This window comes from Haloferax sp. Atlit-6N, from assembly GCF_003383195.1.
Classification (GTDB): domain Archaea; phylum Halobacteriota; class Halobacteria; order Halobacteriales; family Haloferacaceae; genus Haloferax; species Haloferax gibbonsii.
In genome coordinates this window covers 112,970-335,226 of the sequence record NZ_QEQJ01000001.1, presented here as the reverse complement: position 1 = coordinate 335,226, position 222,257 = coordinate 112,970, and the positions used below count along the sequence as shown (strand labels likewise).

Genomic DNA, 222,257 nt, shown 5'->3' with positions numbered 1-222,257 from the left:
CCGACGATGACGGCGAGCGGAATTAAAATGAGGCCGCCGACGAGACCCGACGGGAGCAGCGGCGCGACGAAGAAGGAAAACAGCGCCGTCGCGAGGCCGCCGAGGACGAGTTGTCCCTGCGTCCCGATGTTGAACAGGCCCGCGCGGAAGGAGACGGCGACCGAGAGGCCGGTGAAGATGAGGAGCGTCGTCTCCTTGAGCGTGAGCGCCAGTCCGAAGCTCAGCGGGTTCCAGTCGGGGTTGAGCGGTTTGAGAATCCCCGGTCTGTTCACGAGGAACGGCTCGCCGAGCGCCCCGTTGAACAACACGAGGTACACCTCGACGGGGTCGTAACAGAAGCCGGTCCCGAACAGCGTCGTCGCCGCGGTCTGGCACGTCGTGATGCGGCCCGAGACGAGGATGATGACCGCGCCGACGAGCACGGCCATGACGAGCGCGGCGAAGCTGATGAGGATGCGCTCGGTCGCGGAGGCGGCCGTCAGCCGTCGGAGGACGGCCTTCGCGTTCTCGGTCGCGCTCATTTGGCGTCACCCACCGGCGGTTCCGCGTCGGTCGCGTCGGCGTCGGGGCGTTCGCCGGCCATGAGCAGGCCGATCTCTTCTTCGGTGGTGTTGCGTGGGTCTACGATGTCCATGAGTTCGCCGTCGTGCATGACGCCGAGGCGGTCCGAGAGGCCCTGTACCTCGTCGAGCTTCGAGGAGACGAGGAGCACCGCTTTGCCCTCGGCTCGGAGGTCCAAGAGCCGCTCGTGGATGAACTCCATCGCGCCGATGTCCACGCCGCGGGTCGGGTGGGTGGCGACGACGAGGTCCGGTTCGCGTTCGAACTCGCGGCCGACGATGAACTTCTGTTGGTTGCCGCCGGAGAAGGACTCGGCGTCGGCGTCGGCGTGGGGCGGTCGAACGTCGTATTCGTCGATGATTCGCTCGGCGTGGTCGCGCGCGTCGGACCAGTTTATCCGGCCGTCGGCGGCGAACGTCGGGCTGTGCTGGCTGCCGAGGATGCCGTTTTGGACGAGGTCGAAGTCCATCACGAGCCCGCGCTCGTGGCGGTCCTCGGGGATGTACGCCATCCCGTCGGCGATGCGGGAGCGGCGAGAGGCGCCGGTGATGTCCCGGCCCTTGTAGGAAATCGCCCCCCCGGTCGGCGTCCGCAGGCCGGTGATGGCCTCGACCAACTGCGACTGGCCGTTGCCGTCGACGCCGGCGATGCCGAACACCTCGCCCTCGCGGATGTCGAACGACACGTCGGAGACGGCGGGGATACCGCGGTTGTCCTCGGCCGAGAGGTGCTGCACCGCGAGCACCTCGTCGCCCGGTTCCTGCGGTTCGGCCTTCGGTTCGAGGAGAACTTCGCGGCCGACCATCAGCTCGGCGAGCTCCTCGTTGGAGGTCTCGTCAGCCTTGACGGTGCCGACGTTCTTCCCGTCTCGGAGGACGGTGATGTCGTCGGCGGCGTGCATCGCCTCCCCGAGCTTGTGGCTGATGAAGATAATCGTCTTGCCTTGGGCGGTCAGCTCCTCGAAGACGCGGAACAGCTCTTCGACCTCCTGCGGGGTGAGGACCGCGGTGGGCTCGTCCAGAATGAGGATGTCGGCCCCGCGGTAGAGTGCTTTCAGAATCTCGACGCGCTGTTGAACGCCGACGCTCACGTCTTCGATGGCGTCGTCGGGGTTCACGTCGAATCCGTATCGGTTCGAGAGGTCGATGACCTCCTGGCGCGCACGCTCCCGGTCGACGGTCGTGCCGAACCACTTGCGCGGTTCGTTGCCGAGGACGATGTTCTCGGCGACCGTCATGGGGTCGACCAGCATGAAGTGCTGGTGAATCATGCCGATTCCGGCGTCGATGGCGTCCGCGGGCGAATCGAAGTCCCGCGGTTCCCCGTCCACGTGGACGGTCCCCTCAGTGGGTTCGTAGAGCCCGTAGAGGATGTTCATCAACGTCGTCTTGCCGGCCCCGTTTTCTCCCAGAAGTGCGTGCACCGTGCCGCGCTCGACGGTCAGGTCCACGTCGTCGTTCGCCACGACGCCGGGGAACCGTTTTGTGATTTCGTCGAGATGAACAGCGGTGCTCATCTTGACCCTTTTTTCGGGGGGGTTCGCTTAAACTCGTGGGATTCGAGTCGGCGCGGGAGTGGTCCACACGGAGCGTCGCGGCGGTTCTCGGGGAGTTCGAACCGTTCAACCCGCGAGCATGTTCGGCCGACCGCGGTGTGAAAGCGGCAACATTGACCCCAAGATTCGGGAATGCCGTCGCTCGGCGGGCGGCGTCGAAAGAAATGTGAGTGTCGAGTGCGGCGTTACTCGGTCGTCGTCGGAATCTCGATGTCGCCGGCGATGATAGCCTCGCGGGACTCCGAGAGCGAATCCTTCACGTCCTGCGGGATTTCGGAACCGAGTTCCGCGCCGTAGACGGCGGCGACGCCGTCCTCTTCGAGGCCGAGCGTCGTGGTGGAACCGCCGTTGAACTCGTCGTTGACGACGTTTTCGACGGAGGTGTACACCGCCGACTCGACGCGCTTGACCATCGAGGCGAGAATGACGTCGGCGTAGTTCGGTTCGGTCTGCGACTGGTCGGAGTCGACGCCGATGGCGAACTTGCCCTGTTCTTTGGCCGCCTGGAAGACGCCGAGGCCGCTGCCGCCGGCCGCGTGGTAGACGACGTCAGCGCCGTTGTCGTACATCGAGGTGGCAATCTCCTTGCCCTTCGCGGAGTCGGAGAACGACCCGACGTAGGCCACGTCGACGGAAATTTCCTCGTCCGCGTGCGCCACGCCGGCCTCGTAGCCGGCCTGGAACTTGCGGATGAGCTCGGTCTCGGTGCCGCCGACGAAGCCGACGCTCTTCGAGTCGGCCGTCGTCGAGCCGGAGCCGGCCGAGAACTCCTGGGTCGTGATGAGGCCGGCGAGGTAGCCGACCTGGAACGAGCCCTGCTCCTCGCGGAACAGGTAGCTCGCCACGTTGTCCTCGTCGACCACGTCGTCGACGATCATGAACTTCTGGTCCGAGAAACTCGGCGCGGTTTCGGAGAGCGCGGACTTCTGCGCGTAGCCGATACACGACACGAGGTCGTAGTCCGGGTTCGACGACTGCGCGAACCGGCGCTGGAACTGCGGGAACTCCTCCGCCGCCGAGGGCTGGGCCTCGTCGTAGGCGATGCCGAGTTCCGATTCCGCCTGTTCGATGCCGCGCTTCGCGGCGTCGTTGAACGACTTGTCACCGAGACCGCCGAGCGCGTAGACCATGCCGACGTTGGCCGCCGGACCGGACTCCTCGGTCGTCTGCTCGGCCGTGGTGGTCTCCTCGCCGCCGGACGACTCGGTCGTCGTCGCCGTCGTGTCGTCGCTCCCCTCGGACGGTCCGCCCGTACAACCTGCGAGGCCAGCGATACCCGCGACCCCTGCCGCTTTGACAAAAGAACGTCTGTCCATATGTATGAACTCCTATTGAGACAGGGGCCGCGAAAATTGCATAAAGGTGTCGTTTCGCGGTTTCATCGGCGTCACATCACCACGTTTGCAAATCGTAGAGAACGGGAGCGAGGTTCACGTCCGCCGGCGTCGAGTTCGCACCTGGCCGGCCGCTTGCGCCGGCGAAAAACCTCTTCGAAGCCCGTTCAGGCGTCCTCGATTTCGGCCTCGACGACGGCCGTCACCTCGTCGACGAGGTGGTCCACGTCGTCGGCCTCAGCGTACACGCGGATGTAGGGTTCCGTGCCGGACGGGCGGACCAGCGTCCACGACGCGTCGGCGAACTCCAGTCGGACGCCGTACTCGGTGTCGACCGACTCGGGGGCCATCGCGTCGGGAAGCGAGGTTTCGAGCGCCGCCATCGCCGCCCGCTTCTTCTCGTCGGGACACGGGACGCTCACCTTGCGGTACGGGCGCTCCGTGACCGGTTCGCGCAGGCCGGCCATGCCGGATTCGGCGGCGAGGCGGGCGACGAGCGCCGCCGACGCGACGCCGTCTATCCAGCCGCCGAGCGACGGGTGGATGTGCTTCCACGGCTCGGCCGCGAACACCACGTCACCGCCGCCGGCGCGGGCGCTGGCGATGCCCTCGTGGAGCGCGCCGAGGCGGACGCGTTCGACGCGACCCCCGGCCTCGCGGACCCGCTCGTCGATGCGGCCCGAGGCGTTGGGCGTCGTGACGACGACGGGGTCGTCGGCGTCGGAGACGCGGACGTAGTGCTCGGCGACGATGGCGATGACGGTGTCCTCGTGGACGACCTCGCCGTCCCCGTCGATGATGACGATGCGGTCGGCGTCGCCGTCGTGGCCGATGCCGAAGTCGAAGTCGCCGTCGGCGACGAACGCGATGAGGTCCGCGAGCGTCTCGGGCGTCGGCTTCGACTCGCGCCCGGGGAAGTGGCCGTCTATCTGCCCGTTGAGCGTGACGACGCGCGCGCCGAGGTCGCGGAGGACCTGCGGCGTGCCGAGCGCGGACATCCCGTTGCCGCAGTCGACGGCGACGTTGAGACCGTCGAGGGCCGCCCCGTGCCGGCCGGCGAACTCGACGATAGCGCTTCGGTAGGCGTCGAGGACGCCGCTCGTCCCCGTCGCGCCCCAGTCGTCCCAGTCGGCCGGGGACGTGCCCGCCTCGACCCGCGTCTCGATGTCGCGTTCGAGGTCGCGGTCGTACTCCTGCCCGTCGACGAACATCTTGATGCCGTTGTCCGTCGGGGGGTTGTGCGAGGCGGTGAGCATGACGCCGCGTCGACCCCGCGAGGCGAACGCGAGCGCCGGCGTCGGGACGACGCCCACGCGGGTCACGTCCGCGCCGGCGGAGAGCAGACCGGCCTCGACGGCGGCGGCGAGGCCCTGCCCGGTCGTCCGTCCGTCGCGGCCGACGACGAACTCGGCGGGCGCGTCCGATTCGAGCGCGGCGAGGCCGGCGGCGCGGCCGACGCTGAGGGCGAGTTCCGGCGTGACTCGCTCCGTCGCGCTCCCGCGGATACCGGCGGTGCCGAAGAGTTCCATAGTCCAGCGTTGGGTGGGTCGTACTTAGATGCTGACGGTTCGCCGGATGCGTGCGGGTCGGGGGCACGGGGCGGCCGGCGCGGTCGCGGCGACGGGTGGGGAGACGGCGACGCCGGCGTCGGACGGACCGCCGAACCGACCGCCCGAGGCAGCACGCCTTTGACGACGGATGACGAATCGGGAGCCATGAGCGAACACGGTCGAACCCGCGCGCACGTCTACGTCTCGGGACACGTACAGGGCGTCTACTACCGGGCGACGACCCGCGACACCGCCCGCGACCGCGGCGTCGACGGCTGGGTGAAGAACCTCTCGGACGGCCGCGTCGAGGCCGTCTTCGAGGGGCCCCGCGACGACGTGGAGGCGATGGTCGAGTGGTGCCACGAGGGGAGTCCGATGGCGTCCGTCGAGGACGTGGACGTCACCTACGAGGAGCCGGACGGCGAGACCGGCTTCCGCGTCGAGCGCTGACGAGAACCCGACAACCGCCCGATAACATCAACGAGACGGCCAAATCGTTCAAGCGGGGTTCGGGGGACCTGTCTCCATGCGCTTCCGGAACGACACGCGGGGCATCGGCGTCGCAAAACTGTTTTTCACGCTCGTCACGAGCGTCGGACTCGGCCTCTCGATGGGCACCTCGTTTCTCATCGTCCGCGGGCCGTTCCTCGGCGGGCCGTCGCTCGACCCGTTTCCGATGATGGCCGCGCTCGCGGTGTTCATCGTCGGCATCGTCGTCCTCTCGTGGGGGTCGACGCGGCTGTTCGGCGTCGGAACCGGCGCGTGAGTGGGTCGAATACCAGCCGGCGCGTAAGCGGGAGCGCGAATACGAGCGGGGCGTGAGCGGGGACGCGGGTCTCAGTCGGCGGTCGCCGCCGCGCCGGACTCGCGCTCGACGCCGCCCAGGGGAACGAGCGGGTCGTTGCCGCTGAACCGGTCCCAGAGGACCAGCGCCGAGGGTAACACGAGCATCGACGCGAGGAACGAGTAGACGATGCTCGCGGCGGTGAGCAGGCCGAACTGGCCGAGGACCGAGAGCACCGCGAGGACGAGCACGCCGAGGCCGAAGACGGTCGTGAGCATGCTGCCCGCGAGCGCGCCGCCGGTGCCGCGGACCGTCCGGTCGAGCGCGGTTTCGAGGTCGTGGTCGGCGCGCTCGTCGACGAAGCGGTGGACGACGTGGACCGAGTAGTCCACGCCGAGGCCGATGGTCAGCGCGAGCACCGTCGCGGTGAAGGCGTTGAAGGAGATGCCGGCGAGTCGCATCGTCCCGGCGACGAACGTGACCGCGACGAGGATGGGCACGAGGTTGGCGAGCGCGAGCGACGGGCGGCGTTCGAGCCACCAGTAGACGAACACGAGGAACGCGCCGGTCCCGGCCATCGAGATGGCGAGGCTCTGCACCGCGGAGTCGAGGATGAGGTCCGAGATGGCCGAGAAGACGACGACCGCGCCGGTGGCGGTGCTCGGACCGCGGAAGCGCGCGGCGACCTCGCGGGCGTCGGCGACGACCGCGTCGTCGTCCGCGTCGGCCCGGACGCGGTAGTCGACCCGCGAACTCCGGTAGTCGTCGGCGAGGTACTCGCCGGCGCGGGCGGCCGAGTCGGTGGCGAACAGCGCGTCGTACACCTCGGCGAGGTTCCGGTCGGGGACGCCGTCGCCGTCGCGGTCGTGTCGCGCGACGACCGCGGCGAACTCGGGGTTCTCCCGGGCCTCGGCTTCGATGACGGTGAGGACGCTCGTCGAGTCGGCGCGGCGGTCCTCGACGATGAAGGTGTCCGGCGGGTCCTGTGCGACCCGGTCGAGCGTTTCGAGGTAGGCGTCGTCCGTGGGCCGACCTTCCAGATACACCGTCACGACCCCGCTCTGGGAGGACGAAAAGCGCTCTTCGAGGAACTCGATGTCGGCGACGACGCTGTAGTCGCCCGGCGCGAAGGGCTCTGGGAGGGATTTCAGGTACGCCGGGGCCTCCGCGGGCGGCAGGAAGTCCTCCTGTCCGAACTCGGTGTCGACGCCCGTGGCGTACCACATCGCCGACCCCGAGAGGACGAGCGCGACGACGAGCACGACGGCGGGGGCGCGGAGGGCGGGCGCGACGCCGACCCGGAGAACCGTCCCGAGGGAACTCCCCTCGCGGCCGAGCGGCGACTGGCTGAACGTCGGAATCGGGTAGCGCTCCCGGAGCCTGTCGACCTCGACTTTCGTCGCCGGGAGGAACACGCCGAACACGAGGAAGGTGAAGACGATGCCGATGGCCGCGACGACGCCGAAGTCCCGAATCGGCGTGAGGTTGCTCACGAGGTTCGACAGGAAGCCGATGACGGTGGTCGCGGTGACGATGAAGAACGCCACGAGGAGCTGGTCCGTCGCCTTTCGCATCGCATCGCCGACGGGAAGCCCCTCGGCGCGGTCCTCGCGGTAGCGGTTGACCGCGTGGATGCCGAAGTCGATGCCGACCGCGAGGAGCAGCGGCGGCACGGCGATCATAATCTGGTTGAACGGGATGCCCGCGAGTCCGAGGAAGCCGAACGTCCAGACGATGGCCATCCCGAGCGCGGCGGTCCCCAACAGCAGGTCCACGAGGTCGCGGTAGGCGACGACGAGAAAGAGGAGGATGAAGACGACGGCCGCGGGCACGACGAGGACGAGCGAGTCGGCGATGACGGTCCCGAACTCGTCGGCGATGACGCCCGAGCCGAAGACGGAGATGTCGCCGCCGACGGTGGCGACGACGCGCCCGGCGGTCCGCTGAATCGGGGTGAGCGGGCTGTCGCCGCCCTGTCCCGCGCCGGCCTCGTCGGCCAGCGGAATCGAGTGGGTGACGACCGCAATCGTCGCCGAGGCGCTCGCCGCGGTCGGGTTGAAGTCGTCGGCGAGGAGACCGGTGAAGCGCTCGTTGTCGGCGTTCTCGCGGACCGCGGCGGCGACCTCGCTGTCGGTCGCGCGTTCGAGCGCCGCAATCTGCTCGTCGAGGCCGTCGGCGTCGGCGTCGAGCGTCTCCGCGACGACCGAGGCGGCGCTGGCGGTACCGACGACGCGGAGGTCGTCGCGGTCCGAGAGGCGCTTTTGCGCTTCGAGCATCCGCAGGAGTTCGCGCCTCGTCAGGACGTTCGGCGCGCGCTGGATGAGCTGCGTGCTACCGGTCCCCGCCTCGAAGCGCGGCGAGAACTCCTCGGTGACGCGCGAAAACGCCTCTTCTTCCGGCACCTCCTCGGCGAACTGCTCGGTCCCCGCCTCGGTCGAGACGGCGCTCAGTCCCGCCCCGAACACCAGCGTGAGGACGAGGAAGACGAGGATGACGCGCCGCGAGCGGTTGACGATGCGGTGGTCGACCCAGTCGACGAACCGCTGGAACTCCAGTCGGGCCACGGCTCAGCGCCGCCCCCGCCGGCGGACGACGAGGACGCCCGCGCCGCCGACCGCCGCGAGGAGGACGACCGCGCCGACGAGCGGGGCCGAGAGGCCGAACGGGAGACCGCCACTGTCTTCGGGTGCCTCGACGCGGACGGGCACGCGGTAGGCGTCCGAGATGGTCGTCTCGCCCGCGCCGTCGTCGTAGCGGAAGTCGAGTTCGGCCGGGTAGTCCTTCTCCAGCGCGCCGCGGGCGGCCGACACGTCGAACACGAGCGTCGCCGACTCGCCGGGGGCGAGTTCGTCCACGAACGCCTCGGAGTCGGCAGACGACAGGGGGTCTTCGAGGTATATCTTCGCGGAGATATCGGTGAGCGTCTCGTCGCGGTCGTTGACGACCGTCACGCGGAGTTGTCCGTTCCGGCCCGGCGCGACGGTGCCCTCGTCGACGGTCACGCCGAACTCGGGGGTCGCGGCCGCGACGGCGACCCGGAGGTCGATGTCGTCGCCGGTGCGCCGGTCACCCCCGGCGTCGCGGTAGGCGACCGTCGCGGTGAACTGCCGGGGGCCGGCGTCCGCGTCGTCCGAGATTCCCACGTCGAACGAGAACGGGACGCGCTCGCCGGGTTCGAGGTCGCCGAGGGCGAACTCGGTCTCGGTCGCCGTCGCGCTCCCCTCGGGGAGGGAAAGCGTCACGACCGCGTTGCGCGCGAGGGTCGTCCCGTCGTTGACGACGACGCCCTCGATTCGACCCTCGTCGCCGACGCGGAGCGTGCTCGTCACGTCCGCGACGGAGAACGACTGCTTGGGCGAGGGGACGAACCCGGCGGCGAGGTCGGGGTACTGTCGGCGCGCGCCGTCGGGGTCCTCGTAGGCGACGGCGACGCCGAGGACGTAGCCGCGGACGGACGCCTCGGAATCGAGCGCGGTGTCGTAGACGAAGGTCCGATTCTCGCCGGCGGGCCAGTCGGCGGCGAAACTGCTCGCGGTCTGCGCGCCGTCGAAGCTCACGTCGGCAGACTGGGCGGTCACCGCGACGACGGCGTTCCGCGCGTCGAGTTCGCCCGTGTTCTGCAGGGTCAACGCGACCGCGCCGCTCCCGCCGACGGGGACCGACGAGTCCGCACCGACGACGGCGAACCGCACGCGCTCTTCGATTCTGACGGGCACGTCGAGGCGGTAGACGCGGCGGTGGGCGTTGTCGAACTCGTAGAACACGTCGAGGCGGAGGTTGTACTCGCCGGCCGCGACGTTCTCGGGGGCCTCGACCCGGAAGGCGACCTCGCGGGTGTCGCTGTCGTTCATCGTGCCGACGAACAGGTCGCCGGTCCTGACGGTGAACGGCGTGCTCCGCGGGTCAAGCCTGACGCGGACGTTCTCCGCGGTTTTCGCCACGTCTTCGGTGTCGACCGGGTCGTTGGCGAAGACCACTCGCACCGTCGTCTCGACGCCGGGTTCGACCACCGGGTCGACCACGTAGGCGCGGAAGACGGGGACGTTGTTCGGTTCGGCCTGCTGGCCGGCGACGGGTGTCGGGAGCGCGGCGAGGACGAGCAGTACGGCGACCAAGATAGCGGTGTAACTCTTCATCGTGAGGTCCCGGCGGGCGGCACCGACGGCGTCCGGGTCCGCGGACATCGGCGCGGGGGCGGCGACGGACCGACCCAACTGGTCTCTGATACGTCCCCTGCGGAGAAATACGGTGTGCGGCCTACGCGAGACAGTCAGCCGGGTGAGAACGTCCGATTCGACGATTCCGTGGGACTCACCGAACGCGACTCACGCGGGCCTGTCGACGCCGAGTTCGGCCAGCGCGCGGACCACGACGTGGGCCTCCACGAGGTCGCGCGCTTCGACCATCGGGTCGTCGGCGTCGTCGATGACGGCGCGGGCCTCGGCGAGCATGTGGTCTTCCTGTGCTGTCTGATCTGGTTCCTCGCGGGTGCTGTTCAGGAGCGCCTCGAAGTCCTCGCGGATACTGAAGTCCGCGCGGGCGACGTTGCACCGAGAGAGAGGGTGCATGCCGAGGTCCAAGACCAACTCGGTGACGAGTTCCCAGTCGCTCTCGCAGAACTGGAGCGTCACGTCGCCGACGATGTCGCGCCACGCGATGGGGGCGGCGTTCTCCATCAGCGTCACCGCTCGCGGGGGGACCGCGATGCGGGCGACCGTCTTCGGGTCGTCGCAGAGACAGCAGGGCTGGTCCGTCCTGCCGGTGTACATACGCGGGGTTAGGATGGGTTGTAGATGTAGCTTCGGGCCGGGGACACAGGACCGAAACCGGGCGATAACAGGGCGGTAAACCGACCGTAGCGGGCGCTCAGAGCGTTGAAACGGTCGGGTTCGAGTCCGGGGCGGGGACGTCGAACCCGCGTAGAGGCAGCGGGAGGCGCGACCGACTGCGTGCTGGCACTGAATCACGCATTGGGCTGGGCTGAGTATTCCGTGGTGGCGACAGTGGCCGCGCCATCTATCCGATTGAACACCGTGCATAAATATCTTCTCCCCGAAGAATACCCAACACTATTGTTGACTATATACTCGTGTGTTTCAAGATTTTACGGATAGGCGCTAGTGATTGTCAAACTTCGGTATTCACCCCGAGAGCCCCCGTCGGGACGCGAATCGCCATCTCCAGTCCGGCGGCGTCCCGCGGCGGGTCGCTCGGGAGCGTCCCGAGCGGTCGCCGGGCCGCGGCCGCGAGCGCGAGCGCGTCGAGCACGTCGTCGCGAGCTACGTCGCGTCGGAGCGTCCGGGCCAGCGTCTCGCGGTAGGCGCGCTCGGCGTCGAACTTCGGCGCGTCCGTCCCGTCGGCATTCGAACCGTCGTCGCCGACTCCGGCTCCGGCGAACGCCGTCCTGAGCGCGTCGAGACGACGGTCGCGCCCCTCGGGCGTCGACTTCGGTTCCGAGAGCGGTTCGCCGGCGAAGGCGGCAAAGGCGAGTTCGGGATGGGATTCGAACACGCGCTGTCGGGCGCGCTGTGTCTCCCGAAGAACGGCGTCTACCTCGCGGATTTTGGGCACGAGGTGCCACGCCTGAATCGAGAGCCCCGCCCCGGTTCGCTCGCGGTTCGCCGCGCTTGCCGCCTCGTGGGAGTCGGCGTCGAGGACGGCCCGGACGGGCGCGAAGAAGACGGTGGCGGCCCGAGCGCCGAGCAGGTTGCGGGCCTCGCGGTCGCACGCGCGGCGGTCGGACTCGGGAAGACCGATAGGGATGTCCACGAGCACCCGCTCGGCGTCACGCTCGCGGGCGAGGTCCCAGACGGCGGCGAAGTCAGAGACGACCCGCACGGAGAGGCCGTCCGCGGCGGCGACGGCGCACACCCAGCCCGACCGACAGCCGTCGACACCGACGACGGAGCATCGCTGTGGCACGGCTCGCAGTACGGGGCTGGGAGACAAAAGCGTCGGAGTTAGGAGTCGAGGGCCGTAGCCGTCATCTGCCGGCAGGAGTCGCGGAGTTCGTTGAGCGTCACGTCGACGGTCGCGTCGAGCGAGACGAGCAGTTTCACGCCGTCCTCGAGGGGCACCCTGACGATGAGCGCGTCGTCGATGGCGAACGCGACGAGTTCCGGCCCTCCGATTGGCAGGTCTTCGAGGGGTTGGTCGATGGCCTCCTCGTTCGTGAGCGTCGCGACGAGCGTCTTGACGGTGTCTTCGTCGTAGCGCTCGATGAGCGACTGCTCGAAGAAGCGAATCCGCGTCTGAATCGGCTCACACCACGCGATTGCTCGGAGCGCGCCCCCGTACGCTTCCTGTAGCTCCGAGGACAGTTCGGGCGCGGGGAATTCGCCGTCGTTGACGACGGTAATGTCTGCTTCCTGGTCGAGTGCGACCCGCTCGTAAGCGAGTTCGCCGAGGTCCGTCAGTCCGTAGAGTCGCCCCTTCTGCTGTGACTCCGGAACCAAGAGTTCGACGATGCCCCGCTCCCGCAGTTCGGAGAGCGCCCGAGACACGTGCGGCTGTGCGAGGTCGGTCTCCGCGGCGATTCGGGACGGAAGCCCCGAACCGTGCTCCGAGAGATACCGACACACGGCCAGTCGATACCGAGAACTCGCGATGTACCCCGCGGAGTCCCACGTCTCGGTCATAAATGAGACTCTCCGCTGGTTGTTTTCATCATGGTTGACACGTCCCATACTGATATGCACTGCCAAGCGGGGTATATCTTTCGAGGGTCGGACAATACTACCATATACGTACCATATATCGGCCGAGAACGAAACGTGCTCCCACTTACTCGCCCGGAGTGTGCCGATTCAGCCACCGAACGACCGAACTCTTCGTGGACATCACCGACTTGGAGTGACGCCGGCGTAACCGGATACCTGCACGGTTACCCGGTGACATGTATGTCAGCAAACACATATATCGGTTCCGTCTCGTACCAGGTAACGTAATGATAGTACTACACCCGACGACGGACCGTCACAGAACCACCGCCGCGACGGAGGTACCGAGATGAGCGTCGCGCTCCAGTTCGCCGCTCCCGGTGCGGACATCGCGTTCCTCCTCGCGCGCGTCCTCTTCGGCGCAGTGCTCGCGTTCATGGGACTCAACCACTTCCTGAACCTCGACCACATGACCGGCTACGCGGAGATGAAGGGCCTGCCGGCGGCTCGCCTCGGCGTCGTCGTCTCCGGCGGGATGCTCGTGTTCGGCGGTCTCGGTATCGCCCTCGGCGTCCTGCCCGCGCTCGCCGCCGGTGCCGTCGCCGTCTTCCTCGTCGTCGGGACGCCGGTGTTCCACGACTTCTGGGCGGTTCCCGAGGACCAACAGGAGTCCGAGATGACGAGCTTCCTGAAGAACGTCGTCATGCTCGGCGGCGCGCTCGTCTTCCTCGCGCTCAGCGGGACGACGTGGTCCTACGCCGTCGGCCTGACGCTGTTCTAACCGCGCCGAGGCGACTCCCACGCGACGACGAGCCTCCCGACCCGCCGCAGCCCCACAGATTCATCGGCGTCCGAACCCACCACACACCCATTCATGACCGACGCAATACCGGACTCGACACCCGCACGTCTCCCGCCGCATAGCCGACCCCGTCCGCCCGCGGAGGCGGGTCGCTGATGGACGGCGCGCCCGACGAGTTCGGCTCGCCGTACCGCCTGCTCTCGGGGGCCGTGGTCCCCCGCCCCATCGCGTGGGTGAGCACCCGTGGCGACGACGCCGACAACCTCGCGCCGTACAGTTTTTCCACCGTCGCCAGCGTCGACCCGCCGGTCGTCGTCTTCGCGCCGGTCGGCCGCGGCCCGTCGCTGAAGGACACGCCGCGAAACGCCATCTCCCGCGGCGAGTTCGTCGTCAACGTCGTCACCCGAGACCTCGTCGAGGCGATGAACGAGACCGCCGCGACGGTCCCGCCCGGCGTCGACGAGTTCGAACACGCCGGCATCGAGAAGGCCGAGTGCGTCCGGGTCGACGCTCCCCGCGTCGCCGACGCCAAAGTCGCCTTCGAGTGCACCCTCTACGACAGCGTGGAGGTCGGCTCCTCGACGCTCGTCCTCGGCGAAGTCGTCCACGCGCACGTCGCCGACGAAGTGTTGACCGACGGCAAACTCGACACGAGGAAACTCGACGCGGTCGGCCGGCTCGCGGGCAACGAGTACGCGACGACCGACGACCGGTTCGAACTCGTCCGCCCCGACTGACGTCCCGACGAGGCTGCGCCGACGACCCGCCGGTTATCACAAATTGATAATGAGGCGCGAAGGTTTATCGCGGGATGCGAAGTCTGTCCGAACAATGAGCGACGTGTCGTTGTCGAGTGTGCTCTCGTTTCTCGATACCGACGACGCGGCGACCGTCGTCGAGCGGGTCCGCTCGGCCCGCGGGGAGCGGACGAAACGGACCGCCCGCGACGAGCGGACGTTCCTCTTTGCGGCTCCCGAAGGCGAGTCACAGCCGACCGAGGTCGTCTGGATAGACGTCGAGGCCGCGTTCGACGCCCGGAGCGTCGAGGCGTTCGCGGAGCGCTGCGACGGCCGCGGTATCGACGGGACGCTCCTGACGACCGGCGACGAAGCGCGGGCCGAAGAGACGCTCGCGCTCGCGTTCGCGGACGATGAACAGCTCGGCGAGCCCGACGACAACGGCGACCGGGCGCTCCTCGTCGACCCCGTCGAGGTCGAAGCCCCCATCGAACTCGTGACGCTTCCCGACCTCGTCGGAGCGCTCGAGGACGCCGACCTCGACGAGGCTATCATCGACGAGTATCACGAGCCGCACGAACCGGAGTTCGAGGACATCGTCGACGAGATCGACGCCGAGGAAGCCCGCGCCGCGGCCGAGGCGGACGCCGCCGAGGACGCCGGCTCCGGTCGCGCGCTCGCACTCCTCGTCGCGGCCGTGGTCATCGCGGCGGTCGCGGCTGCGTTCGTGCTGTTCGGCCCGTTCTGAGCCGTCGCTTTGAGATACGTCCTCGGCTCGCTGACTCACCTCACTCACTCACTCACTTCGGCCCCGGCTCGCCTCGTCTGTGAGCCGCCGCTTCGCGAGCCGCTCGATTCTGCGCAGCGCGAGCGCACAGACCGCGGCGTACGGCCCCGCGAGAACCGGCACTTCGAACGCCACCTCGCAGCGGTCGGCCCCGACCGACTCCACGCGGTGTCCCGTCGCCGGAATCCCGGCCACGCGCCACGTCCACCGACGGGACTCGTCGTCGCACGTCTCGATGCTGAACGGGACCCAGACGCCGGCGACGCGGACCTCGCCGCGACTCCCCGCCTCGATGCGTCCGTCGACGCCGCGGACGGCCGACACGCTCGGCCCCCAGTCGGGCCAGTCGGCGACCGACACCAACACGTCCCACGCCGCGTCCGCGGGAGCCGAAATCCGTCGGGAGACGGCCAGTCGCCGTCCCTCCGGCGTGCGCTCCACCCGCGTTCGGGTCCGGCTCGACTCGCCCCTCATATCTCCTAGTATGCTAATAAGTCGTAATATAACATCGCCGAAATCTTTATCCACGAACCGTGGTAGCAACTACCAAGGCAACACATGAGCAACACAAGTGACCGCCCGAAGACGATGCGAGACGTCAGCCACACACCGCCCACAGGCGAGAGCGTCATGAACGTCTGGGAGCGAGGACACGAATCCGAGTCCACAGAATAGCCGGGCAGAACCAATCGCACGACGACGAACAGCAACGAACCACCCGCACCGAACTCGAACGACCAGCCAACCAATCGAATCGTAACGAACCGCCCGCATCGTAACGAACCGCCCGCATCGTAACGAACCGCCCGCATCGAACTCGACTAACCAGCCAACCAATCGAACCGAACCCAGCGAATCAATCACGAGACAGCCAACACGATACGACTACCCAAGTAACCGAACGAGCGACCCACCGTATCGAACTCGACCGCCTCCCGCTGGAGAGGGAGAACGTGCGTCCTTCCTGCGCACCGTTGCGACCGACCCGCGCCGGCCGTCCCGCCGGCGCGCACTCGATTTCCGACCGACTGTACCCGTTACCCGCCGGTGTCGACACCTATCGGGACGTTTAACCCCGAGTCCGACGGGCGTTCGAACATGAAGGCCACCGCCAAGGCCCACCCGATTCAGGGCCTCGTGAAGTATCACGGGATGCGAGACACGGAGCGACGGATGCCGTACCACGACAGCATCAGCGTCTGCACGGCCCCGAGCCACACGAAGACGACCGTCGAATTCCTCCCCGACGCCGACGAAGACGTCTACGTCATCGGCGGCGAGGAAGTCGAGGGCCGGGGCGCGGAGCGCATCCGCGCCGTCGTCGACCGGGTCCGCGAGCTGGCCGACTTCGACCACCGCGTCCGCCTCGAAAGTGAGAACTCCTTCCCCTCGAACATCGGGTTCGGTTCGTCGGCGTCCGGGTTCGCCGCGGCCGCGATGGCGCTCGCCGAGGCGGCCGACCTCGACATGACGCATCCCGAAGTCTCGACCATCGCCCGCCGCGGGTCGGCGTCCGCCGCCCGCGCCGTCACGGGCGCGGTCTCGCACCTCTACTCGGGGATGAACGACACCGACTGCCGCTCCGAGCGCATCGAGACCGACCTCGAAGACGACCTGCGCATCGTCGCCGCGCACGTCCCCGCCTACAAGGAGACCGAGCAGGCCCACGCCGAGGCCGCCGACAGCCACATGTTCCAGGCCCGGATGGCCCACATCCACGCCCAGATAGACGACATGCGCGACGCGCTGTACGACGCCGACTTCGACGCCGCCTTCGAACTCGCCGAGCACGACTCGCTGTCGCTCGCGGCGACGACGATGACCGGGCCCGCCGGCTGGGTCTACTGGCAGCCGCGCACCATCGCCGTCTTCAACGCCGTCCGCAGGCTCCGGAACGAAGAGGACGTGCCGGTCTACTTCTCGACCGACACCGGCGCGAGCGTCTACGTCAACACCACCGAGGAACACGTCGACCGCGTCGAGGAAGCCGTCGCCGACTGCGGCGTCGAAACCGACGTGTGGGGCGTCGGCGGCCCCGCCGAAGTGCTCGACGAGTCCGAAGCGCTGTTCTGAGCGTCCGACCGACCGCCGCGTACCGCGACCGCCGTCACCCTCTTTTTGCTCGCGCCCGACGAGACAGCCATGCGTGTCCTGGTTCTCGGTGCCGGGTACGCGGGCCTCACGCTCGCCCGCGACCTCGAACGCCGACTCCCCGTCGACGCCGACCTGACCGTGGTGAACGACTCCCCGCACCACCTCGTCCAACACGAAGTCCACCGCGCGATTCGACGGCCGGCGGTCGCCGACGCGATTCAGGTCCCCCTCGACGAGGCGCTCGACCGCGCCGAGGTCGTCGTCGACCGCGTGACGGGCGTCGACCGCGACGCGCGGACCGTCGAACTCGCCGAGGGCGACGCGCTCGACTACGACTACTGCGCGGTCTGTCTGGGCGCGGAGACCGCCTACTACGGCATCCCCGGCCTCGAAGCCCACTCGGTCCCGCTGAAGCGCGTCGCCGACGCCGAAACCATCCGCAAGCGGTTCTTCGACGACTGCGACGAGGGCGGGACCGTCGTCGTCGGCGGCGCGGGGCTGTCGGGCGTGCAGGTCGCGGGCGAACTCGCCGCGCTCCGCGACGAGGAGGGCGCGCACGCCGACGTCGTCCTCGTGGAGCAACTGGACGCCGTCGCGCCGTCGTTCGCCGAGCCGTTCCAGCGGGCGGTCCGCGACGAACTCCTCGACAGGGGCGTCGAGATTCGGACCGAGACGACCGTCGAGTCGGTGACGGACGCGACCGTCGCGACCGACACCGGCGACCTCGACTACGACCTGCTGGTCTGGACCGGCGGCATCGCCGGCGACGACGCGATGGGCGGCGAGCGACCCCCCGTCAGGGCCGACCTCCGGCTCGACCGGCGGACGTTCGTCGTCGGCGACGCGGCCCGCGCGGTCGACGCCGACGGCGAGCCGGTCCCCGCGAGCGCCTCCGCGGCCCTCCGCGAGGCGAAAACCGTCGCCGGCAACGTCGCGGCGCAGGTCGAATTCGAACTCGACGGCGACGGGAACGACTTCGCGCCGCGGCCCGACCCCTACCGGTTCGAAGTGCCCGGCTGGATCGTCTCGGTCGGCGACGGCGCGGTCGCGCAGGTCGGCCCGAGCATCTTCCGCGGGAAGGCCGCGAAGGCGATGAAAGCCACCGTCGGAGCCGGTCATCTCACCTCGGTCGGCGCGATTTCGCGGGCGGTCGACCTCGTCGACGAGGAACTGCACGCCTGACGCCGCCCCCGGTGGAAGCGCTCCCGCAGTCCGGCGGTTCCCCTGAGAAGTTCTTTATCCGATGGCGGAGTATCGCCGTCCATAGTCAACGATGCCGGGCACCATCTCCGAGACGACGCCTCCGAGGGCACCGCTCGAACCGTGACTGACGAGCGAGGCGCCCGATGAACTGGCAGCACACCGCCTACGCCTACCCGATGGTCTTCGCGGCGGTGGTCGCCGGCGTCCTCTCCGCCTACGCCGTCCAGTTCGTCCGCCGCCGCGGGCGGAACCCGACCGTCGTCTCGTTCGCCGTGCTGACGGCCGCCGTCGCCTTCTGGACCGCGACGACGGCGGTCAAGCTGTTCCTCGTCGACCCCGGCGCGAAACTGCTGGCGTACAAGCTCCTCCACGTCGGGGCGATGACGGCCGCGCCGACGTTCTTCGTCTTCGCCCTCGCGTACACCGACCGCCGGGAGCTGCTCGACCGCCACGTGGTGGCGTCGCTGTACGTCGTTCCCGCGGTGTTCCTCGCCGTCCTCTTTGTCAACCCGCTGGAACTGGGTTACACCGGCTGGGAGCTGTCGACCGTCGACGGCGTGGCCGTACTCTCCGTCGCCGACGGCCCGGTGAGCGTGTTCGGCCTCGTCTACGGGTTCGTCCTGCTGTTTCTCGGACTCGGCATCATCGGTCAGTACGCGCTCGAACTCGACCGCCCCTACCGGACGCAGGCGACGCTCCTCATCGTCGGGATGCTCGTTCCGTCGGTCGTCGCCGCGCTCGAACTCACCCACACCCCGCCGCTCGCCGGGGGCGTCAACCTCATCCCCGCCTCGCTCGCGGTCCCCTCGGTGACGTTCGGCATCGCCGTCTACCGCTACAAGCTCCTCGACATCCTCCCGCTCGCCTACGCGACCGCCGGCGCGCACTCGGCTGACGGCCTCGTCGTCCTCGACGCCGACGGGGTCGTCGTCCACGTCAACGACCACGTCCGGCCGCTGTTGGGAACCGGCGACCCCCTCCTCGGTCGTCCGGCGAGCGAGGCCCTCCCGAACTACGGCGACCTCGACGACGACCTCGACGGCGAGCACTCGTCGTGCGACGTGCTCGTCGAGGGCGAGCGCTACGTCGAACTGACGCGCATCCCGCTCGACCGCGCCGGCGACCCCCTCGGGTGGGTGGTCTCGGTCCGGGACGTGACGCCCCGGAAGCACTACGAACTCGCCCTGGAGTCGAGAAACGACGAACTGGAGGTGCTGAACCGAATCGTCCGCCACGACATCCGAAACGACATGCAGCTCGTGACGGCGTACATCGACATTGTCCTCGAACACGAGCCGCTGTCCGACGAGGCGCGGTCGCAGTTGGAGACCGCGCTCCGGCGGGCGCTCAACACCGTCGACCTCACCGACGTGCTCGGACAGCTGATGCGCGCGACGAACGACGACGAGCGCCGTCGTCACCTCGACGTCGGCGCCACGCTCCGGGAGGCCGTCGAAGACGTTCGCGAGGGGCACCCGAACGCGACGTTCGCGGTCGCCGACCTCCCGTCCGCGACGGTGTCCGCCAACGACCTGCTCGACTCCGTGTTCGTGAACGTCCTGAAGAACGCGGTCGTCCACAGCGACCGCGACGAGCCGTCGGTCGCCGTCTCGGCGGCGGCGGACGACGGGCGCGTCACCGTCCGCATCGCCGACGACGGCCCCGGAATCTCCGACGAACAAAAGTCGGTCGTCTTCGGGAAGGGCGCGAAAGGGTTAGAGAGCCCCGGCACCGGAACGGGACTGTACCTCGTCGAGACAATCGTCACCAACTTCGGCGGCACCGTGCATATCGAAGACAACGAACCCCGGGGGAGCGTCTTCGTCATCGAACTCCCGCTCGCGGCCGTCGAGGCCGCGGACCGACCCGACTCGGTCGACTGACTGAGCGCCCCGGGCGCGGCCGACGCCACGTCCGTCGAATCAACTCGCCGCACGTTTCCCGCTGTGTGACAACTGTTATCGGCCATGTATGTGATTATCAACCATGGACTATTCGCTCTCTGACGAACAGCGGGCCATCCGCGAGGAGGTCCGGCGGTTCGCCGAAAACGAGGTCGCACCGGTCGCGGGCGAGTACGACGAGGCGGAGACGTATCCCGCGGAGGTCGTCCGCAAGGCGTCGGAGATGGGACTAACGGGGGCGCACTTCCCCGTCGAGTACGGCGGCGTCGGCTACTCCTCGCTGGAGAACGCCCTCGTCACAGAGGAACTGTTCGCGGTCGACCCCGGTATCGGGCTCTGCATCACGAGCGCCGGGTTCGGCGCGGAGGCCATCATCAGCTTCGGCACCGACGACCAGAAAGAGCGCTTCCTGCCGCCGATTACGGAGGGCGAGTCCGTCATGGGCGCGGCCATCAGCGAACCGCAGGCGGGCTCAGACGTGACCTCGGTTCGCACCCGCGCCGAGAAGGACGGCGACGAGTGGGTGATAAACGGCACCAAGATGTGGATAACGAACGGGAGCGTCGGCGACTACTTCGTCGTCATGTGCCAGACCGACCCCGACGCGGACGACCGCTACGCGGGCTTCTCGCAGTTCATCGTCGAGGCCGACCGCGACGGCTTCTCCGCCGACAAGATAACGGGGAAGATGGGTATCCGCGCCAGCGACACGGCCGAACTCGTCTTCGACGACGTGCGCGTGCCCGAGGAGAACCTCGTCGGCACCGAGGGGATGGGCTTCCTCCAGCTCATGCAGTTTTTCGACGAGACGCGGACCGCGGTGGCCGCGCAGGCGGTCGGCATCGCGAAGGGGGCCTGCGAGCGGGCGCTCGACTACGCCAAAGAGCGCGAGCAGTTCGGCCGCCCCATCGGCGACTTTCAGGCGATTCAACACAAGCTCGCGGAGATGCACACCGCGACCGAGGCCGCCCGGCAGTTGACCTACAAGTCGGCGTGGAGCGTCGACAACGACGAGGGCCAACTGACCGCGCTCGCGTCGATGGCCAAGGAGTTCGCCTCGAACGTCGCCACCGACGTGGCCGACGAGGCCGTCCAGATTCACGGCGGGGCCGGCTTCGTCAACGACCACGACGTCGAACGGCTCTACCGCGACGCGAAAATCACGCAGATTTACGAGGGGACCACGGAGATTCAGAAGAACATCATCGCCCGCGAGCTGCTCGGTAAGGGATTCTGAGGCCCGCTGGCGGCAAGCTATCGACCCGTCGTCTCCCTCCGCCGACCGCCCCGACTCGTCGTCGCCGCGGACGGCGTCGCTCGTGGACGAAGTTTTATCGCCGCCGCGCCAAGGGAGCGTGTGGCACCGTTCGACGCGATTCTCTTCGACCTCGACAACACGCTCTGTACGAACGACCAGAGCGGCGAGACCATCTACGCCGGCGCGTTCGACGCCGCCGGCATCGACCGCTTCGGCGAGCCGTCGGACCTCTGGACCGCGCTCGACGGCCCGCCGGACCACGACGACCACGAGGCCTACCTCGCCGACGGCTTCGAGCGCGTCGCCGCGAAGCACGACCGCGAGGGAGTCGACGTTCGGGCGCTCGCCCGCGGGTTCGTCCAGACGGTCGACTACTCGGCCGTCTCGTTCCGACCGGGTGCCGAGGGGGCGCTCGCCGCCGCCCGGGACCACGCGCGGGTCGGTCTCGTCACCAACGGCCCCGAGCGGCGGCAGTCCGTCAAGCTCGACGCGCTCGGCATCGCCGACGCGTTCGACGCGGTCGTCTTCGCGGGCGACATGCCGCGGCGAAAGCCTCACCCCGACCCGTTCGACCGGGCGCTCGACGCCCTCGACGCCGAGGCGGACGCGAGCCTCCACGTCGGCGACTCGCTGGAGTTCGACGTAGACGGTGCCCACCGCGCCGGCCTCGACGCCGCGTGGTGTCCAGTCGAGGCGGAGGTCGCTGACGCGGCCGGTCCCGACGCCGAGTCGTACGCCCCGGCGTACGTCCTCCGGTCGCTCTCCGAGTTCTCGGCGATTCTCGACGGCGGACCGTGACGACCTCCTACGGTCGGCCGCGCGGGAGCCGTCCGCTGCACCTTTGTTCGCGTCGCCCCTAGAGTGGCTCCATGGACCCCGTCGCAACCGTGCTCGCCCGCGAGTTCCCCGAGCGACGCGTCGCGACGACCGCCCGCGTCCCGAACGGGAACCACAAGCGGACCGCGGTCGCGACGTTCGCCGACGGCGGCGAGGTCGTCGTCCAGACGGCGGCCGACGCCGCGGCGCTGGCCCTCGAAGCCGCCCTCTCCCGGGCGGTCCGCGAGCGCACGACGATTCCGGTCCCCCGCGTCCTCGCGTCGGGCGCGGTCGACGGGTTCGGGTACGTCGTCGCAGCGCGCGCCGCCGGCGACGAACTCCACGAGCGGTTCGTCTCGCTCGATTCGGCGACCCAACGCCGCGTGGCACGGTCGTTCGGCGTCGGCCTCGGCCAGCTTCACGAAGCGTTCTCTTTCGGAGGGTACGGTCGGCTCAGACGGTCGGCTTCCAGGAGACTGCGGGCCGACGGTGGCGATGCTTCCGACTCGCCGACCGACCGCGGATTCGACGCCGTGAGCGCCGCCGACGCCGACTGGGAGGCGTGGTTCTCCGCCTACGTCCGGGAAGGAATCGCGGCGCTCCCGCCGGCGTTCGACGGGGTTCGAAGCCGGCTGGAGGAGGTCGCCGCGGCCGCCTCGCTCCCCGCGAACCCGCCGTCGAACCTCTACCCGTGGGACTTCCGGCCGGGGAACGCGCTCGTCGCCGACGGCCGCGTGACCGCCGTCCTCGACTGGGGCCAGCCGATGGCCGCCGCGCCGGGCCTCGCCGTCGCCAAGGTCGAACACCTCGTCGCCGACTGGTACGTCGAAGACGGCGCGCCGCTCCGCCGGGCGTTCCGCGCGGGCTACGAGTCGGTCCGGCCGCTTCCGTCGGTACCACGCGCCTATCGGGTCGCCGCCGTCGTCCGCTCGGCGGTCGATTCGACGGGGGAGGTGACTCGCCCCGGTTACCCCGAGCGAACCGGGACGGCGGCGGTCGACTTCCACCTGACCCGGCTCGACGCGCTGTTGTAACCCCGCTCGGAGTCGGTGCCGTCGGCTCCATTCGAAGGCGTGCCGCGCCCCGCGGCGACACGAACTACTAATTCGGAGTGCGTGGTAGGGACAAGCATGGTACGAGAAGACGGCAAGCGAAACTTCGTCCTCGTCGAAGACGGCGAGGAGACGAGCGTGTTCAGCGGAACGTATCCCCGGCAGGCGGCGCTGAAGGCCGCTCGGCGGCTCCACCCCGCCCCGAGCCCCGACGACATCGACGGGAAAGCGACGCTCAGGCTCCGCGAGCGCGGGACCGACCGGGTCCACGTCTACGAGGGGTGGGCGTGGACCGAGGAGAAAGGCGACGACGACCCCGAGTGGATGGACGACTACGTCACCCGAGCGAACGTCTCGAAGCAGGGTATCGAGCACCGATAGACGTTAACCGGGGATTCGGCCGGTCTGGAGAACCCCGACTTCGTTTTTTGCGGTTCGTGGGTTACGTGTCGAGTCGGCGGCTCAGCCGCCGGCGTTCGCCGCCTCACCGTGGCCGCCGCGGCCCTCGTCGCCGACCGACCCCGAGCGGTGGAGCCAGTAGAGGACGCCGAACAGGCCGGTGGCGAACACGTTCAACGCGAGTTTGTAGTCCGCCTCGATGCTCACTTCGGCGATTTGGACGCTCTCAGGCGACGGGATGAGCCCCGCGCCGAGGAAGACGAAGTGGACGACCACGCCCGTCAGGACCGCCGCGACGAATATCATCCCCGAGAGAATCGCCGCGAATTTCGTCCCGTAGTACTCGCGGTAGGCGTCCATGATGGGCGGGACGATGAGGTCCGCGTAGATGTAGCTCAGGACGCTCCCGAACGGCAGGCCGTTCGAGAACAGGACCGCCCCGAACGGGACGTTCCCCACCGAGCAGACGAAGGTGGCGACGCCGATGACGGCCCCGAGGACCGCGGTCCAAAACACGTACACGGGAACGCCGAACGTCGGTCCCGAGAACACCGAGGTCCACACCGACTCGGGGATGAACCCGGCGATGAGGCCGGCGAAGACGAACCCGATGGCGATTTCGTCCCAGAGCATCCCCCACTCCTTCCACTGCTTGTCGGCGAGCGCCTTCCACCCCGACAGCGACGTCGCCTGTTCGCGGACCGTCGTGTTGGCCTCCTCGGGGTCGAAGCTCTCCTTGCACGACTCCGAGCAGAAGTAGAACGTCCGCCCGTCGTGTTCGACCGAGTACTCGGTCTCGTCGGGGTCGACTTCCATCCCGCAGACCGGGTCGCGGACGGTCTCCGAACCCTCGTCTTGGACGTTCTGTCGGGCCTGTTCGACCACCTCGTCGGGCACGAGGTAGACGAAGCCGAACGCCATCAGCCCGATGAGGATGAACCCGCCGAGGATGTCGGCCACGAGGAACTGCCAGCCGAGCAGAATCCAGATGACCGCGCCGATTTCGATGACGAGGTTGGTCGAGGCGAACATGAACGCGCCGAGGGTCGCCGCCGCCGACCCGCCCTTCTTGAACAGGTTCTTCGCGGTGGCGATGGCGCTGTAGGAACACGACGAGGAGACGAAGCCGAACAGCGAGCCGTAGCCGATTTCTCTCGGACCGTGGCCCTCCAGAAGCTCCGAGACCTCCTCGCCCGAGGTCCACGCCTCCACGCCGCCGGCGATTGCGAAGCCGACGACGAGCGCCCACCACGTCACCCACGCCATGGCCGCGGTCGTCGAAAGCGCCTCTCGGGCGCTCTCGACGAGGAACGTCCCCAGCGGCTCCGTGGTCGTGAACACGCCGATGCCGACCGTCGCGAGTGCGATGACCGTGAGTATCGCGTATTCGGTCCGGTCCATGTGGTCGGATATGAGGGGAGCCGTACCTAACTGGATTGTGCCTAGGAGAATCGGGGTTTCGGCGCGGCGCGAGTTTGGGTTGTGAAGTCGAGTCCGCCGTCGATTTTGGAGCGGAAAGCCGAGCGCCGGTGCGACGACTCCGACGACTGCTCGGAAGGTGCGTGATGCGTGCGACGGCGGGCGATTCTCTTGACCCAGAAGATTGTGAACCGCAGTCGCTCACTCCCTTCGCTCCCTGGTTCAACTCCTTCGGCCCAGATTCCGCTCGTCACCAAGTTCCTCGCAAAATCATGGGCGCTGCAGGATTTGAACCCACGGCAACTTGGTCCGAAGCCAAGCACTCTGTCCAGACTGAGCTAAGCGCCCTTATGCTGGATACCGTCCTACAGACCGCATATCGGTTTCCACTAGACTACGTAGTAGACTCTACGTGTTGTAGGTAATAAACTGCAACGTCGACAGTCATTGGCTTACGGTGATTCAACGAATGGTGCTGTTTTGCAAGGGTGGTGAACACGTAGGGTCGTATGTGTCGGCTCTGTTGGAGCCCTCAGAACATGACCGGAATTTTGTGACACTACAAAGAGTGGATTAAACAAGACGTTTTTCTTTGTTTCGCGTCAAATGGATTAAGTCAGCAGCCCGTTGAACCTGCGTACAGTGAAAGGAGGGACAGGAATAAAAACCGTGCCGAAGAAACTACCTTTAACGAATGGTCCGGCTCACTAAACTTGACGTCAAGGGATTCAAGGGTATCCAGTCAATCTCGCTAAAGCCGGGTGGACTGAATATCATTACTGGTCGGAACAACGCCGGGAAAACATCGCTTCTGGAAGCTATTGCGGTGCTTTCAGACCCTACTACTCTAGAGAACTTCGGAGATTACGCCACAGCAGTTATTAATAAACAAGGAGAGGAGACATCTCTTCATGGTGAATATTGGCGCGAACAGCTCTCGCTCGATCAGTATGATGAGGAAGGACAACCAAGCGACCCACTTTCTCGGTCAGTGAAAATCCGCCAAGCTAACGACAAGGAAGTCTATGAAACAGCGATCAGCAGAATTAATCAAGACATTCCAGAAGAGACGGCCCAAGTAAGCCTATTCCCATTACGCCGTGGAAATTTGCATCTTCGTCAGGATGCACGTAAGAGCAATCATCCAGACGAGGTGGCCCTCGCAAAGATTCTACATGAAGCTCTTACAGATTCGTTGCTGTCGATACCTGAGGAAGAAATAATCGACCTACTTTCGGATGACGTTCTGGCTGTCAAGATTGAAGACCAACAAAGGTATCTATTTTCTGTTAGCCGAAGTTATCAAGAGATCATCCATCAGATCGTAGAGAGTGCTACTGAGACTCTACTTGATGATGAACGGATAGTTAGTGAAGCATCCGAGGTGGAGTCTGAATCTCAAGCCCTTTTTCGGCTAGTTGGCTCTGTATTTTCACCTAGAGGCCGAAAAAGAGTACAGCTTCTTGGTGGACCTTCCCCTACGGTGAGTGGGATTCATTATCTCGATGAGATTCCTACAAAGGCAGAGGAAATTGATTACGAAGATAACCCTGTCCGAGTAAATAGAGTTGAAAATTACCTTCAGAATCACGAAATTGTGGATTCTTTGGAGGATTTCTCGTTCACCGACCTTGTGTTTCAAAAGGGTGAAGATCAACCGTATGATGTTCCATTCCACTTCATGGGAGATGGGTTCAAAACTATTGTTGGTATCCTCTGGGAATTGTTTGATGAATCCAATGACGGTGATGTTCTCTTAATTGAAGAACCGGAACAGCATATGCATCCAGGGTATATAGAACAACTAACACGTACGCTAATTCAAATTTCAAAAGAGGAACGACTCCAGTTGTTCATTACAACACACAATACCGACTTCCTAGAGTCATTTATTTCCAAAGAGGTCCAGAATCAGTATGGTGAGTACCTACAAAATGAGTTCTGCCTTTTCCAACTATCAGAACCAATGAATCGATTCTTGTCCTACGAGGATGCAAAGGAGGATATGAATAACCTCAACTTGGATCTCAGAGGGCCATAGATGCAGGGGGATACGATCGTTCTTACTGAGGGAATCAATGACTTGGCCTTTCTTGAGGCGCTTCACACTCTATCTGGTGTGGAGGAATACTGTGACCGGTTCAATAATGAACAGAGTGATGAAACGCAGACGCAGCGGATACGTCAACATCGGATTGGCACCTCAATCTCTTATTTATACAAATGTGAAGGAGGGCGGTCAGAAGTAGAGAAGATTTACGCTCGTGAAGGACCCTCAATTGGAGAGAAAGGCTTGCGAACAGTACTGATGCTCGATATGGACGATGATACTAGTTTTGGCTCTGTGCTAGACAGTCTGAACAGTTCTTTGTGGGAAGAATGGGGGAATAGAGTTTCATTAGCCGCGAACGGAAATACGAAATTCACAAACGATTTCATAATTAAAGAATGTTTGTTGGAGGGGAACGGCGAAATATTCGATGAACCCACAATCATTACGTTCTATAATGATATGGAAACAGCGACTGGTATGTCCTATGGAGTATCACCCAGTAAGAAAAAACAACAAGCTGAACAATATTTCAGAGATCATCCAGACGAAGCAGAGGCGCTTATTGACGCATTGTATTCGTAAAAACACTGAATAATCCAGCTGCTTACTGCTCGGTTTGTATTGGTCCAGCAATTTCATCTACGCCTCACTTTGATGGATTCGCGCCCTGTATTCAGCACGGCCTCAACGAACTATCAATGATAATGGGTTGTCAACAGAGTCTATGTGCCCTTTAAATATGGACTCGTAACAACGTATTTGATGAGAGGCTTGTACTGTGAAGGAGACAGTCAGTTACAATCCTCTAATTCACTGAATCGCATTCTCATCGTGTGAATCAGTGCCTTGTTCGTCGTCTTCCTCATATATTCTAAGGACGGTATTTCAAAATCCGTTTGTTGAAGCAAACCAGGGACGTCGCCCTTGTCTGGATGCTTCAGTCGATTAACTGCTCTTCTCCATCTATCAGCATCATCTTCAGTCATGTCCGTGACTTCAGCAATGCGTGTAACCGGTTTGGATCGACGTCCTGAGCATAAGACATTCTCACAGACAAAGAACAGATTTGACATTGACGTCCAGAGAGAAGAACTCAGTGCGTCATCGTACATATGCAGACCTACTCGTATGTCCATATCTTCGTCTGACTCAATCTGAGTTGATCTGAACGTCCGAACCATCTCGTAGATTTCTTCGATAGACTCAGACACCTGTACCTGCTGTGGAATTTCATTCATCGTCAATAGAGCAAGTGGGAAACTTCCACGCGACAAGTCACCTCGATATTCTAATGCGTCTCGTCTAACCCTGTACGCCCCACTAACTGTCTGTCCAGGATCCTGTGAAAATGAAACAGGAGCATCGATACAGAGATTTAGAGCCAATAGTAGGTCAAAAATATCAGCGTGATCTCTCAGTGCTGGATTAAGATTCTCTAACAGTCCATCCGTTATAATCCACCAATGACGGTTAGGGTTTTCAACCGCCATAGGAACTTTCACCTTTCTCCCGTGTTCAATTACGGTCTTACCTTGAAGTCCCTCTTCATACCTCCATACAGGTACTTCGTCAGTCTGTTTGAATTGAACTCTACTTCCAGGAGACGTGATCTCATTCACCTCTTCAACTTTGTCTTCCACATATGATTCGAGGCCGGTATTCTGTTGGCTTAGAGGTCGTAGAAATGCAGGAACATAGTGCATGGTCTGGTATTCGTAACAATCCTCGTAAAACCTCAGGTTGGTAACAACTCTATTCAGATGGGGGTAGCAAAATTAGCGGCGCGTAGGTTCCTATGTAGCAGAGGTATATCCCGTAAATAAGACGTCCGTATGATCGATTATCCCCTTAAATACACTCTCGTAACAACGTATCTACTGAGGGCAAAGGTATCTGTGGTCAGATCAAGTCTGCTGTTGTGATTATACCAATCACGTCTTCTGAATCTTTTACTAGCAAAGCACCTACTCCATCGAATAGTAATCCTCTCACAGCATTCTCACTCGTACCTTTGTTTATCTGAATAAATGGTTCGTCCATAATCTCACCAATCTGTCTGTCGTGGTTGCTATTGTCTGCTAACTCTCTTTCTGAGATACTACCTACAATCAATCCATCCTCGTCTTTGACAGGCATCTGTGAGAATGCATTTTCACGCATATACAATGCAGTATCACGATGTGAATCAGATGTCTGTGCATACGCAACATTACCTGTCATCAAGTCTTCTGCCGTCTCAGAATTCTCCCTCTCAGCATCGGTAACCACTCTCCAGACTTTGTATACAGTGCTGTAGTTCGCATTACTGAATGTCCGTTCCATACGATTCAACGTCGACTTTGAGATACCAGCTTGGTGTGCCACAGATTTCTGCTGTAACTGTAATCTCCGACGTTTGTTCCTAAGTTGTCGCATCAACGTCTCATAGTCCAGTAATTCCATAGTTTACTGAGACGCAACGAGATTGATTAAAAGTACACTACAAGTCAACCCGTATCGTCGGTATGTCCAAAGGACATAACGTAGACAAACAGAACTGGATAGAATCGAGCTCGGACCAATACATAACTCGATGGGACAAACCTGATGAGCCATTGTACTGTGGCCCAGGATCATCCGTACACTCTCCTGCAGACGACGTCAGTAGTGGAACAAAGATAGGTACATACGATACTCCGGCAGCTACTACCATGGACTATAGTGGTCCTGAATTCGATGACAACTATTGGGGACGCTTAGATCAGTGGCACAACGGTAATGCCCCAAACTGGGATGGATATGGACAAGAGAACCACGAGAATGCTGCAGACAAGTTCCATAGAATCGACAAGGGGCGTATCGCAGAAGCAGTGTGTAGTGCCCTTGATCTCAATGTTGGTGAGACAGGAAGGGTCGTGTACGAAGCCACAAAGATGAATTATAGTCAGTTTGGCTATCATCGGGCTATGGAGAGAGTTATACTCGGAATCATTGCGGTGGTTGTAGAAGACAGGAGAATTCAGCGTGGTGCAGATCTCTATACTGCATCAATACAACGCCATGAAGCGTTCAAATCGCTCATGACGAAGTTTGGTATTGATAGCAAGGACCTGAATCTCATCAAGCGGATAGTGAGACGACAGATCTCTGGATCAGACCATGGTGCTGGAATATTCAATGAGTGTGTTGCAGCATGATCCTTCACGAAATACGTTGTTACGAGAGGATATTTAAAGAAGAACTGTTGGAGGTAACAACGTAGGACGCAGAACAATTTTCTCTGAACAGATGGACCACCCAATGGTCCTGCCATATCATGCGTATTATGCGATGATCCTCTCAGACGCACCAGAATCGCCTGTGGTACATTTCACTCTTCTAGAATGCGATTCTACGTTTATACACATGGAACGCAACACGGAGGATCGTGTGGCCCTACAATCGTGTATTTGGCAGAAGTTCAGAAAGATCGTAAACTCTATTGTGGTATTACACAGTACAGAATAATTCGCTCGAAAGTTGGATACGTACTAAGAACCTCTACAGATATAGACAAGGACTTGATAAGATGGTTTCACGCCACGTTCCGTTAGCCGTCCGAAGGGAGTTACGGCAAGAAGCAAACTTTGGATGTGCATACTGTGGAACGCCTCTAATCCAATACCACCACATTGTCCCATTTAGTGAGGAAAAGCACCACGATCCTGAGCGAATGATCGTCCTTTGTCCCAATTGCCATTCAGAGGCAGATGCAGGGACTATCAAGCGTGAACGATTGTACGAGATGAAAGACAGTCCATACATATCAGACAAAGTAGAACATGGGTTCTATTTTGAATCAAGCAAACCCGTAATCAAATACGGTGGTCTTTGGCACAAGATTACAAACCCAAATCAGAAGCAGGCATCGGTTCTGAGAATCCGTGGCAAAGATATTATCACGATATATTTTGAAGACAATATTTTGACGTTTGATATTGCTTTTTACAATGCGAAAGGAGATCAAATCGCGGGAGTGGAAAAAGGAGACTGGTGGGCAGATACAGAGAAATTGTGGGATATGGAGTATAAAAAGAAGGCATTAACCTTGGCAAGTAGGTCACATGGTCTTGGTTTGGAAATCGAATATGATACAGACGAAGATCTGGTGAATATCCTGGGAAAGTTTTTCTACAAAAATAGATTGGTCGAGTTATACACAGATAGAACGGTCGTGAATCAAAGCACGATTCTCTCAAACCATGCCACTGCAGGAGCCGGTGGAGTAAGTGTAAAATAATTAAGCTTTTGTCACAATAACAACATCATCAAAACAGATTACCCCATACGTTCCAATGCCTTACGTCGATCTTCGACAGGAGTATTGTCATACTTCATCGTCGTCTGTACGCTCCTATGTCGCAACTGAGCCTGTGCAGAAGCAAGACCATCCTCTCTGCTTAGATACGTGCCTGTCGAGTGTCGTATAACGTACCACGACATTTTACGATTCTCGGTAGGTATCTGTGCAATCTCACAGAGCTTCTGGAGTAGGTACTTGAGACTGTGACTCTGGTACGGATTACTCTCTCTTGTGAGCCATAAGACGTCCGTATCAGCGTACTTCTCGTACAGTCGACGTTCCTCTATCCACCGGCCTAATGCCTCTGCAGTACGGTCCTGTAGACTCACAACCCAGTTCTCTTCGTTCTTACTGGACTCTGAGGCAGGAATCCTCAGTACAGCATTGTCGACGTCAACCCACGAGACTCTTGCACGGGCTACCTCGATAGGTCGTAGTCCTGCGTCCAGCGACGTCCACACTAACGACGTTATCTTGAAACTGTTTGCTCTGTCAAAGTCCTGCTTCCCTATGTCGGTGATTGGTTTTCTGAATCTGTGTGCGAGGTATCGTTTCCATTCACGGCGTTCTTCTGGAGACAGAGCATTGTAATGTGGAACACTACCATACTCTAATGCTGCTTCACGAATCTTGCTACGTTCCTCTCGCGTAAGGTAGTCCCTCGGTTGCTGTGGCCCACCATCCTGTGCAAAGGATACTGTTGGTTCCCATGGATCATCACCAAACTGTGCTGCTCTCCAACGCCAATACATCTTCAGCGTCTTTGTGAGGTTGTTCTTATGCGTAGCAGAATGGTCACTATAGGCTAATTCATTGACGTAGTCGTTAGTGTGTTCGTGAGTAATCGCCGTTGAGTAGCTATGTTCGTGTGTCCACACCCACCTGTAGAACGTATCAAGATTCGTCGCACGTCGGTTCGCAGTCGTCCAAGCGTACCCCTCAGCACGCTCTGGATTCTTACCGACATATAACATCCACTTGATGAGCTGCGTACGATGATGCCGGTAATCGACAATCTGCCTCTCATTGAGTCGTGCGACAGATGGTGATGGGACGAGGGTGATACCCTCTATAGTGGTCATAAGTCCATCACGTCCCTATAATCGACAGACGTCTCTGCGATAGTCCTATTCGTTCAATGTTGATAGCCGTCTGGTTCATTGTGGTTCACCCACGTAGACCAGAGAAAACCGATAGACCTCGTATGGGCGCTGCAGGATTTGAACCCACGGCAACTTGGTCCGAAGCCAAGCACTCTGTCCAGACTGAGCTAAGCGCCCTACATGACTTCGTCTGTCGTGGATTGTTTTAAATGGATTGATTCGAGGCGGCAACTCCGCGCGATTTATACCCGACCTCCGAACAGTACGGGGTATGTCTCTCGGTACGCGAGCGCGCGGGTTCGCCGAACTCACCCGACCGGGAAACGCCGTCGCCGCCGGCGTCCTCACGTTCACCGGGGCGTTCGTCGCCGGGGCGTCCCCGAGCGACGCGCTCGTCGTCGTCGCGGCGATGCTCGCCACCGTGTTCGCCACGGGCGCGGGTAACGCCATCAACGACTACTTCGACCGCGATATCGACCGCATCAACCGCCCCGACCGGCCGATTCCGCGCGGCGCGGTGACCGCGACCGAGGCGAAGTGGTTCAGCGTCGCGCTGTTCGGCGGGGCGGTCGTCTCGGCGTTCGTCCTCCCGGTCGTCGCCATCGCCATCGCCGTCGTCAACCTCGTCGCGCTCCTCGCGTACACGGAGTTCTTCAAGGGTCTCCCGGGTGTCGGCAACGTCGTCGTCGCCGCGCTCACCGGCTCGACGTTCCTCTTCGGCGGCGCGGCCATCGGCGAGCCGTTGGGCGCGGTCGTCCTCTGTGTACTCGCCGCGCTGGCGACGCTGACCCGCGAAATCGTCAAAGACGTGGAGGACATCGGCGGCGACAGGGAAGAGGGACTGCGGACGCTTCCCATCGTCGTCGGCGAGAAGGCGTCGTTGTGGCTCGGCGCGGTCGTCTTGGTCGTGGCCGTCGCCGCGAGCGCGGTGCCGTTCGTCTGGGGCGGGTTCGGGCTGGCGTACCTCGGAATCGTCGCCCCCGCCGACGCGGTCATGCTCGCGGCCGCGGTTCGGTCGTTCGCCGACCCGGCCGCGGCGCAGCGCCGACTCAAATACGGGATGTTTTTAGCGGCGTTCGCCTTCATCGTCGGACGGGCGACGGCGCAGACTGGAGGAACCATATAAATGTATGCGGACGAACAATCGGTCGGATTCCGGGGAACGCGCCGACGAGCGGGGAGCGTTCTATCCGCCAATCAAAAAGAATATTACCGGCTCACCGCATGGTCGTACTATCCGATGACCCTCGGCGAGCGGAAGCGTCACGCGATTGCGTTCCTCGGAGTCGATACCGTCGAACCGAGGTACCCGCATGTATAAGCTAGGCGCTGACCTCGACGTCGAGGTCGAACCGGGCACGAACCTCCTTCTCGTCGGGCCGCCGCTGACCGGCAAGCGCTCGCTGGCGCTCGACATCCTCGCCGAGGGCACCCGAAACGGCGAGGGCGCGGTTATCGTCACGACCAAAGACGGCGCGGACCGCATCCTCAACGACTTCGGCAAGCGACTCGACTACGAGGGCAAACCCGTCGCAGTCGTCGACTGCGTCACGAAACAGCAGGGCGTCGGCGAGGTCCGCGACGACGAGCGAATCCGATACACGTCGTCGCCGGTCGACATGACCGGAATCGGAATCAAGCTCTCGGAGATTCTCCAGGAGTACTACCAGGACCGCGGTCTGCCGGAGAACCGCATCATGCTCCACTCGCTGTCGACGCTCCTGATGTACGCCGACCTCCAGACCGTCTTCCGGTTCCTCCACGTGTTCACCGGCCGCATCCAGAGCGTCGGCGGCCTCGGCCTGTTCACCATCGACGCCGACGCCCACGACGACCGGACGATGAACACCATCAAACAGCTCTTCGACGGCATCATCACGACTCACGAGGACGCGCCGCCGGACATCCGCATCGCGGACCACTAAGTCGTATCCCCGATTCCGGACTGGGACGGTGGCCGCGCCGCACAGCCGCCCGAGATTTTTATCCGCAGCCGGTCACGTCGTAGGTATGCCCATCACCAGCGACGACGACATCCGCGGGCTGTTCGACGCCGAGACCATCGCGGTCGTCGGCTGTTCGGCCACGCCCGGCAAGCCCGCCCACGACGTCCCGGCGTACATGCAGCGCCACGGCTACCGCGTCGTTCCGGTCAACCCCTTCCACGACGAAATCCTCGGCGAGACGGCGTACGACTCGCTCGCCGACGTGGACGAGAAAATCGACCTCGTGGACGTGTTCCGGCCGTCCGAGGAAGCGGGCGACATCGTCGATGCCGCGATCGAGCGCGCCGACGCCCGCGGCGACGTGGCGGCCGTCTGGCTCCAACTCGGCATCAGCGACGACGACGCGGCCGCCCGCGCCGAGGAGGCGGGGCTCTCGTTCGTCCAGGACAGGTGCTTCAAGGTCGAACACTCGCGGCTCGCCTGAGCGGACGGCGGGGCGACGAGTCGGCCTGAGACGGCCGCTGAACCGCCGTTTTCACCCTTCCCACGACTCGAAGTCGCCGTAGACGCCCTTCGAGAGGTATCGCTCCGAGGAGTCGGGGAAGACGGTGACGACGGCGTCGTACGGGAGGTCGAGGTCGCCGGCGGCGGCGCGCTCGGCCACGTCGACGGCGGCCAGCGAGTTGGCGGCGGCGCTCGACGCGACGAGGTGGCCCTCCTCGGCGGCGAGGCGCTGCATCTCGTCGTGGGTGTCGCGGTCGGCGATTTGGACGATTTCGTCCACCAGCTCGGGGTCGAACAGCTCGTTCGTCGCGGGGTCGTGCGTCCCGATACCCTCGGTCTTGTACGACGCCTCCGCCACGTCGCGGCCGTGGAGCCGGGCGTAGAGCGAGCCCTCGGGTTCCACCGCGGTGACGAACGTGTCCTCGTGGTGCTCGCGGCCGTACCGCGCCATCCCCATGAGCGTGCCCGCGGTGCCGCAGCCGGCGACGAGCGCGCCGACCTCGCCGTCGAGGGCGTCGTAAATTTCGGGCGCGGTCGTCTCGTAGTGCGCCTCGGGGTTGAGCGGGTTTGAGAACTGCTGAGGGACGACGGCGTCGTCGAGTTCGTCGGCGAGCTTGTGCGCGCGGTCGATAGCGCCGCCCATCCCGTCTTCGGTGGGCGTGTTCACCACGTCGGCACCGAGCGCGCGCATGAGCGTCTGTTTTTCCACGCTGAACCGCTCGGGGACGACGAACACCGCGCGGATACCGAGCTGTCCGGCCGCGACGGCGAAGCCGATGCCGGTGTTGCCGGCGGTCGGCTCGACGATGGTGCCGCCCTCGGGGAGTGCGCCCGATTCGAGCATCCGTTCGAGCATGTACGTCCCGATGCGGTCCTTGACGCTCGCGCCCGGGTTGAACGATTCGAGCTTCGCGTAGACGGGCACCTCGTCGGGCGACGCGTGGACTCTGACGAGCGGCGTCTCGCCGACGGCGTCGAGCACCGAGTCGAGGGGGTCGCGGTGCGTGGTCATACGTGGGCAAAAGTTGCCCCTGGCCCTGAACGTTTTCATCCCGGTTCGTCCCCTCGTCGGCGGGCGACTCGCGGCCGGAGCGACTGACGCCGGTCGAAAACAAAGCGTCGTCTTCGGGACTGGCGGCGGGGCTGCGGCGGGGACGGGATGTCGAAAGAGAACGGAGAGAGACGGAGGGGCGGTCGGATTACGCTTCGTCGGTGGTGTCGCTCGATGCGTCGGCATCGGCGTCGGACGCGTCGGCGGTCGCCTCGGTGTCGTCTCCGGCCGAGCCTTCCTCGGCTTCGGAGATGTGCGCCTGCGCGATTGCGGCGTCGAGGTCGACGCCCTGTTCCTCCGCGATGGCTTCGAGAATCGCCCGCTGTTCGGCGTTCTCGGCTTCGAGTCGGTCGACGCGCGACTTCGTCTCGTTGACCGTCTCGCGGACCTCGACGACCTGCTCGCGCAGTTCGTTGAGCTTCTTGTACACGTCTTCGGCCATCTCTGCGACCTTCTGGAGCTTCTTCGCGGTGCCTCCGAGTGCCATGTGTCGCCTCTCGGACTCGGGGCTTGTACGACTTCCGGTGCGGTGTCACAGGGAGGGCGGGCGGGAACGCCGAGCGCGGAACTGAGAGACGGGGCCTCAGCCGAGTTCGTTCGGGTCCACCCGGTCGACGACGAACCGGAGGCCGACGAGCGCGACGACGCCGACGAAGACGAGCCCCGCGACGGCGACTTTCGCGCCGACCCCCGCCGTCCCGAGCGCCAGCCGCGCGGCCGTGTTCGCGGGGCTCAATGGAAGGAGCGACGTGCCCGCGAAGACGAGGAGCACGCCGATGGAGTACAGGAGTTGGGCGACCCGGCGGTCGGGCGAGGTAATCGCCACCGCCGCGCCGAGCGTGACGACGACGGCCGAGAGCCCGGCGACCATGCCGAACAGCCACGGGACGCTCTCGATGGTCGACCCGTTCAGTTGGAGGAGGAGCATCCACGCCACCGCCTGCACGGGTGCCAGCCCGCCGGCTGCGAGGAGCTTTCCGTCGACGACGGCCGCGAAGCTCACGGGCGCGACCCGCAGGAGTTCGAGCGTCCCGCGGGCCACCTCCTCCGTGAGCGAGTCGACCACCAGCGACCCGGAGATGAACACGGGCAGGAACAGCAACAGCGGGACGAGCACCGTGTAGGTGAAGCCGAAGTACGGGCTCGAATCCGCCGCCGGCGGGAGTGACAGCGGGTCCGTGGCGAGGAACGCGCTCCGCTCCGCGCGTTCGTTGCGCTCCAGTTCGCGGAGCGCGTCGCGGAGGCGGGTGACGACCGCCGTCGTCTCCACGCCCGTGTCGGGCGCGACCGCCGCGACTCGTATCCTGCCGTCCTCGCCCGTAGACGCCTCTAAGACGGCATCGACCTGCCGTTCTTGGAACGCCGTCATCGCGGCCGACGTGGACGAGTACGGCCGCCCGCTGAGTCCGTCTTCGGTCCCGACGGCGCGAAGCAGGTCCTCGACGGCCTCCTCGTCGCCCGTGACGGCCACGTCCACCTGATAGCTCGCCGCGCCGGGGTCGTACAGCGAGACGAGCCCGACGACGAGGAACGACGAGAACGCCGCGACGAACAGCTGGATGGCCAGCGCCAGCACGATGGTCTTTTCCTTGCGGAGACTGCCGAGTTCGCGCCGGGCGATGGCGAGTCGCGGGCTACCCAAGGGCGCTCACCACCTGGAGGTTGTAGACGAGGTGAATCGCGATTGCGCCCGCGAGCGCGACCCCGTAGGCCGAGCGCCCCCGACTCGCCCCGAAGGCGGTCACGCTGGCGGTCACCGCGTGGAGCGCCAGCGGCGCGAGGAACAGGCCGAGCACGACGAGGGCGCTCACGCCGGTCCCGTCGCCGATACCGACGCCGGAGGGCGCGAAGGCGGTCTGCCCGAGCGTGAGCGACTGCAACCCGGCGAGTTGGGCGATGGCGGTGAACTTCTCGCCGACGAAAAAGCCGAGGCCGGAGAGCCCGCCGAGGACGAGCGACGACCGGAGCGTCCGGGAAAAGCGCGCCTTCTCGAAGGCGGCGAGGACGTGGAGGCTCTTGGCCAACTCCTCGATGACCGCGACCGCGAGGAGAATCATCGGGACGGTCAGGTCCACCGGGAGGACGAACAGCACCGCGATGGCCAGCAGTTCGGCGATGAAGACGAACGGAATCGACAGCGCCGAGAGGGTCGCCACGGAGCGCGCCCGCGAGATGCGACTGTCGAGCGCGTCGAGGAACTTCAGCGGGACCGGCCGCTGGGTGAACATGTCCTCCTCGCGGTAGACGCCGACGCCGAGGAGGAACAGCACGCCCGCGGCGAGGAGAATCGGCCCGACCGAAAACAGGAACTCGCCGAGCGGAATCGACTCGCCGGCGAGGTCGCGGACGACGAGCGTCAGCGGCGAGATGAGCGCGATGGGCGTGACGTTCGTGAAGATGGCCGGGACGAACGTGTACGTCGTCAGGAACACCGACACCGTCACCGTGACGAACGTGAGTTCCTTGAACGAGCGGGCGAACATCGCGCCGACGAACGTCGACGCGAGAAACAGGAGGCCGATGGGGACGACCGCCGCCACCGAGACGACGCCGCCGCCGACCGCGGCCGCGATGGCGATAGTTATCGCGACCGTGCCGAGCAGGTACGGGAGCGTCTTGCCGGCGACAATGTCGCCCGGCGAGATGGGCGCGACGAGGAGCAGTTCGCCGCGGCGGTTGATGCGCTCGTTGAGGATGCTCGACCCGTAGGCCTGAATCACGAAGTTCATCGGCACGAGGAAGGCGAATGCGAGGACGAGCGAGGCGAAGGGGAACGGCGGGCTGATGCTCGCCGGCGACCCGCTGGTGTCGCCGCCGAAGAGGCTCGCCATCCCGCCGAACGACGGGGCGTCGACGCCGCCGTCGTCGGCCGCGGCGGCGTCCGAAGCGTCGGGTCCGTCGGCGGCCGAGTCACCCGCGGTGTCGCCGCCGGTGGTTCCGCTTCCGGTTCCGGCGTCGGTTCCGCCCCCGCCGCCGGTACCGGCGTCACCGCTCCCACCTGCGCCGCCGTCGACGCGGCTTCCGGCCGGGACGAGCGCGGCGCGCTCGCGGTACTGGAGGTCGACGACGACCGGGAACGCCGCGGACTGGTTCTCCTCGCGGGCCATCTGTCGCTCGTTGTACGACTGGACCGCGTCGCGGAACGCGCTGTAGGCGGCCCGACCGGTCTGCGTGTCCGCGACCGAGATGTGCGTCTCGCTGACGACGAGTTCGACGTTCGGGTCCGAGACGGGTCGCGGGTCGAGCGTGGACGACTGGTCCACGGCGTCGTAGTAGGGACTGTCGCCGGCGATGCCGACGCGGTAGAGGTCGCGGTCGAGCGCGACCCCGCCGCCGGCCGCCCCGGCCGCGATGCCGCCGGCGACGAGGACGGCGACCAGTCCGATAACGGCGGTCCGGCGGTCGAGCGTCCCCGCCGAGCGCGACACCTCCCAGCGGGCGATTCGGAGAACGGTCCGGGCGTGTGCGACCAGTCGCGTTCGGAGGTCGGTCACGACTGCCCGTTACCTCCGGGGGCGCGCTGTCCGTGCTCACCGGCGACGCCCTCCCCGCCAGCGGCCCGTCCGCGACCGCCCTCGGCCTCGCTCGTCGTCGGCGCTTCGCGGGCGAGTCGGAGGAAGATGTCCTCCAGCGACGCCTCGTCGGTTCGGATGTCGGCGACGCGGCCGCCGGCGGCCTCGGCCGCCTCGCGGAGCGACTCGACGGCCGCCATCTCGTCGACGACGGCGACGTGGCGCTCCTCGCCTTCGCCTCCGACCTCGTCGTCCGCGGGCAGGGTCTCCGGGAGCGGTACGGTCGTGAAGACGCGGTAGGTCGTCTCGCCGTGTTCCGCGCGAATCTCGGGGACCGTCCCGCGGGCGATGATTTCGCCGCGGTTCATGATGACCACGCGGTCGCAGATGGACTCGACGTGAAAGAGGTTGTGCGCGCTGAAGACGACGGTCTTGTCCTCGTCGCGGAGCTCGCGGACGAACTCCAAGACGACGTTCGTCGTCAGGGGGTCGAGGCCGCTGGCCGGTTCGTCGTAGATGAGCAGGTCGGGGTCGTTGACGAGCGACCGGGCGATGGCGACCTTGCGCTTCATCCCCTTCGACATGTCGCCGAGCCGGCGGTCGCGGTATTCGAGGTCGAGGCGGTCGAGCACCGCGCCGGTTCGCTCGTCGGCCACGTCGCGGGGCACGTCGTAGAGGTCGGCGAAGAATCGGAGGTACGACCGCGCGGTCATGTCCTCGTACAGCGGCGACTCCTCGGGGAGAAAGCCGAGTTTGCGCCGCATCGCCGGCTCCTCGGGGTCGTATCCGAGCACCGACGCCGACCCGCCGGTCGGTTCGACGAGCCCGGCGAGCATCTTCAGCGTCGTCGTCTTCCCCGCGCCGTTGGGGCCGACGATGCCGAACACCTCGCCCGACTCGACCGAGAAATCGCTTCCCACGACGGCGGGGAAGTCGCCGTAGGTCTTCCGCAGGTTCTCGACCGTAATCATTGAGAGACCTTCACGCGGGACGGGATAAAAGGGTTCGCGCGGGATTTCAGGTTTGATAGCCTTCTCCTTCGCGGGGCAACAGTTTCGTCTCCTCGCGGTCAAGGTGAGCGTATGCCCGCAGACGACTTCCTCTCGCCGTCGTTCGTCCTCTTCGTCGGCGGATTCGTCGCCGCCGTGTTCCTCTTCGGCGCGCTCATCGCCTTCGTCGCCGCCGCCGGGTCACAGACCGTCGAAGGGTTGGCGCTGGCGCTGGCGGGGCTGGGCGGGCTGTTTCTGGTCGCGGGGGCGGTCGGTGCCGGTGTGATGCGCTATCGCCGCGGTTCGGATTCGGCGTCGAAGACGGCGGCGACCGGAGAGCGCCGTTAGTCGTACTCGTAGAAGCCCTTGCCCGTCTTCTTGCCGAGGTCGCCCGCCGCGACCTTTCGCTTGAGCAGGTACGCCGGCTTGTAGCGGTCGCCGAGTTCCTCGAACAGCGTCTCGGAGGCGTCCAGACAGATGTCGAGGCCGATGTGGTCCGCGAGGGTGAGCGGGCCCATCGGGACGTTCGTGCCGAGGGTCATGCCGCGGTCGATGTCCTCCTTGGAGGCGACGCCCTCGTCGTAGGCGCGGATGCCCTCGTTGAGCCACGGCATGAGGATGCGGTTGGTGACGAAGCCGGGCTTGTCGTCGGACTCCCACGTCTCCTTGCCGAGGTCCTCGGAGAAGTCGTGGGCGAAGGCGACGACCTCGTCGTCGGTCTTCTCGCCGCGGACGACCTCGACGCCCTTCATAATCGGGACGGGGTTCATGAAGTGGAGGCCGACGACGAGGTCGGGGCGCTCGGTCGCGGCCGCGATGGTCGTGATAGAGAGCGTGCTGGTGTTGGTCGCCAGCACGACGCCCTCGGGGACGATGTCGTCGAGGTCGGCGAAGACCTCGCGTTTCACGTCCATGTTCTCGACGGCCGCCTCGACCACGAGGTCGCAGTCGGCGAGGTCCGCGAGCTCGGTCGTCCCCGAGATGCGCCCCTTGGTCGCGTCGGCCTCCGCCGCGGTCAGTTTCTCCTTCGAGACGAACCGCGAGAGGCTGTCGTCGATGGCCGACAGGCCGCGTTCGACGTACTCCGCTTCGAGGTCGCGCATGACCACGTCGTAGCCGGCCATCGCGGCCACCTGCGCGATGCCGTTGCCCATCGTTCCCGCGCCGACGACGCCCACCGTGTCGATATCTTCGGTATCGTACATGTCCGGTTCTGCGCGAGGTGGGGAGGTAAAACTTGCCGATGCGTTCGGAATAGTGACAGACTCGTGACTTTCACGGGAAGACTCAAGTCGGGCGCAAGAATGGGGATATGCAACGGTGACTGGGGTGAACGACGCCGGCAGATACGACGAAGACGACGCGGGCGGGGACGGAGGGGAAGCCGTCTCGGACGCGCGCCGGAGCGACGGCGAGGGCACGAACCGGGCAACCGAGGCGGACGAGGCGAGCGAGGCGGACGAGGGGCCGTCGAACCCCGACGAGGCGCTGACGCACCTGCTCAGACCGCGGGGTCGACGCGCGAGCGACGCCGTGCCGACCGAGCTACAGGACCTGAAGTACGTCGGCCCGGCGACGGCCGAATCCCTCGCCGAGTCGAACATCGACGTGGACGCTATCGTCGACGGCGAGGTGTGCTACCGCGACCTCGTCGCCGCCGGGACGAACCCCGGCGTCGCGGCGAAGATTCGGCGCTGGCACTCGCTTTCGTGGTCGTTCAACTCCGGCGACGACCTCGACCGACGCTCCTCGCAGGTTCGCGGGCTGGGCGACGACGAGCGCGCGTGGGTCGCCGCGAGTTCGGGTGACTGGGACGCCACCGACGAGGCAGGTACCGGTGACGACGAGCACGACGCCGGCGATTGGACCCCGAGCGGAACGGAGGCGGCGGGGTCGAACGGGCCAGCGCGGGACGGAGATTGGACGCCGTCGGGATCGGACGACGACGCGGAAGCGCGCTCGGAGCCGACGACGTCGGGCGACTGGACACCGAGCGGGGCAGAGGCGGCGGACGCGTCAGCCGACGGCTCGGGAGACGCGCTCGCGGCCGAGGCGGCGTGGCGCGAGCGGTCGAAGCCGAAGTCGCTGACGACGCTCGCGGGCGTCGGCGAGGACGACGCGGAACTGCTCGCCGAGGCGGGCGTCCGCTCCGTCAGGCGACTCGCCACCGCGGACCCGGAACACGTCGCCGACGCCCTCCGAATCGACCCGACCGTCGTCAGCGCGTGGAAGGCGCAGGCGCGCGACGCGATGGAGTGAGCGTCCCGCCCCGCACGTCCCGAATTTTTACTATCTGAGTAGTAATTTTCATTCGGAGAATCATTTCCCGTAATATTTCGTTACGAACCCCATAACGGACGAATTCGGCAATATCTCCTAAACCACATTAGACGCAGATTTTATATAGGTAGTTACACCACTTTGAATCAGATGATGCCCGGCTCCGACACGGCCGTCGACTCCCCGCAGACGGTATCTCCCGCCCCGACGACGCTCGGGGAACGCTCCCGCCTCGCCGACGATTCACGCCCGACTCGCCGACGCTCCGAGGGGTGGGCCTGATGGCGACGACGGACATCAACACCGCCGACACCGCCCGCGACGTGCGGACCATCGACGGCGTGGTCGACGTCATCGCGACCACCGCGCCCGAGATTCGAACCGGTCTTCCCGGCCGCCGCGTCACCGCCGAGGACGAGAACCCGAGCGGCGAGACGCAGATGGCCGCCGACGTGTTCGCCGACGACCTCCTCTGCGAGCGCATCGGCGCGCTCGAGGGCGTCGGCGAGTACGCCAGCGAAGAGCGCCCCGAGTCCGTCGACGTGGGAACCGGTCGGCTGTCGGTCGCGGTCGACCCCCTCGACGGCTCGTCGAACCTGAAGCCGAACAACACGATGGGGACCATCTTCGCGGTGTACGAGGCCCCGCTGCCGGCCCACGGCCGCGACCTCGTCGCCGCGGGTTACGTCCTCTACGGCCCCGTCATGACGATGGTCGTCGCCCGCAACGGCACCGTCGACGAGTACGTCATCCACGACGACGCGAGCTACGAACTCGTCCGCGAGGACGTCACCCTCCCCGACGAGGGGTCGGTCTACGGCTTCGGCGGCCGCGTCCCCGACTGGACCGACGACTTCGAGACGTTCGCCCGCGAGGTCGAACAGGACGCCTCGCGCAAGCTCCGCTACGGCGGGTCGATGATCGGCGACGTGAACCAGATTCTCACCTACGGCGGCATCTTCGCGTACCCCACGCTGGAGTCCGCCCCCGAGGGCAAACTCCGCGTCCAGTTCGAGGGCTACCCCATCGGCTACGTCATCGAGACGGCCGGCGGCGCGACCTCCGACGGCGCGAAGTCGCTCCTCGACGTGGACAAGGACGACCTCCACGCGCGGACCCCGATGTACGTCGGCAACACCGACCTCGTGGCGAAGCTCGAAGCGGCGCTGGACTGACGCGCGGCCGACCCGTCTATTGGCGGGACTAGTCCGCCGACCCCACCGACCGTCCCGAGCGAACCGAAACGACCGGGCACACTCGTTTTCCGCGGACTCCGTCGTCGACAGCGACCGGTCTCCGGCCAGATAGTCGTCGGCCTCCGTTCGCCCGACCGGCAAATCATACATGGAAAACCATTTTGAATACGGTGGTGCATCACCGAGTATGAAGGTCAGAATCGGCGACGGCGCGACCGGCGACGAGGCCGAGGCCATCGCCAGCGCGCTGGCGCGACACCTCGGGACGGACGTGAGCGTCTTCGTCGGCGACGGCGAGGAGGCCGTCGCGGACGCCGAACCGCCCGCGGACACCTTCCCGCTCGACGACGACATGGGACCAACCGAGCGCGAGGAGAAACTCCGCGAGGAAATCGCCGACATCCTCGGCGGCGGCCCCGAGAAGTACAAACAGCGATTGCCGGAGTCCGGCAAACTGTTCGTCCGCGACCGCCTCGACCGCTGGTTCCCGGAGGGACTGAAGTTCGAAGACGGCAAGTTCGCCAACTTCGACTCGTGGCACGAGAACTCCCCCGAGGTCGACGAGGCGGACCCGAACACCCGGCTGCCCGGCGACGGTCTCCTCACGGGTGCCGCCGAGTTCGAGGGTCGCGACCTCCACTTCATGGCCAACGACTTCACCGTCAAGGCCGGGTCGATGGCCCGCCGCGGCGTCGAGAAGTTCCTCCGCATGCAACAGCGGGCGCTCAAGACCGGCAAGCCGGTGCTCTACCTGATGGACTCCTCGGGCGGCCGCATCGACCAGCAGACCGGCTTCTTCGCCAACCGCGAGGGCATCGGGAAGTACTACTACAACCACTCGATGCTCTCGGGGTACGTCCCGCAGATATGCGTCCTCTACGGGCCGTGTATCGCCGGCGCGGCCTACACGCCCGTCTTCGCCGACTTCACCATCATGGTCGAGGGGATGTCCGCGATGGCCATCGCCTCGCCGCGCATGGTGAAGATGGTCACCGGCGAGGAGATATCCATGCAGGACCTCGGCGGCGCGCGGATGCACGCCGAGGAGTCCGGCAGCGCCGACCTCGTCGCCCGCGACGAGGCGCACGCCCGCGAACTCGTCTCGCAGCTCGTCACCTACCTCCCCGACAAGGCCGGCGAGAAGCCGCCTCGTTCGGAGCCGAAACCGCCGCGGTACTCGCCCGACGGCATCGACGAACTCATCCCCGAGTCGCCGAACCGCCCCTACGACGCCCACGACCTCATCGAGCGCGCCGTCGACGCGGAGTCCGTGTTCGAACTGAAGCCCGACTACGGCAAGGAAATCGTCACCGCGTTCGCCCGCATCGACGGCCGGCCGGTCGGCATCGTCGCCAACCAGCCGACCGAGCGGTCGGGGGCCATCTTCCCCGACGCCGCCGAGAAGGCCGCGGAGTTCATCTGGACCTGCGACGCCTACGAGATTCCGCTTCTCTACCTCTGCGACACGCCCGGCTTCATGGCCGGCTCGCAGGTCGAAAAGGACGCCATCCTGGAGAAGGGCAAGAAGTTCATCTACGCCACGTCGTCGGCGACGGTGCCCAAACAGACCGTCATCGTGCGGAAGGCCTACGGCGCGGGCATCTACGCCATGGGCGGCCCCGCCTACGACCCGGAGAGCGTCATCGCACTCCCCTCGGGCGAAATCGGCATCATGGGTCCGGAAGCCGCCATCAACGCGGTCTACGCGAACAAGCTCGCCGACATCGACGACCCCGAAGAGCGGGCGCGGATGGAAGACGAACTCCGCGAGGAGTACCGCGAGGACATCGACGCCCACCGGATGGCGAGCGAGGTCGTCATCGACGAAATCGTCCCGCCGTCGAGCCTCCGCGACGAGCTCGTCGCCCGCTTCGAGTTCTACGCCGACGTGGACAAGTCGCTTCCCGACAAGAAGCACGGAACGGTTCTCTGAGCCGACCTCGGCGGTTAATGCTCCGTTTTTCCGGCGGGTAATCTCACGGTAACTGACCTAAGCGGCTCGTACTGAGGACGGTCGGGATGCTACGGACCTCATCGTCGGCCGACTCCCGTTCCGTCCCACTCGGTCCCACCCGACCTGTCACGTCCCGGCTTCGGGGCCGTCGCCTGCCGATAGCCCGCCATGAGCCACGAAGTTCCCCTTCCCGAGACGCCCCGAGCGGCACTCGCACACGCGGTAAGCGACGAGCACGTCCTCTGGACCGTGACGATGCTGGCGTTCGTCCTCGACGTGTTGACGACGCTCTACGGGCTCGGCCGAGGCCTCGCCGAACTGAACCCCGTCGTCCTCGCGCTCATCCCCGCGTTCGGCCCGGTGGGCGCGCTCATCTCGCTGAAGCTCGTCGTCCTCGCGGTCGCGGTCGTCGCGTGGCACGTCCTCCCCGGCCGCTACCGCGGCGCGATTCCCATCGGCGTGGCCGTTCCGTGGGGCGTCGCCGGGCTGATGAACACCCAGCTCATCCTCGTCACGGTGTTCGGGTAGGCCGCCGGAGCGACTCGACCAAGACGGCCCACGCGAGCCCCGCGAGCCCGATGTCGCGGGCGAGCACGTCGCCGAACAGGCCGCCCTCCGCGACGAAGACGACCGCGAGGTAGAGACACGTCGCCGACAGCGAGACGGCCGCGACGGCGCTCGCGAGGGCGGTGTAGCGGTCGGCGACGATGGCCGCGCCGAACCCGACTTCGAGGACGCCGTTTGCGAGCATGAACGTCACCGGCGAGACGACGAGCAGCGGCGCAAGCCACGGGACGACGTAGGCCGACCACGAAAGCGGGTCCAGAAGCTTGTGGACGCCCGCGGCGAACACCATCGCGCCGAGGCCGACCCGGGCGACCGTCATCGGCTCCGGGGCGCGGGCGGCGACCGAAGCGGACCAGTCGGCCGCCGAGGCGGCCCGCGCGGAGAGGCCGTCGAAATCCATGTCCCGGCTAGCGACCCCGGGGAGAAAACGGTGCGGGTGGGTCGCGGAGACGCGGGGCGACGCGCCGTGGCTCGACCCAACCCGGCCCGGCCCGGCTCAGGCGTCGTCCGCGTCGGCGGCGAACTCGCGTTTCAGCGACAGCGCCGTCCGCTCGAACTCGCAGACCAGGTCGTCGTCCTGATTGAACACCTCGACTTTCATCGTCACCACGCCGCGCTCGCCGTCGGAGGTCTCGCGCTTGTCGAGGACGGTCGTCTGCGCGCGGAGCGTGTCGCCGTGGAACACCGGGTTCGGGTGGGACACGTCGTCGTAGCTGAGGTTCGCCACGATGGTCCCGTCTGTCGTGTCGGGAACCGAGAGACCGACCGCGAGGCTCATGGTGTAGAGACCGTTGACCAGTCGCTCGCCGAACTGCGAGTCGCCCGCGAACTCGGCGTCGAGGTGGAGCGGCTGCTGGTTCATCGTCATGTCGCAGAAGCGCTGGTTGTCCGACTCCGAGACGGTCCGTCGCTTCTCGTGTTCGATGGTCTGACCGACCTCGAACTCCTCGTAGTATAGCCCGGTCATGGTGAACCGTGTGATAGACCGTGATAAAATCGTGCCGGTCGGCCCTCCGGTGTGACAACTATTGCCCCGAGCGAAACTAGATAACAACCATTATAATTATCCACAATAGAGGATTGCGAAAGCGCCCGATGGCGGCCGATTCGCCGGCCGCGACGGGCGCGGGACAGCGCGTCTGTCTCCCGGCTCAGCCGGCATCCGCCCGGCACGAACCATCATGGCATCCGCAGCACCATCCACCGCGACGGACGACGAACCGACGGAAGAGACAGCCCTCGAGACGGCCCGCCGGCAGCTCGAACGCGCGGCGGCGCACCTCGACGTCGACCCCGGCGTCATCGAGCGGCTCCGACACCCGAATCAGGTCCACCGCGTCTCGGTGCCCCTCGAACGCGACGACGGCTCGACCGCGGTCTACACCGGCTACCGCGCCCAGCACGACAGCGTCCGCGGGCCGTACAAGGGCGGCCTCCGGTTCCACCCCGGCGTGACCGAAGCCGAGTGCATCGGGCTCTCGATGTGGATGACCTGGAAGTGCGCCGTGATGGACCTCCCGTTCGGCGGCGGGAAAGGCGGCATCGTCGTCGACCCCAAGGACCTCTCGACCGACGAGAAAGAGCGGCTCACCCGCCGGTTCGCAGAAGAGCTTCGCCCCTTCATCGGCCCCACGAAGGACATCCCCGCGCCCGACATGGGCACCGACGCCCAGACGATGGCGTGGTTCATGGACGCCTACTCGATGCAGGAAGGCGAGACGACGCCCGGCGTCGTGACGGGGAAGCCGCCTGTGGTCGGCGGGAGCAAGGGCCGCGACACCGCGCCCGGCCGCTCCGTCGCCATCATCGCCCGCGAGGCCATCGACTACCTCGGCTGGGACATCGAAGACACCACCGTCGCGGTCCAAGGGTTCGGGTCCGTCGGCGCGCCCGCAGCGCGCCTCCTCGACGACGAGGGCGCGACCGTCGTCGCCGTCTCCGACGTGAACGGGGCCATCTACGACCCCGACGGCCTCGACACCCGCGACGTGCCGACCCACGAGGAAGAGCCCGAGGCGGTCATGAAGTACGACGCGCCGCGGAAACTCTCGAACGAGGAACTGCTCGAACTCGACGTGGACGTGCTCATCCCGGCGGCCGTCGGGAACGTCCTGACCGCCGAGAACGCCCGCGACGTGCAGGCGAACCTCATCGTCGAGGGCGCGAACGGCCCGACCACCTCCGCCGCGGGCGAAATCTTCGAGGCGCGCGAGCTTCCGGTCGTCCCCGACATCCTCGCCAACGCCGGCGGCGTCACCGTCTCGTACTTCGAGTGGCTGCAGGACCTCAACCACCGCTCGTGGTCGCTCGAACGCGTCCACGACGAACTGGAGACCGAGATGCTCCGCGCGTGGACCGCCGTCCGCGAGCGCGTCGAGGAACACGACGTGACGTGGCGCGACGCCGCCTACATGGTCGCGCTCGAACGCGTCTCCGAGGCCCACGAACACCGCGGCCTCTGGCCCTGAGCCGGGTCGGCGACGAGTCGATATTTCACCGCTCCCCCCGATACACACACCATGCCCCGACGAAGCGTCCTGTTTTCCCCCGGCGACCGACCCGAACTGCTGCGGAAAGCCCCCGGCGCGGGCGCGGACGTGCTCGTCTTCGACCTCGAAGACGCCGTCTCGCCCGACAGGAAAGCCGAGGCTCGGGAGACCGTTTCCGCGGTCCTGTCGGACCCCGACTTCGACCCCGACGCCGAGGTCGCGGTCCGCGTCAACCCCGGCGAGGCCGGCCGCGACGACATCGCCGCCGTCTGCGCCGCCCACCCGCCGGACGCGCTCGTGGTCCCGAAGGCGACGAGCGCCGACGACGTGACGAGCGTCGCCGTCGCGGCCCGCGAGGTCGGCGCGGACTGTCCCGTCATCGCCATCGTCGAGAGCGCGGCGGGCGTCCTCGCCGCCCCCGAGGTCGCGGCCGCGCCCGACACGACCGCCGTCGTCTTCGGCGCGGAGGACTTCGCCGCCGACGTGGGTGCGACTCGGTCCGACGAGGGAACCGAGGTGCTCTACGCCCGCGAGCGCGTCGTCGTCGCGGCCGCGGCCGCCGGCGTCGACGCCATCGACACCCTTCACGTCGACTATCGGGACGAGGCGGGGCTCCGCGAGGACGCCGCGTTCGGTCGACGACTCGGCTACGACGGGAAACTCGCCATCCATCCCGCGCAGGTCCCCGTCATCAACGAGGCGTTCTCGCCCGACGACGAGGACGTCGCGTGGGCCAAGAAGGTGCTCCGCGCCCGCGACGAGGCCGCCAGCGAGGGTCGAGGCGTCTTCGGCGTCGACGGCGAGATGATAGACGCCCCGCTCGTCAAACAGGCCGAGAACATTCTCGACCGCGCCGGCGAGTCGTACTGAGCGCGCTCGGGCCGGCGCGACCCCCCGTCGGTCCAACCTCCGTTAGCTGTTACCTTTTATCAATGAGTATGTGTCTCAATAGTGTGGTATGCTAAAATCCCCGCTACGCTTAACCGGATGCCCGGAGCGTATTAGGACATGGCACAAGAGGCGAATCCCTTCGAGAGTCTACAGGAGCAAATCGACGACGCGGCCGCCTACCTCGACGTGCGCGACGACGTTATCGAGCGGCTGAAGAACCCCGAGCGAGTCCTCGAAACGAACCTCGCCGTCGAGATGGACGACGGCGACGTCGAACTGTTTCGCGCCTACCGGTCGCAGTTCAACGGCGACCGCGGCCCGTACAAAGGCGGGATTCGCTACCACCCGAACGTCAGCCGCGACGAGGTGAAGGCGCTGTCCGGCTGGATGGTGTACAAGTGCGCCGTCGTGGACATCCCCTACGGCGGCGGCAAGGGCGGCATCGTCATCGACCCCAAGGCGTACTCCGAGTCCGAACTCGAACGCATCACCCGGTCGTTCGCCAAGGAGCTTCGCCCCCTCATCGGGGAGGACCGCGACATCCCCGCGCCCGACGTGAACACCGGCCAGCGCGAGATGAACTGGATTAAGGACACCTACGAGACCCTCGAAAACACCACCGCACCGGGCGTCATCACGGGGAAGGCGCTCTCGAACGGCGGAAGCGAGGGCCGCGTCGAAGCGACCGGTCGCTCGACGATGCTCACCGCCCGCGAGGCGTTCGACTACCTCGGCCGCGACATCGAGGGCGCGACCGTCGCCGTCCAGGGCTACGGGAACGCCGGCTCCGTCGCCGCGAAGCTCATCGACGACCTCGGCGCGTCAGTCGTCGCCGTCTCCGACTCCTCCGGCGGCATCTACGACGCCGACGGCCTCGACACTCGCGCGGTCAAGCAGTTCAAAAACGAGACCGGCACCGTCTCGGACTACGAGGGAACGGAGGCCATCTCCAACGAGGAGCTTCTCACCCTCGACGTGGACCTGCTCGTCCCCGCCGCGCTGGAGAACGCCATCGACGGCGAGCTCGCCCACGACGTGAACGCGGACGTGGTCGTCGAGGCCGCGAACGGCCCGCTCACGCCGGACGCCGACGACGTGCTCACCGAGCGCGAGGTCCACGTCTTCCCCGACATCCTCGCCAACGCCGGCGGCGTCACCGTCTCGTACTTCGAGTGGGTCCAGAACCGCCAGCGGTTCTACTGGACCGAAGACCGCGTCAACGACGAACTGGAGCGCGTCATCGTCGACGCCTTCGAGGAGCTCGTCGACGCCTACGAGACCCACGACCTGCCGAACTTCCGCACCGCGGCCTACGTCGTCGCCATCCGGCGCGTCGTCGACTCCTACGACTCCGCCGGGAACTGGCCGTAAGGTCGAGTCGGTTCGGCGTCGGTCGTCGCCGCGTGTTCCGACCGTTTCGACCGAGTTTCTGTTTCCGCCGCGGTCGGCGGTGTCGGCGATTCTGTGCATGGTGGTGAATATCACGCGGAGCGTCCGATGCCGGGGGATTCAAGTCGGTGTAGGTCGCGTCATTCATCGATGCGTCAGGACCACCTCATCTCCGCGTCGCACCTCTCGCGGGAGGACATCGAGGCGGTGCTCGACCGCGCGGCCGACATCGACGACGACCCGGCCGCGTTCCGGCAGCGACACGCCGGAAAGGTTCTCGGGCTCTGTTTCTTCGAGCCGAGCACGCGAACTCGGATGAGCTTCGACTCCGCGATGAAACGCCTCGGCGGCCAGACCGTCGATATGGGACCGGTCGAGTCGTCGTCGGTCAAGAAGGGCGAGACGCTCGCCGACACCGTCCGCGTGGTCGAGGGCTACGCGGACGCGCTCGTGCTCCGCCACCCCAGCGAGGGCGCGGCCACGATGGCCGCCGAGTTCGTCGACGTACCGCTCGTCAACGCGGGCGACGGCGCGGGCCAGCACCCGAGCCAGACCTTGCTGGACCTCTACACCATCCGAGAGAACGCCGGCCTCGACGACCTCACCATCGGCATCATGGGCGACCTGAAGTACGGGCGGACGGTCCACTCGCTGGCCGAGGCGCTGACGAACTTCGACGCCAGCCAGCACTTCATCAGCCCCGAGAGCCTGCGGCTCCCCCGGAACGTCCGCTACGACCTCCACGCCTCGGGCGCGCAGGTCAGAGAACACACCGAACTCGACGAGGTGCTCCCCGAACTCGACGTGCTCTACGTGACGCGCATCCAGCGCGAGCGCTTCCCCGACGAAAACGAGTACCGAAAGGTCGCGGGACAGTACCAAATCGACTCGGAGACGCTGGAGGCGGCGGCGGACGACCTCACCGTCATGCACCCGCTCCCCCGCGTGGACGAGATTTCGCCGGACATCGACGACACCGACCACGCGACGTACTTCGAACAGGCCCACAACGGCATCCCGGTCCGGATGGCGCTGTTGGACATCCTCCTCTCCCAAGACCGATGACAGACGACCACCAACTCCGCGTCTCGAAGATTCGAAACGGCACCGTCATCGACCACGTCGCCGCGGGACAGGCGCTCAACGTCCTCGCCATCCTCGGCATCGACGGCACCAGCGGGGAGGCGGTCTCGGTCGGGATGAACGTCCCCTCCGACCGCCTCGGGCGCAAGGACATCGTGAAGGTCGAAGGCCGCGAGCTGAGCCAGTCCGAGGTGGACGTGCTGTCGCTCATCGCGCCCGCCGCGAGCATCAACATCGTCCGCGACTACGACGTGGTCGAGAAGAACCGCGTCGTCCGCCCCGACGCCGTCGCGAGCATCATCTCGTGTCCGAACAGGAACTGCATCTCCAACGCCGACGAACCCATCCGGTCCCGCTTTACGGTCCTCTCGGACGGCGTGCGCTGCGACTACTGCGAGACCATCGTCCGCGAGGACGAAGTCGCGGCCAACCTCGACGTGAACTGACCGGTTTAGGAGTCGTTCGACGCCCTTTTTCCCGCGGCGCTCGCCTGACAGCGGTGGTCCTCGTCGGCGAACTCGACGCCGTCGAACTCGAAGCGCGCGCCGCCGGTCGCCGCCGACCCGACGGAGACGGTCCAGCCGTGGGCCTCCGCGAGCGACCGGACGATGTCGAGACCGAAGCCCGTCCCCTCGGGCGAGGTGGTGAAACCGCGTTCGAACACCCGCGCGGCGACGGCGGCGTCGATGCCGAAGCCGTCGTCTTCGACCGCGAACGTCTCGTCGGCCGGCGACGCGGTGACGCGGACGGTCAGCGCCGGGGTGCGACCGCCCGTGGAACCGTGTTCCACCGAGTTCCGAAACAGGTTCTCGAACAGCCGCTGGAGCCGACCGGGGTCGGCGTGAGCCGTCGCGCCGGACTCGACGACGAGCGTCGCGTCGCCCGTCTCGACCGTGTTCCACGCCCGGCGAGCGACCGCTTCGAGCGAGACGGGCGCGAAATCGATGACCGCCCTTCCGCTTCGGGCCGCGGCCAGCACGTCGTTGACGATGTCGCTGATGCGGGTCAGCGAGGTCGCGACCCGTTCGAGATGTTCGGAGTCGTTGGCCTCCCGTTCGAGGTCGAGAAAGCCCATCGAGATGGAAAGCGGGTTTCGGAGGTCGTGCGAGAGGACCCGGGCGAACTCCCCGAGTCGCTCGTTTTGCTGTGCGAGCTGCTCTTCGTGCTGCCGGCGGGTCGTGATGTCGCGGCCGACGCCGCAGAAGCCGACGACCTCCCCGTCAGGCCCCGTGAGCCGGCGGCCGGTGAGTTGGAACAACAGCGTCTCGTCGTCGGTCGGGAGCCGCGCTTCGACGACGGTCGTCCCCGTCCGCATCACCTCCTCGACGGCGCGCTCGACCGCCGAACGGTCGGCCTCGTGGAAGAACGCGTCGGCCGACATGCCGGTGAGTTCGGCGTCCGACAGGCCGGTGAGTTCCGAGAGTCGCTCGTTCCACGAGACGAGTTTCCCCTCGCGGTCGTAGACGTAGAACACGTCGTCGAGGGCGTCGAGCGCGTCTTCGATGAACCATTCCGTGTCGACTGCCTCCTCGACCGATTCGGCCGTCTCGCGGGCGTCCCGCGTCCTGTGGCGCTCGCGGGCGAGTCGCCGGACCCGCGAGCCGAGCGGGTCTTCGGCGCCGTCGGCACCACCGGCGTCGTCGGCCGTCGCCGTCGCCCGCGCGAGGACTTCCTCGCGGGCGAGGTACGCGTCGATATCCAAGTCGACCAGTTCGGTCACTGAGTGGTCGGCGTCACCGGGCGCGAGGAAGACGACCGGGAGGTCGTCACCGGCCGCGCGAATCTCGCGGAGCAGGGAGACACCGTCACCGTCGGGAAACGCCGAACCGAGAACGAGACAGTCGTACGCGTCGTCGCCGTCGAGGGCGCAGCGAGCGGCGGCGAGCGTCTCGGCCGACTCGACGGCGGCGTTCGAGACCGTCCGCTGGACGGCGCGGGTAATCGCGCGGTCGCCGTCGGCGGAGAGGACGCGGAGCGGAGTATCGAGTTGCATCGGGCGGAGCAGAGGAAACTGAACGAGTGACGGAATGCTCTCAGATAAGATAACGTTTCTGCGCTTTCTGTCATTTAATTAACGCCAGTTCGGAACGTGCATCCAGTTTTTAAATCGCTCGCCACAGTTGCCCCGGTGTCGTAATCACTTAGTGCGGTGCGGTCGAAGTTCTCGGCATGTCCAAGAAGGCCAAACTGGTTCTGGTACTGGCGCTCGTGGCGGTCCTCTACACCGTGTTCTCCGGGAGCGGAGACACCGTCGAAGTCGAAATCGAAGAGTAACCACCTTTTCGCGTGCTCGGCCGCGTTCGGCCGGGTTCGCCTCACTCGCGGCCGGTCAGTGACGACGCCCGAAGAGGAGGTGCACGCCCGAGAGCGAACGACTTACCCGCCGCCCGCGCGAAGGCGGAGCCATGTACGGGGTCGTCACGCGCAACGAGGAAGAAGTCGACTGGCCGGAGTTCGACCGCGGCTTCTACGAGGTCAAGGACGTCACCGGCCGGGCGGCCGAACCGCTGTCGAACGCCGTCAACATGATATCGTGTTTCGGCGACAACGCCGCCGCCAACGAGAGCCCCGAGTTGGTCCCCGTCGACGGCGAGGGGAACCCGGCGACGCGGGACCGAACGTACTTCGACTGGGCGTACATCTGCCCGACGAACGAGAAGTACCGCGCCGGCCTGCTCGAAATCGTCGAGGACGCCGCCGCGGCCAACGGCGACGTTCGCCTCGACGACGTCGGCTTCCCGCGCGACGAGTACTGCCGGTGTGACCGGTGTACCTCGCAGTTCGAGGCGTGGGCCGTCGACCGCGGCCGCGACGCCGACGACGAGGACGCCTGGTTCGAGTGGCGCGCCGAGGTCATCACCGACTTCGTCGCCGACGCGGCCGAGCGCGTCCCCGGTCGCCTGTATCTCACGCTCTATCCCGACCCCTATCCGGGCCACCTCTACCGCCGCGCCGGCCTCGACATCGAGGCGCTCTCGGCGCACGTCGACGAGTTCGTCGTCCCGCTCTACGACACCAACTACGGGACGACCTACTGGCTCGAAACCATCGCCCGCGGCTTCGTCTCGCTTTTGGAGCCCTACGACGTCGACTTCTCGCTCGAACTGTACGCCGTGAACGTGGACGTGGACGACCTCATCCACGCCATCGAGGTCGCAGACGAGTACGCGAAGGACGTGCTGTTCGGCTACGACGCGAGCAACGCCGCCGCGACGCTCCGCCGGATGACCGCCGACGGCTCTCGCGGGAAGACCTACCACCCGGAAGACGCGACCCGCTGAGCCGGCCGCTGTTCGCCGTCCCGAGCCGCGGGGACGGTCGCGGGTGCCCTCGGGAGTTTCAGAACGCGCCGGCGAGGTAGCCGATGACGACGATGCCGAGGAGGAAGACGAGCGCCGCGAACGCGAACAGGGCGAACATGAGTCGCCGCTGTCCGCTCGTCGGTTGTGCCATGGGCGTTCTCCGGACCGCACCCACTTATGATAGTCGGCGCTCCGGACGGTCCCGTCCGGGCGGGCGAGCTCCGGCGGCGAAAAAACGGGGCTCTGCGCGGGTCGGCTACGGGACGACGTAGCCGCCGTCGACGACCATCGGGTGGCCGGTGACGAACGACGCGTCGTCGGAACAGAGGTAGACGACGGCGCTGGCAACCTCCTCGGGTTTGCCGAGGCGGCCGATTGGCTCGTCTTCGAGCAGTCCGGCCCTCGCCTCGTCGTCGCCGGCGGTGAATCGCTCTATCATCGGCGTCTCGATGACGCCCGGACAGACCGCGTTGACGCGGACGTTCTCGGCCGCCACTTCGAGCGCCGCCGAGCGGGTCAACCCGATGACGCCGTGTTTGGCCGCGTAGTAGTGCGCGAGGTTCGCGCCGCCGGTCAGTCCCGCCACGGAAGACGTGTTGACGATGGCGCCCCCGCCGTTCTCGACGAGGCGGGGAATCTCGTACTTCAGGCCGAGGAACACGCCGGTCAGGTTGATGTCGATGACCCGCTGGAAGTCCTCGATGGACATCTCGGCGATGGGGCCCGGCGTCCCCTCGATGCCCGCGTTGTTGTGCGCGAAGTCGAGGCCGCCGAACTCGCTTACCGCCCTGTCGACGAGGCTCGCCACGTCGCTTTCCTTCGAGCTATCGGCCTCGAAGAATGCGGCGTCGCCGCCCTCGATTTCTATCTCTCGGACGACCTGCTCGCCGGCGTCCACCTGCACGTCCGAGAGCGCGACCATCGCGCCCTCCTCGGCGAACCGGAGCGCGGTCGCCCGACCGATACCCGACGCCGCGCCCGTGACGAGCGCGACTTTCCCATCGATTCCCTTCATGATATCACCACGACCCGCCGGCCGCGTGGGCGGCGCGGTCGTGCGTGCCAGTAGGTGTCACTCGGAAATAACGCCTCTTCAGGGACGCGTGACGCTCTCACGGCCGAGAAAAACCGATTACTTCGCCCCGCGCTCAGCGACCGACGGCTCAGTCGAGGTCTTCGATGGGCTCCGCGTTACCGAAGTACGGGTCGGGACCGTCGCCGGGGGCCGCCCAGTCGACGGCGTTGTCGAGGACGGTCCGAACCTCCTCCTGCTCGTAGATGGGGTAGGTCTCGTGACCCGGCCGGAAGTAGAAGACGCGGCCCTTGCCGCGGGTGTAACAACAGCCGGAGCGGAACACCTCGCCGCCCTCGAACCACGACGTGAAGACGAGTTCGTCCGGCGCGGGGATGTCGAACCGCTCGCCGTACATCTCGGCGCGGGGGACCTCGAACGACTCGGGAAGTCCATCGGCGATGGGGTGGCCGGGCTCGACGACCCAGACGCGCTCTTTCTCGCCCGACTCGCGCCACTTCAGCGAGCAGGTCGTCCCCATCAGGCGCTTGAACGGCTTGGAGTAGTGGCCCGAGTGGAGGACGAGCAGGCCCATCCCGTCGCGGACGCGGTCGACCACGCGGTCGACGATTGCGTCGTCCACCTCGTCGTGGGCCTTGTGCCCCCACCACGCCAGCACGTCGGTGTCGTCGAGGACCGACTCGGTGAGGCCGTGTTCGGGCTCGTCCAGCGTGGCGGTCTGCACGTCGTAACCCGCCTCGCGGAGCCCCTCGGCTATCGTCGCGTGGATGCCGTCGGGGTAGATTTCGGCGACCTCGTCGTTTTCCTTCTCGTGTCGGTACTCGTTCCAGACGGTGACGGTGACCATACTCCCGCCGTCGCCGGGCGGCGACAAGTATGCACCGACAGCGAAATGCGCCGAAGGCGAGGGCGAGGGCGGCCCGTGGCGGTCCCCCGCCGAGTCGGCTACTTGCCTTCGAACTCCGGTTCCCGCCGGCTCATGAACGACTCCACGCCCTCGGCGTGGTCGTCGGTCCCGAACATGACCGCCTGCGCCGACGCCTCGTGTTCGATGGCCGCCTCGATGGAGTCGTCGGGGCGGCGCAGCAGGCGCTTGGAGGCGGTGAGCGCCTTCGTCGGGCCGCCGGCGATGCGCTCCGTGAGGGCGTCGAGTTCCGCCTCGAACTCGTCCTCGTCGGCGACGCGGTTCACGACGCCGAGTTCCAGCGCCCGCTCGGGGCCGAGTTTCTCGCCCGTGTAGACGAGTTCCATGGCGACGTTGCGCCCGACGAGTCTGGGAAGGAGGTACGACAGCCCGGAGTCGACCGCGAGGCCGACCCGGCGGAAGCCGAAGCCGACGGAGGCGTCTTCGCGGAGGAGTTGGAGGTCGCAGGCGATGGCGAGCGCGCCGCCCGCGCCCACGGCCGGGCCGTCGATGGCCGCGACCGTCGGCAGGTCGCACTCGTAGACGCGGCGCACGCAGTCGGCGGTGTCGCGGACGACGTGGTCGACCGCCTCGGGGAGCGTCATCGCGTCGGCCTGTAGCTCCAGCATGGCGTTCACGTCGCCGCCGGCGCAGAACGCGCCCGCCTCGTCGCTGCCGCGGAGGACGACACAGCGCGCCTCGTCGGGGAGCGAGCCCAGCGCCTCGCGCACGCCGGCGGTGACTTCGACCGTCAGCGCGTTCCGAACCGCCGGGGCGTCCAGCGTCACCGTCGCCACGCCGTCGTCGAGCGCGAGCCGTACCGCGTCGGAGTCGAGTTCGACCTCGGTCATCCCCCGGTTCGACGTGCAGAACCGTGAAAAACGTTTGGACCGTGGAGAGTTGAATCGTTGCCGACCGGCTCAGGAGAACAGCGCGGACACGTCGATACCGAGGCCCGGACCCTCGGGGACGCGCATCCGACCCTCGCGCACGGGAGCCGGGTCGGCCGCGAGGTCGGCGTCGAGGAGCGAGGCGGTCGCCAGCCCGTGGGCTCGTTCGCCGGGAAGCGACGCCGCGACGTGGAGCGCGCCGAGTCGGGCGACGACGGCGTCGATGGTGGTCGTGACGACGACGTCGACGCCGGCGTCGCGGGCGCGAGCCGCGAGGTCGCGGACGCGGTCCGGGCCGCCGAGCGCCATCGGCTTGCAGACGAGCACGTCCGCCGCGTTCGAGGCGAGCGCCCGCTGCGGCGGGACCGCCGCCAGCGACTCGTCGAGCGCGATGGACGTGTCGTGGAGCCGCCGGAGGACGGCGTGGCCGTCGAGTTCGTCGGCGGGAAGCGGCTGTTCGAGGTAGTCGAGGTCGAGGCCCAGTTCCTCGACCGAGTCGAGAAAGCGGTCCGCGGTCCAGCGGTCCCACGCGGCGTTCGCGTCGGCCCGGAGCGACACGTCGGGACCGACCGCCTCGCGGACGGCCCGCAGGCGCGCCACATCGTCGGTCGGGTCCCGCGCGCCGACCTTCAGTTTGAGGCAGTCGTACCCCGATTCGACGGCGGCCTCGGCGGCCTCGACGGTCGCCTCGGGACCGTCGTCGCCGAGAGTCGCGTTCACCGGAAGCGAGGTGTGCGAGTCGGTGGCTAGGGACGCGGCGAGCGGTCGGTCGGCGGCGCGAGCGCGGGCGTCGGCGACGGCGAGCGAGACGGCGTGTCTCGCGGCGGGCGCGTCCGCGAGCGACCCGTCTTCGAGTGCGGATACGGGGTCGGCGTCGGCCGCGGCGTCGCCTTCGGCGAGGTCGGCGAGCGCGTCGCGGCAGTCGCCGAGCGACTCGGTCCAGCCCGGAAGCGGCGTCGCCTCGCCGACGCCCGTCTCGCCCGCGGCATCGACCGCGACGAGAAGTCCCTCGCGGCGCTCGATGTCGCCCTTGGCGGTCGAAAGCGGCGTTTCGAGGTCGACGGCGAACTCGCGGAGGCGCATCGTCACGCGAGGACGAGGCCGACCGAGAAGAGGACGGCGTAGAGCGCGAGGAGTTTGCCCGTGTCTTCGAGCGCGGGGTTGAGCTTCTCGCCTTTCGTCTCGGTGACGACCGTCCGCGCGATGCGGGCCGCGACGGGCATCGAGAACATGGGCAGGAGGACGAACCAGTCGAAGCCCGCGCGGGTCCACAGGTAGGCGGGGACGACGTAGGCGAGCGCGAGCATGGCGACGTACTCGGCGCGGGCGAAACCGTAGCCGAACCGGACCGCGAGGGTCCGCTTGCCCGTGGTCGCGTCTTCCTCCTTGTCGCGGACGTTGTTCACGACGAGGATGTTCGTGGAGATGGCCGCGATGGGGAGGCTGGCGACGACGGCGACGAGCGTGACGGTTCCCTCCGGGATTCCGACCGTGAGCGGGGCGGCGAGGACGCTCGCGGCCTGCACGTAGAACGTTCCGACGACGGCGACGAGGCCGAAGAAGACGAAGACGAACAGGTCGCCGAGGCCGTGGTAGCCGAGGGGGTACGGGCCGCCGGTGTAGGCGATGCCCGAGGCGACAGAGAGCAGGCCGATGACGAGGATGGGCACGCCGCCGACGTAGACGAGGTAGGTGCCGAGGAGGATGGCGGCGGCGAAGGTGAGGTACATCGCCCGCTTGACCTCGGCCGGCGGGATGAGCCCGCCGGCGGTGACGCGGGTGAAGCCCTCGCGGGCCTCGGTGTCCGCGCCCTGCACCGCGTCGTAGTAGTCGTTGGCGAAGTTGGTCCCGACTTGGATGAGAAGCGCGCCCACGAGCGCCGCGAGCGCGGGGAGCGGGGCGAACAGGTCGGCGTGGACGGCGACCGCGGTGCCGACGACGACCGGCGCGGCGGCCGCCGGGAGCGTCTGCGGCCGCGACGCCATCACCCACGCCCGCCTGCGAGAGATGTCCTGCGTGCTCATTGTCTGCATACGAGGGCCGAAGCAGTGAGTAAGTTCCTATCCGAAAGCGCGCGACGCCGGGGCGGTGGGTGGGAGACGACGGCCCCCCGGCGTGCGCGTCGGTCCTGACGAGCCGGTCGCGCCCCCGGTGTCGGCGACGACGTGGTCATCGCCGTCGCCGACCAGGGTCGTCGATGACTCGCTATTCGGAGTCGGAAGCGGAATCAGCGGCGGGACCGGAATCGGCGTCGACGCCGAGGTGGTCGGCGAGTCGCTCGCGACCGCGCTCGGCCCGGGATTCGACCGTCCCCTCGGAGACGTACATCTCGCGTTGGCGCTCCACGTCGGCCTCGCGGAGTTCGCGGAGTCGCTCGTCGGCGAGGTCGCAGTCGTCGGGGACTCGGCTGTCGAACCGCTCGCGCCAGTCGTCGCGGGCGGTCTCCTCGTCGGCGAGTTCCGCCTCGGGACGTATCCAGTCCCAGTGGGCCGCGAGGTCCTCGGGATACCCCTGTTCGAGGCGGTGGTCGGTGATGACCGACCGGCCGACGCGCGCGCCCTGTCCGGCCGACATGATGGCCTGCACGTTGACCTCGCTCACCGGCGCGGCGACGTACAGCCCGTCGATGGCTGTCCGGCCCTCGACGTCGGCGTAGTCGCGGTCGAACTTCGTCCGCGTCTCGCCGTCGTACTCGTAGGTGATGAACATCTCGTCGTCGCCGAGCGGTTCGAGGAAGTCGCCGCCGTAGCGGGCGGCCGCGACGACCCGCCTCGCCGTGACGGTCTCGCCGTCCTGCGTCGTGACCTCGAAGCCCGGCCCGGCGGCGTCCGCAGTCTCGGTCTCGTCGCCGGCGGCGGGTTCGACCGCCTCGACGAGCTCCGGAACGAGGTCGCAGCCGGCCGCCTCGACGTGGTCGTGGATGAGTCCGTAGAACGTCTCGACGTCGACGCCGCCGGGGAAGCCGAGGTAGTTCTCCAGATAGGCACAGCGCTGGAGCGACGACCGGCCGCGGTCGAAGACGACGGTGTCGAGGCCGTACCGGCCGGTGAAGACGCCCGCCGAGCAGCCCGTCGGCCCGCCGCCGACGATGGCCACATCGTAGTCGAACGCCGCCGCTTCGGGGTCGGTCGCTGTCGCCGTCGCCGTCCCCTCCGAGCGCTCGGCGTCCGCCATCTCAGAACTCCCCGTTGACGATGTCCGCGACGCGCTGGCGGTCGAACAGTTCGGCGTCGTCCGTCACGTCGCCGAACACGTCGGGGTACATCTGCTTCGCGGCGCGCTCGGTCAGGAACAGGTTGTGAATCGGCCCCTGGAACAGGTAGCCGCCGCGGTAGACCCGACCGTTCTGGACGGCCGCCAGTTCGCCGCCGACGGGGTGGTCCTCCATGTACGCGAGGACGGTGTCGCGGAACTCCTCGGGCGTCTTGCGCTCGTGGCCGCGGACCAGAATCACGTCGGGGTCGATTTCGAGGAGGTTCTCGTAGTCGAGTTCGCCGCGGTTGGTCGTGCTGAGATTCTCGATGTCGGTCCCCGAGAGCGCGTCGGTGACGCCGAGGTCGTTCCACTGCTTTTTGCTCGTTCCCTTGTCGTTGAGGCGGTACGGCGAGAACGTCTCGGGCTCGGTCGTCCCCTCGAAGGTGAGAAAGACGTTCGGGCGCTCGTCCGCCGGCGGCAGTTCCGCCTGTATCTCCGCGATGAACTCGTCGTGGAGCGCCTCGAACGCCTCGTAGCGGTCCTCGCGCTGGAACACCTGCGCGACCTTTTCGAACGCCTCGTAGAGCGTGTAGTAGCGGTAGTCGTGCCAGCCGTCCGACCGGCGGAAGACGAGGTTGCCGACGAACGGGGCGACGTTCTCCGCGATTTCGTCCACGTCGGCTTGGTCCCAGTCGAACCAGTTGACGAGCATGTTGGGGTCGTAGAGGTGGACGTCGCTGTCGAGTTCGTAGAACTCCTCTTTCGTCCGGACCTCGGGGTACGCCTCGATTTGCTCACGGTCGACGCTCACGCCGGGGAGTTCGTCGTAGACGTAGGTGTAGTACCGGCCCGCGCCGCCGACGCCGGTCAGCCCGTCGCCGACGCCGAGCGCGACGGCCATGTCCGCGTAGCCGCCGTCGTAGGCGGCCCACGACTCGGGGACCGAGTCGAACGCGACCTCGCCCATCGGCTCCATCGTCACCGAGTACGAGGAGTCCGCCTCGGTCGTCTGGGTCGCGGTCTCCGTTTCAGTCGCTTCCTCGGTCGTCGTCTCGGCCGCCGTGGTCGTCTCGTCGCTCCCCGACGAGTCCGACGTACAGCCGGCGAGCATCCCGGCCCCGAGAGCCGTGCCGCCGTACCGAATGTAGTTGCGTCGCGTGAGTCCCTCCCGCCCGGTGGATTTCTCTTCCATGGGATTTAGGCTAACCTAAATATATAAGAGCGTTCCTATTTTTCGGCCGGCCTAAACATTGGCGAGGCGACGTGTCTTGGCCCGACGGGAGGGACCGCATCGCGGTTGCGGGTCCGGCGTCCGGCGAGAGTCGGCGTCAGACCCTCAGTAGTGCCACGGGTAGTCGCGGAAGCGCGGCTCGCGCTTTTCGAGGAAGGCGTCGCGGCCCTCTTGGGCCTCTTCGGTCATGTAGGCGAGCCGGGTCGCCTCGCCGGCGAACACCTGCTGGCCGACCATGCCGTCGTCGGTCATGTTGAAGGCGTACTTGAGCATGCGCATGGCCGTCGGCGACTTCTTCGTCATCTCGTCGGCCCACTCCAGCGCCACGTCCTCTAGCTCCTCGTGGGGAATCGCCTCGTTCGCCATGCCCATGTCGACGGCCTCCTCGGCGGAGTAGGTCTTGCCCATGAAGAACACCTCGCGGGCCTTCTTCTGGCCGACCTGCTTGGCGAGGTACGCGGAGCCGAAGCCGCCGTCGAAGGAGGCCACGTCGGGGTCGGTCTGGAGGAACTTCGCGTGCTCCTCGGACGCGAGCGTCATGTCGCAGACGACGTGCAGGGAGTGGCCGCCGCCGACGGCCCAGCCCGGCACGACGGCGACGACGGGTTTGGGCATGAAGCGGATGAGCCGCTGGACTTCGAGGATGTGCAGGCGACCGGCCTTCGCCTCGCGGACGAGCGGGTCGTCGGAGGCGTCGGCCTCGTCGTCGTCGCGGTACTCGTAGCCCGAGCCGCCGCGGACCGACTGGTCGCCGCCGGAACAGAACGCCCAGCCGCCGTCCTTCTCGGAGGGACCGTTACCGGTCAGGAGGACGCACCCGACGTTCGCGCGCTTTCTGGCGTCGTCGAGCGCGGCGTAGAGTTCGTCCACGGTTCCGGGTCGGAAGGCGTTTCGGACCTCGGGGCGGTCGAACGCGATGCGGACCGCCGGCACGTCGACGGCGCGGTGGTAGGTGATGTCGTCGAACTCGTCGGACCCCGGGACGGGCTCCCAGCGGTCGGGGTCGAAAATCTCCGAGACCATACCGAGTGGCGGCGCGGGCGGCGCAAAAAGATTCGCTTGCGGCGATGGTCGGGGCCGAGTGGCGGCGCGTTCCCCGCTCGGCCCGGAACTATTTGTCAGCCGACGAACTACTCTCGCGTATGTCGGCCGCGACCAGCCTCCTCGTCAGATTCGTTCACATCGTCGGGATGGCGCTCGTCTTCGGTGGCGCAGTGTTCGCGTGGGCGACGCTCAGAGCGCCCGGTTCCGGGAGCAAGAGAGCAGATAGCTCGGCCGGGGCCGTCGGCGACCCGTCGCCTCTCGCGACCACCTACGAGTGGGTCTTCTGGGCGGCGATGGGCGCGATGGTCGTCACCGGCGTCGGCAACCTCGGCGCGCTCGGTCCGCCCGGCCCGTCCGGCCGCTGGGGAACGATACTGACGGTGAAGCTCCTCGCGGTGACCGCGTTCGTCCTCGGGTCGTTCGTCCGGACGCTCGTCGCGCTCAGGGTCCGACGAGACCGTCCGGCGGGTGCCGGGCGCTCGCTCCTCGCGAAGAGCTACGGCGCGACCGCCGCCGCGCTCCTCGTCCTCGTCGCGCTCGCGGAGGTGTTGGCCCATGGCTGAGGCCGCCGCCGGCCGCTTCGAGGCGTGGGTCGTCTCGTCGTTCAACCTCGTCGCCCTGAGCCTCGTCGGACTCGTCGCGGCGCACGCGAGCGGCGCGCTCGAAGGCGAACTCGCCAACTTCGGGACGCTCCCCGGCGTCGCCGTCTTCGCCTACCTGTGGCTCCTCACCGCGGCCGCGACCCGGTGGGCGCTGGCTGACGGCGGGCTGGCCGACCTGCGGAACGGTCTCCGCGGACTCTGGCGACTCGTCCTCCGCGGGTTCGCGGCGGGCGCGCTCATCGGGGCGGCGTTCCTCCTCGGAGTGGTCCTCGTCGGCGCGGTTCTGAACGGAGCCCCGCTCCTCTCGCTGGCGTTCATCGCGCTCATCGGCGTCGCGGCCGCGAGCGTCGTCGGCGGAGTCATCGGCGGCCTGTCGGTCGTCCTCGACGCCGGCTGTTACTGGGCGGCCGGGCGGCTCGTCGGGCCGTGGGCGAAGTCAGCTGTCTCGGCCGAGGCTCCCGACGCGGAGTGAGTGGGTCAGTCAGTCTCGAAGCGGGCCGCGCGGACTCGTCAGCCACGACGCCAGTCCGACGAGTACCGCGGCCGCGATGCCGACGAGAAAGGCGGTCGTTCCGGCCACGGAGCCGTAGGCGACGAGCCCCGTCCCGACGAACGCGGTCGCGAGCGACCGGCGGCGGCCCATCGACTCGGGGTAGCCGCCGGCTTTGAACCGCGCGAGCCCCCAAGCGACCACGGCGACGAGCGGCGCGAGGCCGAGGCCCGTCAGGGGCCGCTGGACGACGAACCAGAGGACGGGAAAGGCGACCACGACCGCGACGAGCGCGAGCGTCCAGTAGCGGCCGAGCGCCGGGGGATAGCCGCGCTCCGCGAGGTCCGAGAGAAGCACCACGCCGAAGACGACGGTCCCGCCGGCGAAGACCCCGGCGAGGGGTTCGTACGCGACGACGGTCGCGTAGGCGAACGCGAGAACGCCGAGGAACCCGGCGACGGCGTAGACGCTGCCGCGGTACTGGCGGAAGAGTTCGGAGGGCATGTCGCCACGATTCGGAGCGCGGGAGAAAAGTCAGTCGGTCGACTGGTTCGGTCAGTCGGACAGTCGCTCTCTGGCGCGCTCGGCGATGCGCTCGCGCACGCGGTGCGAGGACTCGGCGTCGGTCCGGACCTCGATGACGTCGGTGCCGTCGGTGGCGACCGACTCGGCGTAGGCGTCGCGGAAGTCGTCCGGGTCGACCGACGCGAACGAGAGGTCGTAGAGGTCCTCCGTGGCCGCGAAGTCGAGACCGTGGGGCGTCTTGAACTGGTCCGTGAAGGGCGGCTCGTACCCCTCGATGGGGAGCATGTGGAAGATGCCGCCGCCGTCGTTGTTGACGAGGACGATGGTCGCGTCCACCCCGAGGCGGCCGAGCGCGAGCAGGCCGTTCATGTCGTGGTAGTACGCGAGGTCGCCGGTCAGGAGCGTCAGGTGGTCGGTCGCCGCGGAGCCGGCCCCGAGCGCCGAGGAGACGATACCGTCGATGCCGGACGCGCCGCGGTTCCCGAGGACCGTGCGGGACTTCGTCGAGGGTCGCGCGAAGCGGTCGAGGTCGCGGACGGGCATGGAGTTCGAGACGAACAGCGTCGCGGGCTCGGGCGCGAGGTCGGCCACGTCGGCCGCGAGCCGGCCCTCGAAGGCGTCGCTCTCGTCGTCGACGAGGCTCCAGTAGGCGTCTTCCGCGTCGGTCCACAGCGCGTTCCACGACTCGTCCGGGCGGTTGCGGATGAGTTGCGAGAGCCGCCACGCGAGCACCGAGGGCTCGGCCTCAACGAGGTCGGTCGCCCCGAACTCGGCCTCGCGCCAGCGGCCCGTCGGGTCGACGAGGTACTGCCGGGCGTCGGTGCGCGCGAGGTACTTCCGGAGCGCCTTCGAGGTCGGCGACGCGCCGATGCGGACGACGACTTCGGGGTCGGGCCAGTCGGCGGTGACGCGCTCGTCGAGGTAGGCGTCGTAGCCGCCGAGGACGGTCGTCGTCCGGGTGTGGCCGCCGAAGCGGAGTCCCGAAAGCGGGTCAGCGACGACGGGGAAGCCGGTCGCGTGGGCGAACGCGGCGACGGCCTCGGCGTTGAATCCGGGCGGGTCGGCGGGACCGGCGACGATGAGTCCGCGGTCGACCGCGAGGTCGTCGGCGAGCTTTCGGAGGTGGTCCTCGGAGAGTTCCGGCGCGCCCGCGGTCGTCTTGACGTAGGGTCGGCTCCCGCTCCGGCCGTCGAGCGCCTCGGGGTCGAGGTCGGCGGGCACGTCGCCCTCGACGTACGTCGGTTCGAGCGGCTTTCTGAAGGGGAAGTTGAGGTGGACGGGACCGGCGTCGACGCCGGTTGCCTCGGAGACCGCGCGGCCGGCGGTGGTTCGGAGGCTCCGGAGTTTCCTGTCGGTGGCCTCCGGTTCGGGCATGTCCTTGTACCAGCGGACGGCGTCGCCGTAGAGCTTCTCCTGGTCGATAGTCTGATTGGCCCCGCTGTCGCGGAGTTCCGGCGGTCGGTCGGCCGTGAGGACGAGCATCGGCACGCGGGCCTGCGACGCCTCGATGACGGCGGGGTGGAAGTTGGCCGCGGCGGTGCCCGAGGTGCAGAGAACGGGCGTCACCTCGCCCGTGCGCCGGGCGCGGCCGAGCGCGAAGTAGGCCGCCGAGCGCTCGTCGAGGTGCGAGAACGTCTCGATGTCGTCGTGGCGGTCGAACGCCTCCGTGAGGGGCGTCGAGCGACTGCCGGGTGCGATGCACACCGCGTCGATGCCGGTGCGTGCCAGTTCGTCGGCGAAGGTCCGTGCCCAGAGGGCGTTTCGGTTCGGTGCTGTCATCTCGTCTGGGTCGTCAAATCGGGGTGAATCGAGTCGGAGTCGGTCGTCGGCGACGGTCGCCAGCCTCGAACTCAGTCGTCGCGTTCGAGTTCGTCGAGGATGGGTCGGTACTTCAGTTGCACCTCGTCCCACTCCGCGTCGGGGTCGGAGTCGGCGACGAGGCCGACGCCCGCAAAGAGCGTCGCCAGCGTCTCCTCGACGATGGCCGAGCGGAGGGCGACCGCGAAACTGCCGTCGCCGTCGGCGTCGAACCAGCCGACCGGCGCGGCGTACCAGCCGCGGTCGAACGGTTCGGTGTCTCGAATCACGTCGAGGGCGGCCTCCGGCGGGAGGCCGCCGACCGCGGGCGTCGGGTGGAGCGCGTCCACGAGAGAAAGGACGTGTTCGTCGCGTTCGAGCGTCGCGTCGATGGGCGTCCAGAGGTGCTGGACGGTCGCCAGCTTCCGAATCCCGCGGTCGCCGACGCGAATCTCGGCCGAAAGCGGGGCGAGCTGTTCCCGAATCGTCTCCGCGACGAGTTCGTGTTCGTGGTTGTCCTTCTCGCTTCCGAGCAGTTCGTTCGCCAGCCACTCGTCTTCGTCGTCGGTGTCGCCGCGGCCGGTCGTCCCGGCGAGCGCGCCGGTCTCGACCTCGCGGCCGCGGAGCGAGACGAGTCGCTCGGGCGTCGCGCCGAGGAAACTCGCCCCGCCGTTCGGTTCGACGAGGAAGCGGTGGCAGTCGGGGTACGTCCGACCGAGGCGGGCGAGCAGGTCGGGCGCGGCGGCGGGGCGGTCGAGTTCGACTTCGAGCGCCTGCGCGAGGACGACCTTCTGAAGGTCGCCGGCGCGGATGCGAGAGACCGCGGCGTCGACGCTCTCGTGCCACGCCTCGACCGAGGTCGTCCGGTGGCGGTTCGAGACGCCCGGCGGTCCCTCGGGGGGAGCGTCGTCGAGCGATTCGAGCGTCTCGCGGACCTCGTCGAGTCGGTCGCCGACGCCCTCGGGGTCGGCGTCCGCGCCGACGGCGGTGACCGTGAGCCACGCGTCGTCGCCGTCGAAGGCGACCTGCACCTCGGGGACGACGAAGCGCGCGGCCGGGAAGTCGGCCCACGGGTCGCGGCCGGTCGCCTCCTCGTGGAAGGCGAGGCCGCCGAAGAATCGCGGGCGTGCGACGTCGGGGGCGTCAACGTCAGCGCCGTCGAACAGCGCCGTGGCCGACTCGCGAATGCGCGCGAGTCGCTCGGGGCCGTCGGCCTCGACGGCCACGGCGACGCCGCCGCCGACGACTGTCGGCTCGTCGGGGGCGGTCCACAGCGCCCGCGGGCGGCGCATCGTCGCGAGCGACGCCGAGACGGGCGGCGCAGACAGTCGAACCGACCTGCTGACGAGATGGTCCCCCACCTCGTCTGTCCGCAACGGTTCCATCGACCGTGGGTCAGGACCGGGGACGCTTGAAACTCTCCCTTCTGTCCCGCGCGCCGCTCCGGGGAGACAGCGGGACGCGCACATCCGTCCACCGAACGACAACGCTGGTGGCTCGGACGCGAAGCGACCGCCGAAAACGCTGGAAAATCAGCTCAGCTGTACCGCTCTTCGTTCCACGGATTCGCCCACCTTTTTCCGTGGTTCGCTGCGCTCACCACGCAAAAAGCTGTCTTCGCGAGCGATAGCGAGCGAAGACTCGTGAGACTGCATGCAGTCTCACGGTGGACCAAAAACTCAGCCTAGCTGTACCGCTCTTCGTTCCACGGGTTCGCCGTGTTCGAGTAGCCGCGTTTCTCCCAGTAGCCGCGTTCGGGTTCGGTGAGGAACTCGACGCCCGAGACCCACTTCGCGCCCTTGTAGGCGTACTTGTGCGGGGTGACGACCCGGAGGGGGCCGCCGTGGTCGGCGGGCAGGTCCTCGCCGTCGTAGCCCCAGACGAACATGACCTCGTCGCGCATGCACTGGTCGAGAGGCAGGTTCGTGGTGTAGCCGTCCATGGCGTGGAACATCACGTGGACCGCGTCGTCGACGCCGACCGCGTCAGCGAGCGTCGGGAACGTGACGCCCTCGAACTCGCAGTCGAACTTGCTCCAGCCGGTGACGCAGTGGAAGTCCTGTACCTGCGTCTCGGAGGGGAGGTCGCGGAACTCGTCGAACGAGCGGTCCAGTTCGGTCTCGACCGCGCCCCACGCCTCGAACGACCACGTCTCCGGGTCCCACGAGGGCGTGCCGCTCTTGGAGAGCACGGGAAACCGCTGGGTCTCGCGTTGGCCCGGCGGGAGTCGGTCGTCGCCGAACTCCTCGTAGAGGTGGGTCACGTCGTTGGCCATGGTCGAATCTTCGGCCCGACGCACCTATCACTAACGACTCCGGACACCCGTCGGCGACCGGGGCGGCAGCCGCACTAACCGAACGTAAGCGGAGATTCGCGTTCGCCGGAACGACCTTCGGAAAACCCGAGTATTCCCCCGGTAGAGTTATATACGGCCCTTCCAAAGCGACGGACGTTCAGATGCCCAAAGTAGAGATTACCGTGCCGGAACACCTGGAGATGCAGATCGTCCAACTCGTCGAACAGGGCGAGTTCGTCAACCGCGACGAGGCCATCGAGGACCTGCTGTCGACCGGTATCCGCGCGTACAAGACCAGCGGTCCGATGTCCGACGAGGACCGCGCGTACGAAGACGACGGAATGATGGGCCACGAAGACGAGTACGTCTTCTGAGCCGAGTGACAGTATCCCCCAATAACGCTTAAACCGCCCTCGCGCCTAACCAACGCTCATGCACAAGGACGAACTGCTGGAGCTGCACGAACAGATGGTTATCATCAAGGACCACTTCTCGGCCCGCGACCACGTCGATTCGAGCCTGTTCGACCCCTACGACGAGCTCGCCGTCGAGCCCTCCCACGTCCACAAATCGAAAAGCGAGCACAAACACGCCGTGTTCGTGCTGGGGAACGCCCTCGCGACCGCGATGAGCGACGACGAGTTCTCCAGCGCGGGCCGCGTCGGCAAGCGCATGGAGGAACTGGCCGACGACGCCGAAGGGAAAATCTGAGCGGCCGTCCGCCGCAGCGCGCCCCGCGACCGACCGCCCGACGCTGAGCCGCTTCCCGCCGTCGGATTCGTGTCGCTCGCTAGCACTTCTCAAGCAGTTCTCCGCGGGTTTCTTTATCACCCATTCGTACGACACAGGTAGCTAATGCTAGAGATACCGGGCTGGATACCGTTCCAGCGACTCGCCGCGCTCCTCGCGCTCCTCGCGGCCGCCGTCGCGCTCGCCGTCGTCGACAGACCGACTCGGCTCTCGGCGGCCCTCCGGCGGCGCTTCCTGTTCGGCCTCCCGCTCGGAACGCTCGTCAGCGTCGGCGGCGTCCTCCTCGTCTATCTCGTCGTGCAGGACGGCTGGTCGTCGTGGTACCGGCCCGTCGTCATCCCGTTCCGGGCGTGGTCGTACTTCTACCCGACCGGGATGCTGACCGCCGCGTTCGCTCACTCCAGCGCCGGCCACCTCGTCGGCAACCTCGTCGGTACGCTCACGCTCGCGCCGGTCGCGGAGTACGCGTGGGGACACTACCCGACGCGCCGCGGGTCCACCTCGTTCGGGTCGGCCCGCGAGAACCCCTACGTCCGGTCGCTCGTCGTCTTCCCCGCGGCCGTCGTCGGTGTGGGGCTTCTGACCTCCGTCTTCGCGCTCGGCCCGGTCGTCGGCTTCTCCGGCGTCGTGTTCGCGTTCGCCGGCTTCGCACTCGTCTTCCGGCCGCTGGCGACCATCTTGGCGTTCGTCTCCGGGCGCGTCGTCAGCCTGTTTTACAACGCGATGCTGTCGCCCGAAGTCGTCTCGTCGGCCCGCCCCATCTTCTCGACGCCGTGGTGGTCCCAAATCGCCATTCAGGGCCACGCCATCGGCTTCCTGTTCGGCGTCCTCCTCGGCGTGTGGCTCAGCCACCGCCGCGAGGGGTCGAACCCGCCCGCCCTCCGGAGCTTCGCCGGCGTCCTCCTGTTTTCCGTGAGCGAGTCGCTGTGGGCGGTGTACTGGTACCGCGGCGGCGAGACCTACGTGCTGTTTCGCGCCGTCGGCTTCGCGCTCGTCGTCGCGCTCGCGACCATCGTCGCGCTGACCGTCGCGGCCTCCGACAAGCCGCTCCGCGAGTACGCGCCCGACAACTCGGTGTTTTCGGCCCGCCGCTGGCAGGCCGGCCTCGCCGTTCTCCTCGTCGTCGTCGCGGCCCTGTCGGGGCCGGCGATGCTGTACAACACGTTCACCGCGAGCGGCGACGACCTGCCGGGCGAGAGCGTCTCGGTCAGGGACTACGACGTGACCTACGCCGAGGACGTGCCGAACGGGCTGACCGCCGTCTTCGACATCGAACTGTTCGGCGAGTCGACGACGACCAACACCTCCGGGGTCATCGTCAGAAGCGAGCGGCGCGGTATCTGGACGACGGCCGTCTCCACGAGTCGGCTGGCGTTCGACGGCGAGTCGGCGGTCAGGCTCGGCGGCCTCGGCTGGCGCGACCAGGTGACGGCGGTCCGCGACGGCTACGTCGTCTCGGGCGCGGGAACCGCCTACCGGGTGTTCCTCGTCGCCGACGGCGAGGCGCGACTGGCCTACGAGACCGGGCCGGTCCGAGCCGAACCGGTCGTCGCCCGGCGGAACATCTCGGTCGTGCCGACGGCGACGGGCTACGACATACAGGTGTCGTCGGACAGCGGGACCGTCAGAGGACCGATGCCGACCGAGAACGCGAGCACGACGCTCGACGGCATCCGGTTCGTCCGCGAGAAGTCGTTCGTCTTCGCCGAGTCGCGGGGGACGAAAGTCCGAGTCGCGCGAAAAGAGACGTACAATTAGTCTGGGTCCGCGGTCGACGCGCGCGCTGACGACGGCGCGGTCACGGTCGCCTCACCACTCGATTCTGAACACTTCGGCGTCGAGCTGTCGGCGGTCCTCGTCGTGGAAGTCGAACTGGCGGTCGAGGTCGAACGTCGCCCGGAACGCGTCGGTGAGGTCGCCGCCCGCGTCGGCGACGAACGACTCGACGAACTCCTTGCTCCCCTCGTTGTGGACCGAGTAGGACACGTCGGCGACCGACGCGACCGATTCGAGGAACGCGCGGTCGGCGTGTTCGTTGCCCCGCTGCGCGCCGAACGGCGGGTTCATGAGCACCGTGACCTGCCGGTCGTCGGGGAGACAGAGCGGCAGGCGGGTCGCGTCGGCGCGAATCCAGTCGATGGGGGCGCTCGCACCGACCCGGCGGGCGTTGTCCGTCGCGGTTTCGAGCGCCGCGTCGTCGAGTTCGACGCCGACGACGCGGGCGGGCGAGCGGAGCGCCGCGCCGAGTCCGAGCATGCCGGTTCCGGAGCCCAAATCGAGGACCGTCGCGCCCTCGATGTCGCCGCGGAGGTCCGCGAGGTGGACGAGATGCGCGGCGAGGTCCGGCGGCGTCGGGTACTGTTCGAGCGAGACCTTCGGGTTCTCGAAGCCGGCGACCACCGCCAACTGCGCCTCCAGCGCGGCCTTGGTTGCCATCAGCCGTCGATGGAACCTCGAAGCTCAAAAGCGACACCCTCGCGCCGGGCGCGCTCGCCGAGCGCCGCGAGCGCGGACTCGGCGTCGTCGGGGCGACAGCACTCCGCGACGTCGACGGCGACGCGCCCGACGCCGAGGAACGCGGCGGCGCGGACGTACTCGCGGAGGCGGTCGGACTCCGACTGCACCGCGAGGGGGTCGTCCTCGCAGAAGCGGGCTTCGACGGTGAGTTCGGCGGGGAGGTAGCCCTCCTCGGCGAGTCCGGCCTTCAGGTCGCGGAGGTGCGACGGGGCGGTCGACTCCAGCCCCGCGGCGTCGAGGACGACGGGAGTCAGGTCGGCGGGACGGCCGGCGACGAGTCCGGCTTCGACGGACGAGGATTCGAGCGTGCTCATGTTGCACACACATTTCCTTTGGTTATGTATATATCTTTGTAAATGCCCAGTAGTAATTCCTGCGCGTGGAATCCGCCGATGGCAGGGCGGTTCGCCACGCAGACATGACAGCCTAGAGAGTAATGCCCATTGGTACCGTACTGCTTGTGGGGGCACACGCTCCGCCCCCATTCCCCCTGACCCCGCGGGGTGGTTCCGCCCGGAGCCGGCGACTCTACTCGTACGCGTACGCGAGCACTTCGGTTCCGGCGGCGTCCCGAATCGTGACCGTGTCGCCGCCGTTGTTCCACACCGCGCCGCCGCGACCCCAGTAGACGTCTTCATCGGTGTCGGTTCCCGAGCCCGTGTGGAGCGTCAGCGACGCGCCGGGGTCGAGTTCGGTCCCCTCGGCGAACGTGTAGGTCACGCCCGCCGCGTCGGAGACGGTCCACCCCGAGAGGTCGACGGGGTCGTCGCCGTCGTTCCGGAGCGTGACGTACTCCTCGTTCAGGTTGTCGTTGTCGTTGCCGGGCGCGTCGGCGACGACCGAGACGGAGAGGCCGTCGTCGGTGGTCGCGTCCGCGCCGCCCGCGGCCGCGCCCTCGGTCGCGCAGGACCAGAGGCCGACCCCGCGCTCTCTGGCGTCGCGCTCGGCGCGCTCGTAGCGCTCGCGCTCCTCGAACGAACTCTCGTAGAGTCGGGCGTGGCCCTCGGTGATGAGGTCGTAGTTGAACTCCGCGCCGTCGACGACGACGTACGCGAGGAGCCGGCCGTAGTAGCCGCGCTCGCCCGCCTTCTCGTCGTATCGGAGCTCGACCGTCCGGTCGGCGAGCCGGGACTTCGCGTAGGCGCTCGCGTCCTCGCCCGCCGTGCGGAGGCAGGTCCGGCCGGCCTCGGTCTCGGGGACGCCCTCGAACTCGTCGGGCGTGTTCTCGGCGTGGACCTCCGGCGTGTCGACGCCGAGGAGCCGAACCGTCTCGCGCGCGCCGTCCGGCATGACGACCTTGATGGTGTCGCCGTCGACCACGTCGACCACCTCGACTGTCACGTCGCCTTCGGCGGCCGCGGTCGTCGGCGACCCCGACTGCGCCGTCGGCGATGCCGTCTCTGTCGCGGTCGATTCGACCGTCGTCGCCGCCCCCGCGCCGCCCCCGCCGAGACAGCCCGCGAGGACCGCGAGAACGACGACGACGAGTGTCGCGGTAGCACGTCTGACCATTCGATTCACCGTTAGTCAGGGAACTGTATAAGTAGCTGCGTCCGAGTCGCCCGAATCCGAGCTCGTCGAATCGCCAGACAGCGGCCTGTATCATATTTCTGTTACAAAGGTTTAAATTCACGCTCCACCAGAAACCTTTTAATGGAACGTCCGAGCCGGCAGCGTCAACGAGAGGAGGAGGCAACGGCACAAGAGGACGAGCAAGTCAACTGTCCGGAGTGTGGCTCTGACCAGATCGTCACGGACGCAGACCAGGGGGAGCTGGTGTGTGACGACTGCGGACTCGTCCTCGACGAGCGACAGATCGACCGCGGCCCGGAGTGGCGGGCGTTCAACCACTCCGAGCGGCAGTCGAAGTCGCGCGTCGGTGCGCCTATCACGGAGACGATGCACGACCGGGGGCTGACGACGACCATCGACTGGAAGGACAAAGACGCCTACGGTCGCTCGCTTTCGTCCGAGAAGCGGTCGCAGATGCACCGCCTGCGCAAGTGGCAAGAGCGCATCCGCACGAAAGACGCCGGCGAGCGCAACCTCCAGTTCGCGCTCAGCGAAATCGACCGCATGGCCTCGGCGCTCGGCGTCCCGCGGTCGGTCCGCGAGGTCGCCTCGGTCATCTATCGCCGCGCGCTCAACGAGGACCTGATTCGGGGGCGCTCCATCGAGGGCGTCGCCACCTCGGCGCTCTACGCCGCCTGCCGTCAGGAAGGCATCCCGCGCTCGCTCGACGAAGTCGCGGAAGTGTCGCGCGTCCCGCAGAAGGAAATCGGTCGCACGTACCGCTACATCTCCCAGGAACTCGGCCTCGAACTCAAGCCCGTCGACCCCAAGCAGTTCGTCCCGCGGTTCGCCTCCGCGCTCGACCTCTCCGAGGAGGTCCAGGCCAAGGCGACCGAAATCATCGACGTGTCCGCCGAGCAGGGGCTTCTCTCCGGGAAGTCGCCGACCGGCTTCGCCGCCGCCGCAATCTACGCCGCGTCGCTTCTCTGCAACGAGAAGAAGACCCAGCGCGAGGTCGCGGACGTGGCGCAGGTGACGGAAGTCACCATCCGGAACCGCTACCAAGAACAGATCGAAGCGATGGGCTTCCGCTGAGCGTCGGCCCGCCGACCCGACCCGCGACCCGGCTCACCGTCACCGACTGACGACGTCGACGACACGCAGTTTTAGTTTTTCACGAACACCACGACCGGCCGGCCCCAGAGGCCGGTGTCGTACTGGTGTGCGACGTAGCCGTCGAGGAGCGGCGCGACCGTCCCGCGCTCGTCGGCGGGCGCGATGACTACCGGCGGAACCGACGACCGGGCTTCGAGCGCCTCGGGCGTCGCCGCCGTCGTCGAGTCGGCGCCGATTCGCTCGACGTACCACGCCATCGGGAGCTGTTCGCCCCACGGGTCGGGGACCGGCGGATAGTCGGCCGCGCCGTCGGCGACGTACATCGAACTGCCGTAGTAGAGCACCTCAGGCCCCTCGTCGTCGGTCGGCCCGACCCACGCCGAAAGGTTGTCGCGGAACGACGAGAACTCGCTGGACGGCTGTGCGAAGTGCGCGAGTTCGGTGTCGCGGTCGCTCGGGCCGTACACCTCGGTCGTCGCCACCGCGCCGGTCTGGGCGACGAGCGCGAGCAGGACGATGACCGCGGCCGCGACGCGGGGCACGTCCCGCGAGTCGAACGCGCTGCGACCCCAGCGGACGAGCGCCGCGAGGCCGATACCCGCCGGGAGCGCGAGCGGGACGACGACGTAGACGCCGAGCCACGGCGCGGACACCTCGGTCAGCATGGGGACGAACGCCAGCGACGCGCCGGCCCAGTAGACCGCCGCCGACACCTCAGAACGCGGCCCGCCGGCCGTGTAGCGGTCGACGAGGAAGACCGCCGCGCCGAGGAGGACGACCGGGAGCGCCGCGAGCGCGAGCGCGCCGAGGAGGTCGCCGAAGTACGGGAGATACTCGTGGGTTCCCTCCGGGTAGCGGTCGACGACGCGGACGCCGACGAAGCGACGGACCGAGCCGAACAGCGCCGCGTCGATTGCGCCGAGAATCGTCCCCGGCGTGTAGAGCCCCGCGCCGTCGGTGTCGCCCGCCCGCGGGGCGAACGCGAAGACGTAGAGTCCGACGAAAACGAGGAGCGCGCGGGCCGCGGGGGTCGCCGCGCCGCGGAGTCGGGCGGCGTACTCGCCGAGGCGCATCGCGGCCGGTCGCGCCGACGGGAGAAGCGCCGCGTGGTCGAACACCAAGAGGCCGGCGACGGCGAGACAGCCGAGGGCGACGACGCCGAGCCCCGACGAGGCGACGGCGAGCGCGACGGCCGCGGCGAGTCCGTAGGCGTTGCGCCGCCCCGCGCCGTCGACGAGACGGACCGCGAAGCCGAAGGCGACGAGCGCGAAGCCGACCGCGAGCACGTCGCCGCGGGCGAACCGGCCGTAGTAGACGAGAATCGGGTTCGCCGCGAGGACGGCCGCGAACCCGACGGTCTCGTCGGCGGCGAGGCGGCCGCGGAAGAGGAGCGCCGCGAGCGGGAGGGCCGCGCCGAACAGCGCGAAGGGGAGGCGGAGCGCGAAGTCGGTCGCGCCGAAGAGCGCGAGCGACGGCCGCGAGAGGTGATAGACGAGCGGGCCGCCGGCGACGGGGCGGTACGAGAAGAAGCCGGTTTCGAGCGACCGGAGGCTCCAGTAGCCGACGCGGGCCTCGTCCCAGTGGAGCGGCCGGTCGCCGAGTCCGACGAGGCGGACGACGAGCGCCGCGGCGGCGAGCGCGACGACGGCGAGCGCCGTTCGGTCGGGTCGCCGCCCGACGCGGGAGGGAATCATGGGATGACGTGGCGCGCCGGACGGCAGAAAGGTTACGACTTGGAAGGCCGGCGGCCCGCCCCTTCGAAAGCGTCATCCCCGCCGACCGGTAGCACTCGGATATGTCGCTCATCGAGTCGCTACCCGCTCGCCCCCTCGAACCGCAGGAGCTGACGTCTCTGAACCGCGCCGACGCGTTCGACCTCGTCGTCGCCGTCGAGGACGACGGCCCCGCCCGCAGCCTGCTTTTCGCCACCGAGGCGTGGGTCAAGGCCGCCGCCTACGAGGACGACGCCGGCTGGTCGGTCGTCGAGACGGTCGAACTCGACGAGGAGACCGAGCGAATCGACGGACTGCGGGCGTGCGAGGAGGCCATCCTGTCGTTCCGAGACGACGGGAACGAGGAGTAGTATTAACCGCGTTCCGAACTAAGTACAATTTATCATGTACAGCGAAATCCTCGTCCCGACCGACGGAAGCAGGGCCGCCGAACGCGCCATCGACCACGCCCTCGACCTCGCGACGACGTACGACGCGCGGATTCACGCGCTGTACGTCATCGACACCAGCATCTACACCTCGCTCGACGCCGGCGCGGACGTGGTCATCGACGCCCTCGAACGGGAGGGCGACGCCGCGACCCGACACGTCGGCGAGGCCGCAGAGGAAGCCGGTGTCGACGTGCAGGCCGAGGTCGTCACCGGGACCGCCTACCGCTCCATCCGGGAGTACATCGACGACCACGACATCGACCTCGTCGTCATGGGTACCCACGGGCGCACGGGGCTGAGCCACTACCTCCTCGGGAGCGTCACCGAACGCGTCGTCCGCACCTCGCCGGTCCCGGTGCTCACCATCCGACTGGACGACGAGGACGAAGAAGACGACGCTGACGAGAGCGCGGACGCGGACGCCGAAGCCGCGGAGTAGCCCGAACTCGGGCGCGAGTCGCGCGTTCCCGACTCGCTCGGCAGCCTGCTCCGACCGCGCGGTCGGCGACGAGGTCGCCGCGACTTTGATAAACAGTTTTGGTGCGGTCGCTCATACGCCGCGGTATGACCGAGTACACCGTCGAGTTCGTCGGCACGGGCGAGACCATCACCGTATCCGACAAGCAGACCATCCTCAAGGCCTGTATCGAGGAGGGCATCGCACAGGAGTACTCCTGCCGCGTCGGGATGTGCCTCGCCTGCTCCGCCGAGATTCTCGAAGGCGACGTCACCCAGCCCGCCGCCCGCGGGCTGACCGACGAGGAGGCAGAGCGGTTCGCCCTCACCTGCATGGCCCGCCCGCAGAGCGACCTCAAACTCGACCGCGGCGTCTACCCGCCGAGCATCGAAGGCGACGCCGCGGCCGCCGGCACCGCCGCCGACGACGACTGACGACGGGTACTCTCCGGGGCCGGCGCGCCGGCCCGCGTTTCTCCGTTTCGCACCGAGTCACCGAGCCGATGCGTCGGCCCGACGCGTCGGACCGACGCACTCGCTCGGCCCGCGGACCGCGCCTCACGCCTCGCTCGTCGCCGCGCAGTTGTTCGGCCCCAACTCGACTTCGAACGCCTCCTCGTCCGACAGCGAGTCCCGACCGAGGTTCGTCTCGATGATTCGCTCGTAGTTTGCCGGCCGCGGCGGCATGTCCGAACAGACGAACGAGACGAACGCCGCCTCGTCCATCGAGAGCGCCCCGAGTCGGTCCCGGAGCGCCCCGAGTTCCGCGACGTACGCGCCGCTTTCGTCCGGGACTGTCCGCGGGCCGTAGTGTGCGGGCGCGACCCGCGTGTCGTCCGTGAACTCGCCGTACCGCTCCGTGAGCGTCGCGTGGAGTCGCCTCGCGGCGTCGGGCGCGCCCTCGTCGCCGTCTTCGAGGTCCGGGCGCGCGACGCTCTCTAGGAAGAGGCTGTCGCCCGCAAAGAGCAGGTCGCCGAGGCGGAACGCGGTCATCTCGGTCGTGTGTCCCGGCGCGTGGACGGCGACGAGTTCCGCGTCGCCGACGCTGATGGTCTCGCCGTCCGCGACGAGTCGCGCGTCGAAGTCGAGGCCGCGGTCTGTCGCGCCCGCCGGGAGGACGACGGTCGCGCCGGTTCGCTCGGCGACGGCGCTGACGCCGCTGACGTGGTCGGCGTGGACGTGGGTGTCGACGGCGGCGACGACCTCAGCGCCGCGCTCGCGGGCGTCTTCGACGTACCGCCCCGCGAACGCCCGAAGCGGGTCGACGACGACCGCCTCGTCGCCGGCGACGACGAGATAGGCGAGACAGCCGCTGGAGGGGCGGTCGTACTGGAGAACCGTCGCGTCCGCGGTTCCGACGGGGAGTTCGCGGGCGCGATAGACGCGCGCCCAGCCGTCCATTCCCGTTTCGAGATTCTCCGCGGGGACACCGGCCTCGGAGAGCAACTCGGCGACGTGCGCGCTCGACCGGCCCTCCGCGCAGACGACGACTACGGGCGAAGGGGCGTCTTCGAACCCCGCCGCGAGTTCGGAGACCGTCCCGCGAATCTCGGCCTGCGTGAAGCGAATCGCCGGAATCTGGGTCGCGGTCACGGCCGGGCCGTCGACGCGCCACGCCTCGAACTCGTCGCGGTCGCGCACGTCGAGAATCGCCGTCGGGTCGCCGCGGGCGAGTCGGGCCGACAGTTCCTCGGGAGTCATACGCACACGATACGCGCGCCGGGCGGAAGAACGCTACGCGGACCGAAGAGAGAACAGTGACCCGCGCTACTCCGACGTTCCGCCGTCGTTGCTCAGGCGTCTCGATGGCGGTTCGTCGAAGCCGGACTCGTCGAGGACGCCGGCCGGCGGACCGTCGACACCGCCGGTTGTCGGAGTGTCGGAGCTCGGTTCGAGAGGCGTGCCCGCCCCGCCGGCGCCGCCCGTCTCGCCGCCGCCGAGTCGCGCGGCCGCGTCGCGAATCGAGAGCACCTGTTCGGTCTGCGAGCGGTTGGCGTCGGCGATTTCGCCGATTTGGTCCGACACCGCGGTCGCGCGCTCCGTCGCGTCGTCAACCATACCGGCGATTTGCTCGGCGCTCTCGGCCTGGTCGTCGGTCGCCGAGGCGACCTCGCCGACGCCGACGGTCGCCTGCTCGACCGCCGCCGAGATGTCAGAGAGACTGCGCATCACGTCCTCGCCGCGGTCGATGCCGTCGTAGAGTCGGCCGGTCGTCTGCGAGAGGCTCTCGATGGTCTCCCTCGCCTCGGACTGGATGTTGCCCACCGTGCCCTCGACCTCGGCGGCGCGGGCCTGCGACTCCTCCGCGAGGTTCTTGACTTCGCTGGCGACGACGGCGAATCCCTCGCCCGCGTCGCCGGCGCGGGCGGCCTCGATGGAGGCGTTGAGCGCGAGCAGGTTCGTCTGTTCGGCGATGTCGTTGATGGCGTCGAGCACCTCGTCTATCTCCGCGATTTGGTCGTGGAGTTGCTGGACGTCCTCGGAGGCCGTCTCGGCGGCCTCGCTCACGTCGCGCATCACGTCGATGGCCTCGTCGGCCGCGTCCTCGCCCTCGGCGGCGCGCGTGGCGGCGTCGGCGCTGGTCCGCTCGACCTCCTCCGCGGTCGCCGCAATCTCCTCGACGGTCGCGCTCATGTCCGACACCTCGGCGGCGACCGTCGCCATGTCGTCGGCCTGCGCCCGCGCCGTGGTCTCGATGTCGTCGGTTCGCTCCGTGACCTCCTCGGAGGTCCGCAGGAGCGACTCGACCGGCTCGCTCACGTCGGCTTCGACCTCGTTTGCGAGGGCGCGTCGGCGCTCGGCCGCCTCCCGCGCGGCCTGACTGTACGAGTGGATGTACGTCTCCATCGCCACCTGCTGGTCGAGAGACAGGAGCTTCAACACGGGGAGGATGCGCGCGACGACCTCGTCGACGGCGTCTTCGACCCGGTCGTCGCCGCCGCGGAGCCCGCCTGAGACGCCGGCCGCGCCGCCGAGGAGCCCGGAAAGCAGACCGCCACCGTCCTCAGCGTCGCCCGCACCGTCGCCGTCTGCGCCGGACTCGTCGCCGACCGTCCGCCCGCCGCCGGTGAACTCGGCTTTCACCTCGTCCGCGACGGCACCGAGAATACCCTCGTAGTAGACCGAGTACGCGCCGAGGTAGAACTTCGGCCCGAGGTCTATCATGTCGTGTAACTTCCCGATTCGCGCCCGCTTCGCGAAGTAGTCCTCGCCGTACTCCCCGCGGCCGAGTTCGCGGAGGTACGCCGCCTGGTCGGCCTGCAGCATCTCCGTGTTCTTCGTCGAGCGACCGAAGAACGTCGTCGCCGCCGCGTGCTCGCCGAGGTGGTCGTAGAACTCCGCGGCGAACTCGTTCGCGAACTCGTCGAAGAGCGGTTGAAGGTCGCTCAATCGTCGCTCGTCCGCCGCCGAGAGGCGAACGAACGACTTCCGGCGGTCGATTTCCGCCGCATCGATGTCCAGTTCTGAGAGTAGCGCATCCCCGTCGACACGCGCTCGCGCGTTGGCGTCGACTGGTGCCGAGGAGTTCGTCATACCCGTTCCCAATAGGTTCCAGTATTTCAAGCCTCACCGCGGAGTATCACGAATGATACCGGAACTGATTGCCGTGAGAATCCCACATTCGTGGACCGGTCCGAATGTTCAGGTGACTGGCGGACCGATGAACGGTATGGACGCCGATTCGTTCCGCGAGTCAGTCGAGGCGGCGAAACGGACGCAACTCGACCGACTCGGCTCGTCGAAGCTCCTGTTAGCGCTGACCGATGCGGACCTCTCCGAACCGGCGGTGCTCCGCGCCGCCGCGTACTCCGAGCACGCGGCCCGCGGGACGTTCGAGGCGTGGGCCGACGACGAGCCCGACGACGACGCGAGAGCCGCCTTCGAGGCCACCGCGGCCCAAGAGGCCGAGCACCTCGACCGCGTCCTCGACGCGCTCGACGAGGAGGTCGACCTCCCGGACGAACCGGGCGTGATGCACGCGTACCTCCGCGGGCGCGAAGACACGGTCGAGCGGGCCGCCGCCGGGATGGTCGGCCGCGGCCTCGTCTCGGTTCGGACCCACACGCAGGTCATCGGCTTCTTCGTCAACGAGGCCGACGAGCCCCGCGCCGACCTCTTCCGCGAGTTGAAAGCCGAGACCGAAGAGACGCTCGCGACCGGTCTCGACCTCTTGGCCGAGCGCTGCGAGAGCGACGACGACTGGGAGCGCGCCCGGATGGTCGCCGAGTACGTCGTCCAACTGGCGTACGACGACTACGCCGACGGCCTCGCCGAACTCGGCGTCGACCCGAAGCCGCTCTGCTGAGTCGGCTCGGCTCGGCGCTTCGGACCCCGGACTGCACCGCCGCGCCCCGCCGACCCAACCTATTCGTGTCCCGGAGTGGTAGCCGGAGGTATGACTTCCGAGGTTCGCGGACGCGTCGAGGCGCTGTACACCGCGCCGTCGAAGGGCGAGCCGATGGTCTCCCACGAGACCGTCGCGGTCGCCGAGGGCGGTATCGAGAGCGACCGCTACTTCGACGGCGACGGCTTCTACTCGGCGACCGACGGCTGTCAGGTGACGCTCGTCGACGCCGCGGTGCTGGACGACGCGGAGCGCGAGTACGACCTCGACCTCTCGGCCGGCGAACACCGCCGGAACGTCGTCGTCCGCGGCGTCGACCTCGACGCCCTCCTCGACGCGACGTTCGAACTCGGCGGGGCCGAACTCCGCGGGACGAAGCGCAGACCGCCCTGCGCGCACCTCGCGGACCTCGTCGGCGACGACGTGGGCGACGCCCTCCGCGAGTCCCGCGGCGGCATCTGCGCGGACGTGCTTTCGCCCGGCCGGGTCGCCGTCGGCGACGACCTCCGCGTGACCGAGTCGAACCCGCGCGAACTGGGTCGGCAGATAGCCGCCCGACTCGGCGGCGAGGCCGTCGCGGCCGACGAAGGCGCGACGAGCGCCGGGGAACCGCACGGAGACGGCCACGTATGACCGACGACGACGATGCTGACGACGCGGTGACCGACGACGCCGGAACGCCGGTCGAGCGCGCGAAGACCGCTCTCGCGGCGCTCAGAGCCGGCGGCGACGCCTTCGATTCGACTTCGACCCCGGAGCCGACGGAGCCTGCGAATCTGACGGTCGCCGTCGCCCCCGGTCGCGTGAACCTCGTCGGCGGCCACACCGACTACAACGACGGCCTCTGTCTCCCGATGGCCGTCGACCGCCACGTCGCGGTCGCGGCCCGCCCGCGAGACGACGACCGGCTCCGCGTCCGCGCCGCCGACTTCGACGAGACGGCCGAACTCGCCCCCGACGACGACCCCGATGGGTGGGCCGCCTACGTCGCCGCGGTCGCGCGCGTCCTCCGCGAGGACGGCCCTGTCGGCGGCGCGGACCTCGCCATCGCCTCCGACGTGCCCACGGGCGCGGGCCTCTCCTCGTCGGCCGCGCTCGAACTCGCAGTCGGCCGCGTGCTTCTCGCGGTCTCCGGGCGCGACCTCCCGACCGCCGACCTCGCGCTGGCGTGCTGGCGGGCCGAGGTCGAGGGCGTCGGCGTCGAGTGCGGCATCCTCGACCAGTTCTCCGCGGCGCTGTGCGAGGCCGACTCGGCGCTCTTTCTCGACTGCCGAACCCGCGAGTTCGAGTCGGTGCCCGTCGGCGACGACGTCGGCGTCCTCGTCATCGACACCGGCGTCTCCCACGAACTGACCGAGTCGGGCTACAACGACCGCGTCCGCGAGTGCGCGGCGGCGCTCGACCGCCTCCGGGAGCGCGCCGACCGCGACCTCGACTCCCTCCGGGACGTGGACCGCGACCTCCTCGACGCCCACGCCGACGCGCTGGAGCCGATACACCGCCGCCGGGTTCGACACGTCGTGACGGAAAACGAGCGCGTCCGTCGCGCCCGCGACGCGCTCGCCGCCGGCGACCTCGACCGCGTCGGCGACGCGATGCTCGCGGCCCACGAGAGCCTGCGCGACGACTACGAGGTGAGCTGTCCGGAGCTCGACGCGGCGGTCGAACTCGCCGCCGAGACGCCGGGCGTCTACGGCGCGCGGATGACCGGCGGCGGCTTCGGCGGGAGCGCGGTTGCGCTGGTCGACGGCGACGCCCTCGACCGGGCGGCGCGCGCGATTCGAGACGCCGCCCCCGAGCGCGTCGGCCCCGACGCTCACGTGTTCGCCTGTCGACCCTCCGGTGGCGTTCGGCTGGTCGACGAGGTGTGAGAAGACGAGCCGACGGCTCCGCGTTGAGCCTCGGAAAAATCGGAAGCCAGTCTGTGAGTTCGGGTTCGATTCGTCGAATGAGGCGAATCAGAGATTCGCCGATTCGACTTCGGCTTACGCCTCGTCGAACAGCGCAGCACTCCGTGCTGCTGGCTCGACGAGTCGTTTCACTCCTCGTCGAATCGCGTCGAGCGAAGCTCGACTGATTCGACTTCGGCTTACGCCTCGTCGAACAGCGTCTCGCCGTCGACCATGTGTTCTTCGACGGTGTCCATGTCCAGCGTCACGCCGAGGCCCGGCTTCTCCGGAATCTCGATGTAGCCGTCCTCGATGACCGTCTCCTCGACGAGGTCGCCCCACCAACCCAGCTCGTAGGAGTGGTACTCGACCGCCAGCGAGTTCGGAATCGCCGTGCCGACGTGCGCGGAGGCCATCGTCGCCACCGGCGACGAGACGTTGTGCATCGCGACCGGCACGTAGTACTGGTTCGCCACGTCCGCGATTTTCTGCGTCTCGCGCATGCCGCCGACCTTCGGCATGTCGGGCGCGACGATGTCCACGGCCTGCTTCTCGATGAGCCGGCGCAGCTCCGTCACGCGGTAGCGGTTCTCGCCGACCGTGATGGGCGTGAGCGTGGACTTCGTGACCTCTTCCTGCACGTCGAGGTTCTCCGGCGGCACGGGGTCTTCGAGCCACCACACGTCGTAGTCTTCGAGCGCGGCGGCGAGGCGCTTGGCGCTGCCGCCCGAGAACGTCCAGTGGCAGTCGAACGCCACGTCGGCCTTGTCCTTGACGCGCTCCGTCACCTTCTCGACGATTTCGGCCTTGTGCCGAATCTCGCCGGGTCGCAGGTGGCGGTTCGCGCGGTCCTTCTCGAAGCCGGAGGGCACGTCGAGGTCGAACTTCAGCGCGTCGTAGCCGAGCTCGTCGACGACGCGCTCTGCCTCGTCGGCGCACGCTTCGGGGTCGGCCTCCTCTTCGGTGTGGCAGTCGCAGTAGACGCGGACCTTGTCGCGGTACTTCCCGCCGAGAAGCTGATAGGCGGGGATGTCGAGAATCTTGCCCGCGAGGTCGTGCAGCGCGATTTCGATGCCCGCGATGGCGGTGACCGTGACGCCCTCGACGGAGCCCTCACCGGACATCTTCTGGACGAGGTGCTCGTACAGACGGTCGATGTCGAGGGGGTTCTCGCCGATGACGAACGGCTTCATGCGCTCGATGAGTTCGGGCACGCCCGCGCCCCAGTAGGCCTCGCCGGTGCCGACGACGCCCGCGTCGGTGTAGATGCGGACGAGCGTCCACGGGAAGTTGCCGTCGACCATCGTCGTCTGCACGTCGGTGATTTCGACGTCGCGGCCGCCGCCGCGCTTGGCCGTCACGCCCATCGTCTCCGCCGACAGCTCTCGCATCGTGTACTCCGCGTTCGGATCGTGCAACTCCGCGTAGTTCTTACCCATGTAGAGTGGTTTACTCGGACGTTAGTAAAGTTTTTCCGACCGAGACATGTCCCCGCTCGGGACTCGCGGGAACAGGTCAGACCGGCGCGCGCCGGTCGAGCGTGTCGCGGAACGTCTCTCGGACGAGCGCGTCGAGGTCGGCGGGGAGGCCGAGTCGCCGGAGGTCGGTGTCGGGGTCAATCGCCGGGTCGAGGTCGACGCCGCGGCGGCGGAGCGCGAGCAGTCGCCAGAGGTACGCGAGCCTGAGCAGGCGCATCGCGCCCGGCACGTCGGCGGCGCTCCGGACGCGGTAGGTCACCCACGCCGAGTCGGGGAGCACGTGGTGCGGGTCCGCGAGGCCGTCGGTGAGGAGCACGTCGCGGACGCGTTTCGTGAGCGCGAGGTCGACGACGCCGGCGTCGTGGACGTGGCCGATCTCCCGGCCGGCGACGAGGAACTCCGTTCCCCCGAAGCGGTGCGGCGCGGTCTCGACGCCGGGCCACCGCGAGACCCGCGAGACGATTCTGTCGATGGAGGTAGTCATTCGGTGAATGTACGCGTTCCGAGGAGATAACTGCGAAGTCGGACCGGCGGGAGGTGTCGGGCCAGACACCGTCCGTCAAACGCTCCGTAGTCGGGCGATAACCACAGGATTTCCAGACATTCAGTTCACGGTGAGAGTCAACCGAAAATAGACACTCAGACCGGCGCGGTATTCGCGTATTAACACGGGTTAGGAACGCGAATTTTCGCGTCCCGCGACGACTTCGCGTCGGGCCCCCGTCGCGGGGCGCGCTCTCAGACCGACGGAATCCCGAACTACCGCGGCGTCCGGGGTAGACGATTCGTAACGAAAGCCTCGGGACGCAAATAACGGGACGAACCATGTCTCTGACTGCCACCGATGTACCGACACAGGGTCCCGACTTCGACTCCCGGGAGGCCGCGCGATGAACCTCGGCCAACTCGGCGTCGGTGCCGTCGTCCTCGTCATCGTCGTGTTCGCCCTCCTCTCCGGCGGCGTGAATACGCCCGAGACGCCCGCTCCCGCCGACGACGCCGACAGAAGTATCGGCGCCGACGTGACCGACCCCGACGGCGACGCGCCGGACGAGGACGTCGAAATCCAAGAAGAGCCCGTCGTCGGCGACGACTCGGGTGACGCCGACGATGCCGACGGCGGCTCGTCCGCGGACGACTCCGAGAACGCGACCGGCGCGTTCGAGACGGTCGAAACCGACGCTGCCGACGACGACACCGACTCGACGACGAAGAAGTCCTCGAAGAAACGCAGCAGTTCGAAATCGAACGACAGCGACGACTCGAACGACGAGAGTTCGTCCGACGACTCGAACGACGACGACTCGAGTGACGACAGTTCGAGCGATGACAACACCGACGACAGTTCGTCCGACGACAGTTCGAACGATGACAACGCCGACGACAACTCGAACGACGACGGGTCGAACACCGACGACAGCGGCTCATCCTCGGACGATTCGACCGACGACGACTCGGGTGACGACATCGGAATGTGCACGGTGTGAGCTGAGACACCGTGCGGCGCGCCACCCTCAGTCGACCAAGAGGTTGAGCGCGTAGGCCGTCCGGAGCACCGAGGCGGCGTCCCCGCGGGGAAACACCAGTTCGTCGGTCTCGCGGACGTGTTCGAGCACACCCGGAGAGGAGTGCTCGGGGGCGGCCGCGAGCCCGCACTCGTTTTCGGCGGCCCAACTCATCACGTCGAGGTCGGACTTCGAGTCGCCCATCACGAGGACGAACGGGTCGTCCACCCCGAGCACGTCGAGCGCGGCGCGGACGCCCGCCGCCTTGTTCAGGTCGACCGCGGAGAGTTCCGCGGCGTCGGCGTGGTAGTACGCGACCGTCACTCGCTCCAGCGTCCGCCTCGCGTCCTCGGGAATCTCCGCCGCATCCGAGGCGGGAAGCGCGTCGCGGTCGTCGAGCACGCCCGCTATCTCCGGGTCGCGCTCCGCGAAGTACGCCCGCGCCCAGTCGGGACCGGCGGGGTCGTCGCTGAGCGCCTCGCCGAGGAGGTCGAGCAAGTAGACGAGCGCGCCGTCGATGACTTCCTCGGCGTCGTCGCTGCCGGTCTCGAAGTTCGGCTTGAGCGTGACGTTGAACTCGTTGCCCTGCAGGTGAACGCCCCCGCGGAGCGCGTCGGGGAGGTCGCTGATGACGCGCCCGCGAACCGACTCGAAGACCGACTGCACCGGGTCGTCGAGCGTCTCGTAGAGGAGGCGCTTCGTGTCCGAGCCGTGTCCGGGCGTGAAGACGCCGGTGCCCGCCTCGTAGACGATGCTCACGTTCCCCGAGTGGACGAGTTCGTTGCCCAATCCCTGAATGGCGAAGCCCTTGACGTTCTCCAATGTCTGGCCGGTGCAGATGACGATGGGGACGCCCTCCTCGTGGAACTGGGTGAGGAGGTGCAGCACCTCGCGTGGAATCTCGTTGTCGGTCTGCCCCGCAGAGCGCAGCGTCTCGTCCACGTCGAGGACGAGCGCGTTCACCGCCCGACCGTACTTCGTGTAGAGGTCGAGGGCGGTGAACGCCTGGTCCCGCGTCGCGCGCGCGGCGAGTTCGGCGTAGCGGTCGCCGTCGGAGAGCGCCCGGCGGATGCGGTCTTTCTTCGCCGTGAGTTCGTCGTCGACCGCCTGCCAGTGCGACAGCGCCACCGGCGAGCCGAGCGGCGGCAAGAGGTCGACGAAGTCCTGTGCGTCCCGGACCGCGTCCGCGTCGAAGTTCCCGTACAGTCTGTACAGGAGGTCGTACCGCTCCATGATTCGGGGTCGTCACCCAACCGCATTAAACCCGCGTGGGAGGCAATTCGTCCCGTCGCCCCGTCGGCTGACTGGGGCGCGGTCGCCTCCGCGGTCGGTCGCCTCCGGGGCCGGCCGGCCCCGCAACTCTGATACCGACCGGCCGACGACGTGTGCACATGGCACATTGGACCGACAGCATCGTCGGCGACCGGATGACGGTGGACCGCGAGTTCAACGACCAGGTGATGAACTCCCGGTTCAACAGTCAGGAATGGGGGCTCATCATGACGGCGACGGAGTTCGAAATCGAGAACGCGGACGACCCCGAGGAGGCGCGCATCGTCGCCGACACGGAGAAAGTCCCGCAGATAATCCCCGAACTCGACAACATCCGCAGCCAGATGGGCGCGATGGGTGGCGGCGGCGGAGGCGACTCGTCGTCCGGCGGCGGCGGCATCGTCGACTCCATCAAGGGCGCGCTCGGCATGGGCGGCGGCGGCAAGAAGGGCGAACAGGAGAAACTCGAGGACGCGGAACGGCTCACACAAGAGTACGCGGACGCGCTCCAAGACCACCTCGAAAAGAAGGGCAAGTGGAATCAGGTCCGCGTCAGCTACCTCGAATAGCGGGCCGGGCGACCGGCCGCGGCGGGAGCGCTCACCCGGCTCCGGTGTCGACATTCCGTTCGAGGGCCACAATTCGTAACAGGCGCGGGCGCGACGTCGCTGCTAGATGAGACCGTCAACGCTGATATTCGCGTTCGGTGGACTCCTGTTCGTGCTTCCGATTCCCGGCACGTTTATCGCCGGCGCACTGGTGCTCCTCGCGGGAGCGCTCGCGCGGTGGCTCGGTTCGTAACGGACCACCGCGAGCCACCGCGAACCGGTCGGACGGACGGCCGAGCGTCGGCGGCGACGACTCAGTACTCGTCGCCGGCGTGGAACAGCGTTCGCTCGCTCGCCTCGTAGATGTTCATCAGTTCGTTGATGAGGTCGTCGTACTCCTCGTCGTCCTCGCGGAGCGCGTCGAGTCGGGCGACCGTCTCGTCGTCGAGGTGAATCTGCGGCATACGTACGTCCACGCCGCGTGACACCTTAAGCGACGTGGGGCATCGAACTCGACTGCCGTCGACCCCCGAGAGCGCCGCCGCTGGGCGAGAAGCGTATCGAAACGAAGAGCCGGCGGAGTGCCGGGTGGAGACGACAACCGGGTTCCGGTCCGCCGTGCGGACGCGGCGAACGCTCGACGGTGAACGAATCACCGCCCGCGCGGGTTACTTGAACAGGGACTGGCCGGCGCTGCCGGAGACCTCGGTCAGACCGGCGTGCACGTCGGCGATGCGCTCGCGGATGTCGCGACCGACGACGCGGGGGTCGAACACGTCCTTGTTCGGCGACCACTCGGTCTCGTTGAAGAACGTGTCACGGGCGTCCTCGACGCCCTCCGGCGGGACGATGGCGTTGGGGTCCTCGCTGTAGAGGTCGTAGGCGGTGCGCGTGTACTCGTACTGGTAGCGGGTGTCCTTGTTGACCTTGCAGATGCCGTGTTTGAGCATCTCCTGCAGTTGGTCGGGCTGGACGCCCGAAGAGCCGTGGAGGACGAGCGGCGTGTCGAGGCCGTGGTCGCGCAGGGCCTGTCGGATGTCCTGGGCGAGATCCGGGCGGAGTTCGAGGTCCTTGCCCTTGGCGACCCCGTGCTGCGTGCCGACGGAGATGGCGAGCAGGTCCGCGCCCGTCTTGTCGACGAACTCGACGGCCTGTTCGGGGTCCGTGTAGAACGCCTCTTCGGCCTCGATTTCGTCCTCGACGCCCTTTATCTGGCCGAGTTCGGCCTCGATGAGGACGTCGGAGTCCGCGGCCTCGACCATCTCGACGACCTCGCGGCTCGTCGCGACGTTCTCGTCGAACGGCTCGTGGGAGGCGTCGATCATGATTGACGACGGGATGTCGAGTTCGATCTGCTGCTCGATGAACTCGAGGTCCGTCTGGTGGTCCATGTTGAGGAAGACGCCGATGTCGTACCGCTCGGCGATGGTCTCGATGTAGTTCCCCATGGCTTTCAGGCCCGCGACGGCGTCGCCGTCACCGGCGAACCGGCAGGCACCACCGCTCATCTGCAACAGGAGGTCCGAGTCCATCCGGTCGGCCCCCTCCATGAGACCCATCATAATGTTCGGCTCCGCGATGTTACTCGCGATGAGGCCGAATCCTTCGTCGAGCGCCTCGTCGTACACTGTGGCGAGTTCCTCCCCGCCGTAGAACGGCATTATGCGTTCACCTCGGTTTCGTCAACGACTGCGAGACTAATAATGTATGGGAAGCGAGTTTCGATTCTGCACGTTTTCGTTTGTTCGCGTTCGAGTTAATTTTCGTCGGCGGACGAAGCGCCGCCGCTGGCGGGCGAGCGAAAAACGGAAAACCGTCGGCGGCGTTACGAGAACAGCTTCTTCAGCCGGGCGAACAGCCCCTTTTCGGGGTCGCCGCCGCGGCGCACGGGTTCGTCCGATTCCGCGGCGTCGCCGGACGAGCCGTCGGTGCCGGCGTCGGCGTCGGCGTCCTCGCCGTCGTCGCCGCTTCCGAACGTGACCGAACCGGTCTTGCCGGCCTCGGCGAGTTCGACCGCCTTCTTCACGACGGCCTCGGCGTTGTTGACGCCGTCTTTGACCGTCCCCTTGACGACGAGTTTGCCGTCGAAGCGGTCGCGGCTGACCGACGTGTCCGAGGTGATGATGACCGCGTCGGCCTCGGCGATGGCGTCCGAGGACAGTTCGTCCTGCGTGCCCATCGCGCCCTGGACCTCGACGTCGATGTCGTGGCCGAGGCGCTCGCCGGCCTGCAGGAGGTTCTCGGCCGCCATCTGGCTGTGTGCGATTCCGGTCGGACAGGATGTGACTGCGACGAGTTTCATTGGTCTAGTGTAAGGATTTCCGCGACTTCAGCCTTGGTGTCGGCCTGCAGGACGCGCTCCGCGAGTTCGCGGGCGTCCGCGGTGTCGGTCTCCGCGACGGCCGCCTTGACCTGCGGCACCGTCACGGCGCTCATGCTCAGTTCGTCGAGGCCGAGCCCGACGAGCAGTTCGGTGAGGTCCGGGTCGCCGGCCATCTCGCCGCACATGCCGACCCAGCAGTCCTCGCCCTCGGTCGCCGAGACGGTGGCGTCGATGGCGCGGAGGACCGCCGGCTGACGGTAGTCACCGAGGTCAGAAACGCGCTCGTTGCCGCGCTCTGCGGCCATCACGTACTGCGCGAGGTCGTTCGTCCCGATGCTGAAGAAGTCGACGTGCGGCGCGAACCGGTCGGCCATGAACGCCGCGGCGGGCGTCTCGACCATGATGCCGAACTCGGGCAGTTCGTTTTCGACGCCCTCGGAGTCGAGGTCGGCCGCGACCGACTCGAACCGCTCTCGGCCGGCGCGAAGCTCCTCGACCGTCGAGACGAGCGGGAGCATCACCGACAGGTTCGCCCCGTCGGCGCTGGCCGCCGCGCGCAGGAGCGCGCGCACCTGCGTCTCGAAGAGGTCCGCGTCCGGGCCGAGCGACCGCCGGATGCCGCGCTCGCCGAGGAACGGGTTCTCCTCGTCCGGCAGGTCGAGGTACGGGACCGGCTTGTCGCCGCCGATGTCGAGCGTCCGAACGACGACGCGGCCGCCGTCGAACGATTCGAGCGCCTCGACGTACGCCTCGTACTGCTCGTCTTCGTCCGGCGGCGACTCGCGGTCGAGGAAGAGGAACTCGGTGCGGAACAGGCCGACGCCGTCGGCCCCGCGGTCGACGGCCGGCCCGAGGTCCGCCAGCGTGCCGATGTTGGCCGCGACCTCGATGTCGACGCCGTCGGCGGTCTCGACCGACTCGTGTCGGATGTCCACCTCGGCGGCGGCCGCGGCGGCCTCCTTGCGCTCGTCGGTCGGGTCGACCACGAGGTCGCCCGACTCGCCGTCGACGACGACTTCGGTGCCGTCCTCGACGGACTGGAGTTCCTCGCCCACGCCGACGATGGCCGGCAGGGCGAGCGAGCGCGCGAAGATGGCCGCGTGGGAGGTGCGGCCGCCCGTCACCGTGACGAAGCCGGCGACGCGCTCGGGGTCGAGCTGTGCGGTGTCGCTCGGCGTGAGGCGCTCGGCGACGACGACGCTCCCCTCCGGCAGCGACGAGAGGTCGACCCGCTCGCCGTCCGAGAGGACGCGCACGAGCCGGTCGCGCACGTCGCGGAGGTCGTCGGCGCGCTCGCCCATGCGACCGCCCATGTTCTCGAACTGCTCGACGAACTCGGAGAACGTCTCCTGAACGGCGTGTTCGGCCGGGAGTCCGCCCTCGATGGCGTCGGTGACGCCGTCGGTTATCTGCGGGTCGTTGAGGAACTGGACGTGCGCGTCGAACACCGCGGCCTCCTCCTCGCCGACGCGCTCGGCGGTCCGCTCGCGCTCGGCTTCGAGTTCGTCTTCGGCGGCCGCGCGGGCGTCCTCGAAGCGCGCCAGTTCGGCGTCTCCGTCCACGTCTTCCGGGGCCGGGGGCTCCGGGAGGTCGGCGTCCGGTCGGTACCAGACGACGGTGCCGACGCCCGAAAGCGGTGTCACGCCGATGCCGGAGAGGGTTCGTTCGGTCATGGCTTACTGTTTGGCTTCGGGCGTCGAAAGGATGTCCTCTAGGGCGTCGAGTGCCGCTTCCGCGTCGTCACCCTCGGCGACGAGTCGGACCGACTCGCCGTGTCCGACGCCGAGACCGGTGACCGCGAGCATGCTGGCGGCGGGGACGAGGTCGTCCTCGTCGGCGCGGCCGAGCTGTACGTCGGCGTCGAAGGAGTTCGCGGTCTCGACGAACTGCGAGGCCGGGCGGGCGTGGAGCCCGTCTTCGGGGACGACCGTGACGGTCCGCTCCATCACTCGACCACCTCGGCGAGCACGTCCTGGACGGTCTGCTTGCTCTCGGCTTCGAGGAGCTTCTCGCGCACGTCCTCGTGCATGAGCGACCGCGAGAGGGCGCTCAGAATCTGCAGGTGGTCCTCGCCGCCCGCCGCGGGGACGAGAATCATAAAGAGGAGCTTCGCCGGCTTGTCGTCCATGGCGTCGAAGTCGATGCCCTCGGTCGAGCGCGCGAAGGCGACCGTCGGCTTCGAGACGGCGTCGGTCTTCGCGTGCGGGATGCCGATGCCGAAGCCCACGCCGGTCGTCGCCTCTTCCTCGCGTTCGAGGAGGGCGTCGAGCGCGGCGTCTCGGTCGTCGACGCGGCCGGCGTCGACCGCGAGGTCGAGGAGGAACTCGATGGCTCCCTCCTTCGTCGCCGGCGGCTCTTCGAGCGATATCAGTTCGAGCGGTGTGATGGTGCTGATGTCAGTGACGTCCATTGTATTGTACTTCGTTCGGGTCTGGAAAGATTAGTTCGGTGTGGTCAGTCGTCGGAGCTCTGGGCGGCCACCTTGGCGTCGAAGTTCGGCTTGATGGCCGTCGCGATGACCGCGGTGACGATGGAGCCCAGCAGGATGCACGCGATGAACATGAACGGCTGGTTCGACAGCGGAACCACGAAGATTCCGCCGTGCGGAGCCGGCATGTTCACGCCGAGCGCCATCGAGGCCGCGCCGGCGACGGCGCTGCCGGCGACGACGCTCGGGATGACGCGGGCCGGGTCGGCCGCCGCGTACGGAATCGCGCCCTCAGTGATAAAGGAGAAGCCGAGGAGCACGCCGCTCTTGGCGTTCTCGTACATCTCGGCCGCGTACTTCTGCGGCGCGATGAAGTTCGACAGCGCGAGGCCGATCGGCGGGACCATACCCGCGATCATGACCGCGGCCATCGGCGCGGTGACGCCCTCGGAGATGAGGCCGACGGAGAACACGTAGGCGACCTTGTTGATGGGGCCGCCCATGTCGGCCGCCATCATCGCCCCGAGGATGCCCCCGAGGAGAATCGCCTGTCCGCCGCCCTGCATGTTGCTCAGGAAGTTCGTGAGTCCCGCGTTCGCGATGGAAATCGGGACGCCCAGCACGAACAGCATGATGGGCGTGAGCACCGCGGTCGTCGCGACCGGGATGAGGAGCACGGGCATCATCGGTGCGATGAACTCGGGCACGTCGCGCTGCTTGAACCAGCGCGCGACGATGCCGGCGAGGAACCCGGCGACGATAGCGCCGAGGTAGCCCGCGCCGGCGGAGCCACCCTGGAGACCGATGACGTCACCGGCCGCCTGCAGGACGTTGCCCTGCTGGATGATGTACGACAGGATGAAGCCCGGTGCGAGGCCCGGACGGTCGGCGATGGCGTACGCGATGTACGCGCCGAGCACCGGAACCATCAGCGTCAGCCCAGCGACGCCGATCTGCGCGAGGAACCAGCCGGCGGTCCCCGTGCTGTTGAATACGTCTTGTACGTTGTTCGAAAGCGAGGCTACGGCGTAGCCCAGCGCCAGGAAGATTCCGCCGATAGTCACGAACGGAATCATGAACGATACCCCAGTCATGAGGTCCTCCTTCACCGAAGTGAGGTAGGACCGAACCGCGTCTTCTGCGTCGTTTGCCATAGTGTTGCCACCCCTACGAAAGAACATACGCAAATGTGCTCAAAAACCCTTTCGAATATGAACGTTACTGAGCGTTTCAGTCGTTAACAAACGTTCATCTGAGAATCACCGGCTCCGAACCGTCGTCACCTCGACGTGCGTCTCGTTCGTCAGCACGTCTTCGAGGTGCGGGACGCGGGTGCCCGCGACGCCGACGACGCGGGACGCGGTCAGAACGCCCATTCGGAGGGCGTCGGCGTCCGAAAGCCCGTGTTCGCGCGCGGCGAGGAAGCCGGACATGACGGCGTCGCCCGCGCCGACCGTATCGACGACCTCAACGTCGAGCGCGGGCGCAGAGAGGACCTCGCTGTCGGTGACGAGGAGCGCGCCGTCCGCGCCGAGCGAGGCCAGCACGTACTCGAACCCGCGCGCGTGAAGCTCCTCGGCGGCCGCGATGGCGTCGGCTTCGGTCTCGACCGTTCGACCCGTCGCCGTCGCGAGTTCGGAACGATTGGGTTTGCAGACGTAGTAGTCGGCGTCCAGTTCGGCGAGGTACTCGCCGCCCATGTCCACCGCAATCTGCCAGTCGCCCGCGCGGGCGAGTCTATCGACGTCGGCGAGGGACATCCCCGGCGGGAGACTGCCGCCGACGAGGAGCGTGTCGGGCTCGTTCGCCTGCGCGGTTTCGACGAGTTCGTCCACGTCGGCTGCACGAATCTGCGGGCCGTTGTGATTGAGTTTGTACTCGCCGTCTTCCGCGAGCACGGTCGTGTTCAGGCGCGTGTCCGCGTCGACGGTGACGAAGTCCGAGGCGATGCCGTCGGCGTCGAGTCGGTCGCGGACGAACTTCCCGAAGTGGCCGCCGAGAAAGCCCGAGGCGGTCGCGTCGGCGTCGAGCGCCGAGACGTACTTGGCGACGTTGATGCCCTTGCCGCCCGCGGTGAACACCGCGTCGTCGGTCCGGTGGACGACGCCGGGCTGAAGCGGTTCGTCGAAGTGAATCGTGTGGTCTACTGCTGGGTTCGGGGTGACTGTGAGAATCATCGTGCAACTCCGTCGACGACGGTGACGCCCGCGTTCTCTATCTCCTCGCGAGAGTCGGCGTCGAGCGTTCCGTCGGTGATAAACAGGTCGATGTCTTCGAGCGATGCGAACTGGACGAAGCTCCGTCGGCCGAGCTTCGAGAGGTCCGCGACGAGAACGACCTTCGCGGCCTTCTCGACCATCAGCTCCTTCATCCGCGCCTCGTCCTCGTTCGGGGTCGTGAGGCCGGAGTCCACGTCCAGCCCGTTCGTGCCGAGGAACAGCAGGTCGAAGTTCGTCCGCTCCATGAACGACTCCGCGGTCGGCCCCACGAGCGCCTTCGTCCGCCGCCGGAGCGTCCCGCCGGTGAGTTTGACCTCGTTGTCCTCCTCGTTCAGTTCGATGGCGAGTCGCGGCGAGTTGGTGACGCCGAGTGTCGTCCCGTCCTTGGGGACCTTCCGGGCCACCTCCATCGTGGTCGTCCCCGCGTCGAAGAACACGACCTGTCCCTCGGCCAGTTCTTCGACCGCGCGGTCCGCGATCGCGCGTTTCCCTTCGAGATTCTGTACTTCCTTCTGGCCGTAGGTCTGCTCGCGCCCGACGGAGGTCACGGGGACGGCTCCGCCGTGCGACCGCTCGATGAGCCCACGGTCTTCGAGTTCGCGCAGGTCACGTCGTATCGTCGCCTTCGAATAGCCGAGGTGGTCGGACAGCGACTCGACCGACCGGCCGTCCGAGTCGGAGACGAGTTCGACGATGCGGCGTTTGCGCTCTGCTGGTAACATCGGTAGCGATTCCTCGTTAGGTGGAAGATAGGTCGGGGAGTAGTGTTAATTGTTTATGTTGGATTCCGCCCGTATCTGTTCGAAACAGCCAAATCTCACACAAGAACGAACACGGTGTGCTCGCCGGTGAGAAAACGATCAAAAACGAAAACGAGAACGCTCGAAACGAACGTCGAACCGCCGATTCGGTGGGTCGCCGACGCTCAGAGTCGGTCGAGAATCGCGGCGGTCACGTCCTCCGTGGAGGCGTCGCCGCCGAGGTCGGGCGTGCGCGGCCCGTCGGCGAGGACGCCTTCGACGGCCGACCGGACGCGGTCGGCTTCCTCCTCGTAGTCGAGGTAGTCGAGCAGCATCGCCGCGGACAGAATCGTCGCGGCCGGGTTGGCGATACCCTCGCCGGCGATGTCGGGCGCGGAGCCGTGGACCGGTTCGAACAGCGCGGCGTCCGGGCCGATGTTCGCCGAGGGGAGCAGTCCGAGACCGCCGACGAGGCCGGCGGCGAGGTCGGACAGCACGTCGCCCGCGAGGTTCGGACAGACGATGGTGTCGAACTGCGTGGGGTCGAGACAGACGCGCGTCGCGAAGGCGTCCATCAGGACTTCCTCGGTCTCGACGCCGCGGTCGTCGGCGACGGAGACGACGGCGTCGCGGAAGCGACCGTCCGTCTCGCGCATCACGTTCGCCTTGTGGGCGACCTGGAAACTGCCACCCTCGCCGCCGACGTAGTCGCAGGCGTACTCGGCGAGTCGCTCGGACGCCGAGGTGGTGACGACGCGCGTGAGCGTCGAGAGGTCCTCGGAGAGGCGGTCTTCGTGACCGGCGTAGACGCCCTCGGTGTTCTCCCGGAGGAAGACGAGGTCCGTCTCCGGGCGGAGCGCGTCGACGCCGGGGTAGGCCTTCGCCGGGCGGACGTTGACGAACGAGTCCACCGCGGTCCGAAGCGGGAGGATGACGTCCGCCGCGGTCTCGCCGGCCGCGCCGAACAGCGTCGCGTCGGCCTCGGCCGCGAGGTCGTAGGTCTCCTGCGGGAGCGCCTCGCCCGTGGCTTCCTTCACGTGGTCGCCCGCGTCGGCCTCGACGAACTCGAAGTCGCCGACGGCCTTCAGCACGTCAACAGCCGCCGGGATGACCTCCGCGCCGATGCCGTCGCCGGGGATGACGACGATTTCCTCAGTCATCGACGTAGGGCAGGGAAGCGGCTTTCTCGGCGACCGCGTCGGCGTTCGACTTCATGAGCGCCGTCGTGTCCCAGACGCCCTCGGTGAGCGCCTTCCGTTGTGCGTCGTCGACGGTCACGTCCACGGTCTTCTCGCCGTAGGTGACCGTCTCGTTTTCCACGTCCACGTCGATGTCTGCGTCCGGGTGCTCGTCGACCCAGTCCTGCAGTTCGGTGATGGTGTCGTGGTCGGCGGTGACCGTCGGGATACCGAGCGCGAGGCAGTTGCCCGCGAAAATCTCGGCGAACGACTCGCCGATGATGGCGTCGATGCCCCAGCGCATGAGCGCCTGCGGGGCGTGCTCCCGGGAAGAGCCACAGCCGAAGTTGGCGTTGACGACCATGATGGCGGCGTCCTGGAACTGCGGCTCGTTCATCGGGTGGTCTTTGGGTTCGTCGTTCTCGTCGTAGCGCTGGTCGAAGAACGCGAACTCGCCGAGGCCGTCGAACGTGACGACCTTCATGAACCGCGCCGGAATTATCTGGTCCGTGTCGATGTCGTTGCCGCGGATGGGAACGCCGGAGCCGGACGCCGAGTCGATTTCGGGAATCTCGTCGGTCATGCGACGCTCACCTCCTTCAGTTCGCGCACGTCAGTCACGTGCCCGGTGACGGCCGCGGCGGCGACCATTCGCGGGTTCATCAGGACGGTGCGGCCGTCTTTCGACCCCTGCCGACCGATGAAGTTGCGGTTCGACGAGGACGCGGAGGCCTCGTCGCCCTCCAACTGGTCCTCGTTCATGCCGAGACACATCGAACAGCCCGCCTCGCGCCACTCGAAGCCGGCTTCCTTGAATATCTCGTCGAGGCCCTCCGCCTCCGCGGCGGCCTTGACGCGCTGACTGCCGGGGACGACCATCGCGCGGACGCCGTCGGCGACCTGTCGCCCCTCGACGACTCCCGCCGCGCGGCGGAGGTCGGGCATTCGGGCGTTGGTACACGAGCCGAGGAACGCCACGTCGATTTCGTAGCCCTCCATCGTCTCGCCGGGTGTGACGCCCATGTGTTCCTGCGCCATCCGGGCGGTGTCCTGCTTCTCCTCGGGCAGGTCCTCGGGGGCCGGAATGGGCTGGGTGATGCCGACGCCCTGTCCGGGCGTGGTCCCCCACGTGACGACGGGTTCGAGTTCGGAGCCGTCGATGGTGACGACGTCGTCGTACTCGGCGTCCTCGTCGGAGCGGATGGACTCCCAGTACGGCTTGAGTTCGTCGAACCGCTCGGGGTTCTCCTGGAAGTACTCGGTCTCTTTCAGCCAGTCGTAGGTGGTCTCGTCGGGGTTGACGTAGCCCGCGCGAGCGCCGCCCTCGATGGACATGTTACAGATGCTCATCCGACCCTCCATGTCGAGGTTCTCGATGGCCTCGCCGGCGTACTCGTAGACGTAGCCGACGCCGCCTTCGGTCCCGAGGCGACGGATGATTTCGAGGATGACGTCCTTGGCCTCGACGCCGGGGCCGAGTTCGCCCGTGACCTCTATCTTCCGGACCTTCTTTTTCTCCATCGCGACCGTCTGGGTCGCCAGCACGTCGCGAATCTGGCTCGTGCCGATACCGAACGCGAGCGCGCCGAACGCCCCGTGGGTCGAGGTGTGGCTGTCGCCGCAGACGATAGTCATGCCGGGTTGGGTGAGTCCCTTCTCGGGCCCGATGACGTGGACGATACCCTGTTCGCCCGAGGTCGGGTCCGAGAAGTTGATGCCCGCGTCGCGGACGTTCTGTTCGAGCTCGGCCATCATCTCCTCCGCGGCGTCGTCGCGGAACGGCCGCGACTGGTCCGACGTGGGGACGATGTGGTCGACCGTCGCGTGCGTCCGGTTCGGGTAGGCGACTTCGAGGTCGCGCTCCTGCAGCATGCCGAACGCCTGCGGGCTCGTCACCTCGTGGATGAGGTGCAGGCCGCAGAACAGCTGCGTCTGGCCGGTCGGTAGCTCCGAGACCGTGTGTTCCTCCCAGACCTTGTCGTACAGCGTTCCCTCACTCATGTCCGTCACCCGGTACGACGCGGTCGTCGTGGCCGCGTTCCCAGACCTGGTTCGCGCCCTCGCCGTTGCGGGGCGTGTGGTCCACGTCGCCCATCGTCTCGGTCTCGGTCGCGTCCGTGTCCGCCGCCGCGGGCGTCGCATCGCTCTGGCCGCCGTCGGTGACGGCCGGGCCGCGCTCGTAGACCGTGGTGAACGTCTCGCCCGTATAGGGGTTCGTGTGGCTGATGTCTCGCATTCGGTCGGTCGTGTCGTCGCGTGTCATTGGTGTCGTGTTCAGTCGTCCGCCGGTGCTTCGGCTTTCTCCGCGTCCGCTTCTTCTTCGTCGTCGGCCCACGCGAACAGGTCGCGCAGCGGCGCGCCGACCTGTTCGATGTGGTGGTTCTCCTCTGCGTCCTTCAGCTGGGAGTACGACGGCCGGCCCGCCTGATTCTCCAGAATCCACTCGCGGGCGAAGGTGCCGTCTTGGACCTCCTCCAGAATCTCTTCCATGTTCTCGCGGGCGTGCTCGTCGACGACGCGGTCGCCGCGGGTCAGGCCGCCGAACTCGGCCGTGTCAGAGACCGAGTCCCACATCTCGCCGAGCCCGCCTTCGTACATCAGGTCGACGATGAGCTTCAGTTCGTTCAGGCACTCGAAGTAGGCCATCTCGGGGGAGTAGCCCGCGTCGACGAGCGTCTCGTAGCCCTGCTTGACCAGCGAGGTGACGCCGCCGCAGAGGACGGCCTGCTCGCCGAACAGGTCGGTCTCGGTCTCCTCCTGGAACGTCGTCTCGATGACGCCCGCGCGGGTGCAGCCGAGGCCGTGGGCGTAGGCCAGCGCCTCCTCCTTGGCGTCGCCCGTTACGTCCTGGTAGACGGCGATGAGACCCGGCGTCCCCTCGTTCGCCTCGTAGTTACGGCGGACGAGGTGGCCCGGCGACTTCGGCGCGACCATCGTCACGTCGACGTTCTCCGGGGGCCGAATCTGGTTGTAGTGGATGTTGAAGCCGTGGGCGAACTGGAGCGTGTCGCCGGCCTCGAGGGAGCCTCGAATCTGCTCGAACACCGCCGGCTGGACGGTGTCGGGGACGAGAATCGAGACGATGTCGCCCTCGGCGGCCGCCTCGGCGGGCTCTTTGACGCGGAGGCCGTCGGCTTCCGCGGCGGCGCGGGACGAGGAGTTGGCGCGGAGGCCGACGACCACGTCGACCCCGCTGTCGGCGAGGTTCTGCGCGTGGGCGTGGCCCTGGCTGCCGTAGCCGATGACGGCTACGGTCTTGTCGTCGATTTGGGAGCGGTCGGCGTCGTCGTCGTAGTAAACTTCCGTGGTGAGTTCTGTCATTTCGTGTTCGTGTTTGGTTTGGTGGGTTCGCCGGAGGTTCCGGGTTCCTCTCCGGGGACGGTCTTCTTCGAGCCGTGGGCGAGCGCGGTCTGGCCGGTCCGGGCGATTTCGATGATGCCGAACCGCCGGAACGCGTCCACGGCGTCGTCTATCTTGCGCTCGTCGCCGGAGAGTTGGACCGTGATGGTCTCGGGGCCGGCGTCGAGGGTGCGGCCGTCGTACATCTCCGTGATGGCGTGGACCTTGTCGGGGTCCTCTCCGCGGACCTTCAGGAGGACGAGTTCCGCGCGGACGGCGTCGTCGTCCAGTTCGCCGACTGAGATGACGGGTTTGAGCTTCGCGAGCTGTTTTTCTATCTGGTCGATGCCCGGTTCGGGCTCCTCGACGACCATCGTGATTCGGGAGTGGCCGTCGACGGTCGTCGGGCCCACGGTGAGGCTCTCGATGTTGAACTGGCGGCGGGCGGCGAGGCCGGCGACGCGCGAGAGCACGCCGGGTTCGTCCTCGACGATGGCCGAAAAGACCGTTCGCCGCGGTTCGTGTTCCGATTCCGCTTCGGGGTCGATTCGGATGCCCTGTGCGTTGCGTCGGCCGTCGGGGTGTGGCCGCTCGTCGGGCGCGGGGCCTTGCAGTCCTGTCCGATTGTCGCTCATAACTGGTCCTCCGAGAGTGCGAATTTGCCGTTCGCGCCGCCCGAGGAGACCATCGGGTAGACGTTCTCCGCCGGGTCGACGTGGAAGTCGATGACCGAGGGGCCGTCGTACGCGAGCGCTTCCTCGATGGCGCCGGGGACCTCCTCGTAGGAGTCGACGGTCCAGCCGCGCGCGCCGAACGCCTCGGCGAGCTTGTCGAACTGGGGACACCAGTCGTAGCCGGCGGCCATGCGTCGCCCCTCGAAGAAGGCGTCCTGCCACTGGCGAACCATCCCGATGTACTCGTTGTTCAGGATGGCGACGGTGATGTCGAGGTTCTCGCGGACGGCGACCGACAGCTCCTGAATCGTCATCAGGAACGAGGCGTCGCCGTCGACGCAGACGACCGTCTCGTCGTCGTCGGCCGCGACCCGCGCGCCGATTGCGGCGGGCAGGCCGTAGCCCATCGTGCCGAGGCCGTGGGACGAAACCCACCGCCGCGGCTCGGTGAACGTCCAGTACTGGGCGGCCCACATCTGGTGTTGACCGACGCCGCTCGTGACGATGGTCTCGTCGGGGGTGGCCTCGTCGAGCGCCTCGACGACGAACTGCGGCTTCAGCGGCTCGTTGTCCGGGGCCGCGTAGTCCATCGGGTACTCCTCCTTCCAGGTGAGACACTGTTCGACCCACTCGCGCGCGTCGGGGCTCTCGCCCAGTTCGGCGTCGACGCGCTCGATGGCGCGACCGGCGTCGCCGACGACCGGGTAGTCCGCGTGGACGTTCTTCGAGATTTCCGCCGGGTCGATGTCGATGTGGACGATTTCGGCCTCGGGCGCGAACGTGTCGATACCGCCGGTCAGGCGGTCGTCGAACCGCGTGCCGACCGCGATGAGGCAGTCGGTGTGCGTGATGGCCATGTTGGCGTAGCCGGTGCCGTGCATCCCCGCCCACGAGAGGCAGAGTTCGTGGTCCTCCGGCATCGCGCCGATTCCGGGCATCGTGGTGACGACCGGAATCCGGTGTTCGGTCGCGAACCGCCGAGCGACCTCGGTCGCGTCGGCCTTGACGACGCCGCCACCGAACAGCAAGAGGGGCTTCTCCGCGCGCTCGATTGCGCGCGCGGCGGCCTCGACCTGCGAGTCGGCCGGGTCGGTGCGGGCGCGGCACGTCTCGGGTGCCTGCGCCGGACCGGGCTCGCGGTCGGTCTCGTTGAGCGAGACGTCCTTCGGGAGGTCGACGAGCGTCGGGCCGGGTCGGCCCTCCGCGGCGAGCGCGAACGCTTCGCCGACGGTGTCGCCGACGGTGTCGGGCGACGAGGCGAAGTAATTGTGCTTCGTGATGGGCGCGGTGACGCCCGTGGTGTCGGTCTCCTGGAACGCGTCGGAGCCGACCATGTCGGACGGGACCTGCCCCGTGAGCGCGAGCACCGCGTCGGAGTCCATGTTCGCGTCGGCGATGCCGGTCACGAGGTTCGTCGCGCCCGGACCGGACGTGGCGAGGCAGACGCCGGGGTCGCCGCGAACGACGCCGTACGCGTCGGCCGCGTGCGCCGCGCCCTGCTCGTGGGCCATCGTCACGTGACGGATGTCAGAGTGGTACAACGCGTCGTAGATGGGCATTATCGCCCCGCCCTGCACGCCGAAGGCGGTCTCGACGCCGGCGTTTTCGAGGGCGCGGACGACTGACGTCGAACCCGAGGTAATCTCGGTCGGCGTCTCGGTCGAATCGTCTGCCCCGTCGGTCGCGTCGGGGTCGGTCGTGGCTGCGGTTCGTTCGCTCATGTGTGGGCTCCGTGGTGTGTGGTCGGTCGTCGATACGGGCTGTCTGGTGACTGCGTGTGGTGCTGGTGCGCCATTGTGGGGACTGCGGACGTGTCTGAAAACGGTGCGAATACGCGGGACGGAGAGATGGTGTGGTAGGGGGCTATGCCCCTACAATAATGAGCGACCGAATCGCACCGACGGCGGCGGCGCTGGCCCCGGCTTCCGGGGTCGCGCGAACCGCGTGTTCGTCGTGCGAGGTCATCGTATGCCACACGTCCGTCCCGGCCGTAATAATGCTTTCGCGGCGGGCAACGATTGCACGCCGCGCGGGAGGTCGGACGCGAGCAGGGCGGTCGCCCCGTAGGGCCACAGCCCGGCGCCATCAGGCGCGGACCTCCTCCTCCGTGTCGTCCTCGTGGGTGATACCCACGTCGCGGGCGAACACCTCGAGCGTCGCGTCGTCGACGCGTTCTTTCTCCGCGCCGTGGTCTTTGACGCGGCGGGTGACCTCCCGGACCTCGGCGTCCGAGGGCTCGAACCCGATATCTGCGAGGCGCTTGCGTACCGAGTGCGTCCCCGTGTGCTTGCCGAGTACGAACTCGCGGGTCGCGCCGACCATCTCCGGGGTCATGACGCCCGGTTCGAAGGTGTCGGCGTTCTCGATGACGCCGGCGGCGTGGATGCCGCTCTCGTGGGAGAAGGCGTTGCGGCCGACGACCGGCTTGTTCGCCGGGACCGGGATGTCGGACGCCGCCTCGACGACGCGAGCCAGCTCGGTTATCTTCGTCGTGTCGATGCCGGTGTCGACGCCGTAGAGGGATTCGGCGGCCATGACGACCTCCTCGTAGGCGGCGTTTCCGGCGCGCTCGCCGATGCCGTTGACCGACACCTGCGCCTGTGCGGCGCCGGCTTCGAAGCCGGCCATCGCGTTCGCCGACGCCAGTCCGAAGTCGTCGTGCGCGTGCACGTCGATTCTCGCGTCGGTGTGCTCTCTGACCGTCGCCACCATGCGGGCGAAGCGAGTCGGCGTCGCCACGCCGCAGGTGTCCGGCAGGTTGATCCAATCGACGCCCGCCTCGGAGACGGCCTCGACGACTTCGATGAGGAAGTCCTCGTCCGTCCGGGTGGCGTCCATCGGCGAGAACATTACTTCAACGCCCGCGTCGCGGACGTGTTCGACACTGCGGACGGCCCGCTCGACGGCTTCCTCGCGGGAAGCGTGCATCGAGTCGGCCAACTGGACGTCGCTGGTGCTCACGAACGTGTGCACCATGTCCACGCCGGAATCCAGCGCGGCTTCGATATCCTTGTCGACGACGCGGGCCAACCCGCACGTCGTCGCGTCCGTCGAAGCAGCGATATCTGCGACTGCTTCGAACTCCGCTTCCGAGTTCACCGGGAACCCGGCCTCGATGACGTGGGTACCCATGTCGTCGAGGGTTTCGGCGATGTCGCGCTTTTCCTCGTAACTGAACGAGGTTCGCGGTGACTGTTCGCCGTCGCGGAGTGTCGTGTCGAAGATTCGTACGTCTTCGATTTCAGATTGTTGGGCTAATGTGCCCTGGAAGAACTCGACCCGCCGGGGAACCCGACGAATCCTCCGTGTCGTTGTGAGACATCGTGTCAGTGACGTGCCCGAACTCCTATTTAAACGTTTCTCCCCGACAGTATCACGAACGTTCAGCGGGTGTTGCGTGACAACTACTCTCGGGGCTAATCGCTGTACCTAAACGTCCTTATACGATATCATGACATATGTTGACTTGATATGTCCGCTCGGCGTTCGACGGCTCCTGAGCGATAATATAACTAAATAGAATTTAGAAACAAAATTTAGCACCCGGTGCGCGCGCTCTCGACTGGACAAACGTGGAGCAAACTGCGACTGTCGTGTGAAACGTGATACCAATGGACGCGTTTGTGCCGTCAGAGCCGTTCGCGGCTCGACCGAACCCTTTTCTCGTCGCTCGACAACCGAGCGGGTATGGGCGATTTCAATCTCAACTTGCAGACGGCCGAAGAACACCTCGACGAGGACGACGCCGAGGGTGACGTGGTCCTCGGCGTCCTCGACGGGTCGACCCCGCCCGACGAGTGGGTCCAGTCCGTCGCCCGCGGAAACGTCCTCTTTCTCGCCATCGAGGGCGACCTCAACAAGCTCGCGTCGGGCTTCGCACGTGATATCAAGGATATGGGCGGCCAGCTGATGCACTTCCGGAAGTTCCTCGTCGTCTCTCCGCCGGGCGTGGACATCAACACGGACGACCTCTGACCGGGCGGCCCGCTTCGCGGTCTCCGCGGTCCCGACGAACGGAACGAACCGACCAGAACCGGGCGCATCGGCCGCGGGGAGAGTCCTTATGCGCCGCGCGCCCCACGATACTGGCATGCCGATGAAAGGTCGCGGCACTTCCGACCTCCGCGAAATCGACCGATGGGACCACGGCGTCGGATGGCTCGCGTACCCCGACGAGACGATGCAGCGGGCCAGTCACGCCGTCGAAGTCGACGGCGACGTGTGGCTGTTCGACCCCGTCGATGCCCCCGGCGTCGACGACCTGTTCGCCGAGTTCGGTGACGTGGCCGGCGTCGTGGTCGGACTCGACCGACACAAACGCGACTCGGCGGCCATCGCCAACCGCCACGAAGTGCCGGTCTACGTCGCCTCGTGGATGACCGGCGTCGCCGACGAACTCGACGCGACCGTCGAACGCTTCGGGGCCGACCTCGCCGACTCCGGCTTCGAGGCGTTCCGTCTCGTCGACCGCTCCGTCCCGCCGTGGCAGGAGGTCGGCTTCTATCACGACGGGTACGACCTGCTCGTCGTCCCCGAGACGCTCGGCACGGTCGGCTACTTCTGCGCCCGCGGCGAGCACCTCGGCGTCCATCCGATGCTCCGGCCGTTCCCGCCGCGGCGCGTGCTCTCCCGGTACGACCCCGAGCGGCTGCTCGTCGGCCACGGCGCGGGCGTGCCCGTGAACGCGGGCGACAAACTCCGGACCGCACTCGGCAACGCCCGACGAAACCTCCCGAGCGCCTACTTCCAGGCGTTCACCTCGATGCTCTCGAACTGATGTCAGACGACACAACCGCCGTCGGCAACGAGAGCACGCCCGGCACCGAGACTGAGCCTGACCGCACGACCGATGGAGCGGTCGACGAGTCGGAGCGACAGCGAGTCCACGTCACGCGAGGGCTCGTCGACGTGCTGCTCGATATGGCCGAGGAGGCCGAGCCGACGTCGGTGAACCTCGTTCTCGCGCCGACGGCCGCCGGCGAATTCGACGACGACGACCTCGGCCTCGACCCGGAGACGCCGGTGCTCACCCACTTCTACATGGCCGAGGCCGGCCAGTCCGTGAGCGCCGTCTTCGGGATGGACCTCGGGACGCCGGCCGGCCGCGGCCGCGCCCGCTTTCTCACCCACCCGCAGGGACCGTTCGAACTCACGGAGCGCGACGACCTCGCGGCCGTGGTGCTCCTCGCCGTTCCCCCGTGGGAGCGGCGGACGCTGGCCGCCTTCGACCGCGCCGGGCGGAAGTTGAAACTCGTCGTGCACGACGCCGAACCGCCGCAGGAAGAACTCGACTGAGCCGACCCCGTTCGGCCGGCCGGCGCTGCCACCTCGCGGGTGGCGGCCGCTCGCCTCGGCAGACTACCGCAGATAGCCGAGGTCGGTCAGCTGTTCCGCTATCTCCTGAAACTCCGACTCAGAGAGGTCGCCGCCGGAGCGCTCGTGTTGGATGACGATGCTGCGCAGGAGGAACCGGACGAGGTCGCTCGTGCTCGAGAACGTGGTTCCTTCGAGCGTGTCGTCGACGCGAGCGGCCAACTCCTTCGGGATGGAGACCGTCGTGTACTCCGTCATGGCTCGAACGTCGCGCCGGGCGGGGTTAACCCCAACGGTGGGTCGCGAACCAAACGTCCGTCGCGGTTTTTCGGCGCTCACTGGCAGTATCACCGAAGGTCGGGGGTTTTTCCATGCGGGACATCCTATACACGTTCGATGGCCGCGAGACCGCCCCAAAACGATACGTCAGAGCCGGACTCAATCGAATTCGGTATTGCCGCGCTCGCCGCCGACGTCGACGCCGCAGACATCGACTACCCGGCAGACGCGAGAGCGATTGCGCGGGCGCTCGACGACGTCGCCGTGCCGATAGACGCCGCGGGCAACACGGTCGCGATAAGCGACGCCCTCGCCGCCGCGCCGAAAGACCGGTTCGACTCCCGCCGCGACCTCTTGGAGACGCTCCACCCCGTGTTCGAGGAGTTCCGCGCCAAGGCGTCGAAGAGTCTGATGGGGCGGCTCCGTTCGCTCGTCCCGTTCTGAAGGCGGTCTCGGTCGATTCACCCGGTTCCGACGCCCCGGCGCGAGCCGACGCCGACGCTCACTCCAGTTCTTCGATTCGTTTCATCTGCTCGCGGTGTAACGAGAGGATGAGGTCCGAGAGCACGCCGAACATCAGTAGTTGCACGCCGAAGAGGATGCCCGCCGCGGAGACGACGGCGATGACCTCGTGGGAGATAGAGCGGATGAACCACTCGTAGGCGACGTAGCCGGCGAGGCCGACCCCCGTCGCGGTCGACGTGAGCCCGACGCTGCCGAAGTAGAAAAGCGGGTTGTTGGTCTTGGCGCGGCGGTACAGTTCGAGGAAGATGATACCGCCGTCGCGGACCGGGTTGAGGTTCGTGTCCGAGCCGTTCGGTCGCGGGTAGTAGGTCGTGGGGACGACCGTCGTCTCGATGCCGCGTTTCGCGCACTCGACGGCCATCTCCGTCTCGATGCCGAAGCCGTCGGAGGTGAGCGTCATATCGAGGAACGACTCGCGGGTGAACGCCCGGTAGCCGCTGAGGATGTCGCGGAAGTCCTGGCCGTGGATGAACGCGAACGCTCGATTGATGATGCGGTTTCCGACCTTGTTGAGCCGCGTCATCGCGCCGGGTCGCATGTCGGCGAAGCGGTCGCCGATGACGTGGTCGTACCCCTCGGTGAGCGGGTCGAGCATCTTCGCCGCGTCGCCCGCCTCGTAGGTGCCGTCGCCGTCGAGCATCAGGACGTACGTCGCCTCGATGTGCTCTTCGACCGCCTCCCTGACCGCCTGTCCCTTCCCGCTCCCGCGCTGTACGACGACGTGCGCGCCGGCCTCCTCGGCGAGTTCCCGCGTCCCGTCCGTGGAGTCGCCGTCGATGACGAGGACGTTGTGGAACCCCTCGTCTCGGTAGCTGGCGACGACCTCGGCGATAGTCTCCGCCTCGTTGTAGGTCGGGACGAGGACGCAAACGTCCGCGTAGTCCATCAGCGGGACATCCAGCGGACAGTATAAAAGGACTTCTGGATGTGTCCCCGCGAATCCGCGGGGCGAGAGCAACCTACAGCACTTTTATTCTTGGTGGGAAAACCACATTTCATGCGCGCACGCCTCCGTCGCCTCCTCGCCGCGACGTTCGGACTCCTCTCTCTGACGGGGGTCCCCTACCTCGTCTACCTCGCGTTGCTCCGGGTCGTCGACACTTCGGGGTCGCCCGCCCGGAAGTCCCCTGACGAGCCGACCGTGAGCATCGTCCTCCCGACCTACAACGAGGCGAGCATCATCGAGGCGAAGCTCGAAGACATCCTCGCGCTCGACTACCCGATGGAGAAGGTCGAGGTGGTCGTCGCCGACGCGAGCGACGACGACACGCCCGCTGTCGTCCGCGACTTCTTCGCCGGACGCGACGCCCCCGAACTGACGCTCCTCCACGACGACGAGCGTCGGGGGGTCGCACCCGCCCTCAACGAGGCGTTCGCGGCGGCGAGCAACGAACTGCTCTTCCGAACCGACGCCGACTCGAAGCTCGCCCCGGACGTGCTCCGGCAGGCAGCGGCGAACCTCTCGGACCCGACTATCGGCGCGGTGACGGGCCAACAGTCCGAAGTCCTCGGCGACAGCGAGGTCGAATCGGACTACCGCGGCATCCTCACGAAGATTCAGGGCCTCGAATCCCACCTCGACTCGACGTTCATCTTCCACGGCCCCTGCTTCGCGTTCCGCGCCGAGGACTTCGTCCCGATCTCCGACGACTCCCTCGCCGACGACACCGAACTCGCGCTCCGCATCCGCCGGGCCGGCAAGCGCGTCGTGATGGACCCCGCGATGGCGTTCACCGAGTCCGGCGTCTCCGAGTTCTCGAAGCGCCGACAGCGCAAGGACCGCCGGGCGATGGGCCTGCTCAAACTCCTCGTCCAGAACCGAGACATGCTCGGCCGCTACGGGTTCTACGGGACCGTCGTCCTCCCGTTCAACTGGTGGTTCATGGTCGTCTCGCCGTGGCTGCTCGCGGCGACCGTCGCGCTGGCGACCGCCGCCGGCGTCCTCCTCGCGGGGCCGCTCGGCCTCGCCGTGCCGGGTGTCGTCGCCGCCTTCGCGTGGGCGGGGCAGTCCGAACGCCTCGGTCCGCTCCAGCCGCTGTACGCCGTCTTCGACTCGCAGGTGTCGCTGCTCGTCGCCGCGGTCGAACTCCTCCGCGACGAGGGCGACGGCACGTGGGAACTCGACCGCGAGTCGAGGGAGTACTTCGAATGAACGTCCTCTACGTCACGACGCGGTATCCTCCGCACACCGGCGGCGTCGAGGCACACGTCGCCGAGCTCGCGACCCGGCTCGCAGCGGTGGGACACGACGTGACGGTCCTGACCGCCGACGCCGAGGGACTCACCCGCTCGGCGGAGTACCGAGACGGCGTCCGCGTGATTCGACACCCCGGCGTCGCCCCCGGCGGCGCGTTCCACGTCGCCCCGGAGATACTGGCGACCGTGCGCCGCCTCGCCCGCGGCGCCGACCTCGTCCACGCACACAACTACCACTCGCTTCCACTCCTGTTCGCGGCGCTCGGCACCGGCGCGGAGACGCCGTTTGTCGCCACCCCGCACTACCACGGCGGGAGCGCCTCCGACCTGCGAGACAAACTGCTGTCCGTCTACCGAGTCCCGGGCGGGTGGGCGCTCCGCCGCGCCGACGCCCGCATCGCCGTCAGCGACTGGGAGCGCCGGCAGCTCGAAGCCGACTTCGGCGTCGAGGCGACGGTGATTCCGAACGGTCTCGACGTGTCGCGGTTCGCCGAGGCGTCGCCCGACCCCGAGTGGGCGGACCACGACTACCTGCTTTCTGTCGGTCGGTTAGCGGAGTACAAAGGCGTTCAGCACGTGATTCGAGCCCTCCCCGGCCTCGACTACGACCTCGCGGTCGCCGGCTCCGGCGACTACGGGTCGGAGCTGAAGCGACTCGCCCGCGAGGTCGGCGTCGAAGACCGCGTTCACTTCCTCGGTTTCGTCGACGACGAGGACCTACCGGGGCTGTACGCCGGCGCGGCGGCGTTCGTGACGATGTCGGAGTTCGAGGCCTACGGGATGACGGTCGCCGAGGCGCTCGCCGCGGGCACCCCGTGCGTCGTCCGCAACGCGGGAGCGCTCGTCGACTGGGCGGACCGCGACGACTGCGTCGGCGTCGACCCCGCGGCCCTCGTTTCGGGCATCGAGCGCGCGGTCGACCTCGACGCGCCGGCGGAACCGCTTCCGACGTGGGAGTCCGTGGTCGAGCGGACGACCGCGGTCTACGACACGGTCTGTCGCGGCGGGTGGAACGCGGCGCACTGAGAACCGAACCGGGTCGGGTCGGGTCGGACTGGGTTGATGCGGCGGCCCCCGACGCCGGCGTCGCTCGCTTACTCGCCCGAGAGCCCGGGGACCGTGTTTCTGACCGTCTCGCGGAAGTGGCTGCTCAGTCCGAGGAGCGCCGCGAAGTAGGCGACGGCACCGAACCCGACGACGAGCAGCAGCGAGACCCACCCGGTAATCGAGACGGCGTATTCGAGGACCGACCAGACGAGGGCAAACATGACCGCGCCGGCGACTGTCTGTTCGAGCATCGGACGCGTGAACACGACGCCGCCGAACTCGCGGTGGGCGACGTACTGGAAGACGGCGTGTCGAACGACCTCCGCGGCGACCGTGCTGGCGACGACGCCGACGAGCCCGTAGACGCTCCCGAGCGCGACCGCGGCCGGAAGGTGCAGGAGGACGATGAAGCTGTTCACCCGGAAGACGAGCTCCGGGCGGTCGGTGCCCTGTAAGACGGCCTCGAAGGGGTGGCGGTAGGCATTGCCGATCTGGAACAGGGTCATCCCGACGACCACGAGCACCGGCGTGTTGGCGAAATCGCTACCGAACAGCGTCGTCACCAACTCCTTCGGCATCGCGGCCGCGCCGAAGAAGACCGGAATCGCGATGAGCCCCGCGTAGGAGATGGAGTTAATCAGGTCGAACCGCACGTCGCCGCCGACGGAGTCGACGCCGCTCGACTTGACGTTCAGCACGTTTCCGATGGTCGTCGCGAACATCGCCCCGGGCTGGGCGAGCTGAATCGAGACCGAGTAGTACGCGACCGAGGCCGGGCCGACGAACGCCTGGATGATGAGCACGTCGGCGCTGGAGTAGAAATTCGACAGCATCGAGGTCGGGACGCTCCACCGGGCGAAGTCGTAGATTCGCTCTGCGACCCGTTTCGTCGGGCGCGCGGGGAGAACGCGCGAGAGGACTGCGGCGAGGACGGCCGTTCCGACCGTCGCGATGGCCAGGCCGAGAACGAGCCCGAACGCCTCGAAGCCGAGCCAGTAAAAGAGCAGCTGGAGCGCGATGGTCAGGAGGCTCCGGATGCCGTCGACCCACGAGGAGACCGCCGGGTGACCCGTGCCGGCGTAGAGCTTGTTCGCGATGTTGAACAGTCCGAGCGACACCACCACGAGCACCACGCCGACGGCCAGTTCGCGGGTTCCGAAGTAGTCGACGGCGTAGGGCTCGAGGAGTACGTACGCACCGGCGACGACGAGCGAGAACGCGAGGTGCGCGAGGAGCGCCGTCCCGAAAAAGGAGCCGGGCTCGACGCCGACCTCGCTCACCCGCTTTTTGACCGCCGCGCCGATACCGCTCGGAACCTGCGTGAGGACGAATGCGGCGGCGAGGACGGTCCGGTACTTTCCCCAGCCGACGTCGCCGAGGAGGTTCGCGAAGATGACGACGCCGGCGAAGCCGGTACCGGCGGTGAGGACCTTCGAGAACAGGGAGAGGAACGCCTCGCGGCCGATGGAGAGGCTGTCTGTCTTTTTCATGGGAGGCTGAACGACCGGCGTGCGAGGGAGTGGTCTGTCACGGCTGGGTCAGAGATAGCCGAGTTCGCGGAGTCGGTCCGCCGTCGCGCCGTCGACGCCGAGTTCGTCTTCGGCGGACCGAGCGCGCTCCGCGTAGTCGGCGACGGGCATCTCGAAGAACGAGTCGTCGAGCGACTCGGCGTCGAACGGTTCGTCGGTCTCGGCCTGCCAGCACGGGCGGTCGGCGTCGAGACGGTAGGTCTCTCGACTCCCGTCGTCCGCCCAGACGAACTTGCGGTCGCCGTCGTAGACGGCGCGGAGCATCCGGTTCGTGTCCCGCGCCTGTTCGGCGAGCTTGTGCTGTTTGCCGCTGTGACCGATTCGCTCGACGGGAATCCGCGCGTCGGTCACGTCGGGGCGCTCCCCACGGGCGAGGCCGACGAGGAGGTCGCCGAGCCGAAGGTGCGAAACGTAGCCGTCGACGACGTCGGTGCCCTCACCGGGCGCGTTCACGACCACGAGTGGGACGTGCGTCAGCGCTTCGTTGAGGCTGCTTTCGGTGTGACCCCACAGGCCGCCGTCGGCCTCGAACGCGAGGTTGTCGCCGTGGTCGGAGGTGACGACGAACGTCGTCTCCTCGTCTGTCGCCGCCCGCACCTCGTCGATGAACGAACACACTTTGCGGTCGAGGTAGTCGATGGCCGCGCCGTAGAGGTCGCGGTAGCGCGTCATCTCGGTCTCGTCGCCCTCGGCGACGATTCGCGACCAGTCGAGGCGCTCGGAGCTCCACGAGTTCGGCGCGTCGTGGAGACTCCCGTCGTAGCCGAGGATGTGCCGCAGGGGACCGTGGGCGTCCATGAAGTTCGTAAAGAGGAAAAACGGCTCGTCGGACGCGCCGACGAGGCGGTTTGCCTGCCCGATGAGCGTCTTCGCGCCGTCGTCCATCGGCTTCGGCACCGGCGCGGTCGCCAGCATGTTGTCAACTTGGACGGCCGCGCCGTTGAGGAGGCTCTGAACCGGCTGTTCGTGTTCGAGCGCGCGCCTGAGGAACTCGAGTTGTTTCCCGAGGCCGGTCTTCTCGCAGGACTGGCCGAACCGGGCCACGTCGATGCCCTCGGGGAAACGTCGGTCGGGAGAGATGTTGGAGAACTCGTCGAAGAAGCCGTCGAACCCGAACGACGACCCGGCCCAGACGTTGGCGCTCACGCCGAGCGCGCGGTGGTCCGGAAGCTCGGCGAGAAACGTGTCGTCGCGACCGATACCCGAGAAGTCGCGGTGGTAGGCGTGGACGCCGTGTTCGTGGGGGAGCGTCCCCGTGAACATGCTCGCGTGGCTCGGGGCGCTCCAGGTGCTGGCGGTTCGGCACTGGTCGTAGATGATGTCCGCCCGCTCCTGGAGCCGCGAGGAGAAGGAATCGAAGAAGTCCTTTCGGACAGTATCGAGACAGATAAGGACGACATTTCTCATACGTCGGTACAGGTGGCTGATGCGGCGGCCATAGAAAGGTTCTTCGGGACCGAAATCACCGCCGAAACCGCCCGAAATCGGGAGGAAACGGTCGCCGACCGGCGCGTCAGCTGTTCAGATGTAGCCGAGGTCGCTCAGGCGCGACTTCGTCGTCTGGTCCACGTCGTGGTCGGTGCTCGCGGTGACGGCCTCGCGCTTGTACTCGTCGAGCGGAGCGTCGAAGAACGCCTCGTCGAGGTCGCCGATATCGACGTCCTCCGCCGCGAGTTCCTGCCAGTTCGGTCGGTCCGGGTCGAGTCGGTGGCGAAGCCGAGTCCCGTTGGAATCCCACTCGTACTTGTCGGCCCCGTCGTAGACGACGCGGATCATGCGGTCCCACTCGCGGCGCTCCGCCTCGGACGCGTCGGCGGCCATGTTGGAGCCGATTCGCTCGGCGGCGATACGCGCTTCGAACACGTCGGGCGTCTCCCCGCGCGCGAGTCCGACGAGCAAGCGACCGAGGTCGACGTGCGAGAAGTAGCCGGTCTCGCTGTCGTCGTATCCCTCGGGCGCGTTGACGACGAGAAGCGGGACGTGGAGCAGCCCCTCCGTGAGGACGCCCTTGTGGGCGAGGAGGCCGCCGTCGGCCTCGAACGCGAGGTTCTCGCCGTGGTCGGCGGTGATGACGAACGTCGTCTCTCGGTCCGTCTCGTCCTGCACGCGGTCGATGAACGAACACACCTTGCGGTCGAGGTAGTCGATGGCCGCGCCGTAGAGCCCGCGGGTGTGTTCGATGTGCTCCCAGTTCTCTTCGAGTTCGCCGGAGACGTTGACCTCGTGGGTGCTGTACTCGCCCGTCGTCCACGAGTACGGCGCGTCGTGGAGGTCTGAGTCGTAGCCGCGGACGTGGGTGAGCGGACCGTGGGCGTCCATGAAGTTCGTGAACATGAAAAACGGGTCCGCGTCGCCGTGTTCGCGGACGAGCTTCACCGCCTCGCGCGAGACGATGTTCGCCCCGTCGTCGAGCGGCTTCGGCACGGGGAGCTCGGCGAACTGTCGGTCGAACTCGACGAGCGCGCCGTTGGCGAGGCTCTGGACCGGATGGTCGCTGGCGAGCGAGGCTTTCAGGAAGGCGAGGTAGCGGGCGAGCCCCGTCTCCTCACACTCCTGTCCGAACTTTTCGGCGTCGATGCCGTCGGGGAACCGCCGGTCGGGCGAGACGCTGGTGAAGTCGTCGAAAAGCAGGTCGAAGCCGAACGCGTCGCTGGCGTAGACGTTCGCGCTCGACCCGAACGCCCGGTGGTCCGGGAGGTCAGCGAGAAACGTGTCTTCCCGACGGAGCCCTGAGAAATCCCGGTTGTACACGTGAATCCCGTGTTGGTGCGGTAGTTTCCCGGTCATCATGCTCGCGTGGCTCGGAACGCTCCAGCCACTCGCAGCCCGACACTGGTCGAAAGAGGCGTCGGCCCGCTCGCGCAACCGCTCGGCGAACCGGTCGAAGTAGTCCTTCCGGACGGTGTCGAGACAGATGAGGACGACGTTTCTCATTTCGGGTTGTCGGCGATTCTTCGCCGGAGGTTATAGCACCTTCGAGTGTGCCGACCGCTGAGCAACAGATATTTGAACGCACCTGCCACACCACCGAAGCAATGAACACCGTGTTGATCACCGTCGACGCGCTCCGGGCCGGCCACGTCGGCCAGTACGGCTACCAGCGGGACACGCTTCCGGTCCTCGACCGCCTGCTCGACGACGACTCGACGCTGTTCACCGCCGCCTTCGCCAACGGTACCAACACGGGAATCTCGGTGCCGTCGCTTCTCACCTCCCGGTACCGCGGGGACGAACACGCCCGCGACGGGCCAAACATCGCCTCTCCGCTCCCCGACGAGGTATCGACCGCCGGCATCCATTCGAACACCTATTTCGCGAGCCGCGTCCCCCGCCCGGCCGACTTCGACCACTTCGACGACTTCGGCATCATGGACTCCGAGGACTCGGGGTCGCCGTCGGCGGCCCACAGGCTGTTTCGGCGGACGATGGACCTCGTCCGTCCGACGGTCGAGTCGCTCGGGATACGTCCCCTCGCCGAACGGATTCAGGAGGCCGTCTTCCCGGCGTCGCTCATCATGGAGCAGACGGTGTACGAGAACGCCGAGAAGACGACCGACCGGGCCCTGGAGTGGCTCGACGGCGTCGACGGCGATTTCTTCCTGTGGGTCCACTACATGGACCCACACCGCCCCTACGGCATCGACCTCGAGGACCCGGCGTACGCCGAGCCCGCCGACGAGTCGGAGATTCGCCGTCTCATGTCCAAGGCGGGAATCCACCCCGAAGACGTGACCGAAGCGGAGCGTCGGCGAATCGTCGACCTCTACGACTCGGATATCCGGTACACGTCCGACCACATCGACCGCTTCCTCGACGGGTTGCAGTCGCTCGGCCGCTACGACGAGACGGATATCATCCTCACCGCCGACCACGGCGAGGAGTTCGCCGACCACGGGAACTACTACCACCGGAACCGCCCCTACGACGAACTGACGCACGTCCCGCTCGTGGTGAAGTCCGACCGCGGCGACGGCGGGGTCGTCGACGACCAGCGCGAACTCCTCGACCTCGCGCCCACGGTAGCGCGAAACCACGGCGTCGAACCGCCGAGCGCGTTCCGCGGAACCGACCTCTTCGAGGGCGGTCCCCGGCGGGTCGTCTCGACCGGATCGTTCAGCGACGCCGGCCCCGTCGTCGGCGTCCGCGAGGACGGCTGGAAGTACATCGCGGTCGACGGCGAGGAAGACGAACTGTACGACCTCCGTGCCGACCCGAAAGAGCGCGAGAACGTCGCGGCCGACCACCCCGACCGCTGTGCCTCGTTCCGGTCGGAGATTCCGCCGCACCTGCTGCGCGAGACGACCGAGGGCGTCCCGGAGGCCGACGACGTGAGCGAGGACGTACAGAAGCGACTCGAAGAGCTCGGATATATGGATTGACCGCGAGGAGACGTCGTCAGCGGCGATAGCGTGGTGTCGTCCCGCTACGACGGGACGCTACAGGTAGCCGAGCGAAGAGAGCTTGCTGTCGAGACCGACATCGTCGGGGTCGGTGGATGCGGCGGGCGGCTCGTGAGTTCCCTCGTCAGTCGCCTCGGTGACGACCCACGGAACGCGAATGAGTTCCGGGACTGGAGTCGATCTGTGGTGGCCGTACAGTCCCCACTCGCCGAAACACTCGCCGTGGTCCGACGTGAGTATCACCCGCTCCGCATCAAGGTTCGAGAGGAGGAGTTCGAGGTCGTCGAGCGCCCAGCGTAGGTTGTCTAGGTAGCCCTCCCACGCCTCCTCGCGAGTTATCTTTCCGTCGAGAATCGCGCCGAATATCCCGGACCGGTCGTTCGCGTCGTCCTCGATGGCGAGCGCCCCGCAGTCGTGCTTCTCGAAGTGCGGGTACGGCGTGTGCGGCTGTTGGTACTGGATAATCGTTCGCTCTGGATCGAGTTCGCGGTGAGCCGCTATCGAGCGGTTCGTCACCGTCCGCGGCCGGACGCTCCCGATGTCGGCCTCCCAGGCGTCCCGCCACACCTCGTCCAACAACAACCAGTCGTTGGGGTCGAGCATGGCGTCAGAGTTCGGGTTGAACGTGACGAACGCCGTCTGGTCCATCTCCTCGCGATACTCCTCGGTGAAGTTGTACCGCATGAACTCGCGGGAGTTCGACCCGAGCGAGGTGGCGGTCGGGACGCGACCGTTGGGGAGGAAGTCGTACTCCGATGCGACCGCTTCGAGGGCGTCGGGACGGCACGTGTCCAAAATAATCAGCGCGTCCCAGTCCCGCTCGTATATCGGTCTCCCAAGTCGTGGAGCGTGCGAATACGCCCGCCGAACCGCGCCTCCCAGTAGCTCCGCGGCGCTGACTTTCGCCGCGGTCCCGAGGTTCAGATTCTGATAGTACCACCGTGCGTTAGATGCCCAATCGCCAAGCCCCATAGGAGACACTCCCTTCAGGGGGTTTTGAACGTTTCTCCACAGAAATACAGTTTGATAATCAGGCACCGAGTATCCCACCGGTCGGCGCGAGACGTTCCAGCGTCGGTCACGTGTCGGCGTACTCGCAGAACGCCTTCCTGCCCGCCTCGCTGAACTCGTCGCAGTCGACCTCGAAGCCGTAGTGGGCTTCCATCTCGGGGAGCGTCATCCGCGTCGCTGCGATGCGCGCTTCGAGCGCGCCCTTCCGCCGGAACTCCGCCGGGGCCTCGTGTCGTTCGAGCGGGAGCGATTTCAGGTAGGCGTACGGGAACGTCGCGAGGTCGTAGAGGCGCTTTAGGACCTCGCGGGGGAGGCTCCGCGGTCGCTCGAAGATGTAGTGGTGTTCGTGGTGGAGCGTCCACCGAATCGCGCTCCAGAAGGAGACGCCCGACTGGAAGTCGGTTATCTTCCCGTGGATGTCGCGGCTGATTTCGCCGCGCAGGTCGAAGTCGTAGCCCAGCGAGTCCGAGACGTGACCGTGGTCCAGCCAGATGAGCGCGTCGCGGGCGTACAGCCGTCGCCAGTGGTCGCGGTCCTCTGCGCCGCCCACGTCGTAGTACGGCACGTCGAGCAGGAGTCCGCGGGGGGCGATGTTCATCCCGCGCCCGCTGAGGAAGAAGGGACGGTCGACCTGCGCCTCCAGCGCGTGGAATATCTCGACGAAGTCCTCGATGACCCCCTCGTGGTAGTAGTCGTCCGTGTCGAGCGATTCGAGGACGTACTCGCCGCGGGACTCCTCGAAGGAGATGTTTCGGTCCCCGCCGAGCCAGTCGCACTCGTCCGACCGGTCAAGAACCGCCCGCAAGTTGTCGAATTCGGCCTCCAGCTCGCGGAGGATATCGCGGCTACCGTCGGTCGAACCGCCGTCGACGACGACGACCTCGTACAGTTCCTCGTCGACCTGCTCAACCATGCTCCGAAGCGACTCCTCGATGGTCTCGGCCATGTTGTAGTTACAGACCGCGATGGAGTAGCGAGGGGAACTGGACATACTCAGAGTGCCCCACACGAGGTTAAAAATCAACTGTCCGGTCGTCATCGCAGTCGCGTGCTCATCGCCCTTTTCTATCAATATTGATAACTAGAGGGCAAGGGTAATATAGTACCACGCGGAGACTCCGTACAATGCGGAGCGTAAAGACGACTGTCGAATCCGTGGTTTCGCGGCTTGGTTACCCCGAGATCGCCACGACGCTCATCGACAAGTCGCCCGCGGAGACGAACTTCTCACGGGGGCGGAACGTCGGCATCGAATCCGGCTGTTCGATGCGAGGAGATATTTCACTCGGTGACGACGTGCACGTCGGTCCCGACTGCGTACTCAACGGGACGGTAGGTCTCGGACGGGGGACGAATCTCAACGGTCGGAACACACTCAGAGGGACCGTCGATATCGGACGGTACTGTGCCGTTGCCCCCGGCGCGGAGTTCCGGTCGCAGAACCACACGACCGCGAATCCGACGCTGCAATTGAAACTGTACCGACAGGTCACCGGCGACGAGTTGGCGTGGACCTCGAAAGGAGACATCGACGTCGGAAGTGACGTGTGGATCGGTTCGAACGCGACCGTCCTCTCGGGAGTCTCTATCGGCCACGGCGCAATCGTCGGCGCGGGGGCCGTCGTGACGAGCGACGTAGAGCCCTACGCGGTTGTCGCGGGCGTCCCCGCCGAACGAAAGAAGTGGCGGTTCGACGAACACATCCGAGAGGAACTGCTCGACACGGCGTGGTGGAACTGGTCGGAGGAGAAGGTAGCAGAGAACAGACAGTTCTTCGAGACGGACCTCACGAGCATCGAGAGCGTCTCCGACGTGCTCGGGTGAGACTGCCGAACGAATTCGAATCGGAACCCCGGCTGACTACTTGTAGCCGAGATTCTCCAGTCGCTCCGTGACCTCCGCGGAGGTGGCGCGGCTGCTGGACTCGACGCCGTCGTCGGTGATAGTCGGCCGCTCGCCGTCGAGGACCGCCCACGGGACCGTCACGAGGCCGGGGTGGCGGTGGTACGGCAGGTGTTGGTGGTAGGTGAACGGCAGCGGCCACGACTTCGCTTCGACCACGTTGCCGTGGTCGGACGTGAGGACAATGCGCTCGTCGAACGCGTCGATGAGCCGTTGGACCTCGTCCATCGCGTAGGTCAGGTTCTCGCCGTACGCCTGCCACATCTCTTCTTCGTCGACGATGCCCTTGGCCGCGGCCTCGAAGACGTTTCCGGCGCGGTCGTCGCCGTCCATGTCCAGGTCCTCGAACAACTGGTAGGTACAGAAGTGGAGGTCCGGGCGGCCGACGAACGGGACGTGCGGTTGCATCAGGTGAACGATGAGCCGCTTGTCCGGGTACTCTTCGCGCGCTCGAATCGCGGCGTCGATGATGGGTCCGGGGAGAATCGCCTCCACGTCGTCGTCGTAGGCGTCCTGCCACACTTCGAAGAGCTTGTGCCACTTGTCCGGCACCTTCTTCGAGACCTGCGGGTTGCCCGAGACGTAGACGATGTCGCCGTACTCGTCGGGGAACGAGACCGGGAGCCACTCGGGAGTCGCACTCGCTCGACTGGTCTCCGCGCGGTAGTCGTCGAACTGGTCGAGGTCGACGAACTCCTCGAAGAGGTCGGCCCGGCACGCGTCAAGGACGACGAGCGTGTCCCAATCCGCGTCGACCACGTCGATTCCGCGCCTGCCCGGATACAGTTTCGTCTGAATCGCCCCGTTTCCCCGCCGCATCAGCGTCCCCCGCCACCAGTTCAAACTCCGGCCGTTCTCGGCGATCTGCGAGAGGCCGTATTTGATCCGGTCGAATGCGTTCGACATAGAGGACCGGACCCAACCGACCAAAGAAAAACTTTCTATGGCTTCGGAACGGGGCGGGCCACGACGACGACCCGCCGTCACACCGGCCCCGCAACCGTAGACGCCCCGCTACAGGTACCCTAAGTCCTTCAGGCGCTCTTTCGTTGCACCCTCGGCGGCATCGATGCCCTCGCTCTCCTCGCGGACGCCGAGGTCGTCGAACGCGCCGAACGTCTCCGAGACGACGCCGTCGTCGGTATCGGCGGCCTTCCACGCGGTCTTCGCGTCGAAGATGCGAACCGTGCTGGCGGCGTCCTCCCAGGCCTGATACTGCACCACGCCCTCGTCGGTCGTCTCGTAAACGGTCCGTGAGACGCCTCCGTAGGGCATGACGGACCCACAGAACTCCTCGGCGAGCGCCTGTGAGGGTTCGTCGAGGCCGTGGGTCGAGGCGACGACCGCCCCGTCGTCGGGGACGAACGCGTCGCGGTCCCACTCACCGTCGAGTACGGCGTCGACCACGCGCGGGAACTCGGTGAGCGAGGCCGCCGCGGAGACCGTCTCGGAGTCCGCCTGCCCGGGGAACTTGACGACGAGCGGGACGTGGAGGACCGCCTCGTGTACGTCCTTGCCGTGGCCGGCGAGTCGCACATCGGGCTTGACCTGACTCTTCTCGCCGAAGCCCTCGCCGTGATCGCCGGTGACGACGATGAGCGTGTCCTCGTACTCGCCGCGCTCTTTGAGCGTCGAGACGAGGCGTTTGATTTGGGCGTCCATCTGTCGGATGGTTCCGTCGTACAGCCCCTCCATGGCGCGTTTCTCCCACCAGGGTCGGTGGCCACCGAGGTACTCCCACACCTGGTCGTCGACGTCCTGTTGGAGCTTCTGGAGGCGTTTCCCGCCCCAGTTGTCGTGTTCCGGGCGGGGTTCGTACGGCATGTGACCGTCCATGAGGTTGATGCAGGCGGCCCACGAGTCGTTCCGCGTCTCCTCCCAGTCCAGAAAGAGGTCGACGTACACGTCCGCGGGCGTAGTCGCCTTCAGCGAGTCGGGGAGGTACTGCGGGTAGTCCCACGCGAGCTTCGTGACGACCCCATTTGCGAGCGACTTCGCCGGGTGGTCGTGGGACAGACACCGCTTGAGGTAGCCGGCGTAGTTGCCCTGTCCCTCGGTGAGCACGAAGTTGCTCGGGTCGAGACCCTCGACGTACGGGATGTTCCGCGCGCCCTCGACGGTCTGGAAGGTCTCTTTCAGTCCCACGTCCATCTCGGTGACCCACGTGTTCTCGGAGAAGATGCCGGTCGAGTAGCCCTCGTCGGCGAGCCGCTCGAAAATGGTGTGTCCGGGTTCGAGCTTGTTTTTCGCGCCGGTGACGCCGTGTTCGGCGACGTGGTAGCCGGTGAAGATGCTGGTGTGGCTCGGCAGGCTCCACGAGCCGGGGCTGATACCGGTCTCGTAGACCGTGGCCTCGTCGGCGAGCGATTCCAAGAACGGGGTCGTCCGGTGTTCGTGGCCGTGCAGGCTAGTGTTGCTCGCACGGACGCTGTCCATGATGAGGAGTAGGATATTCATGATTCGGAGGTCTGAAACTCAGTGGTCGAGCGGTGCGTCGTCGGTGTCGCTGAGCGAGAAAACGTCACCGGCCCACGACGCGTCGTACTCGATTTTCGACGGGGAGATGACGTTCACCTTCGCGAGCGCCAGTTTGAGCGCGGGGACCGCGACCTGCTTCGGGTGGCGCTTGAACAGGTAGAACAGCCATTCGAGGTGGGTCCCCACGTCGAAGTCGGACTCGGTGTCGTGGTGCGGGACGATGCGACGGGGCAGGCGGTGAACCTCCGCGCCGGCCTTCTCGGCGCGAATCGCGAAGTCTGTGTCGCCGCCGTGTTCGCGGTGCTCGTCGAAGCCACCGACGCGCTCCCACAGGCTTCGGTGAAATATCATGAATCGCGTGAGCGTCCACCGCATGGGCCAGAAGTCCTCCAGCCCGACGACCTGGAACTCGTGCATCGAGTCGACGAGGTGTGCCGCGAGCCGAGTGGGGAAGGTGATGTCGTCGTCGGCGACGATTATCCACTCGTTTTCGGCCTCCTCGATGGCTCTGTTTCGCGCGTAGTTGCGGCCCTTGTCGGTGCGGACGACGACGTCGAGCCACTCCGGGGCGGTCTCACTGGAGTAACATCGCTCTCGGTTGCTCGCGACGACGAGCGACGCGTCGGAGAGCGTGGCGGTCACGTCGAGCGCCCGCGCCGTGTCGTCGCGGTACGACGCGCCCTCGTGGCTCCTGTCTTCCGTATCCCCGTCGGCCATACTGAGTGCTATCAGAAGGTCCCATATAAAGAGTGTCGTTCGCGCGGGTCGGCGCTCGATCGGCCGCGAAACTGCGACCTGACGGCCGCAAAACCACGCTGAATCGGGTCTCGACGGGAGCGAGCCCGTCTCGCCGATGAAACCGAGTCATAAGGCTTATGCGGGTTTTCCCAGTCCATCGAAGCGATGAGCGCAGACACAGAGCGCATCGAGGGCCCCGACTCGAAGTCGGTCCTCGACCTCGCCAAAGACTGGTATCACGTCCCCGCCCTCCTCGTGATACTGGTCGCCATGTTGGCCGTCCGTCTTCGGTCGTATAGTAACTTTATCAGGGACGGTGATGTCCTCTTCTCCGGAAACGACGCCTGGTATCACCTCCGAGAGGTGACGTACTCCGTCCAGAACTGGCCGTCGACGATGCCGTTCGACCCGTGGACCTACTTCCCGTTCGGGACGAGCGTCGGCCAGTTCGGGACGGTTTACGACCAGATTATCGCGACGGCCGCCCTCGTCGTCGGCCTCGGCAGTCCGTCGGCCGACCTCGTGGCCAAGACGCTGCTTGTCGCGCCGGCCGTCTTCGGGGCGCTCGTGGCCATTCCGACGTTCCTCATCGGCCGTCGTCTCGGGGGTCGCCTCGGCGGCATCTTCGGGGTCGTCATCCTCGCTTTGCTCCCCGGGACGTTCCTCCAGCGCGGCCTCGTCGGCTTCGCCGACCACAACATCGCCGAGCCGTTCTTCCAGGGCTTCGCGGTCGTCGCCATCATGATCGCCCTCACCGTGGCGAACCGCGAGAAGCCCGTCTGGGAACTCGTCGCCGCCCGTGACTTCGACGCCCTCCGCTCCACCCTCATCTGGTCCGCGCTCGCCGGCGTGGGCATGGCGCTCTACATGTGGGCGTGGCCGCCGGGCGTCCTTCTGGTCGGTATCTTCGGCCTGTACCTGGTCCTCCAGATGGTCGCCGACTACGTCGGCGGACAGTCCCCGGAACACGTCGCGTTTGTCGGTGCGGTCTCGATGCTCGTCACCGGCCTCCTGATGTTCGTCCCGCTGACCGACTTCTCGTTCAGCGTGACGAACTTCAGTCTCCTCCACCCCGTGTTCGCCTTCGGTATCGGCGCGGGCGCGGTGTTCCTCGCTGCGCTGGCCCGGTGGTGGGAGTCTAACGACATCGACGACCGCGGCTACCCCGTCGCGGTCGCCGCCCTCGGCCTCGTCGCCGTCATCGGCACGGCCGTCGTCCTCCCCGACGCCTTCCGCCAGGTGAGCGTCAACTTCCTCCGCACCGTCGGCTTCAGCGCCGGTGCGGCGACGCGCACCATCGGCGAGGCACAGCCCTTCATCGCCGCGAGCGTCCTGCAGAACAGCGGCATGACCGCGACCGAGCGCATCATGTCCGAGTACGGTTTCACGTTCTTCACCGGCCTCGTCGGTGCCATCTGGCTCGTCGGCAAGCCGCTCGTCCGCGACGGCGACACTCGGAAGATCGGCTACGTCGCCGGCAGCCTCGCCGCCTTCGGCGTTATCTTCCTGATTCCGGCCATCCCGGCCGGCATCGGCGGGCTCCTCGGCCTCGAATCCTCGCTCGTCAGCCTCGCCATCGCGAGCGCCCTCATCGTCGGCGCGGTGCTGCAGGCCGACTACGAGAGCGAACACCTGTTCGTCCTCGTCTGGGCGGCCATCATCACCTCGGCCGCCTTCACGCAGGTCCGCTTCAACTACTACCTCGCGGTCGTGGTCGCGGTGATGAACGCGTACCTCCTCCGCGAGATTCTCTCGCTCGGTATCATCGACCTCGCCGGCACCGACCGCCTCGACGACGTGTCGTACGGGACGGTCGCCGTCGTCGCCGTCGCCCTGCTTCTCGTCCTCACCCCGGTGCTCGTCGTGCCGATTCAGCTCGGCAACGCCGGCACCAGCAGCAACGCCCTCCAGTCGTCCCAGACCGGACCGGGCACGGTGACGCAGTGGCAGGACAGCTTCGAGTGGATGCAGAACAGCACGCCCGAAGAGGGGCAGTTCGGCGGCGCATCCAACGAGATGGACTACTACGGAACTTACGAACGGACCGACGACTTCGACTACGCCGAGGGAACGTACGGCGTCATGTCGTGGTGGGACTACGGGCACTGGATAACGGTCCTCGGCGAGCGCATCCCGAACGCTAACCCGTTCCAGCAGGGCGCGACCGAGGCCGCGAACTTCCTCCTCGCGCCGAACGAGGAGCAGGCCTCCGACGTCCTCGCCGACATGAGCGAGGAGGGTAACGAGACCCGCTACGTCATGGTCGACTGGCAGATGGCCTCGACCGACTCGAAGTTCGGTGCGCCGACCGTCTTCTACGACGAGTCGAACGTCTCCACGTCCGACTTCTACAGTACGATGTACCGCCTGCAAGAGCAGGAGGGACAGACGAGAGTCGCCGCCGTGTCGAGCCTCAAAGACCAGCGGTACTACGAGAGCCTGATGGTCCGGCTCTACGCGTACCACGGCAGCGCCCGTGAGGCGTCGCCCATCGTCGTCGACTGGGAAGAACGAACGTCCGCCGACGGCGAAACCACGTTCAAGGTGACGCCGTCCGACGGGCAGGCGGTCAGAGTGTTCGACAACATGACCGCCGCCGAGGAGTACGTCGCGAACGACCCGACCTCGCAGATCGGCGGCATCGGCACGTTCCCCGAGGAACGCGTCGCCGCCCTCGAACACTACCGCCTCGTGAAGTCCTCAAACAACTCGGCGCTCCGTTCGGGGTCCTACCAGAACTCGTTCATCCGGGCGGGCAACACCTACGGCATCCAAGCGCAGGCGCTCGTTCCCAACAACCCCTCGTGGGTCAAGACGTTCGAGCGCGTCCCCGGCGCGACGGTCGAAGGCAGCGGTGCCCCGGCCAACACGACGGTGACCGCCCGCGTCCAGATGCGCGACCAGACCACGGGCACGAACTTCACCTACACGCAACAGGCGCAGACCGACGCCGACGGTGAGTTCACGATGACGCTCCCGTACTCCACGACCGGCTACGACGAGTACGGTCCGGACAACGGCTACACGAACGTCGACGTCCGCGCGACGGGCGACTACACGTTCACCGGGCCGACGACCTTCGCCGGGAACAACACCATCGTCAGCTACCAGGCGCAGAACGTCGCCGTCGAGGAAGGCCTCGTCAACGGTGCCGAAGACGGAACCGTGCAGGTCACTCTCGAACGGAACGAACAGGAGTTCAACCTGACTGAGAACTCCGATTCAGACGACTCGCAGACGAACGAGTCGGCATCGACCTCGGCGTCAGTCGACGCCAGCGCGGTTTCGGTCGCCGCGTAAGGTTTCGAGCCGGGCCGGGCAGTCGCCCGGTTTCAGACCGCCGTTTCGACGCGTTTCTCTTCTCGCCGCCGACCGACAGAGCGGTGGACTGATATCCTTCCCGAGAGAGCATCCGACAACGAAATGTCGAGGAACTCAGACGGGGCGACATCCCGTTTCTCGTGGCTTCTCATCTACCTGAAGGGCGTCTGTATGGGTGCCGCCGACGCCGTTCCGGGCGTCTCGGGCGGCACCATCGCGCTCATCACGGGCATCTACGAACGGCTCATCAGCGCGGTGACGGCCATCACGCCCGGCCGCATCAAGCGCGCTCTCGGCGTCGTCGTCCCGGGACGCCGGGCCGACGCAATCGCGGCGATGCGCGAGGTCGATGTCGGCTTCCTGCTCGCGCTCGGCGCGGGTATCGCCACCGCCATCGTGACCGTGATGCGCGTGCTACACATCGCGCTCAACGACGCACCGGTCCCCACCTACGGCTTCTTCTTCGGGCTCATCGCCGCGTCGGCGGTCGTCCTGTACGCGCAGGTCTCGCTCGACGGCCCGCGACAAATCGCGGCCGCCGTCGCCGGGTTCGTCCTCGCCTTCGTCGCCTCCGGCGGGAGCGGCGGCGCGTTCGGGCACTCGCTCCCGGCGATTGCGGTCGCCGGCGGCATCGCCGTCAGCGCCATGATTCTCCCCGGCGTCTCGGGGTCGCTTCTCCTGTTGATTCTCGGCCAGTACGAGTACATGAACGCGGCGCTCAACACGTTCATCGACCGCCTCATCGACATCGCCGGCGGCGCGTCGCTGTCGGTCATCGTCGAACCGGGAACGGTCGTCATCACGTTCATGCTCGGGGCGGTCGTCGGCCTGTTCAGCATCGCGCACGTCGTCCGCTGGGCGCTCGAACACCACCGCCGGGCGACGCTGGCGTTCCTCGTGAGTCTCATCGTCGGGGCGCTCCGCGCTCCCGTCGTCGAGAGCACCAACGCGCTCGTCGACGCGGGTCGGTCGTGGTCGACCGAGCTCTACGCCGCGTTCGCCGTGGCCGCGGTCGTCGGCGCGGCGGTCGTCCTACTTGTCGACCGGTACACGGGCATCATCGAATCCTGAGCGGGCCGTCGTGGCGGGCGGCCACGGCGACCCGGTGAGAAGGAAGTCGGCTGTCTGTTCGGACTCGATGCGCTCACGGACTCGCGCGGGCGGCGGCGAATCTCACTCGCGGGCGACGGCGATGTTACGAACCGACCCGCCGCAGTCGGGGCATTCCGACAGGTGAGACGCACTGACCGTTCGCGTGCGACAGGAACGACACTCGTAGTACCCCTCTGTCGGGTGATAGTCGTCGATGACTGAGTTATGCAATGCCATGACACCAATTACCACAGTTTTCGTGGTAAGCGTTGTCCTGATATTCACCAAATTACTCTAGCATGTTAATATTCAACACCGAATTGGTGTGTGAGTGGAAACTACATCAACCACACAGACTCACACATTCCAATTCCTGTGAGGGATTTTCGCTTCCGCCCTGTCGGTCGCGTCAGCGCCGGGCGACGCAGACGAAGGTCTCGCGTCTCGTTTCTCCGTGAGCGACGGTGAAGCCGACCGATTCGAGCGCGTCGATGGCGTCGCCGAGACCGAAGCGCTCGTCGAGCGGCGGCCCGTCCTCGCCCGAACCGGATGTGGACCAATCGACCACGACCACGGTGCCGCCGGGGCGGACGACGCGGGCGAGTTCGGCGAGCGCGTCGTCGGTGGCGAACTCGTGGTAGGTCATCGTCGAGAACGCGGCGTCGAGGTGGTCGTCGTCGAACGGGAGGGACGCCACGTCGGCCGTGACGAACTCGACGTTGTCGGGCGCGCCCTTCTCGCGGTAGTAGTCGTGCATGACCTCCTGTACGTCCACGGCGTAGAGCGTGCCGACGTGGGGAGCGACCTCGTCGGTGAAAAAGCCGGTACCGCTGCCGAGGTCGGCGACGACCCGGTCGGGAGCGACGCCGAGGTGCGAGAGCAGTTCCTCTCGGGAGACGAATCGGAACCGCGCGGGGTCGTCGAGTTTCGCCGCCCTGTCGGCGTCGAAGGTGTGAAAGCCCATGCGAACCACTCCGCGTCCCGACCCGTAAGTCCCATCGGTTCCGGAAGACGCGTGTTCGACTCGCACACAACCGCCCCGGTTAGTTCGCTCCGGCGGCGAGGAGTCGGACAGTCGGGACGGTCGGCCGTGCGACCGCGAAACTGCCGACGGCGATGGGCTTTTTTGCCCGGCAGTCAGTCTCACACGTATGGAACCCCAACTTCGACGACCGACGCGACGCGTCTGCGAGCGCTGCGGTCGGGTGGAACGCTGGGACGACGACGCCGCGACGTGGGTCGTCGCCGAAGAGGACGGCGAAAAACGGGTCGGAAGCCCCTACTGCATCCACGAGTGGGACATCAACGGCCGCTTCGCTCCCTTCGAAGAGCCGGCCTGAGACGCCGACGAACTGCGCGCGGTCGGCGGCTACGCGCTACGCCGCGTCTTCTTCCCGGAGCGATTCGAGCACCGAGAGCGTGCCGTCCATGTACGACTGTTCGAGCACCGTGTCGGCGGCTTCCTTGGCCACGTCGTCCGCGTTGGCGACGGCGAACGACCGACCGGCGACGCGGAACGTCGAGGCGTCGTTGACGCTGTCGCCGACGGCGACGAACTCCGCCGGGTCGTAGCCCATCGTCTCGCAGACGCGTTCGAGGCCGACGCCCTTCTCCACGCCCGGGGTCTTGATGTGGTACGCGTAGCCGGTGTCGATGACTTCGAGGTCGAACTCGTCGGCGACCTCCCGGAGGAGCGCCTCGTCGGCGTCGAGACGGGCGATTATCTCGGTCTCGCGCCAGCGGTTCGCGGTGTCTGCGGCGTCCCATCCGAGGTCGCCGCCGCGCGCGACGAACTCGTCGGCGGCGGCCTGCGCGGCCTCGCGGTCGCCGGTGAACGTCACCTCGCCGTCGGCGAGGACGACCCCGCCGTTCTCCGCGATGACGGTCTGCGGGAGGCCGAGGTAGTGACACAGCGAGACCGGGTAGGGAAACGCCTTGCCGGTGGCGAGGATGACGGGCGCGTCCCACGTCGGGAGCACCTCGAACGCGCGCGAGTCGAGGCGGCCCTGCGCGTCGGTGAGCGTCCCGTCGATGTCGAGTACGAGCGGCGGAACCATACCCGGAGTTGGGAGACGGGGGAAAAAGATTCAGCGGTCGGGGAGAAGCGCGCCGCAGGACGGCCCGGGCGGGTCGTCGCTCTCGCGGGTCACGCAGGTCTCGTTCTCGCAGGTCGCCCCCCGCGGCTCAGCGTTCGGCGTCGTCCAGTCCGCGGAACGCCAGCGTCGAGAAGTTCGGGATGGGCCGCGTCGCCGGCCGACCCGGCCCGTCGGTGGAGTCGCAGTCCGAGACGCGGCGGACGATGCCGAGGTCCGAAAGCTCGTAGAGGACGCGCCGGATGGTCGCGGGCGACAGCGACACCCGCGGGGACGCGGCGATGTTCTCGGTCGCCGCCGAGACGGAGGCCGTCGCCTCGTCGTCGAGCGCGACGAACGCCCGGAGGACGCGCCGGCGGCTCTCGGGGAGCGCGAACACGCGGCCGAGCGAACAGCCGTCGTCGGGGACGGCGTCGATGCCGGCGCAGACGTACTCGGTGTCGAGGGCGTCCGCGCCGTCGGCGGCGGCGAGCGTCGCCGCCCCGTAGAGCGCCGAGAGCGCGTCGTGGGCGTCGCCGTCGGCCCACTCGGCCACCTCGCGCGTCGCCTCGTGCGGGAGCGCGTTGCGGGTGACGCCGTCCGAGGCGCGCGCGACGAGGATGTCCACGAGGCTGTGGCGCTCGTAGGCCGGCACCGCGATGGACGCCGCGTCGGTGGCGTCGGTCGCCCCGTCCCCGTCGTCGCGCTCGCTCGCGTCGCTTCGAGGGTCGCGGCCGACCGTGAGCACCGAGACGTGTGGCGATACCGACGAGAGCGTCTCCACCGCCGTCGCCGCGGGGTAGGTCTCAGGCTCGCCGACGTGGTCGACGGCGACGACCGCGTGTTCGTCGTGGGCGACACGGTCTGTGAGTCGCTCGCGGAGCGCCTCGACGCCGACGCCCTGCGACGGCACCGGCTCCTCGCAGAGCGCGTCGAGCGCCGCGTGGAGGAGCGCGAACTCGGTCGAGGCGTCGCGGGAGTCGACGTAGGCGAAGGAGGTCGTCGGCGTGGCGGCGGTGCGCGTGGCGGTGTGGATGACCGACCGCTGGGAGGGGAGCGCGCTGGAGAGGTGCTCGAAGAGCGTCGCGACGACCGCCGACTTCCCGGCTCCCTTCGGCCCGTGGACGTGGGCGTCGGACGGCAGGTCGCCGTCGAACACCGGGTCGAGGTGGTCGAGGATGCGTTCGAGCGTCGGCCCGCGGCCGGTCGGCTCCTCGGGGTGGGCCGTCGGGTCGAGCGCGTTCAGGTCCCGGACGAGCCGACGTCTCGTCCCGCCGCGGCGGCGTCGCCTGGTGATTCTGTCTTCGAGGCGCATGGCGTGGAAAGTCCGTGGCAGACGGTATCCGGCGCACGCGTAAAAATCGACCACTACCGACATCATCCCTGAGAAGTGAGAACATGAAACACGGAAATCGGCCGTCCGGGGCGCTTCAAAGCCAGTTGAGAGGTTCGTTGCCGGCGGAGATTCCATACCGGACGTAACTAATAAGAACAATAATTTTGAATTATTGCCGTCGTTTCGAATAGGCGTAGAAACGCCGAGCTACGGTATTCTACGGCCAGTACGATGGCAATCCGGCCGCCGAAGTGGTCCGTTCCGTGAGACGAACGGGGCGCGAGACGAGTGAAGGTAAAATAAAGTGCCGTCGGTCCTACCTCACGAAAGACAGATGAAAAAATCGCCGAGCGTCCTCGTCATTGGCGGGGGGTCGACCGGCACGGGCATCGCGCGCGACCTCGCGATGCGCGGGCTGGACGTGACCCTCGTCGAGAAGGGGAATCTCACACACGGGACGACGGGGCGGATGCACGGACTCCTCCACAGCGGGGGCCGGTACGCGGTGTCGGACCAGCCGTCCGCCAAGGAGTGTATCGAGGAAAACCGGGTCCTGCGGCGAATCGCCGGCCACTGCGTCGAGATGACGGGGGGACTGTTCGTCCAGCGCCCCGAGGACTCCGACGAGTACTTCGAGAAGAAGTTAGAGGGCTGTCGCGAGTGCGGCATCCCCGCCGAGGTGCTGTCAGCCGAGGAGGCGCGCGAGATAGAACCGTACCTCGCGAAGGACATCAAGCGCGCCATCAAGGTGCCGGACGGCGCGGTCGACCCGTTCCGTCTCTGCGTGGCGAACGCCGCGAGCGCCGTCGAACACGGCGCGCGCATCGAGACGCACTCGGAGGTCACGGACGTGCTCGTCGAGGACGGCGAGGTCGTCGGCGTCGAGGTCACCCACCAGACCGGCACCGGGCCCTACGTCCACGGCGAACCCGGAGAAGTCGAGGAAATCCGCGCCGACTACGTCGTCAACGCGACGGGCGCGTGGGCCGGCCAAATCGGTGACCTCGCCGGCGTCGACGTCGAAGTTCGCCCCTCGAAGGGCGTCATGACCATCATGAACACTCGGCAGGTGGACACGGTCGTCAACCGCTGTCGACCGAAGGGCGACGCCGACATCATCGTCCCACACGAGACGACGTGCATCCTCGGAACGACCGACGAGGAGGTCGAGGACCCCGAGGACTACCCCGAGGAGGGCTGGGAGGTCGACCTGATGATAGAGACGCTGTCGGAGCTCGTTCCCATGCTGGCCGAGGCGCGGACGATTCGCTCCTTCTGGGGCGTCCGCCCGCTGTACGAGCCGCCGGGCACCGGCACGGAGGACCCGACGGACATCACCCGCGAGTTCTTCCTGCTCGACCACGACGACCGCGACGACCTGCCGGGCATGACGAGCATCGTCGGCGGCAAACTCACGACCTACCGGATGATGGCCGAGCAGATTTCGGACCACGTCTGCGAGAAGCTCGACGTGGAGGCCGAGTGCCGCACCGCCGACGTGCCGCTACCGGGCAGCGAGGACTTCACCGTCCTCCGCGACTACATGGACGACTTCGGCCTGCGGTCGCCCATCGGCCGCCGGTCGGCCCAGCGACTCGGCTCGCGCGCCGACGAGGTGCTCAACAGCGTCGACCCCAACCCGGTCGTCTGCGAGTGCGAGGCCGTCACCCGCGCCGAGATTCAGGACTCTCTCGACACCGCGGGTACGGAACTCAACTCCGTGCGCATCCAGACGCGCGCCTCGATGGGCAACTGTCAGGGCGCGATTTGCTGTCACCGGATGGCGAACGAACTCGCCCCCGAGTACGACGAGGAGACCATTCGCGCGTCCCTCGACGACCTCTACCAGGAGCGCTGGAAGGGCGAGCGCCACGCCATGTGGGGCACGCAGCTCTCACAGACCGCGCTGAAGCACATGCTCCACGCGGCGACGATGAACCGCGACGAGGACCCCGCGGCGGCCGACGCCGACATCGACTTCGCCGCCTTCGACGACGGCGGTGCCTCGGAGGGCGACGCCTCGGGCGTCGCGTCCGGCGGGGCGGTCGCGGACGGCGGCCGCGAGCGAACCGACCGCGCGGACGACGACGCGCTCGGAGGTGCCGATGGCGATAACTGACGACGTGCTCGTCATCGGCGGCGGCATCGCCGCCTGCACGGCCGCGCTCTCGGCCGCGGAGACGGGCGCTCGCGTGCGCCTGCTCGCCCACAAGAAGAGCACGCTCCGGCAGGCCAGCGGCCTCGTCGACGTGCTCGGCTACGCCGGCGGCGACGGTCCCCTCTCGGACCCCTACGCCGGCCTCGACGCGCTCCCGGAGGGACACCCCTACCACGTCGTCGGCGAGGACGGCGTCCGCGCCGGCCTCCGCATCTTCGACGAGGCGGTCGGCGACGCCTACCGCGGCGGCCACACCGACTCGAACGCGCTCGTGATGACTCACGGCGGCGCGGTGAAGCCGACCGCGCGCTACCCCGAGTCGGTCGCGCCCGGTCTCGCCAGCACCTCCGGCGACATGCTTCTGGTCGGCTTCGCGGGCCTCACGGACTTCGACGCGCCCGTCGCGGCCGACCACCTGACGGCCGCCAGCGTGCCGTTTTCGCCCCGCGGCGTCACCGTCGAGTTCCCCAAGCGGTTCCGCGCCGACGCGAAGGTGACGCGGTTCGCCAAGGCGCTCGACCGCGACGAGGACGTCGACGGCGGCACGGTTCGCTCGGCCCTCGCCGACACGGTCGCCGAGGAACTGGACGGCGAGTCGCGCGTCGGCTTCCCGGCGATGCTCGGCGACGACCACGACGAGGAGGTCCGCGCGGAGCTTTCGGACCGCCTCGGCGTCCCCGTCTTCGAGGTGCCGACCGGCCCGCCGAGCCTGCCCGGGCTCAAGCTCGAAGACATGCTGTTCGACGCGCTCGACGAGGCGGGCGTCCGAATCTCGGCGGGCAACCCGGCGGTCGACTTCGAGGCCGAAGACGGCCGCGTCGAGACGGTCGTCGTCGACCAGAAGAGCCGACCGACGCCCTACTCGGCCGACCAGGTCGTTCTCGCGACGGGCGGCCTCGTCGGCAAGGGCCTCGACTCCGACCGAGAATCGGTCACTGAGCCCGTCTTCGGCTGTCACGTCCCGCACCCCGAGGACCGCTACGACTGGTCCGAACCCGAGGCGTTCGGCGACCACGCGTTCGCGCGCTTCGGCGTCGTCCCCGACGACGAACTCCGACCGACCGGCGAAGACGGCGAACCGCACTTCGAGAACCTGCGCGCCGCGGGCGGCGTCGTCGGCGGTGCCGACGTGGCGCGCGAGAAATCCGCGAGCGGCGTCTCCTTGGCGACGGGTGCCGTCGCCGGCCGACTCGCGGGCGAGGAGGCAACCAGATGAGTGACGCAGAATCCCCAGGCAACCCGACGCTGACTCCCGACGCACAGACAGACGACTTCGAGGCCGTCGAGGTGTTCCCCGACAGCACCGACATGGACCTCCGACCGGGCGCGGACAACTGCTACAAGTGCACCGCCTGCGACGTGTCCTGCCCGGTCGCGGAAGTCGACGACGAGTTCCCCGGGCCGAAGTTCCAGGGCCCGGAGCAGTGGCGGCTCAAGCGCAAGGAAGACGAGGCCGTCGACGACTCCATCATGTCGTGTTCGAACTGCATGCGCTGTGACGACGCCTGTCCCTCGGGCGTCCCGCTCAGCCAGATGCACAACACGGCCCGCGGCGAGTACGTCGACGAGGAGATGGACAAGCTCTCGCGGGAGTACATCCGCAACCGCATCCTCGCCAACTACGGCACGCTCGCCCAGTTGGGCAGCATGTTCCCCCGGCTGGCGAACGCCGTCATGGGCAACTCGGTCGTCCAGCGGATAAACGAGAAGGTGCTCGGCATCACGGCCGAGCGCGACTTCCCCGAGTTCGCCACCCAGACGTTCCGCGAGTGGTGGAACGAACGCGGCGGCCCGCAGGTCCGCTCCGAGGAGAAGCGCGTCGCCTACTTCCACGGCTGTTACTCCAACTACAACACGCCCGAGGTGGGCAAGGCGATGGTCCGCCTCTTCGAGTCGTTCGGCTACGAGGTCGTCGTCCCCAAACAGCGCTGTTCGGGGACGCCGATGTTCGCGAACGGCATGCTCGACGACGCAAAGCGCGCCGCCGGCATCAACGTCGAGAACTTCGCGGGGCTCATCCCCGAGGGCTACGACATCATCGCGTCGTGTACCTCCTGTTCGATGTCGCTCCGCCAGGAGTACCCCGAACTGTTCGACATCGACGGCATCGAGGACCTCTCGGCGCACACCTACGAGGCGCTCGAGTACCTGCGCATCCACGAGGACCTCGAAAGTGAGGTTCGAGAAGCGTCCGTCGAGGACCAGTCGTTCGCGTACCACGCGCCGTGTCACGGCCGCAATCAGGGGCTCGACCGACAGGCGGTCGAGCTGTTCCGCCAGCTCGACGGCGTCGACATCGAGGACGTGGGTGACTCCTGTTCCGGCATCTCCGGCACCTACGGCTGGAAGGAAGAGAAGTACGACAAGTCGATGCAGATCGGCGCGGACATGTTCGACCACATGGAGCACGCCCAGGGGAACGTCGGCATGACCGAATGTCCCACCTGTTCGATGCAGATGGAGCACGGAACGGGCTACGACATCAAACACCCGCTCCAGCTCCTCGAAGAGGCGCTGGTCTGACACGCGCGCACGGCTGACGAACGCCTTCGTTCGAGCGCCGGACCACTCGAACGCCGTCGCGCTCGGCGCGCGCGACGATTCGACGGCGACTTTCCGGTGATTGTTGCTCATTAATCGCCGGATTTGTCCGTCGTTCGACCGAATCGTCCGTTTTGTCCGCCCGATTATGTCCTCGATTAAAACGGGTGAAATAGTGCCCGTGTGAAATAGTAGACGCCGTATTCCGGCGTTTCAGTCCCTATAGTGTGATTTTGCTCTCCACAATATGCAAGGCAGTAGTAAAGAAACATTTATCATATAATTTGTACACGTTTGTAGTGGTAGGACTCTCACACCGAGAGTTCGTATCGAGGTTGGTTAGAAATGTCAGGAGAAACTTACGTCGGTGCCATCGACCAGGGTACCACAGGCACGCGGTTCATGGTGTTCGACCACGACGGCAAGGTGGTCGCCAACGCCTACGAGAAGCACGAACAGATCTACCCAGAGCCCGGTTGGGTCGAACACGACGCGAACGAGATTTGGGACAACACGAAGAAGGTCATCGACGAGGCGCTCGGAAGCGCCGGACTCGACGCCGAGCAGTTGGAAGCCATCGGTATCACGAACCAGCGCGAGACGACGCTCATCTGGGACCGTGAGACCGGACAGCCGATTCACAACGCCATCGTCTGGCAGGACCGTCGAACGACCGACCGCATCGAGACGCTCGAGGCGGACGGCAAGACCGACGACGTGCGCGCGAAGACGGGTCTCGAACCCGACGCGTACTTCTCCGCGACGAAAGCCGAGTGGCTGCTGGACAACTCCGACCCCATCAAGCTCCAGCGCTCCCGACCCGAGGATATCCGAGACCGCGCCGCCGACGGCGAACTCGCCTTCGGGACCATCGACACGTGGCTCATCTACAATCTGACGGGGAACCACATCACGGACGTGACGAACGCGTCGCGGACCATGCTGTTCAACATCCACGACATGGAGTGGGACGACGAACTCCTCGACGAGTTTAACGTCCCCCGCGAACTCCTCCCCGAGGTCCGCCCGTCGTCCGACGACGACCACTACGGCGAGACCGACGCGGACGGCTTCCTCGGCGCGGAAGTCCCCGTCGCCGGCGCGCTCGGCGACCAGCAGGCCGCGCTGTTCGGCCAGACCTGTTTCGACGCCGGCGACGCGAAGAACACCTACGGCACCGGCTCGTTCATGCTGATGAACACCGGCGACGAGGCCGTCATGTCCGAACACGGCCTCCTCACCACCGTCGGCTTCCAGCGCTCCGGTGAACCGGTCCAGTACGCCCTCGAAGGCTCCATCTTCATCACCGGCGCGGCGATCGAGTGGCTCGAAGACATGACGCTCATCGACAACGCCGCCGAGTCCGAGAAGCTCGCTCGGTCGGTCGAGTCCACCGACGGCGTCTACTTCGTCCCCGCGTTCACGGGCCTCGGCGCTCCCCACTGGGACCAGCGCGCCCGCGGCACCATCGTCGGTATGACCCGCGGCACCCGCCGCGAGCACATCGTCCGCGCGACGCTCGAGTCCATCGCGTTCCAGACGCGCGACGTGGCCGAGGCGATGGAGTCCGACAGCGACATCGACCTCTCCAGCCTCCGCGTCGACGGCGGCGCGGTCAAGAACAACTTCCTCTGCCAGCTCCAGTCGAACATCCTCGACACGGAGATCGTCCGCCCGCAGGTCGACGAGACGACCGCGCTGGGCGCGGCCTACGCCGCCGGCCTCGCCGTCGGCTACTGGGAGACGCTCGACGAACTCCGCGAGAACTGGCAGGTCGACCGCGAGTTCGCCCCGAAAGACCCACAGAACGTCGAAGCGCGCTACGGCCGCTGGAAAGAGGCCGTCGACCGCTCGCTCGACTGGGCACGGGAGGAGTAACTCGTGTTCGAAGCATTCGCACTCCAGATTCCGGTCATCGGCGTCAGCGCCGAGCGGTTCGTCGTCCTCCTGCTCGCGGCGTTCGCGGGCGGGATGTTCGGCGCGGCCATCGGCGCACTGCCGTCGTTCATCTTCACCGGCTTCGTCGTGCTGCTCGGCGAGACGGCTGGCATCGTCATCCGACAGTTCGAAGGAGCCGACCTCATCACCGCCGGCGAACTCGGCACGGGTATCACCGGCAGCATCGGGTTCGGCCCGTTCGTCGGCCCGCACATCGCCTTCGCCGGCGGCGTCGCCGCCAGCGCCTACGCGGGCAAGCGGTACGCGGACATGAACCCCAGCGAGGGCGGCTACCACTTCGGTAAGGACATCACGTACGCGTTCGGCACGCAGCCCGACATCCTCGCAGTCGGCGGCCTCTTCGGCGTCCTCGGGCTCCTCATCTCCCGCGTCGCCGGCGGTATCGGCCTCCCGCTCGACAGCGTCGCGCTGTCCGTCATGACGACGGCGTTCATCGCGCGTATCGCCTTCGGCTACCCGCTCATCGGCTCGCCCGCCGGTAGCGGCCTCCTCGACATGTCGCCGTTCGAGAAGGGAACGATGCGCGGCGACGGCAGCGGTCGGCCCGCGACCGAACCGTGGCTTCCCCACCAGTACAAGTGGGTCAACATCGTCGTCATCGGTCTCGGAGCCGGTATCCTCGGCGGCTGGACGTGGCTCATCACGGAGAGCTTCTTCCTCGCCTACGGTATCTCCGCGGCCAGCCTGCTGTTCTTGAACCTCGGCGTCGAGAAGATTCCCGTCACCCACCACATCACCCTCGGTGGGTCGGCGTTCGGAGCCGTCGCCGCGCCGATGGTCGGCGGGAGCGAACCGCTCATCATCGTCGCCGCCGCGGTCGGTGGTCTCATCGGCGCGCTGCTCGGCGAAGTCACCCAGCGTGTCGCGTACGCCCACTCCGGGACCCACGTGGACCCGCCAGCGATGTCGATTACCATCTACTCGCTCATCATCGGCGTGCTGTTCCTGCTCGGGGCTATCCCCAACTCGGCGTACCTCGGACTCGGGCCCTAACGGCCCGGACGCCTCCGGCCCCGCACACGTCGTTCACGATTTTTCTTCGCCGCGTTCCGCAACCGGTAGCGATAACGCTCCCCGGTCGATACCGAACGTATGGAACGCATCGTCGCTGTCGTCCCGAAAGACGGCCTCCACGCTCGTCCCGCCTCGCAGTTCGTCGAGACCGCGAACTCCTTCGACGCCGACGTGCAACTCGGCCGCGCCGACGAGGACGACCTCGTCCCCGCCGCCAGTATGCTCGCCGTCACCGGCCTCGGCGTCGGACACGGCGAGGAGATTCGCCTCGTCGCGGAGGGCGACGACGCGGAAGCGGCGCTCGACGCCCTCGAAGCAGTGCTCTCGACGCCCGAAGCCGGCGACGAAGAATAGGAAACCCCGGTCCGGGTCCGCCGCGCCCCGCGGCGGTGTCTCTTCTCGGCACGCGTCGGCGACTGCGGCCGGGTCGCCAGCCGGTCGCTCAGTTCAGCTTTCGGTAGTCGCGGGCGTCCTCGGCGCGCTCGACGACCGAGTCGAGCGTCGCCTTCTTGCTCGTCGTCTCGACGGCCGCGTTGAGCGTCCCCTCCAGAATCGGCGCGTCGGCGATGACCGCCTCGGAATCCGTCGCCATCTCGATGGCGAGTTCCGCGTTCATCACGGCGCTGCCGAGGTCCACGAGGACGACGACGCCGTCGCCGTCGTCGGCCTCCTCGATGCCCTCGCGGATGCGGTCCGGCGAGGTTCCGATGCCGTCCTCGTCGCCGCCGGCGGGAACGATGCGGGCGTTGCCGCCGCCCATCTGCGCGGCGACCTCGGCGATTCCCTCGGCGGCCTTCGCGCTGTGCGAGACGACGACGAGGCCAATCATTCCGCTCTCCCGACAGCGTCTTCGGCCCGAGCGTCGCGGTCGACCTCGCCGTCGAGGTACTCCTCGGCCGTCTCAAGCAGCTCTTCGAGGATGAACAGCGTACTCGTCGCGCCGGGGTCCTGATGGCCGACCGAGCGCCAGTCGAGGAACGACGCGCGGCCCTTCAGCGCCTTGATGGGGACCGTGAAGGCGACGCCGCGCTCGGCCGCGTCGACGGCTTTGGCGAGGGCTTCGAGCGGCGGGAGGTCGTCCTGCTCGATGGACTTCTTGTAGGTGTGGACGGCGGGGACGAGCGCGTCGACCATCGTCTTCGCGCCGACCTGCGCGCCGCCGCGGTCCTTGACCTTGTCGAGGTACGCCTCGGCGAACGCCACCGACGTCTCGGCGGTGATGCCGCCTTCGAGTTCCTGACTGGCGAACATGATAGAGCCGCCGTAGAGGGGACCGGAGGCCCCGCCGACGTTCGAGATGAGCGTCGTCCCGACGTTCTTGACGACCTCGTTCGGCTCCATCTCGGCGAACTCCTCGCGCTTGTCGGCGGCCTTGCCGAAGCCGCGCTCCATGTTCGCGCCGTGGTCGGCGTCGCCGATGGCGGAGTCGAGGTCCGTGAGGTACTCCTTCTCCTCGGCGAGGCGCTCGGCGACGTTGTCGAGCGCGTCCAGCACCGCTTCGCGTTGTGTCTCTGCGTCAGCCATGGCTGTCCTTCGTCGGCCTGTCGTTAATCCCTTGTCCCGCGGGACTGTTCTGCCGCGAAAAATCGGTGGATGCGTCGGGAGTCGCCCCCGAACGTGCTCGGCGAGCGTCGCCGCTTACTCGGTGACGGTCAGGCCGGGCGTCTCAGCGGGCGCGCCGAGCAGTTCCTTCAGCTCGTCGTCGACGCGGAGTACGGAGACCGAACAACCCATCATGTCGAGCGAGGTCATGTAGTCGCCGACCCACGCGTCCCACGTCTCGATGCCGCGGTCGTCGAGGATGGACTGGAGCTTGCGGTTGACGATGTACAGCTCCGACAGCGGCGTGCCGCCCATGCCGTTGACCATCGTCACGACCTCCTCGCCCTCGTCGAGTTCGAGGTCGTCGAGGACGTTCTCGGTCAGGTGTTCGGTTATCTCGTCGGCGCTCATGATGTCGGCGCGCTCGGTGCCCGGCTCGCCGTGGATGCCGATGCCGAGTTCGATTTCGTCCTCGCCGAGGTCGAACGTCGGTTCGCCCTTCTCCGGCGTGACACAGGAGGTGAGCGCCATCCCCATCGTGCGCACGTTGTCGACGACCTTCTCGGCGACGGCTGTGACCGCTTCGAGGTCGCCGCCCGCGGCGGCCTTCGCGCCCGCGCACTTGTGGACGAAGATGGTGCCCGCGACGCCGCGACGACCGGACGTGTACAGCGAGTCCTCGACGGCCACGTCGTCGTTGACGACGACCTGCTCGACCTCGACGCCCTCCATGGCGGCCATCTCGGCCGCGGTGTCGAAGTTCATCACGTCCCCCTCGTAGTTCTTGACGACGCAGAGGACGCCCTCGCCCGCGTCCGTGGCCTGAATCATCTCGTTCAACTGGTCGGCCGTCGGCGAGGTGAACACCTCACCCGCCGCCGCGCCGTCGAGCATCCCCTCGCCGAGATAGCCCGCGTGCGTCGGCTCGTGGCCCGACCCGCCGCCGGAGACGACCGCGACCTTCCCATCGACCGGCGCGTCGCCGCGGACGAGGACGTTCGTGCCGTCGAGCCGGCGGAGTTCGGGGTGCGCCGCCACCATCCCGTCGAGCATCTCGTCTACGACCGCTCCGGGTTCGTTGATGAGTTTCTTCATGACTCACAGTCCATCACGGTCGATGAGGCCAAAAGTGTTGGTCAGCCGGAAGTCGAAGCCGGCGTCGTCTGCGAAAATCGAGGCACGTCACCCGCTATTTTGCGGGTGGTGGGCGCGGCGACCGAGTGACGGCCGACCGCCGCCAGCGACCGGGGACCGCGCGGGGCCGCCTCAGTCGAGCTGCGTGACCGCGATGGTCACGGACACGTCCTCGACGTCCCACGTCTCGACCGTCTCGCCGTCGGCGCTTCCGAGGTCGAGTTCGCGGGCGCGGACCTCCTCGGCGATGAGGTCGCGGTTCTCCTCGACGAAGCCGGCGACGCGGTCGTCGTCGACCGCGAGCGACACGTCGATTTCGGCCTCGACGTCGAGGTCGAGCTGTTTGCGCATCTCCTGGATGCGGCGGATGACGTCGCGGGCGTAGCCCTCGGACTCGATGTCGTCGGTGAGTTCGGTGTCGACGTAGACCGTGCCGCCCTCGAAGTCGGCTCCGGTGACGTGTTCCGGGGGTTCGGCGCGGTACGAGACCATCTCGTCTGTGAGGTCGTACGTCTCGCCGTCGACCTCGACGCCGGACTCGACTTCGGCGCGCGAGAGGCCCTCGACGGCCTCCATGATTTTCTGGGCGTCAGCGCCGAACTCCGGCCCGATGACGCTCATCTGCGGCTCCGCGGTCTCGACGAGCTCGTCGAAGCCCTCGACGACCTGCACGTCGCGGGTGTTCACGCGCTCCGCGAGGAGGTCCGAGAGGGCTCCGACCGCGTCGGCGACCTCGGCGTCCTCGGACTCGACGACGATGCGCGAGACGGGCCAGCGGAGCTTGCGACCGCCGAGCTGGCGGGCGTGCGCCGCGGCCTCCTCCACGTCGCGGAGGACGGCCATGTTGGCTTCGAGTTCCTCGTCGCGGCGCTCCTCGTCGGCCTCGGGGTACGACAGCATGTGGACGGTCGTCTCCGAGCCGTCGAGCCGCTGGTACATCCGTTCGGCCATGTAGGGCGCGTAGGGCGCGATGAGCCGGATGGACTCCGAGAGCACCGTCGAGAGCGTGGCGTACGCGCCGAGCTTCGACGCCGAGTCCTCCTCGTCCCACATGCGCTCGCGGATGGCCTTCACGTAGAAGCGCGAGACGTCCTGCGTGATGAAGTCCAGAAGCGTGTTGAGCGCGGTGGAGACCTCGTAGTCGTCCCACGCGTCCGCCATCTCGGCTTCGACGGTCTGGAGCCGCGAGAGCACCCACTCGTCGACGACGGTGAGTTCGCCCTCCGAGAGGTCGGCCTCGGCGGGGTCGTAGCCGTCGAGGTCCATGTACGGAAGCGGGAACCGGAAGACGTTCCAGAAGATGTTGAGCGTCGACTGGGTGTCGGCGAGGCCGTCCCACTCGAACGAGAGGTCCACGCCCTGCTGGTCGTGGCTGAGGAGATAGGCGCGAAGCGGGTCGCGGCCGGCGCGGTCGATGGCCTCCTCGGGCGTCACAATGTTGCCGACGGACTTCGACATCTTGCGGCCGTCCTTGTCGTTGGCGAAGCCGTGCATGATGACCTCCTTGTACGGCGACTCGCCGGTCGCGGCGGTGCCCATGCCGAGTTGCGACCAGAACCACCCGCGGGTCTGGTCGTGCGCCTCGATGATGAGGTCGGCGGGCCACAGCTCGTCGTAGGCCTCGGTCTCGCCGGGGAAGTCGAGCGTGCCCCACGTGGCGACCGAGGAGTCTATCCACACGTCGAACACGTCGGGAACGCGCTCGTAGGTCACGCCGTCTTCGGTGATGGTGATGGGGTCGACCGAGGGCCGGTGGAGGTCCACCGTCTCGGGGTCGACGTCCTGGTCGGCGCGCTCTGCGAGTTCCTCGCGGGTGCCGACGACAATCATCTCCTGTGCGCCCTCGGCGTCGGCGTCCTGCGGGACCCAGATGGGAAGCGGGATGCCCCAGTAGCGCTGTCGGGAGACGTTCCAGTCGGGCGCGTCGCTCACGAAGTCGCGGAAGCGGTTGTCGCGGGCCCACTGCGGGTGCCACTCGGACTCCTCGATGTTGTCGAGAAGCTGTTCTTTCACGTCCGTGACCGTGATGAACCACTGGTCGGTGGCGAGGAAGATGATGTCCGTGTCACAGCGCCAACAGTGGCCGTAGCGGTGGTCGTGCTCGCCGGCGTGGAGCAGGTGGCCGAGCTCGTCGAGGTCCTCGATGACTTCGGGGTTGGCGTCGCGGACGAAGGTTCCCGCGTAGTCGCCGCCCTGCTCCGTGAACTCGCCTTTGTCGTCGACGGGGACGAACACGTCCAAGCCGAGTTCCTGCCCGCGGGCGAAGTCTTCCTGACCGTGACCGGGAGCGGAGTGGACGAGGCCCGTGCGGTCGGCCTCGACGTAGTCGGCGGTGTACACCTGTCCCGCGCCCTCGAAGTCGGCGTACTCGGCGACCACGCCGTCGAGCGGGTGGTCGTACTCCCAGCCGACCATCTCCTCGCCCGTGACCTCCGAGAGGACCTCGTAGTCCTCGTAGCGGCCCTTCTTCAGGACCTCCTCGACGCAGGGCTCGGCGAGGTAGAGCACCTCGCTCTCGCCGTCCTTCTCGGCGCGGACCTCCTGGTACGTCATCTCGCCGTCGACGGCGACGAACGTGTTGGCGGGGATGGTCCACGGCGTCGTCGTCCAGATGACGAGGTTGCCCTCGCGGCCCTTCAGGGGGAACTTGACGTAGATGGACGGCGAGGTGATTTCGTCGTACTCGACCTCGTTTGCCGCGATGGCGGTCTGACAGCGCGGGCAGTAGTTGACGCTGCGCTTGCCCTGTTCGACCAGTCCGTTCTCGGCGACCTTCGAGAAGGCCCACCACGCGGACTCCATGTACTCGGGCGAGAGCGTCTGATAGGGGTTGTCCCAGTCCATCCACGCGCCGATGGACTGGAAGTCCTCGTCCATCGCCTCGCGGTTGCGGACGGCGAACTCCTTGCACTTCTGGATGAACTGCTCCATGCCGAACTCCTCGATGTCGCGCTTCGAGGTGAAGCCGAGTTCCTCTTCGACTTTGACCTCGATGGGGAGGCCGTGCATGTCGTAGCCGGGGCGGTCCGTGACCTGATGCCCCGTCATGCGCTTGTGCCGAATGACGGCGTCCTTCAGCGTCTTGTTCCACGCCGTGCCGAGGTGCATCTGGCCGGACGTGTACGGCGGGCCGTCGACGAAGAAGAACGACGGGTCGTCGGCGTGTGCCTCCTTCGTCGCCTCGTACGCGTCGTTCTCGTCCCAGTACTCGCCGACGACGGACTCCACGTCCGACGGCGTGTACTGGTCTGCGATGTCTTCCATACCCCGTCCTTCTCGCGGATATATATCAAAACGGCGGGTCTGGTCCGCGTCGGTCGGGCGTTCCGGCGGGTCCGACTCAGACACGGGAGACCCTCCGCTGTCGGCGGTCTGTTGGTCGCTGTCGATACGCCTGTCGGGTGTGGTGCGTGTGTCGCTCCATGGGAGTTCCGGTGTGTCACACCGGGAGGGACTGCAGTCGCTCGGAGGTCGATACGGACGGAAGTCGAGGATGAGGAGTGTGCGAGGCTACTGCCCCGCAATAATGAGCGACGGAGCGACGACCGACGGTCGGGACTGGCCGACCGCGGGTGAGCGAGAGAGGCTCCGGTGTCGTCGCATGCTATCCGAACGAAGTCTCGGAAGCGGCATAACGCTTACTCCGGTGACGACACCGACATCGACGCCGGCATCGACGCTATCGGTCCGACCAGCGACCGACGCGGTGGGTCGCGACGACCGACTCGACCGCCGACCCGTGCGTGGTCCCGGACTCGTCGTCGCGCTCGAACATCCGGAGCGTGGCGTTCGTCGGCGCGGCACCCCTCGCCACGTCGAACTTCGAGAGGTGAGTGCAGACGAGCGTGTCCGCGTCGAACGGTTCGAGGTCTGACGGCGGCGACCGCCGAATCGGGAGGTCGGCGTCGCGCCAGCCGGTCCACGACGGGGACCCCGCGGCGTTGTAGAACGCGGCGTCCTCGCGGGGCATTCGGACCTCGAACAGCAGGACGAACGAGTCGCCTTCGGCCCACAGCAGGTCGTTCGAGTACTGCCCCTGCATCGCGCGGTCGGTGAACACGTCCGTCTGGTCGTCCGGCGGGTCGGCGAACAGCCACCCGCGGAAGTCGGCGTCGTCGGGGAACGACCCGTTCACGTACTGCTCGTCTGCCGGGTGGAGTTTCGAGTGGCCGGTGTCGGCGCGGATTCGACCGCTCGCGGTCCGTCGGGCGTCGGCGAGACAGCCCGAGAGGCCCGCCAGCGAGAGCGCGGCAGCGCTCGAAAGGAGGGCTCGGCGGTGCATGTCCGACGCTGACGGCGGCTATCGGTTTAATCCCACGTAATCCACAGGAGGACCGCCAGCGCCACCGCCTGGAGGACGTGGACGCCCATCAGCACCCGCCACGCCGCGGCGGGAACGGCGGTGGCGAACCAGACCGACAGCGTCGGGTCCACGAGGTAGTAGTACAGCGCGAAGAGGCTCTGCGCGAGCAGAAAGACGCCGAAGACGACGAGGCCGAGCGCGTGTTTCGACCGGAACAGCAGGTAGTTCCGCCCCCAGATTCCGAGCAGGACGACGAGGAACACCGCGCTCGCGCCGAGCGCGAACCGCGCGGCGTCGACCAAGACGCTCATGGCCGCCGCTGGGCGCGAGGCGGTTCACGTCGTCGGGTTCGCATCGGCGTCATTCGTTCGGGAGGTGGTTCGCTCGAAACCGGCGTCGGAGCGGGGGCGACGGCAGGGCGGGTGGGCGGCTCGCTCCGGGTCAGTTGTCCGCGACGACGCTGAGGTCGAACGCGGCGTCCGCCGGCTCGTCGTCGGGCGTCAGGTAGCCGAGCGCGATGGCGGTGTACGCGCGACCGCCCTCGACGGTGACGTCGAACTCGGCGACCACGTCGCCGTCGTTCGACTCCGTGTCGCCCCGAATCTGGAGCGTGTAGTCCCCGGCGGGGACCTCGACGGTCGCGGCGTCGCCGAAGGCCGCGCCGTCGACGAGAGCGTCCCCGGAGCCCGCGACGGTCACGTCGACCGCGGGCGCGTCCGGCGAGGCGTGTAGCACCCGGACGCGGGCCGCGTCGTCAGCGGGGGCCGAGCGGTCGTCTTCGAGGAGGGAGACGGCGAAACCGTTCTCGGCCGCCGAGTCGAGTTCGCCGAGCGCCGCGGCGGTGTACGCGCCGGCCGCGAGGTCGAGCGTCTCGTCGAAGACGACCGTGTCGGGCGCGTCGGTCGCACGAATCGTCACCTGGTGGGACCCGGCGGTCAGCGCGAGGTAGTCGCTGACCGCGCCGAACGGCACGTCCGAGAGCGCGACCGCGCCGTCGACGAGCACGTCGACGTTCGGCGCGTCCGGCGAGAGGTGCGCGGCGCGGAGGGACACGTCGCGCTGGACGAGCCCGCCGCCGCCGGACCCGGCGTCGACGACCGCGACGGGCCGGAACGCCTCGTCGGTCGGCTCGTCGTCGGGCGTCAGGTAGCCCGCCGCGAACACCGTGTAGACGGTGCCGCCGGCGAGTTCGACGTCGAACTCCGCGACCGCGTCGCCGTCGTTCGACTCCGTGTCGCCCCTGACCTGGAGCGCGTAGGTGTCGGCCGGCACCTCGACGCTGCCGGACTGGGTGAACGACACGCCGTCGAAGAGCACCGTGTCGCCGGCGGTCACGTCGACCGCGGGGGCATCGGGCGAGGCGTGGACCACGCGGACCCGGGCCGTGTCGTCGTCCGGGGGCGACACGTCGTCTTCGAGGACGAGCGGTTCGAACGTCTCCTCGGTGAGTTCGCCGACCGCGGCGACGGTGTAGGTCGCCTCGGCGACGTCGAGGTCGCCCTCGAAAGCGACCGTGGACTCGTCGCCGGCGGCGGTGACTTTCACCGCCCGGGTTCCGACGGGAACCGAGAGGTAGTCGCTGACCGCGCCGAACGGCACGTCAGAGAGGGCTACCGAGCCGTCGACGTACACGTCGACATTCGGCGCGTCGGGAGAGAGGTGAGCGACGCGGAGCATCGCCATCTCGGGTTCCGGCGTCGGTGTCGGGGTGGGAGTCGGAGTCGCCGTCGTGGTCGTCTCCGTCTCGTCGTCGGTCCCGCCGCCGCCCATACAACCTGCGAGTCCGCCCGCGATGGCGACGCCACCGAATCCACGGAGTACGTCGCGGCGTTTCATGTTCGTCATAGCGACGAGAGATGAGAGCGACGATTGGAATATCACCGTTTTCCCAAATTCGGCCATAATACTTCCAGAAATATGTCTTTCCTGCGTGAATGTCTGGATATTGCGTCGTTATTTTGTGAATGTCCGGGACCGAGTTCCAAGCGGCGTCGGAGTCGGCACGAAAGCTAACAGAGAGAGGAGAGGCCGGCCTCAGAAGTCGGGGAGGTCGTCGGGCGCTTCGTACTCGGACTCCCAGTCGATGTAGTCGTCTTTGAGTACGTCGCACACGTCCTGTCCGAGTTCGGTGAGGCCGGCGTTGATAGACGACACCTCGCCCCACGAGGTCAGTTCGGGGTGGAGTTGTCGTTCCTTCCAGTCCTCGGGGATGCCCGGCGCGTGGTAGCCGACGCGGTCGGCGAAGTCGTCCCAGAAGAAGTCGAAGTGGGAGAGGAGGTCGAGGTCGAGGACGATTTCCCACTGCGCCTCGGTGACGGGCGTCTCAGCGGCCCACGACTCGAAGGCGTCGGCCCACGCGCCGGCTTCGAGGAACTCCTCCAACTCGGCGCGCTTGAAGTCGGCGTCGGCCGCCACTTGGGCGTCGTCGTACTGATTCGGGTCGACGGTCGGGAGCGACGGCGGGTCCGGGACGGGAACGTCGAGCATGGTCGCCAGTCGGTCGCCGTCCGGGAAAAGAGTTCGGCGCTGGTGCTGGCTCCCTCAGTTCTCCATGCGCTCGATGACGGATTCGAGTTGGTCGGCGCGGGCGGCGACCGCCTCGGCGCGGAGCTCCGCTTCCTCGTCGGTCTCGCAGACGAGTCGGGGGACCGGCGTCGGCTTCCCGTCGTCGTCGAGCGCGACGAACGTCAGGAACGAGGTGGTCGTCTTCCGGAGTTCGTCGGTCTTCGGGTTCTCGGCGTGCACGTCGACTTTCACGTCCACGCTGGTTCGGCCGACGTTGAACACGTACGCCTCCATCACGGCGACTTCGCCGAGGTCGATGGGGCTGATGAAGTCGACGTGGTCCATCGACGCGGTGACGCACTGGCGGTTCGAAAAGCGCATCGCCGCGATGGCCCCGCAGATGTCCATCCAGTGGAGGACCGCCCCACCGAGGGCTCGCCCGAGGTTGTTGGTGTCGTTCGGCAGGAGGAGTTCGGTCATCTCGGTGCGCGACTCGTCGAGCGTCGCGGTGGATTCGCTCATGCGAGCAGGGTCGCGCCGAGGGGGCTTGAAATCGTGGGGCGCGGCGGCGACGGCCCCGGTTCACTCCTCGAAGTCGGCGTCGAACGCCTCGGGCGACTGCCCGGCGGCGTCGAGCACCTCGTCGGAGATGAGAATCGGACAGTCCACGCGGATGGCGAGGGCGATGGCGTCGCTCGGGCGGGCGTCGAAGACGAACGTCCGCGCCTCGCCGTCGTGGTACCGCTCGGCGTCGACCTTGGCGAGGAACGTGCCGTTCGAGAGGTCGTCGATGCGGATGCTGTCGATGGCCCCGCCGAACTCGGTCACCATCTCGACCAGGAGGTCGTGGGTCAGCGGGCGCTCGAACTGCTCGCCGGAGAGCCCGAGCTGGATGGCCTGAGCCTGGTCCGACGTGATGACGATGGGCAGGAACTCGTCGCGCGCTTCGAGGACCACCGCCGGCACGTTCGAGCCGTCTTCGCCGACGCCGACCCCGATACCGCGGACCACGGCACGGTGTTTCATGCTATGCTGTAGTTGGCCGGAGTACGAATAGTTACCCCAGAACGAGTCGCCGACCCGGTCGCCGTCGCTCCCCGTGAGCGCTCAGCGTCGGGCGAACTGAACGGCCGCGATGACGAGCAGGATGGCGAGGCCGCCGGCGAAGAAGGCGAGCCCCGGCGGGATTCCCTGCGCCGCCGCGGGCGCGGCCTCCGCGGCCATCGTCGAGACCGTCCCGGCGTCGGCGGACTCCGCGGCACCGCCGGCACCGCCGAGAACGCCGAGGCCCCGCGACGCGACCCACTGGACGAACGCCGAGAGCAGGCCCAAGACGGCGACGCCGCCGAGCAGGCTCGTCAGCATGGACGCCAGCCCCGTCCGCGTCTCCTCGCCGGCGGCGACGACGACCAGCGGCCTGTCGGCGGGCGCGTACACCTTCATCTCGCGGCCCTTCTCGGAGTAGACGGTGTCGACCACCTCGACGAGGCCCGCGTCGTCGAGCTTTCGGAGGTGGTACTGGACGTTCTGAAGCGACGTGTCGACGCGTTCCGCGAGGTCCGCGGCGTTCGTCGGCTTGTCGTGGAGCGCGGCGAGCACGCGGCGGGCCGTCTCCGACGAGAGCGCCGAGAGGAGGTCCGACGCCTCGTCGTCGTCGAGTCCGATGACCCGCGGGGAGGATTCGTCCGCGGCGGAGGTGTCGGGAGTGGAGGGCAACAAACCGGCCATGGGGGTGAGTACTCCGCCGGAGGATACAAACCTGTTGTCCGTCGCCCGCGGAACTGTCGGCGCTCAGACGCCCTCGCCGACCACGACGACGCGCAGGTCGTTGACGTTCGTCCCCGTCGCGCCGGACTCGACGAGCGCGCCGGCCTCCCGAAGCACCGGGAGCGCGTCGTTTCTCGCCAGCGCGTCGTGGGCGTCCCCGGCGTCGACGGTCGACGAGTCCACGACCGCGCCCGCGACCTCCGTCCCGCCGTCTTTCCCGTCGCTGTCGATGCTGGCGAGGACGGTCTCCTCGGGGAGTTCGGCGGCGGCCGCGAGGCAGAATTCGAGGTTCGGCCCGCCGTCGCCGTCCCCGCGGACCGTCACGGTACACTCGCCGCCCGAGAGGACCACGGCGGGCGCGGAAATCGGGTTCCCGGTCGCGAGCGACTCCTCCGCGACGGCGACGTGGGTCTTCGCGGCCTCGCGCGCCTCGCCGCGCACGCGAGAGGAGAGGACGAGCGGGTCGTAACCGCGGTCCGCAGCCACCTCGCGGGCGGCGTCGAGCGCGGTGAACGTGTCCGCGAGAACGTGGTTCGTCACCCGGCCGAACACCGAGTCGCCGGGTTTCGGCGTCTCCGGGATGTCGCCGGCGGAGCCGCGGGCGAGGCGCGTGCGGACCGATTTCGGCACGTCGAGGTCGAAGCGGTCCAGCACGTCGAGGGCGTCGTCGTAGGTCGTCTCGTCGGGCGCGGTCGGGCCGGAGGCGATGACGCCGAGGTCGTTTCCGACCACGTCCGAGAGGACGAGGCCGACGACCGTCGCGGGGGCGGCGAGCCGTGCGAGGCCGCCGCCTTTCAGCGTCGAAACGTGCTTTCTAACCGCGTTGAGGTCGTGAATCTCCGCGCCGCTTTCGAGCAGCCTGTCGGTCGTCTCCTGCAACTCGGCGAGCGAGATGCCCTCGGCGGGTGACGGGAGAACCGCGCTCGCACCGCCCGTGATGGCGGCGAGGACGAGCGTGCGGTCGTCGAGGTCGGAGATGAGGTCAACGAGCCGCCGGGTGCTCTCGACGCCGCGCGCGGAGGGGACCGGGTGGTCGCCGGGGAGTCGCTCGATGCGCCCGTCGGGGCTCGGCGTCGGGTCGGGCGTCACGACGACACCATCGTCGATGCGGTCGCCGAGGACGGCTTCGAGGGCGTCGGCGACGCCGTCGCCGGCTTTGCCCCCGCCGACGACGAGGATGCGGTCGTAGGCGGTCAGGTCGTAGGTCTCGTCCGCGACGGTCAGGGTGTCGCCGTCGAGCGACACCGACTCGCGGACGACGCGGTCGGGGAGGACGGCCTCGACGCCGGCCTGCAGGCAGTCGATGGCCGTCTCGTGGGCGGGCGTCGGGGTGTGCGCGTCGAAATCCTGCATAGTTCGTGGGAGATGCCGACACGGATAAAAACCGTGGGGCGGTAAACCCGGCGATGAACGATTCGTCGCCCGGCGAGGGTCACGTCCGCGTCGTCGGCACGGCCCACGTCTCGGCCGACAGCGTCAGAGAGGTCGAAGAGACCGTCAGGGAAGAGCGTCCCGACGTCGTCGCGGTCGAACTCGACGAGGGTCGCTACCGGCAGATGAAGGGCGGAACGCCCGACGACATCGAAGCGCGCGACCTGCTTCGCGGCAACACCGTCTTCCAGTTTATCGCCTACTGGATGCTCTCGTACGTCCAGTCGCGGATGGGAGACAAGTTCGACGTAAAGCCCGGCGCGGACATGCTCGCGGCGGTCGAGACCGCCGAAGACGAGGGCCTCGACGTGGCGCTCGTCGACCGCGACATCCAAGTCACCATCCAGCGCTTCTGGCGGCGGATGGGCACGCTCGAAAAGGTGCGCATGGCCGGTGACCTCCTGTTCGGCGTCGCCGACGCCCGCGGGGTCGGCGCGGTGTTGGGCATCGCCGTCGGCGTCTTCCTCGGGCCGCTCGTCGGCCTGTTCGGGGGCGCGGTCGGCGTCACCGACCTCCTGTTGACGCGCACCGCGACCGCCGCGGTCCTCGGGGCCGCGTCCGCGTACCTGCTCTACACCGCCGCCTCGTTCTCCCTCGACGGCGACGACGCGGTTCTCGCGGGGCTCGGCGGCGGCGCGGCAATCGGTATCGTCGCCGGCTTCGGCCTCGGACTCGGCACCGGCCTCGTCTCCGGAATCCTCGGGAGCCTCGGCACCGCCATCGTCGGGAGCCTCGTCATCGGCGTCCTCGCGGGCGTCGTCGTGGGCGTCACCGCCGGCGCGGTCCTGAACGCCTTCGGCCTGTTCGTGCCCGCCGAGGGCGACGCCGACTACGAGGAGTTCGACATGGCCGAACTGACCGACGGCGACGTGGTCTCGGCGATGATGGAGGAGTTCCGTCGGTTCAGCCCCGGCGGCGCGGAGGCGCTCATCGACGAGCGCGACGCCTACATCGCCCACCAACTCGTCGCGCTCCGGCAGTCCGGTCGGCACGTCGTCGCCATCGTCGGCGCGGGCCACCGCGAGGGCATCGAGAACTACCTCGCACACCCCGAGACGCTCCCGCCGATGGAGTCGCTCGTCGGCGTCGCGGAGAAAGACGGCTTCCCGTGGGGGAAACTGCTCGGCTTCGGCGTCACCGCCGTGTTCATCGCCTTCTTCGTCCTCCTGGCGATGGCCGGCGTCGGCAACGAGCGGCTCTTGACCATCTTCGGCGCGTGGTTCCTCATCAACGGCGTGTTCGCCGCCGCGCTCGCCAAGGTCGCCGGTGCGCGGTGGACCTCCGCCCTCGTCGGCGGCCTCGTCGCGTGGATGACCTCCATCAACCCGCTTCTCGCGCCCGGCTGGTTCACCGGCTACGTCGAACTCCGACACACGCCGGTCAACGTCGGCGACATCGGCAAACTGAACGAACTGCTCTCCGACGAGGAGACGCCCATCGTCGAACTCGTCGGCCAGATGTTCGACGTGCCGCTGTTCAAGCTCATCATGGTCGTCGCCATGACGAACATCGGGAGCATCATCGCGAGCTTCCTCTTCGTCACCTACGTCATCCCCGTCATCGCCTCCGACCTCGGCGGCGTCGCGGGCGTGGCGAACCTGATGTTCGAGGGCGCGCGTAACAGCGCCGACCTCATCTGGAGGTCCCTGACGTGAACGTCTCCTTTTCCTCGCGCGAACTCCGCGACCTGCTCGTCGCGTGGGTCGCACTCGGCCTCGCCTTCGCCATCTTCTTCGCCGGCGGCGGCAACCGAACCATCCAACTGCTGACGAGCGGGTCGTTCGGCCTCGCGCTCGTCGTGAGCCTGCTGACGGCCGGCGTGGGCTTCCTCCTCCACGAGGTCGCACACAAGGTCGTCGCCGTCAGGTTCAATCAGGTCGCCGAGTTCCGCGCCGACTACGGCATGCTCGCAGTCGCTATCATGAGCGCGCTCGTCGGGTTCATCTTCGCCGCGCCCGGAGCGGTCTACCACCGCGGCGTGCTCACCGAGCGCGAACACGGCCTCATCGCCCTCGCGGGCCCGGTGACGAACCTGCTGCTTCTCGTCGCCTTCGCGCCGGTGCTCGTCGTCGGCGTCCTCGTCGGCTCCGACGTGGTCCAACTCGTCGGCTCTCGCGGGCTCATCATCAACGCCTTCCTCGCGGCGTTCAACATGCTTCCCTTCGGGTCGCTCGACGGCAAGACGGTCAAGGCGTGGAGCACGCCGGCGTTCGCCGGCGTGCTCGTCCTGTCGGTTCTCCTCACGGTCGGTCTGTTCCTGTTCGTCGGGTTCTGACCCACTGACGGGGATTCGGGGCGGTCCCGAGATTCGGGACGGCTCCGAAATTCGGTTGCTGGTCCGTCCCGCTTCGACTTCTCCGCCACGTCCCCGAAGCGACAACCGATAGCTGCGGCCTCACGCGGCGGCGGCCCCGGTTCACCGAAGCGGCGAAAGCGGGAGACCGGAAGGAACTGCCGAGGCGTACGGGTTCAACGGATGAAACAGACGAGGGGGAACGACCCGGCGGGGGACGGGGTCTGCGGGAACGAACGGAGAGAAGAGGGGACCGCGCGAGTGCGACGGGAACAGGTCGGGCCGTCGAGGTTGGAGTTGGAGTTGGAGTCGGCGTCGGAGTCAGGTTGGGCTGGGTTGGGTTGGGCCAGTGTCAGGTGGGCTGGTTTGCGGGCGGTTCGCGGTCGGGCAGGGGGTGCTGACGCGCGCCGTGGGGAGGGGAAAGCGTCGGCGGGGAACCGAGACGAATCCGGGTTGGTCGTACGCGTCGGGGTCGCGGTTACTGCTGGCCGTGGTCGCGCCCGAGAACGAGCGCGACGGCGTGGACGGCGATGAGCCCGGCGAAGAGGGGGAGTTCGCCGGCTGAGAGACCGCCGCTGAGGACGGGCAGGTACGCGAGGGGCAGCGCGACTGCCGACCAGAACGCGACGGTCTCGAGGGGGGCGTACGCGAGGCGGCCGATGGTCGATGCGAAGTCGAGCGCGATCGAGTCGGTCGTGGAGGGGATTCCGGACATCGTCACTCCTGCATACGACGGGGACCATCATATAAGGGGTCGAGCGTTACCGTGAATTCGCTTCTTTTTCGACTGTTCAGACCCGGCTTAGGGCGAACATTCTTCTTTCGTAACGTTTTATGAAGGCACCAGAAGCGCCGAGAAATTTTATACTGTCCTCTGGTGCTTTTTCGCAAATATTGCAAAAGTTATAGATTATTCAACACAATCGGCTCGGAGAGCCGTCGATTAGGAGGGTCGTAGCGGGGTCGTCAGAGCGTGCGCGCGACCGGCAGGATGTGAACAACCGGAGGGGCGACCCCCGGTACGACCGACGACCGACCGGCGGCGAACGCTCACTTATGCGAGAACGTGTATGATTCGTACCCTGTGATTTTATATTTCGGCCTATCTCGTACACGAACATGACGAACGACGACTCCGAAGGGATGACCTACGCCGACGCGGGCGTCGACATCGAGGCGAGCGAGGCCGCGACCGCCGCGCTCGTCGCGCAGGTCGGCGGCGGGTCGGGCGACTACGCCGGCCTGCTCGACATCGGCGACCGCTACCTCGGGCTCGCCACCGACGGCGTCGGCACCAAACTGCTCGTCGCCGAGGCGCTCGGCGACTACTCGACGGTCGGCATCGACTGCATCGCCATGAACGCCAACGACCTCGTCGCGGCCGGCGTCCGGCCCGTCGCGTTCGTGGACTACCTCGCGGTCGACGCGCCCGACGAGACGTTCGCCGAGCAGGTCGGACAGGGCCTCGCCGCGGGTGCCGAGGAGGCGGACATCGAACTCGTCGGCGGCGAGACGGCGGTCATGCCCGAGGTCATCAACGGTCTCGACCTCGCGGGCACCTGCGCCGGACTGGCGAAGAAGGACGCTATCTTCCCCGGGGAGGCCGAGGAGGGCGACGCGCTCGTCGGCTTCCCGTCGTCCGGCATCCACTCGAACGGACTCACGCTCGCCCGCAAGGCCGCCACGGCCGACGGCGACTACGACGACGCGTGGGACGGCGACGACTACGACACCGTCGGCGAGGCGCTCCTCGAACCGACGCGGCTCTACACCTACCTGCTGGACGACCTGCGCGCCGCCGAGACCAACGCCGCGGCCCACGTCACCGGCGGCGGCTGGACCAACCTCGAACGCATGGGCGAGTTCCGCTACGTCGTCGACGACGCCTTCGACCCCCAACCGGTGTTCGAATTCGTCCAGGAGCGCGGCGGCGTCTCCGACGAGGAGATGCACACGACGTTCAACATGGGCACCGGCTTCGTCGCGGCCGTCCCCGAGGCGAACGCCGAGGCGCTGGTCGAGGCGACCGACGGCCGCGTCATCGGCCGCGTCGAAGCGGGCGACGGCGTCTCGATTCGCGGCCTCGACCTCTGAGCGCGGATAGCTTGTCAAATCGAACTGTTCGATTAGAAGCACTATTTTAGTGATGTTCGCCATAGTGGAGGTGTGACTTCACCGCCACCGACACCGAACGGCCTCCCGCTCGTGGGCCACACCGTCGGCTTCGCGGCCGACCCGTTCGGCTTCGTCGCCGACCTCCTCGCGGACCACGGCGTCGAGGACGCGGTCGGACTCGACGTGGTCGGTATGGGCGACCTGTACGTCCTCGCCCACCCCGACCACTTCGAGCGGGCGTTCGTGACCGACCGCGATACCATCGTCAAGGGCGGCGAGTTCGAGGCCGCCTTCGGCGACGCCGTCATCGCCGCCGAGGGGGACGAGTGGCGGCGACAGCGCGACGAGCTAGAGCCGTTCTTCCGCTGGGAGCGGGTCGACGAGTACGCGTCCGTGATGCGCCGGCAGGTCGAGCGCCGCCTGCGGACGTGGCCCGACTCGGGGACGCTGTCGCTCGAAGCCGAGATGAAGTCCGTCACACTGGACATCATCTTCGCCACCATCCTCGGGCGGGAACTCGACCTCGACGGCGACCGCCGAGTTCGCTCGGCCGCCGACGGCCTCAACGGCCGCTTCGCGCCCGCCTCGTGGGTGTTGCCGTCGTGGGTCCCGACGCCGAGCAGGCGTCGGTTCGACCGGGCCGACCGAGTCCTCCGCGAGGAGGTCAGAACGCTGGTCGAGACCGCCGACGAGGAGAGCCTGACGCGCCGACTCGCCGACGCGCTCGGGACCGACGCCGACTACCCGGCGACCGTCGAGTCGCTGGAGAACCAACTCGTGGGCATGATTTTCGCCGGCCACGAGACGACGGCGCTCGCGCTCACCTACGCGCTGTACCTGCTCGCGACGCACCCCGATGTCCGCGAGCGCGCCGCCGCCGAGGTCGACCGCGTCGTCGGCGACGGCCCCGTGACCGCCGAGGCGACCGGGGAACTCCCGGTGCTCGAACGCGTCATCAAGGAGACGCTCAGGCTCTACCCGCCGGTTCACACGCTCCCGCGGGAGACGGCGAAGCCGTTTCCGACCGGCGACCGAGTCGTTCCGGCGGGCGCGGACATCCACCTCTCTGTCATCCGCATCCACCGCGACGACCGGTGGTACGACGACCCGCTCGCGTTCCGACCCGAGCGCTGGGACGGAGAGACCGACCGCCCCGCCTACGCCTACCTCCCCTTCGGAGCCGGGCCGCGGAGCTGTCTCGGGCGGGCGTTCGCGCTCACGGAGGCGAAAATCGTGCTCGCGACCGTCCTCCGCCACTTCGACCTCGGCTGGGGCGGCGACGGAGAGTTAGAAATCACGCCCGAGATGACGACCCAACCGAAGGGCGAAACGCCGCTCGTCGTCCGCCGGCGCTGAGTCCGTCGCGTGGGAGTGCCGTCGTTTCGCAGTTTCGCAGTTTCGGACGGCGGACCGCCTCCGGCGTCTCGCCGGTCACCGGACTCGACCTCAGATGTGGGCCGCGATGTCGGCCTCGGTGATGATGCCGACCGTCTCGCCGCCCTCGACGACGATGATAGCCGAGTTGTGGTCGAGGTAGACGCCGATTTCGTCCAGCGTCGTCTCGGGTTCGACGGTCGTGACGCCCTCGGACATGACCTCGTTGACCGGGCGGTCGGTCACGTCGTCCTCCTGGACGTGGCGGATGTCGGCGTTCGAGATGATGCCGAGCGGGCGGCCGTTCTCGATGACTGGCAGTTGGGAGAACCCGGCGTCGAGCATGATGTCGCGCGCCTCGCGGACTGAGTTGTCGGGAGCGACGCTCCGGACGGTCGTGTTCATGATGTCCTCCGCGCGCACGATGCGACCCTCGGCCTCGTCCAGCGCCTCGACGATGCGCCGGAGCGTCGAGAGGCGCGGGTCGACGTCGCCGCCTTCGATGCGGGCGATGAGCGGCTGGGAGACCCCGGCCATGTCGGCGAGTTTGCTCTGCGTCAACTCCAGGGAGTTCCGCCGTTCCCTGAGGTCCTGCGGCGTGGGGAGTTCCATGCCGGAGTGATAACCCGTAGTTATGAAAAAGTGTTCCGGTCGCTCATCGGGGCAGGGGTTCGCAGGCGCCGCGAAAATCGCTCGCTCGTGTCGGGCGGTCGCCCCAAGTACACCGGTCGGTGCGGTTTGGCACGACCCGACGCGGCCGGGCGCGACGGCGCGGGGTTACTGGTCTTCGTCGGAGTCGAACTCGCGGATGTCGATGACGTCGAGGGGGACGTCGCGGAGCGCGCCGCCGACCTCGCTTTTGGCGATGCGGGAGGCGTGCTTCTCGCCGTCCGCGTTGAAAATCTTGATTTCGAGGAGCAGGCCGACGAGGGCGGTGTTGGCCGCGATGAACGCGGAGTCGAACGGTTCGCCACAGGCGGGACAGGGCGTCGCGCCGACTTCGACCTCGACGTACTCCTTGTCCTTCTGGTTGAGTCGCTTGCCGGCCTCGCTGACCGCGACGCCGATGGCGTCGTCGATGTCTTCTACGTCCCGGACCAACCAGGCCGCCTCCATCGCGACGAGATAGTTGCTCATACACACGTTACGCGCCGGTGGGGTTTCGTGTCTTGTGGTTCGAGCGCCGGGGCGCGTGGGATTCACACACCCGGGCCGCGAACCGACCGCGACGCGTCCGGATCCACGACACTCCCGTCCACCGACCGGAGCGCGCACGACCCGCGCATGCCACGGGGATTATCGCTATAACTTATGGAAAAGCGCTCCGCGGGTCACGCGCGTCTCACGCCGAATAGTCGGTCTAGTTGGTGTAGAGACAAGTGTACTTTAATCGATAGACAGCGTCGGGGTATCACGCGGCCGGCTGAGAGAAGATTTATATACCGACACCTCCCGAGCCTCGACTGAGGACACGGTGATGATACCCCGCCTAACGAAGTACGTCCTGTTCGCCGCCTACCAGCTATCGGTCGCGATGGGCATCGCGCTGCTCCCCGTCGCGCTCGCCGCTCGCCGGATGGGTGTGACCCTCCCGATTCGCCGGCTCGTGGAAACGACCGGAACCGCCTACGAACGCGCCGCGGCTCGCTAAGCCGACTCGCGCGCCCTCCCTCCTCCCGACGGTACTTCCCGCGAGCGACCGCACCGCGCGGCCGCCGCCGACGCGCGTCTGACGCTTTGGCACCGGCAACGGCGAGGTGAAGGGTTGCATTTATCAGCGCCGAAGTGCAATCGCTGACAATGCGTACCCCGACTCACGACGAGTTCTCCGGCCGTCTCGACTCGCTGAACGGCGACCGCTCGAACGTGTTCGGTCCCGAGCTCGGCGAGTTCCCACACGCCGAGCGTCGCGCCGACTCGCTCGGAGACAAGGAGACGAAGACCGGAACGACTACCGTCGGTATCAAGACCGAAGACGGCGTCGTCCTCGCGACCGACATGCGCGCGAGCATGGGCTACATGGTCTCCTCGAAGGACGTCCAGAAGGTCGAAGAGATTCACCCGACGGGCGCGCTGACCATCGCCGGCTCCGTCTCGGCCGCCCAGTCGCTCATCAGCTCCCTCCGCGCGGAGGTCCGCCTCTACGAGGCCCGCCGCGGCGAGGACATGAGCATGCAGGCGCTGTCGACGCTCGTCGGCAACTTCCTCCGCTCGGGCGGGTTCTACGTCGTCCAGCCCATCCTCGGCGGCGTCGACGAGACCGGCCCCCACATCTACAGCATCGACCCCGCCGGCTCCATCCTCGAAGAGGAGTACACCGTCACCGGCTCCGGCAGCCAGTACGCCCTCGGTGTGCTCGAACAGGAGTTCGAAGACGGCCTCAGCATCGACGAGGCGAAGCAGGTCGCCACGAAGGCCATCCGCTCGGCGGTCGAGCGCGACCTCGCCTCGGGTAACGGCATCAACATCGCCGTCGTCACCGAGGACGGCGTCGACATCCAGCGCCACCAGAACTTCGAAGGCCTCGAATAAGTCGCCCGCAGTCGGCGGTTTCTCTTCGTTTTAACGAGTCGCGACCGGCTGGACTGGTCGGACTCCCGCGACCGAACCCCCGCGGAGAATCCGCTCACTCGTCGCCCGGAAGCGGCCGCAGGAGCCCGTACCACGCCCGGTAGCCGAGCACGCCGAGAACGCGCCCGAGTCCGAGGCTGTACCGGAACGACTCGGTTCGGGGGAGCAGTCGGCGCTCGACCGCGATACCGAGGAAGCTGACGACCAGCGCGCGACGTCGGCGTGTGCGAACCTTCCAGCTATCGCGGTCGTACGCCCACACCTGCCCGGCTCCCCACACCCCGCCGACGGCGAGTCCGCCCGGCGAGAGCGGCGTCGGCTCGTACGACTCGTCGTCGCTGGAGCGGAGCAGACGGCGCATCGACACCATCCAGAGCGCGGTGAGAAGCGCGAGACCGAATTCGGCGACGGCTTTCGTCCGGCGGGAGACCATACGCGGCGTTCGAGCGGCGCGATAATAGTTATTTCTCCGACAAAAGTGCGTGAAGCCGAGACCGCCCCGCCGTCGTCGAGGCGCGCGGAGCCGAGTGCGCCCGCCGGCTCAGAACCAGTCGGCGAACGCGCCTTCGAGCAGCGAGTCGGACTGGCGCTCGACGTACTCGCGTTGCATCTCGCGGAGCGCCGTCTCGAAGTCGTCGGCGTCGTCGAGGGCGTCGCGGACGCGAGCGCGCTTCCAGTCGGCCGGCGTGACGCCCGTCTCGACGCGCTTGCGAAGGGGTTCGAGGTAGTAGTTGGCCTCCTCCTCGGAACAGCCCGCGAGCCGAAGCCCGTCGCGGGCGTGGACGAGCAGGTCCTCGTAGAGGTCCGCGCCGGTCACGTCGTCGCCGTCGACGTCTATCCAGCGCAGGTCGCCGTGGGGGCCCTCGCGCATCGCGGTGTAGAAGTTCTCCTCCGCGGTCTCCCAGTCGAGGTCGATGACGGGGTGGTCCAGTCGGGGGAGTCGCTCCATGAGTCCCGCGAAGGCGGCCTGGAACGCCACGGAGTCGCGGACGGTTGGCTGGCCCGCGATGGGGCGGAACTCGATGCGTGCGTTGGCCGACGAGCGGGACGCGCCGTCGAACACCGGACGGACCCACCGCCAGTAGGTGCCGTGTTTACGGCGGAGCGTGGCGAAGTCGTCGTCGAAGCGGTCGCCGCGTTCGACCGACATGGGAACCATCGTGGAGTCCTCGACGACGCGGTCGACGGCGTCTTCGACGGTGTCGAGGTCGCCGGGGAAGGCGACCTTCTCGTGGTCGCCGGAGTTGAGCACCGACTCGAACACCGCGATGCGGTTTTCGTCCCAGCCGTCGGCGAGAATCTCGTCGGCCGTCACGCCCTCGTCGTAGAGGTCGGCGGGGAAAAACGGCGAGTTGACGCCGAGCGCGAGAAGCGGCCCGGCGACCCGCAGCGCGTAGTTGAAGTGGTACGGCAGGTCGGCCGCGTGCGGGACCTGATAGTGCGGCTGGATAGACGTGATGAGCGCCTCGGGCATCACGGTGTCCGCTTCGAGCGAGACGTGCGGCGCGTCGAGCGTGAACGACTCCGGGGCGGTCGGCCCGTTGGCCATCGCGTGGTACCGCACGGAGTTGCTCATGTTCGTCGCGAGGCGGACGCCACCGTCGGTGACGGAGTCTGTCAGGTACTCGCGGGCGCTCTCGCCGGCTGGCGGGATGCTCCACATCCCGTCGGAGACGAGGCGCATCCCCTCGGCGGCGGCGCAGTCGAGCGCGGCGTCGAGTCGGGCGCGGACCTCGGACTCCTGCGCGCGGAGCCCGTGGGGGTTCAGCGGCTGGGGGCTCGTGGTCATCTCGGCGTTGTGGAGCCCGAGTTCCTTCTCGAAGCCCATGAGCCCGAGCAGCCGGCGCGGGACCCGCATGAGCGCGTGCACGTCGTCTTCGCTCGCGGACCAGCGACCGTCGGAGACGGCGTAGAACTCGTACTCCAAGCCGACGATGGACTGGTGGTTGTCGAAGGTCCCCTCGCGCAGTTCGCGCTTGAGTACCTCGGCGTCGGCTTTCGCTTGCGCTTCGAACTCGGCCGCGTCGACCGCGAGCACGTCTTCGACGCGCTCTGCGAGGTCGTCGCTCATACCCGGCGTTCCGGCGTCGAACGCCTTCAACTTCCCGGCACCGCGGTCGTTCGGCAGCGAATCACATCCCCGACGACTGTCGAGACGCTTTTGCCCCGCGCGGCGATACCCACGGACGATGCAGTTCGCCGAGTTCGCCGCCCGCGCCGCCGAGATAGAAGCCGAGCCAGCGGACCTCGCGGTCGTCTCGCTCCTCTCCGACCTCTTTTCGGACGCCGGCGACGACCTCCCGACGGTCGCCCGGTTCGTCCAAGGCCGCGTCTTCCCGGCGTGGGACTCGACCACGCTCGACATCGGCCCGCGGCTCTGCCACGAGGCCATCGCCCGCGCCGCCGGCCCGAACGTCTCGGCCGACGACGTGGAAGACCGCCTCGCCGACCGCGGCGAAATCGGCGCGGTCGCCGCGAGCTACGACTTCGGCGGCCAGCGCGGCCTCGCCGCCTTCGGCTCGGGTGGTCAAGACGGCCTAACCGTCGCCGAAGTCGATTCAGAACTCCGGGCGCTCGCGGCCGCTTCCGGCTCGGGGAGCGAAGAAACGAAGCTCAAGACGCTCTACGGCCTGTTCAATCGGACCGACCCCGACGAGGCGCGCATCCTCGCACGGCTCGTCCTCTCCGAGATGCGCATCGGCGTCGGCGAAGGGGCCGTCCGCGACGCCGTCGCGGAGGCGTTCTTGGTCGACCCCGCGGACGCCGCCGCCATCCGCGACGACGACGCCGACGCGGAGACCGAAGCCGCCGCCCGCGACCGCCGGAACGAGGCCGTCGCCGCCGTCGCCCGCGCCCTACAGGTGTCGAACGACTACGGCATGGTCGCCGAACTCGCCCGCGACGAGGGCGAAGCCGGCCTCGACGGGGTCCGCCTCGAAGTCGGCCGCCCCGTACAGGCGATGCTGGCGCAGGCCGGCACCGCCGCCGACGCGCTCGACGAGTGGGACGCCGCCGCGGTCGAGACCAAGTTCGACGGCGCGCGCGTGCAGGTCCACCGCGACGCCGACGGCGAGGTCTCGCTGTTCTCGCGCAACATGGAGGACGTGACCGGCGCGCTCCCCGAGGTGGTCGAGTTCGTCGCGGACGCGGTCGACGAGTCGGTCATCCTCGACGGCGAGGTCGTGGCGATGGACGACGACGGCGAGCCCCTCCCGTTTCAGGAGATTCTCCGGCGCTTCCGCCGCAAGCACGACGTGGGCCGGATGCGCGAGGAGGTCCGGGTCGAACTCCGGGCGTTCGACTGCCTGCACGCCGGCGGCGACGACCTCCTGACCGACCCGCTGTCCGACCGGCACGACCGACTGGCCGCGGTCCTCGGCGACGACTCGGCGGCCGTCTCCGACCTCCTCCTGACCGACGACGCCGACGAAATCGCCGCCTACGAGGCCGACGCCCTCGACGCCGGCCACGAGGGAATCATGCTGAAGAACCCCGACGCGCCCTACTCGCCGGGCGACCGCGGGAAGAACTGGCTGAAACGCAAGCCCGACGTGGAGACGCTGGACCTCGTCGTCACCGGCGCGGAGTGGGGCGAGGGCCGCCGCGCGGAGTTCCTCGGGACGTTCCTGCTTTCGGCCCGCGTCGAAGCCGAGTCCGGCGACGACGCCTTCGAGACCATCGGCAAGGTCGCCACGGGCATCACGGACGAGGAGTTAGTCGAGTTGACCGACCTCCTCGAACCCGAAATCGAACGGGAGTCCGGCAAGGAAGTCGACATCCGCCCCTCGGTCGTCTTCGAGGTCGGCTACGAGGAGATTCAGGCGTCGCCGACGTACTCCTCGGGCTACGCGCTCCGGTTCCCGCGGTTCGTCACCGTCCGCGAGGACAAGACCGCCGAGACGGCCGACTCGCTGGAGCGCGTCGAGCGACTGGCCGACTCGCAGTGACCGGCGCTCGCCGCGGGTCGCCCAAAGAGATATAGTATCTGTGTGCCGACAGCTTCGGACGGTGGTCCTCCATGAATCTTGACGCCCTCTGGAAGCCGGTCGTCCTCTACACCGGCCTCCTCGGTCTGCTCACGGTCGGCGCGGTGTATCTCGCGACGCACTCGGGATTGTACATACTCGGGTTGACGGGAGCCGGCGTACTCCTCGTCGTACTCGGCGGCGGGGCCGTGGGACAGATGGGCCCAAGTAACGTCGAACACGCGGGCGAGAAGGGCGGGACGAACAGAGTCGTCTCGAACGCGGGGCTGTGGTCGCCCGTGGAGACGGACACCTCGCTCCGCCTCACCCTCCTGTTCTACGGGGCCGGGTTGTTCCTGTGGAGCCTCGTCGTGTTCGGCGTCCTGCGCGACACGCTCGTCTGAGTCGGGGGTCGCGCACCCGCCGCCCGACACTCGTCTCCGTCCGCATCGACCGCCTCGCCCCGAGAGCCGCGCTTTTTACCCCTCGGTTCGAGGTGTCGCGTATGACCATCAAACACGACGGCCTCGACGTGTCGTGGCTCGGCTACGCGACCGTCAGAATCGAGTCGCCCGACGGCTTCGTCGTCTACTTCGACCCCGGCCGCTACGGCGTCCTCGACGACTACTACGCCCGCGACGGCGACCTGATTTTGGTCACGCACAACCACCACTACGACTCCGACGCCATCGAGCAGGTCGCCGACGCCGACGCGATGGTCGTCGCCTTCGAGGGGGTCGACGCCGCGACCATCGACCGCGACGTGGTGCCGGTCGAGGAACTCCCCTACGAGACGGTCCGCGTCGGCGAGGAGGACCACCTCACCGTCGGCGAAGTCGACGTGTGGTCGCTCCCGGCGTTCAACGACCCCGACGGGCCGCATCTCCGCGACGGCGATATCGTCCACCCGCAGGGCTTCGGCTGCGGCTACCACATCTCGATCGCCGACCGGACCGTCTTCTGGCCCGGCGACTCCGACGTGCTCGAAGGCCACAAACACCTCGAGGTCTCGCTGTTTCTCGCCAACATCGGCGGTTCGGTCGTGATGGACCGCCACGAGGCCGCCGACCTCGCGGAGACGCTCGACCCCGACCTCGTGCTCCCGATTCACTACAACACGATTCCGCTTCTCGAAACCGACCCGGACGCCTTCGTCGTCGACGTGGCGAACCGCGGCATCCCGGTCGTCCTCGACGACCCCGACCAAGTCTGAGACGGCGAGGCGGACAGACGGACAGAACGATTTTGCCGCGCCGGGCCGTCCGTTCGCGTATGGACCTCGACTACGGCATGCTCGGCGGCCGGCGGCCCTACTACCGCTTCGGCGACGCCGACGCCGACCCGCTCGTGGTGCTTCCCGGCCTCTCGGACGCCTTCCAGCGCACCGACCCGAACCGCGCGACCGCGGCGGCGCTCGCCGGCCTGTTCCGCGAGTTCGACGACCGCGACGTGTGGGTGGTCGGCCGACCGCGACACCTCCCGGTCGGGTCGACCACGCGCGACATCGCCGCGGGCTACGCCGGCGTCATCGACGAACAGGACCTCTGGCCGGCCGACGTTATCGGCGTCTCGATGGGCGGCCTCGCCGCCCAGTATCTCGCCGCCGACTACGGCGACTACGTGGACTCGCTGGCCGTCGTCTCCGCCGGGACCCGACTCGGCGGCCACGGCGAGAACGTCGTGACGCGCTGGCGCTCGTTGGCGGGCAAGGGACGGTGGGCCGAGGTCGCCGCCGACGCGGAGCGAGAGGCGGCGACGGGCCTCGAAGCGACCGTCGCCCCGCCGCTCATCGAGGCGGCCGGCCGAGTCGTCGACTTTCGGCCCGCCGTTCCCGCCGACGCCGTCGTCTCCTGTACGGCCTGTCTCGAACACGACTCCCGGGAGATACTCGCCGACATCGACGCGCCGACGCTCGTCGCCGCCGGGAAGGCCGACCGACTCTTTCCCGAACCGCGGATTCGAGAACTCAAAGACGGCGTCGCGGACGCGACGCTCGCGCTGTTCTCCGGAGCGGGTCACAACCTCGCGACCGGCGAGCCGCGAACGCTGAACGGCGTCGTCAGGCGCTACTTCGACGGGTTCCGCGGCGACGGGCTCTATCCGTGAGTTCGCACCGGGAGGGGTAACACCCCGAAACCACTCGCGGCACCAGACTCATACGCCGGGCGGCCGTCGAACCGCCATGCGCGACGCCCTCCGGTCGAGCCCGCTTTTCAGCGGCCGCCGACTCCTCGTCTGTTTCGTCGTCACGCTCGTCGTCGTGACGACCGACGCGCTGTTCTTCCACGTCCAAGCAGTCCGAACCGCCGCCGAGTTCGCGACCGAAGTAACGATTCACACCCTCGGCTTCTACGGCGGCTACACTATCGTGGCGCTGTTCAATCGGTCCGGGACCTAGAAAAGCGGCGACCGGGGTGCCCGAGTTAGATGACGCCCATCTCGTCGAGCCGCGTCGGCAGGTACTCGTCGGTCACGAAGTCGAGACCGCGGGAGGCGAGCGCCTGCTGTTCGGCCTTCTTGCCGATGTCGAGCTGCAGTTCTATCTGTTCGGTCCAGTAGTCGCTCATGAACCGCGGGTCCTCCAGTTCGGACTGGAGCGCGTTGATGTCGGAGTCCGCGAGCGGGTCGGTCGGGAGGTCGTAGTCCACGATGTCCTGCGGCTGGATGCCGACGAACCTGGCTTCCGGCGTCGCGAGGTGTTCCGAGAGGTGCGCGGACTTGATGGAGCCGTAAGCGACGGAGCCGAAGATGCGGTAGGACCACGGGTCGCCGTCGGTGAAGACCACGACCGGCAGGTCGAGTTCGTTGTGCAGGCGCTTCGTGATGCGCCGGGTCGCCCGCGCGGGCTGGCCCTTCAGGTGGACGATGAGCACGTTGTACTCGTCGTCGAAGCCGTTTTCGACGAGGCGGTCGCGCATCCCACCGGTCTCCACGCAGAGGACGAAGTCGATGTCGTGGTCGAGGAACTCGATGGTGTCGGGGTTGTTCGGAATCTGGTAGCCGCCCTCGCCCACGTCGAGTTGGCAGTGGATGTCGCGCTCGCCGCGGCGGGTCTGCTCGCGGAGTTCGAGCGGGCCCATGAGGGTCGCCCCCGACTCCTCGGGCCGCATGTGGAAGTCCTCGCGGGTGACCTCGGAGACGATTTCGAGGTCCTCGATGAGCTGGTTCGACTCGTCCTGGTCGGAGAAGTGCGCCTCTTCGGCGTCCCACGACTCGGAGATGTAGTACAGCTCACGCAGGGTGGACGAGCGGTCCTCCTCTAACTGCCGCGCGAGGAACTCGATGGTGTAGGCGGCCTTCAGGAGCTTTCGCGCCCCCCGGACGCTGTTCGCAGAGCGCGTCGAGGTCCGGTCGCCGTACACCCAGACGTTCGAGTTCTCGTCGTACTCGATGTTGCTTTTCGTCCGCGTCGGGAGCGTCATGTGCGGAATCTCCCCCGCGTCGAACTGGTCGTAGAACTCCGCCGCGAGGTCGATGAGACGCTCGCGGGCGCGTTCCTCGGATGTGTTCGGTTCTGGAGCCATTATACGTTCACCGTGAGTTTCTCCGTCTCGACGCCGTCGACGTTGATGTCGAACGACGCGTCCTGTGCGACCGAGTACGTGAGCGTCGCCGTCTCACCGGACGACACCTCGGGGTTCCACTTGACGAACCACTCCCCGTCGAGGTCGACGACCGTCGCCTCGCCGTCGAGGCCGGCCGGCTCCGCCGAGACGATGTCCGTGATGTCCGGCGACTCGTTCGTGTTGGAGTAGTTCTTCACCGTGAGCGTCACCTCGCCGTCTTCGACGGCCCGCTCGACGGTCAGGTTGTTCATGATGCGGCCGAGCGCGCCGTCGATGTTGGGCTCGGGTCGCCCGGTGACCTCCGAGAGCTTCGTCGCCATCTGCGGGAGGATGCGGCCGAGCACGTCCTGTTTCTTGCGGCGCTTCTGGAGCGACCGCCGCTTCGAGAGGTAGGACTTGAGTTCGCGGGCCGCCTCGCGGATGGCGAGTTCGACCTCGTCTTGAATCGCCGGCACGTCCGCGAGCGCGTCCTTCGACTCGCTCGTAAAGGGGACGTTCGTGGAGGCGACGTGGACCATGAGGACGGCGGGACCGTTCGGCATGCCGCTGCCGCCCGGTTGGTCGAGGCCGTAGTTCCGCCAGCCGATGTCCTTGACGACGTGGGTGATGGTACACGCGCCCTGCTGGTAGACGAGCGGGACGCGGTTGGCGAAGCGGAGCAGGTCGATTTTCCCCTCGGACCGCAGTTCGCCGCCGTAGGCGATGCCGGCCTCGACGATGAACGGGTCGCCGCCGTGGACCTCGGCGTCGCGGGTCGCCGCGGCGTAGAAGTCGGCGTCGAACTCCTTTTTCAGGCCGGCTTCCACGAGGTCCGCGGAGATGGGAGAGAGACAGTCGGTCGGCGGCGCGAGGATGTCCGTCTGGCGCATCGCGTCGAGCAGGTCGCGGGCCACGTCGCGGTCGTCGGCGATCTCGCGGACCTTCGGCACCTCGTCGGAAACGGTGCGCATCCGCGACCAGATGGCGTCGGCGACGTTCTCCTGTGCCGTCTCGCCGTAGGTCTCGTCCTCGCGTTCTTTGGTTCGCTCGGCGGCCCACGCGACGAACTCGGCCACGTCGTCGCGGGTGGCGCGGTCGGCCGGGCCGGTCGTCTCGGCGAACTGCGTGGCGATGGAGCGCGCCATCGACACCTTGCCGGCGTCGTCTTTCTGCGTGGTCGTCACGTCGTCGACGATGGCGTACACGTCGCCCTCGCGGTCGTCGGTGAGGACGGGCCACAGCGCCTCGACGACGTTCTCCCGAACCGTCTCGCCGAACGAGGTGTCGGTCTCCTCGCCGACCGTCTCGGCGACGTTTTCGACGATGGTGACGAGTTCGCCGTGGGCGATGCGGTCCTTACCGACGACGACATCGACCAGTTCGTCCGCGAACGCCGCGGTCGCCTCCTTGCCCTTGTTGGCGACGGCGTCCTCGACGACGGCGACGAGTTCGTCCGCCTCGGTCGCGTCGGGCGTCCGCCACGTCATCTCGCGGCCGAAGTGCCGGTCGCGGAAGGCGTCGTGAATCTTGTCGGATGTCTTCGCGCCCACGCGGGTGAACTCCTCTTGGAGGAAGCCGGAGACGGAGTACGACTCGGTCGCCGCGAGCATCTTCAGGAGCGTCCCGAGTTCGACGCCGTGGGGATGGGGACGAATCTCCTTCGTCTGTTTCGGAAGCTGGTCGGTCGCCCGCTCGAACTTCATCGGCTCGTCGAGGCCGGGTTCCCGGAGTTCGATGCGGGCGTGGGGGTTGACGACCGCCGTGTGGAGGATGTAGTCGTGGAGCTGCTGGCGGGCGCGCATGTTGGCTTCCATCTCCAACTCGATGCGCGTGCCGTGGGGGCGGTCCCACGAGGTCGTCTTCTCGGTGCGAATCTCGGGTTCGTTCTGGTCCGTGTTGATGACGAGTTCGAAGTACTCGGCGTCCTCCGAGCCCTGCGTCCGACTCGTCACCTTGGCGGGCTTCCCGCTCGTCAGCTGCGAGTAGAGGACCGCCGCGGAGATACCGATACCCTGCTGGCCGCGGGACTGTTCGCGCGCGTGGAAGCGAGAGCCGTAGAGGAGCTTCCCGAACACTTTGGGCACCTGCTCTTTCGTGATGCCCGGCCCGTTGTCCTCGATGACGAGGCGGTAGTAGTCGCCCGCCTCGGCGATTTCCACGTAGATGTCGGGCTGGATGCCCGCCTCCTCCGTGGCGTCGAGCGCGTTGTCCACCGCCTCCTTGACGGCGGTGACCAACCCGCGGGCTCCGCTGTCGAAGCCCAACATGTGCTTGTTCTTCTCGAAGAACTCGGCGATGGAGATCTCCCGCTGGCCCTTCGCCAGCTCCTCTGCGATCCCCGGCTCGTCACCGAGTGTCGACTGGAACGAGGTCATTTCCTGATGCGCATCTACCCAGTCCCGCGTTAAGTACTCACCGGCAACGGAGTGAAAGTGAAATTCCGACGTTGACGCGCTTCGAGGCCCGCTCGCGACGAAGACCCGAATCGTGTTATACAGAGTCACCCACGACGTTCGCGCCGGCCAGTCGAACTCGGCGAGCGCGGAAACCGCTACGCGGGACTCCAGTAAGTAGTACGCGCCCGCGCGTGCGAGCCTTTAAGGGACGGGCTATCCTAGGCCAGTTCAGATGTCACAGGATAACGAGTACGGGGCCGGACAGATTCAGGTCCTCGAAGGGCTCGAAGCCGTTCGAAAGCGTCCGGCGATGTACATCGGGTCCACCGATTCTCGCGGACTCCACCACCTCGTCTACGAAGTCGTCGACAACTCCATCGACGAGGCGCTCGCGGGCCACTGCGACGCCATCGAGGTCGCCCTCCACGAGGACGGCTCTGTCAGCGTCACCGACAACGGCCGCGGGATTCCGGTAGATACGCACGAACAGTACGACCGACCCGCGCTGGAGGTCATCATGACCGTCCTCCACGCCGGCGGGAAGTTCGACAACAAGTCCTACCAGGTCTCCGGCGGCCTCCACGGCGTCGGCGTCTCCGTGGTCAACGCGCTGTCGAGCGAACTCGAAGTCGAGGTCAAACGCGACGGCGCGGTGTGGACACACCGCTTCGAGTTCGGCGAGCCGCAGGTCGACCAGTTCGAGCGCGTGCGCGACCTCGAACCCGACGAGGACACCGGGACGACCATCCGGTTTTGGCCGGACGACGGTATCTTCGAGACGACCGAGTTCGACTTCAAGACGCTCGAAAACCGCCTGCGCGAACTCGCGTTCCTCAACTCCGGCGTCGAGATTTCGCTCGGCGACGAGCGGACCGGCGAGTCGAGCACGTTCCTCTTCGAGGGCGGCATCCGCGAGTTCGTCGAGTACCTCAACGAGACCAAGACGGCCCTCCACGACGACATCATCTACTACGACGACGAGTCGGAGGGAATCGAGGTCGAAATCGCCATGCAGGCGACCGACGAACTGCAGGGGTCGATTCACGCCTTCGCCAACAACATCAACACCCGCGAGGGCGGCACGCACCTGACCGGATTCAAGACGGCGCTCACCCGCGTCGTCAACGACTACGCGAACACCCACGACATGCTGGACGACCTCGACGGAGACAACCTCCGCGGCGAGGACGTCCGGGAGGGACTCACCGCCGTCATCTCCGTCAAGCACCCCGACCCGCAGTTCGAGGGCCAGACGAAGACGAAGCTCGGTAACTCCGAGGTGCGCGGTATCGTCGAGAGCGTCACCCACCAGCAACTCGGGACGTTCTTCGAGGAGAACCCGGACACGGCGACGGCCATCATCTCGAAGGCCGTCGAGGCCGCCCGCGCCCGCAAGGCCGCGAAGCAGGCCGAGGAGCTCACCCGCCGCAAGTCCGCGCTCGAATCCACCTCGCTACCGGGGAAGCTCGCGGACTGTCAGAGCCGCGACCCCTCGAAGTCCGAACTGTTCGTCGTGGAGGGCGACTCCGCGGGCGGCTCGGCCAAGCAGGGCCGCGACCGCAAGTTCCAGGCGATTTTACCCCTCAAGGGGAAGATTCTGAACGTCGAGAAACACCGTCTCGACCGCATCCTCGAAAACGACGAGATACGGGCGCTCATCACCGCCATCGGCGGCGGCGTCGGCGACGAGTTCGACATCGAGAAGGCGCGCTACCAGCGGCTCATCCTGATGACCGACGCCGACGTCGACGGCGCGCACATCCGGACGCTGCTTCTCACGCTCCTGTACCGCCACATGCGCCCGCTCATCGAGGCCGGCTACGTCTATGCGGCCCAACCGCCGCTGTACCGCGTTCGCTACCGCGGCAACACCTACGACGCGATGGACGAGGCCGAGCGGGACCGCATCATCGAAGAAGAGTGCAACGGCAACCCCACGCAGGTCCAGCGGTTCAAGGGACTCGGCGAGATGAACCCCGACCAGCTGTGGGACACGACGATGAACCCCGAGAACCGCGTCCTCAAGCGCATCACCGTCGAGGACGCCGCCGCCGCCGACCGGATGTTCAACATCCTGATGGGCGACGCCGTCGGGCCGCGAAAGCAGTTCATCAAGGACCACGCGAACGACGCCGAGTGGGTGGACATCTAACATGAGTTCTGACGCACCAGATTCCTTCGAACCGGGCGCGGGTATCGCGGCCGAAGTCAAGAACGCGCGCATCGAAGACGAGATGGAGCAGTCGTACATCGACTACGCGATGTCGGTCATCGCGGGGCGGGCGCTGCCCGACGTGCGCGACGGCCTCAAGCCGGTCCACCGGCGCATCCTCTACGCGATGCATCAGGCCGGCGTGACCTCCAACTCGTCGCACCGCAAGTCCTCGTCCATCGTGGGCGAGACGATGGGTGACTACCACCCCCACGGCGACTCCGCCATCTACGACACCCTCGCGCGCATGGCGCAGGACTTCTCCATGCGCTACCCGCTCGTCGACGGCCAGGGGAACTTCGGCTCCGTCGACGGCGACCCGCCGGCCGCGATGCGGTACACGGAGGCCCGGATGTCTCCCATCGCCGAGGAACTCCTCGACGACATCGACAAGGACACCGTCGACTTCCAGTCGAACTACGACGACCGCAAGCAGGAGCCGACGGTCCTCCCGTCGTCGTTCCCGAACCTGCTCGTCAACGGCTCGTCCGGCATCGCGGTCGGGATGTCCACGAACATCCCGCCGCACAACCTCGGCGAGGTCATCGACGCCACGGTCGAACTCATCGAGAACCCCGAGGCGACCATTCCGGACCTGATGGAACACATCAAGGGCCCGGACTTCCCGACCGGCGCGAACATCGTCGGCCGCAACGCGGTCCACAAGGCGTACAAGACGGGGCGCGGCCGCGTCCGCGTCCGCGCCGACTACGACGTGTTCGAAGAGGAAGGCCGCATCGTCATCAACGAACTCCCGTATCAGGAGAACAAGGCCCGCCTCATCGAGCGCATCGCCGACGACGTGAACGAGGGGAAAATCGAGGGCATCCGCGACATCCGCGACGAGTCCGACCGCGACGGCATCCGCGTCGTCATCGAACTCAAGCGCGGCGCGATGGCCGAGGTCGTCAAGAACCAACTGCTCGACAACCACCTCGAATCCACGTTCGGCGTCATCAACCTCGCGCTCGTCGACGGTCAGCCGCAGGTGCTGACGCTCAAGGAGACGCTCGAACACTACCTCGACCACCGCCGCGACGTGGTCCGCCGGCGCTCCGAGTACGAACTCGCCGAGGCCGAAGACCGCGCGCACATCCTCGAAGGCCGCCTGAAGGCCCTCGACAACATCGACGACGTGGTCGAGACCATCCGGAACTCCGAGAGCCGCGACGACGCGAAGGCCGCGCTCCGCGGCGAGGTCGAAGTCGAGGTCGACGGCGAACCGCTGCCGACGTTCGACTTCTCCGAAGAGCAGGCCAACCACATCGTCTCGATGCAGCTCGGCTCGCTCACCTCGATGGAGGCGGCCGAAATCGAAGACGAGTACGAGGACGTGCAGGCGACCATCGAGCGCCTCGAAACCATCCTCGGGGACCGCTCGGAACTCGACGCGGTCATCGAGTCCGAACTGCTCGACATCAAAGACGAGTACGCCGACGACCGGCGGACCTCGTTCGTCGCCAACACCGGCGAGGTCACCCGCGCCGACCTCATCCCCGAGGAGGACGTGGTCGTCGTCGTCAGCGAGGACGACTACATCAAGCGGATGCCGGTCTCCCGGTTCCGCGCCCAGCACCGCGGCGGCAAGGGCATCATCGGCACGGACCTCAAGGAGGGCGACAACGTCTCGTCGGTGTTCGTCACGAACACCCACGACGACCTGCTCTGTTTCACTAACCACGGACAGGTCTACCAACTGAAGGCCTACCAGGTGCCCGAGATGTCGCGGACCGCCCGCGGGAAGTCGGCGGTCAATCTGCTCGACTTCGACGACGGCGAGGAGATTACGGCCGTCGTCAACTGCGACGACCTCGAAGATATCGAGGGCTACCTGACGATGGTGACCCAGAACGGCTACATCAAGCGGACCGGCACCGACCGGTTCCAGAACATCCTCTCGACGGGCATCATCGCCACCAAACTCGACGAGGGCGACGAACTCGTCGACGTGGAGGTCACAGACGGCGAAAGCGACCTCGTCATCGGCACCGAACAGGGCATGTCCATCCGCTTCGACGAGGACGAGGTGCGCGCGATGGGCCGCTCGGCCCGCGGCGTCCGCGGCGTCAAACTGACCGGCGACGACGTGGTCGCCGGCGTGGCCGCCATCGACGAGGACCACCACAGCTGGATTCTCACCGTCACCGAGAACGGCTACGGGAAGCGCACGGACCTCGACGCCTACCGCAAGCAGTCCAGAAACGGCAAGGGACTCATCGACATCAAGACCAACGAGCGGAACGGTCCGGTCTGCGCCATCAACACCGTCGGCGAGGGCGACCACCTCGTCGTCATGTCCGACGAGGGACAGATTCTCCGGACGCCCGTCGAGGACATCTCGACGGTCGGCCGCAACACGATGGGCGTCATCGTGATGGACCTCGACGACGGCGACGACGTGGCCTCCGTCGACGTGATTCCGGCCGCGATGACGACCGAAGACGAGGAACTGGACGACGTGGAAGCCGATTCGGACGACGTGGAAGCCGACGCGGACGACGAGTAGGCCGTCTCCTCGCGACGGCGGATTTCTTTGTACGGATTCCCACCGGTGAGCGACCGCGCTGAACGTCACTCCCCGAAGGCATTTACCCCGGCCGACGGGTCGTCTCGGTATGAGAGTGCGACCCCGGTCGAGAATCGTCGGCGTCTCGGCGCTCGCATTCGTCGTCGTTCTCGGCGGCCTGACCGCGCTTCGGGCGTGGAACCTCGAACCGCCGACGCACGTGCAGTCGCTCGTCGTCGACGCGGGCGCGGTGCTCGTCGTCGCCGGCGTCGCGTCTCACGTCGCCCGAGGCGAGCGCGTCGGTGAACGGGCCGGCGAGGGTATCGTGCTCGCCTTCGGTCCGTGTCTCGCGTTCGCGGTCAACCTGTTCGCCCCGGTATCGACGATGGAGTCGCCGCTGTGGCTCGGGTATCCGCTCGTCGCCGGCGCGGTGCTTTCACTCGCGCTCGGCGGTCTCGGAGCGGGTGTCGGGTACGTCGTTCGAGTCGTGAGAGCGAGAAAAACCAGCGACAGCGCGTCGTAGCTCCTATTTCTCCACGTCCGACGGCTCTCTCGTCAGGTCGTAGGTGTAGTGTCGCGGCTTGCGGTCCCGGAGCCAGTCGCGGAGCGGTTCGACCCGCGGCCGGTAGGTGAGCGTCGACCCGAGCGCGGTGAGCGGGAGGAACTTCGCGGCCTCGATTTCGTCGTCGGGGTCGCTCGGCGACGGGGTCGGGTCGTCGGCGACGGGCGTCGCGTGATAGAACCGCTGGAGATAGATGCGGTGGTCTGGCGCGCGAATCTCGCTCGTGAAGGCCAGCGACTGGATTTCGACTTCGACGCCGGTCTCCTCTGCGGCCTCGCGGGCGGCGGTCTCGAAGAAGAACTCGCCGGGTTCGGAGCCGCCTTTCGGCAGCCCCCAGCGATCCTTCTCGTAGACCGCGAGCACCGAGTTCTCCTGTAGGACGACGACGCCGGCGGCCAGGTCGTGCGGAGCGGGGGCTTCTCTCGGCGTCGACATCAGAGGATGCGCTTGCCGAAGGCGCTTGCGGCGAGTTCGGTCGCGAGCGTCGCGGTCTCGTTGTGCTCGTCGAGGATGGGGTTGACCTCCACGAGTTCGAACGAGCGCATGGCCTCCGAGCGGGCGACGAGCTCCATCGCCGCGTGGGCCTCGCGGTAGGTCACGCCGCCGCGGACGGGCGTCCCGACCCCGGGGGCCTCGCGGGGGTCGAGCCAGTCGAGGTCGAGGCTGATGTGGACGCCGTCGGTGCCGTCGGTCGCCACGTCGAGGGCGTCGTTCGTCACGTCGGTGATGCCGCGCTCGTCGATGTCCGACATCGTGTAGACCGTGACGTCGGTGTCGCGAATCGCCTCGGCCTCCGCACCGTCGACGGAGCGCAGACCGACGATGGCGACGTTTTCTTCTTTCAGGCCGTTGGCGTTCGCCCACTCGACGCCCTCGAAGTCGCCGACGCCGAGTGCGGCGGCCAGCGGCATGCCGTGGACGTTTCCGGACGGCGAGGTGCTCGGCGTGTTGAAATCGCCGTGGGCGTCGAACCAGATGACGCCGATGTCGGCGTCGCGGCCGCTCCCGACCAGCGAGCCGATGGCGATGGAGTGGTCGCCGCCGAGTGCGAGCGGGGTCGTCCCCTCCGCGAGGGCGGTCGAGACGGCGTCGGCGAGGCTCGCCGTCACCTCTTCGACCTCCTGGACGTGTTTGGCGTTCGCCGCGCCGGCGTCCGCGTCCCGCGTCGCGTGGTGCGGGACCGCGAGGTCGCCCGCGTCCGTCGGCGAGACGCCGGCGGACTCGAGTTGCCCCGCGAGTCCGGCGTATCGAATCGCGGAGGGCCCCATGTCCACCCCGCGTCGATTGGCACCGTAGTCCGTCGGTGCACCGAGAATCCTGACGTTCCGTTCCATAGTTCACCCACTCGTTCGGGGCGTTTAGTGGCATCGGAAAAACACCCCTATCGATAATGCCGCCCGTCGCCTTCTGGGAGGTCGCCGCGTGGCGAAATGGGCTCCGGCCGGTCGCAAGGCCCGTCTCGCTTTTCCGCGACCGCGTCGTATCGAGTGCCATGCGGCACTTGCAGATTCGCGTCGAGGCGGGGGAACTCGACGCGGTCGTCGATGCGCTCCGAGGCGAGGACGTCGACCCGGTCGTCCTCCCGGTCGGCGAGTCCGACGCCGACGCTCGCTCGTACCTTATCGAGTTCCCGCTGCCGACGGAGGCGGTCGACAGAATCAGAGAGACGCTCTCCGAGGCGGGGTTCGAGGAACGCTACCTCGTCATCGGTAACATCGAGTCGGCGACGACGCCGCACTACGACCGACTCGTCGAGCGGTACGTCGAGGGCGACGAGGAAGAAGAGCGCGTCTCGAACGAGGAGATTCTGACGAAGGCGCACGACCTCAACCCCCAGCCGACGGCGTACTACGGGATGACGGTGCTGAGCGCGCTCGTCGCCACGGCGGGGCTGTTGCTCGACTCGCCCGCGCTCGTCGTCGGGTCGATGGTCATCGCCCCGCAGATCGGCGCGGCGCTCATGGCCAGCGTCGGCGCGGCGCTCGGCGAGGACGCGATGTTCACGGGCGGGGTTCGCTCGACGGTCGTCGGCCTCGCCGTGGCCATCGTCGCCGCCGCGGCGCTGGGGTGGGGACTCAAGACGGCGCAGTTCGTGCCGTCGGCGCTGAACGTGACCACGGTCCAGCAGATTGCCAGTCGGTCGTCGCCGGGGCTGTTGACGCTCGTCGTCGCGCTCTGTGCGGGCGCGGCCGGAGGCGTCGGCTTGGCGACTGAACTCCCCGTCTCGATCGTCGGCGTCGCGGTCGCGGCCGCGACCGTCCCCGCGGCCGCGGCCGTCGGTATCGGCGTCGCCTGGGCGATTCCGGCGGTCGCCGTCGGCGCGCTCACGCTCCTCGCGGTCAACGTGGCGAGCATCGTCCTCGCGGGGACGCTCGCGCTCTGGTACCTCGGATACCGGCCGAGTTACTGGGACTCGCCGGGGTCGACGAGACGGCGGCTTCGCTCGTTCTTCGGGACCAGAGCGACGTGGGTGGCGCTCGTCCTCCTCGGGCTCACCGTGCTCGGCCCGGGGTCGCTTCTCGCCTCGCAAATCGCGTTCGAGAACCGTGCGACCGGGGGCGTCCAAACCGTCCTCGACGACTCGGAGTACGACTCGCTCGAACTGCTGTCGGTCGGCGTCGAGTTCGGAACCGCCGGGCTCGACGACGGCCCGCGACGGGTGACGGTCGCGGTCCAACACCCGGTCGGTCGTCAGTACCCGGAGTTGTCGTCGCGAATCGGAGACCGAATACGCGAGGCGACTGGAGAGGACGTCGTCGTGACTGTGAACTTCGAACAGCGGAGTCGGTCGGGGCCGTCGTGACCGACTGAAAGGGAGACGAGCGTCCGGAGAACGAGGCGCTACTCGTCGAGGTACGGTTCGCAGACGCGTCGGACGCCCTCCTCGAAGGAGATCTGGGGCTCCCAGCCGGTCTCTTCGCGTATCTTCGTGCAGTCGGCCATCGTGTCGTGGACGTACACGTCGAGGGGGTTTTCGATGTAAACCGGGTCGACGTCGGTTCCGAGGGTCTCGTTTATCATCCCGACCATCTCGTTGAACGAGTAGCTCTCGCTCGTCCCGAGGTTGTAGATACCCTGAAGTCGGTGGTCGGCGGCGAGTTCGATGCCGCGGACGATGTCGTCGACGTGCGTGAAGTCGCGCGTCTGAGTGCCGTCGCCGAACAGCTCCGGCGACTCGCCGTTGGCAATCTGGTCGGCGAACTGCGCGACCGTGTTGGCGAACTCGCCTTTGTGTGCTTCCGCGCCGCCGAAGCCCTGATACACCGAGAAGAACCGGAGCCCGGCCGTCCGCATGTCGTAGTGGTGGTGGAAGTACTCCGCGTAGCGCTCGCGGGCGAGTTTCGACGCCTCGTAACCCGTGCGCGCTTCGACCGGCATATCCTCCGGCGAGGGCTCCGTCCGAGAGCCGTAAATCGAGGAGGTGGAGGCGTAGACGACGGTGTCGCAGCCGTCGTTTCGGGCCTGTTCGACCGTGTTCACGAAGCCTTCGACGTTGACGCGCGCGCCTTTCGTCGGGTTCTCTTCGTGCATCTTGTACGACGACAGCGCCGCCAGGTGAAACACCACGTCGACGCCCTCGGTCGGGAGGTCGTCGTCGAGGACGCTCGCGTCGTGGAATTCGACCGCGTCGTCGAGGTTATCGGGCGTTCCGAGGTAGAGGTCGTCGACCGCGACGACCTCGTTTTCCGCCGCGAGATGGTTCGCGAGGTTCGAGCCGATGAAGCCGGCACCGCCGGTGACGAGGACTCGTTTCCCATTCATGTGCTACCGAACTCTCGTGAGCCGTATAGTGCTATCGACAGCATCGAGGCCGAATTAGGGTTCAAAATGAACATTCATGAGTGTCCCGCGGTTACAAAGTAGACGAACGGCAGATTCGAGGCGTCATCCATCGGATTTAAGGACGTATGTAGCGAACCACTCTCCATGTCATCAATCGAGCTCACTTCGAGTCAGAAAACTATCTTGACCGCCCTCATCAACCTCTATCGGGACTCCGAGGACGCCGTGAAGGGTGAGGATATCGCGACCGAAGTCAACCGAAACCCCGGCACCATCCGAAACCAGATGCAGAGCCTGAAGGCGCTCCAGTTGGTCGAGGGCGTACCCGGTCCGAAGGGCGGCTACAAGCCGACCGCGAACGCCTACGAGGCGCTCGACGTGGACAAGATGGACGAGCCCGCGTTCGTCCCCCTGTTCCACAACGACGAGGAAGTCGAAGGCGTCAACGTGGACGAAATCGACCTCTCCAGCGTCCACCACCCCGAGCTGTGCCGCGCCGAGATTCACGTTCAGGGCTCGGTCCGCGAGTTCCACGAGGGTGACAAGATTCGCGTCGGTCCGACGCCCCTCTCGAAGCTCGTCATCGACGGCACGCTCGACGGCAAGGACGACACGAGCAACATCCTCATCCTCCGCATCGACGACATGAAAGCACCCGTCGGCGAGCCCCAGCACTAACCACGCTCCTCTCTTCGTCTTTTTCCGGGCACTCTCCGCGCGCTCCGACCGACGGGTCCGGCGTTCGGACGCCGGCCAACCCGAACAGTGGGGCTCGGACCGCAATAATGTCAAGTTTTAATGTAGAATTGAGAACAGTTTTATCTGAATCGAGGAACCAGTACCCCCCATGGCGTACAATCAGCAGAGCGCGTTCGGCATCCCATCAACGTGGGAGGAGCTGAACGCCGACGTGACAGCGTTTCTCTTCACCGTAACCCTGCTTATCGGGGCGGCGTCGCTCGCTTTGATGGCCGGTGGAGACCCCGAAACGATGGCAGTGGTCGCACTGACCGGAGTCGCGGTCGTTCTCCTTGGAACGGCCCTGGTTCGGCTCTCCGAGAATCTCCGAACCGCTGAGTCGTCCCCCTTCTGAGGACACCGAGGCATCGAGAGACCACCGCTGCGCGGCAGCACGTATTTTCTCACACGAATCAGAACGAGGGGTCACTGTTGAGTTCCTTACTCCGTGAGCGCCATCGACACTCGGGGATTGCGGCGTCGGAGAAATCGAAACCGAGTCGGCGAGCGTCGGGCGTCGCGTCACCCGGCGGCCGGGCGCGGCGACCGAGTTACAGGTCGTTCCAGGCGGAGAGCGCGCGCTTCGGCGACGTCACGTCCGCAATCCAGTTCGCGGCGATGCCCTTCTTCAGCGTCCGCGCGAGCGGGCCGCCGAAGACGTTGACGGGGAACTCGCCGAAGACGGGGAACTTCACGCCGTGGGCGACGGCGTCGTGACCGATGGAGATGACCGTCCCCTTGTCGGTGAACGTCCAGCGCTTGAGCGGCTTGCCGGCGATGGCGCGGGCGATGTTCTCGCCGGCCACGTCCGCGGCGTCCCAGGCGGCCTGCGCCGTCGGCGGCGCGACGCTGTCGGGGCCCTGCTCGACGAGGGCGCAGTCGCCGACCGCGAAGACGCGGTCGTTACTGGTCTGGAAGTCCTCCTCGGCGAAGAAGCGGTGGGAGCGCTCGTCCTGTTCGAGTTCGACGTCGGACGCCTCGGGCTGGCCGGTGATGCCGCCGGTCCAGACGAGCACGTCGTAGGCGAGTTCCTCGGGCGCTTCGTCCTCGCCGCCGCCGATGAAGACGGTCTCCTCGTCGACCTTCGAGATGAAGTCGCCGGTGAGGATGTCGATGTCGAGGTCTTCGACGCGACGCCGGAGCGCGCCCTGTAGTTCGGGGTCGTTGCCGGGGAAGATTTCGTCCATCCCCTCGACCAGTTTGATGTCGATGGGCGCGCGGTTCGTGTCGCGGTACTCGGCGACCTCGGCGGCCGTCTGGATGCCCGAGAGGCCCGCGCCGCCGATGACGACCTGCGCGGGGTCGTCGCGGGAGGCGTCGGCGGCCGCCTCCTTGATGTCCTGGTGAATCTCGCGGGCGTCGTCGAGACCCTTGAGCTGGTGGGCGAACTCCTCGAGGCCCTCGATGCCGAAGAAGGCGGTCGAAGAGCCGATGGCGACCAGCAGATAGTCGTAGTCGACGGTGTCGCCGCCTTCGAGTTCGACGACCCGGTCGTCGACGTTCACGTCGGTCGCGCGGCCCTTGACGAAGTCGGTCGAGTCCTCCTTGACATCGTCGACGGGGATGGCGATGCTGGACTCGACGCTCGGGTCGCGGATACAGCGGTGGACCTCGTGGAGGACGAGGTGGTAGTCGTGTTCGGCGACCCACGTGAGTTGTGCGTCGTGACCGAGCTCTTCTTCGAGGGTTTTGACCGCGCCGGCCCCGGCGTACCCCGAGCCGAGAACGACGACCTGCGTGCTCATGTCGTCGTCTGTGCAGTCATCCGATAAAGGGGCTTTGAAACCGTCTCCACGACTGTGGTAATTTTGGCCTCCACGGCCCCAGGGCGTCGAAATCCGGGTTCGACGGTTGTCGGATTAATCGAGGCTGAGACCCGCGTGCCAGCGGTCGACGCCCGCGTCTCGCTTGACCGCGTCCATCTTGGCGAGGAGGTGGACCGCGAGACTGGCGGTCTCCGCCGCGCGCGACTCGCCTTCGGTGCGGAACTCGCCCGTGACTCGGTTCGCGTAGACCGAGCAGACGGCCCCCGCGCGGAGACCGTAGACGTTGGCGATGGTCAGAAGCGCCGCGGCCTCCATCTCGATGTTCTTCACGTTCGCCTCGCGGAGCTCCTCGACCAGCGAGTCGGAGCCGGCGGCGCGGAAGCCCTCGAAGCCGGGGCGTCCCTGTCCCGCGTAGAAGGAGTCGGCGCTCATCGTGAGGCCGACGTGGTAGTCGTAGCCGAGGCGTTCCGCGGCCGCGACGAGCGCCGAGACGACCTCGTGGTCGGCGACAGCGGGGTAGTCCTCGCGGACGTACTCCTTGGAGGTGCCCTCCTGTCGGACCGCGCCCGAGGTGATGACGAGGTCGCCCACGTCCATCTCGGGCTGAATCGCGCCGCAGGAGCCGACGCGGATGAAGGTGTCCGCGCCGACGCGGGCGAGTTCCTCGACCGCGATGGCCGCCGAGGGGCTGCCGATACCCGTCGAGGTGACCGAAATCGGCGTTCCGTCGTAGTTCCCGGTCGCAGTCCGGTACTCCCGGTGGTAGGCCTTCTCCTCGTGGTCGTCCCACAGCGCCGTCACCTTGTCCACGCGCTCGGGATTTCCGGGGAGCAACACCGCGTCGGCGAGGTCCTCGGGACCGACTTCGAGGTGGTACTGAACCTCGTCGTTCGGGTCCTCGCTATCGTTCATGGCTCTACTCGCGGGCCAGCGGTGGAAATTCTTGCGTTCTCCGGAGGCGTCGTCGCGTTCCCTGTCGGTCTCTCGACCGCCGCGTCGACCGTCGCCTCGCCCGCGACCCCGCGCCACGCCGGGTCGTCGGAGAGGTCGCCGTCGCGGAACGGCGGCGGGAGGTCGGCGCGCTCGTCGGCCGCCAGCAGGTAGCCGAGTCCCGCGCCGACGTACCAGTCGACGAGCGACGGGTCGAGGTCGGCGTCGACGACGAGGTCACCGCCGGTGTACCACTCCAGCGCCTCGTCGTCGTCGGCGTCGACACCGGTCCGCCGCCAGCGCACGCCCGAGTCGCCGTCGCCGAACGCCGACACCGAGAGCGTCACGTCCGCCATCGCGGGGTCGGAAACGCGCTCGAACGAGAGGTTCGCGGGCGCGACGCCGTCGCCCCCGGCCTCGTAGTACGACAGCGCGTGGTCGAGTTCCGCCTCGTAGGTCGCCCGGTCGTCGGGCGAGACGTTCGAGAGGTCGACGTGAACCGCGACGGTCCGCTCGCGGAAGGGCGTCTCCCGGTCGGCGGCGTCCGGTTCGGGCAGTCGCGTCGTCTCGATGCGCTCGGACAGCACGGCGAAGTCGCCGGCGTCGTCGTGGGTCAGCCCGAGCAGGTGGCCGAACTCGTGGCGTAGGACCGTCTTGGTCGTCCGGTCGTCGTAGCCGGCGGCGACGACCACCGACACCGGTTCGCTGGGCGCGGTCGGGTCGTCGCCGTCCAAGAGGGGCGCACAGCCGACCGCGTCGGTGCCGTCGTAGTCGCCGCAGGCGTCGATTCGCTCGACGACCGAGACGGTCACGTCCGGGGCCGAGGCGTTCGGCACCACGACGAACGCCGGGTCGTAGGCGGTCGCCGACGCGTTCGCTCGCCAGTAGTCGACCGCCGATTCGACGAGCGAGGCGTAGTCGCGGCCGTCCGCGGGCGCGTCGATGCCGACGACGATGGGCGCGCGACGCCACGGGTTGTCCGCGGGTCGCGTCTCCGGCATCGCCGCGGAGCCGGTTCCGCCGCGGACGGCCGAGACGGCTCCGTCGTCGCCGTCGGTCGCGTCGGCCGGAGCTCCGAGGGCCGCGTCTACGACGGGTGGAGCGGGCGACAGAGACGTGCACCCAGAGAGTACCACGAGAAGGGCGAGCGCGAGGGCGGCGGTTCCGCGGCCGACGGCGAGGGACACGTTATTCGTCGGGCTCGGCGTCGGCGTCGCGCTTCGCCGCGGCGGCCTCCAGCGTGTCCAGCGAGATGGTGTTCGGGAGGAGTTCGCCGAGCGCGTACTCGGCGACGTCGTCGCCGCCGAGGTCGCAGACGACCGGGAGGTCCTCGTCGCAGAACTCCGCGAGGGTCTGGCGGCACATCCCGCAGGGCGTCACGCCGTCGCGTGCGCCCGAGGTGACGACGAGGCGGTCGAACTCCGTGTGGCCGTTCTTTACCGCCTCCGCGACGGCGACCTCCTCGGCGTGGAGGCTGTTCGAGTAGTTCGCGTTCTCGATGTTGCAGCCGACGTAGACCTCGCCGTCGGCGGTCCTGAGCGCCGCTCCGACGGTGTACTCCGAGTAGGGAACGTAGGCGTTGTCGAGCGCTTCGCGGGCGCGTTCGACGAGTGCTTCGGGCATTGGGCGCTCATTCGCGTGGGGTGGCTTAGTTCGTTCGGCTCCCCGAGACTGTCGTGTCGGCCGACGGACACGGACCGACACGGGCGAGATTACGGGGTCGCTCGCCCGTCGCGTCGTCCCGCAAGCGACTATACGGCTCGGCCCTAACGCGGCGTCGTGAACGACACATCCGGCGGACGACGAATCCTGCTCCTCGTCGGCGCGAGCGTCGTGGCCATCTCGGGCATCCTCGGCGTCTTCATCGGCGAGAACGGCGGCCAGGTCGCCGCCGAGATATCGCTGTTCGGCCTCCTCTCGCTGCCGACGACCCCGCTCGCGTTCAGCCTCTACGGGATGGTGTTCTCGGCCGTCATCCTCGGCGCGCTGTTCGCGCTCGTCGAGTACGCCTCGCGCGTCGAAAACGCCCGATAGGACGGCGGCTACCGACGCTGACGGCGAAGGCGTATCGGCCGGGGAACTCCGACCGAAAGGCGGACCGTTTTTGCTCGTCCGGCCCCGACGAACCCGCATGGACGCGCCCTCGTCGACCTCGACCTCGGACGCCTCGGCCGGCGACGCCTCGCCCGGCCCGCTCCCGGAGGACACGGGCGGCAAGAACCGAAAGCGCGCCGCGCTGGCGACCGCGCCGTTCCTCGCGCTCGGACTGGCCGACGTGGTGCTCATCCTCCTGCAGGGGCTCGAACCCCTCTGGGGGTTCGCCATCCTCCCGCCGATTCTGTTCTGTAGCGTGCTGACCTGGATCGTCTTCAGCACCGACTTCCTCGACGACCGGACCTGACTCGGTCCCGGCTCGGTGCCGGAGATTCAGCGCCGCAGGTTCGTGGAGTATTTCGTCGGCGTCTCCTCGTCGTAGCCGAAGTCCTCGGCGGTCAGCTCCGGCTCGGCGTCCCCGACGCTCGCGGGCGCGGCGACTTTGAACCGCTCGCGGAGGCGCTCGGGCATCGAGAACGCCTCGCGGTCGAGTCGGAGCGCGATGGCGTCGCCGTCGACCTCTCTGACCCGGTCGAGTCGCCGACGCGGTCCCGCCGGGAGGTCCTCGGCGTCGACCGCCTCGAAGCCGAACTGCGCGCAGTAGCCGTGGTCCGAGGTGAAGCCGTAAACCGTCTCGAACTCCTCGGCCGCGGCGCGGTCGACCAGTCGCTCGACGACGTGCGCGCCGACGCCCTGTCCGCGCCACCGCTCCGAAACGCCGACGCAGGTGACCTCGCAGAACGGCTCGTCGGTCTTGTGGACCCGGATTCGCCCGAACCCCGCCTTCTCGCCGGACTCCTCGTCGAGCGCGATGACGTAATCGCGGGACCGGAAGGAGCCGTCGTCGAGTCCGAGTTCCTCCAGCGAGTCGAGCAACCAGACCTCGTCTCGGTTCTTCGCGTCTCGGACGTACATGCTTACTCGTAGCACACCGGCCGACAAAAACGACTCGGGCCGGTACGACGATTCCCGCCGCGTCCGGCGAACTCAACGAAAGAACACTAAAGATTCATGGTCGCGGTCGCGGTACCTCGATTCATGGACGTACCCGACACCGACACCGTGGTACACGAACCGGACCCGGCGTTCGTCGAGGACGCCAACGTCACCCGATTCATGCGGGAACACGACATCGAGGACTACGACGAACTCATCGAGCGGACGACGACCGAGGTCCCGGGCGTCGGTGCCTCGGGCGTCGAGTGGTTCTGGGACGAACTCGTCGACTACCTCGATATCGACTTCTACGAGGAGTACGACGCCGTCCGCGACGACTCGGAGGGACCGCAGTTCTCCCGCTGGTACCCCGGCGGCGAAATCAACGTCGCCCACAACACCCTCGACCGCCACGCCGCGGTCGACTCCGGGAACCGGAACCGCGTCGCCTGCATCTGGGAGGGCGAAGACGGCGAGGTCGTCCAGCGGACCTACCACGACCTCTACCGCGAGGCCAACCGCGTCGCCAACGTCCTCGAATCGTACGGCGTCGAGACCGGCGACACCGTCGGCCTCTACATGCCGATGGTCCCCGAAGTCATCTCCATCCTCTACGGCTGTTTCAAGGTCGGCGCGATAGCCGTCCCCATCTTCTCCGGGTTCGGCGTCGACGCCACCGCGACCCGCCTCGAAGACCCCGAGTGCTCGGTGCTTTTCACCGCCGACGGCTTCTACCGCCGCGGCTCCGAAGTCCGACTGAAGCCGACCGCCGACGAGGCGATGGCGGAGGCGGACTGCGTCGAGAACGTCGTCGTCTACCGGCGGTTCGGTGACGAAAGCGGGGGTAGCGACGCCGACGTGCCGTGGACCGAGGGCCGCGACGAGTGGTGGGACGACACCGTCGGCGAGGCCGACGCGGCGTACGAAACCAAGCGCCTGCCGTCGGACGCCGAGTCGATGCTCCTGTACTCCTCGGGGACGACCGGCAAGCCGAAAGGCATCGTCCACACCCACGCGGGCGTCCAGATGCAGACCGCCAAGGAGATTCACTTCGGCTTCGACCAGAAGCCCGAAGACCGCTTCTTCTGGGTCTCCGACATCGGCTGGATGATGGGGCCGTGGACGCTCATCGGGAACCACACCTTCGCCGGCACGGTCTTCATGTACGAGGGCGCGCCCGACTACCCGAACCCGGACCGCTTCTGGGACATGATAGAGCGCCACCGAATCACCACCTTCGGCATCTCGCCGACGGCCATCCGCGCCCTGCGGAAGTACGGCGACGAGGAGGTCGAGAAACACGACCTGTCGAGCCTCCGCCTGCTCGGGTCGACCGGCGAGCCGTGGGACCCCGAGTCGTGGATGTGGTTCTACGAGCGCGTCGGCGGCGGCGAAGCCCCCATCATCAACATCTCCGGCGGCACCGAAATCTGCGGCTGTTTCCTCATGCCGATGCCGACCCAACCGCTCAAGCCCTGCTCGCTCGGCGGCCCCGGCCTCGGGATGGACATCGACATCGTGGGCTCCTCGGGCGAATCCATCGCCGACACCAACGAGCGCGGCTTCCTCGTCGCCCGCGACTCCTGCCCGTCGATGACCAAGAGCCTCTGGGAGGGCGACGAGCGCTACCTCGACACCTACTGGTCGTCGTGGGACGACCTCTGGGACCACGGCGACTGGGCCCAGAAGGACGAAGACGGCTTCTGGTTCCTCCACGGCCGCGCCGACGACGCCCTCAACGTGGCCGGCCGCAAGGTCGGCCCCGCCGAGGTCGAAGGCGCGCTCATCGAACACGACGCGGTGAATCAGGCCGCCGCCGTCGGCGTCCCCGACGACACCACCGGGACCGCCGTCGTCGCCTACGTCGTCCTCGAAGACGGCGTCGAGGAGCGCGACGACCTCCGCGAGGAGCTTCGCGGCGTCGTCGGCGACGAGTTGGGCAAGCCGTTCCGCCCGCGCGAAATCCTGTTCGTCGACGAGTTCCCGAAGACGCAGTCGGGCAAAATCATCCGCCGCGCCATCGCCTCGATTTACGCGGGCGAGGACCTCGGCGACATGAGCAGTATCGAGAACCCCGAGTCGCTCGAAAAGATAGAAAACGCGTCCTGAAGCGGTTTTTTCCGCCTTCGTTCAGTCGGACAGCGCCGCGCCGACACCGTCGTTCCACGCGTCGGCGGTGAAGTCGACCGCGTCGTTCCACGTGGCAACGACGGTCGTCACCGCGAGGTCGCCGGTCACGTTCACCATCGTCCGGATGCGGTCGAGGATGGGGTCGACGCCGGCGACGAGACCGACGATTTCCAGCGGGAGTCCCAACTGCGTCAAGACGAGCGTGAGCATGATGAGCCCCGACCCGGGGACGCCGGCAGTCCCGATGCTCGCCAGCACGGCGACCGCGACGACCGCGAACTGGTCGGCCAGAGAGAGGTTCACGCCGACGATGTTCGCCGCGAAGATGGCCGCGACGCCCTGATACATCGCCGTGCCGTCCATGTTGATGGTCGCACCGAGCGGGAGGGTGAAGCCGTAGATGCGTTCTTCGATGCCGAGGTTGTCGTCCGCGTCGGACATCGTCACCGGGAGCGTTCCGGACGACGACCGGATGCTCAGCGCGGTCACCATCGCGTCGCGCGCGCCGGAGAGGAACGCGACCGGCGACCGACCGGCGACCCCGACGACGAACGTGCCGAGGTAGACGACCCCGATGTGGACGACGGCCGCGAGGAGCATCGTTCCGATGAGGAGCGCGAAGGGCAGGATAGCGTCGACGCCGGCGGTGCCGAAGACGTTCGCCATGAGCGCGAAGACGCCGAGGACGCCGAACTCCATCGCCCCCCAGACGACCTTGTACATCGCTTCTGCGCCCGCGTCGGCGAGGTCGAAGAACGTCTCGATGCCGCGTTTGACCTGCTCGTCGTCCGTCTCTTCCCACGCCAGCGTGAGGCCGAGACCGAATACGACGACGAAGAAGATGGTCGGGAGCACGCTGCCCTCGGCCATCGCACCGACGGGGTTCGTCGGGACGATGTTGAGGACGACCTCGACCGCGTTCGGGGCCTCCGCACTCTGGGCTTCAGCGCCGGCGAGCAGCTCTTCGAGCCCGCGAGAGCCGGGGGACACGAGGTTGCTCACGCCGAGTCCGATGGCGACCGCAAACGCGGACGTGAGCGCGTACAGCCCGACTACCTGCGCACCGACGCGGCCGAGCGACGACGGCGAGAGCTGTCGAACGCCCATCAGGAGCGTGAACACCACGATGGGAACGATGAGCATCTTCAGCAGTCGGACGAACAGGTCGCCGACCGGTTTCAGGGCCGTCGCCGGCTCACCGACGACGAGGCCGACGAGCGACCCGAGGACGAACGCGACCCCGATTCGGTAGACGATGCCGACCGACCGATACCGGTTCCACAGAGACACAATGCTAGACTGTGACATGTAACGTGTTTGCACTAACGATACAGCCAGAATATAAATATAGCGGTGGAAATCCTGAATTTAACACCGAGGTAGAATTCAATCTCAAATATGAATTAATAGTTGGAGTCTTCGGTGGTTTCTCTCCACCCCACGCGTCGTCGTCAGTACGCGTCGTCCGGCGCGAGGGCGACCGCTTCGGGAACCCCGTCGCCGACTGCGAGCGCCGCTTCGACGGCCTCGTCGCCCGCGGGGATTCGAATCGTCCCGCCGGCGAGAAGCGGGGCGAGCACGCCGGCGACGACGGTTCCCGGGTGGCTGAGCGACGACCTGACCGCGACCGTGTCGTCCTCGCCGAGGTCGAAGTCGGCGGCCACCCGCCGGGCCGCGTCCAGCAGGTCGCCGTGGGTGAACTCGCGGTCGTCGGCGACGAGCGCCGGGTCGTCGGGCGCGACGATTTCCGGGTGGACCGCCGGGTTCTCGCTCCAGACCTCCTGTTCCCAGTGCGTCGTCGCGGGCGAACTCGGCGGGCCACCGAACACGGCGAGTTTCTGTCCCGGCGGCAGGTCGGCGAACTCCGTCTCGCGGTCGACGGCGACGACGGTCGCTCGCGCCTCGACCGCCGGGTCGAACGCGGTCACCGCGCCGAGTTGGGCCGCCCCGAGGAACGTCAACAGCGGTTCGGGGAGCGAGACCGGGTCGACCGCGACGCGAGCGCCCTTGCGGACGCCGAGGTAGCGGAGGACGTTCCCGGCCTTGTACGAGGTCGTGATGAGGTCGTGGTACGTGTAGGTCCGGCCGGGGCCGTCGACCCGGAGGGCGAGTCGGTCGCTCCGCCGGTCGCGGGCCATGAGGTCGCCGATAACGTCCATGGCCGGTCGTAGGGAGTCGGCGCGAAAAAAGGCCCCGAGGCGCTCTCGCGGTCCGAGAACGCGGCGGGGCGGGCGTCGACGTCTGAGTCTCGGCTCCGTCGCTCAGGGCGCGCCCGCGATGACGAACGTGCTCTCTTCGGGACCGTTTCGGAGTTCGCGGGTGTCCTCGGGCGAGACGCGTACTGCGTCGCCGGGTTCGAGGTCGACTTTCTTGTCTTCGACGACGAGCGTCGCCCCGCCGGAGACGAGGAAGTACACTTCTTCGTGGCCCTGTTCGGCGTGGTCGTGCGGCTTGCCGGACCAGTCGGGGTCGGTCTCTAACACGCTGAAGCCGAGTTCGACGCAGTCGAGTTCGTCTCGCAGGAAATGGAGACCGCCGCCGACCGCGTCTACGTCCTCGTAGTTCGCTTTCGTGTAGGACATCGCCTGAACTGACGGCCGCCGGACAAGAGAGCGTGGTGGTGCCGGAAATCCGTTACAGCGAGTTCTTCAGCTTCTGGAAGAGGCCCTCTTTGACCTCCTCGCCGCCGGCCTCGGCGAACTCCTTGAGCGCCTCGCGCTGTTCCTTGTTGAGGTCCTCGGGCGTGACGACGTGGACCTCGACGTGCAGGTCGCCGTGGCCCCGACCGTCGAGGTGGGGCATCCCCGCGCCGGAGACGGTGAACGTCGACCCGCTTTGGGTGCCCGCGGGCACCTTCAGTTCCTCCTCGCCGTCGAGCGTCGGCACCTCGACGGTCGCGCCGAAGACGGCCTGCGGGAAGGAGATGGGGTGGGTGTAGCGGAGGTCGTCGCCGTCCCGCTCGAACTCCTCGTGGTCGCGGACGTTGACCTCGACGAACAGGTCGCCGTTGGGGCCGCCGTTCTCGCCGGGTTCGCCCTCGCCGCGGTAGCGGAGGCGCTGGCCGTCGCGGAAGCCGGCGGGGATAGTGATGGTCACGTCGCGAGTGCGGCGGACGCGCCCGCTGCCGCGACACTCCGAGCAGTCCTCGCTGTAGGTCTCGCCCTCGCCGCCGCAGGCGCGACAGGTCGTCGTCTGCTGGACGCGGCCGAAGGGCGTCTGCTGGACCGTCGTCTGCTGGCCCGAGCCGTTACACTCCGAACAGGTGTTCACGTCGGCGTCCTCGGGGTGGCCCTCGCCGTCGCACTCGGGACAGACCTCGCGGCGGCGAATCGTCACGTCGCGCTCGACGCCGTGGTAGGCGTCTTCGAGGTCGATGGAGATGCGCTGGGCCACGTCGCGACCCTGCTGGGGACGGTTGCGCTGTTGGCCGCCCGCGCCGCCGTTGAAGAGGTTGTTGAAGATGTCCTCGAAGCCGCCACCGCCGCCGCCCATCCCGCCGAAGGGGTTGCCGCCGCCGCCGAAGGGATTGCCTCCCCCGCGGCCGCCGCCACCGCCGCCGCGTTTCTGGGACTGCTGGAAGCGCTCGTGGCCGACTTGGTCGTACATCTGCCGCTTCTCGTCGTCCGTGAGCACCTCCTTTGCCTTCTGGACCTTCTTGAACTTCTCCTCGGCGTCGTCCTCGTCGGAAACGTCGGGGTGGTACTTCGCGGCCTTCTTGCGGTACGCGTTCTTGATCTCGTCTTTCGAGGCGTCCCGCGAGACCCCGAGTACGTCGTAGAAGTCCTCGCTCATCAGTTGCTCTCTTGTAGCCGGTGAAGGTATTTGAAAAGTCCGTCTCTCGTATCGCGGCGAGCGCGAGCGGCGTCAAATCCGGGATTCCGACCGGATTCGACCGCCGGCGTCGGGTCTCTCGGCGACCCGAGAGTCGGTCAGGTGGTTAGCGTTAGTTGTCCTCGTCTTCCTCGTCGAAGTCCGCGTCGGCGTCGACGAAGTCCTCGGGGTCCGCACCGCCGGGGCCGCCGGCCGCGCCCGCACCAGCGCCAGCGCCGCCGGCACCGCCGGCCTGCGCCTGCTGTTGGTACATGCGCTTGCCGATTTCCTGCAGTTCCTTCGAGAGGTCCTCGGTCACGTCTTCGAGTTCGTCCGTGGAGGCGTCGTCGTCTTCGAGGACCGCTTCGACGTCCTCGATGGCCGCCTCGATGTCGGCGCGGAGTTCGTCGTCGACGTTCTCTTCGTTCTCTTCGAGGAGCGTCTCGGCGCGCTGGACCGCGCCCTCGGCCTCGTTGCGGGCCTCGACGGCGCGGCGGCGCTCTTTGTCCTCTTCGGCGTGCTGTTCGGCCTCCTGCTGCATGCGGTCGATCTCGTCGTCGGAGAGGCCCGCACCGCCCTCGATGGTGATGGACTCGGCGTTGCCGGAGCCCTTGTCCTCGGCGGAGACGTTGACGATGCCGTTCTCGTCGATGTTGAAGCCGACTTCGATCTGCGGGGTGCCCGCGGGGGCCGGCGGGATGCCGGAGAGCGTGAACTCGCCGAGGAGCTCGTTGTCCTCGGCCATCTCGCGTTCGCCCTGGAAGACGCGGACCTGCACCGTCGTCTGGTTGTCGGCCGCGGTGGTGAATATCTTCGACTCCTCGGTCGGAATCGTCGTGTTCTTCTCGATGAGGCGCTCGAAGAGGCCGCCTTTGACCTCGATACCGAGCGACAGCGGCGTCACGTCGAGGAGGACGATGTCGTCGACCTCGCCGCCGAGAACGCCGCCCTGGATGGCCGCGCCGAGCGCGACGGCCTCGTCGGGGTTGACGGACTTCTTCGGCTCGGAGCCGAGCAGCTCTTCGACCTTGTCGAGGACCTGCGGCATCCGGGTGGAGCCGCCGACGAGGATGACGTCGTCGATGTCGCCCTTGTCGTAGCCGGCGTCTTCGAGCGCCTGCTCGGTCGGCTCGACCGTCCGGTCGATGAGGTCAGCGGTGAGCGACTCGAACTTCGCGCGGGTCAGGTCGTATTCGAGGTGGACCGGCCCGGAGTCGGTCGCCGTGATGAACGGGAGGTTGATGGTCGTCTCCTTGCGCGAGGAGAGCTCGATTTTGGCCTCCTCTGCCGCGTCCTTGAGGCGCTGGAGGGCCTGTCGGTCCTCGCGGAGGTCGATGCCGTGGTCGTTCTTGAACTCGGTGGCGAGCCAGTCGATGATGGCCTCGTCCCAGTCGTCGCCGCCGAGGTCGTTGTCCCCGTTCGTGGCGACCACTTCGTAGACGCCGCCGCCGAGGTCGAGGACGGACACGTCGAAGGTGCCGCCGCCGAGGTCGTAGACGAGCACGGTCTGGTTCGACTCGTCGTCGAGGCCGTAGGCCATGGAGGCCGCGGTCGGCTCGTTGACGATGCGCTCGACTTCGAGACCCGCGATTTCGCCGGCGTCCTTCGTCGCCTGACGCTGCTTGTCGTTGAAGTACGCGGGGACGGTGATGACGGCCTTCTTCAGTTCGTCGCCGAGATAGTCCTCGGCGTCGCGCTTGATCTTCTGGAGAATCATCGCCGAAATCTGCTCCGGCGTGTACTCCTCGCCCTCGATGTCGACGGAGTAGCCGTCCTCGCCCATGTGGCGCTTGATGGACCGAATCGTGCGCTCGGGATTCTGGATGGCCTGGTTCTTCGCCGGCTTGCCGACCAACCGCTCACCGTCGTCGGTGAACGCGACGACGGAGGGGGTGGTTCGGTCGCCTTCTGCGTTCACGATAATCTCCGGGTCGCCGCCCTCCATCACCGCGAACGCGCTGTTCGTGGTGCCGAGGTCGATACCCAGAATCTTGTTGCTCGCCATCTTGCCCGCAAATACCGTCTTTTGCCGGTTAAAGGTTACTAGATACTGCGACACACGGCGCGCACCGAGGTCGACGCTGTCTTGCGATTTTGCGTTCTCGCGTCGAAACAGGTCGGTCGATTTATGTAGAACCGCCGACCGCGTCGCCAGCGTCGCGTCCGGCAGAGTCGATGTCGATGGCGACGGCGTCTCAGTCCATCGACTGCGGTCGCTCCGTTCCGTCGGTCGAGTCGTCGGAGCCGGGCACGCCCGCACCGCCGAGTCGGAGCGACGACGGGTCCGCTCCGTCGAGGGCGTCGAGCACCACCGAGAGCGTCCGCTCCCTGCCCTCGCTGGCGAAGAACTCGTGGCCGCCGTCGTACGGGACGAGGTTCGACGCGGGGGTCCGGTCGCCGATTGCGCGAACGTCGACGACCCGGTCCGACAGCGAGACGAAGACCACGTCGTCGGGACGGAACGGTGGCAGCGACTCCTGCGCGCCGTGAATCATGCGGAGGAAGGCGGGCGAGGCGTTGTCCGGGCCGTCGGCCAGTTCGGCGGCGAGTTTCAGTTCGCCGAGGTCCGTACGAGAGATGCCCGCGGGGACGAACGGGCGCGTCGTCGGCAACCGCCTGACGACGGGGAGCAGCAGGCCATCGAGGCCGGCGGTCGCGGTCCCCCACCACGGGCTCAAAAAGACGTTCCGGACCGCGAGGTCGAGGTGGGCGGCGACGAGGCCGCCGGTGCTGTGGCTGAGGACGAGGTCGATGTCGCGGTCGACCGCGTACGCCCGCACCGGGCTCACGTACTGGCCCTCGAACTCCCAGCCGTTCGTCGGGAGTTCGACGGCGTGGACGTGGTAGCCCTCGTAGGTGAGGCGGTCGAGGAGCCACTCGACGCTCCGGTGACCCGGCTTGTTGCCCCATCCGAGGACGAAAAGCAGGTCGTCGTCGCCGGGGTCACCGTGTTGGGTGACGCGCACGGTCGGCCGCCGCCGACGGGAACGAAGTCGCATGCCGTAGTGATTGCGAGGTGAGAACAAAAGTCCTCCCCGGGTCGGCGACGCGTCAAGCCGCCGTGGCCGGCCGCGGGGAGACAGCCGCGTCGCTCGCGACTACTCGCCCTTACTGACCGTGATCTGCGCGGCGCGGATGACCTTGTCGGCCATCTCGTAACCGGGCTGGAACACGTCGGCGACGGTGTCCGCGGGCTCGTCGCTGTCGACGCGCATCATCACCTCGTGGCGGTTGGGGTCCACGTCCGTCCCCGGTTCGGGGGCGATGATTTCGACGTTCTCGTCTTCGAGGATGCGGTCGAACTCCTTGAGTGTCGATTCGAGGCCGCCGCGGATGTCGGCGTCCTCGTCCTGGTCGAGCGCGCGGACGAGGTTGTCGCGGACGGTGACGACGCGCTCGACGAAGTCCTCGGTGGCGCGCTCTTTTATCTGGTCCTGTCGCTTCTTCGCGCGCTTCTTGTAGTTCTGGAAGTCCGCCTGCGTGCGCTTGAGGCGGGACTGGAGTTCCTCGGCCGTCGCTTCGGCCTCGTCGCGCTCGGCTTCGAGGTCGGCGACGCGGGCTTCGAGCGCCGCGACCTCGGCCGCGAGGTCGTCGTCGTACTCGGCGACGCGGTCGGAGACGGCCGGCCCGTCGCCCGTCGCGTCGGGGTCCTCGGCCGCCGACTCGGCGCTCGACGCCTCGCCCTCGGCGTCCGTCGCCGCGTCTTCGGCCGCCTGCGCCGCTGCGTCGGGTGCCGCGTCGGGCTCGGATTCCGCGTTCGCGTCCGTGGCCGACTCGGCAGGGTCGTCGCTCATGGGCGGGAGAAGTGGCCGGCGCGGCTTAAACGTGTAGACTGCGGGCCGGCCGAAACGCTTCTCACCGTGGGGCGGCCGCGCGGGTCGATACCCGCCGTCACCGACCGACAGCGGCCTTACTGGTACATCCCGAGCGGCCGGGCCTGCGTGCTCTCCTCGTCGGACTGCTGCATCCGCCGGGCCAACTGCTCTTTCGCCTGCCGTATCTCGGTGGCGCTGTCCACGAGGTCGTCCACGGGGACCTCGACGCCGACGAGCGGTTCGATGCCGTGTTTGATGATGACCCGGGCCGCCTCGGGGTCCGGGAACTGCGGGTCCGACTCGACGACCAACGCGAGCGCCGGGCGGCCGACCGAGACGGCGTTGCTCAGGAGCGCGCCCGTCGGTCCCGAGACGAGGCCGGTCTCCGTCGGACGGTCGATGCCGGCGTCTTCGAGCCGCGACGTCGCGCCGTCGGTGCCGACGCCGTAGAGCGCGGGCACGTCCTCGGACTTCTCGTGGGCGATGCCCGAGAGGAACACGGGAAGCACGTCGAGGTCTTCGAACCACGGGCCGAGACAGCTGGCGAGTTCGGTCGCCGCGTCGGGTCGGATGGGGATGTCGCTCTGGAGGACGAGCAGGTCCCGCTCCGCGTCGGCGTAGAGCCTGACCGGCGGGTGGAGTGTCGGGTTGTCCTTCATGTAGACCGCAACCTTCGGGACGCCCTCGCAGAACACGTCCGCGTAGTGGGTCATGTCGAACGCCTCCACCAGGTGGTCGGCCGCAATTTTGCCGACCAACCCGACGCCCGGCAGTCCTTCGACCAGCGTCGGCGACTCCAGTTCGTCGGTGAGTTCCTCCGCGAGGACGCGAATGCGTGCCATACGTGAACATGGTCGCCGGGGCGAAGTAAATCCGACGGGCGACTGCGTCGCTATCGACGGACGGGTCCGCGTCCGTGAACCGTCCCGCGTCGCCTCCCCGCGGCTCCGAGCTCGTCACCCGACGACTCCGAAACCGACAAGCGCGCCCCCGCGGAATCGAGTGTCATGAACCCGCTCCAGCGGTACGCGCCGCTCGTGGACGACGAGGAGGCCTTTTTCGCGGCCTGCGAGCGGCCGCTTCCCTCCGTCGTCCGCGTCAACACCATCAAGACGACGGTGGCGCGCGCCCGCGAGGCGCTCGACGACGAGGGCGTCGCCTACGAACCGACCGACTGGCACCCCGGCATCCTGAAGCTCGAAGACAGCAGTCCGGGGACGAACTGGCCGTACTTCCACGGCTGGCTCCACGGCCAAGAGGAGGTGTCGGCGCTCCCGGCTATCGCACTCGACCCGCAGCCGGGCGAGCGCGTCTGGGACACCTGCGCCGCGCCGGGGTCGAAGACGACCCAGATTGCCGCCATGATGGACGACGAGGGCGTCCTCGTCGGCAACGACAACAACCTCGGTCGGCTGTCGGCGCTCCGCCACAACGCCGAGCGCCTCGGCGTGACCAACCTCGTCGTGTCGAATCAGGACGCCCGCAACTTCTCGATGAAGCCCTTCGGGGAGCGGACCCCCGAAAAGTCCGGGTCGTTCGAGCAGTTCGACCGCGTCCTCGTCGACGCCCCCTGTTCCTGCGAGGGCACCTGCCGGAAGAACCCCGACGTGCTCGACGAGTGGACGATGAACCACGTCAAAAGCGTCGCCGGCATCCAGAAGGGCATCCTCCGGCGCGCCGTGCAGGTGACGAAAGCCGGCGGCACCGTCGTCTACTCCACGTGTACCTTCGCGCCCGAGGAGAACGAGGCCATCCTCGACTTCGTCCTCGAACGGGAGGACTGCGAGGTCGTCGAGTGGGACGTCCCCGACGGCTTCGAGACCGCGCCCGGCATCACCGAGTGGGAGGGCGACGAGTACGACCCGTCGGTGACCAAGGCCCGCCGCGTCTACCCGCACCACAACGACACGGGCGGCTTCTTCACCGCCAAACTGGAGGTGAACGCATGAGCGACGACACCGCCCCCGACGAGAACTGGGGCCAGCAGTTCGACCGCCTGCCGCCGACGCCCGACGACCGCGTCGTCGAGGGGCGGCCCTCCCGCGAGGAGGTCGTCGACTGGTGGGAAGAGCGGTTCGGCGTCGACCCGGCGGTCTTCGACGGCTACACGTTCTGGGAGAAGGGCGCGGGCAAGATTTGGGCGTTCCACGGCGAGGTCGTCGACCCCATCAAAGTCGAGGGGCTCGGAATGCGCATCCTCCGGACCCGTCAGCGCCACTGGAAGCCCTCGACCAACGCGGTCCAGCGGTTCTGCGGCGACGCGACGAAGAACGTCATCGAACTGACCCCCGGCGAGGCGAAGGCGTTCGTCGACGGCCACGACCAACAGCTCGACCGATGGGAGGGCGACTGGGGCTACCTCACCGCCGCCCACGAAATCGCCGGCGAACTCGAACCGCTCGGCGTCGGGCTCTACCTCCACGGGGAACTCCGCTCGACCGTCCCGAAGGGTCGGCAGGAAGAACTCGTCAAACTCGACTGAGCGGTTCGGGGTCGCCCCCCGAGACTACTTCTCTTTGACCGTTCCGCCGGTCAGACCCTCCCACTCGACCCGGTAGCCGAGCCGCGAGAGGACCGCGCTCGCGTCGTCGAGGCCGCGGTCGTCGAGGACGGACTCGACCGCCGACAGCGACATCCCCGCCTCGACTTCCCCGACGAGCGCGTCGAGGACGGCGGGCCGAACCAGGGTCCGCCCGACGAGTTCGTGTTCCGGGAAGACCACGTCGTCGAGCGCGTCGACGGAGACGCCGCGGGCCGCCGCGAGGTCGGACAGGGTGACCACGTCGTCGTCCGGCGCGAGTTCGGCGGGGAGCGACGAGGCCGCGTCGGCGACGAGGTCGGACTCGTAGTCGCGCAGCACGTCCACCACGTCCTTCACGCGCACGGAGCCGGAGTAGGGGACCGCGCGGTGGTCGCGGGCGGCGATGTCCTCGCCGACGCCGAGCGACTCGTCCACGGCGACGACGAGTTCCACGTCCTCCACGTCGGCGAGTTGGCCCAGCTTCTTTTCGACGTACTCGGGCGTCCAAAAGCCCATAATCTCGAAGAAGACGCGGAAGTCGGCGTGCGCGTAGTCGAACGCGAAGTCCGGAATCATCACGCTCGTCCCCGTTTCGAGGGGCTCCGGCTCCCGGACGAGCGACCAGTCGAGGTCGAGGCCGCGGAAGCGGGCGGCGAAGTCGGCCTCCACGTCGCTGTCGAAGCCGGGTTCGGCCATCGGCTCGACGCCGGGGACCGACACGTCCTCGCTCGTGAGCGTCAGTTCGCGTTCCGTCCCGCGGTCGTCGATGGTCGCCACGAGTCGCCAGTCGCCGGCGGTTGCGACCGACCGAAGCAGGCGGGCGAAGGCGGTTCCGTAGCGTCTGGTTCGCTGAAAGAGCGCGTCGGGACCGGTGACGACGACCTCGCGCCCGGCGTCGGTCTTCCGGACCTCGTACATGAGGCGGAGGCGCTTGACCGCCGAGACGACGGCCTTCGGGTCGGAGCTTCGGACCCGAACCTCGGTCGCGTCGAACAGGGCGGTCTGGGCGAGCGAAAGGTTGTACTGCGCGAGCAGTTCGTCGGGCGTCCACCGCGGGTCGAACTCGGAAAGCACCTGTTCGACCTCGCGGTCGGCCGTGAGCGACTCGTCGACCGCCTCGGGCGACGACCCAAGCGAGGACGCCGCGCGGTCGAGCGCCGCGGCTCGCTCCTCGTCGGTCGTTACGCCACCGACCGCCATCGCGGCCTCGAACGCGGCGCGGCGGGCGCGAACGGGCGGCAGGGGAGCCGCCGTCTCGAACACCGCCTCGCGGTCGAGCAGCGACGCGAAGCCGCGGGCGAGTTTGAAGTCGTCGGCCTCGGCTTCGAGGTCCGCGAGGGCGTCGTCGAGGTCGGCCCGCGCGTCGCCGACGTGCCGCCGGAAGACGCCGATGGCCTTCGCGGCCAGCGGGCGGTCTCCCCGGTCGGCGAACTGCGGGTGGTAGCCGCCGCCCGCCCGCGACACGCGAAGCAGGTCCTTCGTCAGCACGCTCGCCACGACGGGACCGCGGGACAAAAACGACTCGGGCGGCGTGGGCGAGAGTGAGCGACGGCGCGGGCGGACACCGGCCGACGGCGCGGGCGGACACGGCCGACGGCGCGGACGACAAGGTTCATTGCGCCCGCGGCGGACGCCATCGTATGGAGCGACGACGCCTCCTCGGACTGGTCGCGGTCGGCCTGTCGTCCGGCTGTCTCGGGTCGCTTCCGGGCGCGACGGGTCCGCGAAACCCGCCCGAGGCACCGGCAGGGGAGCCCCGAGACACCCCAGAGGTACCGCCGGTTCGTATCTCCGAGGTCGACTTCGAGGCGACCGACGACGGCCGCCTCCGCGTCTTCGGGACGGTCGTCAACGACAGCGGGGCGGAGCGAATCGCCACGGTCGAAGCCCGCGTCAGCGTCCGCGACGAGGAGTCGACCCGGTCGCAGGAGCTCGCCGTCCCGGCAGCCGGGAGCGCCGACTTCGCAATCGAGTTCGAGTTCGAGTACGACGCCTTCGCCAACAACGGCGACCTGAACGTCTCGCTGGCCTGACTCCGAAGGCGACCGCTTTCCCGCCGGTGCCGACCCGCGTCACCGACGCCGGGCCGCGACCCGTTCTTCCGCCGTCTCGACGCTCACGAGTTCGTAGAGCGTCGCGGTCGCGCCGTCGGCCTTCGGTCGGAGGATGCGACCGAGGCGCTGGGTGAACTCGCGTTCCGACCCCGACCCCGAAAGGAGGATGCCGACGTTCGCGTCGGGCACGTCCACGCCCTCGTCGAGCACGTTGGCCGCGACGACGGTGTCGTAGGTGCCGTCGCGGAAGCGGTCGAGGATTTCGCGGCGCTCTTTCGTGCCGGTCTCGTTGGTTATCGGCGGGACGAGGAAGCACCGCGAGATGCGGTAGACGAGGTCGGTCGAGGCGGTGAAGACGATGACGCGGTCCTCGCGGTGTCGCGCGAGCAACCGGGCCAGTTTGTCCACCTTCGCCTCGGAGTTCATCATCACGTCGCGGGCGCGCTGCTTGGCGAGGAGCGCCGCCCGCGCTCTCGGGTCGTTCCCGGAGCGCATCACGAGTTTCTGGTAGTCGCTGCCCGACTGCATCGACAGCCCCGAGGTGCGCAGGTAGTTCACGAACGTCTCCTGTGCCTCGTCGTACGTCTCGCGCTCGTCGGCCGTGAGTTCCACCTCGATTCGGCGGACCTCGTAGTCGGCGAGGTGGTCGCCCGCCAAGTCGTCCACGTCGAGGCGGTACACCCGCGGGCCGACGAGTTCCTCGACGCGCTCGTGTGCGCCGTCGGGGCGCTCGAACGTCGCCGTCAGGCCGAGGCGGGAAGGTGCGGCGAGAAAGCGCGGGATGTCTTGGTATCCCTCGCCGCCGAGGTGGTGGACCTCGTCGAAGACGACGAGACCGAAGTCGCCGCCCACGTCGTCGGCGCGGAGGTACGCCGAGTCGTACGTCGAGACCGTGATGGCCTCTTGGGTCTGTTCGCCGCCGCCGAACCGACCGACCGGCACGTCGAACTCGGTTTCGAGTTCGCGTATCCACTGGTCCTGTAAATCGATGGTCGGCACGACGACGAGCGTCGGCACCGAGCGGGCGACCATCGCGGCGACCGCGAGGACCGTCTTGCCCGCGCCGGTCGGCAGTTCCACGACGCCGCGACCGCCCGCGTCGAGCCACGCGTCGAGCGCGGCGCGCTGGTAGTCGCGGAGGTCGTAGGTCGTCGAAAGCGAGAGGGGGGCGTCGAGGGCGAGCGTGTCTTCGAACTCGGTTCCCCGTCGCTCTAATTCGTCCCGAATGGCGGCGTACCGCATCGCTGGGGCTCGATAGCCGCCACTTCGGGGGTCGGCTTCGACGCCGGGAATCGAGATATCGAGGTCGGTAGCGAGGTGAATCGTTCCGTCCTCGAAGCGGAGGGTCGTCACTACCGGCGCGTTGGCGGGGCGCGGTCATAAATCGACGGTCCCGCGGTGCGGCGGTCGGGCCGGAGTCCCGTGCGCTTCCGGTCCCGTCGTCCGCGGGCCGAAGGTTCAAATCCGATGGCGGGGCTACGGACGTGTATGAGCGACGACCTCGACGACGCGGTCGCACAGTTCCTCAGCGACTACAACAGCGCGATGAAGGAGTACGAGAAGGGCTACGTCGACGCCGACGCGACGCTGTCGGTCATCGACGCACACATCGACGAGTTGCGAGCGGCGCGGGAGTAGTTCAGTACCACAGCGAATCATCGCTACACCCGGTCCCTTTGAGTTTAATCTCCCCCTCCGTGGAGATGACGATGTACAGTCCGGGGGTTGGTGAGTCGTACCCAGAACAGTCGGGCAGGTACGTGAACTCTCGGTCGCCAATATTGTTGCTCCGGGCTTCGATGTGGACGATGTACGGCCGAGCGGGAGCAACCGCCGGAAAATTCAGTCTCGGAACGTCTCCGTCCTCGGGTTGCGCCTCGATGTCGATATACTCCATCCATGCGAGTCCTTCGCTCCACTCGTCGGCGCCTCGGCGAACGAGTTGCACGGTCAAGGAGTGCGGTTGGTCGTGGAAGTTCATCACCGAGAGCAACAGCTTCGGCCTGAACTCCTGATACACCGCATTGCCGGCGAGGCCAATGCCACCGAGTCCGGCGACTGCGCCAGCGATGACCTGTCGTCTAGATATCATAAACCGAGGTACCGAATCGAGGGTGAAAAGCTTACTCGCCTATCAGCCCGCGAATCCGCTCGACGTATTCTGCAAATTCGCTTTCGGTCCGCTCGCGCGGGCGGTCGATGTCGACCGAGACGATTTCGCGGACGCGGCCTGGGTTGGCGGCCATGACGACCACGCGGTCGGCGAGCGTGACGGCCTCTTCGACGTCGTGGGTGACGAACAGCACCGTCTTGTCCGTCTCCGCCCAGATGTCGAGCAGTTCGCCGTGGAGCATGTCGCGGGTCTGGGCGTCGACCGCGCCGAACGGCTCGTCCATGAGGAGCAGTTCGGGGTCGACCGCGAGCGCGCGGGCGATGCCGACCCGCTGTTTCATCCCGCCGGACAGCTCCTTCGGGTAGGCGTCGGCGAAGCCGTCGAGACCGACGAGTTCGAGCATCTCAGTCACGCGCTCCGAGCGCGCCGGCTCCTCGACGCCCTGTTCTTCGAGGCCGAAAGCGACGTTCTCGGCGACGGTTCGCCACGGGAACAGCCCGTACTCCTGAAACACCATGCCGCGGTCGGTGCCGGGGCCGGTGACGGGCGAGCCGTCGAGGGTGACCGCGCCCGACGTGGCGTCTTCGAGGCCGGCGATGATGCGGAACAGCGTCGTCTTGCCGCAGCCGGAGGGACCGACGATACAGACGAACTCGCCGTCCTCGACCGCGAACTCGACGTCCGACAGCGCCTCGACCGTCCGGCGGTCGGAAGCGTAGGTCTTGCCGAGCGAATCGACCCGGACCGTCGCGGTCTCGTCGGGGTCGGTCGCGGTCGCGTCGGCTCCCGCGTTCGCGTCCCCGCTCATGCTCTCCACTCCAGCGCCCGCCGTTCGACCCGGCGGAACAGGCCGTCGCTCACGAGGAAGACGATGCTGATGACGAGCATGTAGGCGACCGACACGTCCATGGCGAGGTTCTGCGCCGTGTTGAGAATCTCGTAGCCGACGCCGACGCCGACGATGAGTTCGGCCGCGACGACGATCATCCAGCACTGGCCGATGCTCGTCCGGATGCCGGTCATGATCGAGGGGCTGGCCGCCGGGATGACGACCTTCCGAATCATCGTCCAGTCGTCGTCGACGCCGAGGCTCGCGGCGACCTCTTTGAGGTCCTCGGAGACCCCCTCGACGCCGCCGTAGGCGCTGTAGAAGTTAATCCAGAAGGAGCCGATGGCGACGATGAACGTCGCGCCCTGGTGGTTGACGCCGAGCCAGATGACGGCGAAGCCGATCCACGCCAGCGGCGGAATCGGCCGGAGGAGGCGCGTGACGGGCGTGAAGACGCTGTCGACGCGGGTGTTCCAGCCCATGGCGACGCCCGCGAAGACGCCGAGCGAGGTCCCGATGAGCAGGCCCGGCACGTAGTGGTAGAGGCTCTGAATCAGCTTGACCACCAGTCGAGTCGCCGGGAGTTCCGCGCCGGTGAAGGGAATCGAAAGCGACGCCGGCGCGGTGAGTTCGACGACGAACGCCGCCAGCACCTCGACGGGCGAGGGGAGCAGATACGTCGGTTGGAACAGCGCGGCGACGTACCAGACGGCGAGAAAGCCCGCGAAGCCGGCGACCGCGAGCCCCGTCTGTTCAGAGGAGAACCCCGCGAGCCGGTCGAGCAGTCGCTCGTCCGCCTCCGTCTCCGAGAGGGCGACGCCGCTGCCGACTTCGTCGTTGCTCATAGCGAGTCGTAGATGCCGTAATCGAACATCTCGTCGACGGTCAACTGCGCTTCCGTCTTCCCGAGCGTCTGGGCGTAGTCGGCGAAGATTTCAGCGCCGCCTTCGATATCGTGGGGGTCGGTGATGAAGTCCGACGCGGGGGAGTCGAGCGCCGCGCGAGCGGTCTCGACCGGGAGCGCGCTCTCGCCGATGACCGAACTCGCGTGCTGGGCGGCCGTGTCGGGGTTGTCGGCGACGAAGTTCGTCGCCCGCTGGTGGAGTTCGACGAACTCCGTGGCGAGGTCGCGGTTGTCCTGCCGGAGGCGGTCGTGCATGAGCGTGACCGCCGCGGGCTGGCCGGGCATGAAGTCGCCCGCCCACGCGATGGGCTGGAACGGCGCGTCGTTGGCCTCGATGACCGTCGGAACGGGCTCCATGATGCTCGTGCCGTCGATGTTGTTCGAGAGGAGCGCCTGCTGGACCGCGGCCGCGCCGCCGAGGCCCTTGATGTTCACGTCCTCCTCGGGGTCGAGCCCGAGCGTGTTCTGAATCCAGTAGCGGAGCAGGATGTCGGGGACCGACCCCGGCGGGAACGTGCCGAAGGTGAACTTCCGGCCCTCTCGCGCCTCGAACTCGGCGAAGGCGTCCGCACCGTGTTCCTCCCAGAGGGCGGCGAAGTCGTCGGTGGCGAGAATCTGCATCGCGTTCTTGATGTTCGCCGCGGTGATCTTCGCGGGGATGCCCTTGTCCATGACAATCATCGCCGGGACGATGCCGAACATCATCACGTCGAAGTCGCCCGTCGCCGACGCCTGCACGATGCTCGGACCGTCGGAGAACTTCTTGCCCGCGACCGGGACCGAAAGCTGGTCGAACAGCCCCTCTTCTTCCAACACGAAGTACTGCATGTCCGGGTAGATGGGCATGTAGGCGACGTTGAGTTCGTCCAGCCCGCTCCCGCCGGACCCGCCGAGACAGCCCGCGAGGCCGGCGGTCGCGGCGAGGCCGGAGCCCTGCAGGAATCGTCTACGGCTGAGTGAAGTCGAGCGTGGTGCCTCTGTCATTGCCATCGTTACGAATCAGCGCCTTATTCCGGGCGCGTACGCGGTAACGATAGACGCGGTAGATGACGCTCGAGAACCGATGAAAATCCATCTCACGGCCGCATTCGGGGGTGAAACAGTCGGTCCTCCTGAATTGTCCCCTCCAAGATAGCGGCAGTAAAATCCGTTACTGTACGTCGGTCACGTCACGGAGCCGACGGGTCGGCCGCGACCGTGCGTGGGAAGAACTATCCCGAACCGCGACGCGGGATAGGATATGACGCACTTCTCCGACCGGGTGGAGCGCATCTCCATCAGCGGCATTCGCAAGGTGTTCGAGGCGGCTGGCGAAGACGCTATCAACCTCGGGTTGGGCCAGCCAGACTTCCCGGCCCCGGACCACGCGCGACGGGCGGCCGTCGAGGCCATCGAGGCCGGCGAGGCGGACGGCTACACGGGGAACAAGGGACTCCCGAGCCTGCGCGAGGCAATCGCCGAGAAGCACCGCCGCGACCAGGGCGTCGACCTCGACCCCGGCGACGTCATCGCCACGGCCGGGGGGAGCGAGGCGCTCCACATCGCCATCGAGGCGCACGTGAACGAGGGCGACGAGGTCATCATCCCGGACCCCGGCTTCGTCTCCTACGACGCGCTCACCAAACTCGCCGGCGGCGAACCGGTGCCGGTCCCCCTCCGCGACGACCTGACGCTCGACCCCGAGGCGGTCGAAGACGCCATCACCGAGGACACCGCGGCGTTCGTCGTCAACAGCCCCGGCAACCCCACGGGCGCGGTGTCGCCGCCCGACGACATCGCCGAGTTCGCCCGCATCGCCGACGAGCACGACGTGCTCTGCATCTCCGACGAGGTGTACGAGTACACCGTCTTCGAGGGCGAACACCGCTCGCCCATCGAGTTCGCCGAGACCGACAACGTCGTCGTCGTCAACTCGGCCTCGAAGCTCTTTTCGATGACCGGCTGGCGACTGGGCTGGGTGTACGGCTCTACCCGCCGGGTCGAGCGCATGCTCCGAGTCCACCAGTACGTGCAGGCGTGCGCCTCCGCGCCGGCGCAGTTCGCTGCCGAAGCCGCGCTCAGCGGCCCGCAGGACCGAATCGAGGAGATGACCGAGACGTTCCGCGAGCGCCGCGACCTCGTCGTCGAGGGGCTGGAGGACATCGGCCTCACCGTCCCGTCGCCGGGCGGCGCGTTCTACGTCATGCCCGAGGTTCCCGAGGGCTTCGTCGACGAGTGCATCGACCGCGGCGTGATTATCGTCCCCGGCGAGGCGTTCGGCGAGCACGGCCACGGCTACGCCCGCCTGTCGTACGCGACCGACACCGAGTCGCTCCGCGAGGCCATCGAGATAATGGGCGAGGCGTACGACGCGGTCGTCTGAAATTCGCTCACGGCCGTTATCGGACGATTCGTCGACCGAACTACGACAACTCACGGCATCCGATACGTCTTATTCTCGGCGTTCGAAGTGAAAACCCTTAAATTCGGGAGCCGGTGACGAAACGTTTGTCATGCCCGCAGAGACGCAGGGAGTCATCAGCCTGCTGCCGGCGCTCTTCGCAATCGTGCTGACGCTGCTCAGTCGGCAGGTGCTCCTCTCGCTTTTCACCGGCATCTGGATCGGTGCGACCATCCTGGTGGGATGGAACCCCATCGGCGGGGCGGCGTACTCCCTCCAGTTGGTCATCAACAACGTGACCGAGTCGTTCAACAGCAAACTCCTCCTGTTTACCTTCCTCTCGGGCGCGATGCTCGGGATGATATTCCTCTCGGGCGGGATGAACGCGCTCGCACAGCGCATCATCGCCCGCATCAAGACACGGAAACAGGCCGCGTTGGGGACGAGCGTCCTCGGGATGCTCATCTTCGTCGACTCCTACGCGAGCACGATGATTACGGGCTCGGTGATGCGCCCCATCACCGACAAGTTCGACATCAGCCGCGAGAAGCTCGCGTACCTGCTCGATTCGACCACCTCGCCCGTGGTGAGCGTCGCCGTCGTCTCGACGTGGGTCGGCTTCGAGGTCGGACTCATCCGCGAGCAGTTCGCCTCGCTCGGCATCGACCAGAGCGCCTTCGTGGTGTTCCTCCAGAGCATTCCGTTCCGTTTCTACAGCCTGCTCGCGGTCGCGCTCGTGTTCATCCTCGTCGTGATGGACTGGGACTTCGGGCCGATGAAGCGCGCCGAGCGCCGCGCGAAAGAAGAGGGGAAGCTCCTCGGCGACGACGCCGACCCCCTCATCGAGACGCGCGAGGAGGACATCGTCACGCCCGAGCACGTCGACTCGCGCTGGTGGTACTTCGCCGCGCCCATCGTCGCGCTCGTCGCCGTCACCGGCTTCGGCCTGCTGTACTCCGGCGGCTGGCCCGGCGTCGCACCCGTCGAGGCGCTGAAGGATGCGGCCACCGCCGACGCCATCCTCTGGGGCGTCTTCTCGGCGTGCGCGCTGCTGCTCGCCATCCTCGTCGGCCACGCCCGCGTCGAACTCGAAGCCGTCAGCGACGCCATCTTCGAGGGATTCAAGATGGTCATGTTCCCCGTGGCCGTTCTCTCGCTGGCGTGGACCATCGGCGGCGTCAGCCAGGCGCTCGGCGTCGGTGCGTTCGTCGTCAGCGTCGCCGAGGGCGTCATCACGCCAGAAATCCTGCCCGCGGTCGTCTTCCTCGCCGCGGCCATCATCTCGTTCTCGATAGGCACGTCGTGGGGAACGATGAGTATCATGTTCCCCGTCGCGGTGCCGCTTGCCTACCAGCTCGGCGCGCCGCTCCCCGGTGCCATCGGCGCTATCCTCACCGGCTCGCTGTTCGGTGACCACTGTTCGCCCATCAGCGACACGACGGTCCTCTCGTCGATGTTCGCCGGCGCGGACCACGTCGACCACGTGAACACGCAGATTCCGTACGCCGTCCTCTGCGGAGCCGTCGCGACGGGGCTGTTCCTCGCGAGCGGCTACGGCGTGGGCTCGCTGGCGCTCCTCGGAATCGGCGTCGTCGCGCTGTTCGCGCTCGCGTACTACCTCTCGCAACACGCCGACGTGAGCGTCCCGACCGCCTTCGGCTCCTCGTCGGAGTCGGACTGACGAGTCGGAATCGGACCGCCGCTCCGCGCCCTATTTTTCGCGTCGTCGCTCGTGACTGAGCAGAAGAGAGGAGAGCCGCACCGTCGCCGAGCGGCGGCTCGACGATGGGAGCGTCAGCCCGAACCGAGTCACTGACCGACGAAGCCCGCGACCAGCACCGTCGCGTACGCCAGGAGCAACAGCCCGCCGAAGAGCCCCGCGGCTTCGAGCCCCATGTTCGGGTAGACGAGCGAGAACAGCGCCGTCGAGACCGCGTCGACGAGCATACCCGGGACGACGAGCAGCGCCGCGGCCTCCCGTTTCGCGCCGCCGGAGAGCCCGCGCCACCGGAAGACCCCGACCGCGAGCGCCCACATCGCGGGCACCGTCAACGCGAACACCACGGCCGTGACCAACGGACGAGAGGGCACTAACACGAGCTGGCCGACGACGCGGAAGACGAGGCCGGCGACGAGGGCAATCGCCAGTCCGACGCCGAGAAGCACCCGCGTCTCGGACAGCGGGAGCCGGCGAGCGTCGGCCTCGGAGACCTGTGAACCGATTGTCATGCGTTCCGTACGCGGGCGGGAACTATCAGCGTTCGTACGGGGCCGTAGGTTATTATGTCATTCGGAATTAACGATTGGGCGGATGTCAGTTCTCTCGACCGCCGACGAAGGGAAGTTCCTCATGGACGAGGAAGCCGAACAGATCGGAATCGTGACCGAAGTCGACACGGACGCCCAAATCGCGTACGTCGAACCCGACCCAGACATCGCCGAGGCGGTCGTGCAGGGCCTCGGCTTCGGCGACGCCGACGGCGACGACATCGAGGTCCCCGCCGAGTCGGTGGCGACGGTCACCGATACGGAACTCCGCGTCGCCAAAGACCTCTAAGCCGAAGTCGGTTAGGAACCGGCGGCTTCTGTTTTTATCGCGCAAACCCGGACGAGCGACCGCCACACCCCGGTGAACGATACTCTCGACCCCAGTCTCTGTCGTACGCCGGTGAGCTGCTGAATTCCAATTCTGTATAGCGTTATTTAGTTTATCTGTAGCGTGGTGGACGAGGTACTGACCCAAGAAGAGCGACAAAATTCGCAGAAAAGACGAATCTGTGACAGTTACTTCGCCGTCGAGACGATTTTGATGACGTCGCCCTCTTCGAGTTCGTGGTCTTCGGCGATGCGGCGTTTCGCTCGCGCGTCGACCGCGTGGAGGTAGCCGTCGCCGATGTCGGAGTGGACCGCGTACGCGAGGTCCCGCGGCGTCGACCCCCGCGGAAGGAGGAAGGCGTCGGGGAGGACGTTACCCGTGCCGTCGGTCCACTTCGACTCGTTTTGGACCGGGTAGACCGTGATTCGGTCGAGCACGTCGTAGACCGCGGTGTCGATGGCCTCCTGCGTGCCGGTGCCGCCGTGTTCGCCCATCAGGTCGCGGATTCGTTCGAGGCCCTTCTCCTGTGCGCCGCTCACGTCGCCGACGAGTTCGAAGTCGTCGTCGCCGGGGTGGTAGTCGATGATGCCCGCCTCGCGGGCCCGCCGAAGGGCGAGTTCGCCGTCCGCGGTGGCGGCGATGACGGGCTTTCCGGTCTCGGCGAGTCGTTCGAGGTTTTCCGGGGGCGCGATGTCGACCTTGTTGGCCACGAGGACGATGGGCTTGGTCCGCCGGCGAATCGCGCGGGCGAGTTCCACGCGGTCCTCGTCGTCCCAGTCTTGGGGGTTCGGCGAGTAGTCGAGGTCGCGCAGGACGGCGGCGATGTCGTACTCGCTCGCGCCGACGCCCGTCAGGAGGTCCGAGAGGGCGTCGTCCATGTCGAAGTCGGGCGACCGCGACTTGCGGACCACGGACTCCCAGTTCTTGTGGACGATGCCGGCGAGCCACTGTTCGAGTTCCTCCTCGATGAAGTCGACCTCCTCGACGGGGTCGAAGCTCCCGACTTCGACGGGTTCGCCCTCGGCGTTCGTTCCCCCAGAGGCGTCGACGACGTTGACGATGGCGTCCGCGTTCGTCAGTTCGTCGAGGAACTGATTGCCGAGGCCGCGGCCCTCGTGCGCGCCGGGGACGAGCCCGGCCACGTCCACGAGTTCGACGGCGACGTAGCGGATACCGTCCTCGCAGTTGCCGCAGCGCTCGTCGCGGTCGAGACAGGGACAGCGGGTGCGGGCGTGCGTGACGCCGCGGTTCGCGTCGATAGTCGTGAAGGGGTAGTTCGCCACGTCGACCTCGGCGAGCGTCGAGGCCGTGTAGAACGTCGATTTGCCGGCGTTCGGCTTGCCGGCTAACGCGAGAGAGAGCATGGCTCGACGATGGTCGCGGACGCGGAAAAACGCTCGCGTGCGAGGAGGCGCGAGCGACGAAAAGAAGCCGGCGAACAGTTAGTCCGTCAGTCGCCTGTAGGCGGCGCGGCCGGCGAGCACCACCCCGCTCCCGAGAATCGCGAGGAGGCCGCCGAAGACGACGAGGTACGGGACCGCGTAGGCGACGGCGACGACGAGCGCCCGAAGGGCGACGAACGCGCCGTTGACCGACTCGGAGAACGCCTGTAAGACCGGCGTGTCGTACCACTGCGCCGGGCCGGGCGGCCGCTCCGACAGCGAGACGCGGACGGTCGAGAGCGCGACCCGGTCTTCGAGCGACTGCTTCTGGGCTTCGAGCCGCTCGATTTCGGTCTGGACGTCCGTCAGGCGCTCTTCGACCGCGAGCACGTCTTCGGTCGTGTTAGCCGACTCGTAGAGTTCGCGGAGGCGGTCGCGCTGCGCGCGGAGATTGCTCAACCGCGCTTCGATATCGACCAGTTGGTCGGTCACGTCCTGCGAGTTCGTCTCGACGCGCTCGACCTCGCCGAGGTCCTTCATGTCGGCCATGAACGCCGAGAAGTCCTCGGAGGGGACGCGGACGACGAGTTGGCCCGAGCGGTAGGTGCCGCCGCTCCGGCGGTTGACGTACTCGTTGGAGTCGCTGACGTAGCCGCCGTAGGATTCGGCGGTCGATTCGACCGCGTCGCGCGACTCGTTGAACTCGTCGACGGTCAGTTCTATCTGGCCGTTCTTGATGACCGCCCGGCGTTGGACCTGCGGGAGGTCGTCGCCGCCCGCCTGTTCGGCCTCGGCGGAGCCACCGGTATCGGCGGCGAGCGAGACGCTCTCCGACCCGCCCGCACCGCCGTCAGCCGCGCCGCCGGTACACCCGGCGAGAAGGACGAGGAGGGCGACCGAGAGAAGTTTCAGTCGATTGTCCATAGACGACACTCACCACGCGAGGGATTAATCGTTGGGTAAGCACAAACGGCGACTGTTGCTATCGCGGCGCACGGGCGGCATGGTCGCTCGGGCGACCCGGTTCCGGTTACTCGGCCTCGCGGGGGAGGTTATCGCGGTGGATGCGCATCTCGCCCCGGGCGCGCATCGTGCCGTCGACGTGCGCGCCGGCTTCGAGCACGAGGTCGTTACAGGACACGTCGCCGAGGACGCGAGCGTCCTCGTGGATGCGGACCTCGCCGTTTCGGGTGGTGACGTCGCCGTGGATGCGCGTTCCGCTCCCGACGACGATGTCGTCGCGGGCGCGGAGGCTCCCGAAGACGTTGTTGTCCTCGGCGAGGTCGATGGACTTCGCGCGGATGTTGCCGTGGATTCGACAGCCGGAGCCGACGTGGGCGGGCGTCGAGACGCGCCACGCGTCGTCTGAGACGGTGGCGTTCCGGGGAATCACGAGCGGGTCGTGCGGCGACTCGCCCGAGAGGGTTTCGGCGAGTTCGTCGGCCGCCTCGTCCTCGCCGAGTCGGAGGAGCTGCGAGAGGACGATAAAGTAGAACACGAGCGTCGGAATCGGGTTGCGGATGACGATCCAGCCGTTGGCCTCGAACCCCTCTTCGATGTCGACGTCGTCGCCGATGTCGAGGTCGCCCGAGACCATCAGGCGGCCGGCGATGTGGACGCGCTCGCCGAGGTAGGCGTCGTTGCCGACGAGCACGTTGCCGGCCACGTCGTCGAGCATGTCGAGTCGGCAGTCGGCTTCGGCCTCGATGTCGCCGCCGAAGGTGACGCGCTCGCCCGCGAGGACGTTCCGCCCGCGGACGCCGAACTCGACGGTGCTCTGCCCGCCGACGACGACGTCGCCGTCGGTGACGAGGTCGTGTTCCTCGACCGTCGTCCCGTCGGGAATTTCGAGCGCATCGAGCGGGTCCGTACCCAGTGACACGCTCCGAACCAACACCCGTGCCGTAATAAACCGTCCGCAAGACGACCGTCAGACACGACGGGGGCCGCCGGTTTCGCGACGACGACGCGTATTTAACTACTCGCGGAAAACAAAGACAGGTATGACGATTCTCTCTTTCGACGACGACGGCGTAGACGTGGTCTACGAGGGAACGGAGTTCCGTCTCGAAAAGGCCCTCATCGAGGAGGCCATCGGGAAGTCCTACCCCGACGTGACCGACCACGAGGTGCTGAAAATCGTCGAGAAGGAGCCCTCCCTCTCCGGCGAGCCCCGGCGCGTCCGCGACATCCTGAACTCGTCGTAACCGCCGTCCGAACGACCGAAACTCCGTTTCTCCGCGTATCGCCCTCGAACCACGCGCGCTCGCCGCGCGAACGACTACTCCTCCTCGCCGGTCGCGCTCTTTACCCCGTAAATCTCCGTCTCCGGGTTGAAGTCTGCCCACGCGAACCAGAACATCGGCGAGCGGTCGTTGGCCCGCGTCAGGACCGACCCCTCGTGGGGGCCGTCGAGCGCCCGGCCGGTGAGGAGGGTCCACCGCGACCCGGCGGCGACGAGAACCGGCCCGTCGCGTTCGAACTCGACGGAGTCGCCGTCGACCCGGCGGACGTAGGCGACGAGGGTTCCCTCGGCGGAGGCCGCCACGACGACCGGGAGGCCGCCGACGGTGTCGTTGACGACGCCCGCGCGCTCGACCGCGTCGAGCGGATAAGCACGGGCGACACCATCGGCGGCGACGCCGACGACCGACGTTTTCGGGTGCAGTCGGTCGTCCGCCGCGTCGTTGAAGCCGATGCCGATGGCGCTCGACTGCTGATAGCTCGCGTAGGGGTTCACGTCGTACCGGCGGGTCTGCCGCCCGCGAATCGTGCCGGAGACCGGCGGCGGAACCAACACCTCGGTCTCGGGGTGGGCCGCCCGCCACTCGCCCCACGTCGAGATAGTCGAGGGGAGAAGCGATAGCGTCTCGCCGGTCAGTTCCCCGCGAATCGCGGTCGCGAGCACCTGGCTCCACAGCGAGTTCGTCCGGTCGTCGTACATCACGAGGTCGGACATCCAAAGCAGGCCCGAGACGCCGAAGTACGTCGGCTCGCCGCCGGCGAGCCTGTCGGCGACGACGGCGCTCCCGCACAGCGGACAGTAGGTCACGACCACGGGACGACCGTCGAAGTCGTCGTTGACGATTTCGTGCCAGTTCAGGACCGCGAGCGGATAGGCGCGGGCGACGCCGTCGAGTTCGACGCCGACCACCTCGTCGCCGTCGTCGAGCGTCGCGTCCACCTCGTCGAACCCGCTCCAGTCGGCCGCGAAGACGGGGGCGGTGATGGCCGGGATGGCGTCTTTCGACGCGCCGCGGCGCAGTTCGTCCTCGGGGACCGGAAGCTCGAACGGACCCGAGTACTCGCCCGCGGTGGAATCGGATGTGTCGGCGGGCTCGGACGCGCCATCGGTTCCCGCGTCGTCGTCCGCGACCGGCGGGTCGCTTCCGAGACAGCCGGACAGAGCGACACCGGCACCGAGTGCGGCGAGAACCCGGCGTCGGTTCGTTGTCGAATCCATACCCGATATTCGACCGAGTCGCCTATGAGAAGTGTGCGGTTAGGTATCGATGCGCACGACCGTCGCGGGTCGTCAGTTCGGAGTCGGGCCTGAAGGCAGAAAGCGATCGAAACGGCCGCTCAGAGCCGAAGTCGCTCTTCCAGGCAGACCTTGACGATGGACTTTCCGATGGCTGCACCGCCGGCGAAGGGGTCGAGTTTCGTCTCGCCGGCGCGCTCGCGGTAGGGGATGGGCACCTCGGCGATTTTGTAGCCGCGCATCGCGGGGCGGATGAGGAGTTCGGCCGACAACCCCGTGTTCTCGGTCCACTCGATGTCGTGGAGGAGTTCCCGGCGGTACGCCCGCATCCCGGTGGTCGTGTCGTGGACGGTCGCGCCCATGAGGTAGCTGGCGAGGCGGGCGAATGCGATGTTCCCCGCGCGGTTGAGCCGGGGCATCGTCTCCGCGCCCTTCGTGATTCGGTCCCCGGAGACCACGTCGTAGCCGTCGTTGATGAGGTCGAGGAACTTCGGCAGATACTCCATCGGATAGGTGTCGTCGCAGTCGGTGGTGACGACGACCGGCCGGTCGGGCGCGAGCACCGCGGCCTCGACCGCGACGCCGTACCCCTGCGGTTCCTGTTCGATGACGCGCGCGCCCATCTTGCGGGCGATTTCGGGCGTTCGGTCGTCGGAACCGTCCACGCAGACGACCTCGGCGCGCCCGTCGGTGATTCGGTCGATGTCCGCCAGAACGGACCCGATGGCCTGTTCTTCGTTGTACGTCCCCATCACGACCGCGAGGTCGTCGAAGGTGTACTCGGTCATTGGACGGGGTTATCGACCGTCACTCTTGAACTTTTAGGTTTGCCAAAAACGTGGCGTGCAAGGGCCGGTGTTAGCTCAGTCCGCGGCTATCAGGCTGGTCTTCCAGTTCTTTCGCGTGGTCGACGAGGTAGTCCATGAGGCGGGTCGCCGACGCTTCCACGTCGTCGAGTTCGTCGCTCGACTGCCCGCTGACGCGGACGGAGAGTTCGTAGAGGTCGAGTTCGACGTGCGGGACGGTATCGTCGCCGTTGCCGTTGCCGTTGTCGCGCTCGTCCGTGCCGCCGTCCGCCGCTTCGACGGTCGCTTCCGCGTCGCCCGGCTCGTCGCCGTCGGTCGGTTCGGTCGCATCCTCGGACGGCGGGGTCGAATCGGCGGGGTCGTCCGCCTCGGCGTCGGCGTCGGGGTCGTCGGTCATGTGCGGCGCGTCGCTTCGGGGGATGAAAAAAGCGCGGGGTTCCGGCACGCGCTCGCGGGTCGTCGACCCTCACCGAATACGGCCGCGAACACGCCTCGGCGACCGATTCAGGCGAGTTCGGCGTCGAGTCCCTCGCAGGCGCGGTCGTGGAGACGGCCGGTGACCGTCTCCATGAGGCGTTCGAGGTTGACCGCGTCCTCGCGGTTGTACGACACGAGCGTATCGAGCGACGACTGGTCGCCGCGCTCGTACTCGCGCCAGAGGCGGACGGCGTCGCGGCCGGAGATGTCCGGGCGGTCGCGGTCGATACCCACGTCTTTCTCGATTTGCTTCAGTCCGCCCGTGAGGTCGAGCGTTCGGCACGGATACATCAAGTCGACGTGTGGCACGTCGACGGAGACGTCGAACGAGGTCTCGAGGAACGGCACGTCGAAGCGCGCGCCGTTGAACGTCGCGATGAGTTTCGCGTCGGCGAACTGCTCGCGGAGGGCGTCGGCGGTCAGGTCCTCCCCACTGACGAGCGTCGTCGTCTCGCCGTCCTGATAGAACGAGACGGTCGTCACCGAGTCGCGCTCGGGCGAGAGGCCGGTCGTCTCGATGTCGAAAAAGCACGTCTCGTCGCGGAAGTTCTCGTACAGTCGCCAGCGCTCGCCCGAGGGGAAGCAGTCGTCGAAGAACCGCGAGTTGCCGTCGTCGAGGTGGGCGTACGCGTCCGCGATGAACGTCTCGATTCGGTCGCCCGTCTTCGCGCCGACGAGCGAGGCGTCGAACTCGTCCCAGTGGGTCGACCCGGCCCGCCAGAGGTTCCGCTCCGTCCGCTCGCCCACGCCGCGGACGGGGATGAAGCTGTTCTCGATTCGCATGTCCGACAGGGGGGCGTCGGCGACCCTAAATGCGTCGTCGTGGGTCGGCGGCCGCGCTCCCGGCACGCACCCGGACGCTCCCGCCGCGGGCGTTTTACCCGCAGGGCCCGAAGCCGGGGGTATGTGCGGCCGCTACACGCTGTTCACCCCGCCCGAGGAACTCGAAGCGCGGTTCGACGCGACGCCGACGCGCCCGCTTTCGGCGCGGTACAACTGCGCGCCCGGCCAGGAACTCCCGGTCGTGACCAACGAAGCGGACGACGAGTTCCGCTTTCTCAAGTGGGGGCTCGTCCCCTCGTGGGCCGACAGCGCCAGCGTCGGCAACGACCGAATCAACGCCCGCGCGGAGACCGTCCGGGAGAAGCGGAGTTTCGCCGACGCCTACGAGGCCCGCCGGTGTCTCGTTCCCTCGGACGGCTTCTACGAGTGGGTCGACCGCGGCGGGCGAAAACAGCCCTACCGCGTCGCCTTCGATGACGACCGCCCGTTCGCCATGGCCGGCCTCTGGGAGCGGTGGACGCCGCCGACCAAACAGACCGGCCTCGGCGACTTCGGAAGCGGCGGCCCCTCGCGCGAACAGGAGCCGCTTGAGACGTTCACCGTCGTCACGACCGAGCCGAACGACCTCATCTCCGAGCTCCATCACCGGATGGCCGTCGTCCTCGACCCCGAGGAAGAAGAGACGTGGCTCCACGGCGACCCCGACGAGGCGGCGGCGCTCCTCGACACCTACCCCGACGACGAACTCGCGGCCTACCCCGTCTCGACGCGGGTGAACAGCCCCGCCAACGACGGCCCCGAACTGATAGAGCGAGTCGAGGCGTAGCACGCCGAGGAAGAGCCGCCAGCGCACGGCTGTCCCGACACCTCCGACGCGAATCGGCTGGGTTCGACAGGACGTCGAATTTTCCGAAATCGGTTGAGCCCGAGAACCGAGGTTGTGTATAGCGAAATACGATATACGAGTCTCGGATCGGACAAGCGACGACTCGACAGAGGGACCGAGATATCGAGAGAGTTGATGACTGAGAACGCTGACGTGGAACGTCTGAGTTCCAAGAGTCGATAGTGCTGAAATCTACGTCAGCATCACAGAGCGACAGCCGCGTCGCTCGCGGCTCGGTGGTTCGTATCGCGTCGGAAGTACAACGGTTGCGGGGACGCGGCCGCGAGTCCGGTCGTGCAGACGGAGTGCGGCGTCGCATTCGAAATTCGAGACGGTCAGCTCGACGAGTCGGCGGTCGGGGAGGTGATTCGCTCGAACGGTCATCGTCGCCGAGCGAGTGGTTCGTCGAATCCGACCGAAAGCAAGCCACCGAAACTCGGGATTCACGCGAGTCCGTCAGAACGGCCACAGCGCCGTCAAGCGCCGCTTCACCTGAGATGGGGAGCACGTCCCGAGTTGCTGGCTCACCGCGAAGACGAGGGCTGTGAAGGCGTCAAAAGAGAACGAATCGGGCCGGCAAAGACCTCGGTTAGGTTCGTCTTCGAGCGAATTCGGAACGGCGTCACCCCGGTAGTTGCGTGTTCGAATCAGACAACACTCCGGGAGAATTCTACGTAGTGACATCAATATAATCACAGCTGAATTTATTCCGAAACGAAGGACCGTCCGACGACATATATTCAGCGTTCGATAATGGATATAATCGAAAAGATATCGAGTCATTTCTGGTCGAAATATACCCGTTCGAGAGAACACAGATAGTGCGTCGTCTCGCAAATATATTTCCTAGAAAATAGTCAGAAATTATGTCTAGAATATTTCATAAATTACTGTAAAGAAATAAAAGAGAGTCTAAGCCCAGCGGTATCCGTTTCTATAATAATTCAGTAAATTAAGAAGTGAAATAACGAAACTCGTGTAAGTGGTTCTTCCATGTGTTACTCCGGGGTAAACGATGCAAGGAATGCCATCCAAAAATGGGTTGTCATCACAGAAATGGGAAGCTATTGTGTAAAATTCGACCTATTGAAAGCAACGGAAAATTGGTCGAGTCTCAGATTCGCTCGAAACGTCCGAAATCGGCGTTCTCCGAGGTATTCTAATATCCCGAATACTACATGCAAACCGCCGAAAATGCGATTGCACAATTCAGGATAACTCAATTTCACCGCGAGAAATTCGCATGTACTACTCAGGATAACTTCTCTTATTCTGGACTGTGCCGGTAGATTGAATACCGACCCCCGTGTCGACCCGTCCATGAGCGACGAGGCCGACCGCGCGACGGTGCAAACCTACCTCCCGGCCCACCAGAAGGCCATCTGGAAGGACCACGCGGACCGACTCGGGATGAGCCAGAGCGAATTTGTCAGAACGATGGTACAGGCCGGTCGGCGCGATTTCGACGTTCCGGCGAGAGGCGATGAGACGGCCACAACCCCCGGGGTTGACGGGGTGAAAACGGGGCTCCAGAACGGCGGTTCAAATCAAGATAATGAAGGTGAAAATAACGGCCAGTTCGAGGCCCGAATCGTCGAGGCGCTCGCGGTCGATTCTCACCGGTCGTGGGACGACCTCGTTTCGGCGCTGACTGACGACATCGAAGACCGCCTCGAATCGACGCTGCAGGAGCTGCAATCGAGCGGCCGAGTCGTGTACAGCGGGCGACACGGCGGCTACACGCTGGCGGAGCGCGATGGCCGCTGAGCGCCCCACCGACGCGGAGGACCCGGTCGGCTACTTCCTGCAGGATATGACCTACCACGGGAAGACCGACCGGACCCGCGACGCCTACGAGCGCGTCCTCCGGGCGTTCGAGTCCTTCCTCGGCGACCCCTCGCGGAACCCCTCCGGGACCGCTCGGTCGGTCGACGACGCGACCCACCGCGACTGCATGGCGTGGATACACACCCTGCGAAACCGCGACGTCGCGCCGAGCACCGTGGCGACGTACGCCTCCTACCTCCACCGATTTTACGCCTACATGGCGCAGGTCGGCGCGTTCGACTCAAATCCGATGAGCCTCGTGATGGAGGAGATGGACGAGCGCATCGACACCAACCCCGCCCGTCGGGAGCTTTCGGTCCCCCAGATGCGGGAGTTCGTCCGCGAAATCGCCCATCCGCTGGACCACGCGCTGGTGGTCACCCTCCTCAAGACCGGGATGCGCGTCGGCGAACTGTGCAATCTCGACCTTCGAGACGTGTCGTTGTCAGTGGATACACCCCTGTCCCGTGTATCGACCCGCGCCGCCCTCGACGGACGCGGGCCGTCGATATACGTCGCCGCCGACCCGAGCGTCGGAAGCGTCACCAACGGCGAAGCGCGGACCGCCTCGAACAAGCGAAAGCGGTCGACGGTGGTCCCGGTCGACGAGGAGTTGGAAGGCGTCCTCCTGCGCTGGCTGGCGATTCGACCGGATTCGCCGTCGCCGGCGGAGCCGCTTTTCGTCGGCACCGCATCGGGCTGGGGCCAACGACTGGAACCCGACGCCGTCCATCACGTCGTCACCTCTCACGCCGCCGACGCCGGGTGGTACCGGGCGGGCGGCGACCGCGAGGAGAACGTCACGCCGCACTACTTCAGGCACTTTTTCACCACCCACCTCCGGGACCGGACCGGCGACCGCGGCATCGTCAAGTACCTCCGCGGCGACGTCGCTGGCGACATCATCGACACGTACACCCACAATTGGGGCGACAGAGTGCGCGAGACGTACGAATCGAACATCTACTCGCTCCGCTGAGGAGCGTAATCGCTGTCCGAAGCGCGACTTGTAAACTGTATCTCGCTATATTGAATTGGTGGGCGCGCGACCTATCGTTTGACGCCCGTCGCCTCGATTTGGACGGTGGCGTCGTTCGGGAGTTCGGAGACGCCGACGACGGTCATCGCCGGCCGTCGGGCGTCGAAATAGGCGTCGTATGCCGACTCGATGGCATCGATTCGGTCGAGGTCCGTCGTGTAGACCGTGATCCGAGCACGTCGTCTAACTCGAGCCCCGAGCGTTCGACGGCCGCTTCGACGCGTTCGAGCGCGCTCATCGTCTGGCTCTCGACCGACTGGAGACCGTCCGCCGTCCGCTCCGGTTCGGGATACTGCGCGTCGAAGAAGACGAGTTGCAGGTTCTGCTTTCGGGCGCCGCAGCCGGCGGTCGCCTTGAAGTGGTCGCTCTCGAACCGGACCGCGTCGCCGTTCATCTCCGTTCCTCCGTTGGGTTCGTTCGACTCTGGTTCACGGTCGTACTACCCCGCGAGCGGCCATCGGCGTACCGTTGGCACCTACTAACTCCGGGAGAGCGGTACTCGCGCGAGGGGCGAGGGTCAAACGGACGCTTGACTCATGCCCGTCTCTTTATCCGCGGAGCGAGAACGACGGCCGAGACCGTGAGTTCGTTGCTCCCACTGAAACCCGCTGCAGCATCGGTTCGAGACCGGTCCCTAAGCCCGCTTCTCGTCGAACTCGACGACGACGACGCGGACGAGGTTCTGTCGGCGCTCTCGTCGGCCACCGCGAGGCGACTCCTCGCCGCCGTCTACGACAACCCGTGCCCCGCCTCGGAACTGGCCGACGAACTCGACACGACGCTCCAGACCGTCGGCTACCACGTCGAGCGACTGGTCGACGCCGAGCTGATAGAACCCGTGACGACGTGGGTGTCCGCGCAGGGCCGCGAGATGGCAGTCTACGGCCCGACCCGCTCGGCCGTCGTCCTCTTCGCGGGCGCGGAACGGACCGAGTCGAAGCTCTCCTCCGGACTCCGGACGCTGGTCGCCGGCGTGGGCGTCACGCTGGTCGGTAGCGTCGCCGTGCAGGCGCTGTGGACCGCGCGGCGACCGCAGGTCCGGTACGCCGCGCCGGCTCCGCCCGCCCCCGAACCGAGCGTCGCGGAGTTCGTCGCCTCCTACCTCGCCGGTCCCGGCGCGCTCGTTCTCCTCGTCGGCGTCGTCCTCGCCGTCCTCGTGAGCCTCGGCGCGGTCTGGACTCAAAGGCGCGTTTGAGCCATACACAGGGGGAAGTGACCCCTACACGTTGGGAGAGACGTGCAACGACGAACCCTCCTCGCCGCGGCCGGAACCGGCCTCGCGGCGGCGCTGACTGGCTGTATCGCGAGTGCCGGCGACGGCGCTGACGACACCGACGGCGACGGAAACTCGACGACTGAGTCGACTCCCGACCCGACGCCGACGCCCGAGCCGGTCGACGCCGTCTCGGTCGCGACCGGCGAGCGCCTCACGGCCGTCGTCGGCGACGGCCCCGCCAGCGACGACGGGCGGCTGAAACCGCACCACGTCCGCCTCGAAAACCCGACCGACGAGCCGTGGACCGCCCGCATCGACGTCTCTCGCCCGCTCGGGCCGGGCCACACGGAGACCTACGAACTCGACCGCGACGCGACGGTAAACGTCTCGCTTCGCGTTCCCGCGGTGTACGAACTGACGGTTACCGACATCACCTCGGACGCCGAGGCGACCGAGTCAGTCGGGCCGGCCGACTTCGACTGTAACCGCTCGTGGACCGCGTTCTCGCCCGGCGACGGCGGTGTCTCGGTCTCCGGGGCCTCGACGCGGATGGCTTGCGGGCCGCACACCGTCGCGGCCGACGGCGCGGTCACGGTCGCGCTCGGCGACGGAACCCTCCCGACCGAGGACACCAAGCCCCACGGCCTCGCCGTCGTGAACCCGACCGACGCGGCGGAGACGGTCGAATTCGCCTACGAAACGCCCGCGGGCGCGGTCGCCTTCGGCGGCACCTACCGCCTCGAACCCGGCGCGCGGGTCGGCGCGTCGCTGACCGAAGCCCGCGAGGTCACGCTCCGCGTCGCTCGGCGGAACGAATCCGGCGAAGAAACGACCGAAGCAGTCACCGTCGAAAAATCACAGTTCGACTGCAACGCGTCGAACACGACCGTCTCGCTCACCGACGACGGCGGCTTCAAGGCGCGGACGCTCTCGACGCTGATGTTCTGCGGCGACGCGGACCCGGAAAACGAGAGTTCGACGTAGTCAGACCTTCAGTTCGGTCTCCAACTCCGGCGACGCGATGGCCCGCTTGACGGTTTCCGCGGCCGGCGTCGCCTCCGCGACGTTCTCCATCAGCACAGTCTCGCTCGGGAACAGGTGTTCGCCGAGGACGAGCCCGTGCTCGCGGGCGGTCGACCCGGTCATCGTGAGATAGACGCCGAGACCGGTCTCCGCGATGGCGGCCTCTTCTTCGGGCGCGCCGTTCGGATACGCGAACGTCACGTCGTCGAGACACCGCGTGCCGAGGACCGCCTCCACGAGGCGCTCGTAGCGCGGCGAGATACACAGTTCGCCCTCGTAGTCCGCGACGAAGTCGCGGTCGAGTTCGGAGCCCGGCGGGAGGAGTTCGGGGTCGGCCATGAGCGTGTGATAGACCGTGTCGCCGAGGCCGGAGACGACCCGAACGTCGGTGTCCATCGGGTCGATGCGGGCGTTCACGTCCTCGATGCTCCCGAGGCCCTCGGGGCGGAGCTTGACGACCTCTTCGAGCACGAGGTCGGCGCTGTCGAAGCCGAGACCGAACTCGTGGGTCCGGAGCGCGCGGAACGGCTCCTCGCGCCCGACGAGGTGAATGTCGACCCCGTCGATTTCGAGGACGACGCTGTCGAAGACGATGCGCCGCGGCATCCCGTCTCGGTCGTCGCGCAGGAGCGTGTACTCCGGCGCGGCCGGGTCCGAGAGGTCGCTGTAGTCCGCGAGTCGCTCGTACACGTCGTGTTCCGGCTGGGTATGGCCCTTCGTGACCGACTTCTCGTATCGGAGCGTCGAGGTGATTTCGTCCGCCACCTCGGCGATGCTCTCGGTCGTGGCGAACCGTTCGAGC

General features: G+C 67.2%; 222 protein-coding genes, 2 tRNA genes and 1 pseudogene (2 of these 225 running past the window's edge). 96 read left to right on the top strand and 129 right to left on the bottom strand.

Going from position 1 to position 222,257, the window contains the following annotated elements:
- The 4 genes from DEQ92_RS01635 to DEQ92_RS01620 all read right to left on the bottom strand — a co-directional run.
- A protein-coding gene (locus DEQ92_RS01635; protein ID WP_004977116.1) for an ABC transporter permease crosses the window boundary here: on the bottom strand, positions 1-521 show its 5' end (the start). The gene continues 748 nt to the left of window position 1, outside the view; only the first 521 of its 1,269 coding nucleotides appear in the window; its start codon is at positions 519-521; its stop codon lies off the left edge, out of view.
- Complete coding sequence (locus DEQ92_RS01630) at positions 518-2,077, bottom strand: ABC transporter ATP-binding protein (RefSeq protein ID WP_004977115.1); 1,560 nt, start codon at positions 2,075-2,077, stop codon at positions 518-520. The genes DEQ92_RS01635 and DEQ92_RS01630 overlap by 4 nt, the downstream gene beginning before the upstream one ends.
- A gap of 224 nt (positions 2,078-2,301) precedes the next feature.
- Positions 2,302-3,432: a BMP family protein gene (locus DEQ92_RS01625; RefSeq protein ID WP_004977114.1), complete on the bottom strand. Its 1,131-nt coding sequence runs from the start codon at positions 3,430-3,432 to the stop codon at positions 2,302-2,304.
- Between the two features lie 185 nt (positions 3,433-3,617).
- Positions 3,618-4,979 carry a phosphopentomutase/phosphoglucosamine mutase gene (locus tag DEQ92_RS01620; RefSeq protein ID WP_115820342.1) on the bottom strand — a complete coding sequence of 454 codons (1,362 nt, stop codon included), beginning with the start codon at positions 4,977-4,979 and terminating at the stop codon, positions 3,618-3,620.
- 186 nt (positions 4,980-5,165) lie between these two features.
- Here DEQ92_RS01620 and DEQ92_RS01615 point away from each other — a divergent pair, with 186 nt between their 5' ends.
- On the top strand, positions 5,166-5,450 hold the full coding sequence (locus DEQ92_RS01615; protein WP_004977112.1) for an acylphosphatase: 285 nt from the start codon (positions 5,166-5,168) through the stop codon (positions 5,448-5,450).
- A gap of 76 nt (positions 5,451-5,526) precedes the next feature.
- Positions 5,527-5,766: a hypothetical protein gene (locus DEQ92_RS01610; RefSeq protein ID WP_004977111.1), complete on the top strand. Its 240-nt coding sequence runs from the start codon at positions 5,527-5,529 to the stop codon at positions 5,764-5,766.
- A gap of 71 nt (positions 5,767-5,837) precedes the next feature.
- Here DEQ92_RS01610 and DEQ92_RS01605 read toward each other — a convergent pair whose 3' ends face one another.
- The 5 genes from DEQ92_RS01605 to DEQ92_RS01585 form a co-directional block, all read right to left on the bottom strand.
- A complete protein-coding gene (locus DEQ92_RS01605; RefSeq protein WP_004977110.1) occupies positions 5,838-8,348 on the bottom strand; it encodes an RND family transporter in 2,511 nt (836 codons plus the stop codon).
- A 3-nt stretch (positions 8,349-8,351) separates the two neighbouring features.
- A complete protein-coding gene (locus DEQ92_RS01600) occupies positions 8,352-9,998 on the bottom strand; it encodes a COG1361 S-layer family protein (protein ID WP_233510291.1) in 1,647 nt (548 codons plus the stop codon).
- A gap of 111 nt (positions 9,999-10,109) precedes the next feature.
- Entirely contained in the window at positions 10,110-10,553 is a 444-nt protein-coding gene (locus DEQ92_RS01595) for a hypothetical protein (protein ID WP_115820341.1), read from the bottom strand.
- A gap of 358 nt (positions 10,554-10,911) precedes the next feature.
- Positions 10,912-11,706, bottom strand: a complete 795-nt coding sequence (locus DEQ92_RS01590) for a DUF429 domain-containing protein (RefSeq protein ID WP_115820340.1) — start codon at positions 11,704-11,706, stop codon at positions 10,912-10,914.
- Between the two features lie 38 nt (positions 11,707-11,744).
- Entirely contained in the window at positions 11,745-12,422 is a 678-nt protein-coding gene (locus tag DEQ92_RS01585; RefSeq protein ID WP_050459030.1) for a winged helix-turn-helix domain-containing protein, read from the bottom strand.
- Positions 12,423-12,792: 370 nt separating this feature from the next.
- On the opposite strand from DEQ92_RS01585, the gene DEQ92_RS01580 reads away from it, so the two are divergent.
- The 3 genes from DEQ92_RS01580 to DEQ92_RS01570 all read left to right on the top strand — a co-directional run bounded on the left by DEQ92_RS01580 (position 12,793) and on the right by DEQ92_RS01570 (position 14,730).
- Positions 12,793-13,224, top strand: a complete 432-nt coding sequence (locus DEQ92_RS01580; protein WP_004977104.1) for a DoxX family protein — start codon at positions 12,793-12,795, stop codon at positions 13,222-13,224.
- A 176-nt stretch (positions 13,225-13,400) separates the two neighbouring features.
- The gene (locus DEQ92_RS01575; protein WP_115820339.1) at positions 13,401-13,982 is read left to right on the top strand and encodes a flavin reductase family protein; all 582 of its coding nucleotides are present in this window, start codon (positions 13,401-13,403) and stop codon (positions 13,980-13,982) included.
- A 94-nt stretch (positions 13,983-14,076) separates the two neighbouring features.
- Complete coding sequence (locus DEQ92_RS01570) at positions 14,077-14,730, top strand: hypothetical protein (protein WP_115820338.1); 654 nt, start codon at positions 14,077-14,079, stop codon at positions 14,728-14,730.
- A gap of 48 nt (positions 14,731-14,778) precedes the next feature.
- Here the strand turns inward: DEQ92_RS01570 and DEQ92_RS01565 are convergent, their stop codons facing one another.
- On the bottom strand, positions 14,779-15,243 hold the full coding sequence (locus DEQ92_RS01565) for an SRPBCC family protein (protein WP_233516820.1): 465 nt from the start codon (positions 15,241-15,243) through the stop codon (positions 14,779-14,781).
- A 624-nt stretch (positions 15,244-15,867) separates the two neighbouring features.
- On the opposite strand from DEQ92_RS01565, the gene mvaD reads away from it, so the two are divergent.
- The 7 genes from mvaD to DEQ92_RS01530 all read left to right on the top strand — a co-directional run bounded on the left by mvaD (position 15,868) and on the right by DEQ92_RS01530 (position 23,477).
- On the top strand, positions 15,868-16,842 hold the full coding sequence (gene mvaD, locus DEQ92_RS01560; RefSeq protein ID WP_004977100.1) for a phosphomevalonate decarboxylase MvaD: 975 nt from the start codon (positions 15,868-15,870) through the stop codon (positions 16,840-16,842).
- 69 nt (positions 16,843-16,911) lie between these two features.
- Positions 16,912-18,045 carry an NAD(P)/FAD-dependent oxidoreductase gene (locus DEQ92_RS01555; RefSeq protein ID WP_049905214.1) on the top strand — a complete coding sequence of 378 codons (1,134 nt, stop codon included), beginning with the start codon at positions 16,912-16,914 and terminating at the stop codon, positions 18,043-18,045.
- A gap of 164 nt (positions 18,046-18,209) precedes the next feature.
- Entirely contained in the window at positions 18,210-19,949 is a 1,740-nt protein-coding gene (locus DEQ92_RS01550) for a histidine kinase N-terminal 7TM domain-containing protein (RefSeq protein WP_004977098.1), read from the top strand.
- A 103-nt stretch (positions 19,950-20,052) separates the two neighbouring features.
- On the top strand, positions 20,053-21,207 hold the full coding sequence (locus tag DEQ92_RS01545; protein WP_004977097.1) for an acyl-CoA dehydrogenase family protein: 1,155 nt from the start codon (positions 20,053-20,055) through the stop codon (positions 21,205-21,207).
- Between the two features lie 120 nt (positions 21,208-21,327).
- The gene (locus tag DEQ92_RS01540) at positions 21,328-22,026 is read left to right on the top strand and encodes an HAD family hydrolase (RefSeq protein WP_004977096.1); all 699 of its coding nucleotides are present in this window, start codon (positions 21,328-21,330) and stop codon (positions 22,024-22,026) included.
- A 71-nt stretch (positions 22,027-22,097) separates the two neighbouring features.
- Positions 22,098-23,078, top strand: a complete 981-nt coding sequence (locus tag DEQ92_RS01535; protein ID WP_115820337.1) for a phosphotransferase family protein — start codon at positions 22,098-22,100, stop codon at positions 23,076-23,078.
- A gap of 96 nt (positions 23,079-23,174) precedes the next feature.
- Positions 23,175-23,477, top strand: coding sequence for a non-histone chromosomal MC1 family protein (locus DEQ92_RS01530; RefSeq protein WP_049968431.1), 303 nt, complete (start codon positions 23,175-23,177; stop codon positions 23,475-23,477).
- A gap of 81 nt (positions 23,478-23,558) precedes the next feature.
- Here the strand turns inward: DEQ92_RS01530 and DEQ92_RS01525 are convergent, their stop codons facing one another.
- Both DEQ92_RS01525 and DEQ92_RS01520 read right to left on the bottom strand, forming a co-directional pair.
- The gene (locus tag DEQ92_RS01525; RefSeq protein ID WP_004977093.1) at positions 23,559-24,896 is read right to left on the bottom strand and encodes a permease; all 1,338 of its coding nucleotides are present in this window, start codon (positions 24,894-24,896) and stop codon (positions 23,559-23,561) included.
- A 291-nt stretch (positions 24,897-25,187) separates the two neighbouring features.
- Positions 25,188-25,262 (bottom strand) — tRNA-Arg (locus DEQ92_RS01520).
- Between the two features lie 346 nt (positions 25,263-25,608).
- Here DEQ92_RS01520 and DEQ92_RS01515 point away from each other — a divergent pair.
- Together DEQ92_RS01515 and DEQ92_RS23145 are read left to right on the top strand one after the other, a co-directional pair.
- On the top strand, positions 25,609-26,955 hold the full coding sequence (locus DEQ92_RS01515; RefSeq protein WP_115820336.1) for an ATP/GTP-binding protein: 1,347 nt from the start codon (positions 25,609-25,611) through the stop codon (positions 26,953-26,955).
- On the top strand, positions 26,956-27,549 hold the full coding sequence (locus DEQ92_RS23145; protein ID WP_147299468.1) for a hypothetical protein: 594 nt from the start codon (positions 26,956-26,958) through the stop codon (positions 27,547-27,549).
- Between the two features lie 209 nt (positions 27,550-27,758).
- Here the strand turns inward: DEQ92_RS23145 and DEQ92_RS23140 are convergent, their stop codons facing one another.
- Together DEQ92_RS23140 and DEQ92_RS01505 are read right to left on the bottom strand one after the other, a co-directional pair.
- Positions 27,759-28,607 carry a hypothetical protein gene (locus DEQ92_RS23140; RefSeq protein WP_147299467.1) on the bottom strand — a complete coding sequence of 283 codons (849 nt, stop codon included), beginning with the start codon at positions 28,605-28,607 and terminating at the stop codon, positions 27,759-27,761.
- A gap of 259 nt (positions 28,608-28,866) precedes the next feature.
- On the bottom strand, positions 28,867-29,382 hold the full coding sequence (locus DEQ92_RS01505; protein WP_255564056.1) for a CBS domain-containing protein: 516 nt from the start codon (positions 29,380-29,382) through the stop codon (positions 28,867-28,869).
- Positions 29,383-29,471: 89 nt separating this feature from the next.
- Between DEQ92_RS01505 and DEQ92_RS23135 the strand changes: the two genes are divergently transcribed.
- The 3 genes and pseudogenes from DEQ92_RS23135 to DEQ92_RS01495 all read left to right on the top strand — a co-directional run bounded on the left by DEQ92_RS23135 (position 29,472) and on the right by DEQ92_RS01495 (position 31,225).
- A complete protein-coding gene (locus DEQ92_RS23135) occupies positions 29,472-30,143 on the top strand; it encodes a hypothetical protein (protein WP_147299466.1) in 672 nt (223 codons plus the stop codon).
- A 371-nt stretch (positions 30,144-30,514) separates the two neighbouring features.
- Positions 30,515-30,679 (top strand): annotated as a pseudogene (locus DEQ92_RS24515) (HNH endonuclease); the annotation flags it as partial.
- 51 nt (positions 30,680-30,730) lie between these two features.
- Positions 30,731-31,225 (top strand): hypothetical protein, encoded by a 495-nt coding sequence (locus DEQ92_RS01495; protein ID WP_233516818.1) that lies wholly within the window; start codon positions 30,731-30,733, stop codon positions 31,223-31,225.
- Between the two features lie 38 nt (positions 31,226-31,263).
- Here DEQ92_RS01495 and DEQ92_RS01490 read toward each other — a convergent pair whose 3' ends face one another.
- Both DEQ92_RS01490 and DEQ92_RS01485 read right to left on the bottom strand, forming a co-directional pair.
- Positions 31,264-32,370: a site-specific integrase gene (locus tag DEQ92_RS01490; protein ID WP_115820331.1), complete on the bottom strand. Its 1,107-nt coding sequence runs from the start codon at positions 32,368-32,370 to the stop codon at positions 31,264-31,266.
- A gap of 123 nt (positions 32,371-32,493) precedes the next feature.
- A tRNA-Arg gene (locus DEQ92_RS01485) sits at positions 32,494-32,568 on the bottom strand.
- Between the two features lie 94 nt (positions 32,569-32,662).
- Here DEQ92_RS01485 and DEQ92_RS01480 point away from each other — a divergent pair.
- From DEQ92_RS01480 to DEQ92_RS01470, 3 genes are all read left to right on the top strand, one after another.
- Positions 32,663-33,517, top strand: a complete 855-nt coding sequence (locus tag DEQ92_RS01480) for a geranylgeranylglycerol-phosphate geranylgeranyltransferase (protein ID WP_004977074.1) — start codon at positions 32,663-32,665, stop codon at positions 33,515-33,517.
- Between the two features lie 187 nt (positions 33,518-33,704).
- Positions 33,705-34,316 carry a hypothetical protein gene (locus DEQ92_RS01475; protein ID WP_004977073.1) on the top strand — a complete coding sequence of 204 codons (612 nt, stop codon included), beginning with the start codon at positions 33,705-33,707 and terminating at the stop codon, positions 34,314-34,316.
- 85 nt (positions 34,317-34,401) lie between these two features.
- The gene (locus tag DEQ92_RS01470; RefSeq protein ID WP_115804821.1) at positions 34,402-34,821 is read left to right on the top strand and encodes a CoA-binding protein; all 420 of its coding nucleotides are present in this window, start codon (positions 34,402-34,404) and stop codon (positions 34,819-34,821) included.
- A gap of 51 nt (positions 34,822-34,872) precedes the next feature.
- On the opposite strand, the gene DEQ92_RS01465 is transcribed toward DEQ92_RS01470, so the two are convergent.
- From DEQ92_RS01465 to DEQ92_RS01445, 5 genes are all read right to left on the bottom strand, one after another.
- The gene (locus DEQ92_RS01465) at positions 34,873-35,853 is read right to left on the bottom strand and encodes a PLP-dependent cysteine synthase family protein (RefSeq protein WP_004977071.1); all 981 of its coding nucleotides are present in this window, start codon (positions 35,851-35,853) and stop codon (positions 34,873-34,875) included.
- Positions 35,854-36,040: 187 nt separating this feature from the next.
- Complete coding sequence (locus DEQ92_RS01460) at positions 36,041-36,379, bottom strand: DUF5798 family protein (RefSeq protein ID WP_004977070.1); 339 nt, start codon at positions 36,377-36,379, stop codon at positions 36,041-36,043.
- A gap of 96 nt (positions 36,380-36,475) precedes the next feature.
- Complete coding sequence (locus tag DEQ92_RS01455; protein WP_115804822.1) at positions 36,476-37,534, bottom strand: ABC transporter permease; 1,059 nt, start codon at positions 37,532-37,534, stop codon at positions 36,476-36,478.
- A complete protein-coding gene (locus tag DEQ92_RS01450) occupies positions 37,527-39,386 on the bottom strand; it encodes an ABC transporter permease (protein WP_115820330.1) in 1,860 nt (619 codons plus the stop codon). The genes DEQ92_RS01455 and DEQ92_RS01450 overlap by 8 nt, the downstream gene beginning before the upstream one ends.
- Positions 39,383-40,375: an ABC transporter ATP-binding protein gene (locus DEQ92_RS01445; protein ID WP_004977067.1), complete on the bottom strand. Its 993-nt coding sequence runs from the start codon at positions 40,373-40,375 to the stop codon at positions 39,383-39,385. The genes DEQ92_RS01450 and DEQ92_RS01445 overlap by 4 nt, the downstream gene beginning before the upstream one ends.
- A 111-nt stretch (positions 40,376-40,486) precedes the next feature.
- Between DEQ92_RS01445 and DEQ92_RS01440 the strand changes: the two genes are divergently transcribed.
- Entirely contained in the window at positions 40,487-40,741 is a 255-nt protein-coding gene (locus tag DEQ92_RS01440; RefSeq protein ID WP_004977066.1) for a hypothetical protein, read from the top strand.
- On the opposite strand, the gene DEQ92_RS01435 is transcribed toward DEQ92_RS01440, so the two are convergent.
- Positions 40,738-41,598: a 3-hydroxyacyl-CoA dehydrogenase family protein gene (locus DEQ92_RS01435; protein WP_115804824.1), complete on the bottom strand. Its 861-nt coding sequence runs from the start codon at positions 41,596-41,598 to the stop codon at positions 40,738-40,740. The genes DEQ92_RS01440 and DEQ92_RS01435 overlap by 4 nt on opposite strands.
- 124 nt (positions 41,599-41,722) lie before the next feature.
- Between DEQ92_RS01435 and DEQ92_RS01430 the strand changes: the two genes are divergently transcribed.
- The 4 genes from DEQ92_RS01430 to DEQ92_RS01415 all read left to right on the top strand — a co-directional run bounded on the left by DEQ92_RS01430 (position 41,723) and on the right by DEQ92_RS01415 (position 46,351).
- Positions 41,723-42,652: a helix-hairpin-helix domain-containing protein gene (locus DEQ92_RS01430; protein WP_115820329.1), complete on the top strand. Its 930-nt coding sequence runs from the start codon at positions 41,723-41,725 to the stop codon at positions 42,650-42,652.
- Positions 42,653-42,954: 302 nt separating this feature from the next.
- A complete protein-coding gene (locus DEQ92_RS01425) occupies positions 42,955-43,848 on the top strand; it encodes a class 1 fructose-bisphosphatase (protein ID WP_004977061.1) in 894 nt (297 codons plus the stop codon).
- Between the two features lie 208 nt (positions 43,849-44,056).
- Positions 44,057-45,802 (top strand): acyl-CoA carboxylase subunit beta, encoded by a 1,746-nt coding sequence (locus DEQ92_RS01420; protein WP_004977059.1) that lies wholly within the window; start codon positions 44,057-44,059, stop codon positions 45,800-45,802.
- 189 nt (positions 45,803-45,991) lie between these two features.
- On the top strand, positions 45,992-46,351 hold the full coding sequence (locus DEQ92_RS01415; protein WP_004977058.1) for a DUF5658 family protein: 360 nt from the start codon (positions 45,992-45,994) through the stop codon (positions 46,349-46,351).
- Here DEQ92_RS01415 and DEQ92_RS01410 read toward each other — a convergent pair.
- Positions 46,335-46,790: a DoxX family membrane protein gene (locus DEQ92_RS01410; RefSeq protein WP_004977055.1), complete on the bottom strand. Its 456-nt coding sequence runs from the start codon at positions 46,788-46,790 to the stop codon at positions 46,335-46,337. The two genes, DEQ92_RS01415 and DEQ92_RS01410, sit on opposite strands and share 17 nt — an antisense overlap.
- A 96-nt stretch (positions 46,791-46,886) precedes the next feature.
- Positions 46,887-47,387 (bottom strand): MaoC family dehydratase, encoded by a 501-nt coding sequence (locus tag DEQ92_RS01405; RefSeq protein WP_338072316.1) that lies wholly within the window; start codon positions 47,385-47,387, stop codon positions 46,887-46,889.
- Positions 47,388-47,571: 184 nt separating this feature from the next.
- Here DEQ92_RS01405 and gdhB point away from each other — a divergent pair, with 184 nt between their 5' ends.
- From gdhB to pyrI, 5 genes are all read left to right on the top strand, one after another.
- Entirely contained in the window at positions 47,572-48,858 is a 1,287-nt protein-coding gene (gene gdhB, locus DEQ92_RS01400) for a glutamate dehydrogenase GdhB (RefSeq protein WP_004977053.1), read from the top strand.
- Positions 48,859-48,909: 51 nt separating this feature from the next.
- The gene (locus tag DEQ92_RS01395; protein WP_115804826.1) at positions 48,910-49,749 is read left to right on the top strand and encodes a CoA ester lyase; all 840 of its coding nucleotides are present in this window, start codon (positions 48,910-48,912) and stop codon (positions 49,747-49,749) included.
- Positions 49,750-49,887: 138 nt separating this feature from the next.
- Positions 49,888-51,141 (top strand): Glu/Leu/Phe/Val dehydrogenase, encoded by a 1,254-nt coding sequence (locus DEQ92_RS01390; RefSeq protein ID WP_004977051.1) that lies wholly within the window; start codon positions 49,888-49,890, stop codon positions 51,139-51,141.
- A gap of 168 nt (positions 51,142-51,309) precedes the next feature.
- Positions 51,310-52,224 (top strand): aspartate carbamoyltransferase, encoded by a 915-nt coding sequence (pyrB, locus tag DEQ92_RS01385; RefSeq protein ID WP_004977050.1) that lies wholly within the window; start codon positions 51,310-51,312, stop codon positions 52,222-52,224.
- Positions 52,221-52,688, top strand: coding sequence for an aspartate carbamoyltransferase regulatory subunit (gene pyrI / locus DEQ92_RS01380; RefSeq protein ID WP_004977049.1), 468 nt, complete (start codon positions 52,221-52,223; stop codon positions 52,686-52,688). Before pyrB ends, pyrI begins: the two co-directional genes overlap by 4 nt.
- Before the next feature lie 5 nt (positions 52,689-52,693).
- On the opposite strand, the gene DEQ92_RS01375 is transcribed toward pyrI, so the two are convergent.
- A complete protein-coding gene (locus DEQ92_RS01375) occupies positions 52,694-54,235 on the bottom strand; it encodes an ATP-binding protein (RefSeq protein ID WP_115804827.1) in 1,542 nt (513 codons plus the stop codon).
- A gap of 412 nt (positions 54,236-54,647) precedes the next feature.
- On the opposite strand from DEQ92_RS01375, the gene DEQ92_RS01370 reads away from it, so the two are divergent.
- A complete protein-coding gene (locus DEQ92_RS01370; protein WP_004977047.1) occupies positions 54,648-55,523 on the top strand; it encodes a hypothetical protein in 876 nt (291 codons plus the stop codon).
- A gap of 277 nt (positions 55,524-55,800) precedes the next feature.
- On the opposite strand, the gene DEQ92_RS01365 is transcribed toward DEQ92_RS01370, so the two are convergent.
- From DEQ92_RS01365 to DEQ92_RS01330, 8 genes are all read right to left on the bottom strand, one after another.
- Positions 55,801-56,559: a glucose 1-dehydrogenase gene (locus DEQ92_RS01365; RefSeq protein ID WP_115820328.1), complete on the bottom strand. Its 759-nt coding sequence runs from the start codon at positions 56,557-56,559 to the stop codon at positions 55,801-55,803.
- Between the two features lie 148 nt (positions 56,560-56,707).
- The gene (locus DEQ92_RS01360) at positions 56,708-57,424 is read right to left on the bottom strand and encodes a ThuA domain-containing protein (protein WP_004977044.1); all 717 of its coding nucleotides are present in this window, start codon (positions 57,422-57,424) and stop codon (positions 56,708-56,710) included.
- Positions 57,425-57,522: 98 nt separating this feature from the next.
- A complete protein-coding gene (locus DEQ92_RS01355) occupies positions 57,523-58,332 on the bottom strand; it encodes an enoyl-CoA hydratase/isomerase family protein (RefSeq protein ID WP_004977043.1) in 810 nt (269 codons plus the stop codon).
- Positions 58,333-58,401: 69 nt separating this feature from the next.
- Positions 58,402-59,454, bottom strand: coding sequence for an o-succinylbenzoate synthase (gene menC / locus DEQ92_RS01350; RefSeq protein WP_115820327.1), 1,053 nt, complete (start codon positions 59,452-59,454; stop codon positions 58,402-58,404).
- 2 nt (positions 59,455-59,456) lie between these two features.
- Entirely contained in the window at positions 59,457-60,395 is a 939-nt protein-coding gene (locus tag DEQ92_RS01345) for a 1,4-dihydroxy-2-naphthoate polyprenyltransferase (protein ID WP_049905205.1), read from the bottom strand.
- Between the two features lie 181 nt (positions 60,396-60,576).
- Positions 60,577-61,545 (bottom strand): NAD(P)/FAD-dependent oxidoreductase, encoded by a 969-nt coding sequence (locus tag DEQ92_RS01340; protein WP_115804829.1) that lies wholly within the window; start codon positions 61,543-61,545, stop codon positions 60,577-60,579.
- Position 61,546: 1 nt separating this feature from the next.
- Positions 61,547-62,758: an ABC transporter substrate-binding protein gene (locus tag DEQ92_RS01335; protein WP_050459052.1), complete on the bottom strand. Its 1,212-nt coding sequence runs from the start codon at positions 62,756-62,758 to the stop codon at positions 61,547-61,549.
- A 144-nt stretch (positions 62,759-62,902) separates the two neighbouring features.
- A complete protein-coding gene (locus DEQ92_RS01330) occupies positions 62,903-63,820 on the bottom strand; it encodes a 1,4-dihydroxy-2-naphthoyl-CoA synthase (RefSeq protein WP_004043470.1) in 918 nt (305 codons plus the stop codon).
- Positions 63,821-63,939: 119 nt separating this feature from the next.
- Between DEQ92_RS01330 and DEQ92_RS01325 the strand changes: the two genes are divergently transcribed.
- Complete coding sequence (locus tag DEQ92_RS01325) at positions 63,940-64,404, top strand: hypothetical protein (protein ID WP_115820326.1); 465 nt, start codon at positions 63,940-63,942, stop codon at positions 64,402-64,404.
- A complete protein-coding gene (locus tag DEQ92_RS01320) occupies positions 64,397-64,915 on the top strand; it encodes a hypothetical protein (RefSeq protein ID WP_115820325.1) in 519 nt (172 codons plus the stop codon). The genes DEQ92_RS01325 and DEQ92_RS01320 overlap by 8 nt, the downstream gene beginning before the upstream one ends.
- 9 nt (positions 64,916-64,924) lie before the next feature.
- Here the strand turns inward: DEQ92_RS01320 and DEQ92_RS01315 are convergent, their stop codons facing one another.
- The 4 genes from DEQ92_RS01315 to DEQ92_RS01300 form a co-directional block, all read right to left on the bottom strand.
- Positions 64,925-65,437, bottom strand: a complete 513-nt coding sequence (locus DEQ92_RS01315; protein WP_004977036.1) for a hypothetical protein — start codon at positions 65,435-65,437, stop codon at positions 64,925-64,927.
- A 51-nt stretch (positions 65,438-65,488) separates the two neighbouring features.
- Complete coding sequence (gene menD, locus DEQ92_RS01310; RefSeq protein ID WP_115820324.1) at positions 65,489-67,237, bottom strand: 2-succinyl-5-enolpyruvyl-6-hydroxy-3-cyclohexene-1-carboxylic-acid synthase; 1,749 nt, start codon at positions 67,235-67,237, stop codon at positions 65,489-65,491.
- A gap of 71 nt (positions 67,238-67,308) precedes the next feature.
- The gene (locus DEQ92_RS01305) at positions 67,309-68,640 is read right to left on the bottom strand and encodes an isochorismate synthase MenF (RefSeq protein ID WP_115820323.1); all 1,332 of its coding nucleotides are present in this window, start codon (positions 68,638-68,640) and stop codon (positions 67,309-67,311) included.
- A 299-nt stretch (positions 68,641-68,939) separates the two neighbouring features.
- Positions 68,940-69,530 carry a sulfite oxidase-like oxidoreductase gene (locus tag DEQ92_RS01300; RefSeq protein ID WP_115820322.1) on the bottom strand — a complete coding sequence of 197 codons (591 nt, stop codon included), beginning with the start codon at positions 69,528-69,530 and terminating at the stop codon, positions 68,940-68,942.
- Between the two features lie 182 nt (positions 69,531-69,712).
- Here DEQ92_RS01300 and DEQ92_RS01295 point away from each other — a divergent pair, with 182 nt between their 5' ends.
- The 3 genes from DEQ92_RS01295 to DEQ92_RS01285 all read left to right on the top strand — a co-directional run bounded on the left by DEQ92_RS01295 (position 69,713) and on the right by DEQ92_RS01285 (position 72,059).
- Positions 69,713-69,925, top strand: coding sequence for a ribbon-helix-helix domain-containing protein (locus DEQ92_RS01295; protein WP_004043463.1), 213 nt, complete (start codon positions 69,713-69,715; stop codon positions 69,923-69,925).
- A gap of 58 nt (positions 69,926-69,983) precedes the next feature.
- Positions 69,984-70,262, top strand: a complete 279-nt coding sequence (locus tag DEQ92_RS01290) for a UPF0058 family protein (RefSeq protein ID WP_004977032.1) — start codon at positions 69,984-69,986, stop codon at positions 70,260-70,262.
- 144 nt (positions 70,263-70,406) lie between these two features.
- Positions 70,407-72,059, top strand: coding sequence for a rhomboid family intramembrane serine protease (locus DEQ92_RS01285; RefSeq protein ID WP_004977031.1), 1,653 nt, complete (start codon positions 70,407-70,409; stop codon positions 72,057-72,059).
- A gap of 51 nt (positions 72,060-72,110) precedes the next feature.
- Here the strand turns inward: DEQ92_RS01285 and DEQ92_RS01280 are convergent, their stop codons facing one another.
- The 3 genes from DEQ92_RS01280 to DEQ92_RS01270 form a co-directional block, all read right to left on the bottom strand.
- Positions 72,111-72,737 carry an METTL5 family protein gene (locus DEQ92_RS01280; RefSeq protein ID WP_004977029.1) on the bottom strand — a complete coding sequence of 209 codons (627 nt, stop codon included), beginning with the start codon at positions 72,735-72,737 and terminating at the stop codon, positions 72,111-72,113.
- Positions 72,737-73,132: a hypothetical protein gene (locus DEQ92_RS01275; RefSeq protein WP_004977028.1), complete on the bottom strand. Its 396-nt coding sequence runs from the start codon at positions 73,130-73,132 to the stop codon at positions 72,737-72,739. The genes DEQ92_RS01280 and DEQ92_RS01275 overlap by 1 nt, the downstream gene beginning before the upstream one ends.
- A 214-nt stretch (positions 73,133-73,346) precedes the next feature.
- Positions 73,347-74,330, bottom strand: a complete 984-nt coding sequence (locus DEQ92_RS01270) for a lamin tail domain-containing protein (RefSeq protein WP_115804835.1) — start codon at positions 74,328-74,330, stop codon at positions 73,347-73,349.
- 141 nt (positions 74,331-74,471) lie between these two features.
- Between DEQ92_RS01270 and DEQ92_RS01265 the strand changes: the two genes are divergently transcribed.
- Complete coding sequence (locus DEQ92_RS01265; protein WP_004043457.1) at positions 74,472-75,425, top strand: transcription initiation factor IIB family protein; 954 nt, start codon at positions 74,472-74,474, stop codon at positions 75,423-75,425.
- A 71-nt stretch (positions 75,426-75,496) separates the two neighbouring features.
- Here the strand turns inward: DEQ92_RS01265 and DEQ92_RS01260 are convergent, their stop codons facing one another.
- Complete coding sequence (locus DEQ92_RS01260) at positions 75,497-77,140, bottom strand: flippase activity-associated protein Agl23 (protein ID WP_115820321.1); 1,644 nt, start codon at positions 77,138-77,140, stop codon at positions 75,497-75,499.
- Between the two features lie 101 nt (positions 77,141-77,241).
- Here DEQ92_RS01260 and DEQ92_RS01255 point away from each other — a divergent pair, with 101 nt between their 5' ends.
- The 3 genes from DEQ92_RS01255 (at position 77,242) to DEQ92_RS01245 (ending at position 78,501) form a co-directional block, all read left to right on the top strand.
- Entirely contained in the window at positions 77,242-77,529 is a 288-nt protein-coding gene (locus DEQ92_RS01255; protein ID WP_004977025.1) for a hypothetical protein, read from the top strand.
- 34 nt (positions 77,530-77,563) lie between these two features.
- The gene (locus DEQ92_RS01250) at positions 77,564-78,049 is read left to right on the top strand and encodes a universal stress protein (protein WP_004977024.1); all 486 of its coding nucleotides are present in this window, start codon (positions 77,564-77,566) and stop codon (positions 78,047-78,049) included.
- 125 nt (positions 78,050-78,174) lie between these two features.
- The gene (locus DEQ92_RS01245; RefSeq protein WP_004969999.1) at positions 78,175-78,501 is read left to right on the top strand and encodes a 2Fe-2S iron-sulfur cluster-binding protein; all 327 of its coding nucleotides are present in this window, start codon (positions 78,175-78,177) and stop codon (positions 78,499-78,501) included.
- A gap of 123 nt (positions 78,502-78,624) precedes the next feature.
- Here the strand turns inward: DEQ92_RS01245 and DEQ92_RS01240 are convergent, their stop codons facing one another.
- Together DEQ92_RS01240 and DEQ92_RS01235 are read right to left on the bottom strand one after the other, a co-directional pair.
- The gene (locus DEQ92_RS01240) at positions 78,625-79,767 is read right to left on the bottom strand and encodes an MBL fold metallo-hydrolase (RefSeq protein WP_004977023.1); all 1,143 of its coding nucleotides are present in this window, start codon (positions 79,765-79,767) and stop codon (positions 78,625-78,627) included.
- A 66-nt stretch (positions 79,768-79,833) separates the two neighbouring features.
- Positions 79,834-81,600, bottom strand: a complete 1,767-nt coding sequence (locus DEQ92_RS01235; protein ID WP_115820320.1) for a globin-coupled sensor protein — start codon at positions 81,598-81,600, stop codon at positions 79,834-79,836.
- A 136-nt stretch (positions 81,601-81,736) separates the two neighbouring features.
- On the opposite strand from DEQ92_RS01235, the gene DEQ92_RS01230 reads away from it, so the two are divergent.
- The 3 genes from DEQ92_RS01230 (at position 81,737) to galK (ending at position 84,282) form a co-directional block, all read left to right on the top strand.
- Complete coding sequence (locus tag DEQ92_RS01230; protein WP_004977021.1) at positions 81,737-82,372, top strand: hypothetical protein; 636 nt, start codon at positions 81,737-81,739, stop codon at positions 82,370-82,372.
- Between the two features lie 90 nt (positions 82,373-82,462).
- A complete protein-coding gene (locus DEQ92_RS01225) occupies positions 82,463-83,044 on the top strand; it encodes an MOSC domain-containing protein (RefSeq protein WP_004977020.1) in 582 nt (193 codons plus the stop codon).
- A complete protein-coding gene (gene galK, locus DEQ92_RS01220; protein WP_115820319.1) occupies positions 83,041-84,282 on the top strand; it encodes a galactokinase in 1,242 nt (413 codons plus the stop codon). Before DEQ92_RS01225 ends, galK begins: the two co-directional genes overlap by 4 nt.
- Before the next feature lie 218 nt (positions 84,283-84,500).
- Here galK and DEQ92_RS01215 read toward each other — a convergent pair whose 3' ends face one another.
- Positions 84,501-85,739: a mandelate racemase/muconate lactonizing enzyme family protein gene (locus tag DEQ92_RS01215; protein ID WP_004977018.1), complete on the bottom strand. Its 1,239-nt coding sequence runs from the start codon at positions 85,737-85,739 to the stop codon at positions 84,501-84,503.
- Positions 85,740-85,815: 76 nt separating this feature from the next.
- Entirely contained in the window at positions 85,816-86,262 is a 447-nt protein-coding gene (locus DEQ92_RS01210; RefSeq protein ID WP_004977017.1) for a luciferase family protein, read from the bottom strand.
- A gap of 406 nt (positions 86,263-86,668) precedes the next feature.
- Here DEQ92_RS01210 and DEQ92_RS01205 point away from each other — a divergent pair, with 406 nt between their 5' ends.
- Complete coding sequence (locus DEQ92_RS01205; RefSeq protein ID WP_004977016.1) at positions 86,669-87,265, top strand: hypothetical protein; 597 nt, start codon at positions 86,669-86,671, stop codon at positions 87,263-87,265.
- Positions 87,266-87,292: 27 nt separating this feature from the next.
- Here the strand turns inward: DEQ92_RS01205 and DEQ92_RS01200 are convergent, their stop codons facing one another.
- A complete protein-coding gene (locus DEQ92_RS01200) occupies positions 87,293-88,516 on the bottom strand; it encodes an HAD family hydrolase (RefSeq protein ID WP_115820318.1) in 1,224 nt (407 codons plus the stop codon).
- Between the two features lie 158 nt (positions 88,517-88,674).
- Between DEQ92_RS01200 and DEQ92_RS01195 the strand changes: the two genes are divergently transcribed.
- Positions 88,675-89,124, top strand: coding sequence for a DUF5799 family protein (locus tag DEQ92_RS01195; protein WP_004977011.1), 450 nt, complete (start codon positions 88,675-88,677; stop codon positions 89,122-89,124).
- A 106-nt stretch (positions 89,125-89,230) separates the two neighbouring features.
- On the top strand, positions 89,231-89,356 hold the full coding sequence (locus DEQ92_RS24370; protein WP_255409903.1) for a hypothetical protein: 126 nt from the start codon (positions 89,231-89,233) through the stop codon (positions 89,354-89,356).
- Between the two features lie 61 nt (positions 89,357-89,417).
- Here DEQ92_RS24370 and DEQ92_RS23700 read toward each other — a convergent pair whose 3' ends face one another.
- The 17 genes from DEQ92_RS23700 to DEQ92_RS01115 form a co-directional block, all read right to left on the bottom strand.
- Positions 89,418-89,567 (bottom strand): hypothetical protein, encoded by a 150-nt coding sequence (locus DEQ92_RS23700; protein ID WP_004043442.1) that lies wholly within the window; start codon positions 89,565-89,567, stop codon positions 89,418-89,420.
- Positions 89,568-89,771: 204 nt separating this feature from the next.
- Positions 89,772-90,764, bottom strand: coding sequence for a class II fructose-bisphosphate aldolase (fba, locus tag DEQ92_RS01190; protein ID WP_004977010.1), 993 nt, complete (start codon positions 90,762-90,764; stop codon positions 89,772-89,774).
- 164 nt (positions 90,765-90,928) lie between these two features.
- The gene (gene ptfB / locus DEQ92_RS01185; protein ID WP_049905204.1) at positions 90,929-91,405 is read right to left on the bottom strand and encodes a fructose PTS transporter subunit IIB; all 477 of its coding nucleotides are present in this window, start codon (positions 91,403-91,405) and stop codon (positions 90,929-90,931) included.
- Positions 91,402-93,099: a phosphoenolpyruvate--protein phosphotransferase gene (gene ptsP, locus DEQ92_RS01180; RefSeq protein WP_004977008.1), complete on the bottom strand. Its 1,698-nt coding sequence runs from the start codon at positions 93,097-93,099 to the stop codon at positions 91,402-91,404. The genes ptfB and ptsP overlap by 4 nt, the downstream gene beginning before the upstream one ends.
- A gap of 3 nt (positions 93,100-93,102) precedes the next feature.
- Positions 93,103-93,372: a phosphocarrier protein HPr gene (gene ptsH1, locus DEQ92_RS01175; RefSeq protein ID WP_004977004.1), complete on the bottom strand. Its 270-nt coding sequence runs from the start codon at positions 93,370-93,372 to the stop codon at positions 93,103-93,105.
- Entirely contained in the window at positions 93,372-93,836 is a 465-nt protein-coding gene (gene ptfA / locus DEQ92_RS01170; RefSeq protein ID WP_004970773.1) for a fructose PTS transporter subunit IIA, read from the bottom strand. The genes ptsH1 (DEQ92_RS01175) and ptfA overlap by 1 nt, the downstream gene beginning before the upstream one ends.
- A gap of 44 nt (positions 93,837-93,880) precedes the next feature.
- A complete protein-coding gene (gene ptfC, locus DEQ92_RS01165) occupies positions 93,881-95,008 on the bottom strand; it encodes a fructose PTS transporter subunit IIC (protein WP_004977002.1) in 1,128 nt (375 codons plus the stop codon).
- Positions 95,009-95,113: 105 nt separating this feature from the next.
- Positions 95,114-96,031, bottom strand: a complete 918-nt coding sequence (gene pfkB, locus DEQ92_RS01160) for a 1-phosphofructokinase (RefSeq protein WP_004977000.1) — start codon at positions 96,029-96,031, stop codon at positions 95,114-95,116.
- Positions 96,028-96,795 (bottom strand): HTH-type transcriptional regulator GlpR, encoded by a 768-nt coding sequence (gene glpR, locus DEQ92_RS01155; protein WP_004976998.1) that lies wholly within the window; start codon positions 96,793-96,795, stop codon positions 96,028-96,030. Before glpR ends, pfkB begins: the two co-directional genes overlap by 4 nt.
- A gap of 203 nt (positions 96,796-96,998) precedes the next feature.
- Complete coding sequence (gene leuB / locus DEQ92_RS01150) at positions 96,999-97,973, bottom strand: 3-isopropylmalate dehydrogenase (RefSeq protein WP_004976994.1); 975 nt, start codon at positions 97,971-97,973, stop codon at positions 96,999-97,001.
- Positions 97,966-98,574, bottom strand: a complete 609-nt coding sequence (gene leuD / locus DEQ92_RS01145; protein ID WP_004976990.1) for a 3-isopropylmalate dehydratase small subunit — start codon at positions 98,572-98,574, stop codon at positions 97,966-97,968. The genes leuB and leuD overlap by 8 nt, the downstream gene beginning before the upstream one ends.
- Positions 98,571-99,992, bottom strand: coding sequence for a 3-isopropylmalate dehydratase large subunit (leuC, locus tag DEQ92_RS01140; RefSeq protein WP_004976987.1), 1,422 nt, complete (start codon positions 99,990-99,992; stop codon positions 98,571-98,573). The genes leuD and leuC overlap by 4 nt, the downstream gene beginning before the upstream one ends.
- On the bottom strand, positions 99,985-100,254 hold the full coding sequence (locus tag DEQ92_RS01135; RefSeq protein ID WP_050459069.1) for a hypothetical protein: 270 nt from the start codon (positions 100,252-100,254) through the stop codon (positions 99,985-99,987). Before DEQ92_RS01135 ends, leuC begins: the two co-directional genes overlap by 8 nt.
- A gap of 11 nt (positions 100,255-100,265) precedes the next feature.
- Positions 100,266-101,312, bottom strand: a complete 1,047-nt coding sequence (gene ilvC / locus DEQ92_RS01130) for a ketol-acid reductoisomerase (protein WP_004976982.1) — start codon at positions 101,310-101,312, stop codon at positions 100,266-100,268.
- A complete protein-coding gene (ilvN, locus tag DEQ92_RS01125) occupies positions 101,309-101,965 on the bottom strand; it encodes an acetolactate synthase small subunit (RefSeq protein WP_004976979.1) in 657 nt (218 codons plus the stop codon). Before ilvN ends, ilvC begins: the two co-directional genes overlap by 4 nt.
- A complete protein-coding gene (gene ilvB / locus DEQ92_RS01120) occupies positions 101,962-103,725 on the bottom strand; it encodes a biosynthetic-type acetolactate synthase large subunit (protein ID WP_115804846.1) in 1,764 nt (587 codons plus the stop codon). The genes ilvN and ilvB overlap by 4 nt, the downstream gene beginning before the upstream one ends.
- Positions 103,726-104,089: 364 nt before the next feature.
- A complete protein-coding gene (locus DEQ92_RS01115) occupies positions 104,090-105,334 on the bottom strand; it encodes a LeuA family protein (RefSeq protein WP_231608308.1) in 1,245 nt (414 codons plus the stop codon).
- Between the two features lie 357 nt (positions 105,335-105,691).
- Here DEQ92_RS01115 and DEQ92_RS01110 point away from each other — a divergent pair, with 357 nt between their 5' ends.
- From DEQ92_RS01110 to DEQ92_RS01100, 3 genes are all read left to right on the top strand, one after another.
- Entirely contained in the window at positions 105,692-105,979 is a 288-nt protein-coding gene (locus tag DEQ92_RS01110; protein ID WP_004976976.1) for a DUF5779 family protein, read from the top strand.
- A gap of 115 nt (positions 105,980-106,094) precedes the next feature.
- The gene (locus DEQ92_RS01105) at positions 106,095-106,781 is read left to right on the top strand and encodes a hypothetical protein (protein WP_115804847.1); all 687 of its coding nucleotides are present in this window, start codon (positions 106,095-106,097) and stop codon (positions 106,779-106,781) included.
- Entirely contained in the window at positions 106,781-107,299 is a 519-nt protein-coding gene (locus DEQ92_RS01100) for a hypothetical protein (RefSeq protein ID WP_115804848.1), read from the top strand. Before DEQ92_RS01105 ends, DEQ92_RS01100 begins: the two co-directional genes overlap by 1 nt.
- 63 nt (positions 107,300-107,362) lie before the next feature.
- Here the strand turns inward: DEQ92_RS01100 and DEQ92_RS01095 are convergent, their stop codons facing one another.
- Positions 107,363-107,575: a ribbon-helix-helix domain-containing protein gene (locus DEQ92_RS01095; protein ID WP_004976972.1), complete on the bottom strand. Its 213-nt coding sequence runs from the start codon at positions 107,573-107,575 to the stop codon at positions 107,363-107,365.
- Between the two features lie 138 nt (positions 107,576-107,713).
- On the opposite strand from DEQ92_RS01095, the gene DEQ92_RS01090 reads away from it, so the two are divergent.
- Positions 107,714-108,040: a hypothetical protein gene (locus DEQ92_RS01090; protein WP_004976971.1), complete on the top strand. Its 327-nt coding sequence runs from the start codon at positions 107,714-107,716 to the stop codon at positions 108,038-108,040.
- Between the two features lie 58 nt (positions 108,041-108,098).
- Here the strand turns inward: DEQ92_RS01090 and aglJ are convergent, their stop codons facing one another.
- The gene (gene aglJ, locus DEQ92_RS01085) at positions 108,099-109,007 is read right to left on the bottom strand and encodes an S-layer glycoprotein N-glycosyltransferase AglJ (protein ID WP_050459074.1); all 909 of its coding nucleotides are present in this window, start codon (positions 109,005-109,007) and stop codon (positions 108,099-108,101) included.
- 111 nt (positions 109,008-109,118) lie between these two features.
- Here aglJ and DEQ92_RS01080 point away from each other — a divergent pair, with 111 nt between their 5' ends.
- Positions 109,119-110,273 (top strand): glycosyltransferase, encoded by a 1,155-nt coding sequence (locus DEQ92_RS01080; protein ID WP_115820317.1) that lies wholly within the window; start codon positions 109,119-109,121, stop codon positions 110,271-110,273.
- The gene (locus tag DEQ92_RS01075; RefSeq protein WP_004976962.1) at positions 110,270-111,343 is read left to right on the top strand and encodes a glycosyltransferase family 4 protein; all 1,074 of its coding nucleotides are present in this window, start codon (positions 110,270-110,272) and stop codon (positions 111,341-111,343) included. The genes DEQ92_RS01080 and DEQ92_RS01075 overlap by 4 nt, the downstream gene beginning before the upstream one ends.
- A 68-nt stretch (positions 111,344-111,411) precedes the next feature.
- On the opposite strand, the gene DEQ92_RS01070 is transcribed toward DEQ92_RS01075, so the two are convergent.
- From DEQ92_RS01070 to DEQ92_RS01060, 3 genes are all read right to left on the bottom strand, one after another.
- Positions 111,412-112,854: a lipopolysaccharide biosynthesis protein gene (locus tag DEQ92_RS01070; protein ID WP_004976960.1), complete on the bottom strand. Its 1,443-nt coding sequence runs from the start codon at positions 112,852-112,854 to the stop codon at positions 111,412-111,414.
- 48 nt (positions 112,855-112,902) lie between these two features.
- Positions 112,903-114,300, bottom strand: a complete 1,398-nt coding sequence (locus DEQ92_RS01065; protein ID WP_004976958.1) for a sulfatase-like hydrolase/transferase — start codon at positions 114,298-114,300, stop codon at positions 112,903-112,905.
- 114 nt (positions 114,301-114,414) lie between these two features.
- Positions 114,415-115,827: a sulfatase-like hydrolase/transferase gene (locus DEQ92_RS01060; protein ID WP_004976955.1), complete on the bottom strand. Its 1,413-nt coding sequence runs from the start codon at positions 115,825-115,827 to the stop codon at positions 114,415-114,417.
- A 101-nt stretch (positions 115,828-115,928) separates the two neighbouring features.
- Here DEQ92_RS01060 and DEQ92_RS01055 point away from each other — a divergent pair, with 101 nt between their 5' ends.
- The gene (locus DEQ92_RS01055) at positions 115,929-117,272 is read left to right on the top strand and encodes a sulfatase (RefSeq protein WP_050459077.1); all 1,344 of its coding nucleotides are present in this window, start codon (positions 115,929-115,931) and stop codon (positions 117,270-117,272) included.
- 57 nt (positions 117,273-117,329) lie between these two features.
- Here the strand turns inward: DEQ92_RS01055 and DEQ92_RS01050 are convergent, their stop codons facing one another.
- Both DEQ92_RS01050 and DEQ92_RS01045 read right to left on the bottom strand, forming a co-directional pair.
- On the bottom strand, positions 117,330-118,088 hold the full coding sequence (locus tag DEQ92_RS01050; protein ID WP_004976951.1) for a hypothetical protein: 759 nt from the start codon (positions 118,086-118,088) through the stop codon (positions 117,330-117,332).
- Positions 118,089-118,371: 283 nt separating this feature from the next.
- Complete coding sequence (locus DEQ92_RS01045; protein WP_081605239.1) at positions 118,372-119,295, bottom strand: glycosyltransferase family 2 protein; 924 nt, start codon at positions 119,293-119,295, stop codon at positions 118,372-118,374.
- Between the two features lie 134 nt (positions 119,296-119,429).
- Between DEQ92_RS01045 and DEQ92_RS01040 the strand changes: the two genes are divergently transcribed.
- Complete coding sequence (locus DEQ92_RS01040) at positions 119,430-120,128, top strand: CatB-related O-acetyltransferase (RefSeq protein ID WP_049905203.1); 699 nt, start codon at positions 119,430-119,432, stop codon at positions 120,126-120,128.
- A gap of 36 nt (positions 120,129-120,164) precedes the next feature.
- Here DEQ92_RS01040 and DEQ92_RS01035 read toward each other — a convergent pair whose 3' ends face one another.
- The 3 genes from DEQ92_RS01035 to DEQ92_RS01025 form a co-directional block, all read right to left on the bottom strand.
- Complete coding sequence (locus tag DEQ92_RS01035; RefSeq protein WP_008093414.1) at positions 120,165-121,112, bottom strand: hypothetical protein; 948 nt, start codon at positions 121,110-121,112, stop codon at positions 120,165-120,167.
- A gap of 108 nt (positions 121,113-121,220) precedes the next feature.
- Complete coding sequence (locus tag DEQ92_RS01030; RefSeq protein ID WP_115804851.1) at positions 121,221-122,663, bottom strand: sulfatase; 1,443 nt, start codon at positions 122,661-122,663, stop codon at positions 121,221-121,223.
- Between the two features lie 18 nt (positions 122,664-122,681).
- Positions 122,682-123,401: a glycosyltransferase family 2 protein gene (locus tag DEQ92_RS01025; protein WP_004976940.1), complete on the bottom strand. Its 720-nt coding sequence runs from the start codon at positions 123,399-123,401 to the stop codon at positions 122,682-122,684.
- 186 nt (positions 123,402-123,587) lie between these two features.
- Here DEQ92_RS01025 and DEQ92_RS01020 point away from each other — a divergent pair, with 186 nt between their 5' ends.
- Positions 123,588-126,722 (top strand): oligosaccharyl transferase, archaeosortase A system-associated, encoded by a 3,135-nt coding sequence (locus DEQ92_RS01020; RefSeq protein WP_115804852.1) that lies wholly within the window; start codon positions 123,588-123,590, stop codon positions 126,720-126,722.
- 123 nt (positions 126,723-126,845) lie between these two features.
- Complete coding sequence (locus DEQ92_RS01015; RefSeq protein WP_004976937.1) at positions 126,846-127,814, top strand: DUF368 domain-containing protein; 969 nt, start codon at positions 126,846-126,848, stop codon at positions 127,812-127,814.
- A 102-nt stretch (positions 127,815-127,916) separates the two neighbouring features.
- Here DEQ92_RS01015 and DEQ92_RS01010 read toward each other — a convergent pair whose 3' ends face one another.
- Positions 127,917-128,072 carry a rubrerythrin-like domain-containing protein gene (locus DEQ92_RS01010; RefSeq protein ID WP_115804853.1) on the bottom strand — a complete coding sequence of 52 codons (156 nt, stop codon included), beginning with the start codon at positions 128,070-128,072 and terminating at the stop codon, positions 127,917-127,919.
- Positions 128,073-128,244: 172 nt separating this feature from the next.
- The gene (locus DEQ92_RS01005) at positions 128,245-128,799 is read right to left on the bottom strand and encodes a class I SAM-dependent methyltransferase (protein WP_115804854.1); all 555 of its coding nucleotides are present in this window, start codon (positions 128,797-128,799) and stop codon (positions 128,245-128,247) included.
- Positions 128,800-128,986: 187 nt separating this feature from the next.
- Between DEQ92_RS01005 and DEQ92_RS01000 the strand changes: the two genes are divergently transcribed.
- Complete coding sequence (locus DEQ92_RS01000) at positions 128,987-129,175, top strand: HEWD family protein (RefSeq protein WP_049905201.1); 189 nt, start codon at positions 128,987-128,989, stop codon at positions 129,173-129,175.
- Positions 129,176-129,211: 36 nt separating this feature from the next.
- Here the strand turns inward: DEQ92_RS01000 and DEQ92_RS00995 are convergent, their stop codons facing one another.
- Both DEQ92_RS00995 and DEQ92_RS00990 read right to left on the bottom strand, forming a co-directional pair.
- Complete coding sequence (locus DEQ92_RS00995) at positions 129,212-129,892, bottom strand: phosphoglycolate phosphatase (protein WP_004976934.1); 681 nt, start codon at positions 129,890-129,892, stop codon at positions 129,212-129,214.
- 127 nt (positions 129,893-130,019) lie between these two features.
- On the bottom strand, positions 130,020-131,222 hold the full coding sequence (locus DEQ92_RS00990; protein WP_004976933.1) for a Cdc6/Cdc18 family protein: 1,203 nt from the start codon (positions 131,220-131,222) through the stop codon (positions 130,020-130,022).
- Between the two features lie 355 nt (positions 131,223-131,577).
- Between DEQ92_RS00990 and glpA the strand changes: the two genes are divergently transcribed.
- The 6 genes from glpA (at position 131,578) to ptsH1 (DEQ92_RS00960) (ending at position 139,269) form a co-directional block, all read left to right on the top strand.
- Positions 131,578-133,362: an anaerobic glycerol-3-phosphate dehydrogenase subunit GlpA gene (gene glpA / locus DEQ92_RS00985; RefSeq protein ID WP_004976931.1), complete on the top strand. Its 1,785-nt coding sequence runs from the start codon at positions 131,578-131,580 to the stop codon at positions 133,360-133,362.
- Positions 133,349-134,617 (top strand): glycerol-3-phosphate dehydrogenase subunit GlpB, encoded by a 1,269-nt coding sequence (glpB, locus tag DEQ92_RS00980; RefSeq protein WP_115820664.1) that lies wholly within the window; start codon positions 133,349-133,351, stop codon positions 134,615-134,617. Before glpA ends, glpB begins: the two co-directional genes overlap by 14 nt.
- Entirely contained in the window at positions 134,614-135,924 is a 1,311-nt protein-coding gene (locus tag DEQ92_RS00975) for an anaerobic glycerol-3-phosphate dehydrogenase subunit C (RefSeq protein ID WP_115820316.1), read from the top strand. Before glpB ends, DEQ92_RS00975 begins: the two co-directional genes overlap by 4 nt.
- A gap of 363 nt (positions 135,925-136,287) precedes the next feature.
- A complete protein-coding gene (glpK, locus tag DEQ92_RS00970) occupies positions 136,288-137,820 on the top strand; it encodes a glycerol kinase GlpK (protein ID WP_050459082.1) in 1,533 nt (510 codons plus the stop codon).
- A gap of 3 nt (positions 137,821-137,823) precedes the next feature.
- Positions 137,824-138,894 carry a hypothetical protein gene (locus DEQ92_RS00965; protein ID WP_049905200.1) on the top strand — a complete coding sequence of 357 codons (1,071 nt, stop codon included), beginning with the start codon at positions 137,824-137,826 and terminating at the stop codon, positions 138,892-138,894.
- A gap of 99 nt (positions 138,895-138,993) precedes the next feature.
- Positions 138,994-139,269, top strand: coding sequence for a phosphocarrier protein HPr (gene ptsH1, locus DEQ92_RS00960; RefSeq protein WP_004976923.1), 276 nt, complete (start codon positions 138,994-138,996; stop codon positions 139,267-139,269).
- 88 nt (positions 139,270-139,357) lie between these two features.
- On the opposite strand, the gene dhaM is transcribed toward ptsH1 (DEQ92_RS00960), so the two are convergent.
- The 12 genes from dhaM to DEQ92_RS00900 all read right to left on the bottom strand — a co-directional run bounded on the left by dhaM (position 139,358) and on the right by DEQ92_RS00900 (position 151,519).
- Positions 139,358-139,744, bottom strand: a complete 387-nt coding sequence (gene dhaM, locus DEQ92_RS00955) for a dihydroxyacetone kinase phosphoryl donor subunit DhaM (RefSeq protein WP_004976921.1) — start codon at positions 139,742-139,744, stop codon at positions 139,358-139,360.
- Positions 139,741-140,439 carry a dihydroxyacetone kinase subunit DhaL gene (gene dhaL / locus DEQ92_RS00950; protein WP_004976919.1) on the bottom strand — a complete coding sequence of 233 codons (699 nt, stop codon included), beginning with the start codon at positions 140,437-140,439 and terminating at the stop codon, positions 139,741-139,743. Before dhaL ends, dhaM begins: the two co-directional genes overlap by 4 nt.
- A 114-nt stretch (positions 140,440-140,553) precedes the next feature.
- Complete coding sequence (gene dhaK / locus DEQ92_RS00945; protein WP_004976917.1) at positions 140,554-141,552, bottom strand: dihydroxyacetone kinase subunit DhaK; 999 nt, start codon at positions 141,550-141,552, stop codon at positions 140,554-140,556.
- 171 nt (positions 141,553-141,723) lie between these two features.
- Positions 141,724-144,855, bottom strand: coding sequence for an isoleucine--tRNA ligase (gene ileS / locus DEQ92_RS00940; RefSeq protein ID WP_115804856.1), 3,132 nt, complete (start codon positions 144,853-144,855; stop codon positions 141,724-141,726).
- 415 nt (positions 144,856-145,270) lie between these two features.
- On the bottom strand, positions 145,271-145,873 hold the full coding sequence (locus DEQ92_RS00935) for a hypothetical protein (RefSeq protein WP_115804857.1): 603 nt from the start codon (positions 145,871-145,873) through the stop codon (positions 145,271-145,273).
- A gap of 26 nt (positions 145,874-145,899) precedes the next feature.
- Positions 145,900-146,205, bottom strand: a complete 306-nt coding sequence (locus DEQ92_RS00930; protein WP_008093441.1) for a hypothetical protein — start codon at positions 146,203-146,205, stop codon at positions 145,900-145,902.
- A gap of 130 nt (positions 146,206-146,335) precedes the next feature.
- Positions 146,336-147,739, bottom strand: a complete 1,404-nt coding sequence (locus DEQ92_RS00925; protein ID WP_115820315.1) for a DUF4397 domain-containing protein — start codon at positions 147,737-147,739, stop codon at positions 146,336-146,338.
- 189 nt (positions 147,740-147,928) lie between these two features.
- Positions 147,929-148,381 (bottom strand): hypothetical protein, encoded by a 453-nt coding sequence (locus tag DEQ92_RS00920; protein ID WP_115820314.1) that lies wholly within the window; start codon positions 148,379-148,381, stop codon positions 147,929-147,931.
- A 54-nt stretch (positions 148,382-148,435) separates the two neighbouring features.
- Positions 148,436-148,921 carry an acyl-CoA thioesterase gene (locus tag DEQ92_RS00915; RefSeq protein WP_115820313.1) on the bottom strand — a complete coding sequence of 162 codons (486 nt, stop codon included), beginning with the start codon at positions 148,919-148,921 and terminating at the stop codon, positions 148,436-148,438.
- Positions 148,922-148,981: 60 nt separating this feature from the next.
- Positions 148,982-149,425: a bifunctional nuclease family protein gene (locus tag DEQ92_RS00910; RefSeq protein ID WP_004976905.1), complete on the bottom strand. Its 444-nt coding sequence runs from the start codon at positions 149,423-149,425 to the stop codon at positions 148,982-148,984.
- A gap of 81 nt (positions 149,426-149,506) precedes the next feature.
- A complete protein-coding gene (locus DEQ92_RS00905) occupies positions 149,507-150,127 on the bottom strand; it encodes a winged helix-turn-helix domain-containing protein (protein WP_004976902.1) in 621 nt (206 codons plus the stop codon).
- Positions 150,128-150,190: 63 nt separating this feature from the next.
- Positions 150,191-151,519 (bottom strand): glycerate kinase, encoded by a 1,329-nt coding sequence (locus DEQ92_RS00900; protein WP_115804859.1) that lies wholly within the window; start codon positions 151,517-151,519, stop codon positions 150,191-150,193.
- Positions 151,520-151,572: 53 nt separating this feature from the next.
- On the opposite strand from DEQ92_RS00900, the gene DEQ92_RS00895 reads away from it, so the two are divergent.
- Together DEQ92_RS00895 and DEQ92_RS00890 are read left to right on the top strand one after the other, a co-directional pair.
- On the top strand, positions 151,573-153,252 hold the full coding sequence (locus DEQ92_RS00895; RefSeq protein WP_004976898.1) for a TraB/GumN family protein: 1,680 nt from the start codon (positions 151,573-151,575) through the stop codon (positions 153,250-153,252).
- Entirely contained in the window at positions 153,249-153,872 is a 624-nt protein-coding gene (locus DEQ92_RS00890) for a hypothetical protein (RefSeq protein WP_004976894.1), read from the top strand. The genes DEQ92_RS00895 and DEQ92_RS00890 overlap by 4 nt, the downstream gene beginning before the upstream one ends.
- A gap of 496 nt (positions 153,873-154,368) precedes the next feature.
- Here DEQ92_RS00890 and DEQ92_RS00885 read toward each other — a convergent pair whose 3' ends face one another.
- A complete protein-coding gene (locus tag DEQ92_RS00885) occupies positions 154,369-154,605 on the bottom strand; it encodes a hypothetical protein (protein ID WP_004976891.1) in 237 nt (78 codons plus the stop codon).
- Between the two features lie 404 nt (positions 154,606-155,009).
- On the opposite strand from DEQ92_RS00885, the gene purM reads away from it, so the two are divergent.
- Positions 155,010-155,984 carry a phosphoribosylformylglycinamidine cyclo-ligase gene (purM, locus tag DEQ92_RS00880; RefSeq protein WP_004976889.1) on the top strand — a complete coding sequence of 325 codons (975 nt, stop codon included), beginning with the start codon at positions 155,010-155,012 and terminating at the stop codon, positions 155,982-155,984.
- A 72-nt stretch (positions 155,985-156,056) separates the two neighbouring features.
- On the top strand, positions 156,057-157,361 hold the full coding sequence (locus DEQ92_RS00875; RefSeq protein ID WP_115820312.1) for a cytochrome P450: 1,305 nt from the start codon (positions 156,057-156,059) through the stop codon (positions 157,359-157,361).
- Between the two features lie 90 nt (positions 157,362-157,451).
- Here the strand turns inward: DEQ92_RS00875 and DEQ92_RS00870 are convergent, their stop codons facing one another.
- Complete coding sequence (locus tag DEQ92_RS00870) at positions 157,452-157,991, bottom strand: CBS domain-containing protein (RefSeq protein ID WP_004976886.1); 540 nt, start codon at positions 157,989-157,991, stop codon at positions 157,452-157,454.
- A gap of 165 nt (positions 157,992-158,156) precedes the next feature.
- Positions 158,157-158,516 carry a DUF555 domain-containing protein gene (locus DEQ92_RS00865; RefSeq protein WP_004970698.1) on the bottom strand — a complete coding sequence of 120 codons (360 nt, stop codon included), beginning with the start codon at positions 158,514-158,516 and terminating at the stop codon, positions 158,157-158,159.
- Between the two features lie 340 nt (positions 158,517-158,856).
- On the opposite strand from DEQ92_RS00865, the gene DEQ92_RS23695 reads away from it, so the two are divergent.
- Together DEQ92_RS23695 and psmB are read left to right on the top strand one after the other, a co-directional pair.
- Positions 158,857-159,030 (top strand): hypothetical protein, encoded by a 174-nt coding sequence (locus DEQ92_RS23695; protein WP_004063248.1) that lies wholly within the window; start codon positions 158,857-158,859, stop codon positions 159,028-159,030.
- A gap of 149 nt (positions 159,031-159,179) precedes the next feature.
- Positions 159,180-159,911 (top strand): proteasome endopeptidase complex subunit beta, encoded by a 732-nt coding sequence (gene psmB, locus DEQ92_RS00860; protein ID WP_004976882.1) that lies wholly within the window; start codon positions 159,180-159,182, stop codon positions 159,909-159,911.
- A 94-nt stretch (positions 159,912-160,005) separates the two neighbouring features.
- Here psmB and DEQ92_RS00855 read toward each other — a convergent pair whose 3' ends face one another.
- A complete protein-coding gene (locus DEQ92_RS00855) occupies positions 160,006-160,383 on the bottom strand; it encodes a hypothetical protein (protein ID WP_115804860.1) in 378 nt (125 codons plus the stop codon).
- A gap of 108 nt (positions 160,384-160,491) precedes the next feature.
- Entirely contained in the window at positions 160,492-162,021 is a 1,530-nt protein-coding gene (locus DEQ92_RS00850; RefSeq protein WP_115804861.1) for a hypothetical protein, read from the bottom strand.
- Between the two features lie 118 nt (positions 162,022-162,139).
- Between DEQ92_RS00850 and ligA the strand changes: the two genes are divergently transcribed.
- The 5 genes from ligA (at position 162,140) to DEQ92_RS00825 (ending at position 166,313) form a co-directional block, all read left to right on the top strand.
- A complete protein-coding gene (ligA, locus tag DEQ92_RS00845) occupies positions 162,140-163,897 on the top strand; it encodes an ATP-dependent DNA ligase LigA (protein WP_004976876.1) in 1,758 nt (585 codons plus the stop codon).
- 71 nt (positions 163,898-163,968) lie between these two features.
- The gene (locus DEQ92_RS00840) at positions 163,969-164,319 is read left to right on the top strand and encodes a hypothetical protein (RefSeq protein ID WP_004976874.1); all 351 of its coding nucleotides are present in this window, start codon (positions 163,969-163,971) and stop codon (positions 164,317-164,319) included.
- A gap of 101 nt (positions 164,320-164,420) precedes the next feature.
- Positions 164,421-165,128: an MBL fold metallo-hydrolase gene (locus DEQ92_RS00835; RefSeq protein WP_115820311.1), complete on the top strand. Its 708-nt coding sequence runs from the start codon at positions 164,421-164,423 to the stop codon at positions 165,126-165,128.
- Positions 165,129-165,187: 59 nt separating this feature from the next.
- On the top strand, positions 165,188-166,021 hold the full coding sequence (locus DEQ92_RS00830) for an alpha/beta fold hydrolase (RefSeq protein WP_004976870.1): 834 nt from the start codon (positions 165,188-165,190) through the stop codon (positions 166,019-166,021).
- A 76-nt stretch (positions 166,022-166,097) separates the two neighbouring features.
- Positions 166,098-166,313, top strand: coding sequence for a hypothetical protein (locus DEQ92_RS00825; RefSeq protein ID WP_004976868.1), 216 nt, complete (start codon positions 166,098-166,100; stop codon positions 166,311-166,313).
- Positions 166,314-166,338: 25 nt separating this feature from the next.
- Here DEQ92_RS00825 and DEQ92_RS00820 read toward each other — a convergent pair whose 3' ends face one another.
- Together DEQ92_RS00820 and DEQ92_RS00815 are read right to left on the bottom strand one after the other, a co-directional pair.
- Positions 166,339-167,439, bottom strand: coding sequence for a DNA topoisomerase IV subunit A (locus DEQ92_RS00820; protein ID WP_004976866.1), 1,101 nt, complete (start codon positions 167,437-167,439; stop codon positions 166,339-166,341).
- Positions 167,439-169,835 (bottom strand): DNA topoisomerase VI subunit B, encoded by a 2,397-nt coding sequence (locus DEQ92_RS00815; RefSeq protein WP_115804862.1) that lies wholly within the window; start codon positions 169,833-169,835, stop codon positions 167,439-167,441. The genes DEQ92_RS00820 and DEQ92_RS00815 overlap by 1 nt, the downstream gene beginning before the upstream one ends.
- A gap of 253 nt (positions 169,836-170,088) precedes the next feature.
- Between DEQ92_RS00815 and gyrB the strand changes: the two genes are divergently transcribed.
- From gyrB to DEQ92_RS00800, 3 genes are all read left to right on the top strand, one after another.
- Positions 170,089-172,008, top strand: a complete 1,920-nt coding sequence (gene gyrB, locus DEQ92_RS00810; protein ID WP_004976862.1) for a DNA topoisomerase (ATP-hydrolyzing) subunit B — start codon at positions 170,089-170,091, stop codon at positions 172,006-172,008.
- A 1-nt stretch (position 172,009) separates the two neighbouring features.
- Positions 172,010-174,574 carry a DNA gyrase subunit A gene (gene gyrA, locus DEQ92_RS00805; protein WP_115804863.1) on the top strand — a complete coding sequence of 855 codons (2,565 nt, stop codon included), beginning with the start codon at positions 172,010-172,012 and terminating at the stop codon, positions 174,572-174,574.
- Positions 174,575-174,683: 109 nt separating this feature from the next.
- Positions 174,684-175,097 carry a hypothetical protein gene (locus DEQ92_RS00800; protein WP_050459096.1) on the top strand — a complete coding sequence of 138 codons (414 nt, stop codon included), beginning with the start codon at positions 174,684-174,686 and terminating at the stop codon, positions 175,095-175,097.
- A gap of 3 nt (positions 175,098-175,100) precedes the next feature.
- Here the strand turns inward: DEQ92_RS00800 and DEQ92_RS00795 are convergent, their stop codons facing one another.
- Both DEQ92_RS00795 and rocF read right to left on the bottom strand, forming a co-directional pair.
- A complete protein-coding gene (locus DEQ92_RS00795) occupies positions 175,101-175,571 on the bottom strand; it encodes an NUDIX domain-containing protein (protein WP_004976857.1) in 471 nt (156 codons plus the stop codon).
- Complete coding sequence (rocF, locus tag DEQ92_RS00790) at positions 175,571-176,470, bottom strand: arginase (RefSeq protein WP_115820310.1); 900 nt, start codon at positions 176,468-176,470, stop codon at positions 175,571-175,573. The genes DEQ92_RS00795 and rocF overlap by 1 nt, the downstream gene beginning before the upstream one ends.
- 158 nt (positions 176,471-176,628) lie before the next feature.
- Between rocF and DEQ92_RS00785 the strand changes: the two genes are divergently transcribed.
- A complete protein-coding gene (locus DEQ92_RS00785) occupies positions 176,629-177,939 on the top strand; it encodes a DUF389 domain-containing protein (RefSeq protein ID WP_082220646.1) in 1,311 nt (436 codons plus the stop codon).
- A gap of 38 nt (positions 177,940-177,977) precedes the next feature.
- Here the strand turns inward: DEQ92_RS00785 and DEQ92_RS00780 are convergent, their stop codons facing one another.
- On the bottom strand, positions 177,978-178,898 hold the full coding sequence (locus DEQ92_RS00780; RefSeq protein WP_115820309.1) for an NAD-dependent epimerase/dehydratase family protein: 921 nt from the start codon (positions 178,896-178,898) through the stop codon (positions 177,978-177,980).
- Positions 178,899-179,063: 165 nt separating this feature from the next.
- Here DEQ92_RS00780 and DEQ92_RS00775 point away from each other — a divergent pair, with 165 nt between their 5' ends.
- Both DEQ92_RS00775 and DEQ92_RS00770 read left to right on the top strand, forming a co-directional pair.
- Complete coding sequence (locus tag DEQ92_RS00775) at positions 179,064-179,597, top strand: Rrf2 family transcriptional regulator (RefSeq protein ID WP_004976849.1); 534 nt, start codon at positions 179,064-179,066, stop codon at positions 179,595-179,597.
- Between the two features lie 169 nt (positions 179,598-179,766).
- Positions 179,767-180,012: a hypothetical protein gene (locus tag DEQ92_RS00770; RefSeq protein WP_004976847.1), complete on the top strand. Its 246-nt coding sequence runs from the start codon at positions 179,767-179,769 to the stop codon at positions 180,010-180,012.
- A gap of 196 nt (positions 180,013-180,208) precedes the next feature.
- Here the strand turns inward: DEQ92_RS00770 and DEQ92_RS00765 are convergent, their stop codons facing one another.
- From DEQ92_RS00765 to cdd, 4 genes are all read right to left on the bottom strand, one after another.
- The gene (locus DEQ92_RS00765; RefSeq protein ID WP_004976845.1) at positions 180,209-181,402 is read right to left on the bottom strand and encodes an NAD(P)/FAD-dependent oxidoreductase; all 1,194 of its coding nucleotides are present in this window, start codon (positions 181,400-181,402) and stop codon (positions 180,209-180,211) included.
- A gap of 114 nt (positions 181,403-181,516) precedes the next feature.
- Positions 181,517-182,335 (bottom strand): nucleoside phosphorylase, encoded by an 819-nt coding sequence (locus DEQ92_RS00760; RefSeq protein ID WP_004976843.1) that lies wholly within the window; start codon positions 182,333-182,335, stop codon positions 181,517-181,519.
- The gene (locus tag DEQ92_RS00755) at positions 182,332-183,540 is read right to left on the bottom strand and encodes a hypothetical protein (protein ID WP_004976841.1); all 1,209 of its coding nucleotides are present in this window, start codon (positions 183,538-183,540) and stop codon (positions 182,332-182,334) included. Before DEQ92_RS00755 ends, DEQ92_RS00760 begins: the two co-directional genes overlap by 4 nt.
- 1 nt (position 183,541) lies before the next feature.
- A complete protein-coding gene (gene cdd / locus DEQ92_RS00750; RefSeq protein WP_004976840.1) occupies positions 183,542-183,976 on the bottom strand; it encodes a cytidine deaminase in 435 nt (144 codons plus the stop codon).
- A gap of 156 nt (positions 183,977-184,132) precedes the next feature.
- Between cdd and DEQ92_RS00745 the strand changes: the two genes are divergently transcribed.
- Both DEQ92_RS00745 and DEQ92_RS00740 read left to right on the top strand, forming a co-directional pair.
- Positions 184,133-184,387, top strand: a complete 255-nt coding sequence (locus tag DEQ92_RS00745) for a hypothetical protein (RefSeq protein ID WP_004976838.1) — start codon at positions 184,133-184,135, stop codon at positions 184,385-184,387.
- Positions 184,388-184,484: 97 nt separating this feature from the next.
- The gene (locus DEQ92_RS00740; protein WP_004976836.1) at positions 184,485-184,754 is read left to right on the top strand and encodes a hypothetical protein; all 270 of its coding nucleotides are present in this window, start codon (positions 184,485-184,487) and stop codon (positions 184,752-184,754) included.
- 26 nt (positions 184,755-184,780) lie between these two features.
- On the opposite strand, the gene DEQ92_RS00735 is transcribed toward DEQ92_RS00740, so the two are convergent.
- Positions 184,781-185,362 (bottom strand): GNAT family N-acetyltransferase, encoded by a 582-nt coding sequence (locus DEQ92_RS00735; protein WP_004976834.1) that lies wholly within the window; start codon positions 185,360-185,362, stop codon positions 184,781-184,783.
- Between the two features lie 123 nt (positions 185,363-185,485).
- Here DEQ92_RS00735 and DEQ92_RS00730 point away from each other — a divergent pair, with 123 nt between their 5' ends.
- Positions 185,486-187,492 carry an AMP-binding protein gene (locus DEQ92_RS00730; protein ID WP_115820308.1) on the top strand — a complete coding sequence of 669 codons (2,007 nt, stop codon included), beginning with the start codon at positions 185,486-185,488 and terminating at the stop codon, positions 187,490-187,492.
- 21 nt (positions 187,493-187,513) lie between these two features.
- On the opposite strand, the gene DEQ92_RS00725 is transcribed toward DEQ92_RS00730, so the two are convergent.
- From DEQ92_RS00725 to DEQ92_RS00690, 8 genes are all read right to left on the bottom strand, one after another.
- Positions 187,514-188,821, bottom strand: a complete 1,308-nt coding sequence (locus DEQ92_RS00725) for a dicarboxylate/amino acid:cation symporter (protein WP_115820307.1) — start codon at positions 188,819-188,821, stop codon at positions 187,514-187,516.
- A 143-nt stretch (positions 188,822-188,964) separates the two neighbouring features.
- Positions 188,965-189,672, bottom strand: coding sequence for an AMP-binding protein (locus DEQ92_RS00720; RefSeq protein ID WP_115804868.1), 708 nt, complete (start codon positions 189,670-189,672; stop codon positions 188,965-188,967).
- Between the two features lie 102 nt (positions 189,673-189,774).
- Positions 189,775-190,095 (bottom strand): cupin domain-containing protein, encoded by a 321-nt coding sequence (locus tag DEQ92_RS00715; protein WP_004976826.1) that lies wholly within the window; start codon positions 190,093-190,095, stop codon positions 189,775-189,777.
- Between the two features lie 52 nt (positions 190,096-190,147).
- Positions 190,148-191,305 (bottom strand): molecular chaperone DnaJ, encoded by a 1,158-nt coding sequence (dnaJ, locus tag DEQ92_RS00710; protein ID WP_004976824.1) that lies wholly within the window; start codon positions 191,303-191,305, stop codon positions 190,148-190,150.
- 151 nt (positions 191,306-191,456) lie between these two features.
- Positions 191,457-193,328: a molecular chaperone DnaK gene (dnaK, locus tag DEQ92_RS00705; protein ID WP_004976822.1), complete on the bottom strand. Its 1,872-nt coding sequence runs from the start codon at positions 193,326-193,328 to the stop codon at positions 191,457-191,459.
- Between the two features lie 190 nt (positions 193,329-193,518).
- Positions 193,519-194,289 (bottom strand): alpha/beta hydrolase, encoded by a 771-nt coding sequence (locus DEQ92_RS00700; RefSeq protein ID WP_199522730.1) that lies wholly within the window; start codon positions 194,287-194,289, stop codon positions 193,519-193,521.
- Between the two features lie 132 nt (positions 194,290-194,421).
- Positions 194,422-195,117, bottom strand: coding sequence for a nucleotide exchange factor GrpE (locus DEQ92_RS00695; RefSeq protein ID WP_004976816.1), 696 nt, complete (start codon positions 195,115-195,117; stop codon positions 194,422-194,424).
- Between the two features lie 116 nt (positions 195,118-195,233).
- A complete protein-coding gene (locus DEQ92_RS00690) occupies positions 195,234-195,980 on the bottom strand; it encodes a proteasome assembly chaperone family protein (RefSeq protein WP_115820306.1) in 747 nt (248 codons plus the stop codon).
- Between the two features lie 165 nt (positions 195,981-196,145).
- On the opposite strand from DEQ92_RS00690, the gene DEQ92_RS00685 reads away from it, so the two are divergent.
- Positions 196,146-197,087, top strand: a complete 942-nt coding sequence (locus tag DEQ92_RS00685; protein WP_004976813.1) for an RsmB/NOP family class I SAM-dependent RNA methyltransferase — start codon at positions 196,146-196,148, stop codon at positions 197,085-197,087.
- Positions 197,084-197,620 (top strand): hypothetical protein, encoded by a 537-nt coding sequence (locus tag DEQ92_RS00680; protein ID WP_115820305.1) that lies wholly within the window; start codon positions 197,084-197,086, stop codon positions 197,618-197,620. Before DEQ92_RS00685 ends, DEQ92_RS00680 begins: the two co-directional genes overlap by 4 nt.
- 24 nt (positions 197,621-197,644) lie before the next feature.
- Here the strand turns inward: DEQ92_RS00680 and DEQ92_RS00675 are convergent, their stop codons facing one another.
- Positions 197,645-199,147 (bottom strand): DUF790 family protein, encoded by a 1,503-nt coding sequence (locus DEQ92_RS00675; protein ID WP_115820304.1) that lies wholly within the window; start codon positions 199,145-199,147, stop codon positions 197,645-197,647.
- Between the two features lie 152 nt (positions 199,148-199,299).
- Between DEQ92_RS00675 and DEQ92_RS00670 the strand changes: the two genes are divergently transcribed.
- Positions 199,300-199,692 (top strand): hypothetical protein, encoded by a 393-nt coding sequence (locus tag DEQ92_RS00670; protein WP_049905210.1) that lies wholly within the window; start codon positions 199,300-199,302, stop codon positions 199,690-199,692.
- A 39-nt stretch (positions 199,693-199,731) separates the two neighbouring features.
- On the opposite strand, the gene DEQ92_RS00665 is transcribed toward DEQ92_RS00670, so the two are convergent.
- The gene (locus DEQ92_RS00665) at positions 199,732-201,066 is read right to left on the bottom strand and encodes a DEAD/DEAH box helicase (protein ID WP_115820303.1); all 1,335 of its coding nucleotides are present in this window, start codon (positions 201,064-201,066) and stop codon (positions 199,732-199,734) included.
- Positions 201,067-201,201: 135 nt separating this feature from the next.
- Here DEQ92_RS00665 and DEQ92_RS23690 point away from each other — a divergent pair, with 135 nt between their 5' ends.
- A complete protein-coding gene (locus DEQ92_RS23690) occupies positions 201,202-201,351 on the top strand; it encodes a hypothetical protein (protein ID WP_004041491.1) in 150 nt (49 codons plus the stop codon).
- A gap of 1 nt (position 201,352) precedes the next feature.
- Here the strand turns inward: DEQ92_RS23690 and DEQ92_RS00660 are convergent, their stop codons facing one another.
- From DEQ92_RS00660 to DEQ92_RS00645, 4 genes are read right to left on the bottom strand one after another with little or no spacing between them, the layout of a single operon-like run.
- Positions 201,353-201,805, bottom strand: a complete 453-nt coding sequence (locus tag DEQ92_RS00660) for a hypothetical protein (protein ID WP_115804874.1) — start codon at positions 201,803-201,805, stop codon at positions 201,353-201,355.
- Between the two features lie 31 nt (positions 201,806-201,836).
- Positions 201,837-202,643 carry an ABC transporter ATP-binding protein gene (locus DEQ92_RS00655; protein ID WP_004976803.1) on the bottom strand — a complete coding sequence of 269 codons (807 nt, stop codon included), beginning with the start codon at positions 202,641-202,643 and terminating at the stop codon, positions 201,837-201,839.
- Positions 202,631-203,500 (bottom strand): ABC transporter permease, encoded by an 870-nt coding sequence (locus DEQ92_RS00650; protein ID WP_050459108.1) that lies wholly within the window; start codon positions 203,498-203,500, stop codon positions 202,631-202,633. Before DEQ92_RS00650 ends, DEQ92_RS00655 begins: the two co-directional genes overlap by 13 nt.
- On the bottom strand, positions 203,497-204,543 hold the full coding sequence (locus DEQ92_RS00645) for an ABC transporter substrate-binding protein (RefSeq protein WP_050459109.1): 1,047 nt from the start codon (positions 204,541-204,543) through the stop codon (positions 203,497-203,499). Before DEQ92_RS00645 ends, DEQ92_RS00650 begins: the two co-directional genes overlap by 4 nt.
- Before the next feature lie 256 nt (positions 204,544-204,799).
- Between DEQ92_RS00645 and DEQ92_RS00640 the strand changes: the two genes are divergently transcribed.
- Both DEQ92_RS00640 and DEQ92_RS00635 read left to right on the top strand, forming a co-directional pair.
- A complete protein-coding gene (locus DEQ92_RS00640; RefSeq protein WP_050459110.1) occupies positions 204,800-205,921 on the top strand; it encodes a pyridoxal phosphate-dependent aminotransferase in 1,122 nt (373 codons plus the stop codon).
- Between the two features lie 130 nt (positions 205,922-206,051).
- Entirely contained in the window at positions 206,052-207,620 is a 1,569-nt protein-coding gene (locus tag DEQ92_RS00635; protein WP_115820302.1) for a Na+/H+ antiporter NhaC family protein, read from the top strand.
- A gap of 128 nt (positions 207,621-207,748) precedes the next feature.
- On the opposite strand, the gene DEQ92_RS00630 is transcribed toward DEQ92_RS00635, so the two are convergent.
- Entirely contained in the window at positions 207,749-208,168 is a 420-nt protein-coding gene (locus tag DEQ92_RS00630) for a DUF5367 family protein (RefSeq protein WP_004976788.1), read from the bottom strand.
- 82 nt (positions 208,169-208,250) lie between these two features.
- Here DEQ92_RS00630 and DEQ92_RS00625 point away from each other — a divergent pair, with 82 nt between their 5' ends.
- Positions 208,251-208,496: a hypothetical protein gene (locus DEQ92_RS00625; RefSeq protein ID WP_004976785.1), complete on the top strand. Its 246-nt coding sequence runs from the start codon at positions 208,251-208,253 to the stop codon at positions 208,494-208,496.
- A gap of 227 nt (positions 208,497-208,723) precedes the next feature.
- Here DEQ92_RS00625 and DEQ92_RS00620 read toward each other — a convergent pair whose 3' ends face one another.
- The 3 genes from DEQ92_RS00620 to DEQ92_RS00610 all read right to left on the bottom strand — a co-directional run bounded on the left by DEQ92_RS00620 (position 208,724) and on the right by DEQ92_RS00610 (position 211,799).
- The gene (locus DEQ92_RS00620; RefSeq protein WP_004976783.1) at positions 208,724-209,899 is read right to left on the bottom strand and encodes a redox-regulated ATPase YchF; all 1,176 of its coding nucleotides are present in this window, start codon (positions 209,897-209,899) and stop codon (positions 208,724-208,726) included.
- Positions 209,900-209,977: 78 nt separating this feature from the next.
- Entirely contained in the window at positions 209,978-210,841 is an 864-nt protein-coding gene (locus DEQ92_RS00615) for a DUF4349 domain-containing protein (RefSeq protein WP_004976781.1), read from the bottom strand.
- 106 nt (positions 210,842-210,947) lie between these two features.
- Positions 210,948-211,799, bottom strand: a complete 852-nt coding sequence (locus DEQ92_RS00610; RefSeq protein ID WP_042666655.1) for a polymer-forming cytoskeletal protein — start codon at positions 211,797-211,799, stop codon at positions 210,948-210,950.
- A 121-nt stretch (positions 211,800-211,920) separates the two neighbouring features.
- Between DEQ92_RS00610 and DEQ92_RS00605 the strand changes: the two genes are divergently transcribed.
- Positions 211,921-212,124 (top strand): DUF5800 family protein, encoded by a 204-nt coding sequence (locus tag DEQ92_RS00605; protein ID WP_004976775.1) that lies wholly within the window; start codon positions 211,921-211,923, stop codon positions 212,122-212,124.
- A 74-nt stretch (positions 212,125-212,198) separates the two neighbouring features.
- On the opposite strand, the gene DEQ92_RS00600 is transcribed toward DEQ92_RS00605, so the two are convergent.
- The 4 genes from DEQ92_RS00600 to DEQ92_RS00585 form a co-directional block, all read right to left on the bottom strand.
- Positions 212,199-213,380 (bottom strand): DUF3179 domain-containing protein, encoded by a 1,182-nt coding sequence (locus DEQ92_RS00600; RefSeq protein ID WP_115804879.1) that lies wholly within the window; start codon positions 213,378-213,380, stop codon positions 212,199-212,201.
- Between the two features lie 119 nt (positions 213,381-213,499).
- A complete protein-coding gene (locus DEQ92_RS00595) occupies positions 213,500-214,186 on the bottom strand; it encodes a dolichyl-phosphate hexose transferase (RefSeq protein WP_004976770.1) in 687 nt (228 codons plus the stop codon).
- A gap of 70 nt (positions 214,187-214,256) precedes the next feature.
- On the bottom strand, positions 214,257-214,601 hold the full coding sequence (locus tag DEQ92_RS00590; RefSeq protein ID WP_004976768.1) for a hypothetical protein: 345 nt from the start codon (positions 214,599-214,601) through the stop codon (positions 214,257-214,259).
- A gap of 107 nt (positions 214,602-214,708) precedes the next feature.
- The gene (locus DEQ92_RS00585; protein ID WP_004976764.1) at positions 214,709-215,464 is read right to left on the bottom strand and encodes a ribonuclease H-like domain-containing protein; all 756 of its coding nucleotides are present in this window, start codon (positions 215,462-215,464) and stop codon (positions 214,709-214,711) included.
- Between the two features lie 121 nt (positions 215,465-215,585).
- Between DEQ92_RS00585 and DEQ92_RS00580 the strand changes: the two genes are divergently transcribed.
- The 3 genes from DEQ92_RS00580 to DEQ92_RS00570 all read left to right on the top strand — a co-directional run bounded on the left by DEQ92_RS00580 (position 215,586) and on the right by DEQ92_RS00570 (position 219,156).
- Entirely contained in the window at positions 215,586-216,290 is a 705-nt protein-coding gene (locus tag DEQ92_RS00580; protein ID WP_004976762.1) for an SOS response-associated peptidase, read from the top strand.
- A 1,380-nt stretch (positions 216,291-217,670) separates the two neighbouring features.
- The gene (locus DEQ92_RS00575) at positions 217,671-218,117 is read left to right on the top strand and encodes a DUF5805 domain-containing protein (RefSeq protein WP_050459117.1); all 447 of its coding nucleotides are present in this window, start codon (positions 217,671-217,673) and stop codon (positions 218,115-218,117) included.
- Entirely contained in the window at positions 218,107-219,156 is a 1,050-nt protein-coding gene (locus DEQ92_RS00570) for a tyrosine-type recombinase/integrase (protein WP_004976750.1), read from the top strand. Before DEQ92_RS00575 ends, DEQ92_RS00570 begins: the two co-directional genes overlap by 11 nt.
- Positions 219,157-219,227: 71 nt before the next feature.
- Here DEQ92_RS00570 and DEQ92_RS24040 read toward each other — a convergent pair whose 3' ends face one another.
- Together DEQ92_RS24040 and DEQ92_RS00565 are read right to left on the bottom strand one after the other, a co-directional pair.
- The gene (locus DEQ92_RS24040; protein ID WP_233516835.1) at positions 219,228-219,347 is read right to left on the bottom strand and encodes a RidA family protein; all 120 of its coding nucleotides are present in this window, start codon (positions 219,345-219,347) and stop codon (positions 219,228-219,230) included.
- Positions 219,299-219,610 carry a hypothetical protein gene (locus DEQ92_RS00565; protein WP_233516817.1) on the bottom strand — a complete coding sequence of 104 codons (312 nt, stop codon included), beginning with the start codon at positions 219,608-219,610 and terminating at the stop codon, positions 219,299-219,301. The genes DEQ92_RS24040 and DEQ92_RS00565 overlap by 49 nt, the downstream gene beginning before the upstream one ends.
- Before the next feature lie 186 nt (positions 219,611-219,796).
- On the opposite strand from DEQ92_RS00565, the gene DEQ92_RS00560 reads away from it, so the two are divergent.
- Positions 219,797-220,411, top strand: a complete 615-nt coding sequence (locus DEQ92_RS00560; protein ID WP_115820301.1) for a helix-turn-helix domain-containing protein — start codon at positions 219,797-219,799, stop codon at positions 220,409-220,411.
- A 42-nt stretch (positions 220,412-220,453) separates the two neighbouring features.
- Positions 220,454-221,416 (top strand): hypothetical protein, encoded by a 963-nt coding sequence (locus tag DEQ92_RS00555; protein ID WP_115820300.1) that lies wholly within the window; start codon positions 220,454-220,456, stop codon positions 221,414-221,416.
- On the opposite strand, the gene DEQ92_RS00550 is transcribed toward DEQ92_RS00555, so the two are convergent.
- On the bottom strand, positions 221,417-222,257 hold the 3' portion of the coding sequence (locus tag DEQ92_RS00550; protein WP_115804883.1) for a hypothetical protein. 56 nt of this gene lie beyond the right edge of the window; 841 of the gene's 897 nt are visible here — the last part of the coding sequence; its start codon lies off the right edge, out of view; it ends in the stop codon at positions 221,417-221,419.

Coding starts and splice junctions, on each gene's coding strand:
- DEQ92_RS01370 (WP_004977047.1), top strand. CDS start 54,648: ATGTACGGGGTCGTCACGCGCAACGAGGAAGAAGTCGACTGGCCGGAG.
- DEQ92_RS01255 (WP_004977025.1), top strand. CDS start 77,242: ATGTCGCTCATCGAGTCGCTACCCGCTCGCCCCCTCGAACCGCAGGAG.
- DEQ92_RS01570 (WP_115820338.1), top strand. CDS start 14,077: ATGAGCGACGTGTCGTTGTCGAGTGTGCTCTCGTTTCTCGATACCGAC.
- DEQ92_RS01505 (WP_255564056.1), bottom strand. CDS start 29,382: ATGCGACAACTTAGGAACAAACGTCGGAGATTACAGTTACAGCAGAAA.
- DEQ92_RS00620 (WP_004976783.1), bottom strand. CDS start 209,899: ATGCTCTCTCTCGCGTTAGCCGGCAAGCCGAACGCCGGCAAATCGACG.
- DEQ92_RS00715 (WP_004976826.1), bottom strand. CDS start 190,095: ATGTCCTACACGAAAGCGAACTACGAGGACGTAGACGCGGTCGGCGGC.
- DEQ92_RS01010 (WP_115804853.1), bottom strand. CDS start 128,072: ATGGCATTGCATAACTCAGTCATCGACGACTATCACCCGACAGAGGGG.
- glpB (WP_115820664.1), top strand. CDS start 133,349: ATGGCGATAACTGACGACGTGCTCGTCATCGGCGGCGGCATCGCCGCC.
- DEQ92_RS00650 (WP_050459108.1), bottom strand. CDS start 203,500: ATGAGCAACGACGAAGTCGGCAGCGGCGTCGCCCTCTCGGAGACGGAG.
- DEQ92_RS01425 (WP_004977061.1), top strand. CDS start 42,955: ATGGCGACGACGGACATCAACACCGCCGACACCGCCCGCGACGTGCGG.
- DEQ92_RS01215 (WP_004977018.1), bottom strand. CDS start 85,739: ATGGGTAAGAACTACGCGGAGTTGCACGATCCGAACGCGGAGTACACG.
- DEQ92_RS01240 (WP_004977023.1), bottom strand. CDS start 79,767: ATGACTCCCGAGGAACTGTCGGCCCGACTCGCCCGCGGCGACCCGACG.
- glpR (WP_004976998.1), bottom strand. CDS start 96,795: ATGTTACCAGCAGAGCGCAAACGCCGCATCGTCGAACTCGTCTCCGAC.
- ptfA (WP_004970773.1), bottom strand. CDS start 93,836: ATGGACGTCACTGACATCAGCACCATCACACCGCTCGAACTGATATCG.
- DEQ92_RS01575 (WP_115820339.1), top strand. CDS start 13,401: ATGGACGGCGCGCCCGACGAGTTCGGCTCGCCGTACCGCCTGCTCTCG.
- DEQ92_RS01595 (WP_115820341.1), bottom strand. CDS start 10,553: ATGTACACCGGCAGGACGGACCAGCCCTGCTGTCTCTGCGACGACCCG.
- ligA (WP_004976876.1), top strand. CDS start 162,140: ATGCAGTTCGCCGAGTTCGCCGCCCGCGCCGCCGAGATAGAAGCCGAG.
- DEQ92_RS00660 (WP_115804874.1), bottom strand. CDS start 201,805: ATGATATCTAGACGACAGGTCATCGCTGGCGCAGTCGCCGGACTCGGT.
- DEQ92_RS01365 (WP_115820328.1), bottom strand. CDS start 56,559: ATGAAGGGAATCGATGGGAAAGTCGCGCTCGTCACGGGCGCGGCGTCG.
- DEQ92_RS01225 (WP_004977020.1), top strand. CDS start 82,463: ATGACTTCCGAGGTTCGCGGACGCGTCGAGGCGCTGTACACCGCGCCG.
- psmB (WP_004976882.1), top strand. CDS start 159,180: ATGCGTACCCCGACTCACGACGAGTTCTCCGGCCGTCTCGACTCGCTG.
- DEQ92_RS00605 (WP_004976775.1), top strand. CDS start 211,921: ATGACGATTCTCTCTTTCGACGACGACGGCGTAGACGTGGTCTACGAG.
- DEQ92_RS00595 (WP_004976770.1), bottom strand. CDS start 214,186: ATGACCGAGTACACCTTCGACGACCTCGCGGTCGTGATGGGGACGTAC.
- DEQ92_RS00815 (WP_115804862.1), bottom strand. CDS start 169,835: ATGACCTCGTTCCAGTCGACACTCGGTGACGAGCCGGGGATCGCAGAG.
- DEQ92_RS00575 (WP_050459117.1), top strand. CDS start 217,671: ATGAGCGACGAGGCCGACCGCGCGACGGTGCAAACCTACCTCCCGGCC.
- leuD (WP_004976990.1), bottom strand. CDS start 98,574: ATGACCGACGAGATTCCCGAAATCGACTCGGCGTCCGGCTCCGGCGTT.
- menD (WP_115820324.1), bottom strand. CDS start 67,237: ATGACAGCACCGAACCGAAACGCCCTCTGGGCACGGACCTTCGCCGAC.
- menC (WP_115820327.1), bottom strand. CDS start 59,454: ATGCGCCTCCGCGAGTTCGCCGTCGACCTCGAAACGCCGCTTTCGACC.
- DEQ92_RS01300 (WP_115820322.1), bottom strand. CDS start 69,530: ATGGCCAACGACGTGACCCACCTCTACGAGGAGTTCGGCGACGACCGA.
- DEQ92_RS01025 (WP_004976940.1), bottom strand. CDS start 123,401: ATGGCCGACGGGGATACGGAAGACAGGAGCCACGAGGGCGCGTCGTAC.
- DEQ92_RS00800 (WP_050459096.1), top strand. CDS start 174,684: ATGAGAGTGCGACCCCGGTCGAGAATCGTCGGCGTCTCGGCGCTCGCA.
- rocF (WP_115820310.1), bottom strand. CDS start 176,470: ATGGAACGGAACGTCAGGATTCTCGGTGCACCGACGGACTACGGTGCC.
- DEQ92_RS23145 (WP_147299468.1), top strand. CDS start 26,956: ATGCAGGGGGATACGATCGTTCTTACTGAGGGAATCAATGACTTGGCC.
- DEQ92_RS01375 (WP_115804827.1), bottom strand. CDS start 54,235: ATGCAACTCGATACTCCGCTCCGCGTCCTCTCCGCCGACGGCGACCGC.
- DEQ92_RS01330 (WP_004043470.1), bottom strand. CDS start 63,820: ATGGTCTCGGAGATTTTCGACCCCGACCGCTGGGAGCCCGTCCCGGGG.
- DEQ92_RS01135 (WP_050459069.1), bottom strand. CDS start 100,254: ATGACACGCGACGACACGACCGACCGAATGCGAGACATCAGCCACACG.
- DEQ92_RS01525 (WP_004977093.1), bottom strand. CDS start 24,896: ATGGACCGGACCGAATACGCGATACTCACGGTCATCGCACTCGCGACG.
- DEQ92_RS01585 (WP_050459030.1), bottom strand. CDS start 12,422: ATGACCGAGACGTGGGACTCCGCGGGGTACATCGCGAGTTCTCGGTAT.
- DEQ92_RS00635 (WP_115820302.1), top strand. CDS start 206,052: ATGCCCGCAGAGACGCAGGGAGTCATCAGCCTGCTGCCGGCGCTCTTC.
- DEQ92_RS00920 (WP_115820314.1), bottom strand. CDS start 148,381: ATGCTCGACGTTCCCGTCCCGGACCCGCCGTCGCTCCCGACCGTCGAC.
- DEQ92_RS00820 (WP_004976866.1), bottom strand. CDS start 167,439: ATGGCTCCAGAACCGAACACATCCGAGGAACGCGCCCGCGAGCGTCTC.
- DEQ92_RS01030 (WP_115804851.1), bottom strand. CDS start 122,663: ATGAATATCCTACTCCTCATCATGGACAGCGTCCGTGCGAGCAACACT.
- ptsP (WP_004977008.1), bottom strand. CDS start 93,099: ATGACCGAACGAACCCTCTCCGGCATCGGCGTGACACCGCTTTCGGGC.
- DEQ92_RS00740 (WP_004976836.1), top strand. CDS start 184,485: ATGGACGCGCCCTCGTCGACCTCGACCTCGGACGCCTCGGCCGGCGAC.
- DEQ92_RS24370 (WP_255409903.1), top strand. CDS start 89,231: ATGAGACCGTCAACGCTGATATTCGCGTTCGGTGGACTCCTGTTCGTG.
- DEQ92_RS01415 (WP_004977058.1), top strand. CDS start 45,992: ATGAGCCACGAAGTTCCCCTTCCCGAGACGCCCCGAGCGGCACTCGCA.
- dhaL (WP_004976919.1), bottom strand. CDS start 140,439: ATGGCTGACGCAGAGACACAACGCGAAGCGGTGCTGGACGCGCTCGAC.
- DEQ92_RS00975 (WP_115820316.1), top strand. CDS start 134,614: ATGAGTGACGCAGAATCCCCAGGCAACCCGACGCTGACTCCCGACGCA.
- pyrI (WP_004977049.1), top strand. CDS start 52,221: ATGACAGACGACCACCAACTCCGCGTCTCGAAGATTCGAAACGGCACC.
- pfkB (WP_004977000.1), bottom strand. CDS start 96,031: ATGATTCTCACAGTCACCCCGAACCCAGCAGTAGACCACACGATTCAC.
- dhaK (WP_004976917.1), bottom strand. CDS start 141,552: ATGAAGAAACTCATCAACGAACCCGGAGCGGTCGTAGACGAGATGCTC.
- DEQ92_RS01410 (WP_004977055.1), bottom strand. CDS start 46,790: ATGGATTTCGACGGCCTCTCCGCGCGGGCCGCCTCGGCGGCCGACTGG.
- DEQ92_RS01200 (WP_115820318.1), bottom strand. CDS start 88,516: ATGGAGCGGTACGACCTCCTGTACAGACTGTACGGGAACTTCGACGCG.
- DEQ92_RS01390 (WP_004977051.1), top strand. CDS start 49,888: ATGGCACAAGAGGCGAATCCCTTCGAGAGTCTACAGGAGCAAATCGAC.
- DEQ92_RS01345 (WP_049905205.1), bottom strand. CDS start 60,395: ATGAGCACGCAGGACATCTCTCGCAGGCGGGCGTGGGTGATGGCGTCG.
- DEQ92_RS01530 (WP_049968431.1), top strand. CDS start 23,175: ATGGTACGAGAAGACGGCAAGCGAAACTTCGTCCTCGTCGAAGACGGC.
- DEQ92_RS00625 (WP_004976785.1), top strand. CDS start 208,251: ATGTCAGTTCTCTCGACCGCCGACGAAGGGAAGTTCCTCATGGACGAG.
- DEQ92_RS01205 (WP_004977016.1), top strand. CDS start 86,669: ATGAACCTCGGCCAACTCGGCGTCGGTGCCGTCGTCCTCGTCATCGTC.
- DEQ92_RS00925 (WP_115820315.1), bottom strand. CDS start 147,739: ATGACGAACATGAAACGCCGCGACGTACTCCGTGGATTCGGTGGCGTC.
- DEQ92_RS00915 (WP_115820313.1), bottom strand. CDS start 148,921: ATGAGCGAATCCACCGCGACGCTCGACGAGTCGCGCACCGAGATGACC.
- DEQ92_RS01550 (WP_004977098.1), top strand. CDS start 18,210: ATGAACTGGCAGCACACCGCCTACGCCTACCCGATGGTCTTCGCGGCG.
- DEQ92_RS01545 (WP_004977097.1), top strand. CDS start 20,053: ATGGACTATTCGCTCTCTGACGAACAGCGGGCCATCCGCGAGGAGGTC.
- DEQ92_RS01230 (WP_004977021.1), top strand. CDS start 81,737: ATGGACGCCGATTCGTTCCGCGAGTCAGTCGAGGCGGCGAAACGGACG.
- DEQ92_RS01445 (WP_004977067.1), bottom strand. CDS start 40,375: ATGATTACGGTCGAGAACCTGCGGAAGACCTACGGCGACTTCCCCGCC.
- ilvB (WP_115804846.1), bottom strand. CDS start 103,725: ATGAGCGAACGAACCGCAGCCACGACCGACCCCGACGCGACCGACGGG.
- DEQ92_RS00585 (WP_004976764.1), bottom strand. CDS start 215,464: ATGCGAATCGAGAACAGCTTCATCCCCGTCCGCGGCGTGGGCGAGCGG.
- pyrB (WP_004977050.1), top strand. CDS start 51,310: ATGCGTCAGGACCACCTCATCTCCGCGTCGCACCTCTCGCGGGAGGAC.
- DEQ92_RS00670 (WP_049905210.1), top strand. CDS start 199,300: ATGGAGCGACGACGCCTCCTCGGACTGGTCGCGGTCGGCCTGTCGTCC.
- DEQ92_RS01245 (WP_004969999.1), top strand. CDS start 78,175: ATGACCGAGTACACCGTCGAGTTCGTCGGCACGGGCGAGACCATCACC.
- gyrB (WP_004976862.1), top strand. CDS start 170,089: ATGTCACAGGATAACGAGTACGGGGCCGGACAGATTCAGGTCCTCGAA.
- DEQ92_RS00865 (WP_004970698.1), bottom strand. CDS start 158,516: ATGAGCAACTATCTCGTCGCGATGGAGGCGGCCTGGTTGGTCCGGGAC.
- DEQ92_RS00835 (WP_115820311.1), top strand. CDS start 164,421: ATGACCATCAAACACGACGGCCTCGACGTGTCGTGGCTCGGCTACGCG.
- ilvC (WP_004976982.1), bottom strand. CDS start 101,312: ATGACAGAACTCACCACGGAAGTTTACTACGACGACGACGCCGACCGC.
- DEQ92_RS01055 (WP_050459077.1), top strand. CDS start 115,929: ATGAACACCGTGTTGATCACCGTCGACGCGCTCCGGGCCGGCCACGTC.
- DEQ92_RS01195 (WP_004977011.1), top strand. CDS start 88,675: ATGGCACATTGGACCGACAGCATCGTCGGCGACCGGATGACGGTGGAC.
- DEQ92_RS01040 (WP_049905203.1), top strand. CDS start 119,430: ATGCGGAGCGTAAAGACGACTGTCGAATCCGTGGTTTCGCGGCTTGGT.
- leuC (WP_004976987.1), bottom strand. CDS start 99,992: ATGAGTGAGGGAACGCTGTACGACAAGGTCTGGGAGGAACACACGGTC.
- DEQ92_RS00775 (WP_004976849.1), top strand. CDS start 179,064: ATGTCATCAATCGAGCTCACTTCGAGTCAGAAAACTATCTTGACCGCC.
- DEQ92_RS01100 (WP_115804848.1), top strand. CDS start 106,781: ATGTCAGACGACACAACCGCCGTCGGCAACGAGAGCACGCCCGGCACC.
- DEQ92_RS01095 (WP_004976972.1), bottom strand. CDS start 107,575: ATGACGGAGTACACGACGGTCTCCATCCCGAAGGAGTTGGCCGCTCGC.
- DEQ92_RS00830 (WP_004976870.1), top strand. CDS start 165,188: ATGGACCTCGACTACGGCATGCTCGGCGGCCGGCGGCCCTACTACCGC.
- DEQ92_RS01620 (WP_115820342.1), bottom strand. CDS start 4,979: ATGGAACTCTTCGGCACCGCCGGTATCCGCGGGAGCGCGACGGAGCGA.
- DEQ92_RS01070 (WP_004976960.1), bottom strand. CDS start 112,854: ATGAAAAAGACAGACAGCCTCTCCATCGGCCGCGAGGCGTTCCTCTCC.
- gdhB (WP_004977053.1), top strand. CDS start 47,572: ATGGCATCCGCAGCACCATCCACCGCGACGGACGACGAACCGACGGAA.
- DEQ92_RS00725 (WP_115820307.1), bottom strand. CDS start 188,821: ATGTCACAGTCTAGCATTGTGTCTCTGTGGAACCGGTATCGGTCGGTC.
- DEQ92_RS01270 (WP_115804835.1), bottom strand. CDS start 74,330: ATGGTCAGACGTGCTACCGCGACACTCGTCGTCGTCGTTCTCGCGGTC.
- DEQ92_RS01630 (WP_004977115.1), bottom strand. CDS start 2,077: ATGAGCACCGCTGTTCATCTCGACGAAATCACAAAACGGTTCCCCGGC.
- leuB (WP_004976994.1), bottom strand. CDS start 97,973: ATGACTGAGGAAATCGTCGTCATCCCCGGCGACGGCATCGGCGCGGAG.
- DEQ92_RS01395 (WP_115804826.1), top strand. CDS start 48,910: ATGCCCCGACGAAGCGTCCTGTTTTCCCCCGGCGACCGACCCGAACTG.
- DEQ92_RS01440 (WP_004977066.1), top strand. CDS start 40,487: ATGCCCGCAGACGACTTCCTCTCGCCGTCGTTCGTCCTCTTCGTCGGC.
- DEQ92_RS01535 (WP_115820337.1), top strand. CDS start 22,098: ATGGACCCCGTCGCAACCGTGCTCGCCCGCGAGTTCCCCGAGCGACGC.
- DEQ92_RS00900 (WP_115804859.1), bottom strand. CDS start 151,519: ATGCAGGATTTCGACGCGCACACCCCGACGCCCGCCCACGAGACGGCC.
- DEQ92_RS01110 (WP_004976976.1), top strand. CDS start 105,692: ATGGGCGATTTCAATCTCAACTTGCAGACGGCCGAAGAACACCTCGAC.
- DEQ92_RS01580 (WP_004977104.1), top strand. CDS start 12,793: ATGAGCGTCGCGCTCCAGTTCGCCGCTCCCGGTGCGGACATCGCGTTC.
- DEQ92_RS01335 (WP_050459052.1), bottom strand. CDS start 62,758: ATGGAAGAGAAATCCACCGGGCGGGAGGGACTCACGCGACGCAACTAC.
- DEQ92_RS00760 (WP_004976843.1), bottom strand. CDS start 182,335: ATGAACGATAGCGAGGACCCGAACGACGAGGTTCAGTACCACCTCGAA.
- DEQ92_RS01480 (WP_004977074.1), top strand. CDS start 32,663: ATGTCTCTCGGTACGCGAGCGCGCGGGTTCGCCGAACTCACCCGACCG.
- DEQ92_RS23690 (WP_004041491.1), top strand. CDS start 201,202: ATGAGCGACGACCTCGACGACGCGGTCGCACAGTTCCTCAGCGACTAC.
- dnaJ (WP_004976824.1), bottom strand. CDS start 191,305: ATGAGCGAGGACTTCTACGACGTACTCGGGGTCTCGCGGGACGCCTCG.
- DEQ92_RS23700 (WP_004043442.1), bottom strand. CDS start 89,567: ATGCCGCAGATTCACCTCGACGACGAGACGGTCGCCCGACTCGACGCG.
- DEQ92_RS00765 (WP_004976845.1), bottom strand. CDS start 181,402: ATGAGCACGCAGGTCGTCGTTCTCGGCTCGGGGTACGCCGGGGCCGGC.
- DEQ92_RS00645 (WP_050459109.1), bottom strand. CDS start 204,543: ATGACAGAGGCACCACGCTCGACTTCACTCAGCCGTAGACGATTCCTG.
- cdd (WP_004976840.1), bottom strand. CDS start 183,976: ATGCCCGAAGCACTCGTCGAACGCGCCCGCGAAGCGCTCGACAACGCC.
- DEQ92_RS01610 (WP_004977111.1), top strand. CDS start 5,527: ATGCGCTTCCGGAACGACACGCGGGGCATCGGCGTCGCAAAACTGTTT.
- DEQ92_RS01320 (WP_115820325.1), top strand. CDS start 64,397: ATGGCTGAGGCCGCCGCCGGCCGCTTCGAGGCGTGGGTCGTCTCGTCG.
- DEQ92_RS01015 (WP_004976937.1), top strand. CDS start 126,846: ATGTCGAGGAACTCAGACGGGGCGACATCCCGTTTCTCGTGGCTTCTC.
- fba (WP_004977010.1), bottom strand. CDS start 90,764: ATGCCGTTCTACGGCGGGGAGGAACTCGCCACAGTGTACGACGAGGCG.
- DEQ92_RS01475 (WP_004977073.1), top strand. CDS start 33,705: ATGTATAAGCTAGGCGCTGACCTCGACGTCGAGGTCGAACCGGGCACG.
- DEQ92_RS00840 (WP_004976874.1), top strand. CDS start 163,969: ATGAATCTTGACGCCCTCTGGAAGCCGGTCGTCCTCTACACCGGCCTC.
- DEQ92_RS01250 (WP_004977024.1), top strand. CDS start 77,564: ATGTACAGCGAAATCCTCGTCCCGACCGACGGAAGCAGGGCCGCCGAA.
- DEQ92_RS01465 (WP_004977071.1), bottom strand. CDS start 35,853: ATGACCACGCACCGCGACCCCCTCGACTCGGTGCTCGACGCCGTCGGC.
- dnaK (WP_004976822.1), bottom strand. CDS start 193,328: ATGGCGAGCAACAAGATTCTGGGTATCGACCTCGGCACCACGAACAGC.
- DEQ92_RS00910 (WP_004976905.1), bottom strand. CDS start 149,425: ATGAAACACCGTGCCGTGGTCCGCGGTATCGGGGTCGGCGTCGGCGAA.
- DEQ92_RS00720 (WP_115804868.1), bottom strand. CDS start 189,672: ATGGACGTTATCGGCGACCTCATGGCCCGCGACCGGCGGAGCGACCGA.
- DEQ92_RS01470 (WP_115804821.1), top strand. CDS start 34,402: ATGCCCATCACCAGCGACGACGACATCCGCGGGCTGTTCGACGCCGAG.
- DEQ92_RS00885 (WP_004976891.1), bottom strand. CDS start 154,605: ATGTCCGGAATCCCCTCCACGACCGACTCGATCGCGCTCGACTTCGCA.
- DEQ92_RS00680 (WP_115820305.1), top strand. CDS start 197,084: ATGAGCGACGACACCGCCCCCGACGAGAACTGGGGCCAGCAGTTCGAC.
- DEQ92_RS01355 (WP_004977043.1), bottom strand. CDS start 58,332: ATGACCGAGGTCGAACTCGACTCCGACGCGGTACGGCTCGCGCTCGAC.
- ilvN (WP_004976979.1), bottom strand. CDS start 101,965: ATGAGCGACAATCGGACAGGACTGCAAGGCCCCGCGCCCGACGAGCGG.
- dhaM (WP_004976921.1), bottom strand. CDS start 139,744: ATGATTGGCCTCGTCGTCGTCTCGCACAGCGCGAAGGCCGCCGAGGGA.
- DEQ92_RS01090 (WP_004976971.1), top strand. CDS start 107,714: ATGGCCGCGAGACCGCCCCAAAACGATACGTCAGAGCCGGACTCAATC.
- DEQ92_RS01235 (WP_115820320.1), bottom strand. CDS start 81,600: ATGACGAACTCCTCGGCACCAGTCGACGCCAACGCGCGAGCGCGTGTC.
- DEQ92_RS01290 (WP_004977032.1), top strand. CDS start 69,984: ATGCACAAGGACGAACTGCTGGAGCTGCACGAACAGATGGTTATCATC.
- ptsH1 (WP_004977004.1), bottom strand. CDS start 93,372: ATGGAGCGGACCGTCACGGTCGTCCCCGAAGACGGGCTCCACGCCCGC.
- DEQ92_RS01295 (WP_004043463.1), top strand. CDS start 69,713: ATGCCCAAAGTAGAGATTACCGTGCCGGAACACCTGGAGATGCAGATC.
- DEQ92_RS01105 (WP_115804847.1), top strand. CDS start 106,095: ATGCCGATGAAAGGTCGCGGCACTTCCGACCTCCGCGAAATCGACCGA.
- DEQ92_RS00855 (WP_115804860.1), bottom strand. CDS start 160,383: ATGGTCTCCCGCCGGACGAAAGCCGTCGCCGAATTCGGTCTCGCGCTT.
- DEQ92_RS01075 (WP_004976962.1), top strand. CDS start 110,270: ATGAACGTCCTCTACGTCACGACGCGGTATCCTCCGCACACCGGCGGC.
- DEQ92_RS00785 (WP_082220646.1), top strand. CDS start 176,629: ATGCGGCACTTGCAGATTCGCGTCGAGGCGGGGGAACTCGACGCGGTC.
- DEQ92_RS00735 (WP_004976834.1), bottom strand. CDS start 185,362: ATGTACGTCCGAGACGCGAAGAACCGAGACGAGGTCTGGTTGCTCGAC.
- DEQ92_RS01420 (WP_004977059.1), top strand. CDS start 44,057: ATGAAGGTCAGAATCGGCGACGGCGCGACCGGCGACGAGGCCGAGGCC.
- DEQ92_RS00905 (WP_004976902.1), bottom strand. CDS start 150,127: ATGGCCGGTTTGTTGCCCTCCACTCCCGACACCTCCGCCGCGGACGAA.
- glpK (WP_050459082.1), top strand. CDS start 136,288: ATGTCAGGAGAAACTTACGTCGGTGCCATCGACCAGGGTACCACAGGC.
- DEQ92_RS00615 (WP_004976781.1), bottom strand. CDS start 210,841: ATGGACAATCGACTGAAACTTCTCTCGGTCGCCCTCCTCGTCCTTCTC.
- DEQ92_RS01565 (WP_233516820.1), bottom strand. CDS start 15,243: ATGAGGGGCGAGTCGAGCCGGACCCGAACGCGGGTGGAGCGCACGCCG.
- DEQ92_RS01325 (WP_115820326.1), top strand. CDS start 63,940: ATGTCGGCCGCGACCAGCCTCCTCGTCAGATTCGTTCACATCGTCGGG.
- DEQ92_RS01490 (WP_115820331.1), bottom strand. CDS start 32,370: ATGACCACTATAGAGGGTATCACCCTCGTCCCATCACCATCTGTCGCA.
- DEQ92_RS00600 (WP_115804879.1), bottom strand. CDS start 213,380: ATGGATTCGACAACGAACCGACGCCGGGTTCTCGCCGCACTCGGTGCC.
- DEQ92_RS01005 (WP_115804854.1), bottom strand. CDS start 128,799: ATGGGCTTTCACACCTTCGACGCCGACAGGGCGGCGAAACTCGACGAC.
- DEQ92_RS00590 (WP_004976768.1), bottom strand. CDS start 214,601: ATGACCGACGACCCCGACGCCGACGCCGAGGCGGACGACCCCGCCGAT.
- DEQ92_RS23695 (WP_004063248.1), top strand. CDS start 158,857: ATGATACCCCGCCTAACGAAGTACGTCCTGTTCGCCGCCTACCAGCTA.
- DEQ92_RS01035 (WP_008093414.1), bottom strand. CDS start 121,112: ATGTCGAACGCATTCGACCGGATCAAATACGGCCTCTCGCAGATCGCC.
- DEQ92_RS01305 (WP_115820323.1), bottom strand. CDS start 68,640: ATGGAACCGTTGCGGACAGACGAGGTGGGGGACCATCTCGTCAGCAGG.
- DEQ92_RS00895 (WP_004976898.1), top strand. CDS start 151,573: ATGAACGATTCGTCGCCCGGCGAGGGTCACGTCCGCGTCGTCGGCACG.
- ptfC (WP_004977002.1), bottom strand. CDS start 95,008: ATGGCAAACGACGCAGAAGACGCGGTTCGGTCCTACCTCACTTCGGTG.
- DEQ92_RS01065 (WP_004976958.1), bottom strand. CDS start 114,300: ATGAGAAATGTCGTCCTTATCTGTCTCGATACTGTCCGAAAGGACTTC.
- galK (WP_115820319.1), top strand. CDS start 83,041: ATGACCGACGACGACGATGCTGACGACGCGGTGACCGACGACGCCGGA.
- DEQ92_RS00570 (WP_004976750.1), top strand. CDS start 218,107: ATGGCCGCTGAGCGCCCCACCGACGCGGAGGACCCGGTCGGCTACTTC.
- DEQ92_RS01435 (WP_115804824.1), bottom strand. CDS start 41,598: ATGTACGATACCGAAGATATCGACACGGTGGGCGTCGTCGGCGCGGGA.
- DEQ92_RS01060 (WP_004976955.1), bottom strand. CDS start 115,827: ATGAGAAACGTCGTCCTCATCTGTCTCGACACCGTCCGGAAGGACTAC.
- DEQ92_RS00685 (WP_004976813.1), top strand. CDS start 196,146: ATGAACCCGCTCCAGCGGTACGCGCCGCTCGTGGACGACGAGGAGGCC.
- DEQ92_RS00690 (WP_115820306.1), bottom strand. CDS start 195,980: ATGGCACGCATTCGCGTCCTCGCGGAGGAACTCACCGACGAACTGGAG.
- DEQ92_RS00640 (WP_050459110.1), top strand. CDS start 204,800: ATGACGCACTTCTCCGACCGGGTGGAGCGCATCTCCATCAGCGGCATT.
- DEQ92_RS01285 (WP_004977031.1), top strand. CDS start 70,407: ATGCTAGAGATACCGGGCTGGATACCGTTCCAGCGACTCGCCGCGCTC.
- DEQ92_RS00825 (WP_004976868.1), top strand. CDS start 166,098: ATGCGCGACGCCCTCCGGTCGAGCCCGCTTTTCAGCGGCCGCCGACTC.
- DEQ92_RS00935 (WP_115804857.1), bottom strand. CDS start 145,873: ATGCACCGCCGAGCCCTCCTTTCGAGCGCTGCCGCGCTCTCGCTGGCG.
- DEQ92_RS00770 (WP_004976847.1), top strand. CDS start 179,767: ATGGCGTACAATCAGCAGAGCGCGTTCGGCATCCCATCAACGTGGGAG.
- DEQ92_RS00730 (WP_115820308.1), top strand. CDS start 185,486: ATGGACGTACCCGACACCGACACCGTGGTACACGAACCGGACCCGGCG.
- DEQ92_RS01495 (WP_233516818.1), top strand. CDS start 30,731: ATGAAAGACAGTCCATACATATCAGACAAAGTAGAACATGGGTTCTAT.
- gyrA (WP_115804863.1), top strand. CDS start 172,010: ATGAGTTCTGACGCACCAGATTCCTTCGAACCGGGCGCGGGTATCGCG.
- DEQ92_RS00850 (WP_115804861.1), bottom strand. CDS start 162,021: ATGAGCGACGACCTCGCAGAGCGCGTCGAAGACGTGCTCGCGGTCGAC.
- DEQ92_RS00930 (WP_008093441.1), bottom strand. CDS start 146,205: ATGAGCGTCTTGGTCGACGCCGCGCGGTTCGCGCTCGGCGCGAGCGCG.
- DEQ92_RS00870 (WP_004976886.1), bottom strand. CDS start 157,991: ATGGAACTCCCCACGCCGCAGGACCTCAGGGAACGGCGGAACTCCCTG.
- DEQ92_RS01045 (WP_081605239.1), bottom strand. CDS start 119,295: ATGTCCAGTTCCCCTCGCTACTCCATCGCGGTCTGTAACTACAACATG.
- DEQ92_RS01460 (WP_004977070.1), bottom strand. CDS start 36,379: ATGGCACTCGGAGGCACCGCGAAGAAGCTCCAGAAGGTCGCAGAGATG.
- DEQ92_RS00695 (WP_004976816.1), bottom strand. CDS start 195,117: ATGAGCGACGACCCTGCCGAGTCGGCCACGGACGCGAACGCGGAATCC.
- DEQ92_RS23135 (WP_147299466.1), top strand. CDS start 29,472: ATGTCCAAAGGACATAACGTAGACAAACAGAACTGGATAGAATCGAGC.
- DEQ92_RS00580 (WP_004976762.1), top strand. CDS start 215,586: ATGTGCGGCCGCTACACGCTGTTCACCCCGCCCGAGGAACTCGAAGCG.
- mvaD (WP_004977100.1), top strand. CDS start 15,868: ATGAAGGCCACCGCCAAGGCCCACCCGATTCAGGGCCTCGTGAAGTAT.
- DEQ92_RS01360 (WP_004977044.1), bottom strand. CDS start 57,424: ATGGTCACCGTCACCGTCTGGAACGAGTACCGACACGAGAAGGAAAAC.
- DEQ92_RS01260 (WP_115820321.1), bottom strand. CDS start 77,140: ATGATTCCCTCCCGCGTCGGGCGGCGACCCGACCGAACGGCGCTCGCC.
- DEQ92_RS00780 (WP_115820309.1), bottom strand. CDS start 178,898: ATGAATGGGAAACGAGTCCTCGTCACCGGCGGTGCCGGCTTCATCGGC.
- DEQ92_RS00565 (WP_233516817.1), bottom strand. CDS start 219,610: ATGAACGGCGACGCGGTCCGGTTCGAGAGCGACCACTTCAAGGCGACC.
- DEQ92_RS01625 (WP_004977114.1), bottom strand. CDS start 3,432: ATGGACAGACGTTCTTTTGTCAAAGCGGCAGGGGTCGCGGGTATCGCT.
- DEQ92_RS01020 (WP_115804852.1), top strand. CDS start 123,588: ATGAGCGCAGACACAGAGCGCATCGAGGGCCCCGACTCGAAGTCGGTC.
- DEQ92_RS01555 (WP_049905214.1), top strand. CDS start 16,912: ATGCGTGTCCTGGTTCTCGGTGCCGGGTACGCGGGCCTCACGCTCGCC.
- DEQ92_RS01000 (WP_049905201.1), top strand. CDS start 128,987: ATGGAACCCCAACTTCGACGACCGACGCGACGCGTCTGCGAGCGCTGC.
- DEQ92_RS00630 (WP_004976788.1), bottom strand. CDS start 208,168: ATGACAATCGGTTCACAGGTCTCCGAGGCCGACGCTCGCCGGCTCCCG.
- DEQ92_RS00995 (WP_004976934.1), bottom strand. CDS start 129,892: ATGGTTCCGCCGCTCGTACTCGACATCGACGGGACGCTCACCGACGCG.
- DEQ92_RS01315 (WP_004977036.1), bottom strand. CDS start 65,437: ATGCCCTCCGAACTCTTCCGCCAGTACCGCGGCAGCGTCTACGCCGTC.
- DEQ92_RS01515 (WP_115820336.1), top strand. CDS start 25,609: ATGGTCCGGCTCACTAAACTTGACGTCAAGGGATTCAAGGGTATCCAG.
- DEQ92_RS01615 (WP_004977112.1), top strand. CDS start 5,166: ATGAGCGAACACGGTCGAACCCGCGCGCACGTCTACGTCTCGGGACAC.
- ptfB (WP_049905204.1), bottom strand. CDS start 91,405: ATGAAACTCGTCGCAGTCACATCCTGTCCGACCGGAATCGCACACAGC.
- ileS (WP_115804856.1), bottom strand. CDS start 144,855: ATGGAAGACATCGCAGACCAGTACACGCCGTCGGACGTGGAGTCCGTC.
- DEQ92_RS01340 (WP_115804829.1), bottom strand. CDS start 61,545: ATGGCGGACGCCGAGCGCTCGGAGGGGACGGCGACGGCGACAGCGACC.
- DEQ92_RS01080 (WP_115820317.1), top strand. CDS start 109,119: ATGCGCGCACGCCTCCGTCGCCTCCTCGCCGCGACGTTCGGACTCCTC.
- DEQ92_RS00795 (WP_004976857.1), bottom strand. CDS start 175,571: ATGTCGACGCCGAGAGAAGCCCCCGCTCCGCACGACCTGGCCGCCGGC.
- glpA (WP_004976931.1), top strand. CDS start 131,578: ATGAAAAAATCGCCGAGCGTCCTCGTCATTGGCGGGGGGTCGACCGGC.
- DEQ92_RS01275 (WP_004977028.1), bottom strand. CDS start 73,132: ATGAGCACGCTCGAATCCTCGTCCGTCGAAGCCGGACTCGTCGCCGGC.
- DEQ92_RS00990 (WP_004976933.1), bottom strand. CDS start 131,222: ATGCGCCTCGAAGACAGAATCACCAGGCGACGCCGCCGCGGCGGGACG.
- DEQ92_RS01280 (WP_004977029.1), bottom strand. CDS start 72,737: ATGGCAACCAAGGCCGCGCTGGAGGCGCAGTTGGCGGTGGTCGCCGGC.
- DEQ92_RS01265 (WP_004043457.1), top strand. CDS start 74,472: ATGGAACGTCCGAGCCGGCAGCGTCAACGAGAGGAGGAGGCAACGGCA.
- DEQ92_RS01210 (WP_004977017.1), bottom strand. CDS start 86,262: ATGACTACCTCCATCGACAGAATCGTCTCGCGGGTCTCGCGGTGGCCC.
- purM (WP_004976889.1), top strand. CDS start 155,010: ATGACGAACGACGACTCCGAAGGGATGACCTACGCCGACGCGGGCGTC.
- aglJ (WP_050459074.1), bottom strand. CDS start 109,007: ATGGACTACGCGGACGTTTGCGTCCTCGTCCCGACCTACAACGAGGCG.
- ptsH1 (WP_004976923.1), top strand. CDS start 138,994: ATGGAACGCATCGTCGCTGTCGTCCCGAAAGACGGCCTCCACGCTCGT.